General features: G+C 71.9%; 194 protein-coding genes and 6 pseudogenes (2 of these 200 only partly in view). 75 read left to right on the top strand and 125 right to left on the bottom strand.

Translation table 11 applies throughout. The features are described 5' to 3' along the window. Positions 1–508, top strand: partial view of an OFA family MFS transporter gene (locus M2163_RS38210; protein WP_280848346.1) — the end only. The gene continues 884 nt to the left of window position 1, outside the view; only the last 508 of its 1392 coding nucleotides appear in the window; its start codon lies off the left edge, out of view; its stop codon occupies positions 506–508. A 1-nt stretch (position 509) separates the two neighbouring features. Continuing rightward, positions 510–1925, top strand: a complete 1416-nt coding sequence (locus M2163_RS38205; RefSeq protein ID WP_280848347.1) for an OFA family MFS transporter — start codon at positions 510–512, stop codon at positions 1923–1925. A gap of 103 nt (positions 1926–2028) precedes the next feature. On the opposite strand, the gene M2163_RS38200 is transcribed toward M2163_RS38205, so the two are convergent. Further along, on the bottom strand, positions 2029–2706 hold the full coding sequence (locus tag M2163_RS38200) for a GntR family transcriptional regulator (RefSeq protein ID WP_280896281.1): 678 nt from the start codon (positions 2704–2706) through the stop codon (positions 2029–2031). Positions 2707–2943: 237 nt separating this feature from the next. Here M2163_RS38200 and M2163_RS38195 point away from each other — a divergent pair, with 237 nt between their 5' ends. Both M2163_RS38195 and M2163_RS38190 read left to right on the top strand, forming a co-directional pair. Continuing rightward, a complete protein-coding gene (locus tag M2163_RS38195; RefSeq protein ID WP_280896280.1) occupies positions 2944–3915 on the top strand; it encodes a 2-dehydropantoate 2-reductase in 972 nt (323 codons plus the stop codon). Between the two features lie 47 nt (positions 3916–3962). Continuing rightward, positions 3963–4694, top strand: a pseudogene (locus M2163_RS38190) (molybdopterin dinucleotide binding domain-containing protein); the annotation flags it as partial. A 218-nt stretch (positions 4695–4912) separates the two neighbouring features. Here the strand turns inward: M2163_RS38190 and M2163_RS38185 are convergent. From M2163_RS38185 to M2163_RS38130, 12 genes are all read right to left on the bottom strand, one after another. Further along, on the bottom strand, positions 4913–5959 hold the full coding sequence (locus M2163_RS38185; protein WP_280896279.1) for a sugar phosphate isomerase/epimerase: 1047 nt from the start codon (positions 5957–5959) through the stop codon (positions 4913–4915). 17 nt (positions 5960–5976) lie between these two features. Continuing rightward, positions 5977–7416, bottom strand: coding sequence for an alkaline phosphatase family protein (locus M2163_RS38180; RefSeq protein WP_280896278.1), 1440 nt, complete (start codon positions 7414–7416; stop codon positions 5977–5979). Continuing rightward, complete coding sequence (eboE, locus tag M2163_RS38175) at positions 7413–8582, bottom strand: metabolite traffic protein EboE (RefSeq protein WP_280848352.1); 1170 nt, start codon at positions 8580–8582, stop codon at positions 7413–7415. Before eboE ends, M2163_RS38180 begins: the two co-directional genes overlap by 4 nt. 3 nt (positions 8583–8585) lie before the next feature. Beyond that, on the bottom strand, positions 8586–9446 hold the full coding sequence (locus tag M2163_RS38170) for a TatD family hydrolase (protein ID WP_280896277.1): 861 nt from the start codon (positions 9444–9446) through the stop codon (positions 8586–8588). Next, positions 9446–10180: an EboA domain-containing protein gene (locus M2163_RS38165; protein WP_280896276.1), complete on the bottom strand. Its 735-nt coding sequence runs from the start codon at positions 10178–10180 to the stop codon at positions 9446–9448. Before M2163_RS38165 ends, M2163_RS38170 begins: the two co-directional genes overlap by 1 nt. A gap of 214 nt (positions 10181–10394) precedes the next feature. Beyond that, complete coding sequence (locus M2163_RS38160) at positions 10395–11744, bottom strand: ThuA domain-containing protein (RefSeq protein ID WP_280896275.1); 1350 nt, start codon at positions 11742–11744, stop codon at positions 10395–10397. 218 nt (positions 11745–11962) lie between these two features. After that, positions 11963–12967 carry a sugar phosphate isomerase/epimerase family protein gene (locus M2163_RS38155; protein WP_280896274.1) on the bottom strand — a complete coding sequence of 335 codons (1005 nt, stop codon included), beginning with the start codon at positions 12965–12967 and terminating at the stop codon, positions 11963–11965. Between the two features lie 14 nt (positions 12968–12981). Continuing rightward, a complete protein-coding gene (locus M2163_RS38150; RefSeq protein ID WP_280848357.1) occupies positions 12982–14184 on the bottom strand; it encodes a Gfo/Idh/MocA family oxidoreductase in 1203 nt (400 codons plus the stop codon). Positions 14185–14339: 155 nt separating this feature from the next. Beyond that, positions 14340–15380 carry a substrate-binding domain-containing protein gene (locus tag M2163_RS38145; RefSeq protein ID WP_280896273.1) on the bottom strand — a complete coding sequence of 347 codons (1041 nt, stop codon included), beginning with the start codon at positions 15378–15380 and terminating at the stop codon, positions 14340–14342. A gap of 17 nt (positions 15381–15397) precedes the next feature. Next, positions 15398–16417 carry an ABC transporter permease gene (locus tag M2163_RS38140; protein ID WP_280896272.1) on the bottom strand — a complete coding sequence of 340 codons (1020 nt, stop codon included), beginning with the start codon at positions 16415–16417 and terminating at the stop codon, positions 15398–15400. Next, positions 16414–17937 (bottom strand): sugar ABC transporter ATP-binding protein, encoded by a 1524-nt coding sequence (locus M2163_RS38135; RefSeq protein ID WP_280896271.1) that lies wholly within the window; start codon positions 17935–17937, stop codon positions 16414–16416. The genes M2163_RS38140 and M2163_RS38135 overlap by 4 nt, the downstream gene beginning before the upstream one ends. 85 nt (positions 17938–18022) lie before the next feature. Further along, on the bottom strand, positions 18023–19204 hold the full coding sequence (locus tag M2163_RS38130; RefSeq protein WP_280848361.1) for an ROK family transcriptional regulator: 1182 nt from the start codon (positions 19202–19204) through the stop codon (positions 18023–18025). Positions 19205–19404: 200 nt separating this feature from the next. Between M2163_RS38130 and M2163_RS38125 the strand changes: the two genes are divergently transcribed. Then, entirely contained in the window at positions 19405–20238 is an 834-nt protein-coding gene (locus tag M2163_RS38125) for an NAD(P)H-binding protein (protein WP_280896270.1), read from the top strand. Positions 20239–20684: 446 nt separating this feature from the next. Here the strand turns inward: M2163_RS38125 and M2163_RS38120 are convergent, their stop codons facing one another. From M2163_RS38120 to M2163_RS38105, 4 genes are all read right to left on the bottom strand, one after another. After that, entirely contained in the window at positions 20685–21362 is a 678-nt protein-coding gene (locus M2163_RS38120; RefSeq protein WP_280896269.1) for a GntR family transcriptional regulator, read from the bottom strand. Between the two features lie 107 nt (positions 21363–21469). Beyond that, the gene (locus M2163_RS38115) at positions 21470–22408 is read right to left on the bottom strand and encodes a beta-ketoacyl-ACP synthase III (RefSeq protein ID WP_280896268.1); all 939 of its coding nucleotides are present in this window, start codon (positions 22406–22408) and stop codon (positions 21470–21472) included. A gap of 147 nt (positions 22409–22555) precedes the next feature. Continuing rightward, positions 22556–22693, bottom strand: coding sequence for a hypothetical protein (locus M2163_RS38110; protein ID WP_167347977.1), 138 nt, complete (start codon positions 22691–22693; stop codon positions 22556–22558). Continuing rightward, the gene (locus M2163_RS38105; RefSeq protein WP_280896267.1) at positions 22659–23993 is read right to left on the bottom strand and encodes an OFA family MFS transporter; all 1335 of its coding nucleotides are present in this window, start codon (positions 23991–23993) and stop codon (positions 22659–22661) included. Before M2163_RS38105 ends, M2163_RS38110 begins: the two co-directional genes overlap by 35 nt. A gap of 239 nt (positions 23994–24232) precedes the next feature. Between M2163_RS38105 and M2163_RS38100 the strand changes: the two are divergent. Beyond that, positions 24233–24460, top strand: a pseudogene (locus tag M2163_RS38100) (Fe-S-binding domain-containing protein); the annotation flags it as partial. Between the two features lie 7 nt (positions 24461–24467). After that, positions 24468–25316 carry a formate dehydrogenase accessory sulfurtransferase FdhD gene (fdhD, locus tag M2163_RS38095; RefSeq protein ID WP_280848366.1) on the top strand — a complete coding sequence of 283 codons (849 nt, stop codon included), beginning with the start codon at positions 24468–24470 and terminating at the stop codon, positions 25314–25316. Positions 25317–25372: 56 nt separating this feature from the next. On the opposite strand, the gene M2163_RS38090 is transcribed toward fdhD, so the two are convergent. Together M2163_RS38090 and M2163_RS38085 are read right to left on the bottom strand one after the other, a co-directional pair. After that, a complete protein-coding gene (locus M2163_RS38090) occupies positions 25373–25900 on the bottom strand; it encodes an isochorismatase family protein (RefSeq protein ID WP_280896266.1) in 528 nt (175 codons plus the stop codon). Positions 25901–25919: 19 nt separating this feature from the next. Continuing rightward, positions 25920–26357, bottom strand: coding sequence for a MarR family transcriptional regulator (locus tag M2163_RS38085; protein ID WP_280848368.1), 438 nt, complete (start codon positions 26355–26357; stop codon positions 25920–25922). Between the two features lie 104 nt (positions 26358–26461). Between M2163_RS38085 and M2163_RS38080 the strand changes: the two genes are divergently transcribed. The 3 genes from M2163_RS38080 (at position 26462) to M2163_RS38070 (ending at position 30626) form a co-directional block, all read left to right on the top strand. Further along, positions 26462–27379: a zinc-binding dehydrogenase gene (locus tag M2163_RS38080; protein ID WP_280896265.1), complete on the top strand. Its 918-nt coding sequence runs from the start codon at positions 26462–26464 to the stop codon at positions 27377–27379. A 146-nt stretch (positions 27380–27525) separates the two neighbouring features. Continuing rightward, the gene (locus tag M2163_RS38075; protein WP_280896264.1) at positions 27526–29388 is read left to right on the top strand and encodes a sialidase family protein; all 1863 of its coding nucleotides are present in this window, start codon (positions 27526–27528) and stop codon (positions 29386–29388) included. Positions 29389–29399: 11 nt separating this feature from the next. Next, complete coding sequence (locus M2163_RS38070) at positions 29400–30626, top strand: DUF4185 domain-containing protein (protein WP_280896263.1); 1227 nt, start codon at positions 29400–29402, stop codon at positions 30624–30626. Here M2163_RS38070 and M2163_RS38065 read toward each other — a convergent pair. Continuing rightward, the gene (locus M2163_RS38065; RefSeq protein ID WP_280897378.1) at positions 30562–31587 is read right to left on the bottom strand and encodes a bile acid:sodium symporter family protein; all 1026 of its coding nucleotides are present in this window, start codon (positions 31585–31587) and stop codon (positions 30562–30564) included. The two genes, M2163_RS38070 and M2163_RS38065, sit on opposite strands and share 65 nt — an antisense overlap. A gap of 179 nt (positions 31588–31766) precedes the next feature. Here M2163_RS38065 and M2163_RS38060 point away from each other — a divergent pair, with 179 nt between their 5' ends. Together M2163_RS38060 and M2163_RS38055 are read left to right on the top strand one after the other, a co-directional pair. Then, complete coding sequence (locus tag M2163_RS38060) at positions 31767–32630, top strand: LysR substrate-binding domain-containing protein (RefSeq protein ID WP_280848372.1); 864 nt, start codon at positions 31767–31769, stop codon at positions 32628–32630. Between the two features lie 334 nt (positions 32631–32964). Then, positions 32965–34791: an AMP-dependent synthetase/ligase gene (locus M2163_RS38055; RefSeq protein WP_280848373.1), complete on the top strand. Its 1827-nt coding sequence runs from the start codon at positions 32965–32967 to the stop codon at positions 34789–34791. Between the two features lie 6 nt (positions 34792–34797). Here the strand turns inward: M2163_RS38055 and M2163_RS38050 are convergent, their stop codons facing one another. Next, a complete protein-coding gene (locus tag M2163_RS38050) occupies positions 34798–35583 on the bottom strand; it encodes a heparin lyase I family protein (protein ID WP_280896262.1) in 786 nt (261 codons plus the stop codon). Between the two features lie 201 nt (positions 35584–35784). On the opposite strand from M2163_RS38050, the gene M2163_RS38045 reads away from it, so the two are divergent. Next, positions 35785–36621, top strand: a complete 837-nt coding sequence (locus M2163_RS38045) for an aldo/keto reductase (protein WP_280848375.1) — start codon at positions 35785–35787, stop codon at positions 36619–36621. 76 nt (positions 36622–36697) lie between these two features. Here M2163_RS38045 and M2163_RS38040 read toward each other — a convergent pair whose 3' ends face one another. Together M2163_RS38040 and M2163_RS38035 are read right to left on the bottom strand one after the other, a co-directional pair. Further along, positions 36698–37399: an SDR family NAD(P)-dependent oxidoreductase gene (locus tag M2163_RS38040; RefSeq protein ID WP_280848376.1), complete on the bottom strand. Its 702-nt coding sequence runs from the start codon at positions 37397–37399 to the stop codon at positions 36698–36700. 69 nt (positions 37400–37468) lie between these two features. Then, entirely contained in the window at positions 37469–40861 is a 3393-nt protein-coding gene (locus M2163_RS38035) for a hypothetical protein (RefSeq protein WP_280896261.1), read from the bottom strand. Between the two features lie 324 nt (positions 40862–41185). Here M2163_RS38035 and M2163_RS38030 point away from each other — a divergent pair. Then, a pseudogene (locus tag M2163_RS38030) lies at positions 41186–41656 on the top strand (glycosyltransferase family 39 protein); the annotation flags it as partial. 827 nt (positions 41657–42483) lie between these two features. Here the strand turns inward: M2163_RS38030 and M2163_RS38025 are convergent. After that, positions 42484–43359 carry a class I SAM-dependent methyltransferase gene (locus tag M2163_RS38025; RefSeq protein WP_280896260.1) on the bottom strand — a complete coding sequence of 292 codons (876 nt, stop codon included), beginning with the start codon at positions 43357–43359 and terminating at the stop codon, positions 42484–42486. A gap of 148 nt (positions 43360–43507) precedes the next feature. Between M2163_RS38025 and M2163_RS38020 the strand changes: the two genes are divergently transcribed. Further along, entirely contained in the window at positions 43508–44284 is a 777-nt protein-coding gene (locus M2163_RS38020; protein WP_280896259.1) for a phytanoyl-CoA dioxygenase family protein, read from the top strand. 39 nt (positions 44285–44323) lie between these two features. On the opposite strand, the pseudogene M2163_RS38015 reads toward M2163_RS38020, so the two are convergent. Further along, positions 44324–46040 (bottom strand): annotated as a pseudogene (locus M2163_RS38015) (glycoside hydrolase family 6 protein). Between the two features lie 91 nt (positions 46041–46131). Beyond that, the gene (locus M2163_RS38010) at positions 46132–46290 is read right to left on the bottom strand and encodes a hypothetical protein (protein ID WP_280854323.1); all 159 of its coding nucleotides are present in this window, start codon (positions 46288–46290) and stop codon (positions 46132–46134) included. Positions 46291–46799: 509 nt separating this feature from the next. Between M2163_RS38010 and M2163_RS38005 the strand changes: the two genes are divergently transcribed. Together M2163_RS38005 and M2163_RS38000 are read left to right on the top strand one after the other, a co-directional pair. Continuing rightward, positions 46800–49715 carry a glycoside hydrolase family 48 protein gene (locus tag M2163_RS38005; RefSeq protein WP_280896258.1) on the top strand — a complete coding sequence of 972 codons (2916 nt, stop codon included), beginning with the start codon at positions 46800–46802 and terminating at the stop codon, positions 49713–49715. Between the two features lie 282 nt (positions 49716–49997). Further along, positions 49998–52667, top strand: a complete 2670-nt coding sequence (locus M2163_RS38000) for a cellulose binding domain-containing protein (RefSeq protein ID WP_280896257.1) — start codon at positions 49998–50000, stop codon at positions 52665–52667. Positions 52668–52730: 63 nt separating this feature from the next. On the opposite strand, the pseudogene M2163_RS37995 reads toward M2163_RS38000, so the two are convergent. Both M2163_RS37995 and M2163_RS37990 read right to left on the bottom strand, forming a co-directional pair. Continuing rightward, a pseudogene (locus M2163_RS37995) lies at positions 52731–54603 on the bottom strand (rhamnogalacturonan lyase). A 42-nt stretch (positions 54604–54645) separates the two neighbouring features. Further along, the gene (locus tag M2163_RS37990; RefSeq protein WP_280896256.1) at positions 54646–55596 is read right to left on the bottom strand and encodes a YafY family protein; all 951 of its coding nucleotides are present in this window, start codon (positions 55594–55596) and stop codon (positions 54646–54648) included. 40 nt (positions 55597–55636) lie between these two features. Here M2163_RS37990 and M2163_RS37985 point away from each other — a divergent pair, with 40 nt between their 5' ends. Both M2163_RS37985 and M2163_RS37980 read left to right on the top strand, forming a co-directional pair. Then, a complete protein-coding gene (locus M2163_RS37985; protein ID WP_280896255.1) occupies positions 55637–56116 on the top strand; it encodes a hypothetical protein in 480 nt (159 codons plus the stop codon). After that, positions 56113–56589, top strand: a complete 477-nt coding sequence (locus tag M2163_RS37980) for a hypothetical protein (RefSeq protein ID WP_280896254.1) — start codon at positions 56113–56115, stop codon at positions 56587–56589. Before M2163_RS37985 ends, M2163_RS37980 begins: the two co-directional genes overlap by 4 nt. Here M2163_RS37980 and M2163_RS37975 read toward each other — a convergent pair. Both M2163_RS37975 and M2163_RS37970 read right to left on the bottom strand, forming a co-directional pair. Next, positions 56558–57301: a class I SAM-dependent methyltransferase gene (locus tag M2163_RS37975; protein WP_280896253.1), complete on the bottom strand. Its 744-nt coding sequence runs from the start codon at positions 57299–57301 to the stop codon at positions 56558–56560. The two genes, M2163_RS37980 and M2163_RS37975, sit on opposite strands and share 32 nt — an antisense overlap. Before the next feature lie 4 nt (positions 57302–57305). Next, on the bottom strand, positions 57306–57611 hold the full coding sequence (locus M2163_RS37970; RefSeq protein ID WP_280896252.1) for a 4a-hydroxytetrahydrobiopterin dehydratase: 306 nt from the start codon (positions 57609–57611) through the stop codon (positions 57306–57308). Between the two features lie 174 nt (positions 57612–57785). On the opposite strand from M2163_RS37970, the gene M2163_RS37965 reads away from it, so the two are divergent. From M2163_RS37965 to narJ, 4 genes are all read left to right on the top strand, one after another. Next, positions 57786–58604, top strand: a complete 819-nt coding sequence (locus tag M2163_RS37965) for a helix-turn-helix transcriptional regulator (protein ID WP_280848387.1) — start codon at positions 57786–57788, stop codon at positions 58602–58604. 188 nt (positions 58605–58792) lie between these two features. After that, positions 58793–59656, top strand: coding sequence for a helix-turn-helix transcriptional regulator (locus M2163_RS37960; RefSeq protein ID WP_280848388.1), 864 nt, complete (start codon positions 58793–58795; stop codon positions 59654–59656). Between the two features lie 35 nt (positions 59657–59691). Then, positions 59692–60486: an SAM-dependent methyltransferase gene (locus M2163_RS37955; protein ID WP_280896251.1), complete on the top strand. Its 795-nt coding sequence runs from the start codon at positions 59692–59694 to the stop codon at positions 60484–60486. A 290-nt stretch (positions 60487–60776) separates the two neighbouring features. Continuing rightward, positions 60777–61271: a nitrate reductase molybdenum cofactor assembly chaperone gene (gene narJ, locus M2163_RS37950; RefSeq protein ID WP_280848390.1), complete on the top strand. Its 495-nt coding sequence runs from the start codon at positions 60777–60779 to the stop codon at positions 61269–61271. Positions 61272–61286: 15 nt separating this feature from the next. On the opposite strand, the gene dnaK is transcribed toward narJ, so the two are convergent. The 8 genes from dnaK to M2163_RS37910 form a co-directional block, all read right to left on the bottom strand. Further along, positions 61287–63146, bottom strand: coding sequence for a molecular chaperone DnaK (gene dnaK, locus M2163_RS37945; protein ID WP_280896250.1), 1860 nt, complete (start codon positions 63144–63146; stop codon positions 61287–61289). A gap of 98 nt (positions 63147–63244) precedes the next feature. Continuing rightward, complete coding sequence (locus M2163_RS37940) at positions 63245–64003, bottom strand: glycerophosphodiester phosphodiesterase family protein (protein WP_280896249.1); 759 nt, start codon at positions 64001–64003, stop codon at positions 63245–63247. Positions 64004–64010: 7 nt separating this feature from the next. Then, the gene (locus M2163_RS37935; protein ID WP_280896248.1) at positions 64011–65351 is read right to left on the bottom strand and encodes a hypothetical protein; all 1341 of its coding nucleotides are present in this window, start codon (positions 65349–65351) and stop codon (positions 64011–64013) included. A gap of 94 nt (positions 65352–65445) precedes the next feature. Beyond that, on the bottom strand, positions 65446–65874 hold the full coding sequence (locus M2163_RS37930; RefSeq protein WP_280896247.1) for an OsmC family protein: 429 nt from the start codon (positions 65872–65874) through the stop codon (positions 65446–65448). Between the two features lie 62 nt (positions 65875–65936). After that, positions 65937–67730, bottom strand: a complete 1794-nt coding sequence (locus M2163_RS37925) for a hypothetical protein (RefSeq protein WP_280896246.1) — start codon at positions 67728–67730, stop codon at positions 65937–65939. After that, positions 67727–68788: a MoxR family ATPase gene (locus M2163_RS37920; protein ID WP_280896245.1), complete on the bottom strand. Its 1062-nt coding sequence runs from the start codon at positions 68786–68788 to the stop codon at positions 67727–67729. The genes M2163_RS37925 and M2163_RS37920 overlap by 4 nt, the downstream gene beginning before the upstream one ends. A 180-nt stretch (positions 68789–68968) precedes the next feature. Continuing rightward, positions 68969–71053, bottom strand: coding sequence for a phage holin family protein (locus tag M2163_RS37915; RefSeq protein WP_280896244.1), 2085 nt, complete (start codon positions 71051–71053; stop codon positions 68969–68971). 64 nt (positions 71054–71117) lie between these two features. Continuing rightward, complete coding sequence (locus M2163_RS37910; protein WP_280848398.1) at positions 71118–71519, bottom strand: hypothetical protein; 402 nt, start codon at positions 71517–71519, stop codon at positions 71118–71120. An 83-nt stretch (positions 71520–71602) separates the two neighbouring features. Here M2163_RS37910 and M2163_RS37905 point away from each other — a divergent pair, with 83 nt between their 5' ends. Next, complete coding sequence (locus M2163_RS37905) at positions 71603–72376, top strand: MBL fold metallo-hydrolase (protein ID WP_280896243.1); 774 nt, start codon at positions 71603–71605, stop codon at positions 72374–72376. After that, complete coding sequence (locus tag M2163_RS37900; RefSeq protein ID WP_280848400.1) at positions 72373–72993, top strand: VTT domain-containing protein; 621 nt, start codon at positions 72373–72375, stop codon at positions 72991–72993. Before M2163_RS37905 ends, M2163_RS37900 begins: the two co-directional genes overlap by 4 nt. 81 nt (positions 72994–73074) lie before the next feature. Here M2163_RS37900 and M2163_RS37895 read toward each other — a convergent pair whose 3' ends face one another. From M2163_RS37895 to M2163_RS37880, 4 genes are all read right to left on the bottom strand, one after another. Further along, positions 73075–74130, bottom strand: a complete 1056-nt coding sequence (locus M2163_RS37895) for an MBL fold metallo-hydrolase (RefSeq protein WP_280896242.1) — start codon at positions 74128–74130, stop codon at positions 73075–73077. Beyond that, on the bottom strand, positions 74127–75371 hold the full coding sequence (locus M2163_RS37890) for an aminotransferase class I/II-fold pyridoxal phosphate-dependent enzyme (protein WP_280896241.1): 1245 nt from the start codon (positions 75369–75371) through the stop codon (positions 74127–74129). The genes M2163_RS37895 and M2163_RS37890 overlap by 4 nt, the downstream gene beginning before the upstream one ends. A 140-nt stretch (positions 75372–75511) precedes the next feature. Next, complete coding sequence (locus tag M2163_RS37885) at positions 75512–76153, bottom strand: hypothetical protein (RefSeq protein WP_280848403.1); 642 nt, start codon at positions 76151–76153, stop codon at positions 75512–75514. 753 nt (positions 76154–76906) lie between these two features. Next, positions 76907–77704 (bottom strand): RNA polymerase sigma factor SigF, encoded by a 798-nt coding sequence (locus M2163_RS37880; protein WP_280896240.1) that lies wholly within the window; start codon positions 77702–77704, stop codon positions 76907–76909. A gap of 238 nt (positions 77705–77942) precedes the next feature. Between M2163_RS37880 and M2163_RS37875 the strand changes: the two genes are divergently transcribed. Further along, positions 77943–79736 carry a thiamine pyrophosphate-requiring protein gene (locus tag M2163_RS37875; RefSeq protein WP_280896239.1) on the top strand — a complete coding sequence of 598 codons (1794 nt, stop codon included), beginning with the start codon at positions 77943–77945 and terminating at the stop codon, positions 79734–79736. Here M2163_RS37875 and M2163_RS37870 read toward each other — a convergent pair. After that, the gene (locus tag M2163_RS37870) at positions 79693–79869 is read right to left on the bottom strand and encodes a hypothetical protein (protein WP_280854324.1); all 177 of its coding nucleotides are present in this window, start codon (positions 79867–79869) and stop codon (positions 79693–79695) included. The genes M2163_RS37875 and M2163_RS37870 overlap by 44 nt on opposite strands. A gap of 123 nt (positions 79870–79992) precedes the next feature. Here M2163_RS37870 and M2163_RS37865 point away from each other — a divergent pair, with 123 nt between their 5' ends. From M2163_RS37865 to M2163_RS37850, 4 genes are read left to right on the top strand one after another with little or no spacing between them, the layout of a single operon-like run. After that, positions 79993–80379: a DUF2795 domain-containing protein gene (locus M2163_RS37865; RefSeq protein ID WP_280848406.1), complete on the top strand. Its 387-nt coding sequence runs from the start codon at positions 79993–79995 to the stop codon at positions 80377–80379. After that, positions 80376–80810 carry a CBS domain-containing protein gene (locus tag M2163_RS37860; protein ID WP_280896238.1) on the top strand — a complete coding sequence of 145 codons (435 nt, stop codon included), beginning with the start codon at positions 80376–80378 and terminating at the stop codon, positions 80808–80810. The genes M2163_RS37865 and M2163_RS37860 overlap by 4 nt, the downstream gene beginning before the upstream one ends. Positions 80811–80844: 34 nt before the next feature. After that, entirely contained in the window at positions 80845–81387 is a 543-nt protein-coding gene (locus tag M2163_RS37855) for a type 1 glutamine amidotransferase domain-containing protein (protein ID WP_280848408.1), read from the top strand. Then, positions 81387–83486 (top strand): catalase, encoded by a 2100-nt coding sequence (locus M2163_RS37850; RefSeq protein ID WP_280848409.1) that lies wholly within the window; start codon positions 81387–81389, stop codon positions 83484–83486. Before M2163_RS37855 ends, M2163_RS37850 begins: the two co-directional genes overlap by 1 nt. 126 nt (positions 83487–83612) lie before the next feature. On the opposite strand, the gene M2163_RS37845 is transcribed toward M2163_RS37850, so the two are convergent. Next, positions 83613–83894 carry a DUF6158 family protein gene (locus tag M2163_RS37845; RefSeq protein WP_280896237.1) on the bottom strand — a complete coding sequence of 94 codons (282 nt, stop codon included), beginning with the start codon at positions 83892–83894 and terminating at the stop codon, positions 83613–83615. Between the two features lie 65 nt (positions 83895–83959). Between M2163_RS37845 and M2163_RS37840 the strand changes: the two genes are divergently transcribed. Continuing rightward, the gene (locus tag M2163_RS37840; RefSeq protein ID WP_280896236.1) at positions 83960–85063 is read left to right on the top strand and encodes a Vms1/Ankzf1 family peptidyl-tRNA hydrolase; all 1104 of its coding nucleotides are present in this window, start codon (positions 83960–83962) and stop codon (positions 85061–85063) included. Positions 85064–85093: 30 nt separating this feature from the next. Here the strand turns inward: M2163_RS37840 and M2163_RS37835 are convergent, their stop codons facing one another. Next, positions 85094–86716 carry an ATP-binding cassette domain-containing protein gene (locus tag M2163_RS37835; RefSeq protein ID WP_280848411.1) on the bottom strand — a complete coding sequence of 541 codons (1623 nt, stop codon included), beginning with the start codon at positions 86714–86716 and terminating at the stop codon, positions 85094–85096. Positions 86717–86868: 152 nt separating this feature from the next. Between M2163_RS37835 and M2163_RS37830 the strand changes: the two genes are divergently transcribed. Further along, positions 86869–88362 (top strand): bifunctional phosphatase PAP2/diacylglycerol kinase family protein, encoded by a 1494-nt coding sequence (locus M2163_RS37830; protein WP_280896235.1) that lies wholly within the window; start codon positions 86869–86871, stop codon positions 88360–88362. A 111-nt stretch (positions 88363–88473) separates the two neighbouring features. Beyond that, complete coding sequence (locus M2163_RS37825; RefSeq protein WP_280896234.1) at positions 88474–89319, top strand: methyltransferase domain-containing protein; 846 nt, start codon at positions 88474–88476, stop codon at positions 89317–89319. A 30-nt stretch (positions 89320–89349) separates the two neighbouring features. On the opposite strand, the gene M2163_RS37820 is transcribed toward M2163_RS37825, so the two are convergent. Genes M2163_RS37820 through M2163_RS37760 form a run of 13 tightly spaced genes read right to left on the bottom strand, consistent with a single transcriptional unit; the run spans position 89350 to position 99366 of the window. Next, complete coding sequence (locus tag M2163_RS37820; RefSeq protein ID WP_053850365.1) at positions 89350–89634, bottom strand: gas vesicle protein K; 285 nt, start codon at positions 89632–89634, stop codon at positions 89350–89352. Further along, entirely contained in the window at positions 89631–89819 is a 189-nt protein-coding gene (locus tag M2163_RS37815; protein ID WP_037706474.1) for a gas vesicle protein, read from the bottom strand. The genes M2163_RS37820 and M2163_RS37815 overlap by 4 nt, the downstream gene beginning before the upstream one ends. Further along, positions 89816–90586: a GvpL/GvpF family gas vesicle protein gene (locus tag M2163_RS37810; protein ID WP_280848414.1), complete on the bottom strand. Its 771-nt coding sequence runs from the start codon at positions 90584–90586 to the stop codon at positions 89816–89818. Before M2163_RS37810 ends, M2163_RS37815 begins: the two co-directional genes overlap by 4 nt. Then, entirely contained in the window at positions 90583–90921 is a 339-nt protein-coding gene (locus M2163_RS37805) for a gas vesicle protein (RefSeq protein ID WP_280848415.1), read from the bottom strand. The genes M2163_RS37810 and M2163_RS37805 overlap by 4 nt, the downstream gene beginning before the upstream one ends. Continuing rightward, positions 90918–92066, bottom strand: coding sequence for an SRPBCC family protein (locus M2163_RS37800; RefSeq protein WP_280896233.1), 1149 nt, complete (start codon positions 92064–92066; stop codon positions 90918–90920). Before M2163_RS37800 ends, M2163_RS37805 begins: the two co-directional genes overlap by 4 nt. Continuing rightward, entirely contained in the window at positions 92066–92779 is a 714-nt protein-coding gene (locus tag M2163_RS37795) for a DNA primase (protein WP_280896232.1), read from the bottom strand. The genes M2163_RS37800 and M2163_RS37795 overlap by 1 nt, the downstream gene beginning before the upstream one ends. Beyond that, on the bottom strand, positions 92776–93039 hold the full coding sequence (locus tag M2163_RS37790; RefSeq protein ID WP_280848418.1) for a gas vesicle protein GvpG: 264 nt from the start codon (positions 93037–93039) through the stop codon (positions 92776–92778). Before M2163_RS37790 ends, M2163_RS37795 begins: the two co-directional genes overlap by 4 nt. Positions 93040–93045: 6 nt before the next feature. Further along, positions 93046–93816, bottom strand: a complete 771-nt coding sequence (locus tag M2163_RS37785) for a GvpL/GvpF family gas vesicle protein (protein ID WP_280848419.1) — start codon at positions 93814–93816, stop codon at positions 93046–93048. Next, positions 93813–94241, bottom strand: coding sequence for a gas vesicle structural protein GvpA (locus M2163_RS37780; protein ID WP_280848420.1), 429 nt, complete (start codon positions 94239–94241; stop codon positions 93813–93815). Before M2163_RS37780 ends, M2163_RS37785 begins: the two co-directional genes overlap by 4 nt. Before the next feature lie 58 nt (positions 94242–94299). Beyond that, positions 94300–94668 carry a gas vesicle protein gene (locus tag M2163_RS37775; protein ID WP_280848421.1) on the bottom strand — a complete coding sequence of 123 codons (369 nt, stop codon included), beginning with the start codon at positions 94666–94668 and terminating at the stop codon, positions 94300–94302. Between the two features lie 44 nt (positions 94669–94712). Next, positions 94713–95645, bottom strand: a complete 933-nt coding sequence (ligD, locus tag M2163_RS37770) for a non-homologous end-joining DNA ligase (RefSeq protein WP_280896231.1) — start codon at positions 95643–95645, stop codon at positions 94713–94715. Then, a complete protein-coding gene (locus M2163_RS37765) occupies positions 95642–97489 on the bottom strand; it encodes a transketolase (protein WP_280848423.1) in 1848 nt (615 codons plus the stop codon). Before M2163_RS37765 ends, ligD begins: the two co-directional genes overlap by 4 nt. Beyond that, positions 97486–99366, bottom strand: coding sequence for an FAD-dependent oxidoreductase (locus M2163_RS37760; protein ID WP_280897377.1), 1881 nt, complete (start codon positions 99364–99366; stop codon positions 97486–97488). The genes M2163_RS37765 and M2163_RS37760 overlap by 4 nt, the downstream gene beginning before the upstream one ends. A gap of 158 nt (positions 99367–99524) precedes the next feature. Between M2163_RS37760 and M2163_RS37755 the strand changes: the two genes are divergently transcribed. Both M2163_RS37755 and M2163_RS37750 read left to right on the top strand, forming a co-directional pair. Then, a complete protein-coding gene (locus tag M2163_RS37755) occupies positions 99525–100484 on the top strand; it encodes an LLM class F420-dependent oxidoreductase (RefSeq protein WP_280896230.1) in 960 nt (319 codons plus the stop codon). A 3-nt stretch (positions 100485–100487) separates the two neighbouring features. Then, entirely contained in the window at positions 100488–101579 is a 1092-nt protein-coding gene (locus M2163_RS37750; protein ID WP_280848425.1) for an enolase C-terminal domain-like protein, read from the top strand. Positions 101580–101607: 28 nt separating this feature from the next. Here M2163_RS37750 and M2163_RS37745 read toward each other — a convergent pair whose 3' ends face one another. Together M2163_RS37745 and M2163_RS37740 are read right to left on the bottom strand one after the other, a co-directional pair. Further along, positions 101608–102615 carry an SDR family oxidoreductase gene (locus M2163_RS37745; protein ID WP_280896229.1) on the bottom strand — a complete coding sequence of 336 codons (1008 nt, stop codon included), beginning with the start codon at positions 102613–102615 and terminating at the stop codon, positions 101608–101610. 33 nt (positions 102616–102648) lie between these two features. Continuing rightward, positions 102649–103143 (bottom strand): phage holin family protein, encoded by a 495-nt coding sequence (locus M2163_RS37740; RefSeq protein ID WP_280848427.1) that lies wholly within the window; start codon positions 103141–103143, stop codon positions 102649–102651. Between the two features lie 126 nt (positions 103144–103269). Between M2163_RS37740 and M2163_RS37735 the strand changes: the two genes are divergently transcribed. Then, positions 103270–103620 carry a VOC family protein gene (locus tag M2163_RS37735; protein WP_141207716.1) on the top strand — a complete coding sequence of 117 codons (351 nt, stop codon included), beginning with the start codon at positions 103270–103272 and terminating at the stop codon, positions 103618–103620. Between the two features lie 215 nt (positions 103621–103835). On the opposite strand, the gene M2163_RS37730 is transcribed toward M2163_RS37735, so the two are convergent. Further along, positions 103836–104735, bottom strand: coding sequence for an arginase family protein (locus M2163_RS37730; protein WP_280848428.1), 900 nt, complete (start codon positions 104733–104735; stop codon positions 103836–103838). A 59-nt stretch (positions 104736–104794) separates the two neighbouring features. Here M2163_RS37730 and M2163_RS37725 point away from each other — a divergent pair, with 59 nt between their 5' ends. Continuing rightward, on the top strand, positions 104795–105142 hold the full coding sequence (locus M2163_RS37725) for a DUF6204 family protein (RefSeq protein ID WP_280848429.1): 348 nt from the start codon (positions 104795–104797) through the stop codon (positions 105140–105142). Here M2163_RS37725 and M2163_RS37720 read toward each other — a convergent pair. The 6 genes from M2163_RS37720 to M2163_RS37695 all read right to left on the bottom strand — a co-directional run bounded on the left by M2163_RS37720 (position 105114) and on the right by M2163_RS37695 (position 111055). After that, positions 105114–105677 carry a GNAT family protein gene (locus M2163_RS37720; protein ID WP_280848430.1) on the bottom strand — a complete coding sequence of 188 codons (564 nt, stop codon included), beginning with the start codon at positions 105675–105677 and terminating at the stop codon, positions 105114–105116. The two genes, M2163_RS37725 and M2163_RS37720, sit on opposite strands and share 29 nt — an antisense overlap. 18 nt (positions 105678–105695) lie before the next feature. Then, a complete protein-coding gene (locus M2163_RS37715; protein ID WP_280896228.1) occupies positions 105696–105935 on the bottom strand; it encodes a hypothetical protein in 240 nt (79 codons plus the stop codon). A gap of 103 nt (positions 105936–106038) precedes the next feature. Further along, positions 106039–106962: an LD-carboxypeptidase gene (locus M2163_RS37710; RefSeq protein WP_280848432.1), complete on the bottom strand. Its 924-nt coding sequence runs from the start codon at positions 106960–106962 to the stop codon at positions 106039–106041. Then, a complete protein-coding gene (locus M2163_RS37705) occupies positions 106959–108908 on the bottom strand; it encodes an LpqB family beta-propeller domain-containing protein (RefSeq protein ID WP_280896227.1) in 1950 nt (649 codons plus the stop codon). The genes M2163_RS37710 and M2163_RS37705 overlap by 4 nt, the downstream gene beginning before the upstream one ends. 16 nt (positions 108909–108924) lie before the next feature. Continuing rightward, positions 108925–110229 (bottom strand): M20/M25/M40 family metallo-hydrolase, encoded by a 1305-nt coding sequence (locus M2163_RS37700; protein ID WP_280896226.1) that lies wholly within the window; start codon positions 110227–110229, stop codon positions 108925–108927. Beyond that, a complete protein-coding gene (locus M2163_RS37695) occupies positions 110222–111055 on the bottom strand; it encodes a M55 family metallopeptidase (protein ID WP_280848435.1) in 834 nt (277 codons plus the stop codon). Before M2163_RS37695 ends, M2163_RS37700 begins: the two co-directional genes overlap by 8 nt. A gap of 146 nt (positions 111056–111201) precedes the next feature. Here M2163_RS37695 and M2163_RS37690 point away from each other — a divergent pair, with 146 nt between their 5' ends. Continuing rightward, the gene (locus M2163_RS37690; RefSeq protein WP_280848436.1) at positions 111202–112317 is read left to right on the top strand and encodes an acyltransferase family protein; all 1116 of its coding nucleotides are present in this window, start codon (positions 111202–111204) and stop codon (positions 112315–112317) included. 21 nt (positions 112318–112338) lie between these two features. On the opposite strand, the gene M2163_RS37685 is transcribed toward M2163_RS37690, so the two are convergent. The 4 genes from M2163_RS37685 to M2163_RS37670 form a co-directional block, all read right to left on the bottom strand. Continuing rightward, entirely contained in the window at positions 112339–113064 is a 726-nt protein-coding gene (locus tag M2163_RS37685) for a class I SAM-dependent methyltransferase (RefSeq protein WP_280848437.1), read from the bottom strand. Positions 113065–113203: 139 nt separating this feature from the next. Then, positions 113204–115672: a SpoIIE family protein phosphatase gene (locus M2163_RS37680; RefSeq protein WP_280896225.1), complete on the bottom strand. Its 2469-nt coding sequence runs from the start codon at positions 115670–115672 to the stop codon at positions 113204–113206. A gap of 133 nt (positions 115673–115805) precedes the next feature. After that, on the bottom strand, positions 115806–118154 hold the full coding sequence (locus M2163_RS37675; protein WP_280896224.1) for an MFS transporter: 2349 nt from the start codon (positions 118152–118154) through the stop codon (positions 115806–115808). A gap of 148 nt (positions 118155–118302) precedes the next feature. Continuing rightward, positions 118303–118746 carry an SRPBCC family protein gene (locus M2163_RS37670; RefSeq protein WP_280848439.1) on the bottom strand — a complete coding sequence of 148 codons (444 nt, stop codon included), beginning with the start codon at positions 118744–118746 and terminating at the stop codon, positions 118303–118305. A 134-nt stretch (positions 118747–118880) separates the two neighbouring features. Here M2163_RS37670 and M2163_RS37665 point away from each other — a divergent pair, with 134 nt between their 5' ends. The 4 genes from M2163_RS37665 to M2163_RS37650 all read left to right on the top strand — a co-directional run bounded on the left by M2163_RS37665 (position 118881) and on the right by M2163_RS37650 (position 122674). Further along, positions 118881–119918, top strand: a complete 1038-nt coding sequence (locus M2163_RS37665) for an Rv2578c family radical SAM protein (protein WP_280848440.1) — start codon at positions 118881–118883, stop codon at positions 119916–119918. A gap of 135 nt (positions 119919–120053) precedes the next feature. Further along, on the top strand, positions 120054–121649 hold the full coding sequence (locus M2163_RS37660) for an alpha/beta hydrolase (protein WP_280896223.1): 1596 nt from the start codon (positions 120054–120056) through the stop codon (positions 121647–121649). 57 nt (positions 121650–121706) lie between these two features. Next, the gene (locus M2163_RS37655) at positions 121707–122105 is read left to right on the top strand and encodes a RidA family protein (protein ID WP_280848442.1); all 399 of its coding nucleotides are present in this window, start codon (positions 121707–121709) and stop codon (positions 122103–122105) included. A 41-nt stretch (positions 122106–122146) separates the two neighbouring features. After that, a complete protein-coding gene (locus tag M2163_RS37650) occupies positions 122147–122674 on the top strand; it encodes a GNAT family N-acetyltransferase (RefSeq protein ID WP_280848443.1) in 528 nt (175 codons plus the stop codon). Here the strand turns inward: M2163_RS37650 and M2163_RS37645 are convergent. Then, positions 122655–123254 (bottom strand): adenylosuccinate lyase, encoded by a 600-nt coding sequence (locus tag M2163_RS37645; protein ID WP_280848444.1) that lies wholly within the window; start codon positions 123252–123254, stop codon positions 122655–122657. The genes M2163_RS37650 and M2163_RS37645 overlap by 20 nt on opposite strands. 376 nt (positions 123255–123630) lie before the next feature. Between M2163_RS37645 and M2163_RS37640 the strand changes: the two genes are divergently transcribed. From M2163_RS37640 to pssA, 9 genes are all read left to right on the top strand, one after another. Beyond that, positions 123631–125436, top strand: coding sequence for a 3-hydroxyacyl-CoA dehydrogenase (locus M2163_RS37640; protein WP_280848445.1), 1806 nt, complete (start codon positions 123631–123633; stop codon positions 125434–125436). Between the two features lie 160 nt (positions 125437–125596). Next, a complete protein-coding gene (locus M2163_RS37635; protein ID WP_280848446.1) occupies positions 125597–126412 on the top strand; it encodes a TetR family transcriptional regulator in 816 nt (271 codons plus the stop codon). A gap of 395 nt (positions 126413–126807) precedes the next feature. Beyond that, on the top strand, positions 126808–128145 hold the full coding sequence (gene ccrA, locus M2163_RS37630; protein WP_280854045.1) for a crotonyl-CoA carboxylase/reductase: 1338 nt from the start codon (positions 126808–126810) through the stop codon (positions 128143–128145). An 18-nt stretch (positions 128146–128163) separates the two neighbouring features. Further along, positions 128164–130191, top strand: coding sequence for a protein meaA (locus M2163_RS37625; protein WP_280848447.1), 2028 nt, complete (start codon positions 128164–128166; stop codon positions 130189–130191). After that, complete coding sequence (locus M2163_RS37620) at positions 130188–131147, top strand: CoA ester lyase (protein WP_031475710.1); 960 nt, start codon at positions 130188–130190, stop codon at positions 131145–131147. The genes M2163_RS37625 and M2163_RS37620 overlap by 4 nt, the downstream gene beginning before the upstream one ends. Positions 131148–131152: 5 nt before the next feature. Continuing rightward, positions 131153–131659 carry a MaoC family dehydratase gene (locus tag M2163_RS37615; RefSeq protein ID WP_053848017.1) on the top strand — a complete coding sequence of 169 codons (507 nt, stop codon included), beginning with the start codon at positions 131153–131155 and terminating at the stop codon, positions 131657–131659. Between the two features lie 5 nt (positions 131660–131664). After that, on the top strand, positions 131665–132870 hold the full coding sequence (locus M2163_RS37610) for an acyl-CoA dehydrogenase family protein (RefSeq protein ID WP_280896222.1): 1206 nt from the start codon (positions 131665–131667) through the stop codon (positions 132868–132870). A 170-nt stretch (positions 132871–133040) separates the two neighbouring features. Beyond that, the gene (locus M2163_RS37605; RefSeq protein ID WP_062036837.1) at positions 133041–133697 is read left to right on the top strand and encodes a phosphatidylserine decarboxylase; all 657 of its coding nucleotides are present in this window, start codon (positions 133041–133043) and stop codon (positions 133695–133697) included. A gap of 22 nt (positions 133698–133719) precedes the next feature. Next, positions 133720–134538 carry a CDP-diacylglycerol--serine O-phosphatidyltransferase gene (pssA, locus tag M2163_RS37600; RefSeq protein WP_280854046.1) on the top strand — a complete coding sequence of 273 codons (819 nt, stop codon included), beginning with the start codon at positions 133720–133722 and terminating at the stop codon, positions 134536–134538. 528 nt (positions 134539–135066) lie between these two features. Here pssA and M2163_RS37595 read toward each other — a convergent pair. Genes M2163_RS37595 through M2163_RS37575 form a run of 5 tightly spaced genes read right to left on the bottom strand, consistent with a single transcriptional unit; the run spans position 135067 to position 139861 of the window. Beyond that, entirely contained in the window at positions 135067–136338 is a 1272-nt protein-coding gene (locus tag M2163_RS37595; protein WP_280896221.1) for an ABC transporter substrate-binding protein, read from the bottom strand. Then, positions 136335–137387, bottom strand: a complete 1053-nt coding sequence (locus M2163_RS37590) for a branched-chain amino acid ABC transporter permease (protein WP_280854047.1) — start codon at positions 137385–137387, stop codon at positions 136335–136337. Before M2163_RS37590 ends, M2163_RS37595 begins: the two co-directional genes overlap by 4 nt. 22 nt (positions 137388–137409) lie before the next feature. Next, positions 137410–138300: a branched-chain amino acid ABC transporter permease gene (locus M2163_RS37585; RefSeq protein WP_280848450.1), complete on the bottom strand. Its 891-nt coding sequence runs from the start codon at positions 138298–138300 to the stop codon at positions 137410–137412. Next, positions 138297–139061: an ABC transporter ATP-binding protein gene (locus M2163_RS37580; RefSeq protein WP_280854048.1), complete on the bottom strand. Its 765-nt coding sequence runs from the start codon at positions 139059–139061 to the stop codon at positions 138297–138299. Before M2163_RS37580 ends, M2163_RS37585 begins: the two co-directional genes overlap by 4 nt. A 5-nt stretch (positions 139062–139066) precedes the next feature. Continuing rightward, positions 139067–139861: an ABC transporter ATP-binding protein gene (locus M2163_RS37575; RefSeq protein ID WP_280848451.1), complete on the bottom strand. Its 795-nt coding sequence runs from the start codon at positions 139859–139861 to the stop codon at positions 139067–139069. A 202-nt stretch (positions 139862–140063) separates the two neighbouring features. Between M2163_RS37575 and M2163_RS37570 the strand changes: the two genes are divergently transcribed. Beyond that, complete coding sequence (locus M2163_RS37570) at positions 140064–141260, top strand: helix-turn-helix domain-containing protein (RefSeq protein ID WP_280848452.1); 1197 nt, start codon at positions 140064–140066, stop codon at positions 141258–141260. 30 nt (positions 141261–141290) lie between these two features. Here the strand turns inward: M2163_RS37570 and M2163_RS37565 are convergent, their stop codons facing one another. After that, positions 141291–142409 (bottom strand): glycerate kinase, encoded by a 1119-nt coding sequence (locus M2163_RS37565; protein ID WP_280897376.1) that lies wholly within the window; start codon positions 142407–142409, stop codon positions 141291–141293. 168 nt (positions 142410–142577) lie between these two features. Between M2163_RS37565 and M2163_RS37560 the strand changes: the two genes are divergently transcribed. From M2163_RS37560 to M2163_RS37550, 3 genes are all read left to right on the top strand, one after another. After that, positions 142578–143651, top strand: a complete 1074-nt coding sequence (locus M2163_RS37560; protein ID WP_280896220.1) for an ADP-ribosylglycohydrolase family protein — start codon at positions 142578–142580, stop codon at positions 143649–143651. A gap of 454 nt (positions 143652–144105) precedes the next feature. Further along, on the top strand, positions 144106–144600 hold the full coding sequence (locus tag M2163_RS37555) for an NUDIX hydrolase (protein ID WP_280848454.1): 495 nt from the start codon (positions 144106–144108) through the stop codon (positions 144598–144600). A gap of 86 nt (positions 144601–144686) precedes the next feature. Continuing rightward, a complete protein-coding gene (locus M2163_RS37550) occupies positions 144687–145424 on the top strand; it encodes a Sir2 family NAD-dependent protein deacetylase (RefSeq protein WP_280848455.1) in 738 nt (245 codons plus the stop codon). Here M2163_RS37550 and M2163_RS37545 read toward each other — a convergent pair whose 3' ends face one another. The 5 genes from M2163_RS37545 to M2163_RS37525 all read right to left on the bottom strand — a co-directional run bounded on the left by M2163_RS37545 (position 145425) and on the right by M2163_RS37525 (position 150833). Then, the gene (locus tag M2163_RS37545) at positions 145425–145808 is read right to left on the bottom strand and encodes a hypothetical protein (RefSeq protein WP_280896219.1); all 384 of its coding nucleotides are present in this window, start codon (positions 145806–145808) and stop codon (positions 145425–145427) included. A 20-nt stretch (positions 145809–145828) separates the two neighbouring features. Then, on the bottom strand, positions 145829–146617 hold the full coding sequence (locus M2163_RS37540) for an FHA domain-containing protein (protein ID WP_280896218.1): 789 nt from the start codon (positions 146615–146617) through the stop codon (positions 145829–145831). 122 nt (positions 146618–146739) lie between these two features. Further along, entirely contained in the window at positions 146740–147222 is a 483-nt protein-coding gene (locus M2163_RS37535) for a methylated-DNA--[protein]-cysteine S-methyltransferase (protein WP_280896217.1), read from the bottom strand. A gap of 19 nt (positions 147223–147241) precedes the next feature. Further along, a complete protein-coding gene (locus M2163_RS37530) occupies positions 147242–148711 on the bottom strand; it encodes an AlkA N-terminal domain-containing protein (RefSeq protein ID WP_280897375.1) in 1470 nt (489 codons plus the stop codon). Between the two features lie 61 nt (positions 148712–148772). Further along, positions 148773–150833: a heavy metal translocating P-type ATPase gene (locus M2163_RS37525; RefSeq protein WP_280896216.1), complete on the bottom strand. Its 2061-nt coding sequence runs from the start codon at positions 150831–150833 to the stop codon at positions 148773–148775. A gap of 35 nt (positions 150834–150868) precedes the next feature. Here M2163_RS37525 and M2163_RS37520 point away from each other — a divergent pair, with 35 nt between their 5' ends. Continuing rightward, positions 150869–151231, top strand: coding sequence for a metalloregulator ArsR/SmtB family transcription factor (locus tag M2163_RS37520; RefSeq protein WP_053852185.1), 363 nt, complete (start codon positions 150869–150871; stop codon positions 151229–151231). 16 nt (positions 151232–151247) lie between these two features. Continuing rightward, positions 151248–152381 (top strand): MFS transporter, encoded by a 1134-nt coding sequence (locus tag M2163_RS37515; protein ID WP_280896215.1) that lies wholly within the window; start codon positions 151248–151250, stop codon positions 152379–152381. A gap of 42 nt (positions 152382–152423) precedes the next feature. On the opposite strand, the pseudogene M2163_RS37510 reads toward M2163_RS37515, so the two are convergent. The 7 genes and pseudogenes from M2163_RS37510 to M2163_RS37480 form a co-directional block, all read right to left on the bottom strand. After that, a pseudogene (locus M2163_RS37510) lies at positions 152424–156282 on the bottom strand (glycoside hydrolase family 2 TIM barrel-domain containing protein). 272 nt (positions 156283–156554) lie between these two features. Continuing rightward, a complete protein-coding gene (locus tag M2163_RS37505; protein WP_280848462.1) occupies positions 156555–157142 on the bottom strand; it encodes a hypothetical protein in 588 nt (195 codons plus the stop codon). A gap of 189 nt (positions 157143–157331) precedes the next feature. After that, positions 157332–157841 carry an O-acetyl-ADP-ribose deacetylase gene (locus M2163_RS37500; protein WP_280896214.1) on the bottom strand — a complete coding sequence of 170 codons (510 nt, stop codon included), beginning with the start codon at positions 157839–157841 and terminating at the stop codon, positions 157332–157334. 52 nt (positions 157842–157893) lie between these two features. Next, complete coding sequence (locus M2163_RS37495) at positions 157894–159306, bottom strand: NAD(P)/FAD-dependent oxidoreductase (protein WP_280896213.1); 1413 nt, start codon at positions 159304–159306, stop codon at positions 157894–157896. 239 nt (positions 159307–159545) lie between these two features. Further along, entirely contained in the window at positions 159546–160403 is an 858-nt protein-coding gene (locus M2163_RS37490; RefSeq protein ID WP_280896212.1) for an inositol monophosphatase family protein, read from the bottom strand. A gap of 175 nt (positions 160404–160578) precedes the next feature. Next, the gene (locus M2163_RS37485) at positions 160579–162405 is read right to left on the bottom strand and encodes a gamma-glutamyltransferase (protein WP_280896211.1); all 1827 of its coding nucleotides are present in this window, start codon (positions 162403–162405) and stop codon (positions 160579–160581) included. Positions 162406–162576: 171 nt separating this feature from the next. Next, positions 162577–163311: a flavodoxin family protein gene (locus M2163_RS37480; protein ID WP_280896210.1), complete on the bottom strand. Its 735-nt coding sequence runs from the start codon at positions 163309–163311 to the stop codon at positions 162577–162579. A 281-nt stretch (positions 163312–163592) separates the two neighbouring features. Here M2163_RS37480 and M2163_RS37475 point away from each other — a divergent pair, with 281 nt between their 5' ends. The 3 genes from M2163_RS37475 (at position 163593) to M2163_RS37465 (ending at position 166919) form a co-directional block, all read left to right on the top strand. After that, entirely contained in the window at positions 163593–164828 is a 1236-nt protein-coding gene (locus M2163_RS37475; RefSeq protein ID WP_280896209.1) for a cation:proton antiporter, read from the top strand. A gap of 74 nt (positions 164829–164902) precedes the next feature. After that, complete coding sequence (locus M2163_RS37470; RefSeq protein WP_280896208.1) at positions 164903–166201, top strand: ArsB/NhaD family transporter; 1299 nt, start codon at positions 164903–164905, stop codon at positions 166199–166201. 217 nt (positions 166202–166418) lie between these two features. After that, positions 166419–166919 carry a CBS domain-containing protein gene (locus M2163_RS37465; protein WP_280848470.1) on the top strand — a complete coding sequence of 167 codons (501 nt, stop codon included), beginning with the start codon at positions 166419–166421 and terminating at the stop codon, positions 166917–166919. A gap of 100 nt (positions 166920–167019) precedes the next feature. Here M2163_RS37465 and M2163_RS37460 read toward each other — a convergent pair whose 3' ends face one another. The 3 genes from M2163_RS37460 to M2163_RS37450 all read right to left on the bottom strand — a co-directional run bounded on the left by M2163_RS37460 (position 167020) and on the right by M2163_RS37450 (position 174531). Beyond that, positions 167020–171864 carry a DNA repair ATPase gene (locus M2163_RS37460; protein ID WP_280896207.1) on the bottom strand — a complete coding sequence of 1615 codons (4845 nt, stop codon included), beginning with the start codon at positions 171862–171864 and terminating at the stop codon, positions 167020–167022. A gap of 79 nt (positions 171865–171943) precedes the next feature. Then, on the bottom strand, positions 171944–173977 hold the full coding sequence (locus M2163_RS37455) for a flotillin family protein (RefSeq protein WP_280848472.1): 2034 nt from the start codon (positions 173975–173977) through the stop codon (positions 171944–171946). A 71-nt stretch (positions 173978–174048) separates the two neighbouring features. Continuing rightward, entirely contained in the window at positions 174049–174531 is a 483-nt protein-coding gene (locus tag M2163_RS37450; RefSeq protein ID WP_280896206.1) for a hypothetical protein, read from the bottom strand. Positions 174532–174787: 256 nt separating this feature from the next. Between M2163_RS37450 and M2163_RS37445 the strand changes: the two genes are divergently transcribed. Next, positions 174788–175846 carry a helix-turn-helix domain-containing protein gene (locus M2163_RS37445; protein WP_280848474.1) on the top strand — a complete coding sequence of 353 codons (1059 nt, stop codon included), beginning with the start codon at positions 174788–174790 and terminating at the stop codon, positions 175844–175846. A gap of 119 nt (positions 175847–175965) precedes the next feature. Here the strand turns inward: M2163_RS37445 and M2163_RS37440 are convergent, their stop codons facing one another. Then, positions 175966–176628, bottom strand: coding sequence for a response regulator transcription factor (locus M2163_RS37440; RefSeq protein WP_280896205.1), 663 nt, complete (start codon positions 176626–176628; stop codon positions 175966–175968). 519 nt (positions 176629–177147) lie between these two features. Beyond that, complete coding sequence (locus tag M2163_RS37435) at positions 177148–178266, bottom strand: sensor histidine kinase (protein WP_280896204.1); 1119 nt, start codon at positions 178264–178266, stop codon at positions 177148–177150. A 167-nt stretch (positions 178267–178433) separates the two neighbouring features. On the opposite strand from M2163_RS37435, the gene M2163_RS37430 reads away from it, so the two are divergent. Beyond that, positions 178434–179438, top strand: coding sequence for a carboxymuconolactone decarboxylase family protein (locus tag M2163_RS37430; protein WP_280848477.1), 1005 nt, complete (start codon positions 178434–178436; stop codon positions 179436–179438). Between the two features lie 151 nt (positions 179439–179589). After that, on the top strand, positions 179590–180255 hold the full coding sequence (locus M2163_RS37425; protein WP_280896203.1) for a hypothetical protein: 666 nt from the start codon (positions 179590–179592) through the stop codon (positions 180253–180255). 56 nt (positions 180256–180311) lie between these two features. On the opposite strand, the gene M2163_RS37420 is transcribed toward M2163_RS37425, so the two are convergent. The 9 genes from M2163_RS37420 to M2163_RS37380 form a co-directional block, all read right to left on the bottom strand. Further along, entirely contained in the window at positions 180312–181862 is a 1551-nt protein-coding gene (locus M2163_RS37420) for an NCS1 family nucleobase:cation symporter-1 (protein WP_280896202.1), read from the bottom strand. Positions 181863–182025: 163 nt separating this feature from the next. Next, positions 182026–183045 (bottom strand): TIGR03842 family LLM class F420-dependent oxidoreductase, encoded by a 1020-nt coding sequence (locus tag M2163_RS37415; RefSeq protein WP_280848480.1) that lies wholly within the window; start codon positions 183043–183045, stop codon positions 182026–182028. Positions 183046–183056: 11 nt separating this feature from the next. Then, positions 183057–184451, bottom strand: a complete 1395-nt coding sequence (gene hydA, locus M2163_RS37410) for a dihydropyrimidinase (protein WP_280896201.1) — start codon at positions 184449–184451, stop codon at positions 183057–183059. A gap of 31 nt (positions 184452–184482) precedes the next feature. After that, on the bottom strand, positions 184483–185325 hold the full coding sequence (locus tag M2163_RS37405; protein ID WP_280896200.1) for a nitrilase-related carbon-nitrogen hydrolase: 843 nt from the start codon (positions 185323–185325) through the stop codon (positions 184483–184485). A gap of 155 nt (positions 185326–185480) precedes the next feature. Further along, positions 185481–187064, bottom strand: a complete 1584-nt coding sequence (locus tag M2163_RS37400) for a PucR family transcriptional regulator (RefSeq protein WP_280896199.1) — start codon at positions 187062–187064, stop codon at positions 185481–185483. Between the two features lie 23 nt (positions 187065–187087). Then, entirely contained in the window at positions 187088–188377 is a 1290-nt protein-coding gene (locus M2163_RS37395; RefSeq protein WP_280896198.1) for an aspartate aminotransferase family protein, read from the bottom strand. Then, on the bottom strand, positions 188374–189216 hold the full coding sequence (locus M2163_RS37390) for a nitrilase-related carbon-nitrogen hydrolase (RefSeq protein ID WP_280848485.1): 843 nt from the start codon (positions 189214–189216) through the stop codon (positions 188374–188376). Before M2163_RS37390 ends, M2163_RS37395 begins: the two co-directional genes overlap by 4 nt. Positions 189217–189396: 180 nt before the next feature. Then, positions 189397–191148, bottom strand: a complete 1752-nt coding sequence (locus tag M2163_RS37385) for a hypothetical protein (protein ID WP_280896197.1) — start codon at positions 191146–191148, stop codon at positions 189397–189399. 133 nt (positions 191149–191281) lie between these two features. Next, positions 191282–191533 carry a helix-turn-helix transcriptional regulator gene (locus tag M2163_RS37380; protein ID WP_280848487.1) on the bottom strand — a complete coding sequence of 84 codons (252 nt, stop codon included), beginning with the start codon at positions 191531–191533 and terminating at the stop codon, positions 191282–191284. A gap of 32 nt (positions 191534–191565) precedes the next feature. Between M2163_RS37380 and map the strand changes: the two genes are divergently transcribed. Then, on the top strand, positions 191566–192351 hold the full coding sequence (gene map, locus M2163_RS37375; protein ID WP_280896196.1) for a type I methionyl aminopeptidase: 786 nt from the start codon (positions 191566–191568) through the stop codon (positions 192349–192351). 256 nt (positions 192352–192607) lie between these two features. Continuing rightward, the gene (locus M2163_RS37370; protein WP_280848489.1) at positions 192608–195124 is read left to right on the top strand and encodes an ATP-dependent Clp protease ATP-binding subunit; all 2517 of its coding nucleotides are present in this window, start codon (positions 192608–192610) and stop codon (positions 195122–195124) included. Positions 195125–195193: 69 nt separating this feature from the next. Here the strand turns inward: M2163_RS37370 and ggt are convergent, their stop codons facing one another. Further along, a complete protein-coding gene (gene ggt, locus M2163_RS37365; RefSeq protein ID WP_280896195.1) occupies positions 195194–196990 on the bottom strand; it encodes a gamma-glutamyltransferase in 1797 nt (598 codons plus the stop codon). Positions 196991–197134: 144 nt separating this feature from the next. On the opposite strand from ggt, the gene M2163_RS37360 reads away from it, so the two are divergent. Together M2163_RS37360 and M2163_RS37355 are read left to right on the top strand one after the other, a co-directional pair. Beyond that, on the top strand, positions 197135–197896 hold the full coding sequence (locus M2163_RS37360; RefSeq protein WP_280896194.1) for a hypothetical protein: 762 nt from the start codon (positions 197135–197137) through the stop codon (positions 197894–197896). A 116-nt stretch (positions 197897–198012) separates the two neighbouring features. Next, on the top strand, positions 198013–199578 hold the full coding sequence (locus M2163_RS37355) for a CocE/NonD family hydrolase (protein ID WP_280896193.1): 1566 nt from the start codon (positions 198013–198015) through the stop codon (positions 199576–199578). 170 nt (positions 199579–199748) lie between these two features. Here the strand turns inward: M2163_RS37355 and M2163_RS37350 are convergent, their stop codons facing one another. The 10 genes from M2163_RS37350 to M2163_RS37305 form a co-directional block, all read right to left on the bottom strand. Then, entirely contained in the window at positions 199749–200495 is a 747-nt protein-coding gene (locus M2163_RS37350; RefSeq protein ID WP_280896192.1) for an amino acid ABC transporter ATP-binding protein, read from the bottom strand. Positions 200496–200621: 126 nt separating this feature from the next. After that, positions 200622–201029: a DUF6278 family protein gene (locus M2163_RS37345; protein WP_280848493.1), complete on the bottom strand. Its 408-nt coding sequence runs from the start codon at positions 201027–201029 to the stop codon at positions 200622–200624. A gap of 173 nt (positions 201030–201202) precedes the next feature. Next, positions 201203–201982, bottom strand: coding sequence for an exodeoxyribonuclease III (locus tag M2163_RS37340; protein WP_280848494.1), 780 nt, complete (start codon positions 201980–201982; stop codon positions 201203–201205). A 30-nt stretch (positions 201983–202012) separates the two neighbouring features. Continuing rightward, on the bottom strand, positions 202013–202648 hold the full coding sequence (locus M2163_RS37335; protein ID WP_280896191.1) for an MBL fold metallo-hydrolase: 636 nt from the start codon (positions 202646–202648) through the stop codon (positions 202013–202015). A gap of 73 nt (positions 202649–202721) precedes the next feature. Beyond that, positions 202722–204020 carry an alpha/beta fold hydrolase gene (locus M2163_RS37330; RefSeq protein ID WP_280896190.1) on the bottom strand — a complete coding sequence of 433 codons (1299 nt, stop codon included), beginning with the start codon at positions 204018–204020 and terminating at the stop codon, positions 202722–202724. Between the two features lie 135 nt (positions 204021–204155). Continuing rightward, entirely contained in the window at positions 204156–206090 is a 1935-nt protein-coding gene (locus tag M2163_RS37325; protein ID WP_280897374.1) for an SWIM zinc finger family protein, read from the bottom strand. Between the two features lie 563 nt (positions 206091–206653). Beyond that, a complete protein-coding gene (locus M2163_RS37320; RefSeq protein WP_280896189.1) occupies positions 206654–209518 on the bottom strand; it encodes a DEAD/DEAH box helicase in 2865 nt (954 codons plus the stop codon). An 88-nt stretch (positions 209519–209606) separates the two neighbouring features. Further along, complete coding sequence (locus M2163_RS37315; protein ID WP_280848498.1) at positions 209607–210191, bottom strand: sugar kinase; 585 nt, start codon at positions 210189–210191, stop codon at positions 209607–209609. Next, entirely contained in the window at positions 210188–211336 is a 1149-nt protein-coding gene (locus tag M2163_RS37310; RefSeq protein ID WP_037712265.1) for an ROK family glucokinase, read from the bottom strand. The genes M2163_RS37315 and M2163_RS37310 overlap by 4 nt, the downstream gene beginning before the upstream one ends. Before the next feature lie 120 nt (positions 211337–211456). Continuing rightward, positions 211457–212194, bottom strand: a complete 738-nt coding sequence (locus M2163_RS37305) for a GntR family transcriptional regulator (RefSeq protein WP_280854051.1) — start codon at positions 212192–212194, stop codon at positions 211457–211459. A 130-nt stretch (positions 212195–212324) separates the two neighbouring features. Between M2163_RS37305 and M2163_RS37300 the strand changes: the two genes are divergently transcribed. Continuing rightward, positions 212325–213347 (top strand): Gfo/Idh/MocA family oxidoreductase, encoded by a 1023-nt coding sequence (locus tag M2163_RS37300; protein WP_280848499.1) that lies wholly within the window; start codon positions 212325–212327, stop codon positions 213345–213347. Between the two features lie 678 nt (positions 213348–214025). Here the strand turns inward: M2163_RS37300 and M2163_RS37295 are convergent. From M2163_RS37295 to M2163_RS37285, 3 genes are all read right to left on the bottom strand, one after another. Further along, complete coding sequence (locus tag M2163_RS37295) at positions 214026–215213, bottom strand: cytochrome P450 (RefSeq protein ID WP_280896188.1); 1188 nt, start codon at positions 215211–215213, stop codon at positions 214026–214028. Between the two features lie 39 nt (positions 215214–215252). Next, positions 215253–215942, bottom strand: a complete 690-nt coding sequence (locus M2163_RS37290; protein ID WP_280848501.1) for a response regulator transcription factor — start codon at positions 215940–215942, stop codon at positions 215253–215255. Between the two features lie 82 nt (positions 215943–216024). Continuing rightward, a complete protein-coding gene (locus M2163_RS37285) occupies positions 216025–217284 on the bottom strand; it encodes a histidine kinase (RefSeq protein WP_280848502.1) in 1260 nt (419 codons plus the stop codon). Between the two features lie 169 nt (positions 217285–217453). Between M2163_RS37285 and M2163_RS37280 the strand changes: the two genes are divergently transcribed. Next, complete coding sequence (locus M2163_RS37280; RefSeq protein ID WP_280896187.1) at positions 217454–217657, top strand: hypothetical protein; 204 nt, start codon at positions 217454–217456, stop codon at positions 217655–217657. On the opposite strand, the gene M2163_RS37275 is transcribed toward M2163_RS37280, so the two are convergent. Further along, positions 217641–218030, bottom strand: coding sequence for a ribonuclease domain-containing protein (locus tag M2163_RS37275; RefSeq protein ID WP_280848504.1), 390 nt, complete (start codon positions 218028–218030; stop codon positions 217641–217643). The two genes, M2163_RS37280 and M2163_RS37275, sit on opposite strands and share 17 nt — an antisense overlap. A gap of 177 nt (positions 218031–218207) precedes the next feature. Between M2163_RS37275 and M2163_RS37270 the strand changes: the two genes are divergently transcribed. Further along, positions 218208–218963 carry an SDR family oxidoreductase gene (locus M2163_RS37270; RefSeq protein ID WP_280896186.1) on the top strand — a complete coding sequence of 252 codons (756 nt, stop codon included), beginning with the start codon at positions 218208–218210 and terminating at the stop codon, positions 218961–218963. 96 nt (positions 218964–219059) lie between these two features. Here the strand turns inward: M2163_RS37270 and alc are convergent, their stop codons facing one another. Then, a complete protein-coding gene (gene alc / locus M2163_RS37265) occupies positions 219060–220175 on the bottom strand; it encodes an allantoicase (protein ID WP_280896185.1) in 1116 nt (371 codons plus the stop codon). A gap of 37 nt (positions 220176–220212) precedes the next feature. Then, the gene (gene allB / locus M2163_RS37260) at positions 220213–221550 is read right to left on the bottom strand and encodes an allantoinase AllB (protein ID WP_280896184.1); all 1338 of its coding nucleotides are present in this window, start codon (positions 221548–221550) and stop codon (positions 220213–220215) included. Positions 221551–221813: 263 nt separating this feature from the next. Here allB and M2163_RS37255 point away from each other — a divergent pair, with 263 nt between their 5' ends. Continuing rightward, positions 221814–222608, top strand: a complete 795-nt coding sequence (locus M2163_RS37255; RefSeq protein ID WP_280848508.1) for an IclR family transcriptional regulator — start codon at positions 221814–221816, stop codon at positions 222606–222608. Between the two features lie 142 nt (positions 222609–222750). Here the strand turns inward: M2163_RS37255 and M2163_RS37250 are convergent, their stop codons facing one another. Next, the gene (locus tag M2163_RS37250) at positions 222751–223035 is read right to left on the bottom strand and encodes a DUF5955 family protein (protein ID WP_280848509.1); all 285 of its coding nucleotides are present in this window, start codon (positions 223033–223035) and stop codon (positions 222751–222753) included. Between the two features lie 204 nt (positions 223036–223239). Between M2163_RS37250 and M2163_RS37245 the strand changes: the two genes are divergently transcribed. Both M2163_RS37245 and aceB read left to right on the top strand, forming a co-directional pair. Next, a complete protein-coding gene (locus M2163_RS37245; protein ID WP_280896183.1) occupies positions 223240–223839 on the top strand; it encodes a nucleotidyltransferase family protein in 600 nt (199 codons plus the stop codon). Between the two features lie 184 nt (positions 223840–224023). Next, the gene (aceB, locus tag M2163_RS37240) at positions 224024–225658 is read left to right on the top strand and encodes a malate synthase A (protein WP_280896182.1); all 1635 of its coding nucleotides are present in this window, start codon (positions 224024–224026) and stop codon (positions 225656–225658) included. Between the two features lie 9 nt (positions 225659–225667). Here aceB and M2163_RS37235 read toward each other — a convergent pair whose 3' ends face one another. Genes M2163_RS37235 through M2163_RS37225 form a run of 3 tightly spaced genes read right to left on the bottom strand, consistent with a single transcriptional unit; the run spans position 225668 to position 228377 of the window. Then, positions 225668–225937 (bottom strand): SelT/SelW/SelH family protein, encoded by a 270-nt coding sequence (locus M2163_RS37235; RefSeq protein ID WP_280848512.1) that lies wholly within the window; start codon positions 225935–225937, stop codon positions 225668–225670. After that, positions 225934–226839, bottom strand: coding sequence for a HipA family kinase (locus M2163_RS37230; RefSeq protein WP_280848513.1), 906 nt, complete (start codon positions 226837–226839; stop codon positions 225934–225936). Before M2163_RS37230 ends, M2163_RS37235 begins: the two co-directional genes overlap by 4 nt. Positions 226840–226844: 5 nt before the next feature. Continuing rightward, positions 226845–228377 (bottom strand): IucA/IucC family protein, encoded by a 1533-nt coding sequence (locus tag M2163_RS37225; protein WP_280896181.1) that lies wholly within the window; start codon positions 228375–228377, stop codon positions 226845–226847. 74 nt (positions 228378–228451) lie between these two features. Here M2163_RS37225 and M2163_RS37220 point away from each other — a divergent pair, with 74 nt between their 5' ends. Both M2163_RS37220 and M2163_RS37215 read left to right on the top strand, forming a co-directional pair. After that, positions 228452–229939, top strand: coding sequence for an IucA/IucC family protein (locus M2163_RS37220; RefSeq protein WP_280896180.1), 1488 nt, complete (start codon positions 228452–228454; stop codon positions 229937–229939). A 45-nt stretch (positions 229940–229984) separates the two neighbouring features. After that, positions 229985–230686, top strand: partial view of a VWA domain-containing protein gene (locus M2163_RS37215; RefSeq protein ID WP_280848516.1) — the 5' portion only. The gene runs 564 nt beyond the window's last position; 702 of the gene's 1266 nt are visible here — the first part of the coding sequence; the start codon lies at positions 229985–229987; its stop codon lies beyond the right edge, outside the window.

The raw sequence follows: 230686 nt of genomic DNA, 5'->3' as shown, positions 1-230686 counted from the left end.
GGGCGGGATCGTGGCCACGGCGATGTCGCTGAAGGCGATCGTCAACGGCACCGGGCGCGGGGTCATCGGCTGGATCTCCGACAAGTTCGGCCGCCGCAACACGCTCATCATCGTGTGTCTGGTGCTGGGCACCGCGCAGTTCGGTGTGCTGGTCTCGGGCCAGATGGGCAGCATGCCGTTCTTCCTCTTCTGCTCCATGGTCTCCGGCTTCGGCGGCGGCGCGATCTTCCCGCTGTTCGCCGCGATGACCGCGGACTACTTCGGTGAGAACAACAACGCCTCCAACTACGGCATGGTCTACAGCTCGAAGCTCATCTCGGGGCTCGTGGGCTCCGGTGTGGGCTCGATCGTGGTCGGCGCCTGGGACTACCAGGGCGCGTTCGTCCTGGCCGGCTCGATCGGCCTGGCCTCCGCGGTCCTCGCACTGTTCCTCAAGGCGCCCGGCAGGCCCCGGACCAGCCGTCGGACCGTACCCAACCCGCAACCGCTCGGCGAGGAAATGGCCTGACATGACGGCAGATCCGTACGCAGCACGCAGCGAGACCGACAAGACCGCACACTCCACCGCCGCACCACGTCCCTACCGAGAAGTGACCGACGCAGGCGGCCGTGTCTACCGCATCGGCGAGACCGACCGGGACATCCTCGGTCACTCGCGCAAGCTCATGGTGTATCTGCCCTGGATCACCATGATGGCCATCAGCGTCTTCGAGTACGCGTACGGCTCGGCCGAGGACACCCTGTCCCACGCCCACGGCTGGACGCAGAGCAACACCTTCTGGATCCTCAGTGTCTGGGTCTTCTTCCAGGCCGGCATCGCCTTCCCGGCGGGCTGGCTGCGGGAGAAGGGCGTCCTGACCGCCCGGGGGGCCATGTACATCGGCTCGGGCATGTGTCTGGTCGGGTTCCTCGCCCTGTCGCACCTGGACAACGTCTGGCTGGCGATCCTCGGATTCGGCGTCGTCGGAGGCATCGGCGCCGGACTGGTCTACGCGACCTGCATCAACATGGTCGGCAAGTGGTTCCCCGAACGCCGGGGCGCCAGGACCGGGTTCGTCAACGGCGGCTTCGCGTACGGATCACTGCCCTTCATCTTCATCTTCAACTACGGCTTCGACACGGCGAACTACCACCGGGTCCTGGACCTCATCGGCTGCTACATCCTGATCGTGGTCGTGGGCTGCGCGTTCTTCTTCAAGGACCCGCCGAAGAACTGGTGGCCCGCGGACATCGATCCGCTGACCTACGGCGGCGACGGGAAGGGTGCCGTCGCGCTCGCCAAGAACCCGCCCGCGGTACGGCAGTTCACGCCGAAGGAGGCCGTCAGGACCGGCATGCTTCCCCTCATGTGGGTCGCCCTCGTGATGACCGCGGGGGTGTCGATCTTCGGGATCTCCTTCCAGGTGGACTACGCCAAGGAGGTGGGCTTCGGCCCGTTGGTGGCGGCCTCCTCGATGGGTGTCATGGCGGTCATCAACGGCATCGGGCGCGGGGTGGTGGGCTGGCTGTCCGACAAGTGGGGCCGCAAGTCCACGCTGGTGTTCGTGATCGTGGTCCTGGGGCTCGCGCAGTTCGGCGTGATCTGGGCGGGTGACGTCAGGAGCGAGTCGCTGTTCCTGTTCTTCGCGTTCCTGTCCGGGTTCGGTGGCGGCGCGTTCTACCCGTTGTTCGCGGCGCTGACCCCGGACTACTTCGGGGAGAACTACAACGCCTCCAACTACGGACTGGTGTACAGCGGCAAGCTGATCAGCGGCCTGTTCGGGGGCGGTCTGGGCTCCATGGTCGTGGCGGCCTGGGGCTACGACGGGGCGTACGCCCTGGCCGGAGTCACCTCGATGCTCGCGGCGGCGATCGCGCTGCTGCTGCGGCAGCCGGGGCGGCCCCGGGGCAAGGCCGCGGCACCGCAGCCACAGGCCGCGGCCTGAGCACAGCGGTTCGGACATCAGGCGGCCCTCCCCCACGGCGTTCGTCGGGGGAGGGCCGCCTGATCCGCCGGCACGGGACTGTGCAACGCCCCGTGCCCGTGGGCTACTTCTCGCGGTCGTGGTACATCTTCCGCGTGTGTTCCGTGTGTTGGCGCATGACGGCGGTGGCGCGCTGCTCGTCGCGGTCGGCGATCGCGGCGATCAGCTCACGGTGCTCGATCCAGGACTGGTGACCCCGCTGCCGGGCGATCGGCGTGTAGTACCAGCGCACCCGACGATCCACCTGCCCCGCCAGCTCCGCCAGCACCGCATTGCCCGCCAGCTCCATGACCTTCGCATGCAGTCGCGCGTTCAGGGCCACCGCGGCATCCACGTCGTCCGCGGCCACCGCCCTCTCCCCCTGCGCACACAGATCCTCCAGCGCGGCAACACCGGCACTGCCCGCGTTCACAGCCGCCAACCTTGCCGCCTCCGCCTCCAGCAACGTCCGCACAGTCAGCAGCTGATCGGCCTCCTCGTCGGTCGGCTCATGCACGAACGCACCCTGCGCCGGACGCAGATCCACCCACCCCTCGGTGTTCAACCGCTGCAAAGCCTCCCGCACCGGCTGCCTCGACACCCCCAGATGACCCGCCAGCTCACTCTCCACCAGATGCTGACCAGGCTGAAGAGCACGCGTCGTGATCAACTCAAGCAGCGCACCGTAGACACGGTCGCGCAGTGGACCGGGGCGCTCGAGCCGGGGCACCGTCCCGTACGGCAGTCCTGTCGTCGGCAACATCGCGGTCCCTCCCGTGCGGCGTTCTCGCCGCAGCTGAGAGTCAAGTATGAATTGGTTTTCGCCTACAGTCTACGGCGCACAACGGCCGTGATCGCAGGGCAGGCGGGTGCGTAGCGGCAGCTCACCGGCTTGGTGACGTCACGACTCTTGCTGAGCACTCTCTCCATCCTGTAGACAATATCCAGTCGACAAAGTCGGCAGTTCCTCGGTCACCCTCACCGAACGGAGCTTCCACCCATGAAAGTCGCAGTCCTCGGCGCCGGAGCCATCGGTGCCTACGTCGGCGCGGCACTCCACCGTGCCGGCGCCGACGTCCATCTCATCGCGCGCGGTCCGCATCTGGCGGCCATGCGGGAGCACGGTGTCCAGGTCCTCAGTCCGCGCGGTGACTTCACCGCCCCTGCCCACGCGACCGACGACCCGGCCGAGATCGGCCCGGTCGACTATGTCTTCCTCGGTCTGAAGGCCAACTCGTACGCGGCGTGCGGGCCGCTGATCGAGCCCCTTCTCACCGACACCACCGCGGTCGTCGCCGCGCAGAACGGCATCCCCTGGTGGTACTTCCACCGGCACGGCGGCCCGCACGACGGCCACCGCATCGAGAGCGTGGACCCGGGGGGCGCGGTCAGTGCGGTGCTCGCTCCCTCCCGGGCCATCGGCTGTGTCGTCTACGCGGCCACGGAGCTCGAAGGGCCGGGTGTCGTACGGCACTTGGAGGGGACGCGGTTCTCCATCGGGGAGCCCGACCGCAGTCTCTCGCCCCGCTGTCTGGCCTTCAGCGAGGCCATGCAGGCCGGAGGGCTCAAGTGTCCGGTCGAACCCGATCTGCGGGACGACATCTGGCTCAAGCTGCTGGGCAACATCTCCTTCAACCCCATCAGCGCGCTGGCCCGTGCGACCATGCGCCAGATGTGCCTGCACGGCGGCACCCGCAAGGTCATCGAGACGATGATGGCCGAGACCCTCGCGGTCGCGGAGGCCCTCGGCTGCACGGTCGGGGTCTCCATCGAGCGTCGTCTGGCCGGCGCCGAGCGCGTGGGCGATCACCGCACCTCCACGCTCCAGGACCTGGAGCGCGGCAAGCCCCTGGAGCTGGACGTCCTGCTCACCGCGGTCATCGAGCTGGCGGAGATCACCGGGGTGGACGTGCCGACGCTGCGTACCGTCCACGCCCTCTCCGACCTGCTCGCGCTCCGGTCCGCCGCATGACGGACCTGGGCGCCCACACCATCGGGTCGGGAGTCCGGTACCGGCCGAACGCCGGTACCGGGGTCCCGATGGCCCATGCGATCGGCCGGGAGATCGTGCGAGCGGGGCTGGCCGACCGGGAGTTCATCGAGCGCTCGACCTCCGGCTTCGAGGAGTACAGGCGGCTCGTCGAGCCGTGGACGGTGTCGCTCGCGGTGAAGGTGACGGGCGTACCGGCGGCCGCGGTGAGGGAGTTGGCGTACCGCTGGGGGCACGGGGAGCCGGTGGGGGTGTTCGACGGCGTCGGGCTGGCGGAGGCCCGCGCGCTGGCCGACCTGTCGCTGCTCACCGGGCGCGGTCACGGCGACCCGAGACGGCGTACGCCGTTCCACCTGGTCCGGCATACGCCTCCCGTCGATCTGACGGACGAGACGTATCCGGTCCGGCTGACCAGAGGACGCCGTCTCGGCACGGACAACTCCCGGCTGCTGAGGAGTGGTTCGGCGTCGTCGCTGCGGCGGGCCGAGTGTGTCGAGCTGAGTCCGGAGGACGCCGAGCGCTTCGGGGTGGTGGTCGGCGAGGAGGTGCGGGTCGCCACCCGGCGGGGTGCGACGACGGCGCCGGTGTGGGTGGATCCGGCGTTGCGGCCGGCTCTGGCGTTCATGACCGGCCGCCCGCCGGACGGGACGGGTGCCGAACGGGCGGCGGCGAAGGCCAGTTGTCCGATCGCGGGGGCCGTCGAGTTCGAGGCGGCCGCGGTCCGGATCGAGAGGATGCCCGTCGGGACGGTTCGGAGGTGAGACCCTCCCTCGCCGTCGGCCTCGCCACCGAAACCGGCTCACCCTCATCGGCTGCCTCCGCGGCCACTCCATGAACGTGCACGCGGGAGAGGAGCGCCTCACCCCGGCGGTCGTTCCGGCCGTCCGGGGCTGACGGTCCTCCCCGCTGCACGCGGCGGGACCCCGACCGGCGGGGAGCGCCCCCTGCGCCCTCGGGGTCCCGCCTCAGTCGTGTGCGGTCAGCACTTCTCCCGCAGCGAGTGCAGGTGGGCGCTGGAGCGGCGGGCGAAGGTGAACGACTCGGCGGGCTGGTCGTGTTCGGCCTGCCAGTGGTGGGCGAGGCGTTCGCCCCGCAGGCGGGTCACGGCGGAGATGAACTTCTGGTAGTTGATGTCGCCGTCGCCGACGTCGGTCATGCGGTAGCCGTAGGTGTCGGCAGGGTCGCGCACCCCGTCCTTGACGTGGAAGAGCGGGTAGCGGTGGGGCTGCCTGAGGACGTAGTCCAGGGGCTCGAAGGGTGCGGGTGTGCCGTCGGGCCGCCGGGAGAAGCGGAACTGGCCGGAGTACGCCCAGAAGATGTCCATCTCCAGGAACACCAGGTCGGGGTCGGTCTCCTTGAGCAGCACGTCGTAGAGCCGGACCTTGGGGTTGTCGGTGGCGAAGGAGAACTCCTCGGAGTGGTTGTGCTGGTAGAACTTCATGCCGCGGGCCTTCGCGGCCGCGCCGTAGGTGTTGAACTCCTCGGCGGCACGCTTCCACGCGTCGACGGTCGAGCCGTAGCGGAACGGTCCCGAGGCGGTGCCTATGTGCTTGAGGCCGAGGGCCTGGGCGTCGTCGAGGACCTGGGTGAGGTTCTGGGCGAAGGTGTAGGCGTTCGGGTCGTCGGAGTAGTAGCCGACGTGGCTGCCGATCGGGTTCAGTCCGTGGTCGCGGGCCAGGCGCCTGAGCTGGGCGAGGGTGATCGGTCCGGCCGAGCCCTGGCTGTAGCCGGCGAACTCGACCTCGTCGTAGCCGTACTTCTCCAGTTCGGCGAAGACCGGCGCGAAGCCGAGGGTGGAGACCTTGTCGCGGAGGCTGTAGAGCTGGATGCCGAGGCGGCCGGGGGGCAGGACCGGGCGTCCGCGGCCGTGGCCGGTGGTGCCGGTCGCGGCCTGGGTGGCGGCGCCGGCCGGGGAGGCCGCGGTGCCCAGCAGCACGGCGGCGGTGGCGCCCGCGGCCACGCCGAGCATGCCTCGTCTGGTGAGGCGGTGGGTGAGTTCGGGGTCGGACTGGAACCTGCGGCTCATGTCTGGACTCCTCGGGGTCACAGGGCGTTGTCAGTGGCGGGTGCTTCACTGGGGACCGGTCGGGAAAGACCGGCCAGCCGGAGCAGGAGTGACTTCACGTCGGTGGCCGCGATGCGGTCGCCGACAGCACGGGGGGTGGAGCAGATGAGCAGCGGACCTTCGTCGTCGCTCTCGGGCAGGCGGCCGTGGCTGCCGCGAATAGGCGACGGGTCGAGGGGCACGACCGCCATGCGGTAGCGCAGGCCGAGCTTCTTGCGGGCCAGTGCGGTGGCCGCCTTGACCTTGACGTACGGGTCGAGCGGGTCCATGAAGAGTTCGACCGGGTCGTAGCCGGGTTTGCGGTGGATCTCGACGAGCTGCGCGAAGTCGGGCGCGCGGTCGTCGTCGAGCCAGTAGTAGTACGTGAACCAGGCGTCCGGCTCCGCCACGGCGACGAGTTCGCCGGCACGCGGATGGTCGAGGTGGTGGGCCTTCTTGCCCTCGTCGTCGAGGAGTTGCCCGATGCCGGGCAGGCCGTCGAGGGCGGCGCGGGTGGCGTCCAGGTCCTCGGGGCGGCGGACGTAGACGTGGGCGATCTGGTGGTCGGCGACGGCGAAGGCGCGGGAGGCCATCGGGTCGAGGTACTCCATGCCGTCCTGGGTGTGCACCTCGAGGAGACCGGCGCGGCGCAGGGCGCGGTTGATGTCGACCGGTCGGCTGACGCGGGTGATGCCGTACTCGGACAGGGCGACGACGGTACGCCCCTCCGCGCGGGCGTCGTCCAGGAGCGGGGCCAGTGCCCGGTCGAGGTCGGCTGCTGCTTTGAGGGAGCGTGGGTCGTCGGGCCCGAAGCGTTGCAGGTCGTAGTCGAGGTGGGGGAGGTAGCAGAGCGTCAGGTCGGGGTGGCGGGTGGCCATGATGTGGCGGGTGGCGTCGATGATCCACTGGCTGGAGACGAGGTCGGCGCCGGGTCCCCAGAAGTGGAAGAGGGGGAAGGTGCCGAGTTTCTCGGTGAGTTCGTCGTGCAGGGCCGGGGGCCGGGTGTAGCAGTCGGGTTCCTTGCGGCCGTCGGCGTAGTAGACGGGACGGGGGGTGACGGTGACGTCGGTGTCGGCGCCCATGGCGTACCACCAGCAGATGTTGGCCACGGTGTAGCCGGGGTGGGCGCGGCGGGCGGCGTCCCACAGTTTGTCGCCGGCGACCAGGCCGTTGTGCTGACGCCACAGCAGGACCTCGCCCAGCTCGCGGAAGTACCAGCCGTTGCCGACGATGCCGTGCTCGGCGGGGTGGGTGCCGGTGAGGAAGGTGGACTGGGCGGCGCAGGTGACGGCGGGCAGGACGGTGCCGAGCGGGGCATGGGAGCCGGAGCGGGCGAGGGTCTTGAGGTGGGGCATGTGGTGGAGGAGGCGGGGGGTGAGGCCGACGACGTCGAGGACGAGGAGGGGGGTCGGGCCCGTTGTCGGGGTGTGGTGGGTCATGGCAGCTCCTTGAGGCCGAGGTCCGTCAGCAGGTCGCGCACGAGGGTGAGTTCGGCGGCGATGCCGTCGGCGAGCTGCGGGCGGCCGCGGGGGCGGAGTTCGGGAGGGAGGGCCTGCCAGGTGTAGGTCTCCACCTCCAGGTGGCGGGTGAGGGGGCGGGAGCCGCCGACGAGCCGGGTGAGGGTGGACTCGAGGACCGGGAGCGTGGAGGTGAGGGGGGCGGCGGGGGCCGCGTGCAGGGGGACGTGGAAGTGGGCGCGCCAGGGTGCTCCGTCGGGCAGGGCGTCGCCGGTGAGTGCTTCGCCGAGGTCGTCGGTGCCGCGCAGTCCGGCGGCGGTGGAGGTGCGGGTCTGGTGCAGGAAGCGGGGTTCGTCGAAGGCGGCGAGTGCCTCGCGGACCTCGGGCAGGTGGGGGTGTTCGGCGTGCAGGGCGGCGGAGAGCTGGGTCTTGACGACGGGGACGCGGGCTTCGGTGAGGGCGTCCAGGGCGGTGTGCGGGTCTTCGAAGGAGGTGGCGAGGTGGCAGGTGTCGACGCAGATGCCGATGCGGTCGTGGGCGATCGCGGTCAGGGGGGCGAGGGCGTCACGGGTGGTCTCGACGACGCAGCCGGGTTCGGGTTCGAGTCCGACGCGGATGGAGCGGCCGGTCAGTTCCTGGAGGGCGTCGAGGCGTTCGGCGAGGGTGCGCAGGGCGGTGCGGGCCTTGTCGGCGCTCGCGTCGTCGTAGGGGGTGCGCCAGGCCAGCGGGAGGGTGGAGATGCTGCCTTCGGTGACGTCGTCGGGGAGGAGGCCGGTCAGGACGCGGGCCAGGGCGGTGGTGTGGTCGAGGCGTTCGGGGTCGGTCCAGTCGGGCCGGTAGACGCGGTACTTGACCTCCTCGGCGCCGAAGCCCTCGTAGGGGAAGCCGTTGAGGGTGACGACTTCGAGGCCGCGGCGGTCGAGTTCCCCGCGCAGGCCGCGCAGCGCGGAGGGGTCGCTGACCAGGGCGTGGGCGGCGTCGTGGGCGAGCCAGAGGCCGATGCCGAGGCGGTCGCGGCCGAGGCGGCGGCGGACGGGCTCGCAGTGGTCGCGGAGCTGGGCGAGGACGCCGTCGAGGGTTTCGGCGGGGTGGACGTTGGTGCAGTAGGCGAGGTGGACGGTGGTGCCGTCGGGGTGGCGGAAGCGCATGGCTCACGCCTCCGTGGTGCGCGGGCCCCGGAGGATGGAGTTGCCCTCGTGGGTGGGGTCGGTGACCGGCACGTCGAGGTTCAGGCGGCCGCTGAATCCGTAGAAGGCGACGGGGTTGCGCCACAGGACGCGGTCGACGTCGTCCTCGGTGAAGCCTTCGGCGAGCATCAGGTCGGCGACCTTGCGGGTCTTGAGGGGGTCGCTGCGGCCCCAGTCGGCGGCGGAGTTCACCAGGACCTGTTCGGGGCCGTACTCCCGCAGGAGGGCGACCATGCGCTCCTCGTCCATCTTGGTGTCGGGATAGACGGAGAAGCCCAGCCAGCAGCCGCTGTCCTTGGCCTCCTTGACGGTGGTCTCGTTGAGGTGGTCGATCAGGACCCGGTCCGTCGGCAGGTCGGACTCACGGACGACGTCGAGGGTGCGGCGCAGGCCGGCGAGCTTGTCGCGGTGCGGGGTGTGGACGAGCGCGGGCAGCTCGTGGTCGGCGGCGAGCTGGAGCTGGGCGGCCAGCGCGGTGTCCTCGGCGGGGGTCATGGAGTCGTAGCCGATCTCGCCGACGGCGACGACCTGGTCCTTGACGAGGTAGCGGGGCAGTTCGTCGAGGACGGGCAGGCAGCGCGGGTCGTTGGCCTCCTTGGGGTTGAGGGCGAGGGTGCAGTGGTGGGCGATGCCGTACTGGGCGGCGCGGAAGGGTTCCCAGCCCAGCAGGGAGTCGAAGTAGTCGAGGAAGGTGGCGGGAGAGGTGCGGGGCTGGCCCAGCCAGAAGGACGGTTCGACCACGGCCCGCACGCCGGCGGTGTGCATGGCCTGGTAGTCGTCGGTGGTGCGGGACGTCATGTGGATGTGGGGGTCGAAGATGCGCATCAGGACTCCTTGCCGTGGGTGCCGTCCGCGTGGTCGGGGCCGTGGTCGGCGGCCGGCGCGGGTGGGGTGGCGGTGGGGTCGGTGAGGGTCAGGACGCGGTGCAGGTCCTCCGGTACGGGGCGGCCCGCGGCGGTGCGTTCGGCGGCGTAGTCGCCGAGCATGCGGGCGAGTTCGGTGTCGGCGCGGGCCCGGCGGTCGAGGTCGGCCACCTCGGTCACGGGCACGCCGGTGAACAGGCACTTGAGGACGGCGTGGCGCCAGTGGTGGGCGTCGAGGTGGCGGGCGGCGTAGGGGCCGACGGCAGCGGCCAGGAGCCGGGTGTCGTTGGTGCGCAGGGCGTCCTCGACGAGCGGGAGGGCCTGCGGTCCGGGTACGAGGTGGGGCAGGGCGTGCAGGACGGCGCGGCGTTCGGCGGCGGTGCCCTGGGCGTAGACCCGGGTCAGGGCGTCGGGGTCGGCGCGGGCCGCGTGCAGGATCAGGATGCGGGCGGCGTCGGCGTGTTCGGGGCCGCAGCGGCGTCCGGCCTCGGCGAGGCGCAGCTCCCACACGGAGATCGGGCCGTGGGTGCCGGGGTGGGCGGCGGCCTCGTCGAGGGCCTTCTCGAGCCAGTCGCGGGCGGCGTCGTCGAGGCGGTCGGCGAGGTGGCTGTGCAGGTCGTGCAGCGGGGTCCGGGCGAGGGTGGTGCCCTGGGTGTCTGCCGCGGGGGTCGCCTGGTGGGCCTGGGGGTGGGTCATGGAGTGCTTCCTTGTGAGAGCGCCACTGCCTGACGGAGGGAGGGGAGGGAGTGTTCGGCGAGGTGGGGGGCCGCGTGGGGATGCCGGTGCAGGTCGACGGTGGTTCGGGCATGGGTGGCCGCCGACCGTGGAACGCCGGGCGCGTCGTACGCGAACCCCGCTCAGGAGGGGAAAGACGGCGGGCGGGGGTCCGGCGTCCCCCGCCCGTCGCCGCTCAGCCGCCCTTGACGGGCAGTTCTCTGATCCGGATGTCGCGGAAGGACACCCGGTCGTCGGCTCCGTGGTTCTGGATGCCGACATGCCCGTCACGCAGGCTCCGGGCCGGGTCGGTGTTGGTGAAGTCGTTGATCTTCACGCCGTTGAGCCAGACGCGCAGGCGTTCGCCCTCCACGCGGATCTCGTACGTGTTCCACTCCCCCGGCGGGTTCAGCGCGCGGTCGCGTTTGTCCAGGTCGGCGGAGCGGAAGCCGTAGACGGACCCGGTCGTCTTCTCGGGTACGTCGGTGGCGTCGATCTGGATCTCGTAGCCGTTGTCCACGGCGGACCAGGGGTCGTCCGAGGGCGGGAAGCCCACGAAGACACCGGAGTTGTCGTCTCCGGAGGCGCCGGCCGTCTTCCAGTCGAGCTTCAGGGAGTACGAGCCGAAGCCCTGGCCGGAACCGGCGTACCAGAGCATCCCCATGCCGCCGGACGAGGTGAGTGTGCCGTCGTCGGACAGGGCGAAGGAGCCGGGTCCCGCCTGTTTCCAGTCGGTCAGTGAGGCGGCCGTGCCGTCGAAGAGCGGGCGGTAGCCGTTCTCCGGCCGGCAGTCGGCCTGTGCGTCGCCGGTCGCGTACCGGAGGCCGCCCAGCAGGTGGCCGCGGAAGGCTGGGTCGGCGTAGGACTCCTTGGTGTGGCCGAAGCCGGTGTAGAAGGCCCGGCCGCCCTGGTAGGCCTGGCACCAGGCGATGGGGTGGTCGCCGTTCATGGTGCCGCCGGTGTAGGACGACTCGTCGAGGGAGGCCAGGACGTGGACCCGCTCGCGGGGGTTGGAGCGGTAGTTGTACCACTCGTCGGTGCGGTTCCACGCCGGGGGCAGATCCGATGTGGAGGGGTGGGCCCGGTCCTCGACGGTCACCGTGGCCGGCTGGATCGCCGGGTGCGACTGGAAGTAGGCGCCGGCGAGGCCGCCGTAGAACGCCCAGTCGTACTCGGTGTCGGCGGCCGCGTGGATGCCGACGTATCCGCCGCCGCCGCGGATGTAGCCCTCGAACGCCCGCTGCTGTGCGGGGTCGAGGACGTCACCGGTGGTGGAGAGGAAGACGACGGCGTCGTAGCGGCGCAGGTTGCGTGGCGTGAAGGCGGCCGCGTCCTCCGTGGCGTCGACCGTGAAGCCGGCGCCCTGCCCCAGTTCGCGTACGGCCGTCACGCCGTCGGGGATCGAGTCGTGCCGGAAGCCGGCCGTCTTGGAGAAGACCAGCACCCGTGTGGTGTCGGCGCTGTGCGACGCGGCGGGCTGGGACACGCAGCCGACGAGCAGGGCCGCGCCGGCAACTGCCGTGGACCATCGTTTGGTTGTGTTCATGAGATCCCTCCTCTCAGCCGGGTGGTGGCGGCCGGCGTGGGGCCGGTGAGCAGGGCCACCGCTCTGTGCCGAGGGGTGCGGGGTCTGTGGGTCCCGATTCTGCCGGTCGGGGTGGTGCGGTCTTTCCCGTGCACGGTTGCCTCCGGAGTGGGGCCGGACGTACGGGTGGGTGTGGGTACGCCGGGATGCGCCGTCATCCCGGAACTGAGCGGTGCGGCTTACTCGTTGCCTCCGAACGCGGCGTCGAAGGAGGCCGACGGGGGTTCGAAGTCGTACTTCTTGAGGCTCTTGAGCGCCTCGGGCGCGCCCTGGAGACGGTCCATCCCGGCGTCCTCCCACTCGACCGAGATCGGGCCCTGGTAGTCGATGGAGCGCAGCATCCGGAACACGTCCTCCCACGGCACGTCCCCGTGACCGGCCGAGACGAAGTCCCAGCCGCGGCGCGGATCACCCCAGGGCAGATGGGAGCCCAGACGGCCGTTGCGGCCGTCGAGACGCCTGCGCGCCTCCTTGCAGTCCACGTGGTAGATCCGGTCCCGGAAGTCGTACAGGAAACCCACCGGGTCCAGGTCCTGCCACACGAAGTGCGAGGGATCGAAGTTCAGCCCGAACGCCGGACGGTGACCGACCGCCTCCAGAGCCCGCCGGGTCGTCCAGTAGTCGTAGGCGATCTCACTGGGATGGACCTCGTGCGCGAACCGCACACCCACCTCGTCGAAGACGTCCAGGATCGGGTTCCAGCGCCGGGCGAAGTCCTCGTAGCCCCGCTCGATCATCGACTCGGGCGCGGGCGGGAACATCGCCACCAGATGCCAGATCGCCGAGCCGGTGAAACCGATCACGGTCTCCACCCCGAAGGCGGCAGCCGCCCGCGCGGTGTCCTTCATCCGCTCCGCGGCCCGCCGCCGGACCCCTTCCGGATCACCGTCGCCCCAGATCACCTGCGGCAGGATCGCCTGGTGGCGCTCGTCGATGATGGCGTCGCAGACGGCCTGGCCGACCAGATGGTTGGAGATCGCCCAGCAGCTGAGGCCGTACTTGTCGAGCAGCGCGTGCCGGGAGTCCAGGTACGAGGGGTCGGCGAGCGCCTTGTCGACCTCGAAGTGATCGCCCCAGCAGGCGAGTTCGAGACCGTCGTAACCGAACTCGCGGGCCAGCCGGCAGACCTCTTCGAGAGGCAGGTCGGCCCACTGACCGGTGAACAGGGTGAACTGACGCGGCATGGTTCCGGGCCTCCTCAGACGGCGATCGGGGTGTAGACGGAGTTCTTCTCGGCGCTCTCCTCCACGGCCGCGAGCACCCGCTGCACCTGGAGCCCGTCGGCGAAGGAGGGTTCGGGGCGGCGGCCCTCGGCGATGGCGTGGACGAGGTCGCGGGCCTGGTGGACGAAGGTGTGCTCGTAGCCCAGGCCGTGGCCGGGCGGCCACCAGGCGTCCAGGTAGGGGTGGTCGGGCTCGGTGACCAGGATGCGGCGGAAGCCTGCGTGCGTGCCGGGTTCCGTGGCGTCGTGGTAGGCGAGTTCGTTGAGGCGTTCCAGGTCGAAGGCCAACGAGCCGCGGTCCCCGTTGAGTTCGATGCGCAGGGCGTTCTTGCGGCCGGTCGCGTACCGGGTGGCCTCGAAGGAGGCGAGGGCGCCGGAGGTGAAGCGTCCGGTGAACAGGGCCGCGTCGTCGACGGTGACCTGACCGGTGCCGCTGCCGGAGACGGCGGACAGGCCCTTGACCGCGCCCCCGGCCAGCGGCCGTTCCCGTACGAAGGTCTCCGTCAGGGCGGACACTCCGGACAGCGGTTCTCCCGCCAGGTACTGGGCGAGGTCGACGATGTGCGAGCCGAGGTCGCCGAGCGAGCCCGAGCCCGCCTTTTCCCTGCGCAGCCGCCAGGTCAGCGGGGCCTGCGGGTCCACGAGCCAGTCCTGCAGGTAGACCACCCGGACGTGCCGCAGCCTGCCGAGCCGGCCCTCGGCCACCATCCGGCGGGCCAGGGCGGTGGCGGGCACTCTGCGGTAGTTGAAGCCGACCATCGTCAACTGGCCGCGCTCGTACGCTTCTTCGGCGGCCCGGGTCATCGCCCGGGCCTCGTCGACGGTGTTGGCGAGGGGTTTCTCGCACAGCACGTGCTTGCCCGCGGCGAGGGCGGCGACGGCGATCTCGGCATGGCTGTCGCCGGGGGTGCAGATGTCGACGAGGTCGACGTCGTCCCGCTCGATCAGGGCCCGCCAGTCGGTCTCGGCGGCCGCCCAGCCGTGCCGGTCCGCGGCCCGGCGCACGGCGTCCGTGTCCCGTCCGCAGATCACCGAGAGCACGGGGCGGCGGGGCAGGTCGAAGACGCGTCCGGCGGTCCGCCAGCCCTGGGAGTGGGCGGCGCCCATGAAGGCGTAGCCGACCATGCCGACCCGGAGCGGCGGCACCTCGGCCCCTTCTGACTGCTGCGGCTGTGCCATGCGCGATGTCCTCCTCGTCGTCGTGGCGCGGTGGGGGGTGCAGCCCGGTCCGTCGACGAACCGGGCTGCTGGGACCTGCCCCGCGGATCGGTCCGGCCGGGGCGTGCTGCCACCGGCCTGCCCGGCCCGTGGAGCAGGTGCCGGATCGGTACGCCTCACTTGAAGCCGGTGGACATGTACTGGTCGACGTTGGTCTTGTCGACGACGGCCGAGTAGAGGGTGAGCGAGGCCGGGATCTCGAACTCGGAGAGGCCGCCGATCCCCTTGGACTGGCCGAGGGCGCGGGCGAGGTCGATCGCCGAGGCGGCCATCGTCGGCGGGTAGAGGACGGTCGCCTTCAGGACGCCGTTGTCCTGCTTGATGGCCTGGAAGGCGGACAGGGCGCCGGCGCCTCCGACCATCAGGAAGTCGTCGCGGCCGGCCTGGTCGATGGCGCGCAGCGCACCCACGCCCTGGTCGTCGTCGTGGTTCCACAGCGCGTCGAAGCTCGACTGGGCCTGGAGGAGCTGCGCCATCTTGGCCTGCCCGGACTCCACGGTGAACTCGGCGGCCTGGCGGGCCACTTTCCTGATGTTGGGGTAGTTCTTCAGGGCGTCGTCGAAGCCCTTGGTGCGCTGCTTGGTGAGTTCCAGGTTGTCGAGTCCGGCCAGTTCGATGACCTTGGCGTTCGACTTGCCCTTGAGCTTCTCGCCGATGTAGTGGCCGGCGTTGAGGCCCATGCCGTAGTTGTCGCCGCCGATCCAGCAGCGGTACGCCTGCGGGGTGTTGAAGATCCGGTCCAGGTTCACCACCGGGATCCCGGCACGCATCGCCTTCAGCCCGACCTGGGTGAGCGCCTTGCCGTCGGCCGGCAGGATCACCAGCACGTCGACCTTCTTGTTGATCAGGGTCTCGATCTGCCCGATCTGCTGGGCGGTGTCGTTGGAACCCTCGGTGATCTCCAGAGTGACGTCCGAGTACTTCTTCGCCCGGTTCTTGGCGTTGTCGTTGATCGCGTTGAGCCAGCCGTGGTCGGCCTGCGGCCCGGCGAAGCCGATCGTGACTTCCTTACCCGGCTTGTCGTCGGCGGCCGGCTGGTCGTTCGCGGCCGGCGACTCGTCCTTGGAGTCATTGCTGGTGCAACCTGCGAGGAGGGCACCTGCCCCGACGGCTGCGGTTCCGAAGAGCAGTCCTCTGCGGCTCGTAAGCTCAGGCATATCCGTGAACCCTTTCCTCAGGTCGTGCTTGCGGTACGGCGCTGGACCAGCACGGCGGCGACGATGATCGCGCCCTTGGCGATCTGCTGGACGTCGCTCTGCAGGTTGTTCAGGGCGAAGATGTTGGTGATCGTGGTGAAGATGAGGACTCCGAGCACGGAGCCGGTGATGGTGCCGCGCCCCCCGCTGAGCAGGGTTCCGCCGATGATGGCGGCGGCGATGGCGTCGAGCTCGTAGAGGTTGCCGTTGGTGTTCTGGCCGGAGCCGGACAGGATGATCAGCAGGAAGGCGGCGATGCCGCAGCACAGTCCGGACAGCAGGTAGAGGTAGAGGCGCTGGCGGCGGACGTCGATGCCGGCCAGGCGTGCCGCCTCCGCGTTGCCGCCGACCGCGACGGTGCGCCGGCCGAAGGTGGTGCGGTTCAGCACCAGCCAGCCGATGATCGTCACGACTGCGAAGACCATGACGAGCGGCGGTATCCCGAGGACGTAGGCGTCGCGCTCCCCCAGGTCCAGGACGGAGGACACGGTGACGATCTGCGTCCGGCCGTCGGTGATCTGGAGGGCGAGTCCGCGGGCCGAGGCGAGCATGGCGAGGGTGGCGATGAACGGGACCATGGCGCCGTACGCGATGAGCAGCCCGTTGACCAGGCCGCAGCCGACTCCGACGAGCACCGCGGTGAAGAGGATGCCCGCGAAGCCGTACTCCTGGGTGGCGACGGTGGTGGCCCACACTGAGGCGAGGGCGACGATCGCGCCGACGGAGAGGTCGATGCCTCCCGAGGTGATGACGAAGGTCATGCCGACGGTGACGACACCGATCACCGAGGCCTGGGTGAGGACGAGTTGGAGGTTGCGGGTGTCGAGGAACTCGTCGGGCTTGGTGATGCCGCCGATGAGGATCAGGACGGCGAGCACGCCGAGGAGGGAGAGGGTGCGGACGTCGGCGCGGGCGAACACCCCGCGCCAGGCAGGCGATTCGCTCACCGAAGGCACTTTGTCGGCGCTTCCCCGGGGCGGGGACACAGGCTGCGTCATGACACCGGGCTTCCTTCCATGACGAGGTCGAGTACACGGTGTTCGTCGAGCTCGCGGGCGGGCGCCCGGTGCACGACACGGCCCTCGCGGAGCACCAGGACACGGTCGGCGAGGCCAAGCACCTCGGGGACCTCGCTGGAGACCAGCAGTACGGCCAGTCCCTCGTCGGCGAGGCGCCGGACGACCGCGTACAGCTCGGCGCGGGCGCCGACGTCGACGCCCCGGGTGGGCTCGTCGAGCAGCAGGACGCGGCAGCCGCGCAGCAGCCAGCGGGCCAGGACGGCTTTTTGCTGGTTCCCGCCGGACAGGGTGCGGATCGGCACGGCGGGGTTGTCGGGCCGCAGCGACAGCTCACGGGTCGCCGCCCGGGCGGCACCGAGTTCGGCGCGCCGGTCCAGCCAGCCGGCCCGGGAGAAGCGGGACATGGAGGAGACGGACACATTGCGGGTGACCGACTCCAGCATCAGCAGGGCCTGTGCCTTGCGTTCCTCGGGGGCGAGCCCGATGCCGGCGCGGACGGCGGCGCGGACGCTGCCGGGCTTGAGAGCCCTTCCGTCGACGGTGACGTGACCGGCGGTGGGCTTGCGGGCTCCGTAGATCGTCTCCAGGATCTCGGAGCGTCCCGAACCGACGAGCCCGGCGAGGCCGACGATCTCCCCGGGGTGCACCACCAGGTCCAGGGGCTCGAACTCGCCCTGGCGGGTGAGTCCTTGGACCTCCAGCAGTGGCTTGCCCTCGCCCTTCGCGTCGGTGGGCGGCCGCTGCGGGAAGACGTACTCGACGTTGCGGCCCGTCATCAGCGCCACGATCTCGCGTGTCGGCGTCGACTTGGCGGGCAGCCCGACCGCGACGGCCCGGCCGTCCTTGAGGACGGTGACCCGGTCGCCGATCCTCCGGATCTCCTCCAGTCGGTGGGAGATGTAGACGACGGCGACGCCCTCGGCGGTGAGGCCGGCGACGATCCGGAAGAGGTTGTCGACCTCGTCCGGGTCGAGGGCGGCGGACGGCTCGTCCATCACGATGAGGCGCACGTCGTGGGAGAGGGCCCGCGCCATGGACACGATCTGCTGCTGCGCCGCCGACAACTCCCCCACCAGGCGCGCCGGATCGATCTCCGGGTGCCCGAGTCGTCGCAGCAGGGCGGCGGTCGACTGCCGGGCCGCCTTGCCGCGTACGACGAACCCGGCCGTGGTGGGTTCATGGCCGAGGTGGACGTTCTCGGCCACGGACAGGTGCTCCACCAGGTCGAGTTCCTGGTAGATGGTGGCGATGCCGAGGCGCATGGCGGCGATCGGCGAGCGCAGGGAGACCTCCTCGCCGCGCCAGCGCAGGCGGCCGGTGTCGGGCTGGTGGGCGCCGGCCAGCACCTTGATGAGGGTGGACTTCCCGGCGCCGTTCTGGCCGAGCAGGCAGTGCACCTCACCGGCCTGGACGTCGAGGTCGACGCCGTCGAGGGCCCGGACGCCGGGGAACGACTTGGTGATGCCGGACATGCTGAGCAGCGGTGGTTCTGGTGCCATGAGATCCCCTTGGCGGGCGTGCGGCCGGTTTCAGGGCAGGGCGAAGCAGGGCGCTGTGCGGGTGGGCCGTGACAGAGGCGGGTGCCTACGCGGGTGAGAACAGGTGGTCGCTGATGAGCCGGGCCGCGCCGATGACTCCGGCGGTGGGGCCCAACTCGCCCAGCACGATGGGCAGGTTGCCGGTCGCCAGCGGCAGTGACTGGCGGTAGACCTGGGTGCGGATCGCGGCGAGCAGGGTGTGGCCGAGGCCGGTCACACCGCCGCCGATCACCACCAGGCCCGGGTTGAAGAAGGAGACCAGTCCGGCGATGACCTGGCCGGTCCGGTTGCCGCCCTCACGGATCAGGTCGAGGGCGGTGGCGTCACCGGCGGCCGCGGCGGCGGCGACGTCGACGGCCGTCAGCCCGCCGTTCGCCTCGAAGCGCAGGGCGAGTTCCTCCGAGCGTCCCTGCTCGACGGCCTCCACGGCGTCCCGGGCGAGGGCCGCGCCGCTGAAGTGGGCTTCCAGGCAGCCACGGTTGCCGCAGGCGCACGGGCGGCCGTCGGGCACGGCCTGGATGTGCCCGATGTCGCCCGCGCTGCCCGTCACCCCGCGGTGGACCTCACCGCCGGCGACGATGCCGCAGCCGATGCCGGTGCCGATCTTGACGCAGAGGAAGTCGCCCACGGAGCGGGCCACGCCCGCGTGCATCTCCCCCATCGCCATCAGGTTCACGTCGTTGTCGACCATGACCGGGCAGCCGAGTTCCTGGCTGAGCGCCTCCCGCACGGGGAAGCCGTCCCAGCCCGGCATGATCGGTGGAGCCACCGGTACGCCCTCGGGGAAGCGGACCGGTCCCGGGACGCCGATGCCGGCGCCGTCGAAGCCCTCCGCGAGTCCCGAGGCCCTCAGCTTCGCGGCCATGGACAGGACCTGCTCGAAGACCGCGACCGGGCCCTCGCGGACGTCCATGGGCTGGTTGAGGTGTCCGAGGATCTCCAGTTCGGCGTTGGTGACGGCGACGTCGACCGAGGTCGCGCCGATGTCCACGCCGAGGAACCGCAGGTTGGGGGCGAGCCGGATGTTGTGGGAGCGGCGGCCGCCCCTGGAGGCGGCGAGTCCGTCGGCCACGATCAGGCCCGTCTCCAGCAGCCGGTCCACCTCCACGGCCAGCTTGGACCGTGACAGGTCGACCTGATCGCCCAGCTGCGCACGGGAGTTGGGCCCTCCGTCGCGCAGCAGTTTGAGCAGCTTGGCCTGATGCGCGTTCGCGGGTCGTGCCGTCATGCGTCTCACGAGCCCCTCCCCGCCTCTTTCGGCCACCGGTCTGCCGGGCTTTCGAGGGGAACGTAGCAGCGGTTGTCGCACCTGGGAAGAAGCTGTGCGCAGATTGATGCCCACTTTTCCCACTCGCAGGACAAAGACGTGCCTGCCTCTGGTGTCCCGACGTGTGCCCCCGCAGGATAGGGCCGACGGAGGGGGAGCACATGTTCGTGGTGACGGGTGCGACGGGCAATGTGGGCGCCGAACTCGTGCGGGCGCTGGCGGCGTCCGGTGAGCGGGTACGGGCGGTCAGCCGGGCCGGGCGGAGCGAGGGGTTGCCGGCGGGGGTGACGGCCGTGGCGGGAGATCTGAACCGGCCCGAGACCGTGCGGGACGCGCTGGACGGCGTACGCGGGCTGTTCCTGATGCCCGGATACGGCGGGCAGCGGCAGATCCTCGCGGACGCGCGAGCCGCCGGTGTGCGGCGCGTGGTGCTGCTCTCCGGACTGTCGGCGGGCACCGGCGACCGGGACAACGCGGTCGCCGGGTATCTGCTCGCCGCGGAGGACGCGGTGCGCGCGTCGGGGCTCGACTGGACGTTCGTCCGCCCGACGAGCTTCATGACCAACGCGCTGCGGCTCGCGGACCAGATCCGCGCGGGTGACACGGTCCGGGTGCCGTTCCCCGACGCGCGCACCACCGACATCGACCCCTACGACATCGCCCAGGTAGCCCAACGCGCGCTGCTGTCCGACGGGTTCGCGGGCCGTGTGCTCGAGGTCACCGGTCCCGAGGCGCTGTTGCCGGCCGATCGTGTCCGGATCCTCGGCGAGACACTCGGCCGGGGCCTGCGTGCCGTGGGACTGGGGCACGAGGAGGCACGGGCCGAGATGGAGGCGACCGGCATGCCGAAGCCCTACGTCGACGCCTTCTTCCGTTTCTTCGTGGACGGCACGCTGGACGAGTCGGTGGTGCTGCCCACGGTGGAGCAGATCACGGGCCGCTCACCGCGCACCTTCGCCCAGTGGGCAGAGGACCACGCGGAGGCGTTCCGGTGAGATGACCTACGCCCGCCACCGCGCGCGAGATGACGCCCACGCGCGCTCGCCGCGCTCCCCGGCCAGGACGGAACCACCGCGCCCGGCGAGGCCTCCGCACCAGCGCGCGGCGCCCGCCGCCGGCCGCGCCCGGCGATCACCGGTGCTCGGGGCCCGGTGCCCGATCCGGGGCCGGTGCCCCGGGCGCTGTGCCTCCGACGGCCGGGACGTCTCCAGCTCCCGCTATGCCGGGTCGCCTGGGGTGAGGGAGGGGGATCGGGGACGAGCGCTGTGTCCCGGCTCGGCGATGGTCGGCCCGGGCCCCGAGCGGCCTGAACTGCCTTCTGCTCGACGTCCCGCATGCTCGACGCCCCCGCCTCAGCGCGCGGCACCCCGACCGACAGCCACCAGCAAGCCTGGAGCCCGGCACCCGCCCCAGACCCCTCACCTGCGCTTCCGACGCCCCTCTACGACCGCTGACGCGCGTGATACGACGTCCGGGTGTGTTCCGTGTGCTCCCGCATCAACTTCGTGGCGCGCCCCTGGTCGCGGTCGGCGATCGCGGCGATCAGTTCACGGTGCTCGATCCAGGACTGGTGACCCCGCTGCCGGGCGATCGGCGTGTAGTACCAGCGCACCCGACGATCCACCTGCCCCGCCAGCTCCGCCAGCACCGCATTGCCCGCCAGCTCCATGACCTTCGCATGCAGTCGCGCGTTCAGGGCCACCGCGGCATCCACGTCGTCCGCGGCCACCGCCCTCTCCCCCTGCGCACACAGATCCTCCAGCGCGGCAACACCGGCACTGCCCGCGTTCACAGCCGCCAACCTTGCCGCCTCCGCCTCCAGCAACGTCCGCACAGTCAGCAGCTGATCGGCCTCCTCGTCGGTCGGCTCATGCACGAACGCACCCTGCGCCGGACGCAGATCCACCCACCCCTCGGTGTTCAACCGCTGCAAAGCCTCCCGCACCGGCTGCCTCGACACCCCCAGATGACCCGCCAGCTCACTCTCCACCAGATGCTGACCAGGCTGAAGAGCACGCGTCGTGATCAACTCAAGCAAGGCTTCGTAGACGCGATCCCGCAACGGACCGGGACGTTCGAGTTTCGGCACGGATCCCTGCGGCAGTCCTGTCGACAACATCGCGGTCCCCCTCCTCGACAGGCGGACATGTCCATTGCGTTTTGTCTACAGTCTACGGCGTCAACGGGACAGGTAAAGCGGGCGTCGGTCTCATCACATCCGTTCCGTCAGGGGCAGCGGACCACCTGACCGGCGTAGGACAGGTTGCCGCCGAACCCGAAGAGCAGCACCGGGTCCGCGGTGGCGATCGCACCCTGCTCGACCAGCTTGGAGAAGGCCAGCGGGATGCTCGCCGCCGAGGTGTTCCCGGACTCCGTCACATCGCGGGCGACCACCGCGTTGACCGCGCCGATCTTCTCCGCGAGCGGCTCGATGATCCGCAGGTTCGCCTGGTGCAGCACGACCGCGGCGAGGTCCGCCGGGGTGAGCCCGGCGCGTTCGCAGGCCTGCCGGGCAAGCGCCGGAAGCTTCGTGGTCGCCCAGCGGTAGACGCTCTGCCCCTCCTGGGCGAACCGGGCCGGCTCGCCCTCGATCCGCACGGCGTGCCCCATCTCCGGCACCGATCCCCACAGGACGGGCGAGATCCCGGGCACCTCGGCTCCTTCGACGACCGCCGCGCCCGCCCCGTCGCCGACGAGCACGCAGGTGGTGCGGTCGCTCCAGTCGGTCACCGCGGACATCTTGTCGGCGCCGATCACCAGCGCCCGGGTCGCCGCCCCGGCCCGGACGGTGTGGTCGGCGGTGGCCAGCGCGTGGGTGAAGCCGGCGCACACCACGTTGACGTCCATGGCGGCGGGCGAGGGGATGCCGAGCCGGGCGGCGACCCGCGCGGCCATGTTCGGGGACCGGTCGACGGCGGTCGAGGTGGCGACCAGGACCAGGTCGATGTCGGCGGGGGTGAGCCCGGCCGCGGCCAGCGCCTTGGCGGCGGCGTGCGAGGCGAGCTCGTCGACCGGCTCGTCGGGACCGGCGATGTGGCGGGTCCGGATGCCCACCCGGGACCTGATCCACTCGTCGCTGGTGTCGACGAGGCCCGCCAGGTCCTCGTTGGTGAGCACCTTGGCGGGCTGGTAGTGGCCGACTGCGGCGATCCGCGAGCCGTTCATGGGGGTCCCCCTCGTTGCCTTGGGTAGCGGGATCCACCAGTCTGATCAGTGACTCACGGGTACGAGGGCACGTAAGGCCACAGGAAACGGGCGCCCGAGTTGTCGGCTTCCCTCACCCCTTCGGACGCCCGAACACCTGCCGAACAGTTACTTGGTGAACAACTGCGTGGCCTTCTGCACGAGCTCGTAGAGCCCGTAGGCGAGCGGTGTGCCCACCCACACCCAGGCCAGGGCGATGAGCGGGCGCCGGTCAGGCGGACTCTGACTGCTGTCGGGCTGTGACATCGGCGGCCTCCCTCGGTGCGGGAATGTGGTGGCGGGCGCTGACGGGGCGGACCAGTTCGTTGGCGACGAAACCGACGACGAGCAGCCCGATCATGATCACGAACGACGTCCCGTAGAGGGCGGAGCCGCTCTTGCCCGCCTCCTCCTGCCGGTCGGCGATCCAGTTCACGATGAGCGGGCCGAGGACACCGGCCGTGGACCAGGCGGTGAGCAGCCGGCCGTGGATGGCGCCGACCTGGTAGGTCCCGAAGAGGTCCTTCAGGTAGGCGGGGATCGTCGCGAAACCGCCGCCGTAGAAGGACAGGATCACCAGCGCGCACAGGATGAACAGCGGCTTCGAGGAGTCGCCGAACAGCGCGATGAGCCCGTACATCGCCGCACCCACGCCCAGGTAGACGCGGTAGATGTTCTTGCGTCCGATCAGGTCGGACGTCGAGGACCAGCCGATGCGCCCGGCCATGTTGGCCGCCGACAGCAGCGCGACGAAACCGGCCGCTGCCGACACCGAGACCGGCGTCGAGGTGTCCTTGAAGAAGTCGGTGATCATCGGGGCGGCCTTCTCCAGGATGCCGATGCCCGCGGTGACGTTCATGCAGAGCACGATCCACAGGCACCAGAACTGGGGCGTGCGCACCGCGCCCCGCGCCGAGACCTGGGGGCCGTCGAAGGCGCTGGGCGCGTTCTCGACCGGCTTCTCGCCGCGCGGTACGCGCACCAGCAGGACCCCGAGCAGCATGAAGACGGCGTACGACAGCCCGTGCACGAGGAACGCGAGGGCGATCCCGGAGCTGTCGGAACCGAAGGACTCCAGCATCTGCGCCGACCAGGGCGAGGCGATGAGCGCGCCGCCGCCGAAGCCCATGATGGCGATGCCGGTGGCCATGCCGGGCCGGTCGGGGAACCACTTGATCAGGGTGGACACCGGTGAGATGTAGCCGATGCCGAGGCCGATGCCGCCGACGAAGCCGTAGCCGAGGACGATCAGCCAGTACTGCTCGGTGGCCGCCCCCAGCGCGGACAGCAGGAAGCCGGACGAGAAGCAGATGAGCGCCACCGTCATCGCCCAGCGCGGCCCGTTGCGCTCCACCAGCGTGCCGCCGAACGCGGCGGACAGGCCGAGCATCACGATGCCGAGCTGGAAGGGCAGTGCGCTCTGCGTGCCGCTGAGACCGAGCGCGGACTCGAGCGGCGGCTTGAACACGGACCAGGCGTACGCCTGCCCGATGGAGAGATGGACCGAGAGAGCGGCCGGGGGGACGAGCCAGCGGCTCCAGCCCGGCGGCGCGACAGGGGGACTCATGATCCCGAACGGTAGGAACAATCAGGTTAGTTGAGAAGGCGGCACGTCGACCGTATGCGATGAGCGGTATCCCGGACGCGACGAACGGTCGAGCCGGTGGATTTCCTGAGCGGGGTCGGGTTCGGCTCGGGCACCGCCCTCTTGCCCGGCCGCAACCCATACTGTAGACAATTTCTCGTCTACCATGAGCTCCGGGAGGTGGTCCGCCATGCCGAGCGCGACCCGTGACTCGGCAGCGAGCCCTCAGGTCGGAGTTCGACATGCGGGCGGCGGGTACCTGGGACGACGAGGGGCGCGGACCCGTACCCGCAGCGTGTGTGCGTCACGGAGTGAGCTGCGGGCCCACGCTCCATGTGCAGGACAATGAGATCGTGAAGGTCACCGCCCCGGCCGACGGGACGGTGCCCCACGGCAGCCTCTGCAGCAAGGGCCGTTTCGGCTACCAGCTCGTACAGAACCGGGACTGAGACACATATGGGACGAGTCACGGAACGACGCAAGGTGATCCGCATCCGCGACGGGGCCATCTCCTCCCGCCCCGACACCCTGGTCGCCGAAGAGCCACTCGAGATCCGCCTCAACGGCAAACCCCTCGCCATCACCATGCGCACCCCCGGCGACGACTTCGCCCTCGCCGCCGGTTTCCTCGTCAGCGAAGGCGTCCTCGCCCGGCAGAGCGACCTGCAGAACATCGTCTACTGCGCCGGCGCCACCAGCGACGGCACCAACACCTACAACGTCGTCGACGTCAAGACCGCCCCCGGCGTGACCGTCCCCGACATCACCCTCGAACGCAACGTCTACACCACCAGCTCCTGCGGCCTGTGCGGCAAAGCCAGCCTCGACGCCGTCCGCACCACCACCCACCATCCCCTCCACGACACACCCCCCCTGCACATCGACCCCGACCTCCTCGCCACCCTCCCCGACCAACTCCGCGCAGCCCAACGCGTCTTCGACCGGACCGGTGGCCTGCACGCCGCCGCCCTCTTCAGCCCCACCGGCGACCTCCTCGACATACGCGAAGACGTCGGCCGCCACAACGCCGTCGACAAACTCATCGGCCGCGCCCTCCAGAACGGCAACCTGCCCCTCTCCAGCACCATCCTGCTCGTCTCCGGCCGCGCCTCCTTCGAACTCGCCCAGAAGGCCGTCATGGCCGGCATCCCCCTCCTCGCCGCCGTCTCGGCCCCCTCCTCCCTCGCCGTCGACCTCGCCACCGAGACCGGCCTCACCCTCGTCGGCTTCCTCCGCGGCCACTCCATGAACGTGTACGCGGGAGAACACCGGCTGGCCCTGGAGGCATCGACCGCCCGGGGCTGACCGGCTGCCCGCCCCGGCCGTTCGGTCAGGTCTTCGCCCGCCCGGGGTCCGAGCGGTCACCCCGCCACGAAGCGCACCTGGTCCGCCGTCACCACCGTGCCCAGGCGCGGGAAGTCGAGCCGTACCGAGGCTTCGTGCTCGGCGGCGGTGAAGGCGGTCATGGCGTCCTCGACGAAGACGAGGTCGTGGCCGAGGTCCAGGGCGGCCCGGGCGGTGGACTCGACGCCGAGGTTGGTGGCGATCCCGCCGAACACGAGGGTGGTGACCCCGAGTTCGCGAAGGCGCGCCTCCAGACCGGTCCCCTGGAAGGCGCCGATGGTCCGCTTCACGATCTCGATGTCGCCGTGGCGGGCGAGGCCGGGCACCAGGCCGCTGCCGGGTGGCTGGTCGGCGACGCCGGGCCGTTCGACGCGCACGAGCACGACGGGTGCCCCGGCCGCACGGAAAGCGGACGCCAACTCCTCGGCCACGGCGAGGACTTCGGTGCCTTTGCGGGGTTCCAGAGGCAGCGCGACGATCCGGTCCATCAGATCGACGAGTACGAGGGCGCTGCGCGCGGGATCGAGCGCGAGGGGTCCGGTCATGACGGAACGTTATCCGTCATCAGCCCTCCGTGCCGGAGATCCGGATCAACAGGCCCATGAACTGGGCGCGTTCGTCCGTGGAGAGGGGGGCGAGCAGCTCGTCGTTGGCCTGGCGGGCGGCCCGCTCGCAGCGTTTCAGCAGCCGTGCCCCCTCGCCGGTGAGGGTGACCGCGTTCTTGCGGCGGTCCCCGGGGTCGGGCCTGCGCAGGACGAGAGCGGCCGACTGGAGGTCGTTCAGGATGCCGACGAGGTCCTTGGGGTCGAGGCCCACCGCGCGGCCGAGGTCGGCCTGGGCGACGGGGGCAAGGTCGCGGACGGCGGAGAGCACCACGTGGTGCCACATCTTCATGCCCTCGGCGGCGAGCGCCTCACCGACCAGGGCCCGCCCGCGGGCGGCGGCGCGTCCGAGGAGCCAGCTGGGGAGGGAGCGGATCGCGGGCAGGGGTGCTTCGGCCATGCGGCCAGCCTAGCCAGATTTCATTGGACTTCCCAACGACTTGCCTTCTATGGTCGTTCCTCGTCATCGTTGGGAAGTCCAATGAATTCTCGGGAGGTCGTGCGATGCGTCGCGTCCGGTACCGGTCCACGGGTGGCCCGCTGTTCCTGGAGGAGGTGCCAGCCCCCGAGCCGGGCCCGGGCGAGCTGCTCGTGCGCTGTGAGGCGATCGGTGTCACGCTCCCCGTCGTCCGCAAGGTGACGGAGGCCGCGCAGCCCGTGCCGCTCGGCGGCGAGCTCGCCGGCGAGGTGGTGACCGCCGGTGCCGGGGTCACCCGCTTCCGGTCGGGTGACCGCGTCACGGGGCTGTGCTTCGGTCATGGTTACGCCGACTTCGCGCTGCTGCACGAGTCCATGGCCTCGCCGGTCCCCGACGGCGCCTCGGCCGTCGACGCGGTCGCCCTGGTGCGCAGCGGGCTCGTCGCGCTCGGCGCACTGGCGGCGGCCCGGCCCGAACCGGGAGAGACGGCACTGGTCACGGCGGCGGCGAGCGGGGTCGGCCACCTCGCCGTGCAGCTCGCTCGGATCCGCGGCGCCTCCCGGGTGGTGGGCGCGGTGTCCGGCCCGGCCAAGGCGGAGTTCGTTCGCTCCCTCGGCGCCGACGCCACCGTCCTTTACCAGAACGGGAGTTGGGGGGAACCCGTCGACTACGTCCTGGACGCGGTCGGCGGTGAGCTGCTCGGCCCGGCGCTCGCCGCCGTGGCCCCGGGCGGGCGGCTGGTGGCGTACAGCTCGGGCGGCGGGACCATCCAGGCGTACGACCTGCTCGTCGGCGCCAAGTCCGTCACCGGCTTCCAGATGGCGCGGATCGCCCGCGAACGGCCGCAGTTGTACGAGCGGTGGCGACGGGAGCTGTGGGAGATGTTCCTGGACGGCACCCTGCGGCCCGTCGTGCACGGGCAGTTCCCGCTGGCGGACGCGGCGAAGGCGCACGGGGTGATCGAGGCGCGGCGCAACCTCGGGAAGGTCGTACTCCATCCGTGACGGGACACGCGTGGGGTTCTTGTGACGCACGGGGTGCGGAACTACCGTCCGTGACCCGAAGGTCACATCCTCGGACGTACGGACTGAAGTGATGTACGGACAGACGTGACGCACGGACACAAGTACGGACAACTGAAAGGGCGCCCGTGACGTCGAGTCGCGCACGTCTGAGATCCTCCCTGACCGCCGTGTCCGCCACCGCCGCCCTCCTCGCCCTGCCGGGCACCGCGCACGCCCGGCCCCCGTCCGGCGCACCGGGGTTCGAGCAGCAGATCCTTTTCAAGGCCGACCGGGATCCCGGTTACGCCTGCTTCCGCATCCCGGCGATCGTGAGGACGACCGGCGGCACCCTGCTCGCGTTCGCCGAGGGGCGGGTCCTCAACTGCGGGGACGCCACCGACATCGACATCGTCCTCAAACGGTCCACGGACGGCGGCCGCACCTGGGGCCCCCTCCAGGTGGTCGACGAGGGCGGGGGCGACACCCACGGGAACCCCGCTCCGGTCGTGGACCGAGGGACGGGCCGCGTCCTGCTGGCCGAGACGTACAACACGGGCCGTGCGGACAGCGGGAACTGCCGGGCACCCTGCGACCGCACCCCGCACCTCCGGTACAGCGACGACGACGGCCGCACCTGGTCCGCGCCCCGCGACCTGAGCGACGAGATCCTGCCCCCGTCCCCCACCTCCTGGTACGCCACCGGCCCCGTGCACGGCATCCAGCTCGGCCACGGCCCGCATGCCGGGCGGCTGGTGTTCGGTGTCAACGCCGAGACGTGGGACGGCAGCCGGGTGAGCGCGAACCACGCGGCGCTGGTGGTGAGCGACGACGGCGGCGAGCACTGGCGGGTCGGCGCCACCGACTCCTGGCCGGTCGCCGCCGACGGCACCTTCCGGCAGAAGCCCTCCGAGGTCACGCTCACCGAGCGCGCCGACGGCTCCGTCCTCGTCAGCGGACGCGAACAGGACGGCACCGACCTCGGCCACCGCACCCAGGCCCTCAGCACCGACGGCGGCGACAGCTTCACCGCCCCTTTCCGGGCCGTCCCGGACCTGTACGCGCCGCAGGTCCAGTGCGCCACCCTCGGTCTGGGCGCGCGCCTGCTGCTGTCCTGCCCGGCGGACCCGGACCGGCGCCGCACGATGACGATCCGCTCCTCCTACGACGGCGGCCGCACCTGGGACACCCCCGACCGTGCCACGGTCGTCACCACCGACTGGTCCGGCTACTCCGACATGGCCCCGGTCGACGAGGACACGGTGGGTCTGCTGTACGAGGGCGGGGTCGCGGACGCGCGCGACGAGATCCGCTTCGCCCGCTTCTCCGAGGACTCGCTGACACCGCGCCGCGGCCCCGACCCGACCACTCCGGACCGCGCTCCCCTCGCCCCTCCCGCGGCCGTGCTCGGCGGCGCCCGCGAGCGGACCGGGGTCGTCGGCGGGGCCCTGGGATTCGACGGTGCCGACGACGCCGTACGACTGCCGTATCGCGAGGAACTCCCGCTCGGCGCCCGGGACTTCACCGCGTCGCTGTGGTTCCGGTACACCGCCGCGGCCGGGGAGCAGCCCATGCTGTGGATGGGCGGCGTCGGCCCCACCCAGCCGCAGGTGTGGCTGCGCGGGGAACCGGCGAGCGGCCGGGTGCGCGGGCTGATCACCGTCCGGGAGGGCGCGACGACCGTGCGGACCGCGACGGTGAGCGTGAACGGCGCGTACAACGACGGCCGGTGGCACCACCTGGCCCTGCGCCGGGGCGGCGGCAGGCTCACGCTCTTCGTCGACGCCACGGCGGTCGGCGCACCGGACGTGCCGGGTTCGGTCAGCCGCAACGCGCCGTTCGGTGTGCACATCGGACAGCGCATGGACGGCCGGGCCCACTTCACCGGCGCGATCGACGAGGTCCGGGTGTGGGACCGGGCCCTGAGCGACGCGGAGATCACCGGCGCGGGCGCCGTCTCCGGGGACGCCGTCCTGTGGCTGCCCATGGACCGGGTGGACGTGAGCCGCTAACGTCGCGACCCGTGCCCGAGGACGCACGAGCACGACAGCGAACCGGCACCGGCGTCGGTCTGCTGCTGGCGCTGGTGCTCGGAGCCGTGCTGCTCACCGCCCTTCCGGACGACGGCGGGCGGGACGGCGGCGACTGCACCCCGCTCACCGTGGGCTCCTGGTCGGCGCACGACCGGCTCACCGGAGAGTTCGCCCGCTACGGCGACGACGGCGCCCGCGGCGACGACTGGACCGGCGGCGACGGCACCCATTCGGTGCGGCTGCCCGACGGGCGGCTGCTGTGGCTGTTCTCCGACACCTACCTCGGCCAGGTGCACGGCCCGCCCAACCCGTTCGGCGAGTCGTACGCCTGGCGGGACACCACCGCCCCGCTGGTGCGCAACTCGGCAGTGCTGATGCGCGGCGGCCGACTGGAGTCCACCCTGCCGGCGCCCCTGTTCCCCGACCCCGGTCCCGGCCAGTGGCGCTGGCCGGTCGCGGCCCGTGTCGAACCCCGCTCCCCCGGCTCCGACGAGCAGGTCGTCAGGGTGCTGCTGTGGGTGCGGACGGCGGGCAGCTCCCCGTGGATCTACGGCGTCCCGACCGCCACCGAGGTCGCCACGCTCTCGCTGCCCGGCCTGCGCGTCGAGTCGGTCACCGAGGTCCTCGACGAGCGGCGGGTCGGGGACCCGTCCCGGCGGGTGCTGTTCGGGACCACACTGGTCGAGGACGGCGACTGGACGTACGTCTTCGGCGGTGACGACGGCCGGGCCGCGTCCCGGTCCGTGTCCTCGGCCTACGTGGCCCGGGTGCCGAGGGGCGCTCTCGCCGAGCCGGGTGCCTGGGAGTACTGGGACGGCTCGGCCTGGACGACCGGCGCCCGCCCGCGCCCGGTGCTCGGGGACGGGCGGCGCACCGGGGTGGGCAGTGCCTTCTCGGTCGTACGGCAGGACGGCACGTACGTGCTGTTCACCATGGCGGCGGGGACGAAGGGGCTCGCCGCCGTGACCTCGTACTGGGCCTGCTCCCCCACCGGGCCGTGGCACGGGCCGGAGAAGGACTTCACCCCGTCCCTGCCCGCCGGTCAGGTCGCCGCGTACAACCCGCAGGCGCACCTCGAACTGAGCGGCGGGGGACGGCTGGTGCTCAGTTACGACGTCAACTGGCTGGAGACGACCCTGGCGTCGGCGCAGCTCAGCCGGAACGTGTCGCTGTACCGACCGCGGTTCGTGACGCTGCGGCTGACCCGGACGCGCTGACCTTCCCGGTCTCCTCCGGGACGGGGTCGTGCGAGCGGCGCTTGGCGATCACCGCGCAGACCATCAGCTGCATCTGGTGGAAGAGCATCAGCGGCAGCACGGCGAGCGAGGCGTGGGCGCCGAACAGGACGCTGGCCATGGGCAGTCCGGAGGCGAGGGACTTCTTCGAACCGGCGAACTGGATGGCGATGCGGTCCTCGCGGCCGAAGCGCAGCGCCTTGGCGCCGTACCAGGTCAGGGTGAGCATCAGGGCGAGCAGAACCGCCTCGACGATCATGAGGCCGCCGAGCCTGAGCGGGCTGACCTGGTGCCAGATGCCCTGGACCATGCCCTCGCTGAACGCGGTGTAGACGACCAGCAGGATCGACCCGCGGTCGACGAGGCCGAGGACCTTCTTGTGCCGGGTGATGAAGCCGCCGATCCAGCGGCGCGTCAACTGGCCCGCCAGGAACGGCACGAGCAGCTGGAGCACGATCTCCAGGAGCGAGTCCGCCGAGAACCCGCCACCGCTGCTGCCGAGCAGGGCGGCCGCGAGGAGCGGGGTGATGACGATGCCGACCAGGGAGGAGAAGGAACCGGCGCAGATCGCCGCGGGCACGTTGCCGCGGGCGATCGAGGTGAAGGCGATCGAGGACTGGATGGTGGAGGGGACCAGGGTGAGGAAGAGCAGGCCCTGGTAGAGGGGGTCGGTCAGGAAGACCGGGACGAGTCCGCGGGCGGCCAGGCCCAGCAGCGGGAAGATCACGAATGTGCAGGCGAGGACCGTGACATGGAGGCGCCAGTGCTTGAGGCCGTCCAGGGCCTCACGGGTGGACAGGCGGGCGCCGTACAGGAAGAAGAGGAAGGCGATCGCCGCCGTGGAGGCTCCGGAGGCCACGTCCGCGGTGGTCCCGCGCGCCGGTACGAGGGCGGCGAGGCCCACGGTGCCGAGCAGCAGCAGGATGTACGGGTCGACCGGCATCCAGGCCGGCCACTTCAGGCGCTTCACGGTGCTCCACTTGCTCGTGTTCGACGGTACGGGGTCATGGCGGGCACCTCCCTCTGGCCGGAGGGTCCCCCTCCATCGTCCTCCTTCACTCCTTGATCGGGAATCCCGCATACCGCTCTGACTGTCATCACGTTCCGCGATAACCTGGGGCGGTGTACGACCCCTCGCAGCTGCGGACCTTCCTGGCGGTCGCGCAGACCCTGAGCTTCACGCAGGCCGCCCGGCGGCTCGGGCTGCGCCAGTCGACGGTGAGCCAGCACGTGCGGCGCCTGGAGGAGGCCGCCGGTCGGCAGCTGTTCAGCCGCGACACCCACTCCGTGGAGCTGACGGAGGACGGTGAGGCGATGCTGGGGTTCGCCCGGCGGATCCTGGAGGTGCACGAGCAGGCGACGGCGTTCTTCACGGGCACACGCCTGCGGGGGCGGCTGCGGTTCGGGGCGTCGGAGGACTTCGTGCTCACCCGGCTGCCGGAGATCCTCGAGGGCTTCCGGTACGACCATCCCGAGGTGGACCTGGAGCTGACGGTCGAGCTGTCGGGCACCCTGCACGAGCAGCTGGCCGCCGGGAAGCTGGACCTCGTGCTCGCCAAGCGGCGGCCCGAGGATCCCCGGGGCGAGCTGGTGTGGCACGACCGGCTGGTGTGGATCGGCGCGGAGCGGCTGCGCCCGGACACGGACCGCCCGGTGCCGCTGATCGTGTACCCGCCGCCGGGGATCACGCGGACGCTGGCCCTGGAGGCGCTGGAGCGGCAGGGGCGGGAGTGGCGGATCGTGTGCACCAGCGGGAGCCTGAACGGGCTGATCGCGGCGGCGCGGGCCGGCCTGGGGGTGATGGCGCACTCCAGGGGGCTGGTGCCGCCGGGGCTGGTGCGGGTGCCCGACCGCTTCGGGCTGCCGGAGCTGGGGCGGGTGGACTTCGTCCTGGTCCACGGCCGTCGGCGTACGGCCGCCCAGGGGGCGGCGGACGCGCTCGCCTCGGCGATCCTCGCGGGCGGGGACCGGCTGCACCGGGGGTGAGTCGCTCGGCCCGAGTGACGCATCACGGGGCGGCGGCGCTGAGGGAAGAGGGGACGGCATCCCATGGACGACCACCCCGTGGGCAACCGTTTCACCAGGGTGGCGAGCCGTAGCCGGGACGTACAGATTCCGTGGAGATTGCGGCCCGGATACTTACTCAACCGTCAGTTTTGTGTCCGACCCTTCCCCATGTGAGCGCATTTTCCGGTACTGACCTGGCCATACGTGAGCACCCCTCGGCTTCGACCCCTCTCCCGCCGGATGTCCGGGTGGGGTAGCTTTCACGGCGCTGTGCGGAGCTTCACTGAGCGCCAGGGAGAGCGGGGAGCGGGGTTTGCGCGAGTTCACCAACCCTCCGTTGGCGTTGGCACCCCCCGTGGGCGGACTGGCCGACGTCGTCTTCGAGCATGCCCAGAACGACCCCGTGCACATCGCCCTCGGCCGCAAGGACGAGAACGGCCGGTGGCGGGACGTGACGTCCGCGGAGTTCCGCGACGAGGTCATGGCCCTCGCCAAGGGATTGCTTGCCCAGGGCATCCGCTTCGGTGACCGGGTCGCCATCGTCTCCCGCACCCGCTACGAGTGGACGCTGTTCGACTTCGCCCTGTGGACGATCGGCGCACAGGTGGTGCCGGTCTACCCGACCTCCTCCGCCGAGCAGTGCTTCTGGGCGCTGTACGACGCCGAGTGCACGGCCGCGATCGTGGAGCACGAGGACCACGCGATGACCATCGCCACGGTCATCGACCGGCTGCCGCGGCTGCACCGGCTGTGGCAGCTGGACTCCGGCGCGGTGCAGGAGCTCTACGACGCCGGCGCCGCCATCGAGGACGAGGTGGTGCACCGCCACCGGCAGGCCGTGACCCCGGACTCGGTCGCGACGATCATCTACACCTCGGGCACCACCGGCCGCCCCAAGGGCTGTGTGATCACCCACGGCAACTTCATGTACGAGGCGGACACCGTCATCGAGCGGTGGGAGCCCGTGTTCCACTCCAAGAAGGGCGACGAGGCGGCGACCCTGCTGTTCCTGCCGCTCGCGCATGTCTTCGGCCGGATGGTGCAGGTCGCGGCGATCCGCGGCGGGGTCCGCTTCGGCCACCAGCCGCAGATGAACGCGGCCGCCCTGCTGCCGGACCTCGCCGCCTTCAAGCCGACCTTCTTCCTCGGGGTGCCCTACATCTTCGAGAAGGTCTTCAACGCCTCCCGCCGCAAGGCCGAGAAGGAGGGCAAGGCCGGACCGTTCGAGAAGGCCGTCGACGTGGCGGTGAAGTACGCCGAAGCCATGGAGGCCAAGGCCTGGGGTCTCGGTCCGGGGCCGTCGGCGGGGCTGCGGATGCAGCACCAGCTCTTCGACAAGCTCGTCTACTCCAAGATGCGGGCGGCGATGGGCGGCCGCATCCGGCACGCCATGACCGGCGGTTCGGCCATGGACCGCAAACTGGGACTGTTCTTCGCCGGCGCGGGCGTGCACATCTACGAGGGGTACGGCCTCACCGAGTCGACGGCGGCCGCCACCGCCAACCCGCCCGAGCGCACCCGCTACGGCACGGTCGGCCAGCCCATCCCGGGCATGACCGTGCACATCGCGGACGACGGCGAGGTCTGGCTGTACGGCGCCAACGTCTTCCAGGGCTACCTGAACAACGAGAAGGCCACCGACGAGGCCCTGCACGACGGCTGGCTCGCCACCGGCGACCTCGGCTTCCTCGACGAGGACGGCTATCTCACCATCACCGGCCGCAAGAAGGAGATCCTGGTCACCTCCGGCGGTAAGAGCGTCTCCCCCGGCGTGCTGGAGGAGCGGGTGCGCGACCACCCGTTGGTCTCGCAGTGCATCGTGGTGGGCAACGACCGGCCCTACGTCGCCGCCCTGGTCACCCTCGACCAGGAGGCCGTGGAGCACTGGCTGGGGATGCGCGACAAGCCCCTGATGCCCCCGTCGCAGCTGGTGCGCGACGCCGACCTGGAGACCGAGGTGCGGCGCGCGGTGGTGGCCGCCAACACCCTGGTCTCGCAGGCCGAGTCGATCCGCACCTTCCGCATCCTGGCGCAGCCCTTCACCGAGGAGCACGGGCTGCTGACGCCGTCGCTGAAGCTGAAGCGCAAGGCGATCGAGACGGCGTACGCGAACGAGGTCGAGGCGCTGTACCGGGCCTGAGTCGCCTCACACGAGCTGGTAGCCGCGCAGGCCGGTCAGCAGCAGGTAGGTGTCCTGGAGGGACCCCGAGGTGTCGCCGAGGGAGCGGTAGATGCCCCATTTCGGGCGCACCCGGTCCGCCAGGAAGGTGTCGACCCCGGTCTTCGACGCGTCGACCACCGTGGAGCCGCCCGACTTGAGGATCCAGCGGACCGAGCCCGCCGAGCCGTTGCCGACCTTGATCTGGAAGTCGACGTCGGTCCACCTGTCGTGCAGCGGGTCGAGGCTGGTGCGGCCCACCAGGGTGTCGCTGTCGAACAGTTTCAGTTCGATGGTCTGGGCTCCGTTCACCCGCCGCAGGGACTGCACGACGATCGGCGAGGTGCCGGTGCCGGGCTGCTTCATCTGCATGATGTGGGTGAAGCTGGTGGTGGCCTTCAGCGAGCTCGGGATGTACATCGAGTAGGTGACCCGCCAGGTCTGGCCCTGCGTCCACTTCAGGTAGCTGCTGCCGCTCGTGCGCAGGCCGGTGACCTCCTGGCGCTGGCGATCGGTGGAGGTGTCGCGGTCGGCCATGTGCATGTTGAAGCGCCAGTAGTCGCCGGTGGCGTAGATGTGGGGCTGTCCGCCTGGGTGCGAGTCGGCGCGGTCGTCCTCGATCGTCTCGAAGGCGCCGAGGCCGTCGCCGCTCGCGGTCGGGGCCCACTTCTGCTGCCAGGAGGCGGCGTGCGCAGAGGTGGCGGGCAGGCCGCCCACGGCTCCCGCCGCACCGGCGAGAGCGGCGCCCAGCAGAGCCCTTCTGGATGTGCTCATGACATACATCACCTCACAGAGAGACCATTCACATTCATGTACGACGTTCAGTGACGCAATCCAGGGTGGCCGCAGGGCAGTTGGCGGTCAATGGTCCGGACCAAAGAGACCGGACAGATTCTCCGGTCAGGAATGCATCACGGCTCGTGATCGTTGACGATGGGAGTACCACCTGACGACAACCGTAAGGATCAAGAGCTCGTGAGCAGCAAGGTCCCCCCGATCATCCTCAACAACGGCGTCGAGATGCCCCAGCTGGGTTTCGGCGTCTGGCAGGTTCCGGACGACGAGGCCGAGCGCGCCGTCGCCACGGCGCTCGAGGCCGGGTACCGCAGCATCGACACAGCGGCGATCTACGGCAATGAAGTGGGCACCGGCAAGGCCATCGCCGCCTCCGGAGTGGCCCGTGAGGACATCTTCGTCACCACCAAGCTCTGGAACAGCGACCAGGGTTACGACTCCACCCTGCGCGCCTTCGACACCTCGCTGGACAAGCTCGGCCTGGACTACGTGGACCTGTACCTGATCCACTGGCCGACGCCCGCCCGCGACCTGTACGTCGACAGCTACAAGGCGTTCGAGAAGCTGCACGCGGACGGCCGGATCCGGGCCATCGGCGTCTCCAACTTCGAACCCGAGCACCTGGAGCGGCTGATCGCCGAGACGTCCGTCGTCCCGGCCGTCGACCAGATCGAGCTGCATCCGCACCTGCAGCAGCACGCGGCCCGCGAGTACCACGCGGAGCAGGGCATCGCGACCGAGGCCTGGTCGCCGCTCGGCTCCGGCAAGGGACTGCTGGAGGTCCCGGCGATCGTGGCCATCGCCCAGAAGCACGGCCGCACCCCGGCCCAGGTCGTGCTGCGCTGGCACCTCCAGCTCGGCAATGTCGTGATCCCCAAGTCCGTGACCCCGTCGCGGATCGCGGAGAACATCGAGGTCTTCGACTTCAGCCTGGACGACGAGGACCTGGCGGCGATCAGCGCGCTCAACGAGGACCGGCGCCTCGGCCCGGACCCCTCGACGTTCAACGCCGCCTGATCCCGGTGCGGTTCGGCCGGCGGTGCGCTCCCGTTCGCGGGACGCGCCGCCGGCCGTCGTGCGTGTGGGCCCCGCCCTAGACCGGCTGCCCGATCGGCCGTACGACCACGGTGTTGATGTCGACGCCCTCCGGCTGCCGTACGGCCCACACGACCGAGTCGGCGATCTGGTCGGCGGTCAGGAGGTGACCGGGAGGCAGGCTGCCGTAGCTGTCCCAGAACGGCGTCTCCGTCCGGCCGGGGGCGATCAGGGTGACGCCGACGCCGAACTCGGTGACCTCACGGCGGGCGTTCTCGGCGAGCCCGGTCACCGCCCACTTCGTCGCCCCGTAGATGTTGCCGGGCCCGTGGACGAACCCGGCGACGCTGCCGACCAGGACGATCCGGCCGCGGGTCTCCTTGAGCGCGTCGATGGAGGCGCGGATGAGGAGGGCGGGACCGAGCACGTTGGTCAGCACCATCTCGGACCAGCCGGCCGGGTCTCCCGCGGCCACCGTGTCATGGGTGGCGAAGCCCGCGTTGGCCACGACGGTGTCCAGCCGGCCGAACTCCTTGAGCGTGCCGTCCACGGCAGCCCTGACGTCGCCGTACTCGGCCGCGTTGCCGACGAACGTCAACAGCCCCTCCGGGTCGCCCAGTTCCTCGGCGAAGGCCCGCAGCCGCGGCTCACCCCGGCCGGTGACGGCCACCCGGTGCCCCGCGTCGAGCAGTTGCCGCGCGACCGCGGCGCCGATACCGCTGCCACCGCCGGTGATGAGTGCGACCGGTGCGTCGGACATGGCTTCCCCCTGTGTGTCTCGGTCAACTCCTGGACGCCGGGGAGTACATCAGTTGAAGCGTTCTCGAAGTCAAGTGCCGCAGGTTCGGCGGTGGTCGGCCGAGGGGAACCAGCGCCGCCACTGCGCCTCGGTGAGTCCCGTCGACACCCGCGCGCACACCGCGCGTGCGGCGCTCTCCGGGGCCAACGGAAGTGCCCGGTCGGCGAGATGGGGCGTGGCGATGTGCAAGGCGGCCCCGTCGCGGGTGAGCCCGAGGGCGAGCACCGGGGCGTCGCCCGCAGGGAGGACCGCGGGCGGCAGCGCGGGAGTGGCCGTCTCCCAGAGGTGCACCGAGCCGTCGGGGTCGCTCGAGGCCACCAGGGCGCCGTCGGCGGAGAAGGCGAGCGCCGGCTCGTGGCGGTTGGAGCCGCCGCCGCGCAGCACGGCCAGTCTGCGCCAGGTGCGCGCGTCCCACAGGGTGACGCGGCCGCGGAGGTCGGCGACGGCGAGGCGGCGGCCGTCCGGGCTGAAGGCGCCCGCCGTGAGGTAGTCCTCACCTGCGACACCTTCGGTTCCCGCGGGCCGCCTGCCCGTCGAGACACTGACGAGCGTGCCTTCCGAGGTCAGCGCGGTGCGGCCGGTCGGGTCGACGGTGACGGTGGACCGGTGGTCGACGACGGGTGCCTCCCTGGCGCGTACCGGCCGGCCCCGGTAGTCGAACGCCGCGGTCTCCGCGGCCCGGTCCCGCCAGGCGGTGCCGGTCAGTCCCTGGAGCGAGAGCGTGTGCACCGAACTGGTCCGCCCCTGCTCCCGGTAGCGCAGCACGCCCGCGTCGAGGTCCAGACGCAGGTCGCCCACCGCCGACGAGTCGACGGGGAAGGTGAGCAGCGGCTCGCGCGCGCTGTCGTCCGCGGGGTCGGGCAGGCCAGGGCGCCACAGCGCGATCGATCCCAGGGTCCAGGTCAGGGCGTAGTCGCCGACGAACTCCAGGTCCCCGCTGCCGGCCAGGGGGAGCCGGGGCCGTTCGCGTCGGGTCCGCAGGTCCCAGGTCACGATCCCTTGGGAGGTACTGGCCGCCACGCCCCGGCTGTCGGCGGTGAAGGTGAGTTCGTCGCCCCGGCACAGGGGACCGCCGGTGGCGTCGGGCACCGTGGTGGTGACGGGGCGCGGCACACCGGTGTCGAGGACGCGCAGGTGCCCGCCGTAGTCCGTGCACCAGGCGAGGCGGCGGCCGTCGGGGCTCTGGGCGGGCAACGCGCCGTCGTCGCTGCCGCGTTCGTACCGGAACCGCAGTCGCTGCCGCGTCACGTCCCACACCTCCAGCGTGGCCCGTTCGTCGTCGGCGCCGTGGACGAGCCGCCGTACGAGCAGGGTGCGGCCGCCCGGTGCGAACGCCACGTCGGCGTCCCGCCAGGAGCCGACCGGCAACCGGTACGTCCTGCCGTCGGTGAGCCCCGCGACCAGCAGGCCGGTGCCCCCGGGAGCGAAATGGGCGACGAAGCGCCCGTCGTCGCTGACGTCTCTCACGCCCTCGGACAGGCCCGGGAGGGTCACCGACCGGAGCCGCCGGTGGGCCGGCACGTCCCACTGGACGAGCGTGTCGCGCACCACCGTCGACAGGATCCGCCCGTCCCGGCTGAGCCAGGAGGGCGCGTTCCGGGCCCGCGCGTCCCCCTTCTCGGGCTCGGTGAACACGTCCCGCTCGCTCTGCGCGGCGGCGGTGCGCAGCGCCTGCCGGGTCTCCGGCAGGTCGGCGGTCCGCCAGGCGGCAAGGGCCAGCCGCATCGCGGTGCGCGGGTCGTCCTCGCGCAGCGTGTCCACGAGGGCGGCGGCCCGGCGGGCCTCGGCCTCGTCGCGCTGCCGTGCGCTGACCCCGCTCTGCCGCCAGGCGGCCGCGCCCGCGGCCACGGCCAGGACCAGCAGGACGGCGAGCGCGGCGGTCAGGGCGCGCAGTCGGCGGGCGGCTCGGGCCGCGGCACGGCGGCCGCGTTCGTGGGCCTCGACGCTCGCGGCCAGGAAGTCACGTTCGAGCCGGTTCAGTTCCGCCGCGTCGGTGAAGGCCTCGCGGGCCCGCGTGAGCCGGGTGCCCCGGTACAGGGCGCCCGCATCCCGGCCCAGCGCGTCCCAGGTGAGGGCGGCCTCGGTCAGCGCGCGGTGCAGGCGCAGCCGTTCGCGGTCCTCGTCCAGCCAGCCGCGCAGCCGGGGCCAGGCACCGAGGAGCGCCTCGTGGGCGAGGTCGACGGTGGTGCCGTCGACGGTCAGCAGCCGGTTGCGGACGAGCAGTTCGAGGACGCGGGCCGTCGTCCCGTCCGCGTCCAGTTCCGCGCGGTCCACGGGCCGGCGGGTGTCCTCGGTGCCGTCACCGGGGTTCACCGTCCGCAGCAGCAGGCGGCGCAGTGCGGCGGTCTCGGCGGGGGTGCACCGGGCGTGGACGGCCTCCGCGGTGTGCGCGACGGCACCGCGGACACCGCCGACGGCCTCGTAGGCGGCGAGGGTGAGGGTTCTGCCGGTGCGCCTGCGCCAGACCTCGCGCACCGCGTGCGCCATCAGTGGCAGTCCGCCCGGCTCACCGGCCACGTCCGCGACGATCCGAGCAGTCAACGCCCGTTCCACGACCAGTCGTTGAGCGGCTGCCGGGCGCACCACCGCCTCTCGCAGCCCTGCCGGCGGCATCGGGCCGACGAGCAGCGTGGAGTTGCTGAGCACTTCGGCGAGCGGCCCGTGTTCCGCGCACCGGCCGTAGAAGTCGGCCCGAACGGCGATCACCGCCCGCAGCCGTGACGCGGGGTCTGCGGCCGCGAGCAACTCCCCGAGGAAGGCGGCGCGTTCTGCGGGGTCCGCGCAGAGGGTGAAGACCTCCTCGAACTGGTCGACGACGAGCAGCGTGTCGCCGGGACCGTCGTGCGGGGTGAAGAGCGCCTGGTGGGTGCGGAGGGGGTGGGGGCCGGGGGTGAGCAGACGGATGGCGGCGAGTGCGGGGCGGGACGCGGCCGAGGGGGTCCGCAGGGCCGGTATCAACCCCGCCCGCAGCAAGGACGACTTGCCGCTTCCGCTCGCTCCGGCCACCGCCACGAACCGCTTCCCGGCGGTGAGTGCGAGGAGTTCGGCGATCAGGTCGTCGCGGCCGTGGAAGTGCTCCCCGTCGCCCGTCTCGAAGCGGGCGAGTCCGGGGTAGGGGCTGTCCTCCTGCTCGGCGTCCTCGGCGACCCGCGCGTCGGCCGACTCGGCGCAGGCCTCCCGCCACCGTCCCTCCCACTCCCGCGGGTCGCCGCCGCACGCGGTGACATAGGCGAGGAGCACCGGCAGGGTCGGCAGCCGTTCGCCGGCCGCGGCGGCGGAGAGGGTGGGCGCCGAATAGCCCGCCCCGGCGGCCATGGCGCGGTAGGTCGGGGTGCCCGCCTCGGCGCGCAGCTTGCGCATCTCGTACGCGAACCGCTGCACGGTCCCCGCCCTCGGATCAAGCGGCTTCTCCCGGCGCCCCATGGGCGTCTCCCCCCTCGCTCACGGCCGTCCCACCCGCCGACGGCCGGGCCCGCGCATTGATTGGTCCGCCGATCAGGGGGTGCCCAACAATCCGCCGGCCCCTGGACTCGTCGGTGCACGCCCGCCCGTCGGGCCCCGTGCTCCCGCCACGCACCGGAGTCAGCCATCGCCACCACACACTCACCAGGACCCCTGTCACGGGCGGTCCGGTTGCCCGCCGCCCCGTCCGGAACCGTGCCCGCAACCGGTCTGCCCCGGCACGCGCTCGTCCCGGCCGCGCTCTCCCTCGCCCTCGGCCTGTGGGGCGTCCGGCGCGGCGGCAGCATGTGGCGGGACGAGGTGGTGACGTACGACATGGCTCGGCGCTCGCTGCCCGACCTGTGGGCGGCGCTGGGGAACGCCGACGCCGTGCACGGTCTGTACTACCTCTTCCTGCACGCCCTGTTCCGGTTGTCCGAGGGGGCGGACCCGCTGCTGGTGCTGCGCCTTCCGTCGGTGCTGGCGACCGCGGCGGCGGCCGCTGGCCTGGCCCTGCTGGGCCACCGCCTCGCCGGACCGCGCGCGGGCCTGCTGTCCGGCCTCGCCTTCGCGGTGCTCCCACCGGTCCAGCGGTACGCGCAGGAGGGTCGCTCCTACGCCCTGGTCTGCGCGCTGGTCGTCTGGGCGACGTATCTGCTGGTGCGGGCGGCGAACCGGCGTACGGCCGGTGCCTGGACGGCGTACGGCACGGTCCTGCTCGCCGCGTGTCTGCTGCACGAGTTCGCGGTACTGGCCGTGCCCGCCCACCTGTCGGCCCTCCCGCGCCCGGCCCGTCGTCCCGCGCTCCTGGTGGCCCTCGGGGTCTGCGTCGCCCTGGCTCCCCCGGCCGTCCTCAGCACACGCCAGTCGGATCAAGTGGCGTGGATCGGCGGCCCGGGAGCGGGCACGCTGCTCGCCTTCACCGCGGTCTGCGCACTGGCCTTGGCCTGCGCCTTCCCGCTCCGACACGGTCCTCTTCCCCGGCTGGCCCTGCCGCTGACGGTCCTGCCCGCGCTGACGCTGCTCCTCCTGAGCCCGCTGAAGCCCCTCTACGTGGACCGCTACGTCCTCTACGGTCACGCGGGCACCGCCCTGCTGATCGGCGCGGCCCTCGACAGGCTGGGCCGGGCCCGGATCCTCGCCCTGGGCACGGCCGTCCTCGCGCTCCTTCCGGTGAGCCTCCAGTTGCGCACCCCGGAGAGCCGCACCGACGACGCCGTCGCGATCGCCCGGGCCATGACCGCCGCGCACGCCGACGGCGTCCTCTACCTGCCCGCCCGGCGCCGCGTGTGGTCACTCGTCGATCCCGCCTCCGTGGGGCGGCTGCGCGACCTGGCACTCGACCGCGGCCCGGCGGCCTCGGCGACGCTGTACGGCACGGAGGTCGCCGCGCCCGTCATCCGTGCCCGCGTGCTGGCGACGGAACGGATCGTCGCCGTCTCCGATCCCACCGGTCAGCCACTGGACCGGACACCGCAGGAAGAGGTCAAACGACGGGTTCTGGCCGACTGCTTCGTGCCCGGCCGTGTCCAGAACGTCCAGGGTGCCCTCGTCACGGAGTACGCCCGTGCCCCGAGGCGGGCGGGGAACCCGAAGGCGTGCCCTCAGCCGGTCCGCACCGCCGTGTGCACGGTGTGCACCGCCAGCAGGAACACATCCGCCCGCCGGTGCACGCTCGCCGTGTCCTCGGGGTCGAGCAGCCGGTCGAGGGCGGCGCGGTCGTCCGCGTCCAGGTGCTCCCCGAAGACGTCCCGCAACCGCCCGAGCGAGGCGGCGACGTACGCGCGGGCCCGGTCGGTCGTCGGTGCCGGCAGGTCCAGCATGAAGCTGCGCGTCCCGGTGTGCCGCAGCCCGGCGGAGGCCATCAGCGCGGGCCAGTCCTCGACCTCCGGGACGGAGTCGGGCAGGTCCGCGCGCATCTGCGCGAACCACTCCTCCTCCAGCACGTCCAGCCGTGCCTGGAGCCCGGGCCGCCCGATGCCGATGTCCCGGGGCAGGAAGCGCGCCGGCAGCCCGCCCTCCATCAACGCCAGGGTGCCGCCCCGCGCCAGCCGGGAGGCGAACGCGGCGATCCCGGCCCGCTGGTCGCCCAGGTGGTGCAGGCTCCGGCTGGCCCAGAGCAGGTCGACGGGGTAGTCCAAGTCGTCCAGGACGCCCGGCAGTTCACCGGCGAGGGTGCCGAAGCGATCGGCGACCCCGAGCCGTTCGGCCCGGTCCCGGGCCCGCTCCAGCAGCGGCTCGGCCCCGTCGACGGCGACCACCCGGGCCCCCGGGAACGCCTCGGCGAGCAGACAGGACAGCACTCCCGGCCCGCTCCCCGCGTCGACGACCAGCCCCGGCTCGGTCTGCTTGTGCCCGAGCCAGGCCAGGGCCCGTTCGTAGAGGGGGGTGAACAGTTCGGCCTGGGTCTCCAGGTGTTCGGCCATCGCGGACCAGTCGATGTCGGTGCGCTGGTGATCGTGGTGGTGGTTGTGCGCCATGGTGCCAGCCTCTCCTCGGGATGCGGCCAGCGTGCGCCGACGCACCGCGGGGAAGCCAGCGATGTTGCCGTGACAGCAAGAACCACGGCAAAGCGGGCGTAAAGAAAATGGGGTGCGTCCGCCCCGGCCCGTCCCCCACGATGACCCCATGGACGACGAACTGGTGGAGCGCTTCCTCGAAGACGGATTCGTGAGGATCGAGGGCGCCATCCCGCCCCGCGTCGCCCAGCACTGCGCGTCGCTGCTGTGGCAGGAGACGGGTTACGACCGTGAGGACCCGGCTTCCTGGAAGGACCCGGTGGTCTGGGTGGCCGACATGGCGCAGGGCCCGTTCGCGGCGGCCGCCAACACCCCGGTGCTGCACGAGGCGTTCGACCTCCTGGTGGGCGAGGACCGCTGGCAGTCCCGGTACTCACTGGGCAGTTTTCCGTTGCGGTTTCCGCACGCGGAGGAACCGGACGACGCGGGCTGGCACATCGAGGGAAGCTACCTCCCCGAGGGCGCGCAGCCCGGCATGTACCACACCAACCTGCGCTCCAGGGACCGCGCCCTGCTGATGCTGTTCCTGTTCAGCGAGGTCACCGAGGCCGACGCCCCGACCCGCATCAGGGTGGGCTCCCACCTCGACGTCCCCGCGGTCCTTGAGCCGTACGGGGAACAGGGCGCGTCCTTCCTGGAGTTGGGCCCCAAGGTCGCCGAGGCCTCGGCCCACCGCCCGCTCGCCCACGCCACCGGCAGCCCCGGCGACGTCTACCTCTGCCACCCCTTCCTGGTGCACGCGGCACAGCCCCACCACGGCACAACGCCCCGCTTCATGGCTCAACCGCCGCTGCTGCCGTCGGAGCAGTACGAGTTGCACCGCCCCGACGGCGACTTTTCAGCAGTGGAGTTCGCGATCCGCCGGGGCCTGGCCGAAGAGCACTGACCAGACCCCGGCGGGGTGTCGCGTGCTGTACCCGGTGGACTACAGGGCCGGGTACGCGTTCTTCATGAGCTCCTGGAACTGCGCCGAGAACCAGTGCCCCGACAGCGGGGCGTTCGGCAGCGCACCGGACATGTTGTTGTTGTTCCGCGGGTTGCCGGTGTACGTCGGGTCGCACATCCGGTCGAAGCCCTTGCCCTCGTCGTTGGGGATGGCGCTGCTGGCGCCGTCGGACTCACCCGGGGGCTTGATCCAGACGTAGGCGTCGATCCCGGCCGCCGGGCTGGCCTGCGGACGCTCGCCGAGGCCGGCGCCGGCCTGGTTGCACCAGTTGCCGGTGTTCAGGCGCCGGTCGATACGGCCGCCGTCGACGTAGGTGTTCACATCGGTCATGGCGCCGGGACCGGTCGGCCGGGCGCTGCCACCCCAGCCGTTGCGGGAGGTGTCGATGAGCATGCCGACGCCCGAGGGGAAGCCCTGGCTCACGGCTTCCTGACGGAAGGCCTGGGCGTAGGAGAGCTCGTCGACGTACCGGTTCCAGTCGACCCACTTCGACTCACGCACGGACTTGCCGTTCACGGAGTCGTTGATGGTGAAGTACGGCTCCTTCAACGCGCTGTAGTTGGCGGTGTTGGTGATGAAGCCGTGGACGTCGCTCACCGTGGCGCCCTCGGCGGTCGCCGCCTGCTTGATCGTCTGGACGGTCGCCGAGAAGTTGTCGTCCCAGCCGAGCCAGCCGTGGTGCCCGGCGTCCACGTAGTTGTAGACGTTGGGTACGTCACCGAGCTTGTTCAGCGCGTAGCCGACACCCTTGACGTAGTTGCCGTTGGCCTTCATCGTGTCGCAGTTGGGGGTGGCGGTGTTCCGGGGCGAGACGTTGGTGACGAGGTTCGGCAGGGAGTCGAGCTCGACCGTGGTGACGATCCGCAGCGAGGCGTACTTGGAGTCGGCGAGGATCGCGGCGATCGGGTCGATGTACTGCGTCTTGTACTTGTCGATGTCCGTCGGACCGAACTCACCGTTGGAGGCGAGCGCGGCACAGTCGCGGCCCGGCAGGTCGTAGATCACCAGCTGGACGGCGAGCTCGCCGCTGCCCTTCTGCTTCAGGGCCTCGTCGAGGTGCGCCCGCAGGCCCATCTTCCCGCCGGCACCGCTGATCGCGGCGACCCGGTCCAGCCACACGCCGGTGGGCTGGTTGGAGATGCGGCTGCCGCCCGGCTCCGCGGCGGCGTTGGCGGACCACTCCGGATTCACGTACACCTTGGCGCCCGCGTACGGGTTGTCGACCCGGGTGCCCGGGGTGCCGGGGTCGGTCGGGCCCGGGTCGGTGGGGCCGCCGCCGTCGACGTTGCAGGTCACCCCGTCGAGGGTGAAGGTGGCCGGGACGGCGTTGGTGCCGCTGTAGGTGCCCTGGAACCCGAAGCTGGCCGAACCGCCGGTGGCGAGCGTGCCGTTGTAGCTCTCGTTGGCGGCGGGTGACGGCCGTTCCGCTCTGGCTGATCCTGGCGTTCCAGCCGCTGGTGACCTTCTGGTTCCCTGCGTACGACCACTTCAGCGACCAACTCGTCTTGGCGGCGCTGTTGTTGGTGATCGTGACGGCTGCGGTGAAGCCGGTGTCCCACTGGTTCTGCACCTTGTAGTCCACGGTGCAGGGGACGGCGGCGACACCTGTGTCCCCGGAGGTCACGGCGAGCGCGGTCCCGGAGGCTCCGGCGACGAGCGCCAGGGCGGCGAGGAGCGCTGTTCTCGTACGACTCATGAGTGCGGGTTTCCTTCTCGTTCGCGGGTGTTGTCCGTCGAGCGGGTGCTGTGCGTCAAGCGGGTGCTGTCCGTTCAGGGCACGCAGATGGTCACGCAGCCCGGTGCCGAACGCCGTGGGTGTGCCGTGGTGGCTGCTGATCAGGGACAGCCCCGAGGAGCAGTCCCAGGCGTTCCGGGCAGGCGACACCGCCGGCCGGGGTCAGGTCGGCGGCGCCGGTGCCCCGGCCGCTGTCGACGAGGTCCTGCATACTCCACGTGGAGGGGAATGCGGACCGTGTCTGCCGTCCAGTCGGCGATCGCCTTCACGGAGGCGTCCCCTGGGCGGGGTCCGTCGGATCCGGCGTGGGCGTGGGTCCGACGCCCGTGCAACTGCGCACGCCGGCACTGTTGTCGTTGATGCGCACGGACGCCCGGAAGCCGCTGTCCCGCTGACCGGTGACGGAGTGCTGCACCGAGCAGGCGGGGGCGGCAACGGCTAAAAGTACTGAACGCGGGGGGTGTCGCATGAGCGACTCCTTGCAGATCAGCGCGCCGTTACGGACGCGTCGACTGATGGAATCGCTCCCACTGGTGTTGAGGAAGGTAGCGCCAAGTGACGGCAAAGAACAGGGGGTTACTTGACTTTTCCCAAGCCTCGTTCGTCGAATCTTTTCGACTCTTCACGCACCTTGACCCCTTGAACGCACGTCTCCACTATGGGAGCGCTCCCACTGGTTCAAGCCTTGACTTCTCCGAGCCGCACAAGGAGGAACCAGCAATGCCCCCCACCAGGAGACGCCGGACCGCCCGGCGATTGTGGACCGCTGTCGTGGCGGCCATGGCACTGCCGTTCGCGATGCTCAGTGCGGCTTCAACTCCCGCACAGGCAGCCGCAGTTCAGTGCAGCGTCGACTACAAGACCAATGACTGGGGCTCCGGTTTCACCGCGGACCTGACGATCACCAACCGCGGCACGGACGCCATCAACGGCTGGACCCTGACGTACAGCTACGCGGGCAACCAGAAGCTGAGCAACGGCTGGAACGGCACCTGGTCCCAGTCAGGGCAGGCGGTCACGGTCAAGAACGCCACGTACAACGCGAACATCGCCGCGGGTGCCGCCGTCACCACCGGGGCGCAGTTCACCTACAGCGGCACCAACGCGGCGCCCACCAACTTCTCTGTCAACGGCACCAGTTGCACCGGTGCCCACCAGCCGCCGATCACCGTGCTGACCAGCCCCGCCGCGGGCGCGGTCTACACCCAGGGTGCCGCGGTACCGCTCGCCGCCACGGCCGCCGCCGCGGACAACGCGACGATCAGCAAGGTGGAGTTCTACGACAACACCACGCTGCTCGGTACCGACACGACCTCGCCGTACTCGCTCTCGGTCTCAAGTTTGACCGTGGGCAGTCATTCGCTGCTGGCGAAGGCGTACGACAGCCTGGGCGCCTCCGCCGAGTCCACGCCGGTCGGCATCACGGTCGCCTCAGGCCCGTCCGTGGTCGCCTCGGCCACCCAACTGGCTGTCCAGCAGGGCAAGACGGGCACGTACACCGTGAAGCTGTCGACGCAGCCGTCGGCGAACGTCACGGTCACGACCGCCCGCACGAGCGGCAACTCCGGTCTCTCGGTGACCGGTGGGGCCTCGCTCACCTTCACGCCGTCGAACTGGAACACCGCGCAGACGGTCACCATCACCGGCAACGCCTCCGGCACCGGCGCGGCGACCTTCGAGTCGACGGCGACCGGCCACGCCAAGGCCTCGGTGACGGTCACCCAGATCACGGCGACGGGCACCTACAACGCCCGCTTCCTCGATCTGTACGGCAAGATCACCAATCCGGCGAACGGCTACTTCTCCCCCGAGGGCATCCCCTACCACTCGGTCGAGACGCTGATCGTCGAGGCGCCGGACCACGGTCATGAGACCACCTCGGAGGCGTACAGCTACCTGCTGTGGCTGCAGGCCATGTACGGCAAGGTGACGGGCGACTGGTCGAAGTTCAACGGCGCCTGGGAGATCATGGAGAAGTACATGATCCCCACGCACGCCGACCAGCCGACCAACTCCTTCTACAACGCCTCCAAGCCGGCCACCTACGCGCCCGAGCTGGACACCCCCAACGAGTACCCGGCCAAGCTGGACAGCTCGGTGTCGGTGGGTTCGGACCCGATCGCCGGCGAGCTGAAGAGCGCGTACGGCACGGACGACATCTACGGCATGCACTGGCTCCAGGACGTCGACAACGTCTACGGCTACGGCAACTCGCCCGGCAAGTGCGAGGCCGGCCCCACGGACACCGGCCCCTCCTACATCAACACCTTCCAGCGCGGTGTGCAGGAGTCGGTGTGGGAGACGGTGCCACAGCCGACGTGTGACGCCTTCAAGTACGGCGGCAAGAACGGCTATCTGGACCTGTTCACCGGTGACTCCTCCTACGCCAAGCAGTGGAAGTTCACCAACGCCCCGGACGCCGACGCGCGGGCCGTGCAGGCCGCGTACTGGGCCGCCACCTGGGCCAAGGAGCAGGGCAAGAGTTCCGACGTCTCCGCGACCGTGGGCAAGGCCGCCAAGATGGGCGACTACCTGCGCTACGCCATGTACGACAAGTACTTCAAGAAGATCGGCAACTGTGCCGGCCCGTCCACCTGCCCGGCCGGCACCGGCAAGGATGCCTCGATGTACCTGCTGTCCTGGTACTACGCCTGGGGCGGCGCCACCGACACCTCGGCCGGCTGGGCCTGGCGCATCGGATCCAGCCACGCACACGGCGGCTACCAGAACCCTCTCGCAGCCTACGCACTGAGCTCGTACGCCGACCTGAAGCCCAAGTCGGCGACGGGACAGGCCGACTGGGCCAAGTCTCTTGACCGGCAGCTGGAGTTCTACCGCTGGCTCCAGTCCGACGAGGGCGCCATCGCGGGCGGTGCGACCAACAGCTGGGCCGGCCGCTACGCGCCTCCCCCGGCCGGCAAGTCGACCTTCTACGGCATGTACTACGACCAGCAGCCCGTCTACCACGACCCGCCGTCCAACCAGTGGTTCGGCTTCCAGGCCTGGTCGATGGAACGGGTCGCCGAGTACTACCAGCAGACGGGCAACGCACAGGCCAAGACGGTCCTGGACAAGTGGGTCAAGTGGGCGCTGTCCAAGACCACGATCAACCCGGACGGCACCTACCAGATCCCCTCCACCCTGCAATGGTCGGGCCAGCCCGACACCTGGAACGCCACAAGCCCCGGCACCAACAGCGCACTGCACGTCACCGTCGCCGACTACACCAACGACGTCGGCGTGGCCGCCGCGTACGCCAAGACCCTGACGTACTACGCGGACCGCAGCGGTGACACGGCCGCCGCCACCACCGCCAAGGCCCTGCTGGACGGCATGTGGACCAACTACCAGGACAGCCTCGGCATCGCGGTGCCGGAGAACCGGGCGGACTACAACCGCTTCGACGACCCGGTGTACATCCCCAGCGGCTGGACCGGCACCATGCCCAACGGTGACGCCATCAACTCCTCCTCGACGTTCGAGTCGATCCGGTCCTTCTACAAGAACGACCCGGCCTGGTCGAAGATCCAGGCGTATCTCGCCGGCGGCGCGGTGCCGTCGTTCACCTACCACCGGTTCTGGGCCCAGGCGGACATCGCCCTGGCCATGGGTTCGTACGCGGAGCTTCTGGAATAGCCCCCGCCGGGCGCTCCGCGGGTCGGACCGTGGTCGGCTGCGGGTCCGTTGTGGCTGGTCGCGCAGTTCCCCGCGCCCCTGGAGGGGCGCACCGGGCACCGTTCCTCCTGCGGAGCCGCTCGAAGGCTCCGTGTAACAGGCCCCGTCACCGGACGACGGGGCCGAACCGGCCGGGCGGCCCCTTCCCGCACTGGGGGTCGCCCGGCACCTCTCGTACTGAGTGGAAAGCGCTTACCCCCCTCACTTCCCCCCACTTTCCCCCTTTCCGGAAAGGACTCCCCCGTGCGAAGAACCCGCATCCTCACGGCCGTGCTCGCGCTCGCGGCCGGGCTGCTCGCCGGCACCCCGCCCGCACTGGCGGCCGACAGCACCGCGAAGGTCTCGCTCGCCGCCGACACGTACACCTGGAGGAACGCCCGGATCGACGGCGGCGGTTTCGTGCCGGGCATCGTCTTCAACCGCAAGGAGAAGAACCTGGCCTACGCCCGCACGGACATCGGCGGGGCCTACCGCTGGCAGGAGTCCACGAAGACCTGGACGCCGCTGCTGGACTCGGTCGGCTGGGACGACTGGGGGCACACGGGCGTGGTCGGCCTGGCCTCCGACTCCGTGGACCCGGACAAGGTGTACGCGGCCGTGGGGACGTACACCAACGACTGGGACCCTGAGAACGGCGCGGTCATGCGGTCCTCGAACCGGGGCGCGAGCTGGCAGAAGACCGTGCTGCCGTTCAAGCTGGGCGGCAACATGCCGGGGCGGGGCATGGGCGAGCGGCTCGCGGTCGACCCGAACAGGAACAGCGTGCTGTACCTCGGGGCGCCGAGCGGCAAGGGGCTGTGGCGGTCCACGGACTCGGGCGTGAGCTGGTCGCAGGTGGTGAACTTCCCCAACGTCGGCAACTACCAGCAGGATCCGGGCGACACGAGCGGTTACGCCAGTGACAACCAGGGCGTCGTCTGGGTCACCTTCGACGAGCGGACGGGCACGTCCGGGAACGCGACGCAGACGATCTACGTCGGGGTCGCCGACCTCCAGAACTCGGTGTACCGGTCGACGGACGGCGGCGCGACCTGGAGCAGGCTCGCCGGGCAGCCGACGGGACACCTGGCCCACAAGGGCGTCCTGGACGCGGTGAACGGCTACCTGTACCTCACGTACAGCGACAAGGGCGGGCCGTACGACGGCGGCAAGGGCCAGCTGTGGCGGTACGCGACGGCGACCGGCACCTGGACGAACATCAGCCCGGTGGCGGAGGCGGACACCTACTACGGCTTCAGCGGTCTCACCGTGGACCGGCAGAAGCCCGGAACCGTCATGGCCACCGCCTACAGCTCCTGGTGGCCGGACACCCAGATCTTCCGCTCCACGGACAGCGGGGCGACCTGGACGAAGGCGTGGGACTACACGTCGTACCCCGACCGCGCGAACCGCTACACCATGGACGTGTCGTCTTCCCCGTGGCTGACGTGGGGCGCGAACCCGTCACCGCCCGAGCAGACGCCCAAACTCGGGTGGATGACCGAGTCGTTGGAGATCGACCCGTTCAACTCCAACCGCATGATGTACGGGACGGGGGCGACGGTCTACGGCACGGAGAACCTCACGAACTGGGACTCCGGCGGCCAGTTCACCATCAGGCCGATGGTGCAGGGCCTGGAGGAGACCGCGGTCAACGACCTGGCGTCACCGCCCTCGGGCGCCCCGCTGCTGAGCGCGCTGGGTGACGTGGGCGGTTTCCGGCACACGGACCTCACCAAGGTCCCGTCGATGATGTTCACCTCCCCGACCTTCACCACGACCACGAGTCTGGACTTCGCCGAGACGAACCCGAACACGGTGGTGCGGGTCGGCAATCTGGACTCGGGGCCGCACATCGCGTTCTCCACGGACAACGGGGCCAACTGGTTCGCGGGCAGCGACCCTTCGGGCGTGAGCGGGGGCGGAACGGTGGCCGCCGCCCCGGACGGCGGCCGGTTCGTGTGGAGCCCCGACGGGGCGGGCGTGCAGTACACGACGGGCTTCGGTTCGTCCTGGTCGGCGTCGAGCGGCATCCCGGCCGGCGCGATCGTGGAGTCGGACCGGGTGGACACGAAGACCTTCTACGGCTTCAAGTCCGGGAAGTTCTACGTGAGCACGGACGGCGGGGCGACGTTCACGGCGTCCGCGGCGACCGGCCTGCCCGCCGGGGACAGCGTGCGCTTCAAGGCGGTGCCCGGGGTGAAGGGCGATGTCTGGCTGGCCGGCGGGACGGCCGACGGGGCGTACGGGCTGTGGCACTCGACGGACGGGGGCACGAGCTGGACGAACCTCGCGAACGTCGACCAGGCCGACGCGATCGGCTTCGGCAAGGCGGCGCCGGGAGCCTCGTACCAGACCCTCTACACCAGCGCGAAGATCGGTGGCGTCCGGGGCGTCTTCCGCTCCACGGACAAGGGCGCCAGCTGGACCCGCGTCAACGACGACGCCCACCAGTGGGGCTGGACCGGGGCGGCGATCACGGGTGACCCGCGGGTGTACGGCCGGGTGTACGTCTCGACCAACGGCCGGGGCGTGATCTACGGCGACACGTCCGACACGGGCGGCGGAGGCGGCGGCACCGATCCGACGGACCCGCCGGATCCCACTCCGACGGGCGCCTGCGCGGTGACCTACAAGATCACCAACCAGTGGTCGGGCGGTTTCCAGGCGGACGTCCAGATCGCGAATACGGGTACGAGTGCCTGGAGCGGCTGGACCCTCGGCTGGACCTTCCCTGACGGCCAGACGGTCTCGCAGGCATGGAACGCCACCGTCACCCAGTCCGGCGCGACGGTCGCCGCCAAGAACGTCGGCTGGAACGCGGGCGTGGCGGCGGGCTCCTCCGTGAGCTTCGGGTTGACGGGGAGCTGGTCGGGAGCGAACGCGAAACCGACCGCGTTCAAGGTGGGCGACCAGAACTGCACCGTGCTCTGAACCGGCCCGCGCGCGAAAGAGACCCCGCCCGGCGGTGCCGGGCGGGGTCTCACAGCGTCCCGGTCAGGGGGTGTAGACCGTCGGCCGGGGGGGCGGTCGGCATTCCGTCGCCGAGGAAGAAGCTCGGGTGCGGGGGCTGGTTGTACGCGGTGTTCTGCCAGGCCAGGCCCGTGCGGTACATCGTGTCGTGGAGCAGGGTCGTGATCTTCACCGACGTCTCGACCGGGGTCGAGTAGATCCGCAGGGCCTTGTTGTCCGACGTCGGCCAGACGACCTCCTCGCGCCAGTCGCCGAGGATGTCGCCGGACAGGGACGGGGTCGCCTTGGTGCCGTTGTTGGAGTGGACCGACGCCCCGGTCAGCAGACGGGTGTCCGACGAGGTGCCGTACTTGTCGATGTGGGTGCCGTCGAGGAGTTCGCGGACCGTGTCGCCGTCCCACCAGGACAGGAAGTTCGCCGAGGACGGCTCGCGGCCCTTGGTGGCACCGGCCTCGTCACGGACCGAGGTGTCGGAGGCGGACCAGACCTCGGCGCCATCGTTGCCCGCCCAGATGTCCCCGGCCACGCCACGCCCGTTGTCGCAGCAGGCGGCCAGTTTCCAGTTCACCGTGCCGTTCGCCGGGTTGACGTACAGCTCGGCCGGCTGTGACGTGGACTCGGAGACCTTGAAGTACTCCAGGCCCGCGTGCGAGGGGTCGAGGTCGCCGAGATGCTGGGCGTCACCGTGGCCCGTCCTCGTGGTCCACAGCCCGTTGCCGTTGTCGTCGACCGCCATCGCCCCGTAGACGATCTCGTCCTTGCCGTCGTTGTCGACGTCCCCGACGGACAGACTGTGCGAGCCCTGACCGTCGTAGCCCTTGCCGCTGTTGGTGGAGGAGTTGGTGTCGAAGGTCCAGCGGCGGGTGAAGGCGCCGCCCCGCCAGTCCCAGGCCGCGATCACGGTGCGGGTGTAGTAGCCGCGGGCCATGATCAGGGAGGGACGCGCGCCGTCCAGGTAGGCCGTTCCGGCGAGGAAACGGTCCACCCGGTTGCCGTACGAGTCGCCCCAGGACGACACCGTCCCGCGCGCCGGGACGTAGTCGACGCTCTGCATCGCCTTGCCGGTACGGCCGTTGAACATCGTCAGGTACTCGGGGCCCGACAGGACGTAGCCGCTGGAGTTGCGGTGGTCGGCCGAGGAGCTGCCGATCACCGCGCCGGTGCCGTCGACCGTGCCGTCCGACGTCTTCATCGCGATCTCGGCCGTGCCGTCGCCGTCGTAGTCGTACGCCTGGAACTGCGTGTAGTGCGCGCCGGAGCGGATGTTGCGGCCCAGGTCGATCCGCCACAGCCGGGTGCCGTCGAGCCTGACGCCGTCCAGGATCGTGTTGCCGGTGTAGCCGGACTGGGAGTTGTCCTTGGCGTTGGTGGGCTGCCACTTGAGGACGAGGTCCAGGGCGCCGTCGCCGTCGAGGTCGGCCACGGACGCGTCGTTGGCCTCGTAGGTGTAGGCGACGCCGTCGGGGGTCGTGCCGCCGGCGGGCGGGCTGATCGGCACGTCCTTGTAGCCGGTGCGGAGCTGGACCGCGTGGACCGAGTCGGCCTGTTCTACTCCGCCGACGACCGCGCGGACCGTGTAGTCGGCCTCGGCGGGCGCGCCGGAGTGGAACCAGTTCGTGGAGCCGGTGACCGGCGTCGCGTTGACCTTGGTGCCGGCCCGGTAGACGTTGAAGGACACGTCGTTCGGGTCGGTGCCGAGCCAGCGCCAGCTGACCAGGTTGCCGCTGCCGGTGTGCACGCTGACCACGCCCCGGTCGAGCTTCTCGACCTGGCGGGCGGTGGCGGCCTCGGCGGTGCCGGGGCTCAGGACGGTGAGTCCCGCGGCCACGAGGGCCGTCGCGGCGGTCAGCGCCGGCAGGAGGACACGGCGTCTGCGGTACGGGTGGGGGTGCGGCACGGTGGACCTCCGGTGCTGTGGGGGCGGACGGGTTCCACCCCCTCAGTCGCCGCGGGCGGGAGCCGGGTTGCCGTACCTTCCGGCCAGTTCGGCGATCGTCCGCGCCATGCGTGCGCGCAGCTCGGGCGGCTCCAGCACCTCGATGCCGGTGCCCAGGGCCAGGAATTCGCCCTGCGCGTGCGCGAGGGACTCGACGGGGACCCGGGCGACGGTCCAGCCGTCGGGGTCGACGCGGTCGTGGACCGCCCGCGGCAGCGCGACGCCCGGCGCCAGCCGCACCACCGCCTGGTGCCGGTGGAGCCGGTCGTGGAAGTCCCGCTGGTAGGACGTCCAGTGGGCGGCCAGGTCGAACCCCTCGGGGCGGGTGAACTCCTCTCCGGGGACGGTGAGTTCGAGGATCTGGTCCACGCGGTAGGTGCGCGGACCCGGTCCTGCGACCACATACCAGCGCCCCGCCTTCAGCACCAGCCCGTACGGCTCCAACCGCCGCTGCACGTCGGTGGGTTCGGCCCAGCGGCGGTACACCACCCGCAGCACCCTGCTGTTCCACACCGCCTGAGCCACCTGCGGCAGGTACGGCGCCTCCTCGGCCCGCGCGTACCACCCGGGCGCATCCAGGTGGAAGCGTCCGCTGATCCGGTCCGCGTGGGCGCGCAGCTCCGCCGGCAGCGCGGCCCGTACCTTCAGCTGGGCGGCGGCGAGGACCGGGCCGAGGCCCAGTTCGGCGGCGGGTCCGGGGGCTCCGGCCAGGAAGAGGGCCTCCGCCTCGTCCGCGGTGAGCCCGGTCAGACGCGTGCGGTAGCCGTCGAGCAGGCGGTAGCCGCCGGCGTGGCCCGCGTCGCCGTACAGCGGGACGCCGGCCGCGCCCAGCGCCTCGACGTCCCGGTAGACCGTGCGCACGGACACCTCCAGCTCCTCGGCGAGCTGGGCGGCGGTCATCCGGCCCCGGGTCTGGAGCAGGAGCAGGATCGAGAGAAGTCGGCCGGCCTTCACTGCCACAGGATGTCAGTGAAGCGGGCTTAGCGTCCCGGACATGGCTTTCACCGAGAAGCTGCTGACCGTGCCGCCGCCGATCGAGGTCGCCGGCCGGCACGTCAAGCGCTACCACGTCACCGGCGATCCGGCCGGCATCGCGCCCGACGTCGAGAAGGCGGCGTACGAGATGCTCCCGGAGCTGCTGCCGGAGCCGGACGGCACCCCGCCCGCGAGCTTCGTCGTGCTGCACCGGGGCGCCGACACCGGCGCCTACCTCAACGCCTACAGCTGGGTGTGGGACAACGTGCTGCACTTCCGGGGCGCCGCCGCCGGGCAGCCGGCGCTGCGCTGCCCGGACGCCGACCCCACGCACTTCGTCGTGCCGGACCTGCCCTGGATCGGCTGCGTCTGGGAGCTGCCGCCCATCCTGCACGAACGGGACGCCTGGGTACGGCATCTGCTCGCCCCCGAAGTACCGGACCTCAGGGCCTACGTGGCCGATTCCCTGCCCGAAGGAACCACCGGAGACCGCATATGAGCAGCCCGCACGACTTCGACTTCTTCCACGGCGACTGGGAGGTGCGCAACCGCCGCCGCACCGACTTCCTCGACCCGGACAGCGCCTGGGAGGAGTTCCCCGCCACGAGCAGCTGCCGGCCGCTGTTCGACGGGGCGGCGAACGTCGACGAGATCGACATGCCGCACCTGGAGGCGAAAGGCGCGACCCTGCGGCTGTTCGACCGGGAGACCCGGCAGTGGTCGCTGCACTGGGCCGCGAGCCGCAGCGGGAAGCTGTTCCCGCCGGTCGTGGGACGGTTCGAGGGCGGTCGTGGCGAGTTCCACGGCGACGACATGCACGGCGGGAGAAAGGTGCGGGTGCGGTTCGTGTGGGCCGGCGTGTCGGCGTCGGCGGCCCACTGGGAGCAGGCCTTCTCCGTCGACGGCGGCACGACCTGGGTGACCAACTGGACCATGGACTTCAGTCGGCCTTCCGGAACGCCAGGACGCTGAACACCGGGTCCGGGCGCGGGAGCTCCTGATCCGGCAGCGCTTCGAGACGGGCGGCGAACTCCGCCGTCAGCGGATCGCCGGGCGGCAGCAGGGTGAACCAGCCGCGCCGCAGGTCGGCGGCGGTGCGCCGGGGGCTGCGGCCCTGACCGCGGCCGGGGAAGCGGGCCCGCCCGGCCGGGCGCAGGTGGTGCGCGGCGGCGCAGGACTCGACGAGCGGCGCCGCGTCCGGGGCCGGGCGGCGCGGGCGCGGGGCGAGGACCGCGTCGATGTCGCTGCCCACGTCGTGGGCGGCGGCCTTGTCGACGGTGGTGACCCACACCCCGCCCGGTCTCAGGACCCGGGCGCACTCGGCGATCACGGTCCGGACGTCCTCGGGGCGGTCGAGGAGGTGCAGCAGCCACACGCTGGTGACGGCGTCGAAGACCCCGCCCGGGAACGGCAGCGCACGGCTGTCGGCCAGCACGACCGCGCCGGGCAGCCGTACGGCGGCCGTACGGGCCATGCCGTACGACAGGTCGGCGCCGGTGACCCGGGTCGCGGGCCGGGCGGCGGCGAGCCTGCGGGTGACGATGCCGGTGCCGCAGGCCACGTCGAGGAGGCGCCGGGTGCCGGACGGGATCAGGCCGAGCACGGCGTCGGCGGCCGCGGCGGCCCTGGGCTCGCCGCCGCGGGTGGCGTCGTAGGCGTCGGCCTCCTTGTCGTAGTCGAGCACGGGGTCACTGGGCTCCGTGACCTGCGGCGAGCGCCTCCACCCGCTGGGCTAGCTCGAAGTCCTTCTCCGTGAGGGCGCCGCCCGCGCTGTGCGTGTGCACGGCCAGCGCGACCGTGTTGTAGCCGAGGGTGAGGTCGGAGTGGTGGTCGAGCTCCTCCTGGACCTGGGCGATGTGCACGACCATCGCGGTCGCGGCGAAGTGGGTGCCGAGGCGGTACGAGCGGCTGAGGCGGCCGTCGTCGACGGACCAGCCGGGCAGTTCCGCGAGCCGGTCCTCGATCTCCTTCTGCGACAGGGGTTCGACGAGCATGGCCTCGCTCCTTCCTGGGGGGGGGTCGGGTGCCCTCAGCGTCCCACATCTGTGCCGCTGCGGCCCTGGTCAGGAGGGTTCCCGGGGGCCGGCCGGGGACACCTGCGGCGGCAAGGTCATCGGCCCACCCGTCCCGGGCCCGCTCGTCCGCCCTCCTCGACTACCGTCTTCCGTATGACCATGCTCCCCTTCGCCGCGGACACCCCTTCCGACCGGGGCGTCGGTCCGCTCCTGCGAGCCTGGCGGGAACAACGCGGAATCAGCCAGCTGGAGTTGGCGCTGCGCGCCGACTCCTCGGCCCGGCACGTGAGTTTCGTCGAGACGGGCCGGTCCCGGCCCAGCGAGGAGATGGTGCTGCGCCTGGCCGAGCACCTGGAGGTGCCGGTGCGCGAGCGCAACGCACTGCTGCTGGCGGCCGGTTACGCCCCGCGCTTCGCGCAGACCCCGCTCGACGACCCGGCCCTCGACGTCGTGCGCGAGGGGATCGAGCGGCTGATCCAGGGCTACGAGCCCTGTCCGGCCCTGGTGTTCGACGCCTCGTACCACGTCGTGGCCGCGAACCGGGGCATCATGATGCTCCTCGACGGCGTGCCGGAGTCCCTGCTGCGGCCCCCGCTCAACACCATGCGGCTCACCCTGCACCCCGAGGGCCTCGCCCCGCGCATCCGCAATCTGCGTCAGTGGCGTGGCCATCTGCTGGAGCAGATGCGGCGGCAGATCGCCCTGCGCCGCTCCGAGACGCTGCGGGAGCTGTACGAGGAGGTGGCGGCGTACCCGGTTCCGGAGGCCGACGACGACCCGGCGGAGACGGACCCCGTCCCCTACTTCGCGCTGCCGATGCGGATCGAGCACGAGGGGCGGACGCTGTCCTTCGTCTCGTCCACGGCCACCTTCAACACCCCCATGGACGTGACCGTGGCCGAGCTGGCCATCGAGACGTTCCTCCCGGCCGACCCGGCGACGGTCAAGTACCTTCATTCCCTGCTGCCCTGAGGGGGCGGAGCGGGCGCGGGTCCCGGACCGGAGTGCGCCGGCCCGGAACCCTTGAGCACCACGATCCCGGCCGCCCGGCCCGCCGTCGATGACCCGGGAGGTAAGGAAGGAAGCGGTCGTGACCGGTGAGACCGGCACCGGAACATGGCACACTGCACGCAAGCTTCGACGCGTAGGGGAGGCGTGGCGTGAGTGAGCGGCGGCCTGCGCCGACCGTGGGCCAGGTGGTGCTCGGCAGACGGCTTCAGGAACTGCGGGAGGCGGCCGGCCTCAAGCGCGAGGAGGCCGCGCAGGTACTGCGAGTGGCCCCCGCCACCGTGCGGCGCATGGAAATGGCCGAAGTGGCACTGAAGATCCCGTATGTCCAGGTGCTCCTGGAGACGTACGGGGTGCCGGAGGAGCAGGTCGAGGCCTTCGTCCAGCTGGCCGAGGAGGCCAACAAGCCGGGCTGGTGGCAGCGGTTCCACGATGTGCTGCCCGAGTGGTTCAGCCTGTACGTGAGCCTGGAGGGCGCGGCCGGGATCATCCGCTCCTACGAGCCGCACTTCGTCCCCGGTCTGCTCCAGACCGAGGACTACGCGCGTGCCGTCATGACGGCCGGGACGATCGGGCAGGCGGGCCCGGACGCGCTGGAGCGGCACGTGTCGCTGCGCATGGCCAGGCAGCGGCTGCTGGAGCGCCCGAACCCGCCCCATCTGTGGGCGATCATGGACGAGACGGTGCTGCGCCGCCCGGTCAGCATCCGTTCCGAGGTGATGCGCGAACAGCTCGACAAACTCCTGGAGTTCGCCGAGCGCGACCGGGTCACGCTCCAGGTCTGCGAGTTCGAGGACGGCCCGCACCCGGGGACGTACGCACCCTTCTCGCTGTTCCGCTTCACCGAGCCGGAGCTGCCCGACCTGGTCTTCACCGAGTACCTGACCGGTGCGCTGTACCTCGACTCCCGCCAGGAGGTCGCCACGCACCTGGAGGTCCTGGACCACATGTCGGCGCGGGCCGCGTCGGCCGAGCGCACGAAGAAACTGCTGCGGGAGCGCCGCGAGGACTTCTGAGCACAGGCATCACGACACAGGGGAGAAGACCGCGCATGACCGGATCCGACGCGCCCAGAATCGACACGAGCCGCCCGCACCCGGCGCGGGTGTACGACTGGTGGCTGGGCGGCAAGGACAACTACCCGGTGGACGAGGCGCTCGCGCGCCGGATCCTGGAGGTGGACGGCACGGTGCTGCGCGGGGCGCGCGCCAACCGCCGCTTCATGACCAGGGCCGTGCGCACCGCCGCGGAGGCCGGGATACGGCAGTTCCTGGACATCGGCACGGGCATCCCCACCGAGCCCAACCTGCACCAGGTCGCACAGGGCGTCGCCCCCGAGGCGAAGGTGGTGTACGCGGACAACGACCCGATCGTGCTGCGGCACGCGCAGGCGCTGCTGCACGGGTCCGCGGAGGGCGCCACGGACTACGTCGAGGCCGACGTCCGTGACATCGACACCCTGCTGGGCCGGGCGCGCGAGTCCCTGGACTTCACGCAGCCCGTCGCGCTGTCCCTGGTCGCGCTCACCCACTACCTGGACGACGACGTGTACGGGCTCGTCGCACGCTACGTCGACACGCTCGCCCCGGGCAGTTACCTGATCCTCTCCCAGGTCACGCCCGACCTGAGCCCCACGGCCATCGAGAAGGCCGCCGAGCAGTTCCGCCGCAGCGGCACCCCCTTCTTCCCCCGCTCGCTCGCGGAGTTCTCCCGCTTCTTCGAGGGTCTGGAGCTGCTCGGGCCCGGGGTGATCCCGGTGTCGGGCTGGCGTCCGGCTCCCGAGGACGTGGCGGCCCAGGCGGAGGGCATCGTGCCGGTGTACGCGGGGGTCGCCCGCAAGGTCTGACCCGTACGGGTGCCGTGAACGGGTGCGCTCCCGCGCCCCGCCCTAGGTTCGAAGCGAGCCGCGGGCAGGCAAGGGAGCGCACGTGACCGACACCCGGATGCCGCCGAGGGAGCCCGGCGCGGCGTTGCTGCGGGCCGGGCGGTTCTTCCGGCCCGGCAGGGCGGCTCACCGACGCCCCGCCCGGCGACGGCTCCCCTGTCGCACGGGCCGTCTCCCAGCTCGACGCGGTCGGGCCCGGCACCGGGGGGGACGGGCCGCTCGGACAAGCCGGACGACGCGGAGGAGGCCTGATGCCCTCGGACGCAGTGCTCTACCAGGCGGCGGCGCTCTGCCTGACGTATCCCGACGACGACTTCCGTGCGCGGCTGCCGCTGCTGCGGGAAGCGGCCCCGCAGCTGAGGGAGTTCGTCGACCACGCGGCGGTGACGCCCGCGCGGGAGCTGGCCGCGCACTACGTGCAGGTCTTCGACTGCGAGAACCGGCACAGTCTGTACCTGAGCCGGTGGCAGGACGGCGGCACCCGGCGGCGCGGGATGTCGCTGGTGCGCTTCAAGGCGGTCTACCGGGCCGCCGGGCTGGAGCTCACCGGTGAGGAACTGCCGGACTTCCTCCCCGCGGTGCTGGAGTTCGCGGCCCGCACCGGGGACCTCGGCCTGCTCACCGAGCACCGCGACGGCCTGGAGCAACTCCGTTCCCGGCTCACCGACTTCGGCACTCCGTACGCGACCGTTCTCGACGCCGTGTGCGCCACCCTGCCGACCGCACCGGCCCGGGAGCGCTCATGACCACACACGTGTGACTCAGGCAGCCCCGCCCTTGTGGTCCTTCTCGTCGTCCACGATCTCCGCGTCGACCACGCCCTCCTCCTCGTGCGGCGGGGAGGCCGGTTCGTCCTGCGGGGAATGCTGCTGGGCCTGGGCGTACATCGCCTGGCCCATCTTCTGGCTGACGGAGGCGAGTTTCTCGACACCGCCCCGGAGCGTGTTCGTGTCGGCGTTCTCCTCCAGGAGCCGTTTCAGCTCGGCGACCGCCGACTCGACCTCCGCCTTGGTGTCGGCGGGCACCTTGTCGCCGTTCTCGCGGACGAACTTCTCGGTCTGGTAGACGAGTTGCTCGGCCTGGTTGCGGGTCTCGGCGGCCTCCCGGCGCCCCCGGTCCTCCTCGGCGTACTGCTCGGCCTCCCGCATCATGCGGTCGATGTCGTCCTTGGGGAGCGCCGATCCGCCGGTCACCGTCATCTTCTGCTCGCGCCCGGTCGCCAGGTCCTTCGCCGAGACATGCATGATCCCGTTGGCGTCGATGTCGAAGGCCACCTCGATCTGGGGGACGCCCCGGGGCGCCGGCGGCAGCCCCGTGAGGTCGAAGACGCCGAGCTTCTTGTTGTACGCGGCGATCTCGCGTTCGCCCTGGTAGACCTGGATGCCCACCGAGGGCTGGTTGTCGGTGGCCGTCGTGAAGATCTCCGAACGGCGGGTGGGGATCGTGGTGTTGCGCTCGATGAGCTTGGTCATGATGCCGCCCTTGGTCTCGATCCCCAGGGACAGCGGGGTCACGTCGAGCAGCAGCACGTCCTTCACGTCACCGCGGATGACACCCGCCTGGAGCGCCGCCCCGACCGCCACGACCTCGTCGGGGTTGACCCCCTTGTGCGGGTCCTTGCCGGTGAGCTCCTTGACCAGCTCGGTCACCGCGGGCATCCGTGTCGAACCGCCGACGAGGATCACGTGGTCGACCGCGGACAGCTTGATGCCCGCGTCCTTGACCGCCTGGTGGAACGGGGTCTTGCAGCGGTCCAGCAGATCCGCGGTGAGTTCCTGGAACTGCGCGCGGGTCAGCTTCTCGTCGAGGTGCAGGGGGCCCTCGGCGGAGGCGGTGATGTAGGGCAGGTTGATCGTGGTCTCGGAGGACGACGACAGCTCGATCTTCGCCTTCTCGGCCCCCTCGCGCAGCCGCTGCAGCGCCATCTTGTCGTTGCCGAGGTCGACGCCGTACTGCCCCTTGAAGCGTTTGACCAGGTGCTCCACGATCCGGTGGTCCCAGTCGTCGCCGCCCAGATGCGTGTCGCCGTTGGTCGCCTTGACCTCGATGACCCCGTCGCCGATCTCCAGCAGGGAGACGTCGAAGGTGCCGCCGCCGAGGTCGAAGACCAGGACCGTCTGCTCCTCGCCCCGGTCGAGGCCGTACGCCAGCGCCGCCGCCGTGGGCTCGTTGATGATCCTCAGGACGTTGAGGCCGGCGATCTCCCCGGCCTCCTTGGTGGCCTGGCGCTGGGTGTCGTCGAAGTAGGCGGGCACCGTGATGACGGCTTCGGTGACGTCCTCGCCGAGATAGGACTCGGCGTCCCGCTTCAGCTTCTGCAGGACCCGCGCGGACAGCTCCTGCGCCCGGTACCGGGTGCCGTCGACCGAACCCTGGTCCGGGAAGCGCCAGCTGCCGTCGCCCATGTGCCGTTTCACCGAGCGCGCGGTGCGCTCGACGTTGGTCACGGCCTGCCGCTTGGCGACCTCGCCCACCAGGACCTCGCCGTTCTTGGCGAAGGCCACGACCGACGGTGTGGTCCTGGCCCCCTCCGCGTTGGCCACCACCGTGGGTTCACCGCCCTCCAGCACGGCCACCACCGAGTTCGTGGTACCGAGATCGATCCCGACCGCACGTCCCATCGCCGTCCCCTTCCGCCAGGGATGTCCACCAGAGAGCCTTCCCCCACTCCAGCACAAAACTTGAGTGCGCTCTTGTCAATGGTGCGGGTGGGCCCTGCTCAGTGGGACGAGTACCCCGGCTCGGGCCTCTCGTGCGGTCCCCCGCGGAGCGCGACGGCCCGCCGCGGCCGGTCGGTGACCAGCACGTCGACGCGGGGATGGTCGAGGAACGCCCTCATGAGGGGGTCGTCGTTGACCGTCCAGACCATGGTGAACAGGTCGTGCCGGACCGCCTCGCGCAGCACGTTGGCCCGGGCGAGCCGCTGGTGCACGGCGACCCCGCTCGCGCCGCAGGCGCGCACCCGGCGCATCGGCAGGAGCTCGCTGAGCCGCACACCGGCCAGCCGGGACCGGGCGATCTCCCGACCGTCCCGCCCCAGGGACAACGCCGTACGCACCCGCGGGAAGGCCCGCGCGATCGCCGCGACGGAGCGGTCCTCCAGGGTCGTGGCGATGAAGCCGTCCACGCCCAGCAGGGCGATCGCACGGTCGATCAGCTCCCGCTCGTAGCCGGTCTCCTTCAGGTCCAGGTGCCCGACCAGCCTCCCCGCGATCAGGGACATGACCTCGTCGACGGCCGGCACCGCGTACCCGGCACGCTCGCTGAGCTCGGCGTGGGTGATCTCGGCGGTCAGGGGGCCGGCAGGCCCCACGCGGGGGTCGTGGTAGACGACGAAGACGCCGTCGGCCGTACGACGGATGTCGAACTCGGCGTAGTCCGCGCCGGACCGGACCGCGTCCTCGTACGCCTCCCGGGTCGCCGGACCGGCGCGCTCGGATCCGCCGCGGTGAGCGGAGACGGCGGGTCGTCGGGGCATACGGCGGTCAGCTTCCGGACGGCGGGCGCGGGGCGGGCACCGGGGCGGGCGGGGTCAGCAGCGAGCCGGAGCGCCGGCCGATGCGGGCCGTCCGCACGTAGCCGACCACGGCGAGCACGAGGAAGGGCACCCAGGCCAGGAGGTACGCCGGGAGGTAGCGCGCGTCGAAGATGGACCGGTGGGCGTTCACGGTCGTGGCGTTGGCGCCGAAGAACGCGAGCAGGAGCGTCGGCGGCAACGCGATCAGCGTGGCGATCGCCACCAGCGCGGAGACCGTACGGTCCCTGCGGTCGTCGCGCTCCGAGAGCTCGGCGTTCAGGGCCGCCGAGCGGGCGCTGATCACGGAGGTCAGCCGCTCCACCATGCGGGCCGAGTTGTCCAGGCTGTCCCGGATGCCGAAGGCGTCGCGCAGGGAGGACTGGAAGGCCTCCATGACCATCTCCGGGATCAGCAGGCTGTCGACGTACGCCTCCACACCGAAGGCCAGGTCGAGTTGGAGCTCGTTGACCCCCGCCGACAGCCGGGAGATCAGCGAACGGATCTCGTAGGGCGAGCTCGCCGAGGCCTGTTCGTTGGCGCGCATGGTCTCGAAGGCGGCCAGCCTGGTGCGCTGGAGGACGGCGAGGGCGGAGATCATGCCCACGGCGACCAGGATCAGGCCGTTCTCCACGTGCCCGGCCCAGCCGGCGTGGACGGAGACCCCGCGGCCGTGCGCGGAGAGCGTGCGGCCGTTCCTCCTGAGGTGGGGCGGCTCGGAGGCGGTGAGCCGGCCGCGGTACACCAGCTCGTTGAGCAGGGCGGGCAGGCGGCTCTCGTCGGGGTCCAGCAGGTCGCTCTCCAGGTCCCCGCCGGGAAAGACGAGTTGGTGGACGTTCTGGCCGAAGGCGAGCGGTTCGCGCGGGGCGAGCCGTCCGCTCAGGGCGTCGAGCAGGGCCGTGGGGCCGAGCGTGATCCGGTCCCGGTCGAAGCAGCTGTCGGCGAGCCAGGCGGCGAGGGCGGCGGGCGGCGTGTGTCCGGCGAAGCCGCAGTCCAGGGCCAGGGTGATGTCCCCGCGGGGGGTGGCGAGGACGGCGATCTGGGCGGTGGCGAGGTCGAGTCCGTGATCGCCGTGCGGCAGCCGCAGCTGCTCGGGCGGCACGTCCTCGACGAGCACCGGCACGGGAAGCACCCCCTCGCTGGACGTCAGGTGCAGGGCGAAGCGGCCGAAGTCGAAGGTGTCGACGAGGCTGCCCAGCCCGGGGCGCGCCGCCTCCAGCCGGCCGGTGAGGCTGAACAGCACGACGACACGGGTCAGTGCACGCGTGCCGGAGTCGAGTGCCGCCGTACCGCCTGCCGTTCCCGGAATCATCGCGTCTCCTCCCGCACCGGCCGAATCCGTCGCCGCACCGCGCCGCGCGCAGGCCGCCCCGGACAGGCGGCCTGCGCGGTCGGGCGCCTTCGGGTCAGGCCAGCTTCGCGTCCAGCGTGATCGGGACCGACTTCAGGGCCTGGCTGACCGGGCAGTTGGTCTTGGCGTCGGCGGCGGCCGCGGCGAAGCCCTCCTCGTCCAGGCCCGGCACGGTGCCCTCGACGGTGAGGTGGATGCCCGTGATGCCCTCGCCCGGCTGGAAGGTGACGTCGGCCGAGGTGACGAGCTTGGTGGGCGGGGTGCCCGCGCCGTTCAGGGCGTGCGACAGCGCCATGGAGAAGCAGCTGGAGTGCGCGGCGGCGATCAGCTCCTCGGGGCTGGTCTTGCCGTTCGCGTCCTGGGAGCGTGAGGCCCACGTGACCGGCTGGGCCTCGATGGCGCCGGAGGAGTCGAAGTTGACGACACCGCTCCCCTCGAGGAGGTTGCCTTCCCAGACGGTGTGTGCGGAGCGCGTGGTAGCCACGGTCAGTCCTTTCGTGTGGTCCCGCGGACGGGGGTGCGGGATCCATCCGATCACACTACGGCTCAGCTCACGCGGAAGACCGGTCCCCGTGCGGTGAACGGCAGCCGGGCGCCCTGCGGGATCAGATAGGCGTGCTCGCGCCGGACCCGCAGCACATCGCACCAGCCGTCGGTGATCACCAGCACGGGCGCACCCGCGGGGAAGTCGTCCGCGCGGTGCAGCAGGTCGATGCCGGGCTGCAGGACGGTGCCGCCGCGGCCGTGCACCCGGACCCGCTCGGCGATTTCGGTGACGGGCAGATAGCCGGCGTCGTGCGGGGCCGCGTCGCAGAACACGACCCGGGCGGCGGGGACGTCCCTGGCCTCGGCGTACGAGGCGATCGCGCCGAGGGCCTTGCCGAGCAGGGTGCGGTTCATCGAGCCGGAGGTGTCCAGGACCACGCCGAAGGTGCAGCGGGCGATCTCCTCGGGCGGGAAGTACCGGCCGGCGCGCGGGATGTCGGGGGTGGAGGACTGGCGGCGCGCGGGTCGGGCGTAGGACCGCACGGGCTGCGGGCTGGGCACGAACTCGTCGAACCAGCGGGCGAGTCGGGCGTCCCACGGCAGCGGCGGGTGGCTGAGGGCGCGGATCTCCTCGACCAGGCCGCCGGGCAGGAAGCCGCGCTCCTGCCGCTGGTGCAGGTCCAGGCCCTGGGCGAGACCGCGGCGGTAGAACTCGTCGAGGTCGACGTAGTCGCGGGGCGAGCCGAGCGGACCGCCCAGGATGTCGCCGGCGCCCTTGCCGCGGAGGGTGGCCGGCCTGCGCATGCGGCGCAGGTCGCCGGCGATGCGGTCGTAGACCTCCTCGGCGGACAGGCCGGTGAGCCCGGGGTCGTGGAGCAGGCCCTCGGGCATGGTGCCGATCTGCATCTCGTTCAGCCAGCCGTTGATGACGTAGTCGCAGGCGACGTTGAAGAGGTAGGGGTCGCGGGTGCCGCAGCGGTCGCCGTGGCGCAGGGCGGCGTGCAGCATCTCGTGGGCGAGGACGAACCGCCATTCCTCGTCGTCGAAGCGGCGCAGCGGGTTGATGTAGATCTCGGCGGCCTCGGTGTCGACGGCGGCGATCGATATGCCGTGGGCGCGGGCGAGTTCGGCGTCGGCGACCAGCGTGATGCCGGCCGCGATGCCGCCGAGCAGCGGGTAGGAGGAGACGAACCAGCTCAGTGCCCGCTGCCAGGGACGCCGCTCGGGCAGCTCGCCGTCGAGGGAGTCGCGGCGGCCGCCCGCCATGTCCATCGCCGCGGACACGGTCCGGGTCAGGGCGGTCGCGAACGCCAGCTGCCAGTCGGGGGGCTGGGACCAGCCGGACCACCGCAGCAGCAGCTGGTCGGGCTCGGGGCCCGCGGTGCCGCAGTGCTCGTAGACGGCGGGGATGCCGTCGCGCCGCCAGCGGGCGGCGAGCTGCTCCTCGTCGCCGTCGGGGTAGGAGGCGGGCAGGTGCTCGGGGGTCCGGCCGACGGTGAAGCCGAGCAGGAAGCGGTTGACGACGACACAGCGGGCGGCGAGGTCGAAGCGGTCGGGCTGGGTGCGTTCGCCCTTCACGGCGGGGACGTGTCCGAAGCCGAGGTGGAGGACGGCGTGGGCCAGCGCCCAGGCCCAGGCGGCCGGTTCGGCGAGGCGGTGGGGGTGGACGTGCAGGTCCCCGTCGGAGTCCACCACCACGAGGCCGTCGCGGGGTGCGAAGCGGCAGTCCTCCCTGCGGCACACGTCGAACTCGACGGCCGCGAGGGCCGGGTTGGCCTTGAGCAGCCGCATCCCCTCGGCGAACGCCTCACCGGCGAGGTCCCGCTTCTTCTTCTTTTCGGGGCCGCGGCTCACCGCCGCGCCTCCACCAGGCGGGGCATGTCCCGGGCGGCCTCGACGAGGAACCAGGACGGCAGGACGGGGTTGCCGTCGTCGCCCTCGGCGATGACGGTCTGGGCCACCTCGACGGAGATCTCGGCGAGCTGGACCAGCAGCGACTTGGCGCGGTAGGCGGTCTGCCGGCCGTTCGCCGACATGTGCTCCTTGCTGACGGGGAGTTCCTTGACCAGGCGGCCGCGGAAGGACTCGGCGAGGTAGTAGAGCAGGTCGCGGTCCTCCAGGCGGTTCGGCCAGCGGGCGTCGCCCTTGATGATCGCCTCGATGCCGAACCGGCTGCGCACGATCTTGACGTAGCCGCAGAACGCGGTGGCGTGCCGGGGTGTCAGCGTGCCGTGTGCGAGGACCTTCAGGGTCTCCTCGTCGAGGTCCGGGCCGAAGGAGTGCAGCGCGTCGGAGAGCATGTGCCAGGAGCGGGGCGTGGAGAAGGGCTCCTCGGTCTTCGGCGGCTTGGACCACAGGTGGTCGGGCCGGTCGGTGAGGTGGTCGAGGATCCAGGGGTGGATGTCGTGCTCGGCGGCCCAGACCAGCCAGTCCTTCGCGGACGCCTCCAGGTGGACGTGGGTGAGGCGGTTGACGAGGGCGGAGGCGATGGGGCGGGCCAGCGCGTTGTCGATGGCGCGGTTGCCGGCGCCGATGACGATGGACCCCTGAGGAAGTTCGTAGTCGCCGATGCGGCGGTCCAGGATGAGCGAGTAGAACGCCTTCTGCACATCGGGGGTGGCCGCGTTCAGCTCGTCCAGGAACAGGCAGTACGGCTCGTCGCGCGCGATGGACTCCGGCGGGCAGAACACCGAGCGGCCGTTGCGGATCTGCGGCACCCCGATCAGGTCCTCGGGAGCGAGCTGGGTACCGATGAGACTCACGCACTCCAGGCCAAGCGAGGCGGCGAACTCCCTGACGAGGGAGGACTTTCCGATGCCGGGGGCGCCCCAGACGAAGACGGGCCGCACGGTGGCGAGGCCGAGGAGGAGGTCGGGGATGCGGGAGGGCGAAACGGTGACGGCAGCCTGCAAAGCGGTGGCTCCAGGGGGTGTTCGAGAGCGGGATGACTCGATCAGTGTGAGCGGGGCTCGGGGCGACCGCAGCTGATTTTCCGACGCTCGGGTATGCGCTCTTCAGGGGCGCGGGGCTGTATCGATGTGCGGCTCCGCCGCGTGGGCGCGACCGGCCCCCACCGGCCCGCAGCCAGACAACTACGCGGCCTTCTCCTCGGCCTTCTCCAGCGGCACTTGAGGACCCCCCGCTTCGTCGAGCCACCGCCGCAGCACCCGATGAACGCCCTCCGCCCCGACCAGTTCCTCGGGCGGCGCGGACAAGGCAAGCGGCGACAGCAGGAACGGCTTGGCCTGCGCACCCCCCAGCCCGCCGTGGGACCCGATCTGCTCCTCGAAGGCCAGCACCTCCCCCTCCGCCGGGTCGTACCAGGAGTTGACCATGATGTCGGCGGTGTGCGGAAAGGTGTGCGTACGGCGTACCGCCTCCACCGCGCCGGGCCCGAAGTCGGCCAACGGCCCCGGGTTCTCGTCCAGTCGGTCCAGCGGGATCTCCGTGCCGAACGGTCCGAGGACCACGCCGCCGTGCTCCTCGCTGCGCACCAGGAGGAACCCGATGCCGGGATGGTTGGCGAGGGTGGTCAGCAGGGCCGGGTGGCGCGCGTCCAGCTCCTCCTTGGTCATGCGGTGGTGCACGTCGGGAAAGGAGACCAGCCCGAGGTTGCCGGAGGCCAGCACGATCGGCTCGGAGCCGCGGGCGGGCCGGTACTCCTCGCGTCCCTCCTTGCCGGGCCGGCGCAGCGCGGCACGCACGGCGGCGCGGGCCTCGGCCCCGCTGTGGGTGCGCTCGGCCCTGCGCGGCACGGGCAGCCCGCAGCCGGCCCGGACCAGGTCGCCGAGGGTGAGTCCGTAGCGGGTGCGGAAGGTCTCGCCGGGGCTCTGGCCGTGGTCGGACAGGACGACGATCCGGTACGGGCGCGGGGCGTGCTCGGCGACGTTCTCGATCAGGGCGAGCGAGCGGTCCAGGCGTTGCAGGACCTTCGCGGCGTCGCGGCCGGTCGGCCCGGAGTGGTGGGCGACCTCGTCGTAGGCGACGAGGTCGGCGTAGACGGCGGTCCGGCCCGCGAGCATGTCGCCCATGACGGCGGCGACCACGACGTCGCGCTCCACGACGGTCGCGAAGGCGCGGACGAGCGGGTACAGGCCGCCGCGGCTCACCCGCGGGCGCTCCTTGCGGAACCGGGAGCGGGTCGACTGGCCGATCTCGCGGCCGACCTCGGCGACGAACGACAGGGCGGTGCGCACGGCGTTGGCGGGGTCGGAGAAGTAGGCGAAGTAGCCGGCCCGGGAGCGGGTCTCGCGGCTGCGGCGGCGGGTGGCGATGGACAGCACCAGGGCCTGTTCCTCGGCGCCGCCGGAGAAGAGGTTGCCGCGGCTGGCGCCGTCGACGGTGAGCAGTCCGCCGTGGCCCGCCTGCTCCACGGCGCGGTGCTGGAGTTCGACGGCGCTGGTCGGGCGGTTGCAGACCATCACCTCGCCGCGGTCCTTCTCGTACCAGCGGAAGGCCGGGACGTCGTGGTTGCTGCCGTGCAGGATGCCGAGCTGGCTGGCGCCGGTCTGGCTGGACCAGTCGGTGCGCCAGGAGGTGAGCCGGTGGGTGGGGCGCACCGCGCGGCCCGGGGTGCCGCTGTGCCCGATCCAGCGGGCGATCGTGGGCATCAGGCCCGCGCCGACCGCGGCCAGCAGGACGTCGTGGCCGACGCCGTCGAGCTGGAGGAAGACCGTGCCGGGGCCGGCCGGGCCGACGGGGCCGCGTCTGCGGCGGCGGTCGGCGAGACGGTACAGGCGGCGCCGGTAGGCGTCGTCGTCGCGCACCGCGAGGGCACCGCCGGTGGCGGAGGCGACCGCGGACATCACGGCGGCGACCACGACCGCGGTCTCCGGGGCGGCGTCGCCGCGCTCGGCGGGGTTCAGTCGCAGCGCGAGCAGCAGCAGCGCTCCGTTGAGGAAGAAGACCAGGAGCCCGAGGACCAGGGTCGGCACCAGCAGGAAGAGCCGTACGAGCAGCGGCCACACCACGGCCGACAGCACACCGAAGGCGCCGGCGCCGAACGCGGCGGTGACCGCGATCCGGGTCGCGCTGTCACCGCTCGGGGACTGGAGCCGGAAGTCCGGCAGGATGCCGGCCAGCACCAGCATCGTCAGGGTGGAGACGACCCACACCGTGACGCTCCGCCCGACCTGACTGGCCACCCGCCGCCAACGCCCCGCACCCACGCCCCGCACACCTCACGTCCCGGCCCGTCGTCGGTGCGGGCGCTGGGACCAGCGTGTCATACGGGCCGGACAGTCAGCGTCCGTCGTATCCCGCCGTCGGCATGGACAGCCTGCGATGCACCCTGGCCTTCATCTGGGCGTCGTAGAGGGGTTCCGCGAAGCCGACGGTCTCGACCCGCACTCCGCGGCGGGCGCACTCGGCGGTGAACTCCTCCACGGAGGACAGGGCGCTCTCCAGGACCCGGCGGCTGGGCGCCACGAAGAGGTCGCGGCCCGCCCGTACCCCGTCCCACAGCACGCAGTGGTCGGCACGCAGGCCGCGCACCAGCAGCTCCCGCCGCACGGTGTACCCCCGCTCCGCGGCCCAGCGCGCACACATGGCGTGCTGGCTGCGCGAGTCCACCAGGAAGGGATCGGCGTCGAGTTCCTCCAGCGGCGTCAGACTCGCGATCGCCGTGACGCGGAACGCTCCCATGGTGTCCCCCTCACCTCCGGGTTTCGCCGCCGACCCTACTCCAGCCCGTAGGCTTCGGGGAGTCGCGCGAAGGAGGCAAAGAGGTGCCGGTGGAGATCACCTGGTGGGGCCACGCCACCTGCACGGTCACGGATTCGGCCGTACGTGTGCTCACCGACCCTCTGTTCGCCCGCCGGCTCGCGCATCTGCGCCGGCGCCGCGGTGCGGTGCCCCCGCCCGGCGCCCGGCGCGCGGACGTCGTCCTGGTCTCCCATCTGCACGCCGACCATCTGCACGTGCCCTCGCTGGCGCGGCTGGAGCCCGGCACGCGCCTGCTCGTGCCCCGGGGCGCACCACGCCAGGTGCCGGGGCTGCGCCGGCTCACCCACCTCACGGTGGACGAGGTGGTGCCCGGCGACCAGCGGCGCGTCGGCGACCTGCTGATACGCGTGGTGCCCGCGTGGCACGACGGGCGGCGGCTGCCGGTCGGTCCGCACCGCTCCCCCGCGCTCGGTTACGTCGTCGAGGGCTCGGCGCGGACGTACTTCGCCGGGGACACCGGGCTGTTCGACGACATGGCCGAGGAGGTCGGACCGGTCGACGTGGCGCTGCTGCCGGTCGGCGGATGGGGGCCGTATCTCGGGGAGGGGCATCTGGACGCGGGGCGCGCGGCCCAGGCGCTGGCCCGGCTGGGGCCGCGCAGTGCGGTGCCGGTGCACTACGGGACGTACTGGCCGATCGGGATGGACGCGGTACGGCCGCACGAATTCCACGCGCCGGGCGCGGAGTTCGAGCGGCTGGCGGCCCGGTTCGCGCCGGGCGTGGACGTGCACCGGCTGGAGCACGGGGAGAGCGTGCGGCTGGAGGTCGCCCGGTGACCTGGCTCGCAGCCGCCACCACGGGGGCGACATCCGGGGCCGCGGGGCAGGCGATCGGGTACCCGACCTTGTTCCTGCTGGTGTTTCTGGGGGCCCTGGTCCCGGTGGTGCCCACGGGAGCGCTGGTGAGTTCGGCCGCCGTGGTGGCCTTCCACCGGGCGGCTCCGCTGACCCTTCTGCTGCTGTTCGCCACGGCCTCGCTCGCGGCGTTCCTCGGGGACATCACCCTGTACTGGCTGGGGCGGCGCGGGATGAAGTCGAAGAACGGGTCGCGCTGGCTGGAGGCGATACGGTCCCGGGCGCCGGAGGACCGGCTCGAACAGGCGCAGGGGAAGCTGACGGACCACGGGGTGGCCGTGCTGGTGCTGTCCCGGCTGGTGCCGGCGGGGCGGATCCCGGTGATGCTGGCCTGTCTCATGGCCGAGTGGCCGCTGCGGCGGTTCGTGCGGGGGAACCTGCCGGCCTGTCTGGCGTGGGCCGTGACGTACCAGCTGATCGGGATCCTCGGCGGCTCGCTGTTCAAGGAGCCCTGGGAGGGCGTGCTGGCGGCGGTCGCGCTGACCTTGGCGATCAGCGCGGCGCCGAGTGTGTGGAAGCGGGTCCGGGCCGGGGAGTGAGGGTTCGTCGCGGGGGTGCCGGTCCGCGGGGGCCGGTCGCGCCGGCGCGGCACAGCCGCACCTGACTACAAGCCCCGCCCCCTAAGGGCGTTCCAGGACCCGTGAGCCGCCGATGGGCAGGTCCCACAGGTCCTCGCGGTCCAAGCCCGCCTTCTCCCAGGCCTCCCGCACCCGTGTGAGCGGTTCCAGGACCGGTTCCGCCGACAGCACGAACGTGGCCCAGTGCATCGGCGCCATCCTCCTCGCGCCGAGGTCCTGGGCCGCCCGCACCGCCTCCTCGGGGTCGCAGTGCACGTCGCTGAGCCACCAGCGGGGGTCGTAGGCCCCGATGGGCAACAGGGCGAGGTCGATGCCGGGGTAGCGCCGGCCGATGCGGGAGAACCAGTGGCCGTAGCCCGTGTCCCCGGCGAAGTAGACCCGCTGCCCGTCCCGGGCGGTGAGGACCCAGCCGCCCCACAGCGTGCGGCAGGTGTCGGTGAGGGAGCGCTTGGACCAGTGGTGGGCGGGGACGAAGTCGAAGCGGACGCCGTCCAGTTCGGCCGCCTCCCACCAGTCGAGCTCGGTCACCGCGGTGAAGCGGCGGCGGTGGAACCAGCGGGCCAGGCCGGCCGGGACGAAGACCGGGGTGTCGCGCGGCAGGCGGCGCAGGGTGGGGGCGTCCAGGTGGTCGTAGTGGTTGTGGCTGATGACGACCGCGTCGATCCGCGGCAGTGCCTCCCAGTCGACGCCGACGGGGGTGATGCGGGCCGGGGTGCCGAGGATGCGACGGGACCAGACCGGGTCGGTGAGGACGGTCAGGCCGCCGATCCGCACCACCCAACTGGCGTGTCCCGCCCAGGATACGGCGACCGTGCGGGAGTCGACGGCGGGCAGCGGGGCGGGGGCGTAGGGCAGCTTCGGGATGTCGGCGAGGCCCTCGGGTCCGGGCCGCACCGCGCCCTCGCGGGCGAAGCGGGCCATGGCCTTCAGTCCGGGCAGCGGGGCGGTCAGCCGGTCGTGGAAGGACTTCGGCCAGACTCTGCGCTCCCCCAGCGGGCGGGGTTCGGCGAGCGGCGGGGACGCGGGTGCGAAGGAGGAGAGGGCCGGGGTCTCGTCGGCCACTCGTGTGCTCGTGGTCGACTCGGACTGCTGCGTCATCGAGGAGGCTCCCATCGCTGAGCGTCGTCGCGGAGATCGTCGAAGACCGACTCCAGGGTGTTCAACGCGCGTTGCACATGTGGCAGTTCCAACGGCGCGGGTGACGTGAGGCATTCCGCGCGCTCCGCTTCGCTGCCGCCGAGCAGGGGCCCGGTGGACAGCCGTACGCGCAGCGCGCCGAGGTCGTCGCCGAAGCGGTGGCCGCCGGGTGCGGGCATGCCGAGCCGGGCGGTGAGGAAGTCCTCCAGGTCCTGGGCGTCGCCGACACCCTGGGCGGCCAGCGCGGGCCGCAGCGGGCCGAGGTCGGCGTAGAGGTGGCGGCCGGCCCGTGGGGGCCTGCAGAGCGCGCCCGCGCCGACGACCACGGAGTGCGCGGCGGCGGCCACGCGCGCGTGGAGGTGTCCTACGGCGGTGCGGCGGGCGGTGACCGGTTCGGGCTCGGTGAGGGCGTGGGCGGCGGCCGCGGCGACCGGGGCGGCGATGCGGGCGCCGAGGGCGGTCAGGATGTCCAGCACGCGGGCCCGCAGGCCGTCACCGCTGCCGTTGGCCGGGAAGCGGGCGAAGGCGGCGGGCCAGCCGGCCGGGAGCAGGCTTCCGGCCAGGTCGGTGACGACGGTGACCCGGTCGGGCAGCATCTCGGCGGGGCTGAGCAGGACCGTCTCGTGCGGGGCGTGCACGGTGTCGCGCCAGGTCTCGTCGCTGACCAGGTGCAGGCCCTCGCCCGCGGCGGCCTCGACGGTCTCGTGCAGCACCTCGGGCGGGGCGACGGTGGCGGTGGGGTCGTCGGCGACGGACAGCACCAGCAGCCGTGGGTCACCGCCCTCGGCGCGCACCCGGCGCACGGTCTCCAGCAGGGCGTACGGATCCGGGACACCGCCGCACTCGGCCGGTGTCGCCACGTGGAAGACGGGTCTGCCCAACAGGCGTGCGTAGGGCGCCCACCAGGCGGCACAGGGGCGGGGCACCAGGACGTCGCCGCCGAGCGCGGCGGTCAGGGCGAGCAGGAGGGCGGGGGCGCCGGGGGCGGCTGCCACGTGGTCATGTTCGGTGGGCAGGCCACGCCGGGCCGCGTAGCCGCGGGCGGCCTCCAGGAGCGCGGTGCCGCCGCCGACGGGTTCGGCGCGGGGGCGTGCGGCCGCGGCGGCGAGGACGGCGGTGAGCTCCGGCAGGACGGGCAGCCCGTCGTCCGGCAGTGGAGGGCCGTAGCGGACGGGGCCGTGGCCCTCCGGGTCGGTCCGCATGGTCACCTCCGCAAGGCGCTGTCCGCCGTCTCGTCTCCCCGCGCCTGGCGCGTCCCTCGCCGGTCCGAGTACCCACGGAGCCGCCTGCCCATGGGCGCCCGCGCGGGTCGCGCCTGTCACACGATCCTGAGGTTTGGTCCTCAGGCGTCCGCACCGGGGGCTCTGCGGCGCAGCCGGTGGACGGCACCGCCGACGGCACCCGCGATCAGCAGGCCGCCGGCGACCAGGGCGGGCACGGAGTCGGTGAAGGAACCGCCCTGACCGGCGCGGACGGGTTTCTGGACGGCCGCGGTCTCGCAGGTGGCGGTGCGCGGCTCGGGGCACGGGCGGTGGCTGGTGCCGGTGTCGGCGCCCCGGGTGACGGTGAAGGTGGCGCTCCATGCCTTGCCGGGGGCGCGGTCCGCGGTCGGGCAGGTGCCGTCGACGGTCCACGCGGAGTCGGGGGCGGTACCGCCGGTGCCCTCCTGGAGTTCCTGGTCGGCGGAGACGCGTGCGGTGCCGCTGTAGGCGGGGCCGGAGACCTGGTCGTCGTTGCCGGGCACCAGTTGCAGGCGTACGGTCTGCGACTCGAAGGCCTCCGAGGTGGCGTCGAGGGTGGCGGGCGGCGTGCCGGTGCCGGGGTCGCAGGAGACGGACACGGTGACGCTGCCGCCCGGCTGGACGCTGCTGGGGCTGACCTCCGCGGCCGGGTCCGCGAAGGCACTCGGCGCGGCGTAGCCCAGGGTGACGCCCAGCGCGAAGAGGACGACGGTCAGGGCCCGGAGACGGGCGGTGCGGCGCATGGGGTGGACTCCTTCGGCCGACGACTGCGGGGCCCGTCGTCGGGCGTCGGGGCCCCGACGACTGGACCGGGGGCACGACGGTCGCACCCACGGCCATCACAGCCCGGCCCTCCCCGTCCCGCGCGCGGCCGGAGGCCATTGGCGGGACGGGGAGGGCCGAGTGGGTGACACGCGGTGGCGCCGGCACCGCAATCTCCGCAGCCGTCCCCTCACCGGGCGGCGTCGGATCTCCTCGCGCGACCGCCGGCCGGAGGCGTCCGCCCTGCGACGCAACGTCGGTCTGGCCGCCCTGGGCGCCGTCGTCCGCCGGAGGCATCCGCCTTGGGGAGCGGCCGTCCGCCATGGGCATCTCCCCGGGGACCAGCCGTCCGCCGGGGCATCCGCCCCCAGTCGCTCCGGTCGACCGACCGCGTCCCGCCTGATCTGCTCACCCAGCCACCGCAGGCAGCCGCTGAGCGGACGAGACCGGAGCGGCGGCCCGGAACACCCCCGGCGCCACCTCACCGCAGCCGCCCCTCACCCGGCCGCCATCCCCACGATCCGCCCGCCCAGCCACCGCAGGCAGCTGCTGAGCCGACGGGAGACCGGGGCAGAGGCCCGGACCCCCCGGTGCCGCCTCACCGAAGCCACCCCTCGCCCGACCGCCTCCCCCGCGATCCGCTCGCCCAGCCACCGCAGGCAGCCACCAAGCGGACGCGAGAACCGGGACGGCAGCCCGGAACACCCCCGGGCACCGCCTCACCGCAGCGCCCCTCACCCGGACGCGTCGCGCATGATCTGCTCGCGCAGTCGGCCGCAGCAGCGGCTGATCAGCCGGGAGACGTGCATCTGGGAGATGCCGAGCTGCTCGGCGATCCGGCTCTGGGTCATGTCGCCGAAGAAGCGCATGTAGAGGATGGCGCGCTCCCGCTCGGACAGGGCGGCCAGCCGGGGCCTGACGGCCTCGCGGTCGACGACCGTGTCCAGGGCGGGGTCGGACGAGCCGAGGGCGTCGGCGAGCGAGTAGCCGTCCTCGCTGCCGGGCAGTTCGGCGTCCAGGGAGAGGGCGGTGAAGCTCTCCAGCGCTTCGAGGCCCACCAGGACGTCCTCCTCGCTCATGTCGGCGCGCTCGGCGATCTCGGCGACGGTGGGCCTGCGTCCGGGGATGGTCTGGGCGAGGTCCTGGGAGGCGAAGCGGACCCGGTTGCGCAGGTCCTGGACCCGGCGCGGCACGTGCAGGGTCCACATGTGGTCGCGGAAGTGCCGCTTGATCTCGCCGGTGATGGTGGGCACGGCGTAGCTCTCGAAGGCGTTGCCGCGTGCGGGGTCGTACCGGTCGACGGCCTTGACCAGGCCGAGGGCGGCGACCTGGCGGAGGTCGTCGTAGCTCTCGCCGCGGTTGCGGAAGCGGCCGGCGAGCCGGTCGGCCATGGGCAGCCAGGCCTCGACGACCTGTCCGCGCAGGGTCTCGCGCTCGGGTCCCGGGGGCAGTGCGGCGAGCCTGCGGAAGGCTTCGGCCGTGTCCGGGGCGTCGTCGTGCGGGTGGTGCTTCGCGCTCACTGGTGTGGGCATGTGCGTCGCAACTCCCTAGATCGTGCTCTGGTGGACGATCGGCGGGGGAGCGCGTCCGCGTGCGGACGGGCGAGTGCCGTGGCGGCCGATCGCCGCTCCCACGGACGTGCCTCCGGTCCGAAGCACTGTGAGTGCGCCTGCCCCCGGCCCCGTGGGCCAAACACCCACAGGTTTTCCCGGGGCCCGCACGGTGACTCGTAGGGCTGCTGCCTGTGCCATCTATGCGGGAGGTCAGCCCATGAGCACCAAGGTGTCCGATCACGTCCTCGAAAGGCTGCGCGAGTGGGGCGTGGACCATGTCTTCGGCTATCCGGGCGACGGCATCAACGGTCTGCTGGCGGCCTGGGGCCGGGCCGGGAACCGGCCGAGGTTCGTGCAGTCGCGGCACGAGGAGATGTCCGCGTTCGAGGCGGTCGGATACGCCAAGTTCAGCGGCCGCATCGGAGTGTGCGCGGCGACGTCCGGACCCGGTGCGATCCATCTGCTCAACGGCCTGTACGACGCCAAGCTCGACCATGTGCCGGTCCTGGCGATCGTCGGCCAGACGCACCGCACGGCGATGGGCGGCTCGTACCAGCAGGAGGTCGACCTGCACACCCTGTTCAAGGACGTCGCCTCGGAGTTCGTGGAGACGGTGACGGTCCCCGAGCAGCTGCCGAACGTCCTGGACCGGGCGATCCGCACCGCGTACGCCCGCCGCTGCCCCACGGCGATCATCATCCCGGGCGACGTGCAGGAGCTCGACTACTCGGCGCCCACGCACGAGTTCAAGATGGTGCCCTCCAGCCTGGACCGCAGCGCCTGGACGGCGGTGCCCTCGGCGGAGTCCCTGGAGCGGGCCGCGGAGATCCTCAATTCCGCCGCCAAGCCGGCGATCCTGATCGGCCAGGGCGCGGCCGGAGCGCGGGCCGAGGTGGAGCGGATCGCCGAACTGCTGGGCGCGGGCGTCGCCAAGGCGCTGCTCGGCAAGGACGCGCTGAGCGACGAACTGCCGTACGTCACCGGCTCGATCGGCCTGCTGGGCACGCGGCCCTCGTACGAGCTCATGCGGGACTGCGACACCCTGCTCACCATCGGCTCGTCGTTCCCGTACACGCAGTTCCTGCCGGAGTTCGGCAAGGCGCGGGGCGTGCAGATCGACATCGACCCGCACATGGTCGGGATGCGCTACCCGTACGAGGTGAACCTGGTCGGCGACGCGAAGGCGACGCTCCAGCGGCTGATCCCGATGCTCGACGTGGAGCGCGACGGGCGGGAGTGGTACGACACGGTGTGCGCCAACGTCACGCGCTGGCGCGAGGTGATGAAGCGGCGGGCGCAGCAGTCCGCCGACCCGATCAACCCGGAGTACGTGGCCCACGCCCTCGATCCGCTGCTGCCCGACAACGCGATCGTCACCTCGGACTCCGGCTCCACCGCCAACTGGTACGCCCGGCACCTGACCATGCGGCCCGGTATGCGCTCGTCGCTGTCCGGCACGCTGGCGACGATGGGCCCCGGGGTGCCGTACGCCATCGGCGCGAAGTTCGCCCACCCGGACCGGCCCGCGATCGCGCTGGTCGGGGACGGGGCGATGCAGATGAACGGCATGGCCGAACTGATCACCGCGGCCAAGTACCGCGAGCTGTGGGAGGACCCGCGGCTGATCGTCGCCATCTGGAACAACCACGACCTCAACCAGGTCACCTGGGAGATGCGCGCCATGGAGGGCGCCCCGTCGTTCCTTCCCTCGCAGCAGCTGCCCGACGTGCAGTACGCCGCGTTCGCCCGCTCCCTCGGTCTGACCGGAATCCGGGTGGAGAAGCCGGAGGACGTCGAGGCGGCCTGGCAGGCCGGGTTGCAGGCGGACGGGCCGGCGGTCCTGGAGTTCCTCACCGACCCTGCCGTACCGCCGATCCCGCCGCACGCCACCTGGGAGCAGATGGAGGCCACGGCCGCCGCGATCCTGAAGGGCGACGCCGACCGGGGGTCCATGGTGAAGCAGGGCTTCAAGGCGAAGGTGCAGGAGTTCCTGCCGGGGCGGGAGAAGTAGCCGTCGGCAGGGCGGCCGGTTCGGGCCGGTCGCCCTCCGGCTCCGGGAGCATCAGTTCCTCGTAGCGGCCCAGCGCGAGCAGCGCGGCGAGCATGAGGACCGGTATGAGCGCGGCGAGGACCACCATCGCCATGTCCTTCCCAAGGGAGGTGCGCGGGGGGTCGGGAACGGGTCTCCCGACTTCCGTACGGCAAACCCCGTGTCGGCCCGCGGTGCTCGGGTACGCGGTGCGGACCCCGAAGATCTGGAGGGAGACATGCAGCGAGGCAGCGACCGGCTGAGCCGCCACCGGGACGACGAGATGAAGCACGAACTCCAGGGTCTGCTCCGCTCCGGGCACCCCACCCGGACCGAGGAGTGGCACGACCCGGAGCCGACCGCCGACGACGATCCGCAGGTCTGGGGCGGACCCGTGACACCGGGCAGCGCCGGGGCGTCCCTGGAGACCGTCCGGCTGGAGCTGGCCCGGCTCCTGGGCCGCAGCTCGTTCCCCGCCACCGCGCAGGAGCTGGTGCGGGTACTGCGCCGCAAGAACGCCCCCGACGCCCTTGCCGAGGCGGTGGACGCTCTGCCGCGCAAGGAGAACTACGCCAATGTCCAGGAGCTCGCGCGGGCGCTGACCCGGACGGAGGGCACCCCGTGACGGCGGAGCTCGTCCGGGACGTGATGACGCCCGGTGTGGTGGCCGTGCGCCCGGACGCCTCGCTGGTCGAGGCGGCGCGCCTGATGCGCGCGCAGGACATCGGCGATGTCGTCGTGGCCGACGGTCAGCACGTGGTGGGGATGCTCACCGACCGGGACATCACGGTCCGGGCCGTCGCCGACGGCGCCGATCCGCTGACCGTGAGCGTCCGGTCGGTGTGCACGCCGGACCCGCTGACGGTCGCCCCCGGCGACCCGGTGACCCAGGCGGCCGCGCTGATGCGGGCCCACGCCGTACGGCGGCTGCCGGTCGTCGAGGACGGTCTGCCCGTCGGCATGGTGAGCCTCGGGGACATCGCCGAGGCCCGCGACCCGGGCTCGGCGCTCGCCGACATCAGCCGCGCGGACCCGGACGACAGGGACTCCCTGTGAGGAAAAGGCTTTTCAGGAAAGGACGTTGGACATCATGCGCATCGCGTTTCTGACCGCACCCGAGGGCGTCGAGCAGATCGAGCTCACCGATCCGTGGCAGGCGGCGGTGGACGCGGGACACGAACCCGTGCTCGTCTCGACCGAGCCCGGCAAGATCCAGGCGTTCAACCATCTCGACAAGGCGGACACCTTCCCCGTGCAGGAGGTCGTGGGCGAGACGTCCGCGGACTCCTTCGACGGGCTGGTGCTGCCCGGTGGGGTGGCGAACCCGGACTTCCTGCGGATGGACGAGAAGGCCGTGGCGTTCGTGCGGGACTTCTTCACGCAGGGACGCCCGGTGGCCGCGATCTGCCACGCGCCGTGGACGCTCGTGGAGGCCGACGTCGTACGGGGCCGGGTGCTCACCTCCTGGCCGAGTCTGCAGACGGACATCCGCAACGCGGGCGGCACCTGGGTGGACGAGCAGGTGAAGGTCTGCGACCACGGCGACAACAAGCTGGTCACCAGCCGTAAGCCGGACGACCTCAAGGCGTTCTGCCAGACGTTCCTCGACGTGTTCGCCCAGGAGGCCGCCTGATGGACCCTGCCGACCGCAAACAGCGTCAGCGTGAGCACTTCCACGCCGACGACCCCGCCGGCGGGCCGCTCACCACCGACCAGGGTGTCGAGGTCGACCACACGGACGACTCGCTCACCGCGGGTGAGCGCGGTCCGACGCTGATGGAGGACTTCCACTTCCGGGAGAAGCTCACCCGCTTCGACCACGAGCGGATCCCGGAGCGGGTGGTGCACGCGCGGGGCGCGGGAGCCTACGGGTACTTCGAACCGTACGAGTCCTGCGCCGAGTTCACCCGTGCCGCCTTCCTCCAGGACCCCTCGGTGCGCACCCCGGTGTTCGTTCGCTTCTCGACCGTGCAGGGCCCCAAGGGGTCCGCGGACACCGTGCGGGACGTGCGCGGCTTCGCCACCAAGTTCTACACGTCGGAGGGGAACTACGACCTGGTAGGGAACAACTTCCCGGTCTTCTTCATCCAGGACGGCATCAAGTTCCCCGACTTCGTGCACGCGGTGAAGCCGGAGCCGCACAACGACATCCCCACGGGCGCCTCGGCGCACGACACCCTGTGGGACTTCGTCTCGCTCCAGCCGGAGACGCTGCACGCCGTCATGTGGCTGATGTCGGACCGCGCGATCCCGCGCAGCTACCGCATGATGCAGGGCTTCGGCGTGCACACCTTCCGCTTCGTGAACGCCGAGGGGCGCGGCACCTTCGTGAAGTTCCACTGGAAGCCGAAGCCGGGCGTGCACTCGCTGGTGTGGGACGAGGCGCAGGAGTGCCAGGGCCGTGACCCGGACTTCAACCGGCGCGACCTGTGGGAGGCCATCGAGGCCGGCGAGTTCCCGGAGTGGGAGCTCGGCGTGCAACTCGTGCCGGAGGAGGACGAGTTCGCGTTCGACTTCGATCTGCTCGACGCCACGAAGCTGATCCCCGAGGAGCAGGTGCCGGTCCGGCCGATCGGCCGGATGGTGCTCGACCGCAACCCGGAGAACTTCTTCGCCGAGACCGAGCAGGTCGCCTTCCACACGGCCAACGTCGTGCCCGGCATCGACTTCACCAACGACCCGCTGCTCCAGGCCCGCAACTTCTCCTACCTGGACACCCAGTTGACCCGGCTCGGCGGTCCCAACTTCGCCCAGCTGCCGGTGAACCGGCCGGTGGCGCCGGTGCGGACCAACCAGCGCGACGGCGCCCACCAGAGCGCGATCCACCGGGGCACGAACTACTTCCCGAACTCCCTCGGCGGTGGCTGCCCGGCCCACGCGGGCGCCGACGGACACGCGTTCACCCACTACGCGGAACGGGTCGACGGGCACAAGATCCGACGGCGCAGCCCGAGTTTCCAGGACCACTGGAGCCAGCCCGCGCTGTTCTGGAACAGCATGGCCGACTGGGAGAAGCAGCACATCGTCGAGGCGTTCCGCTTCGAGCTGGGCAAGGTGGGCGCCCGGACGGTACGGGCCCGGACGGTCGAGCAGCTCGCCAAGGTGGACGGCGAGCTGGCGGCCCGGGTGGCGCGCGGCATCGGGGTTCCGGAGCCGTCCGGTGGTGAGACGGCGTACAAGCTCGCCTCCCCCGCGCTCAGCCTGGAGGCGCTGCGCGGCGACGGCTCCATCCGCACCCGGCGGATCGCGGTCCTCGTCACCGACGGGATCGACGCCGAGCAGGTGACCTCGGTGCGGGAGCGGCTGGCCGCCGAGGGCGCGATCGTGGAGGCGCTGGCACCGGCGGACGGGGAGGTGCGGGGTGCCGACGGCGAGCTGTACACGGTCGACCGGGCGCTGCCGACCGTCGCGTCCGTGCTGTACGACGCCGTCCTGCTGCCCGGCGGCCCCGTGGGCACCCCGCCGGCGGCCGCCGACCCGGACATGACGCGTTTCGTGCGGGACGCCTACCGGCACGGCAAGCCCATCGGCGCGCTCGGCTCGGGTGTGGGGATCCTGTCGTCGCTGGAGCCGGAGGGGCTGCGTCTGTCCGCGGAGTTCCACCATGTGGAGGCCGACCACGGCGTGGTGACGGAGACGTCCCCGGGTCCGGCGGGCGAGGAGTTCCTGGACGCCTTCGTGGCCGCGATCGCCGCGCACCGGCACTGGGACCGGCCGCCGACGCGCCACTGAGCGCTTCGGGCACCTCACCGGTGGCCTGCTGATCGAGTGATCGGCAGGCCACTGTCGGCTGTCGGCGGACTTGCGCGGTCGGCCCGGCCCCCGGTCGGCGCCGCCTACGGTCAGTCCCGCCTCCGGTCAGTCCAGCGCCGGGGTGGCCGACTCCCCCGACCCGCGCTCCCGCGCGCCCTCACGGGTGCGGCCCGCGGCCACCGTCCGGCGCGGGTTGCGGCGCAGGTACTCGCCCTCGAGCCGGGCCATGCGCTCGTTGTGGGCGCTGAGCGCGTCGTTCGAGCCGTGGAGCAGCGTTTCGTGCCGGGTGCGATGGATCGTCTCCAGCTCTTTCATGAGCTGGTGGTCGTCCAACCGGCTGGGGTCGACTCCGGTCATCGTGGTGTCCCGCTCGTCGTGTTCGTTCATGTGCTTCGGGTACCCGCCCCGCAAGCATTACCGCACTGCCCCCGAGCGGCATCCGGGAGGGAACCATGGATCTCGCTTTCCTTCACCCACTGTACGAACATCCGGGCCCCTGGGCCTCCGTGTACGTCGACACCTCGCGACATACCGAGGACACCCCCCACGAGCGGCACCTCGCGGCGGTCGCGGTCTCCCGCGAGCTGTCCACGCAGGGCGCCGACGAGAAGACCTGCGTGGCCGTGCGGGAGGCGCTGGAGGAACTGACGCACTCGTCCGAACCGCACGGCCGGGCCGTCTTCGCCCGGGCCGGCGAGGTCGTCCTGGAGCCGTCCCTGACCAGGTCGCCCGAGGGCAGCCTGGTGCGCTGGGCACCGCTGCCGCACACCGCGCCGCTGCTGGAGCTGGCCGGCGAGGATCCGGTGTGCGTGGTGGCGTACGTCGACCGCAAGGGCGCCGACTTCGAGCTGCGCGGGGCGCTCGGGCGCAAGGGCGCCGGGTCGGTCTCCGGCCGGCAGTGGCCCGTCCACCGGACGAGCAGTTCGGACTGGTCGGAGCGGCACTTCCAGCTGCGGGTGGAGAACACCTGGGAGCACAACGCGGCCGAGATCGCCGACGCGCTCGCGGTCTGCCAGGAGGAGACCGGCGCCGACCTGCTGATCCTGGTCGGTGACGAGCGGGAGAAGCGCTCGGTGCACGAGCGGCTGCCGAAGCGGCTGCACGACCGGGTGGTGGAGGCGGAGCACGGCGCCGGGAGCCGGCTGCTCGACGAGGACGTGGAGCGGGCCCGCGGCGAGCATGTGCGCGGGCGCGCGGAGCGGGAGCTGGAACGGTTCCTCGCGGCCCGCGCCCCGGGCGACGACGGCCGTCCGGGGGCCGTGGAAGGGGTTCCCGCGCTGGTCGAGGCCGCGCGTGAGCACCGTATCGACGAACTGCTGATCCGCCCGGACGGGCCCGACGCGCACCGTGAGGTGTGGGTCGGCGAGGACCCGGACCAGCTGGCGGTCCGCCGCACGGATCTGAAGATCCTCGGCGAGCAGAACTCCTGGTCGGCCCGCGCGGACGACGCGCTGATCAGGTCGGCGGTGGCGACCGGCGCTCCGGCGCTGTCGGTGACGCCGGTGGCCGACGAGGTCCCGGTGGGCGGCCTGGGCGCCCTGCTGCGCTGGGCCTGAGAGGCTTGGGAAGGGCCCGGTGACCGGCGGTCACCGGGCCCTTTCCACGCGCCGTTCGTCCCACACAGGTTCCGGCGTCTCGCGCACCCGTCCGTCCGAGCCGAAGACCAGGAAGCGGTCGAAGGAGCGCGCGAACCAGCGGTCGTGGGTGACCGCGAGGACCGTCCCCTCGAAGGCCTCCAGGCCCTCCTGGAGGGCCTCGGCGGACTCCAGGTCCAGGTTGTCCGTGGGCTCGTCCAGAAGCAGCGCGGTGACGCCCTGGAGCTCCAGCAGGAGGATCTGGAAGCGGGCCTGCTGGCCGCCGGAGAGCCGGTCGAAGCTCTGCTCGGCCTGTCCGGTCAGTTCGTAGCGGCGCAGCCGGGACATCGCGGGGCCGCGGTCCTGGGCGTGCTCCTTCCAGAGGATGTCCAGCAGGGTGCGGCCGAACAGCTCCGGGTGGGCGTGCGTCTGCGCGAAGTGGCCGGGCACGACCCGCGCCCCGAGCTTCCACTGCCCCGTGTGCGCCACGGTGTCGTCCCCCGCCAGCAGCCGCAGGAAGTGCGACTTGCCGGAGCCGTTGGAGCCGAGGACGGCGACCCGTTCGCCGTAGAAGACCTCCAGGTCGAAGGGCTTCATCAGGCCGGTCAGTTCGAGTCCGGTGCAGGTGACGGCCCGCACGCCGGTGCGGCCGCCCTTGAGCCGCATGGTGATGTCCTGGTCGCGCGGCGGCTCGGGCGGCGGGCCGGCCTCCTCGAACTTGCGCAGCCGGGTCTGGGCCGCCTGGTAGCGGGAGGACAGCTCGTGGCTGATGCTGGCCGCCTGGCGGAGGTTCAGCACCAGCTTCTTGAGCTGCGCGTGCTTCTCGTCCCAGCGCCGGCGCAACTCCTCGAAGCGCGCGAAGCGTTCGCGCCGCGCCTCGTGATAGGTGGCGAACCCGCCGCCGTGCACCCAGGCGTCGGCACCGGCGGGTGAGGGCTCCACGGAGACGATCTTCTCGGCGGCCCGCGAGAGCAGTTCCCGGTCGTGGGAGACGAACAGGACGGTCTTGCGGGTCTCTTTCAGCCGCTCCTCGAGCCAGCGCTTGCCGGGCACGTCGAGGTAGTTGTCCGGCTCGTCGAGCAGCAGCACCTCGTCCGTGCCGCGCAGCAGCGCCTCCAGCACGAGCCGCTTCTGCTCACCGCCGGACAGCGTCCGCACCTGCCGGAACTGCGCCTTGTCGTAGGGCACGCCGAGCGCGGCCGTCGTGCACATGTCCCAGAGCGTCTCGAACTCGTACCCGCGCACCTCGGCCCAGTCGGACAGCGCCTGCGCGTACTTCAGCTGGGCGGCCTCGTCGTCGACGGTCATGATCAGGTGCTCGGCCTCGTCGACGGCGCGCGCGGCCTCCCGGATGCCGGGCGGCGCGACCGACACGAGCAGGTCCCGTACGGTCGTCTCGTCCCGTACGGACCCCACGAACTGGCGCATCACGCCCAGGCCGCCGCTCACGGTGACCGTCCCGCCGTGCGGTTTGAGCTCGCCGGAGACGAGCCGCAGCAGGGTGGTCTTGCCCGCCCCGTTCGGCCCGACGAGGGCCACCACGGCCCCCTCGCCCACCCGGAACGACACATCGCCGAGCAGCGCCCTCCCGTCGGGAAGGTAGTACTCGAGATGCGCGGCTTCCAGATGTCCCATGGGGCGCATTGTCGGTGCAGAGGCAGGACCTGGGCAAACGCATAACCACGGCACCGCACCCGGCTCAGGGGCACGGGGAACTGCGCGACCAGCCGCATGCGGCCCGCAGAGGGCACCGACCGAGCAGCCCGCGGGCGGGTACCCGCAAGGGCATGAGCCCAGACGTTGATCCCACCGTCCTCCGCACCGGTGCGCGCCCGCTGCGCGACCGCCTGCTCGCCCTGGACTCCCGCCTCTTCGCGTTCGCGGCGGCCCGGCGCCGGCCCGCCTCCGAGCCGGTCCTCCCCCGGCTCGGCAGAAGCGCCGACCACGGCGTCCTCTGGTTCGCCACCGCCGCCGCCATGGCCGCGAGCCGTACCCCCAGGTCCCGTCGCGCCGCCGCCCGGGGGCTCGCCTCCCTGGCCCTCGCCTCCCTGACCGTCAACACCCTCGGCAAGCGCTCGGTGCGCCGCACCCGCCCCGTCCCGGACCCGGTCCGCGTGGTCCGGCAGCTGAGGCGCCGGCCGATCACGACCTCGTTCCCGTCCGGCCACGCGGCCTCGGCCGCCGCCTTCGCGACGGGCGTGGCGCTGGAGTCCCCGGGCTGGGGCGCGGCCGTCGCCCCGGTCGCCTGGTCGGTGGCGCTCTCCCGGGTCCGCACGGGCGTGCACGTCCCGAGCGACGTGCTGGCGGGAGCCGCTCTGGGCGCGGGCGCCGCCTTCGCCGTACGGGGCCTGGTGCCGACGCGCGCCCAGATCGTGCCGCCGGCCCGGCCCCGCGCGCAGGTGCCCGCGCTGCCGGACGGCGAGGGCCTGGTGATGGTGGCGAACACTGCCTCGGGCACCGCCGAACGGGTGCGCGCCCTGCACGACGGGCTGCCGCTGGCCGAGATCGTCGAGTGCGAACCGTCCGATGTGCGGGCCGAGTTGGAGAAGGCGGCGGCCCGCGCCACGGTGCTCGGGGTGTGCGGCGGCGACGGCACGGTCAACGCCGCCGCCGAGACCGCCCTGCGGCACGGCGTGCCCCTCGCGGTGCTGCCGGGCGGCACCCTCAACCACTTCGCCTACGACCTCGGCGTGGAGGGGGCGCGCGATCTGACCCGGGCCGTCCAGCAGGGTGAGGCCGTCCGTGTGGACACGGGCCGGTTCACCAGCGACGGCCACGAGGGTGTCTTCGTCAACGGGTGCAGCCTGGGCGTGTACCCGGAGCTGGTCCGGGAGCGGGAGCGCTGGTCGGGCCGGATCGGCGGCTGGCCGGCCGGAGTGCTCGGGGCGCTGCGGGTGCTGCGGGCCGACCGGCATCCGCTGGAGGCCGAGTTCGGGGGCCGGTCCCGGCCGCTGTGGCTGCTGTTCGTCGGCAACGGCACCTACCACCGGATGGGGCTCACCCCCGGCCGCCGCACCGACCTCGCCGACGGCCTGTTCGACGTACGGGTGGTGCACGGCGGGCGCCGGCCCGCGCTGCGCCTGCTCGCCGCCGCCGTCGCGGGCCCGCTGACCCGCTCCCCCGCCCATGCGGCGGTCCAGGTGGGACGGCTGCGTCTGACGGGCGTCGCCCCGGGCACGCCCTTCGCCTACGACGGTGAGGTGACCGAGGTGGGGGGCGACGTGACCGTGGAGAAGCTGCCCGAGGCGCTCACCGTGTATCGCCCCCTGCCCGGCGGCTGAGTGTCCGTCAGTCCATATGGCAATACGGAGGTCTCACCATTCGACATGCACGCGTACGGTTCTGCGTACCGACGGAGTACCGACGGACCTGTCGAGAAGGGGAGCCCGGCCATGCCGACAACACAGGACACGCCACCGGAGAAACCGCGGGAGACCGCCGTCTACACGCACGGCCACCACGAGTCGGTACTGCGCTCGCACACCTGGCGCACCGCCGCCAACTCGGCGGCCTACCTGCTCGGTTCGCTCAAGCCCCACATGAGGATCCTGGACATCGGCTGCGGGCCCGGCACGATCACCGCCGACCTCGCCGCCCTGGTCCCGGGCGGCCGGGTCACCGGCGTCGACCACGCCGCGGGCATCCTGGACCAGGCCCGCGCCACGGCCGCCGCCCGCGGGCTGACGAACGTCGACTTCGCGGTCGCCGACGTGCACGCGCTGGACTTCCCGGACGACGCCTTCTGCGTCGTCCACGCCCATCAGGTGCTCCAGCACGTCGGGGACCCGGTGCAGGCGCTGCGGGAGATGAAGCGGGTCACCAGGCCGGGCGGACTCATCGCGGTGCGCGACTCGGACTACGCGGCCATGACCTGGTACCCGGCCACTGCCGGCCTGGACGACTGGCTGGACCTCTACCGCCGGGTGGCCCGCGCCAACGGCGGTGAGCCCGACGCGGGCCGGCGACTGAAGTCCTGGGCGCTGCGGGCCGGGCTGACGGACATCACCGCGAGCTCCGGCACCTGGACCTACTCCACCGCCGAGGAGCGGGAATGGTGGAGCGGGCTGTGGGCGGACCGCACGCTGGCCTCCGCCTATGCGGAGCGGGCCACCGAGGGCGGCCACGCCACCCCGGAGCGGCTGCGGGCCGTCGCGGACGGCTGGCGGGAATGGGGCGCACAGGACGACGGCTGGTTCTGTGTGCTCCACGGAGAGATCCTGTGCCGGAAAGGCGCCTGAATCACTGGCCGTCCTGGTTCTCTCCGGGCGTCATTCCCGGGGCAGCAACGGTCCGAGCGGCCCGAGGTCCAGGTTCAGGTCCTCGGGCCGCAGTCCGTACCGCTCGCGCAGTTCGGTCATGCGCTCGTCGAGGAGCATGAGCGTCAGACCGATCCGCTCCTCCTGCTCCTCGCTCAGGTCGCCCTCGTCGAACCGGCGCAGCGCCTGGCGCTCCATGAGCTGCCGCAGCAGCTCCACGACGGTCAGGACGAGCTTGACCAGGTCCCGCTCGACCGTGTCGGGCTCCAGGTCCAGCCGGTTGCGTCGGGCCGTCACAGCAACTCCTCGAACGGTGAGGGAACTTGCGCGTTGACCGAACTGATCAGCGCGTTCAGATCGATGCGCACCAGGTCGACGTCCGCGATGCGCAGGGTGATGTCCCCCGTGATGACGACGCCGCCGGCCAGCAGCCGGTCGAGCAGGTCGACGAGGGCCACCTCACGGCGTTCGATGACGGTCACGGCTGCTGTTCCTCCCCCGCGAAGGAATAGGCCGCCCACGGCCCCGTGAGTTCCACCCGCATGCCCGGGACGTCGTCCTTCGTACGGTCCACCATTTCCACGAATTCCTCGGAATCGGCGCGCGGCACGAGATAGGCGGCATTCAGCACGTTCTGCCCCGAGGCCCCGGAAAGCGCGGGATTCTGCGGGGCGTGCAGCCGTGCGTCCTCGGCATATCCGGAAAGCGTTTCGTGCAGCCGGGTCGCGAAGGCTTCCGCCTGCTGCCACATCTCCTCGCGCGAACGCACCCGCCGGCGCCGCTGTAGCAGGTAGTCCCGGCCCGAGGCCGGCTTGGCGGCCGTCCCGGCGGACTCCGCGCGCTCCGGGGTGGGCGTCTCGGCGTACACCTTGACGCCCCACTCCACCCGGTCCTGGAGCCGGTCGAGGGTGCGCCGGAAGCTCTCCTCGCGTTCCTCGATCATCACCCGGACCCCGCTGTCGTCACGGAAGACGGTGCCGAGCCGCAGCGGCAGCGGGGTGGTGACGACGGTGAGCGCGTCGATCACGCTCTGGTGAGCGCGCACGGTCCCGGTCAGCCACTCCAGGTCCTCCAGATGCCTGCGGAGCGGTTCTTCGGCGAAGTCCCGCTCCGGTACGTGGCTGACCACGGCGACCAGGCCATGGTGGTGCAGCAGTCTGGGCGGGTCACCGGCCACCCCGGCCAGCTGGGCCTGCAACGGGGTGCCGAAGGGGCGGCAGACGGCGTACACGTACCGCAGTCCGGTCATGAAGTCTCCTCCTCGGCGCGGCGGCGGGGCTCCAGCTCCTCCAGGCGCGCGAGCCGTTCACGCAACTCGTTGTTCTCCCGGGCGAGTTCGTCGCGGCGGGCACGGGAGGACAACGCGGGGTCGTCCTCCCACCAGTCGATCCCCATCTCCTTGGCCTTGTCGACCGAGGCGACGATGAGCCGCAGTTTGATGGTGAGCAGCTCGATGTCGAGCAGGTTGATGCGGATGTCTCCCGCGATGACGATGCCCTTGTCCAGCACACGCTCCAGGATGTCGGCCAGGTTGGCTCCGCTCCCCTGACCGTAGGGATCCGGGAGCCGGCTGGGCATGCTCATCGTCGGCTCCCGCCCTCGGCGTACTCGTAGTCCTCTTCCTCTTCCTCGGGCACGTCCTCCTCGTCCTCAGGAGCCTGGTCCTCAGGAGCCTGGTCCTCGGGCTCCTCCTCCTCGTCGTACTCGTCGTACTCGTCCTCGGCGTCCTCGGGCTCACCCTCCTCGGGCTCCTCCTCGGCCTCGTCCTCGGTCTCGTCCTCGGTCTCGTCCTCGGCGTACGGGCCTTCCTCTTCGTCCTCTTCCTCGGCGTCCTCGGCCCCTTCGGCGCCCTCGGCCTCTTCCTCCTCCGCCACCGCGTCCTCGTGGCTCTTGACGACCTCACCGTCGCGGATCTCGCCGCGCCAGCCGTCCTCGGCCTCTCCCTTGAGGGTGATGAAGCGGGCGAAGTGCTTGAGGTCCAGCCGGGCCCGGCGGCCCTGGGCGCGCCAGATGTTGCCGGTCTTCTCGAACAGACCCTGGGGGTAGTACTCGATCACCAGCAGGACACGGGTGAGCTTGTCGGCGAGCTTGTGGAAGGAGACGACGCCCTTGGTCGTTCCCTTGGCGCCCTCCGACGTCCACTGGATCCGTTCGTCCGGGACCTGCTCGGTGGTGGTCGCCTTCCAGCCGCGGTTGGACCAGAAGATCTTCGCCTGCCAGTCGGTGTGGGTGTCGTCGGCGCGGTTCGCGCTCTTGACGCCCTTCGCGAAGGTGGAGAAGTCCTGGTACTGCGTCCACTGGTCGTAGGCCGTGCGCAGATCCACGCCGACGTCGATGTACTCGATGATGACCGTGGGCTTCTGGCCGGCCCCGCCCTTGCGCTTGCCCTTGCCGCCGCCGAGGTTCTTGAAGGCGCCGACCACGCTGTCCTTGGCCCGGCCCGCTCCGACCTCCAGCGCGCTGCGCAGCGGTCCCTTGCCCTCGGCGAGCTTGCGGCCGCCGTCGAGCGCGAGCTTGGCGAAGCCGGGGCTGTTGCCCTCGGCGATGTCGTTCAGCTTGCCGGTGGTCTCGCCCAGCTTGCGGCCGACGCCGACGAGCATGCGCTGGGCCTGTGCGGCGACGTACTCCTGCAGCTCGGCCTTGAGCCGGTCGGCGGCCTCGCTGTGGGCCACGTCGGTGAGCGGGTTGCTCTTCGCCTTGTCGGTGGCGGATCCGAGCGTCTCGGTCATCACTCACCGCCTCCCTTCGGCAGCCGGGAACGGGTGCTCCGGCCGGCTCCCCTGGCCGCGGTCGTCTTCTTGGCGGCCGCCTTCTTCGCCGTGGTCTTCTTGGCCGCGGTCTTCTTGCCGGCCGTGCGGCCCTGGCTCTGCGCCGTCTTCTTCGCGGGCGGCTTGCGGCCGGGCTGCTTCTTGGCGGCCGTCTTCTTGGCCGGGGCCTTCTCGGCGGTCTTCTTCGCCGCGGCCGGGGCCTCGTCCTGCTCGCCGTCGTCCTCGGCCTCATCGTCGTGCTCGTCCGAGGGCTCCTCGTCGGCCTCGGCCTCGGTCCCAGTCTCCTCCTCCTCGGACTCCTCGTCCCGTTCGGGCTCGTCGTCCTCGTCGTCGGAGAGGCCCGGCACCTCGGGCGCCACGCCCGAGAGCTGGTCGCGGACCTGGGCGGTACGGCCGTGCAGCCGGTCGGCGATCGCGTCGATCTGCCGCTCCACCATGGCCCCGGAGGCCGCCTTGCCGACCCCTCGCAGGTCCTCGCGGAGCGTGTCGCCTATCTCCTTGAACTGCGGGTTCTTCAGCAGCTGCTGGGAGACCAGGTCGGCCACGGCCCGCGGGCTCAGGTGCATCTTCTTGCCGGCCACCACCGAGCCCACGGCGAAAGCCAGTTTCAGTTTCTTCGTACGTCCAAGAACGTATCCGGCCCCTACGGCGAGGCCCAGTCCCACTCGGTTCATCGCGTCGTCCCGTCGCCAGTCCCCGCGCCACCGCGCAGGCCGATCTCCAGTCGTTCGAGGAGTTCGTCCTCCTGTCGGTCGAATTCCTCGTCGTCGATCTCGCCCGCCTCGAGTCGCTCCTCGAGCCGGGCGAGTTCGGCCCGGACCGCTGCCGGGTCGTAGTAGAGGCGCTCCGCCTCGTGCAGCACCTGCCTGATCACCCAGGCGCTGCCGCGCACCGGGGCGAACGGCAGCAGCAGCACCTCTCCGATGAGACCCACACCGCCTCACTCCTCCGCATGATCGATGCCGACCGCGGTGCCCGCGGGTTCGGCCGGGCCCGGGTCGACGAAGCTGTACGGCGGCAGCGGGCCGTTGACCCGCAGGTCGAGGTGCGGATGGGCCTTGCGGAGCTCGTCCACCGCCTCCAGGAAGGACGCGGCCGAGTCGCGCTCCACGAGGAACGACACGTTGGCGAGCCAGCCCGAGGACTCGGGGCCCACGCTGATCGCGTCGGCGACGGGTTCCAGGGCTCGCTGCACCTGTGCGGCGTCCTCGGCCTCACGTGCCTTGACCGCGGCCACGACCATCTCGCCGAGCCTGAGGCGGTCGTCGTAACTGCCGCCGCCCGCACGCCGGTTGGCCTCGGTCATGGCGCGGACGTCCGGGTTGTCGGACATCACGCGGTGCAGGACGGCCTCTTCGTCGTGCGTGGCCTTGACGTTGTACTCGACCTTGCCCTCGAGGGTGCTCAGGCGCTCCTTGTAGTGCTCCTGGCGTTCCGCGAGCACCCCGGTGACGGTGTCGTCGTCGGGGGCCACGCTGCCGAACCGCATGGGCAGGATGCAGCCGTCCGCACCCGCCTCGCTCAGCACGTTCTGGTGGGCGAGCAGGTCACGGCGCTTGGGCCGCAGCCCTTCGGGGGTGTCACTGACGATGGCCGCCAGGTCGCCCTCCGTCAGCACCCGCACCGGAAGCGCGGGGTCGCCGACGCCCACCAGGTCCTCGGGCAGCGTGGGGTGGGAAGCGGCGGTGATGCCGTAGACGTACGTGCTCACTCCTGTTCCTCCTTCCTGCGCGAGGCCGTGGACTTACGGGCGCGCGGCCGGGACTCGCTCTGGCCGTCTCCCTCACGCGCCTGCTTGAAGGCGTCGGAGATGGTCTCGGCGGCGCCGGAGAGCGCTCCCTTGGACTTGCCGCGGGCGCCGGACTCGGTCATCTCGCCGACCAGGTCGGGCAGACCGGGGTCCTTGCGCGGGCCGGCCTCCAGGTCCAGCCGGTTGCACGCTTCGGCGAAGCGCAGATACGTGTCGACGCTGGCCACCACGACCCGTACGTCGATCTTCAGAATTTCGATGCCGACCAGGGAGACCCGTACGAACGCGTCGATGACGAGACCCCTGTCGAGGACCAGTTCCAGAACGTCGTAGAGGCCGCTGGAGCCGCCTCCGCCACCGCCCTGTTGTGCCGGGACAACGGTCATGTCGACCGCGCCTCCTTTTCTGTGTGCTGGTGAACGGATGTCTGTGTGGTGGGGCGGCCTAACGGCCACCCTGCCTGTGTGCGTCCGCACGCCCGCGTTCGTAGCGGCGAACGCGCCGGTAGCCGGTGAGCTGTCCGTCGGGGTCCAGATCGACCTGGTAGCTCGCCATCAGGCTCATCGTGTCGGGCACGCGGGTCAGCTCGAGCACCTCGATCTCGAGGGACCAGCCGTCCTCGGTCTGTTCGAAGGACGACACGTTCTCGGCGGCCATTCCGGTCAGCTCGGCGAGCTGGGTGCGCGCGTTGCGCAGCACCTCCATGGGATTGGGCCGCCGGTTCTCCGTCACGTTCTCCGCCGTGTCCTCTTCTGTCCCGTTGTGGGAGTTCCGTGAATTCTGTGCTTCCGATGAGTTTTTTGTGTTCGACATGGCACCTCTCACCTCGGGTGGCCGCTCGTTCCTTCGCCAAACCTTCAGGAGGGCATCAAGGCGTTCAGCCTGCGCCGCGCGGGACCCAGGGAGCGCCCCTTGGCCATGACCCCGGCCCAGGGATCGGTGCGGGCCTGTTCGACCGCGTCGGCGATGGTCCAGCGGCGGGCGTCCAGGTCCGGGTCGTCGAGCTGGCCCCAGGCCATCGGGGTGGCCACGGGGGCCCCGGGTTTCGCGCGTACGGTGAAGGGCGCGACGGCCGTCTGCGCATAGCCGTTGCGCTGGATGTCGAGGTAGAGGCGGTCGCCGCGCTCCTTCTTGCGGGCGGCGGTGGTGAGCCGGTTGGGGTGGTCCGCGACCAGCGTGTCGGCGACGTCCTTGGCGAACCGGCGGACCTCGTCGAAGTCGTGCCGGCCGTTGAGGGGCACGACCACGTGCAGTCCGCGCGAGCCGGTCGTCATCAGCGCCGAGGGCAGTTTCAGCTCGTCGAGCAGTTCCCCGAGCAGCCGGGCCGCCTCGCGCACGAGGGCGAAGTCGTCGTCGCCCGCCGGGTCGAGGTCGAAGACCATCCGGTCGGGCCGCTCGACGCTCCCGACCCGGGACAGCCAGCGGTGCAGGGTGAGACAGGCCTGGTCGGCGAGGTACAGGAGGGTGGCGGTGTCGTCACAGACGGTGTGGCAGACGGTGCCGCCCTCCTTCGGCACCTCGGTCCGGTGGATCCACTCCGGGTAGGAGTCCGGGGTGTTCTTCTGCATGAACCGGGGCCCGGTGACACCGTCCGGATGCCGTTCCAGCATCAGGGGACGGCCCCGCAGGTGCGGCAGCATGAAGGGCGCGACGGACCGGTAGTAGGCGACGAGATCGGCCTTGGTGTACTCCTTGGCGCCGTCGCCGCCCGGGAAGAGCACCTTGTCCGGGCGGTGCACCTCGACGCTGTGCCTGCCCGCGCGTACAGTCCGTACGTCGTCCCCGGTCACGACACGATCGCCTGCTCCACCAGCAGCCGTCCGGCGGCCGCGATCGACTCGGCGTCGATGCCCGCGGCGTGCAGCGACTCCTCGGGCGAGGCCGAGCCCGGCATCGTACGGACGGCGAGGCGCACCAGACGCGGCACGGGCCGGCCGTCGGTGAAGGCGTCGAGGACGGCGTCGCCGAGGCCGCCCTCCTCGCGGTGGTCCTCCACGGTCAGCAGGCAGCCGGTGTCCTCGGCGGCCTGCCGCAGGGTGTCCCGGTCGACGGGCTTGACCGAGTACAGGTCGACGACCCTGATGCGGATGCCCTCCTGGTCCAGCGCCTCGGCGGCCTTGAGCGCCTCGTGCACGGTGACGCCCGCGGCGACGACCGTCAGCCGGTCGTCGTCCGAGGAGCGCAGCACCTTGCTGCCGCCGATCGGGAACTCCTCGTCGGGGCCGTAGATCACCGGGCTCTCGCCGCGGCCCGTGCGCAGATAGCGGATGCCCTCCAGGCCGGCCATGGCGGCGACCAGGCGGGCGGTCTGGTTGGCGTCGCACGGGTACAGCACGGTGGAGCCGTGGATCGCCCGCATCATCGCCAGGTCCTCCAGGCCCATCTGGCTGGGTCCGTCCTGCCCGATGGCGACGCCCGCGTGGGAGCCGACGAGATTGAGGCCGGCCCCGCTGATGGAGGCCATGCGCACGAAGTCGTAGGCGCGGGTGAGGAAGGCCGCGAAGGTCCCGGCGTACGGCACCCAGCCGCGTGCGGCCAGTCCCACGGCGGCCGCGACCATCTGCTGCTCGGCGATGTAGCACTCGAAGTAGCGGTCGGCGTGTTCCTTGGCGAAGTACTCGGTGCGGGTCGAGTCGCCGACCTCGCCGTCCAGGGCGACGACGTCTCCGCGTCCGGTGCCGAGGGCGGCGAGGGCCTGTCCGTAGGCGTCCCGGGTGGCCACCTCCTCGCCGGTGTCCCACCTGGGCAGTTCGACGTGCCCGGCGCGGACGGCGTGCAGCATGCGGGCGGCCGGCGGCTCGTGCACCTGGACGCGCAGGTCGCGCACGCCGCCGAGCTCCTCGATGGCGTCGTCGGCGTTCTTGAGCGGCTTGCCGTGCAGTCCCTCGCGGTCCTCGATGTCGGCGACGCCCCTGCCCTTGAGGGTGCGGGCGAGGATCGCGGTGGGCTGGCCCTTGGTGGACTCGGCCTCGCCGTACGCGCGGTCCACGGCGTCCACGTCGTGCCCGTCGACCTCGACGGTGTGCCAGCCGAAGGCCTGGAAGCGGCGGGCGTAGGCGTCGAGGTCGTGGCCGTGCCGGGTGGGGCCGCGCTGGCCGAGCCGGTTGACGTCCACGATCGCGGTGAGGTTGTCGAGGTGTTCGTGGCCGGCGTGCTCGGCGGCCTCCCAGATCGAGCCCTCGGCGAGCTCGCTGTCGCCGCACAGCACCCACACGCGGTAGTCGGTGCGGTCCAGCCGCTTCCCGGACAGCGCGATGCCGACGCCCACCGGCAGTCCCTGGCCCAGCGATCCGGTCGCCGTCTCGACCCAGGGCAGCTTGCGCGGGGTCGGGTGTCCTTCGAGGCGGCTGTCGAGCTTGCGGAAGGTCAGCAGTTCCTCGTCGTCGACGACACCGGCCGCCTTGTACGCGGCGTACAGCAGCGGTGAGGCATGGCCCTTGGACAGCACGAAGCGGTCGTTGCCGGGGTGCGCGGGGCGGTCGAAGTCGTAGCGGAAGTGGTTGGCGAGGAGGACGGCCATCAGGTCGGCGGCGGACATCGACGAGGTGGGGTGCCCGGAGCCCGCGGCGGCCGAGGCGCGCACACTGTCCACGCGCAACTGCTGGGCGAGTTCTACGAGTTCACCGGTGTTCATGAGTCTCCTTCCGCGGGGTCCGCGTCCGTGCGCTTGACGGGGCCGGGGGCTTGTCCCGGCTCACCGCCGGGTTGGTTGCTTGCCGGTTCGGCGGCCGGCTGGTTCTTCGCGGGTTCACCACCGGGCTGGTTCCTGGCGGGCTCCGGGCCCGGTTGGTTCCTGGCGGGCTCCGGTCCCGGTTGGTTCCTGGCCGGTTCCGGGCCGGGCGGGTTCCCGGCGGGTGCGGGCGACCGGTCCTGCGGGGCGAGGCCGGGCGGCTCCTCCTCCGGCGATTGCCACTCCGGTGACCCCCACCGCACCGACTCCCGCTCGGGCGACTCCCGTTCGGCCGTCTCGCGGGCCTTCGCCTCCGCGATCACCGCCTCGCCCGCGCTCCCCACGTCGGTCGACTCCGGCGCGTCGGCCCTCTCGGCCTCTGCGGCCTCTGCGGCCTCCGCGGCCTCCGCGGCCTCTTCCAGGGGGTCACCCGGCCCGTCCGGTTCGCGCCGCGCGGCCGCCCCGCGCTCCGTCGTCCCGTGCCCCGGAGCGGTCTCCCGCTCGGTCGCGGCGCCGGGTCCGGAGCGCGCGTCGGCCTTGTGCTGCTCCTGCGGCCGTCCGGGGACCCGTGCCACTTCCGGCGAGGCGGTGTCCAGGGGCACCGACCAGGACCGTACGAGCCCCAACTGGACCGCCTGGCGCGGGAGTACGGCGTCCAGCAGCCAGTCGGCGGCGACCCGGACCCGGTTGCCCGGCATCGCGGCGAGGTGGTAGCCGCGGGTGACGGCACCGGCTGCGAGGCCGGACAGCGGGATGCCCAGCGGGTTGGCCGCGGCCTTCGCGCCGCCGAGGTCCACGACGAAGCCCAGGTCCCGGTGCTCGTAGGGGCGGCGCACACCGGCTCCGAGCGATGCGGCGACGTTGAGGGCCGCCGTACGGCCCTGCCGCCAGGCGTGCTGTGCCGTCATCGGCGTGTACTGCCCCGGGTTCTCCAGGTCGGGCACCGCGGCCGCGTCACCGCACGCGAACACCTCGGGCCGGCCCGGCACTTGCAGGTTCGGGTCGACGAGCAGCCGGCCGCGCTCCATGGGCAGTCCGAGCGACTCGGCGAGCGGATCGGGCCGTACGCCCACGCACCACACCAGCGACCGGGTCGCGACGAACTCGCCGTCGGTCAGGAGCACCCCCTCCGGCGTGGCCTCCTTCACGGAGGTGCCCATCCGCACCTCCACGCCCCGCTCCCTGAGCGTGCGGTCGGCGGTGCGGGAGAGATGCGGGTCGAGCTCGGGCAGGACCCGCTCGGCGACGTCCAGGAGGATCCAGCGCGGCCGCATGCCCTGGCGCAGCGGGTGCCTGCGCACCTGCGCGTCGGTGAACAGCTGCCCCTGCGCGGCGACCTCGGTGCCCGTGTAGCCCGCGCCGACCACGACGAAGGTGCACCGGGCGGCGCAGGTCTCCGGATCGTCGGCGGCCGCGGCGAGCTCCACCTGCCGGGTCACGTGGTCGCGCAGGTACAGCGCCTCCGGCAGGCCCCGGAAGCCGTGCGCGTGCTCGGCGACGCCGGGGATGGGAAGCAGCTTGTTGACGCTGCCGGCGGCCAGTACCAGCCGGTCGTAGCCGAGGGTGCCGCGGCCGCCCTCGGGGTCGGTGTAGTGGACGGTGCGGCCGTCCAGGTCGATGCCGTCGGCCTCGCCGAGGACCAGCCGCACCCGCGGCAGGGTGTCGGAGAGGGAGACGGTCACCCGTCGGGGTTCCAGGATGCCGGCGGCGACCTGGGGCAGCAGGGGCAGGTACAGGAAGTAGTCGGTCGGGTTCAGCAGGGTGATGTCGGCCTTGCCGCGGGCTTTTCGGGACAGTTCCTTGGCCGTCCGGTACCCGGCGAAGCCGGCACCGACGATCACGATGCGGGGTCGACTCACGGTTCGCCTCCGGGGCTGTCGCGTACCTCGGGAGCCTTCCGCGTCCCCCTGCCCGGAGCGCCCAAACGCCGGTTTCCGCACGGGTCGCCGGGTACTCGGACGAGGCCCCTCCCATCACGGAACCGCCGGAGGTACCCCCCATGCCCGAATACGGCTATTTCCTGTCGTGCGAGGAGTTCGGTCCCGCGGACCTCGTGGAACAGGCGCGGATGGCCGAGCAGGCGGGCTTCAGCTCGCTGTGGATCTCCGACCACTACCACCCGTGGAACGACGCGCAGGGCCAGAGCCCCTTCGTGTGGTCGGTGATCGGCGCGCTCTCGGAAGCCGTGTCGCTGCCCGTCGAGACGGCCGTGACCTGCCCGACCGTGCGGATCCACCCGGCGGTGGTGGCGCAGGCCGCGGCGACCTCGGCCGTGATGACGAACGGCCGCTTCCGCCTCGGTGTCGGCTCGGGAGAGGCCCTGAACGAGCACGTGCTCGGTCATGTCTGGCCGCCCGCGCACATCCGCCTGGAGATGCTGGAGGAGGCGATCCAGGTGATGCGGCGCCTCTTCACGGGCGAGGAGGTCAACCACCACGGCACCCACTACACGGTGGAGAACGCCCGCCTGTACACGATCCCCGACGAGCCGGTCCCCATCGACATCTCCGGCTTCGGCCCGGCGGCCACGGCGCTGGCGTCCCGGGTCGGCGACGGCTTCATCACGATGACGCCGGACGAGTCGATGGTGGAGCAGTTCCGCAAGGGCGGCGGGGCCGGCAAGCCGGTCATCGGCGGCACGAAGGTCTGCTACGGCGTCGACCGCGACGACTGCGTCCGTACGGTCCGCGAGCTGTGGTTCAACCAGTTCCTGCCCGGCGAGATGGCCCAGATCCTGCCCTCGCCGCGCCACTTCGAGCAGCTGGGACCGCTGGTCACGGACGAGATGGTGAGCGAGAAGGCGGTGTGCGGGGACGACGTCGACCAGCACGTCTCGGCGCTGAGCGCCTTCGCCGACGCGGGCTTCGACCGGGTCTACGTCAACCAGATCGGCCCCGACCAGCGCGGCTTCTTCGACTTCTACCGCACGAAGGTGCTGCCCCAGCTCCAGCAGGGGTGAACGGTGAAACTGCACCGCCCGGTCGTCTCGGTGTACACGGTGCCGACCGACGCCCCCGAGGCGGACGGCACGCTCGCCTGGGACAGCACGACGATGGTGATCGCCGAGGTGTCGAACGGGGAGGAGACCGGCACGGGCTGGACCTACGGCCCGGCCGCGGTCGGTGACTTCCTCGCCGGGCAGCTCGGGCCGCTCGTGGAGGGCCGCAGTCCGCTGGACATCCCGGCGCTGCACGACGCGATGTGCCGCTCGGTCCGCAACGCGGGCCGCCCGGGCATCGCGGCGTGCGCGATCTCCGCGCTGGACATCGCCCTGTGGGACCTGAAGGCCCGCATCCTGGAACTCCCGCTGGCGCGTCTGCTCGGCGTCGCCCGCGAACGCGTCCCCGTCTACGGCAGCGGCGGCTTCACGACGTACCACGACACGCATCTGGCCGCACAGCTCAACGGCTGGGTGCACGGCCAGGGCATCCCCCGCGTCAAGCTGAAGATCGGCGAGAGCTGGGGCCGGGCGGTCCCCCGCGACCTGTCCCGGGTCCGTACGGCTCGTGAAGTCATCGGCCCCGAAGCGGAGTTGTACGTCGACGCGAACGGCGCGTACACCCGCAAGCAGGCGGTCCGGGTGGGCCGGGCGCTGGTGGAGGAGGGCGTCGGCTGGTTCGAGGAGCCGGTCTCCTCGGACGACCTGACGGGGCTGCGGCTGGTCCGCGACGCGCTCGCGTGCGAGGTGACGGCAGGCGAATACGGCTACGACCTGCCGTACTTCGCCCGTATGGTCGCGGCCGGCGCGGTGGACTGCCTCCAGGTGGACGCGACCCGCTGCGGCGGGGTGACGGAGTTCCTCCGCGCGGCGGCGCTGGCCCAGGCCCACGGTCTGGAGGTCTCGACGCACTGCGCCCCGCACGCGCACGCGGCGGCCGCCGCCTCGATCCCCAACATCCGCCACATGGAGTGGTTCCACGACCACGTCCGCATCGAGGACATGTTCTTCGACGGGGCGCTGGATCCCACCGGCGGCACGGTCCGTCCGGTGGCGGGCGTGGGCCACGGCCTGACGCTGCGGACGGACGAGGTGGAGGAGTACCGCCTGGCCTGAACGGCCGGCGCCGTCCCCCGCCCCCCTCTCAGCCCCGGCGGCGCAGCCCGGCCGTCACCGCGGCGCCCAGCCCTCCGGCCGCGGCGGCCATGAGCATGCGCCCGCGGTTGCGGGAGAGCCAGTCCTGCGGGCTGCGCTGCACGGCCTCGTCGTCGAAGCGGCCGTGCGCACCGTGGTCCCGTCCGTGCGGTCCGTCCGCGGGTGCCCACAGGTTCCCGGGACCGCCGTGCTCGCCCTCTTCCTGCTGCGCCTCGAAGTTGGTGCGGGCGAGGTAGCGGTCCAGCACGCCGGGCGCGACCGCGTTGGCGATCAGCGTGGCCGCCGTGGACCCGCCGACCCAGTACTCCCGCCGCCGCGCGTGGGAGGCCGCGTGGACGACCGCGCGCGCGGCGATCTCCGGCTGGTACACCGGCGCCACCGGCCGGGCCTTGCCGGGCATCCGGTTCAACACCCAGTCGAACTGGGGGGTGTTGACGCCCGGCAGCTGCACCATCGTGGTGCGGACCCCGCTGCCCGAGTGGAGCAGCTCGCACCGCAGCGACTCGTTGAAGCCCTGGATGGCGTGCTTGGCTCCGCAGTAGGCGGACTGCAGGGGAATGCCCCGGTAGGCCAGCGCGGACCCCACCTGCACGATGGTGCCCCGGTCGCGCGGCAGCATGTGGTGCAGGGCGGCCCGGGTGCCGAACACATAGCCCAGGTAGGTCACTTCGGTCACCCGCCGGAACTCGTCCGGGGTGATCTCCGTGAAGGGTGCGAAGACCCCGGTGAAGGCGTTGTTGACCCAGACGTCGATGTGCCCGTAGGCGTCGACGACCTGCTGGGCGGCGTCGTCGACCGCCTTGGGGTCGGCCATGTCGACGCTGACGACGAGCGCCTCACCGCCTGCCCGCTGCACGTCGTCGGCGGCGGCCGCGAGCCCCTCGCGGCCCCGGGCCAGCAGGGCGACACGAGCCCCGCGTTCGGCGAAGGCGCGGGCCGTGGCCCGTCCCACGCCGCCGCTGGCCCCGGTCACCACGACGACCTTGCCGTGCTTCACGCGCGCTTCCTCCCATGGGTCGTGCACCAGGCGTCACGCGCGGTGGTGCGGCTGCTCGGGGTCGGTACCGCCCTGCGTCGGCGCGGCGCCGGGCTCCGGCGTGCCCGTCGCTCCGGGCGCCACCGGCGGCATGGGCGGATACGGCGTCCCGGGGCCGGTCGCCGGGGCGGCCACCGGTGCCGTGCCTGCGGCGGCCTGATCGGGTCCGAGGCCCGCGCCGGCCGTCGGCCGGGCTCCCGCGGGCCTGGCCGCGCCGCGCAGCACATAGGCCACGGCGCCCAGGATGACGGCGGTGATCAGTGCGGCGGCCCAGTCGGGCAGCCCGAGGGCGAGGGCGAGACCCACGGCCAGGGCCAGGGCGGCGCCCGCGTACAGCGCGACGGCGCCGGACGCGGCGTACAGCATGGCCGTGCGGCGCTGCTTGCGCGTCTGTTCGCGCAGTTCGTCCCGTACGGTCTCGCGTGCCACCTGCGCCAGCTCGTCGACCAGATGCTTGTCCAGATGCTCCAGGTGATCCAAGCGCTCCATGGCCGCCGGGTACCCGTACAGGCGTACGCATAACGCTCCGGGCCGCCTGTGCGGCACCGGCGGCCGGGTCGGGAGGATCGCGTGAAACGATCTCCCCGGCCCGGCCGCCCGAACTAGGCTCGTCGCATGGAGATTCTGGGAACCACGCTGCGCGTCTGCGTCGACGACCTGGACAGCGCGGTCGTCTTCTACGAACGGCTCGCGGGCGCCACGGCCCTCCGTTTCGAGCGCGGCGGCGTCCAGGTGGCCGCGGTGGGCTGCTTCCTGCTGATGAGCGGCCCGGAGGCCGAGCTGGAGGTGCTGCGCAAGGTCGCGGCGACCATCGCCGTGAAGGACGTCGACGAGGCCCGCCGGCTCCTCGACGAGCTGGGCGCCCGGATCGTCGCGGGCCCGGTGCCGACTCCGGTGGGCCGCAACCTGATCGCGATGCACCCGGACGGTGTGGTGTACGAGTACGTGGACCGCAACGTCACCTAGGGGTACTCGGCCTCCGGACGCATACGGAAGTCGTAGGGGGCAGGTCGTCGTGGTCCCGTACGTCGATGCGGTGAACCTCGTACGGGAGTCGCAGCGGGGGCAGCGGGTTGTCCGGGCCCAGGGGTGCGGCGGGCAGGGTGATCACGTCTGGCCGGATCGTCGTCACGATCACCATGGAAGCCGCTCGGCTCCGGGTCGGCCAGGGGAGCTGCCGGTCAGGATTGCGCAAAGGCGTCCACGACGATGTCGGTGAGCAGCGCGCCCGCCGTGCCGTCGGGGTCCAGATCGGGGTCGTAGATGGTGATGTTGAGGCCGACGCAGGAGGGGGAGGCGAGCAACGGCCGCAGGAGGGACGTGAGTTCACCGGGCAGGAGGCCGTCCGGGTCGGGGCTGTCCACGGCGGGCATCACGGACGGGTCGAGGCAGTCGGCGTCCAGGTGCACCCAGAAGCCGTCGATCTCCGGGATCGCGAAGGCCTGCGCGGTGGCGCGGGCGAGGGCGTCCGCGCCCCACTCCCGCAGGTCGCCGACGGTCACGACCGGGATCTTCAGGGCGGCGAGTTCGGCGCGCTCCTCCTCGAACACGTCACGGATCCCGAAGAACCGCACGTCCTCGTCCCGCAGATAGGGCTTCAGCCCCTCCAGGTCCGTCAGGTCGTCCTGGCCGCGCCCGGTGGCCAGCGCGACCTCCTCGCCGCCCGCCGCGCCGATCCGGTCGGAGTTGCCGGGGTGCCGGAAGTCGGGTGAGGCGTCGATCGCGGCCAGGCCGTAGCGCCCGACGCGGCGCAGGGCCAGGGAGGCGCCGAGCTGGACGGAGCAGTCGCCGCCGAGGACGACGGGGAAGTCCCCGGCGCGCACGAGGCGTTCGACACGGTCGGCCAGTCTCACGGTGTACGAGGCGATCGCGGCGGCGTTGAAGACGCCGTCGCCCTCCTGCCAGTCCCCGCGGTCGTAGCGCGGGGGCACCACCACCCCGCCCTCCAGCGCCCCCAAGCGCTGCACGATCCGCTGCTCGCGCAGGGCGCCGGCGAGTTTGTAGCAGCCGGGCACGGTACCGGGGGCGGGCGGACGCAGGCCGAGGTTGGAGGGGGCGTCCAGCACGACGATATTCCGCATGCGGATCATCCTCGCCGACGTACCCTCGACCGTCCACGGAGATACACGAGGGAGCGACAGTGAGTGAGCAGCACACCTACCGGGTGATCGTGCGCGGGACCTGGGACGGGCTCACCGAGGAGGCCCGCGCCCGGCTGCTCGCCGAGGCGGCGGACCACGGCATGGCGAGCATGCGGTTCCGCGCGGAGGGCTCGCTGTCGTACGAGCCGGCGCCGCTGAAGCACTTCTCGATGCGGTACGTGGTGGTGTCGGACGCGGCGGACGGCGAGGAGATGGCGGGCGCGATCGCCGAGGACCGCGCGGAGACGGCGCTGCGGGGGCTCGGTTACGGCTTCCGCGATCTGCGGTCGACGGTCACGGACCTCGACACCATGAAGATCAACCGGAAGCCCGCATCTCGGCGGTGATCGCCCACCGCTCGTGGTCCCGCCACTCCCCGTCGATGTGGAGCATCTTCGGGGAGAACCCTTCGAGCCGGAAGCCGCAGCTGCGGGCGAGGGCGAGGGAGGCGGTGTTGCGGGGCTGTGCGTTGATCTCCAGGCGGTGCAGCCCCATCGGCCCGAAGGCGTGCCCGACCACGAGGTCCAGCCCTTCGCGCATCAGGCCGCGTCCGGCGGCGTGCGCGAAGGCTCCGTAGCCGAGGGCCCCGCACCGGAAGCCGCCCTGGACGATGTTGTTGATGTTGATGAACCCGGCGACGGCCCCGTCGCCCCGCTCCCCGTCCTTCTCGCAGACCAGGAACCCCGCCTTGGTCGGATCCTCGATGAGCCGGCCGGCGTACGCGAGGTACGCGCTCTCGCTGTCCGGCGGGAACAGCCACGGCTGGTGCAGTTCCTTGCTCTCCCGGACCCGCGCGGTGAACTCGGCGGCGTCCTCGTAGGTGAAGTGGCGTATGCCCACGCGGGGGCCCTCGGCGAGGTAGCGGGATGCGATGTGCGGCATGCCGCCACCCTACGGCGGCTAGCCTCGGCGCCTCATGGCATACGCCCCGCACAGGGCGCCGATCAGGCCGGTGGCGAGCAGGGCGGTCCACAGGGGCACCGTCACTTCGGGAGCCAGCAGCCGGATCCTCGTCGCCCGGGTGTTCTCGAAGACGAAGATCAGGGCGAGGACGGCGAGCAGCAGGACGGCCAGCCGGGCGGGGGTCGCCGCGCCCTTTGTGCCTGTGGCCGTGCCGCTCTCGGAGGTCTTCGGGCTCATGCGACCAGGGTGAGCCCGCAGCCCGCGACGCGCACGGCGGGCTCCGCCTTCCGGGTGACCGGGCGCGGATGCCGTGCCCGCCGCCCTCGCACCCCGGCGCGGACTAGCGCAGGGCGGGTTCGTCCAGCGTCAACGTGCCCGCCTCGGTGTCGAGTTCGGCCGTCACCCCGAAGGGCATCGTCGCCGCCCCCTCGCCGTGTCCGAACCCGAACTCCTCGGCCACGGGCACCCCGAGACCGCCGAGCCGGTCGGCGAGTACCGCCCGCAGCGCGTCGTACGGCCCGCAGCCCGCCCAGGAGCCGAGGACGATCCCCCGGACGCCGTCCAGCCAGCCGCTGCGCCGGAGATGGGTCAGCATGCGGTCGATCCGGTACGGCTGCTCCCCCACGTCCTCGATGAGCAGCAGCCCGTCCCGCGCGCCGGTGCGGGCGTGCCGGGTGCCGAGGTCGGTGGCGAGCAGGCTGAGGCAGCCGCCCAGGGTGACCCCGCGGGCCCGGCCGGGGACCAGGGTGGTGCCGCGGGAGGTGAGGGTGCGGACGGTCTCCGGGGCGAACAGGGTGGCCCTCAGCTGCTCCTGGGCGACGGCGTTCTTGACGAAGTCGGCTCCGGCGGCGGCCGGCCCGTACAGCGTGACCAGACCGAGGCGGGTGGCGAACGCCTGGTGCAGCGTGGTGACGTCGCTGAAGCCCACGAACACCTTCGGTCCGGCGGCGCGCATCGCGTCCCAGTCGAGCAGGTCGACCATCCGCTGGGCACCGTAACCGCCCCGGGCGCACAGCACCGCGTCGACGGCGGGGTCGCACCAGGCCCGCTGGAGGTCGGCGGCGCGATCGGCGTCGGAGCCGGCGAGGTAGCCCAGCTCGCCGTGCCGGTCGAGGACATGCGGGGCGACCACCGGGTCGAGGTCCCAGCCGCGCAGGAGGTCGAGCCCGGCCTGGAGCCGCTCCTCCACGACGGGTCCGCTCGGCGCGACCACGGCCACCCGGGCGCCGGGAGAGAGTCTGGACGGCCGTACGAGTGCTGTCACTTGGTGAGCTCCAGTGTCGGGACGCCGGGCGGGTTGAGCCCGAAGACCTGGGCGTACAGGGAGAGTTCGGCCTCCAGCGCGCGGATCATGGTGTCGGCGCGGCGGAAGCCGTGGCCCTCGCCCTCGAAGGCGAGGTAGGCGTGCGGCACCCGGCGTCCGGCGATCCTCTCCAGGAACCGCTCGCACTGCGCGGGCGGGCAGATCACGTCGTCGAGGCCCTGGAGCAGCAGGAAGGGCGCGGTGACCCGGTCGGCGTGCTCTGCGGGCGAGCGTTCCACGTACCGTCCGGGGACCTCGGCGAGCGGTCCGACCAGGCTCTCCAGGTACTGGGACTCGAAGTCGTGGGTCTCCCCGGTGCCCCAGCCGGTGAGGTCGAGGATCGGGTAGACGATCGTGGCGCAGGCGTAGACGTCGGTCATGGTGAGCGAGGCGGCCGCGGTCCAGCCGCCCGCGCTGCCGCCCCGGACGGCGAGCCGGTCGCGGTCGGCGGTGCCCTCGTCGGCGAGGGCGAGCGCGACGGCCGCGCAGTCCTCGACGTCGACCACGCCCCACTGCTCGCGCAGCCGGTTGCGGTACTCCCGGCCGTACCCGGTCGAGCCGCCGTAGTTGACCTCGGCGACGCCGATGCCGCGCGAGGTGAAGTAGGCGATCGAGAGGTCGAGCACGAGAGGCGCGTGGCCGGTGGGCCCGCCGTGCGCCCAGACGACGTACGGCGGCAGCTCGTCGCCCGGCGCCCGGTACCCGGGGTGGTGCGGCGGGTAGACGTGGGCGTGGATGTCCCGGCCGTCCGGCCCGGTGAAGACGCGGATCTGGGGCTCGGGATAGTGGACGGGGTCGACCGGGTCGTCGTGCTCGGCGCCGATCACCCGGGCGCGGCCCGTGCGGGTGTCCAGTTCCACGACCTCGTACGCGGTGCGCGGGCTGGCGCCGACGGCGACGACCCGTTCGCCGTGCACCGCGAGGGTGGGCGCGAACTCGGTCCAGGGGCCGGCCGCGTCGACGAGTTCCCCGGTCTCGGGGTCCAGGATGCCGAGCGCGGTCGAGCCGGTGCCGTGCACGACGGCGATGAGTCCGCTGTCCAGCGGGGCGAACCAGCGGTGCCCGAGCTTCCACAGGGCGCCCGCGAACTCCTCCTCGCGCGGACACAGTTGCTCGCCGTCGCGGTAGAGGTTCCACCAGCCGGTGCGGTCGCTCGCGTACAGGAGGCGGCCGTCGGGCGACCAGTCGGCCTGGGCGATGGACTCCTGCGGACCGCCGGCCACCGTGCGGGGTTCCCGCAGCGTGCCCTCGTGGACGTCGGCGACGATCAGTTCCGTGCCGTCCCAGGGCATCCGCGGGTGGTCCCAGGCGAGCCAGGCCGCGCGGGAGCCGTCGGGCGAGAGGCGGGGCCCGGTGACGAACCGGTGGCGGTCGTCGGTGAGTTCACGCACCGCGTCCCGGTCCTGCGCGGCCGAGCCGTCCAGCGGTACGGCGGCCAGGACCCGGCGGACGTCGGTGGGCCCGTCGCCGGTGAACTCCTCCAGGACGCACCACACTTCACCGAGGTCGAGCCTCAACTGCGGCTCCGCCCAGCGCAGTCCACCGCCCACCGGGGAGACCGGGGTGAGCGGACGCGGCTCGCTCCCGGGCTCGTACCGGTACAGCCGCTGGTCGGCGAAGTGCACGAACACCACGAGCGGTGCGCCGGCCGTCACCGCACCGGCCCAGGGCCGGCCGCCGTACTCGATGACCCGGCTGCGCACGTTCCACGGCGCGGGCAGCACCGGTTCCTCCCGGCCGTCGGCGTGTCTGCGCACCAGGGTGCGGCGGCCGCCCTCGGCGGGCCGGGGTTCGGTCCACCACACCTCGTCCCCGACGAAGCCCAGCCATTCGGGGTGCCCGTCGTGCGCGGCGGCGAGTGCCGCGTCGATGGGCGAGGGCCAGGAACCGTATGGCGACGTCTGCACGTTCTCCCCCACTCGCTCAGGCCGTTCGCAGGAAGCGGTCGAGTACCCGTACGCCGAAGTGCAGTGCCTCCACGGGGACGCGCTCGTCGACCCCGTGGAAGAGGGCCTGGTAGTCGAAGCCCTCCGGGAGCTTCAGCGGCGCGAACCCGTACCCGGTGATGCCGAGCCGGGAGAACTGCTTGGCGTCCGTGCCGCCGGACATGCAGTACGGCACCACGTACCCCTCGGGGGCGAACTCCTCGACCGCGGCCCGCATCCGGGCGTACGTCGGCGAGTCGACCGGCGCCTGGAGGGCGACCTCGCGGTGGCTGTACTCCCAGTCCACGTCGGGGCCGGTGAGCAGGTCCAGGGTCGTACGGAACTCGTCCTCGCCGCCGGGCAGATAGCGGCCGTCGACGTAGGCCACGGCCTCCCCCGGGATGACGTTGAGCTTGTAACCGGCCTCCAGCATGGTCGGGTTGGCGCTGTTGCGCACGGTCGCCTCGACCAGCTTGGCCGCCGGGCCCAGCTTCTCCAGCAGTCCGTCCACGTCGGTCAGGTCGGTCTCGATGCCGTAGAGCGCGGCGAGTTCGCCGAGGGCCGCGCGGACGGTCGGGGTGAGCCTGAGCGGCCACTCGTGCTCACCGATGCGGGTCACGGCGGCGGCGAGCCGGGTGACCGCGTTCTCCTTGTTGACCTTGGAACCGTGCCCGGCGCGGCCGCGCGCGGTGAGCTTGAGCCAGCCGGTGCCGCGCTCCCCCGCCGCGATCGGGTAGATCTGCCGCCCGGCGCCGTCGTGGAAGGTGAACGCCCCCGATTCGCTGACCCCCTCCGTGCAGCCCTCGAAGAGCTCGGGGTGCTCGTCGGCCAGGAATCCGGAGCCGTCCTCGGCGCTGGCCTCCTCGTCGGCGGTGAACGCGACCACGAGGTCCCGCCGGGGCCGTACGCCCAGCCGGGCCCAGGACCGGACGACGGCCAGGATCATCGCGTCCATGTTCTTCATGTCGACCGCGCCGCGGCCCCAGACGACCCCGTCGCGGATCTCCCCGGAGAAGGGGTGCACGCTCCAGTCGGCGGCCTCGGCGGGCACCACGTCCAGATGACCGTGCACGAGCAGCGCGTCCGCCGACGGGTCGGTGCCCTCGATGCGGGCGACGACGTTGGTACGGCCCTTGGTGCGCTCCAGCATCAGGGGCTCCAGGCCCGCCCCGGCCAGCTGTTCGGCCGCGTACTCGGCGGCGGGGCGCTCCTGGCAGTCGCCGCCGCCGCGGTTGGTGGTGTCGAGGCGGATGAGGTCGGAGGTGAACCGGACGACCTCGTCCAGTGCCTGCTGGTCAGCCATACTGCTCCTCCACGGCGGCCGAGACGATGGTGGTGACCGCCTTGAAGGTACGGATGCCCGCGTACATGGTCCCGCTCGTGTACGCCACCTTCCGCGCCCCGATCCGCTCGACGCCCGGCACCACGGTGGCGGCCATGGCGAGGTGCTCGGCGTCGAACTCGACGGCGATCGTGAACGGGCCCGCCTGCACCGGTTCCTGACGGGCCGCCAGCTGTGCGGCCTCCTTCGCGGCGGCCCGGATGTCGGCGGCGGTGCGGGCCGGGGTGCGGCAGACGGCCGCGTACCGCGAGACATGGTCCTTGACGGCGACCTTCAGCGCCCCGGGTGCGTACCCGAGGGCGTCCTCGCAGGCCACGTCGTCCCCGGTGACCAGCACGACGGGGACGCCGTACTCCGCGACCACGTGCGCGTTGAGGTGTCCCTCGCTGGCGGGGACGTCGTTCAGCCACACCCCGGTGATGGAGTTGGCGAGGTAGGTGTGGGCGAGGACGCCCTCCTGGCCCGCGCCCGCGTGGTAGCCGACGAACGCGATGCCGTCGACGTCGCCGTGCTGCACGCCCTCGACCATGGACAGCGACTTGTGCCGGCCGGTGAGCATCTGCGCGCGCTCGTCGAGCCGCTCCAGGAGCAGATTGCGCATGGTCCAGTGGGCCTCGTTGACGAGCACCTCGTCGGCGCCCCCGTCGAAGAAGCCCAGCACGGCGGCGTTCACGTCCGAGGTGAACATCGACCGGCACCGCTCCCACTGCGGGGTGCCCGGCAGCACGTCGGCCGGCCAGGTCACGCCGGTGGCGCCCTCCATGTCGGCGCTGATCAGGATCTTCATGGTGCGCCACGTTACGCGCCGCGGAGGTTTACGTCGCCCACGAGGGGTGAGGCGAGCCGAATGCCGCTCACCCCCGCCGCACGGGCAACTCCTGGAAGACGCGTATTCTCCCTCGCGGGTTCCACAGGAGACGGACAGGGAGAAGCGTGAGCGACACCGCACAGCCCGTACAGCCGGCACGACGGACGGCGGCGACCGCCGCTCCGGGGAACCCGCCCGGACGCCCCGAGCAGCGCGACGCGTTCTTCGACAACGCCAAGTACCTGGCGATCGTGCTGGTCGCGATGGGGCACGCCTGGGAGCCGCTGCGCTCCGACAGCCGTGCCGTCACCGCGCTGTACACGATCGTCTACGCCTTCCACATGCCCGCGTTCATCATCATCTCGGGCTATTTCTCCCGCTCGTTCGACGCGAGCCCGGCGAAGGTCAAACGGCTGGTCACCGGAGTCGTCGTCCCTTACGTCGTGTTCGAGACGGCATACACCCTTTTCACCCGGTGGTCGGACGGCGTCCCCGACCGCCCGGTCACTCTCCTGAACCCGCTGTACCTGACCTGGTTCCTGGCCGCCCTGTTCATCTGGCGGCTGACCACGCCGATCTGGCGCAGCCTGCGGTGGCCGCTGCCGATCGCCCTCGCGGTCGCCGCGCTCGCCACGCTCAGCCCGTCCATCGGCGACGACCTCGACCTCCAGCGCGTCCTGCAGTTCCTGCCGTACTTCGTGCTCGGCCTGTGTCTGCGCCCGGCGCACTTCTCGCTGGTGCGCCAGTGGCGGGTACGGCTGCTCGCGGTCCCGGTGTTCGCGGGTGCGGTGGTGTTCTCGTACTGGGCGGTCCCGCGCATGGACTACGCGTGGTTCTTCCACCGCGACGCCGCCGAGCACTTCGGGGTGCCCGCCTGGTACGGCCCGCTGATGACCCTGGCCCTCTTCGGCTGCTCGCTCGTCCTGGTCGCCTGCTTCCTGTCCTGGGTGCCGGGGCGCCGGACGTGGTTCACCACCCTGGGCGCCGGCACGCTCTACGGCTATCTGCTGCACGGTTTCGTCGTCCAGGCCGGGAAGCACGTCGACTGGGCCGGCCACCGCTGGCCGCACACCCCGCTCGGCGAGATCGCCGCCACGCTGGTCGCCGGGGCGGTGGTGACCGTGCTGTGCACCGCCCCCGTGCGGCGGGTCTTCCGGTGTGTGATGGAGCCGCGGATGGAATGGGCGTTCCGGAAGACCTCGCCCGCGACCGGCGCGCTGCCGGCTCAGGTACGCCGATAGGGCGCGTGCACCACCGGGCGGTCAGGCGGCGCGTCCCACCACCCACCACTTCGACGGCAGCTCGATCCGGGTGCCGTCGGGGCGGTACTCGGTGGTGATGAGCGGCAGTTCACCGCTCGCGACGATCGTCAGGCCGGCCGCCCCGAGGTACACGGGCACCGCCTCGTCGGCGACCTCGCCGGGCGCGATGCCGTGCCGGAAGACGGGGGCCAGCTTCGCGGGCGGCCCGTCGGGGCTCTGCGCCAGGCCCACCAGGACCGATTTGGCGGCCTCGGACAGCTCGACGAGGAAGGCCCGGCCGCGCTCCCCGACCAGCGTGGCGATCCCGTCGACCAGCTGCTGCCGGTCCTCGGGCGCGGCCTGGTGCAGTACGCCCCGCATGTAGACATTGGCGTCCCCGAGCTCGGCGTGCAGGTTCTCCGGCTCGCTCTTGTCGCAGGCGTCCAGCAGTCGGTACGTCGCCTGCCCGTCGGGGTCCGCGTCGCGCGCCCGGTCGAGGGCGGCGGCGGACAGGTCGACGCCGACGACCTGGGTGAAGTGGGCGGCGAGGAAACGGCTCTGGGTGCCGTTCCCGCAGCCCAGGTCCACCAGGGGCAGCCCGGGATCGACGAGGAGCGGTTCGAAGTGGGCGAGGTGGACTCCGGCGGTCAACACAGGTTCCGCGTCCCAGAACACGGCCCCCTGCCGCCCCGGGGCCTCCCGCCAGAAGCCCTCCCAGGACTCGCGGTACCGACCAGTCACGCCCATGCCCAACTCCCCAGGATGCGCCACAAACCCGCCACATTTGACGGGCCAGTACGGTGTATCGCGCCGGGGTCACGCGGACAAGCGCACGGCGCATTCCTTCACTGCCAGTTCGACAAACACACGCCCCCGCGGGGACCGGTCAGCGGCGCGGCAGGGTCAGTTCGAACCAGACGGTCTTCCCGGACTTGGTGCGGCTGGCGCCCCACTCCCTGGCCAGCGTGCTGACCACCCTGAGCCCCCGCCCCTGCTCGTCGGTGGGCCCGGCGCTCAGCAGGTTCGGCAGGTCATGGTCGTCGTCGTCCACCTCGCACAGCAGGGTGTCCTCCCGGACGAGCCGCAGTTCGACGGGCCGGCTGTGGGAGTGCCGCAGGGCGTTGGTGACGAGTTCGCTCACCATCAGCTCCGCGCCGTCGGCCAGCCTGGCCAGCCCCCAGTCGTGCAGCTGCTCCCGCACCACCGCCCGGGCCCGTCCCACCTCGGCCGGATCGAGGGAGATCCGCCACTCGGCGACGTCGTCCGGTGCGATGCCGTTGAGCCGGGCCATGAGCAGCGCCACGTCGTCCTTGCGTCCACCCCGCGGGTTGAGCGCCCGGATGATGGCGTCGCAGGCGTCGTCCATGGAGGCGGCCGGATGGGCGGCGGACTCGGTGAGCGTCGCCAGGCCCACCCCGATGTCCTCGCCGCGCACCTCCACAAGCCCGTCCGTGCACATCAGCAGCCGGTCCCCGGGCTCCACCCGCACCCGGACCGCCTCGAAGGGCACCCCGCCCACGCCGATGGGCGCTCCGGTGGGCAGGTCGAGCAGCTCGCTGCGCCCGTCCGCGGCCCGCACGATCACCGGCGGGATGTGTCCCGCGTTGGCGAGGTGCAGCTCGCTCGCGATCGGGTCGTAGACGGCGTAGAGGCAGGTCGCGAGGTAGGTGTCGCCGAGCCGCTGGGCGAGGTCGTCGAGGTTGCGCAGCAGCTGGGCCGGTGGCAGGTCGAGCGCCGCCATGGTCTGTACCGCCGTGCGCAACTGGCCCATCATGGCGGCCGAGTTGAGCCCGTGTCCCATGACGTCCCCGACGACCAGGGCGGTCCGTGCGCCGGGCAGTTTCACCGAGTCGAACCAGTCGCCGCCGACCCGGCCGAGGAGCGTGCCCGGCAGATAGCGGGTGGCGATGTCGCAGCCCGCCATGCGCGCCGGGATGTGCGGCAGCATGCTGTCCTGGAGCGTCTCGGCGACGGACTCCTGGAAGGTGTACATGCGCGCGTTGTCGAGCACGAGGCCCGCGCGGGCGGCGAGTTCGGCGCCGGTGACCCGGTCCATGTCGTTGAACTCGACGCGCTCGGGGTGCCGCAGCAGGATCATGAACCCGAGGACCACGTTGCGGGCCTTCAGGGGTACGACGAGCATGGAGCGGCCGGTGATCAGCGGCCTGATGTCCCGCTTCTCGAACTGCGAGGCGATCGCGTGCCCCATCTGTTCGCTGATGCGCGGCACGAGGACGGGCTCGCCGCTGGTCATGCACTGGAAGAACGGGGTGTGCGCGGGGAACGGCATGGCCTCGCCGACCGGCACCACGTCGTCCCAGCGGCCCGGTTCGTCGGTGTGCTCCAGGGCCACCCGGTGCCACATGGTGGTGGTGTCCGGCACGCCGTCGGGGAACCCCTCGCCGGCGACGACCTGTTCGCGCAGATAGGTGCCGGCCACGTCGGTGAAGCGGGGCACGACGGCTTTGCTGACCTCGACGATGGTGCGGGACAGGTCGAGGGAGGTGCCGATCTTCCCGCTGACCTCGTTGAGGAACTCCAGCCGCTCGCGCACGGCGACGTACTCGAGGTCCTCGCCCTCGTCCGGTTCGTCCTGCGGCAGCGGCAGGCCGGCCGCGACCGCCCGGGCCGCCCGCTCCCGGCGGGCCCTGCGCTCGGCGCGCCGGGGCACGCCCCAGTCGGGGGTGACGGGCACCCGGTCGTTCTGGCTGAACTCCAGGACCGGATAGCCCAGTTCGAGGACCTGCGCGACGATGCGGGCGCTTTCGCCGACGCTCATGCTGGGCAGGATCTCGGGGAGCCGGCGGGCGAGTTCCTCGGCGCCGGGGAAGTCGGTGTGCAGGGCGAAGGCGGGCGCGATCCGCTCGACGGCCGTACCGCCCTCGTCCAGGTCGAGGTCCCGCTGGAGTCCGCGGGCGTCGGCGGCCAGCACCAGCAGGCGCTCCCGGCCGGGACCCACCAGCGGGTAGGCCCACCACAGGACGTCGACGCGGTCCGCGCCGGGCACGGTGAGGCGGGCGCGGCCTGCGGCCGGGTAGGAGAGACCGCCGTCGAGGGAGGACTCGAGGTCGGGTCCGAGTCCGTCGTAGACCGCGTGGACGCCGTAGGCCGGGGTGTGCGCCTCGTCGGGGAGGGCTCCGGAGACGGGCAGCAGGTCGGCGGCGGAGCGGCCGATGGCCTCCTCCTTGCCGGCGCCGAACAGCCGGCTCGCGCCCCGGCTCCAGTGCGAGACCAGGCCGTCGCGGTCCACGACCACCACGGCCAGCGGGACCCGGCCGGCCGCGGCGTGTCCGTCCGCCGCGCCATCGCCGGCTCCGCGGCTGGGAGGTGTGCCCCTCTCGGTGCCACGGTCCATGGCCCAGGCCCTCTCTCCGCAAGATCTGTGCCGCCTGCTCCACCGTACGGCGCCGGGCCGTCACGGTGTGCGGCAATGCGGGAATTGGCCCGGCCCCGGTCGCCCCGGCGCGCGCCCCCGCGCTGATGCCCCGTCAGTCCTCGTGCCCGAGCCGCAGCTCGCGCTCCGTGCGGCCGCCCCCGGCCACCTGGAGCACGGTGGCCACCGGCGGGTAACCGGTGGCGATGACGGTGTACTCGCCACCGGTCAGGTCGGCGAAGCGGAAGGAGCCGTCGGGGCCGGTCGTGAGGGTGTCCACGACGTTTCCGGCGACGTCCAGGAGGGTCACGCGCGCGTCCTCGACGGATCGTCCGCGCCCGCCCCGCACGGTGCCGTGCAGCACCGCACCGCCCGCTAGTTCGACGTCCTGGCGGGTCTGCCGGCCGGCCCGGACGGTGACGGGAAGCGCGGCGGGGCGGAACGCGGGTGCGCCGGCGGCGAGGGTGTACTCCCCCGCGATCAGCTCGGTGACGGCGTAGGAACCGTCCTGTCCACTGCGGACGGTGGCCACGACCTCGCCGTGGGCGTCGGTGAGGGTGACGGTGGCGTCCGGTACGGGTGTGCCGTCGGTGAGCACCCGGCCGGTGAGCCGTCCGGCGCCGCCGAGGACGAGGTCGAGTTCGACGGGGTGCCCGTCGAGCGTCACGGAGACGGCCTGCGGCTGGTGGCCGCTCGCGGCGGCGATGAGGACGTACGACCCCGGTCCGGGCGCCGGCAGCGCGAACCTGCCGTCCGCGCCGCCGGCCTCGCGGCCGATCTGCGCTCCGGCCACGTCGATGAGGGTGAGGGCGGCCCCGGGCACGACGGTCCCGTCGGAGTGCCGCACCGTGCCGCGCACGGGGGCCGTGGAGGGATGCGGTGAGCGCGCCTGCGGGACGGCGGGGGTCTCCGTGTCGGTGTGGGGGGACACCAGCGGTTTCTCCTTGAGGAAGAAGGCGATGAGCAGGCCGAGGACGAGCACCGGCACGAGGTACAGGAAGATCCTCGGCATGGCGTCGGCATAGGCCCGGATGTAGCCGTCGCGCAGCGCCGGGGGCAGGGCGTGCACGAGCTGCGGGGTGAGGGACTCGGGGTCGGGCAGCCCCTGTGCGTCGGGGAGCCGCTGTTCGAGCGAGTCGGCGAGCCGGTCGGCGAAGAGGGTGCCGAAGACCGCCGCACCGACGCTGCCGCCGATCTGCCGGAAGTAGTTGTTGGCACTGGTGGCGGTGCCGAGGTCAGCGGGGCGGACGGAGTTCTGCACGGCGAGGATCAGCACCGGCATCACCATGCCGATCCCGGCGCCGAGGACGGCCATCCAGATGCTGTAGTGCAGCCTGGGGGTGTCGGCCTCCAGCCGGGACAGCAGCCACATGCCGATCACGGAGAGGGCGCTGCCGAGGACGGGCCAGATCCGGTAGCGGCCGGTGTGGCTGATGAGCTGTCCGCTGACGACGGACGCGCCGACGATCCCGGCCATCATGGGCAGCATCAGCAGGCCGGACTCGGTGGCGCTCGCGCCGTCGACCATCTGGAGGAAGGTGGGCAGATAGCTGGCGGCCCCGAAGAGCGCGACGCCGGTCACCAGGCCCACCAGACCGGTGACGTTGAAGACGGAGTCCCTGAACAGCCGCAGCGGGATGAGGGGTTCGGCGGCGAAGTGCTCGGCGACCAGGAAGAGGACTGTGGCGGCCACCGCTCCGGCCGCGAGGCCGAGGATCGTCCGTGAGTCCCAGGCGTACGTGGTGCCTCCCCAACTGGTCAGCAGCACCAGGCAGGTCGAGGCGGCGGCGAGCAGCAGTGCGCCGAGGAGGTCGAGCCGGGCCCTGACCGGCGGTTTCGGGAGCTTGAGCACGACGGAGACGACGGCCAGGGTCAGCAGGCCGAAGGGCACGTTGACGTAGAAGCACCACCGCCAGGAGAGGTGGTCGGTGAACCAGCCGCCGAGCAGGGGGCCCGCGACGGAGGCGAGTCCGAAGGCGGCGCCGATCAGGCCCATGAAGCGGCCGCGCCGCCGGGGCGGCACGATGTCGGCGATGATCGCCTGCACACCGATCATGAGGCCGCCGGCGCCGACGCCCTGCACCGCGCGGAAGGCGATCAACTGGTCCATGGTCGCGGCCCGTCCGGCGAGCGCGGAGCCGGCCACGAAGACGACGATCGCGAACTGGAAGACGCCCTTGCGGCCGAGCAGGTCGCCGAGCTTGCCGTAGACCGGCAGTCCGATCGTGGCGGTGAGCAGGTAGGCGGTGATCGCCCAGGACATCCGGTCCAGGCCGTGCAGCTCACCGACGATCCTGGGGAGCGCGGTGGCGACGATCATCTGCTCCAGCGCAGCGAGGAGCAGCGCGAGCATCAGCCCGAAGAAGATCAACCGCACCCGGCGCGGGCCGAGTTCGACGGCCGGTGCGGGGGGCTGCGGTGGCGTTTCGACCCGTTCCTCGTGCGTCGCAGTCGTCACGCCCATGTCCCGCTCCCCTCGTCGCGCCTGCCCCGCATTTCCCGCATAAGGCGACAACTACGAGCAAGCGCGACGAGTTACGGCAGGCCGGGGGGCCGGACGGAGATCCACTCGATCCGGTGACCGGGATCAACGTCCGCCGGGTGCCGGGGACTTACTTCTCGACCTCGGCGGCGAGCCGGTCCAGGAGGGAGTCGTAGATCCGGCCGAGGCCCTTGGGGGCGAAGGTCCTCTCGAAGAAGCCGCCGATGCCGCCCGCGCCCTGCCAGACGGTGGTCACGACGACGCGGGACTTGCCCTCGCCGGCCGGGGTGACCCGCCAGGTGGTGACCATGGAGGAGTTGCGGTCCTTCTCGACGAGCTCGCCGTCGGTGGGCTCGGTGACCTCCAGGAGGCAGTCGCGGATCCGCTTGCTGGTGGCCTGGAGCTTCCAGTGGACGAGGGTGCCCTCGCCGTCGCCGCCCTCGCGCACCTCGTACTCGCTGAACTGCTCGGGCAGCACCCGCGAGCGCGTGCCGCTGTAGTCGGCGACGGCGTCGAACACCTTCTCCGCGTCCGCCGCGACGATCCGCTCCGTAGTGGCCTCGACCTGCGCCATCGACTTCCTCCAGGACTTCAAGTTCTCGGGCTTGGAGCAAGCCAACCACCCCCGCCCACGGCCGCCCAAATCGGGGTTGCGCGGAAATTCGAACAAGTGTTTCACTCGGAGGGCAGTGCTACCGAGGAGGCCTCATGCGCTGGGAGAACCTCACCGAGTCCGCGGAACACGGACGGGCCGACGCCGCCCTCTTCGGCGCCGACGCGGTGGTCAGCCGTACGTTCGACACGCCCGAGTTCGCCGGGATCACCTTCCACGAGATCCGGGCCCGTTCGATCATCAACCGGGTGCCGGGCGCCTCCCGCATGCCCTTCGAGTGGACGGTGAACCCCTACCGCGGCTGCTCCCACGCGTGCGTGTACTGCTTCGCCCGCAAGACCCACAGCTATCTCGACCTGGACACCGGCCTCGGCTTCGACTCGCAGATCGTGGTCAAGGTGAACGCACCCGAGCTGCTGCGCCGCCAGCTGGCCTCGCGCCGCTGGACCGGCGACCACATAGCGATGGGCACCAACGTCGACTGCTACCAGCGCGCGGAGGGCCGCTACCGGCTGATGCCGGGCATCCTCGCCGCCCTGCGCGACCAGGCGAACCCCTTCTCGATCCTGACGAAGGGCACGCTGATCCTGCGCGACCTCGACCTGCTGCGGCAGGCCGCCGCGGTCACGGACATCGGCATCTCGGTCTCGGTCGGCTTCACCGACCCGGACCTGTGGCGCACCGTGGAGCCGGGCACGCCGGCTCCGGAGCGGCGCCTGGACGTCGTACGGACGCTGGGCGAGCACGGCATCGGGTGCGGGGTGCTGATGGCGCCGGTGATCCCGTTCCTGAGCGACGCTCCGGCGCAGCTGCGGGCGACCGTGCGCGCGATCGCGGCCGCCGGGGCCACCTCGGTCACCCCGCTGGTGCTGCACCTGCGGCCCGGCGCCCGCGAGTGGTTCATGGCCTGGCTGAACCGGGAGCACCCGTATCTGGTACGCCGTTACGAGCGGCTCTACGCGGACGGCGCCTACGCTCCCAAGTGGTACCAGCGCCGGATCACCCGTCAGGTCCATGAGCTGGCCCAGGAGTACGGCATCGGTCCCGCGGGCGCGGGGATGCCCCGGCGGATCCGCGAGCCGGAGCCCGAGGTCGAGCCGGTGTCCGAGCCGGTCCAACTCACGTTGATCTGAGAGCGTTCGAGCGCATCGGACTGACCAATCGGGTCAAGTTCTGTCAGAACACGTTCTTCCGGGCCTACTTTCCGGGACGATGCCGCGTGGACCGTGAGACTCGCGGTCCGCCACCCTCCGTCCTGGGAGGACCCCATGAGAAAGCGCGCAGCCGTGCTGTGCGGTGCCGCGGTCGTCGTGGCCGGGACCTTCACCGCGGTCCCCGCCGAGGCCGGCACCCCGCAGAACACCCAGAGCTCTTCCACCCCCCAAGCCGCTCACGCCGCGAAACCCACCTGGAAGAAATGCGGCACCGCCGACTATCCGACGCTCCAGTGCGCGTCCCTCAAGGTGCCGCTCGACCACGCGCACCCGCGCGGACAGCAGATCACCCTCGCGCTCTCCCGCGTCCCGCACACCGCGAAGAAGTACCAGGGTCCGCTGCTGGTCAACCCCGGCGGCCCCGGCGGCAGCGGCCTGACCTTCGCCGGATTCATCGCCTCCGGCCTGCCCAAGGCCGTCGCCGCCCAGTACGACGTCATCGGCTTCGACCCCCGCGGGGTGGGCGCGAGCAAACCCGCCCTCAACTGCAAGCCGGGCCACTTCGACCCGGTGCGCCCGGACTCCGTGCCGAGCACACCGGCGATCGAGCGGGCCAACCTCAAGCGCGCCAAGTCCTTCGCCGCCGCCTGCGGCCGCAAGTACGCGAGTGTCCTGCCGTACATCGACACCCTCAGCGCCGTGCGGGACATGGACTCGATCCGCCAGGCCCTCGGCGCCAGGAGGATCAACTACTTCGGCTACTCGTACGGCACCTATCTCGGCGCGGTCTACGCGAAGCTCTTCCCGCACCAGGTGCGCCGCCTGGTCCTGGACTCCATCGTGGACCCGACCGGCGTCTGGTACGACGACAACCTCGCGCAGGACTACGCCTTCAACGACCGGCACCGCGCCCTGATGGCCTGGATCGCCAAGTACGACGCCACGTACAAGCTCGGCACCGACCCGGAGCGCATCGAGGCCAAGTGGTACGCGATGCGGGCGGCCCTCGCGAAGAAGCCCGCGGGCGGCAAGGTCGGCGCCTCCGAACTGGAGGACACCTTCATCCCGGGCGGCTACTACAACGGCTACTGGCCCTATCTGGCCGAGGCGTTCGCAGCGTACGTGAACGGCAGGAACGCCGATCCGCTGGTCGAGGCGTACGAGAACTTCGGCGCCGTGGACGCGTCCGGGGACAACGGCTACAGCATCTACACCTCCGTGCAGTGCCGTGACGCCTCCTGGCCGCGCGACTGGCGCCAGTGGCAGAAGGACAACTGGGACGTGTACGAGAAGGCGCCGTTCATGACCTGGAACAACGCCTGGTACAACGCGCCGTGCGCGTTCTGGCCCACCAGGTCGCTGCACCCGGTGAACGTCGCCAACGGCAAGCTGCCGCCGGCCCTGCTCTTCCAGGCGACGAACGACGCGGCCACCCCGTACGAGGGCGGTGCCACGGTCCACCAGTTGCTGGCGGACTCCAGTCTCGTCGTCGAGGAGGGCGGCGGGAACCACGGCATCACGCTGAGCGGCAACAAGTGCCTCGACAAGCACCTGGCCGCCTATCTGACCGACGGCAGGGTGCCGCGCGGCGGCGGTGAGGCCGACGCGGTGTGCGCCGCGCTGCCCGATCCGAAGCCGCTGACCTCCAAGGCGGCGTCGACGTCCTCGCGCGGCGCGGCGCTGCACGGACTGCTCGGCCCCCGCGGCTGAGCGTCCGACGCTCCGTCGGGGACGGGCGTTGTCAGTGCCGTGGTCCACCATGGACGCATGAGTGAGCTGACCAGGATTCCCGCCCCCGCCGGGGTCGCCCCCGCGGCCCAGTACTCCCACGTGGTGCTGGGCCGCGGCCGTCTCGTGGCGGTCTCGGGCCAGGTCGCCGTCGACGAGGACGGCGGGCTGGTCGGGGACGGCGACCCCGCCGCACAGGCCCGGCAGGTCTTCGAGAACCTCCGCCGCTGCCTGGCCGCCGCCGGGGCGGACTTCGACGACGTCGTCAAACTCACCTGCTTCGTCACGGACATGGCCCACATGCCGGCGATCCGCGCCGCGCGCGCCGAGCACATACCCGACGACCGGCTGCCGGCGACGTCGGCCGTGCAGGTGGCGGCGCTGGTGCGGCCGGAGTTCCTGATGGAGGTCGAGGCGTTCGCGGTGCTGGACGGTTAAATGGCAGGCCGGTGAGGACAGCGGCTGCCTAGGGTGCCGTCATGGACGACCCCCTCCTCATCCGCGAGATGACCCTCGCCGACTGCGACCGCGTCTCCGAGATCCGGATCCGGGGCTGGCAGAGCGCGTACCGGGGGCTCATGCCCCAGCCGTTCCTCGACGCGCTCAGCGTGCCCGAGGACGCCGAGCGCCGCCGAGCCCGGTTCGGACGGGGCGGCGGCAGCGTGGTGGACCTGGTCGCCGAGCGGGACGGCGAGATCCTCGGCTGGGCCTGTCACGGCCCCTACCGCGACGGCGAAATCCGCACCCGGGACGCCGAGTTGTACGCGATCTACGTGGACGCGCGGCGGTACGGCAGCGGACTCGGACACGCACTGCTCCAGGAGTCCGTACGCCGCTGCACGGCCGCCGGCCACCCCCGCATGCTCCTGTGGGTCCTCAAGGACAACGCCCGCGCCCGGCGCTTCTACGAACGCCACGGCTTTCGGCCCGACGGCGCCGAGGATCCCTACGAGGTGGACGGGGTGGCTGTGCCCGAGGTGCGGTACGTCAGGGACCTGTCCCCCTGACACCTCTGCGCTGCCCGGGAATCCTCGCGAGCGCCCGCACCGCCGCCTCCGCGAGCGCGGGATGCGCCAGGGCCTCGTTGAGCACGGGCCGGGCGCGGGCGTCGGCCAGCGTGCCGAGGCCCTCCACACAGGCGAGCGCCACCCGGCGGTAGGGGTCGTGCGGGCGCAGCCGGCGCTCCAGTGTGGTGATCAGGGCGGGGACGGACTCGGGGGCGCGCAGCTCGGCGAGCAGCCGGACCGGGTGCAGGGCGTAGGCGACCCGCAGTTCGTTGGTGGCGAGCGCTGCCGCTGCGCGGGCCGTGCGCGGGTCGTCCAGCCGGGCGAGGGCGTACGCGGCGGCGGCGCAGCGCGGTGGGTCGCGGTGGTTGAGCAGCAGGACGAGCGACTCGAAGGCCCGGCGGTCCCCCGCGAGCCCGAGCCGGAACGCGGCCAGCTCCCGGGCCCACAGGGGCTGTCCGGGCTCGGTCAGCACGCCGGCCAGTTCGTCCGGGTCCTCGGTCGCCACCAGACGGTCGAAGTCCGCCGGCGCTCCCGACTCCTGCCGTAAGCGCTCCGTGACCGATCGCAACTCTTCGTCCATGAACCCGAGGTTAGGGGGCGGACCCGGGGCGCGGGACGTACATCACAAATCCGGGGGCTGGCGCGCTCGTTACCCACCGGTTAAGCTCAGACGAGCGAGTTACCCACTCGCGGAACTCCTTGCGGTGGCCTGGTGACGCAGCCGCCGCGAGAGAAGTCGGTTCGGTACCTCGGGTACCACCAGCACGACCCGGCCAGGGACAGGGCCGGTCGGTTCCACCGTTCTGCGGGCATGTGCGATGCCCGCGAGCACGGTCCGGGCGTGTGCGCTCGCAGCCCGGCAACACCCGCATCCAGCAGTTTCTCCCGCGCCCGGTGCGCCTTGCGGCGTACCGGTTCGCGCTCCCAGTCGTCACCCTCATTCCTGGAGTTCCGCGATGGCCACTCCCCTGTCCGACCCCTCTCTGTCCCCGCTCAGGACGATCGCCGTCGTCGGCCTCGGCACCATGGGCACCGGCATCGCCGAGGTCCTCGCCCGGGCCGGCCGCGAGGTCGTCGGCATCGACATCAGCGAGGCGCAGGCCGCCAAGGCCGTCGCCACCCTGGAGGCCGCGACCGCCCGTGCCGTGGAGCGCGGCCGGCTCAGCGAGCAGGAGCGCGCGGACGTCCTCGCCCGTGTCCGCACCTCCACCGACCTGCGCACGGCGGCCGACGCCGACCTCGTCATCGAGGTGGCCCCGGAGTCGTACGAGATCAAGCACCAGATCTTCCGCGAGCTCGACGCGATCGTGCGCCCGGAGACGATCCTCGCGACCGGCACCAACGCCCTGTCCGTGACCCGTCTGGCCGCCGACTCGGCCCGCCCGGAGCGGGTCCTGGGCCTGCACTTCTTCAACCCGGCGCCCGCAATGAAGCTGGTCGAGGTCGTCTCCTCGGTGCTCACCGCCCCGGCGGCCGTCACCGCGGTCACCAACCTCGCCCTCGACCTCGGCAAGGAGCCCGTCGCGGTCGGCGACCGGCCCGGCTTCGTCGCCGACGGGCTGCTGTTCGGCTACCTCAACCAGGCGGCCGCGATGTACGAGGCGAAGTACGCATCCCGCGAGGACATCGACGCGGCGATGCGGCTCGGCTGCGGTCTGCCCATGGGGCCCCTCGCCCTGCTCGACCTGATCGGCGTCGACACCGCGCGCACGGTCCTGGAAGCCATGTACGCCGAGTCCCACGACCGCCTGCACGCCCCCGCCCCGATCCTCAAGCAGCTCAGCGAGGCGGGTCTGACGGGCCGTAAGTCGGGACGCGGCTTCTACACCTACGAGGCCCCGGGCAGCGCGACGGTCGTGCGGGACGCGCTGACGCCCCTGGAAAGCACCGAGAAGGTCGCCGGCCGTGAAATCCGTTCGGTCGGGGTCGCCGGTTCCGGCACCATGGCGTCCGGCATCGCGGAGGTCTTCGCCAAGGCCGGCTACGAGGTCGTCCTCGCCGCCCGCAGCGAGGAGAAGGCGCAGACGGCGAAGGCCCGTATCGGCAAGTCGCTTTCCCGCTCTGTCGACAAGGGCCGGATGACCGCCGAGGCGGCCGCGCAGACCCTGGACCGGATCACCGCGGCGGGCTCCTACGAGGCGTTCGCGGACGTCGACCTGGCCGTCGAGGCCGTCGCCGAGGACCTGGAGATCAAGCGGCAGCTGTTCCAGGCGCTGGACAAGGTCTGCAAGCCGGGCGCGGTCCTGGCCACCACGACCTCCTCGCTGCCCGTCGTCGCCTGCGCCCGCGCCACCTCGCGCCCGCAGGACGTGATCGGCATGCACTTCTTCAACCCGGCGCCCGCGATGAAGCTGGTCGAGGTCGTCCGCACGGTCCTGACGGCCGAGGACGTCCACGCCACGGTCCGTGAGGTCTGCGGGCGGATCAAGAAGCACGCGGTCGACTGCGGCGACCGCGCGGGCTTCATCGTGAACGCCCTGCTCTTCCCGTACCTCAACAACGCGATCAAGATGGTGCAGGAGCACTACGCGTCCCTCGACGACATCGACGCGGCGATGAAGCTGGGCGGCGGCTACCCGATGGGCCCCTTCGAGCTGCTCGACGTGGTCGGCCTGGACGTCTCGCTCGCGATCGAGAAGGTCCTGCACCGCGAGTTCCGCGACCCGGGTCTGGCTCCGGCCCCGCTCCTGGAGCACCTGGTGGCCGCGGGCTGCCTCGGCCGCAAGACCGGCCGTGGCTTCCGCGAATATGCCCGCCGCTGAGCACGTCGGCGACTGGTTCACCGGCGGCGAGGACTGGGGCGGACTGCTCGATCCGGGCAGTCCCTCCCCGCCCGCGGGACCCGGCGGCTCCCTGCCGGGTCCGGGCGGGACAAACCCCGGACACGCGCGCCAACCTGCGCACATGCAGTACGTTCGGGTCATGTCCCAGCCCGCCAGGTCGTCCCGTACACCAGCCACGCCCGACGCGCCGGAGAGTGCCGCAGGCAGTCGCGCGGCCGCCCAGCGGCTCAAGATGCGCCGAGAACTGGCCGCCGCCGCGATGGAGTTGTTCTCCACCAAGGGGTACGAGGCGACGACCGTCGACGAGATCGCGGCCGCGGCCGGTGTCGCCCGCCGCACCTTCTTCCGCCACTTCCGCTCCAAGGAAGAGGCGATCTTCCCCGACCACGACGACACCCTGATCCGGGCGGAGGCCGTGCTGAACGCGGCCCCCGCGCACGAGCACCCGCTCGACACGGTGTGCCGCGGCATCAAGGAGGTCATGAAGATGTACGCGGGCCGGCCGGACATCTCGGTCGCCCGCTACAAGCTGACACGCGAGGTGCCGACGCTGCGGGAGGCGGAGATCGCGTCGGTGGCCCGCTACGAGCGGCTGTTCACGCGGTATCTGCTGGGGCACTTCGACGAGCACGCCCATGACGACGACGCCAACGACGACCCCCTGCTGGCGGAGGTCGCCGCCTCGGCCGTCGTCACCGCGCACAACCACGTGCTGCGGCGCTGGCTGCGGGCCGGCGGACAGGGGGACGTCGAGGCGCAGCTGGACCACGCCTTCGCGATCGTGCGCAAGACCTTCGGGACGGGTATCGGAGCGGGGCGGGACACCACCGCCCCGACGCGGCCGGCTCCCGCCTCGGTGACGTCCCAGGGCGAGGTACTGGTGACCGTCGCCCGCACCGACGCACCGCTCGACGAAGTGATGCGGGCCATCGAGCACGCGCTCAAGGAGCGCTGAGCAGCTCGTCGACGCTGTGATGACGGCCACCCTTCGGGGTGGCCGTTTTGGCATGTCAGTGACCCTTTTCAGCCATCTCTCCAGCCGCGTTCGATCGATCATCGCTCATTTGTTACGTAAAGATTTCATCTGAGGGCAATCTCTGGCACTCAGTGCCTTGCACGGTGGCACGCGGTGTCTTACGTTGAAGGAGTCCGGGCGGCCGGCGTGCAGAGACCTTTCGCACGCCGGCTGTCCCAGCAACTCATCGAGCTGCCCGCCCGGACGCCTGCGTCACAGGCAACCTCCCGCGCCACAAAGCGCTGCCGCACTGCATGACCGCCGAACCGACGGCACCGACGTAACCCTCAGCGTCTCCCCTCAAGACGCCATTCGCCGGAGGCAACACCGTGACCGTGAAGGACATCCTGGACGCGATCCAGTCGCCGGACTCGACGCCGGCCGACTTCGCCGCCCTGCCGCTCCCCGACTCGTACCGCGCGATCACCGTGCACAAGGACGAGACGGAGATGTTCGCGGGTCTGGAGACCCGCGACAAGGACCCGCGCAAGTCGATCCACCTCGACGAGGTGGCCCTGCCCGAGCTGGGCCCGGGCGAGGCGCTCGTCGCCGTCATGGCATCGAGTGTCAACTACAACTCGGTGTGGACCTCGATCTTCGAGCCGCTGTCGACCTTCGGCTTCCTGGAGCGCTACGGCCGCACCAACGAGCTGGCCAAGCGGCACGACCTGCCGTACCACATCATCGGCTCCGACCTCGCGGGCGTGGTCCTGCGCACCGGCCCGGGCGTCAACGCCTGGAAGCCCGGTGACGAGGTCGTCGCGCACTGCCTGAGCGTGGAGCTGGAGTCGTCCGACGGCCACAACGACACGATGCTCGACCCCGAGCAGCGCATCTGGGGCTTCGAGACCAACTTCGGCGGCCTGGCCGAGATCGCGCTGGTCAAGTCGAACCAGCTGATGCCCAAGCCCGACCACCTGTCGTGGGAGGAGGCGGCCGCCCCCGGGCTCGTCAACTCCACCGCCTACCGCCAGCTCGTCTCCCGCAACGGCGCCGGCATGAAGCAGGGCGACAACGTCCTGATCTGGGGCGCGAGCGGCGGACTCGGCTCGTACGCCACGCAGTTCGCGCTCGCCGGCGGCGCCAACCCGATCTGTGTCGTCTCCTCGCCGCAGAAGGCGGACATCTGCCGGGCGATGGGCGCCGAGGCGATCATCGACCGCAACGCCGAGGGCTACAAGTTCTGGAAGGACGAGAACACCCAGGACCCGAAGGAGTGGAAGCGCTTCGGCAAGCGCATCCGCGAACTCACCGGCGGCGAGGACATCGACATCGTCTTCGAGCACCCCGGCCGCGAGACCTTCGGCGCCTCCGTCTTCGTCACCCGCAAGGGCGGCACCATCACCACCTGCGCCTCGACCTCGGGCTACATGCACGAGTACGACAACCGCTACCTGTGGATGTCCCTGAAGCGGATCATCGGCTCGCACTTCGCCAACTACCGCGAGGCCTGGGAGGCCAACCGGCTCATCGCGAAGGGCAAGATCCACCCGACCCTGTCGAAGGTCTACTCCCTGGAGGAGACCGGCCAGGCCGCCTACGACGTGCACCGCAACCTCCACCAGGGCAAGGTCGGCGTGCTGTGCATGTCCCCCGAGGAGGGCCTGGGCGTGCGCGACCAGGAGAAGCGCGCCCAGCACATCGACGCCATCAACCGCTTCCGGAACATCTGAGGACCGCGGAGGCCATAGATGACAGAGCGTCAGAAGGACCGGCCGTGGCTCATGCGCACGTATGCCGGCCACTCCACGGCCGAGGCGTCCAACGAGCTGTACCGGCGCAACCTCGCCAAGGGCCAGACCGGTCTGTCGGTGGCGTTCGACCTGCCGACGCAGACCGGCTACGACTCCGACCACATCCTCGCCCGCGGCGAGGTGGGCCGGGTCGGCGTGCCGATCGCGCACCTCGGTGACATGCGCCGGCTGTTCCAGGACATCCCCCTGGAGCAGATGAACACCTCGATGACGATCAACGCCACCGCCATGTGGCTGCTGGCGCTCTACCAGGTCGTCGCCGAGGAGCAGGGCGCGGACGTCACCCAGCTCCAGGGCACGACCCAGAACGACATCGTCAAGGAGTACCTCTCCCGCGGGACGCACGTCTTCCCGCCGGGACCGAGCCTCCGTCTGACGACCGACATGATCGCGTACACGGTCTCCCACATCCCGAAGTGGAACCCGATCAACATCTGCAGCTACCACCTGCAGGAGGCGGGCGCCACGCCGGTCCAGGAGATCGCGTACGCGATGTCGACGGCCATCGCGGTCCTGGACGCCGTCCGGGACTCCGGCCAGGTGCCGCAGGAGCGCATGGGCGACGTCGTCGGCCGGATCTCCTTCTTCGTGAACGCGGGTGTCCGCTTCATCGAGGAGATGTGCAAGATGCGCGCCTTCGGCCGCATCTGGGACCAGGTCACGCGGGAGCGCTACGGCATCGAGAACCCCAAGCACCGCCGCTTCCGCTACGGCGTCCAGGTCAACTCCCTCGGGCTGACCGAGGCGCAGCCGGAGAACAACGTCCAGCGGATCGTGCTTGAGATGCTGGCCGTGACCCTCTCGAAGGACGCACGCGCGCGTGCCGTCCAGCTGCCGGCCTGGAACGAGGCCCTCGGTCTGCCCCGGCCCTGGGACCAGCAGTGGTCGCTGCGGATGCAGCAGGTGCTGGCGTACGAGAGCGACCTGCTGGAGTACGAGGACATCTTCGAGGGCTCGCACGTCGTCGAGGCGAAGGTCGCGAAGCTGGTCGAGGAGTCCTTCGCGGAGATCGAGCGGATCCAGGAGATGGGCGGCGCGATGGCCGCCGTCGAGTCGGGCTACCTCAAGTCGCAGCTCGTCTCCTCGCACGCCGAGCGCCGGGCCCGGATCGAGTCCGGGCAGGAGAAGATCATCGGCGTCAACATCTTCGAGACGACCGAGCCGAACCCGCTCACCGCCGACCTGGACACCGCCATCCAGACGGTGGACCCGGCCGTCGAGGCGCGGGTGATCGCGGGGCTCCAGCACTGGCGCGACACCCGCTACCAGCCGCCCTTCAACCACCCGCGCCCGTGCAAGGCGCTGGAGCGGCTGAAGGAGGCCGCCAAGGGCACGGACAACCTCATGGAGGCCACCCTGGAGTGCGCCCGGGCGGGCGTGACGACCGGCGAGTGGGCGGGGGCCCTGCGGGAGGTGTTCGGCGAGTTCCGGGCGCCCACGGGTGTCTCCTCGGCGCCGGTGGCGGTGCCCGCGGAGGAGGGCTCGGCGATGGCCGGGGTCCGCCGCAAGGTCGACCTCACGGCGAAGGACCTCGGCGTCGGCAAGCTCCGCTTCCTGGTCGGCAAGCCGGGCCTGGACGGGCACTCCAACGGGGCCGAGCAGATCGCCGTCCGCGCGCGTGACGCCGGCTTCGAGGTGGTCTACCAGGGCATCCGGCTGACCCCGGAGCAGATCGTGGACGCGGCTCTCGCCGAGGACGTGCACGCGGTGGGCCTGTCCATCCTGTCCGGCTCGCACGCCCAGCTGGTGCCGGACGTCCTGGAACGACTCCGTGTGGCCGGTGCCACAGATATACCTGTGATCGCCGGTGGCATCATCCCGAATGGTGACGCCGAGCAGCTGCGGGCAGCCGGAGTGGCCGCGGTCTTCACCCCGAAGGACTTCGACATCACCGGAATCATCGGCCGGATCGTCGACGAGATCCGCAACGCGAACAAGCTCGACCCCCTGGAGGTCCCCGCATGACCGTCAACCGTCTCCGCCCGCGGCGCTCCTGCCTGGCGGTACCGGGCTCGAACCCGCGCTTCCTGGAGAAGGCGCAGGGCCTCCCGGCGGACCAGGTCTTCCTCGACCTGGAGGACGCGTGCGCCCCGCTCGCCAAGCCCGAGGCGCGGCACACCATCGTCAAGTTCCTCAACGAGGGCGACTGGACCGGCAAGACGAGGGTCGTGCGGGTCAACGACTGGACGACCGAGTGGACGTACCGCGACGTCGTCACCGTCGTCGAGGGCGCCGGCCAGAACCTCGACTGCATCATGCTGCCGAAGGTGCAGACGGCCGAGCAGATCGTCGCGCTCGACCTGCTGCTGACCCAGATCGAGAAGACCATGGGCTTCGAGGTCGGCAAGATCGGCATCGAGGCGCAGATCGAGAACGCGCAGGGCCTCAACAACGTCAACGAGATCGCGACCGCCTCCCAGCGCGTCGAGACGATCATCTTCGGCCCGGCCGACTTCATGGCGTCCATCAACATGAAGTCGCTGGTCGTGGGCGAGCAGCCGCCCGGCTACCCGGCGGACGCCTACCACTACATCCTGATGAAGATCCTGATGGCGGCCCGCGCCAACAACCTCCAGGCCATCGACGGCCCCTACCTCCAGATCCGCAACATCGACGGCTACCGCGAGGTCGCCCAGCGCGCCGCCGCGCTCGGCTTCGACGGCAAGTGGGTGCTGCACCCGGGCCAGGTCGAGGCGTCCAACGAGATCTTCTCGCCCTCGCAGGAGGACTACGACCACGCCGAGCTGATCCTGGACGCGTACGACTACTACACGTCCGAGGCGGGCGGCAAGAAGGGCTCGGCGATGCTCGGCGACGAGATGATCGACGAGGCCAGCCGCAAGATGGCGCTGGTCATCTCCGGCAAGGGGCGTGCGGCGGGCATGCAGCGCACGTCGAAGTTCGAGATCCCGGAGGCCTGAGCGCGATGCAGTTCGGACGCACCTACGAGGAGTTCGAGGTCGGGGCGGTCTACAAGCACTGGCCCGGGAAGACGGTCACGGAGTACGACGACCACCTCTTCTGCCTTCTCACCATGAACCACCACCCGCTGCACATGGACGTCAACTACGCCGAGCAGACGACGGACTTCGGCAAGAACGTCGTGGTCGGGAACTACATCTACTCCCTGCTGCTCGGCATGTCCGTGCCGGACGTCTCCGGCAAGGCGATCGCCAACCTGGAGATCGAGTCGCTGAAGCACGTGGCGCCGACCTTCCACGGCGACACGATCTACGGCCAGACGACCGTGCTCGACAAGTGGCCCTCCAAGTCGAAGAACGACCGCGGGATCGTGTACGTCGAGACCAAGGGCTACAAGCAGGACGGCACGCTGGTCTGCGTGTTCCGCCGCAAGGTCATGGTGCCCACCGAGACCTACATCAAGGAGCGCGGCGGCGAGCAGCCCGGCCGCCCGGAACTTCAGGAGGGCTGAGCCCGATGGCACGCCTCGCCCAGACCGCCGGTCTGACCGACATCCAGCAGGAGATCCTGTCCACCGTCCGCGACTTCGTGGACAAGGAGATCATCCCGGTCGCGACCGAGCTGGAGCACCGCGACGAGTACCCGCAGCAGATCGTCGACGGGCTCAAGGAGTTGGGCCTGTTCGGCCTGATGATTCCCGAGGAGTACGGCGGTCTGGGCGAGTCCCTCCTGACGTACGCGCTGTGCGTGGAGGAGATCGCCCGCGGCTGGATGTCGGTGTCCGGCATCATCAACACCCACTTCATCGTGGCGTACATGCTCAAGCAGCACGGCACGCAGGAGCAGAAGGACCACTACCTGCCGCGGATGGCTGCCGGCGACATCCGGGGCGCCTTCTCGATGTCGGAGCCGGGCCTCGGCTCGGACGTGTCCGCCATCACGTCCAAGGCGGTCAGGGACGGTGACGAATACGTCCTCAACGGCCAGAAGATGTGGCTGACGAACGGCGGAACGTCAAGTCTGGTCGCCGTTCTCGTCCGAAGTGATGAAGGACACCCCGAGGGCACCGCGCCCCACAAGTCCATGACGACCTTCCTGATCGAGAAGGAGCCCGGCTTCGGAGAGGTCCGCCCCGGCCTCACCATCCCCGGGAAGATCGACAAGATGGGCTACAAGGGGGTCGACACCACTGAGCTGATCATGGATGGCCTGCGGCTTCCCGCCGATCGGGTGCTCGGCGGGGTCACCGGCCGAGGTTTTTACCAAATGATGGACGGAGTGGAAGTCGGCCGCGTGAATGTGGCGGCGCGTGGCTGCGGCGTCGCTCAGCGTGCCTTCGAACTGGGCGTCCAGTACGCCCAGCAGCGTCACACTTTCGGCAAGGCGATCGCCCAGCACCAGGCGATTCAGTTCAAGCTGGCCGAGATGGCTACCAAGGTCGAGGCCGCGCATGCGATGATGGTCAACGCGGCTCGCAAAAAGGACTCCGGGGAGCGAAACGACCTTGAGGCAGGGATGGCGAAGTACCTCGCCTCCGAATACTGCAAGGAGGTCGTGGAGGACGCCTTCCGGATCCACGGCGGCTACGGCTTCTCCAAGGAGTACGAGATCGAGCGCCTCTACCGTGAGGCTCCGATGCTGCTGATCGGTGAAGGTACCGCCGAGATCCAGAAAATGATCATCGGTCGCAGGCTGCTCGAAGAGTATCGGTTCCAGGGCTAGATGTCCGGATACGGGGTGTTTTCTTGGAGAAGAAGATCACACCCCGTTCCCACGGTTCAGCCGCCGACTCGGCTTCCTGGCTTGCCCAGTTGTGGCCCGCGACCGGTACGATCCCGGAAAGCCGCCGTCCCCCGTCTAGTGCGCGGCATCATCCGCTACGAAGGTCATCCATGCCCCACAGCCAAACCTCTGCACCTCGCGACAGCCTGGCAGGCGTACGCCTCGCGCGCGGAGCATCGCCGTGGCTCCTCCCGACCGTCGCCACCGCAGCACTGAGCCTGGTACGCGCGCGCAAGTCGGGCGCCGCCAAGGCCGTCGCCGTGCCCGCCACCGCGCTGGCGGCGGGCATGCTGTGGTTCTTCCGCGACCCCGAGCGCGAGATCGCCCCGGGCCGGGTCATCTCGCCCGCCGACGGTGTGGTGCAGAGCATCATGCCGTGGAAGGACGGGCGCACCCGCGTCGCGATCTTCATGAGCCCGCTCAACGTCCACGTCAACCGCGCGCCGCTCTCCGGCACGGTGACCTCGGTCGAGCACATCCCCGGCGGGTTCGTTCCGGCGTTCAACAAGGAGAGCGAGAACAACGAGCGCGTCGTCTGGCACTTCGACACCGAGCTCGGTGACATCGAGATGATCCAGATCGCCGGCGCGGTGGCCCGTCGCATCGTGCCGTACATCCCGCAGGGGACGAAGGTCGAGCAGGGTGACCGCATCGGTCTGATCCGGTTCGGCTCGCGCGTCGACATCTACCTGCCGGAAGGCGTGGAGGTCGCGGTCGAGGTCGGCGAGAAGACGGTGGCTGGGGTGACTCGCATTGACCGTGATTGATCCCGAGACACAGGCGGGCTGGGTGCCCGAGGCCGACGAGGTCGACGACGACGAGGAGATGCCTCTTTCTCTCCGCCTGTCGATAGCGGACACCCTCACCCTCGGCAACGCCACGTGCGGCTTCATGGCGGTGTACTTCACCACCACCGGCATCCTGATCCCGCACCTGACCGACAGCCAGGAGTCCGGCATGGCGCGCAACAGCGCGGCCACGGCGGTCATCCTGATGCTGTGCGCGGCGGTCTTCGACCTCTTCGACGGCCTGGTGGCGCGCAAGCTGCGCTCCTCGCCGATGGGCGCCGAGCTGGACAACCTCTCGGACCTGATCAGCTTCGGCCTCGCGCCGGCCTACTTCGTGCTCGTCTACGGCATGGTCGCCGACGACGCCTCGCAGCGGGTGGCGGCGGTGGGTGCCGTGGTGGTGCTGCTCGCGGTGGTCCTCCGGCTGGCCAGATTCTCCTGCGTGACGGTGGCGAACGGCATGTTCCAGGGCATGCCGTCCCCGTTCGGCGCGCTCACGGTGGTCGCGATCGTGCTCCTTGAGCTGCCCTTCGTGGCGACGCTGCTGGCGATCCTGGGCACCGCGTGGCTGATGGTGAGCCGGGTGGAGTACCCGAAGCCGCGGGGGCGGCTCGCGGTGGCGATGCTCTCCTGGATCGTGCTGGCGATGGGTCTGCTCGCGGCCTGGGCGTTCGGTGCCCCGAGCGGCCAGCTCCTGCTCCAGACCGGCTGCGCGCTCCAGCTCGTCATGGGCGCCGTGATCCCGCTGTTCGCCACGGCCCGCCGGGTGAACAACTTCCGCGGCAACCGGCGCGAGGCACGGGCGGCGCAGCTGCCGTAGCGCCCGACCGTCGTACCAGCGAGGGGCCCGGACCGACATCGGTCCGGGCCCCTCCGCCGTACGCGCCCGATGCCCAGGCCCCGGCGCGTATCCCTCCGCCACCTCCCCGGCAACCGGCGCGAGGCACAGGCGCCACAGCTGCCGTCACGCCCGACCGTTGCACGGCCGAGAGGCCGCCCGGACCACTGCCGGTCAGGGCCCCTCCGCCGTACGCGAACCCGATGCCCAGGCCCCGGCATGCACCCCACCGCCACCTCCCCGGCAACCGGCGCGAGGCACAGGCGCCACAGCTGCCGTCACGCCCGACCGTTGCACGGCCGAGAGGCCGCCCGGACCGCTGCCGGGCCGGGCCCCTCCGCCGTACGCGCACCCGATGCCCAGGCCCCGGCATGCACCCCTCCGCCACCTCCCCGGCAACCGGCGCGAGGCACGGGCGGTGCGGCTGCCGTCGCGCCCGACCGTTGTACGTACTGCCGAGGGGCCCGGACCGCTGCCGGGCCGGGCCCCTCGGGTGTGCGGGTGCGGTGCTCAGGATCCCGGTGTGTACCCTTCCGCCGCCTTCGACGCCCCCGCCTCGCGTACGACCTTCATGCCGCCCGTGACGCTCTTGTCGGGCTGGAGGATCACGCTCTCGCGGGAGGACGGGGCCTTGGGGTCGGTGAAGTTCTGGATGACGCCGAAGCCGATGTCGTAGGAGTCGATCGACAGCAGGGCCTTGCCCACGCCTGCCCGCGTCAGGTCCTTGTTCGCGCAGGCCTCCTTCAGGGCCTCGCCGAACGCCGCCGCGGCGGTCCAGCCGGCGACGATGCCGTTGTCCAGGGCGTCCTTCGGGTAGGCGGCCCGGTAGTCGGCGACCAGCTTCTTCGCCCGCGGGGTGTCCGCGCCGATGGGGAGCGAGGGCGAGGCCACGTAGTAGTTCTTCATCAGGGCCGGCCCCGCCTGGGTGGCGAGGAGCTGCGGTGCGAACGCCGAATTGTTGCCGATGACCGGTACGGCGAAGCCGCTCGCCGCCGCCACCCCGACCAGCGAGGCCGCCTGCCGCGGACCCGCACTGAGCACGATCGCCTTGACGCCCGCCTGCTTGAGAGCGGTGACCTGGGCGGTCATGTCGTTGTCGGTGGGCTTGATCTTCTGCTCGACGACGGTCAGCCCGGCCTCCTTCGCGATGTGCTTCGAGCCGACCAGCGCGCTCTCGCCGTAGTCGCCCTCGAAGTAGACGTGGCCGATCTTGTCGCCCTTCCCGACCCCCTTCTCCTTGATCAGGAAGTCGATCGCGTTCATCGTCTCGATGTCGTAGGTGGATCCGATGACGCGGATGTAGGGGCTGCCGAGCAGCGCGGACGACCAGGCCTGCGGGAGCACCAGGCCCTTGTCCTGGCCGTCGACGCGCTGCTTGACCGCGGCGACGAACGGGGAGCCGATGAACTGGGTGAAGCCCAGCACCTTCGGTTCCAGCTCGGTGTAGCCGGAGACGGCCTTCTGCGGGTCGTAGCCGTGGTCGCGGACCGCGAGGTCCAGCTTGTAGCCGCAGACGCCTCCGGCGGCGTTGAGCTGCTTCACATAGAGCTGCTGGGCCTGGGTGACGCTCTTGCCGAGGGTCGCGTAGACGCCGGTCATGTCGGTGAGCGCGCCGAGTGTGATCGTCTTCCCGGAGATGCCCTCCCCGGTCTTCACACCGCCCGCGGCCCCCTTGCCGCCGTCTCCTTCGTCGGAGTCCTTGGCCTTCGAGCTGCATCCGGCGAGCACCAGCAGCGCGGCGAGCGCGCCCGCGGCGGCCCTGGCGCCGTACGTCCTGATCATCGTTCCTCCGCTGGGTGGGTTGTGACTCGACGCCGTACGGCCGTCCCGACCAGGCCGCCGGGCAGGAACAGCACCACCAGCACGACGGCGGCGCCGTAGAGGTACCGGGATGCCTCGCCCGGTGCGATCCCGCCCGTGCCGGGGGCGGAGACCAGCGGCAGCGCGTCGCTGTAGCGGGTCAGCAGCTGCGGCAGCAGGGACACGAACACGGCCCCGGCCACCGCCCCCGAGACCGAGCCGAGCCCTCCGATGACGATCATCGCGAGGTACTCGAGCGAGAGCGTGATGCCGAAGTAGTCGGGGACCGTCCGCTGGAAGACCAGCGCGAGCAGGACGCCCGCGAGGCCCGCGTACATCGACGACAGCACGAAGACGGCGGCCCGGTGCCGGGCGACCGGCACGCCGAGCACGCCGGCGGCGATGCGGTGGTCGCGGATCGCGTTCATGGCCCGGCCCGGCCGGCCGCGCAGGACGCCCCGCGCGAAGAGGGCGCCGGCCGCCAGCAGGACGAGACCGGCGTACCAGAGCTTCTCGGCCGAACCGAACGGCACGGCGGCGACGAGGAGCTCCCGGTCGTCGAAGGTGAGGCCGAACAGGCTCAGCGGCGGGACGTCACGGCCGTTGGCGCCGCCGGTCAGGTCGTGGGCGTTGAACATCACGTGCTGGCCGATGAAGACCAGCGCGAGCGTGGCGATGCCCAGGTAGGCGCCGCTGAGCCGCCCGGAGATGGGGCTGAACAGGCCGCCCGCGGCGCCCGCGACGAGCACCGCGAGCACGGCCGCGAGCCAGGTGGGCAGCCCGAGGCCGGTCAGTCCGTCGCCGCCGTCCGCCGCGAACACGCAGTAGCCGTAGGCGCCGACGGCGAGGAAGAAGGCGTGCCCCATGGAGAGCTGACCGGTCGCGCCGGTGAGGAGGTTGATGCCGATCGCGCCGATGGCGGCGGCCATCGCGAACAGGCCGGCCTGGAGCCAGAAGCGGTCCAGGTAGAAGGGCAGGGCGAGCAGGACGACGGCCCCGGCACCCCACAGCCACGCGCGCGTGCGGACCATCCGCAACGGCTTCACGAGCGCCTCAGACACGGGCGAGCTCCTTCGTGCCGAACAGCCCGGCGGGCCGTATGAGCAGGATCGCGACCATCACGAGGTAGGGGGCGAGGTCGCCCAGGCCCCGGCCCAGGAAGGTGAGATCGCTCTGGTAGCCGGTCGCGAGGGACTCCGTGACGCCGACCAGCAGACCGCCCACCAGGGCGCCCGTCGTCGAGTCCAGCCCGCCGAGGATGGCGGCCGGGAACGCCTTGAGCGCGGCCAGCGAGGTGGCCCGCTCCAGACCCGGCGTCGGGAACACGGTGAGGAACAGGGCGGCCACGGCGGCGAGCGCGCCCGCCACCGCCCAGGCGCCCAGCGAGACCCGGCCCAGCCGCACGCCCATCAGCGCGGCGGTCTCCGAGCTCTCCGCGGCCGCCCGCATCGCCACGCCCCACGAGGTGTACCGGAACGCCAGCAGGAACGCGGTGATGAGCAGCGCGGCGGCGACGAACGCGGCGATCCTGGTGTGCGCGAGGGAGATCGGCCCGAGCTTGAGCACGGCGTCCCCCCACGGGTCGCCGAGCGCCAGGACGTCCGTGCCGATACGGCGGGTCAGTTCGGTGGTGAGCAGGATGTCCACGCCGATGGTGACGATGGCGAGGACACTGTGGTCGCTGCCCCGGTAGCGCCGCATCACCAGGAACTCCACCGCGGCCCCGACGAGCGCGGCGCCCGCGATCCCGACGAGCAGGGCGGGCCAGAACCCGAGGTCGTCGTGGAGGGTCGCGGTGACGTACCCGCCGGCGAGCAGCAGGGAGGCGTGGGCGAAGTTGACGACCTCGGTGGCCCGGAAGATCACCACGAAGCCGAGCGCGATGAGCGCGTACACCGACCCGAGCGAGAGGCCGTTCAGCAGGATCTCGGCGAAGGTGCTCATGACGCGGCTCCCAGGTACGCCTCCACGACGGCCGGATCGTTCTGTACGTCGGCGGGGGCGCCGTCGGCGATCCGGCGCCCGAAGTCCAGTACGGTCACCGCGTCCGCGAGCCGCATCACCACCCCCATGTCGTGTTCCACCAGCACGATCGAGATGCCGAGGGAGTCGCGGACACCCGCGATCACCGCGGCCGTCCGGCGTCGTTCGTCGGCGGTCATGCCCGCGACCGGCTCGTCGAGGAGCAGCAGCCGGGGTTCCATGCACAGCGCGCGGGCGAGTTCGGCGAGCTTCTGCTGCCCGTACGGCAGGGAGCCCGCCGGCCGTGCCAGGCAGTCCGCGATGCCGACGAACTCGGCGATCTCCCTGACGCGTTCGCGATGCACCCGTTCCTCGCGGGCCGCCGACGGCAGCCGCAGTCCCGCGGCGAGGAAGCCGGTGCGGGTGAGCCGGTGCCGGCCGAGGAGCAGACAGTCCTCGACGGAGGCGCGGGGCGGCAGCGCGAGGTTCTGGAAGATGCGGGCGACACCGAGGGCGGCGATGCGGTGCGCGGGCATGCCGGTGAGCTCGTGCGCGCCGAGGCGGACGCTGCCGGCGGTGGCCCGGTAGACACCGGACAGGACGTTGAAACAGGTGGACTTTCCGGCGCCGTTGGGCCCGATGAGGGCGTGGACGGTGCCGGGACGCACGGTGAAGCCGACGTCGTCGAGGGCGGTGAGCCCGGCGAAGCGGACGGTCAGCCCGCGCACCTCCAGGGGGTCCATCGGGGTCAGCCTCTCCATCTCGTGAGCGTGCGTTGTGCCGGCCGGTCCGCGTCGGCCGCCGCGTCCTCGTCGACCACGCCCAGGTAGCGGCGGCGGACCTCGTCGGAGGCGGCCAGTTCGGCGGCCGGGCCGGACAGGGTGACCTCGCCGACCTCCAGGACGTACGCGCGCGTGGCGAGCCGCAGGGCGAGGGCCGCGTTCTGCTCGACGAGGAGGACGGACGTGCCCTGGGCGTTGATCTCGCGGACAGTGTCGGCGATCCGCTGGGCCATGAGCGGGGCGAGGCCCAGGGAGGGTTCGTCGAGCAGCAGCACGCGCGGGGCGGCCATCAGGGCGCGGCCCACGGCGAGCATCTGCTGCTCTCCGCCGGAGAGGAGCCCGGCACGCTGGCCCGCGCGTTCGGCGAGGACGGGGAAGAGTTCGTGGACGCGGTCGAGAGCGGCGGAGCGCCCCGCGCGGGTGCCGCCGAGGGCACCCGCGCGGAGGTTGTCGGCGACCGTCATACGTGCGAACACCCTTCTGCCCTCGGGTACTTGGCAGACCCCGGCGGCCACCACCCGGTCGGGCGGGAGGCCGTCGAGGCGGCGGCCGTCCAGGGTGACCGTGCCCTCGGTGACCGCGCCGCCGTGGAAGGCGAGGGTCCGGCTGATCGCGCGCAGCAGCGTGGACTTGCCCGCGCCGTTGCCGCCCAGGACCGTCACCACGGTGCCCTCGGGCACCTCCAGGGACACCCGGCGCAGGGCGCGCACGGGGCCGTATCCGACCGACAGGTCGCGGACGACCAGTCCGGCTCCGGTCATGGACTCCCCCCTTGTCCGACTGGGTGTGAACTCGGTGTGGCTCGGTGTGGCGCTCACCCCAGCACCCGGCGCGGGCGTGCGTCCACGGCCCGCGGCGGAATCGCTGCGGGTGCCCAGCAGGCCGGTGCCACGGTTGTGCGTGCGCACAAGACCGCGTGTCAGGGGCCTGTGCGCGGGCTCGTCCCGATGGCATCCTCCGGTCATGGGTGGGCGAAGACTGCGGACCGGCCACGACTGGAAACTGCTCGCGGAGTCCTGCACGGCTCTGCTGGAGGGGGTGCCCGAGCTGGTCGACGAGCATCTGCGGCAACTCGCCGAGCACTCCCCCGTGTACGCGGGGGTGCTCCCCGCCGACCTCCAGTGGCGGGAGGCGGAGGAGGCGATCCGGATCGGCGTCGAGACCTTGTCGGCGCCGCGGGAATCGCCCCGCCGCGACCTGGAGCACGCCGAGGACCTGGGCCGGCGCCGGGCGCAGCAGGGGCTGCCGCTGGATCTGCTGGTGCACGCCTACCGCAACGCCGGCTATCTGGTGTGGGACGCGCTGGTGGAGGGCGTCGCCGGGCGGGAACCCGAGCGGCTCGCGGCGTTGATGCGGTCGGCGACGGTGGTGTGGTCGGCGGTGGACGCGCAGACCCAGGCGGCGTCGGAGGCGTACCGGGCGACCGAGGCGGAGCTGCGGCGGCGGACCGACGAACAGTTGCAGGCGCTGCTCGACGCGCTGCTGGAGGGGCAGGCGACGCCGGGGCTGGCGGCGCGGGCCGCCGCGGGACTCGACCTGCCGGAGCACGGCCCCTACGCGGTGGTGGTGCTGCGGGCGGTACGGCGGGACGCGCACGGGCAGCCGCTGCGGGGAGCCGGGTTCCGGTTCATCTGGCGGATGCGCGCCGACTGCGAGATCGGGGTCGTCGCCCTCTCGCCCGGTCAGGGCCTGGACGGCGTGGCGCGGGCGCTGGAGGGGCGCTGCTCGGGGCCGGGCGGCATCAGTCCGGTGGTGCCGGGGCTGGCCGAGCTGGGGCGGGCCCGGCGCCTGGCCGAGCTGGCCCTGCGCACCTGTCCCCCGGACGCCACCGCGGTCGTACGGCTCGACCAGCGGATGCCGACCGCGCTGGTGGTGAGCCAGCCCGAGCTCGCCGACCGGCTGGTGACGGACGTGCTCGGCGCGCTCCTGGAACTGGAGCCCGCCGACCGTGCCGTGCTCCTGGAGACCCTGGACGTGTGGCTGGTCTGCGAGGGCTCGGCGGGCCGCGCCGCCGGACGGCTGTACTGCCACCGCAACACGGTCTTCAACCGGCTGCGGCGGCTGGAACAGCTCACGTCCCGCTCACTGGCACGGCCCCGGGACCTGATCGAGATGACGCTGGCGCTGGACGCGTACCGGCTGTCGGGGGCGCGGGGGTGAGGGGCGGGCCGGCGCCCCTCGGCACCCGGTTCAGACCAGGAAGTCCCGGCCGATCCGTTCCGCCACGTCCTCCAGGATCGGGCCCGCCTCGGAGATGCACTTGCGGATGTCGGGCTCGGCGTCGGTGAGCGGGTAGACGCGGCGGATGCCGGCCCGGCCGAGGGCCTCCGGGGGCAGGGCGAGGCGGCCGCACACCGCGACCACCTCCTTGTCCTTGGCGCGGGCCGCCGCGGCGACGCCCGCCGGGGCCTTGCCGTGCAGGGTCTGCTCGTCGAGGGAGCCCTCACCGGTGATCACCAGGTCCGCCCACTCCAGCGCGGGCGCGAAGCCGAGGACGTCGAGCATGACCTCGATGCCGGGGCGGAAGGCGGCGCCGAGCAGGAGGGCGCCGTAGCCGATGCCGCCGGCCGCGCCCGCACCCGGCGAGGCGGCGTACTCGGCGGCCTTCGCGCCGACGGCGTCCTCCAGCACCTTCGCGTAGTGGGCGAGGGCGCTGTCCAGGGCCTCCACGTCGTCCGGGGAGGCGCCCTTCTGCGGACCGTAGACCGCGGGGGCGCCCTTGGGCCCGGTCAGCGGGTTGTCGACGTCGCTGGCCAGGATGAACTCGACGGACGCGAACCGCGGGTCCAGGCCCGACAGGTCGGCCGAGGCCAGTTCGGCGAGGCCGCCGCCACCGGGGGCCACCGGCTCGCCGTCGGCGTCCAGGAAGCGGGCGCCGAGCGCGGAGAGCATGCCCGCGCCGCCGTCGGTGGTGGCGCTGCCGCCCACGCCGAACACGATCGTGCGGGCGCCGGCGTCCAGCGCGGCGCGCAGCAGCTCGCCGGAGCCGTAGGTCGACGCCGTGAGCGGGGCGAAAACGCCCGCGGGCAGCCGCTGCAGACCGCTGGCCTCGGCCATCTCGACGACGGCGGTGTCCCCGCGGACCGCGAAGGCGGCGGTGGTCTCCTGCCCGAGGGGACCCGCGACCGCCACCTCCCGGCGCTCGAAACCGGCCGCGACCGCCGCGGCCACGGTGCCGTCGCCGCCGTCGGCGACGGGCAGCGACTCGACCTCCAGGTCGGGCACGACCCGGCGCAGCCCGGCCGTCACCCGCTCGGCGACCTGCACGGCCGTGAGCGAGCCCTTGAACTTGTCCGCGGCGATGAGCACGCGCTGTGTCACGTCTTCCCCTTGCTCTCCGGGCCTCACGCACGTCAAGGCCAGTCGCGCCGCTGCGACCTTAACCGGAGACGCACCCCGGCGTCATGCGCGGCCCAGACCCTGAGAAGGCCCTGCGAACCCTCTGTGCGGTGCTCCGGAATGGGGTAAACCGGAGCTATGACCCTTGTGGGCACTGAGCAAGAGCTCGCCGACCGCATCCACGGGGGCTGGCTCGGCCGGATCGCGGGCAACATGCTCGGCAAGCCGGTCGAGCAGGGCGACCTGTGGACACGGGACCGGATCGACCGCTATCTGCGGCAGGCGGCCGCGCTGCCCCTGACCGACTACCTTCCCGAGCCCGTCGGCGAGAGCGACGGCTTCGAGCTGCGGCCCGAGTGGCGCGAGTGCGTGCGCGGCCGCATCCACGGCAGCTGCCGTGACGACGACGTCGACTACGCCATCCTCGGCCTGGACCTGCTGGAGACCCACGGCTTCGGCTTCAGCACCGAGCAGGTGGGCGACCTGTGGCTGCTGAGGCTGCCGTACCTGCAGACGTTCACCGCGGAGCGGGCCGCCTACCGCAACCTCGCCAACGGGCTGAAACCGCCGCTGACGGCGACGTACGACAACCCCTGCCAGGAGTGGATCGGGGCGCTGATCCGCGCTGACATCTACGGCTGGACCTCCCCCGGTGTCCCGCGCCGGGCCGCCTCGCTGGCCCGCCGGGACGCGGTGCTCTCGCACACCGGGAACGGCGTGTACGGGGCGATGTGGGCGGCGGCGCTGATCTCGGCGGCGTTCACCGCCGGGACCGTGCGGCAGGCGGTGGACCAGGCGCTCGCGGTGATCCCCGCCGGCAGCCGCCTCGCCCGCACGGTCCGCAGGGTGTCGTCCCTGCACGACACCCGGATGACCTGGGAGGACACGCTGACCACGGTCGCGCAGGAGACCGCGGGGCTCGGCTGGATCCACACCGTCCCGAACGCCGCGGTCCTGACCGCCGGACTGCTGTACGGCGACGGCGACTTCACCCGCACCATCACCCTCACCGTCCGCGGCGGCCTGGACACCGACTCCAACGGCGCGACCGCCGGCTCGGTGGCCGGGGTCCTCACCGGGGCGGACGCCATCCCGGACCAGTGGAAGGACCCGCTGGAGGACAGGGTGCGCAGCGCGGTGTTCGGGTTCGACGGGGTGCACATCAGCGAACTGGCCGAGCGGACGCTGCGGTTGGCGGAGACGGAGACCTGAGCGCCCGTCGCGATCCAGGGTCGGGGCATGGATGACGGGAGTGTCGGCAGGACGCGCTCGCGTCGGTGCTGCGGCGGGCGCGTGTCGGCTTCACCTGGACCTGGGCGGCGGACGGGACCTGGACGGCGAAGGCGGGCACGCGCGACGACACGGTGTGCCGGCCGGACGAGCAGATCGGCTTCCGGGCCCGGCAGGCCCGCGAAGGACCTGACGAGCACGGGCCTGCGGCAGGCGTTCGCCCTCCCGAGACAGGCGTACGAGGTCGGCGCCGTGGAGCGCGAGGGGCGCACAGTCACCGTCGGTGTGCTCGTGCGTGACACCTCGCGAGCCGCCCAGTGCTACCGGTGCGTCCGTCCCCTCGACCCCGGTGCCGACCGGCCACGGGCGACCGCCGTGCCCGTACCTGCTGCTGAGCGGCGTCCGGGCGGCCCCGGGGGCTGGTTACCCTTCGAGGATGACCACCACCCAGGACTTCGCCACCTACATCGCCGGTCTCCCCCGCATCATCGCCGGAGCCGCCGCGCTCTTCCGGGACGCGGACGGCCGGGTCCTCCTGGTCGAGCCCAACTACCGTGAGGGCTGGGCGCTCCCGGGCGGCACCATCGAGTCCGACGACGGCGAGACCCCGCGTCAGGGCGCCCGCCGCGAGACCGCCGAGGAGATCGGGCTGGACCGCGCGCTCGGACGGCTGCTCGCGGTGGACTGGGTGCACGGGACGGCCCGCCCGCCGCTGGTCGCCTACCTCTACGACGGCGGTGTGCTCACCGAGGACGACTTCAAGGCGATCCGCCTCCAGGAGGAGGAACTGCTGTCCTGGCGCCTCGTCCCGCGCGCGGAGCTCCTCGATCATCTGCCCGGAGCCCTCGGCCGCCGCGTGCTGGCCGCGCTGGACGCGCTGACGGACGGGTCGGGCACGGTGGAGCTGGAGAACGGTCATCGGGTGGGCTGACGCGGACGGGCTCGGTGACCGGGCAGGAGGCGGGCGGTCGGATATCCGTTCGCCCGATCCGGATCACCCGTCCTACCCTCGACGCCATGGCCAAGCCCCTCGTCGCCCTGCTCAGCGGCGCCGGCATCTCCACCGACTCCGGGATCCCCGACTACCGCGGCCCCAACGGGCTGTGGAAGACGGATCCCGAGGCGGAGAAGCTCGTCACGTACGACTACTACATGGGCGATCCGGAGATCCGGCGCCGGTCGTGGCAGATGCGGCGGGCGAGCGGCGCGTCGGCGGCCGAGCCCAACGCGGCGCACCGGGCGGTGGCCGAGCTGGAGAGGTCCGGGGTGCCGGTGCGGGTGATCACGCAGAACGTGGACGGGCTGCACCAGCTCGCCGGGATGCCCGCCCGCAAGGTTCTCGAACTGCACGGCACCGCACGGCAGGTGGTCTGCACGAAGTGCCACGCCCGCGGCCCGATGGAGGACGCGCTCGCCCGGGTCGGGGCCGGGGAGGCGGATCCGCCGTGCCTGGAGTGCGGCGGCATCCTCAAGTCGGCGACCGTGATGTTCGGCGAGCGTCTGGACCCCGTCGTGCTCGGTGAGGCGGTCGCGATCAGCAAGGCATGTCAGGTCTTCGTCGCGGTCGGCAGCACGCTCCAGGTGCAGCCGGCGGCGGGCCTCGCGGGTGTCGCCGCCGACCACGGCGCCCGTCTCGTCGTCGTCAACGCCGAGCCGACCCCGTACGACGACCGCGCCGACGAGGTGATCCGGGAGCCGATCGGCACGGCGCTGCCCGAACTCCTGCACAGGATCGGGTCGCTCGGGGGGCAGTGACTACCCGATGGCCCGCAGGACGGATTCGCCGACCGGTCCCAGCCAGCCCGCCAGGGAGGACAGGGCTCCCGCGAGGGTTCCGCCGGCGGTGACGGCCGCGCCCGCGGCGGTCACCAGCCTGGTGATCCGCACCAGACGCTCGGCCATGGTGGTGCGATCCGGGGAGGGGGAGGCGAGTTCGGCATCGAGGGACGCGACCTCGGTGTGCACCTGGCTCGCGACTTGGGGCGGGAGGGCCAGCCGGTCGAGCTCCGCGCGCAGCAGACCGAGCATGGCACGCGGATCCGTGGTCATCGCGAACTGTCCGTGCTGGCCGCCGTGAATGGTCTGGTCACCGGCGACGTTGTTGATGTTGCCCTGTTGGCTGCCGATGTTGAAGCTCACGGGATGTCCCCTCGTCTGCGTCACTGGCGGCGCACGGCCGCGTCGAACGAGCGTTGCCGGGACGCGGCGATGACATGCATCACCAGCCCGGTCATCATCAGGACCGTGCCGACGCCTGCGACGGCCCAACCGAGAAGGAACACCGGAAACCCACCGATCTCCGTGCCGAACATGTCTCCCGGGTCGGGCCATTCATTGGGATTCTCGGACACGGGATCCCCGATACGGCCCATGAACCGCAGAATTCCGTAGGCGAACACGGCGAAGCCGCCCAGGAAGAGCAGGAAACCGAACAGAATGATTCTGCGGGCCCGCGTGCGAGCCGCCGCGACCTGCCGGAGAAAGCTCTCCTGCCTTTGATCGACGTACTGGTGCCCGCCCACGTTGTTGATGTGGGCGCCGTACTGTTGGCCCACATCGAATCGCGGGGCACGGCCCACCGCCGGCATCACGACGGTGCCCAGCGCGGCTTCCCGCTCCCGCTCGGCGCTGCCGGGCCATTCGTAGCGGATGCGCGCGCTTCCCAGGGTGAGCACGTCACCGTCGTGCAGCGTCTGTGGGGCGGCAAGACGACGGTCGTTCACCGATGTGCCGTTGGCGGAACCGAGGTCCTCCAGGACCACGGTCGCGCCCGAACGACTCAGGAGCGCGTGCCTGCCGCTCACGTACGGATCGTCTATCCGAATGTCACAGCCGGGATCCCGGCCGAGGACCGACCTGGCGGCCGAAAGGCGGAGTGGTGATCCGTACAGGTGCGATGGATGAATGAAAGTGAGCTGGGGACCGGAGCGATCTGCAGGACTCGCCATGATCCCACCCCCGTGAGAGTGGACGGAGGAATCATTTTATCCGTGGCGGTTTATTCGTAACCCGCGCAGAACCTGCCATTCATCACCACAATACACCGCACAACAGGAGAGCGCCCCGGCGTTCAGAACAGCGCCGCGCCCCGCTCGAAATCCAGCAGGCGCTGCTTGCGTTCCAGGCCGCCGCCGTATCCCGTGAGGCTGCCGTCGGCGCCGACCACGCGGTGGCAGGGGACGATGATGCCGATCGGGTTCCTGCCGTTGGCGAGGCCGACCGCGCGGGAGGCCCTGGGGTTGCCGAGGGCGTCGGCGAGTTCGCCGTAGGTGCGGGTCTCGCCGTGCGGGATCCTGCGGAGCTGTTCCCAGACCGTGCGCTGGAACGGGGTTCCGTGCAGGCGCAGTTCCAGGGTGAACTCCTTCAACTCGCCGTCGAAGTAGGCCCGCAGCTGGTCCGCGGCCTCCTCGGCCCACCCGTCGTCCGGCGCGCCGAAACTCTCCTGCGGCGGCCGGTGGCGCTGGTCGGTCATGTAGAGGCCGCACAGGACGCCGTCGTCGGCGACGAGGGTCAGCGGGCCGTAGGGGCTGTCGATCACGGTGTGCTGTTTCACGGAACGTCCTTGTACGGGCTCATACGGGAAGGAAGTTGATCGGGTGGCTGTCGGTCGCCCACAGGTACTGGACGGCGTACGCCCGCCAGGGCCGCCAGGCCGCCGCGCGGGCCGTCAGCGCGGCCGGGGTCGAGGGCAGGCCCAGCTCCTGGGCGGCGCGGCGGATGCCGAGGTCGGTCGGGAGGAAGGCGTCCGGGTCGCCGAGGGCGCGCATGGCGATGACGTCGGCCGTCCAGGGGCCGAAGCCGGGAAGAGCGAGGAGACGGGCCCGGGTCTCGGACCAGTCCTGCTCGACTCCCAACCGGAGTGATCCGTCCGCCAGTTGACTGACGAGAGTGGTGAAGGTGGAACGGCGGGTGCGGGGCATCGCGAGCGAGGCGGGGTCGATCGCGGCGAGCGCCCCGGGGGCCGGGAAGAGGTGGGTCAGGCCGCCCTCGGGATCGTCGACGGCCTCGCCGTGGGCCGTGACCAGTCGGGCCGCGTGGGTACGGGCCGCCGCCGTGGAGACCTGCTGCCCCAGCACGGCCCGTACGGCGAACTCCGCCTCGTCGACCGTGCGCGGGACCCGCCGGCCGGGCGCCTTGTCCACCAGCGGCGCGAGCAGCGGGTCCGTGCGCAGCTGGTCGTCGATCGCGACCGGATCGGCGTCCAGGTCGAGCATCCGGCGGCAACGGCTGATGGCGACGGTCAGGTCGCGCAGATCGCTCAGCGTCAGCCGGCAGGCGATGTAGTCGGGGCGGGGCGTGAGGGCCACGACGCCGTGTCCGTACGGCAGTCGCAGGGTGCGCCGGTACGCGCCGTCGCGCCACTCCTCCACGCCCGGGACGGCCGTGGCCGCGAGGTGGCCGAAGAGGTTGTCGGGGTTGAGGGGGGCGCGGAACGGCAGCCGCAGGGACAGGAAGCCGGGGGTGTCCGGCGCGGTCCTCCTCGCGGCGCGGGTGCGCAGCTCGCTCGGGGCGAGCGCGAAGACCTCGCGGACGGTGTCGTTGAAGGTGCGGATCGCGGAGAAGCCGGCCGCGAAGGCGATGTCGGCCATCGGGAGCGCGGTCGTCTCGATGAGGAGCCGCGCTGTCTGGGCACGCTGGGCGCGGGCGAGGGCGAGCGGGCCGGCGCCGAGTTCGGCGAGGAGCTGGCGTTCGATCTGCCGGGTGCTGTAACCGAGGCGGGCGGCGAGGCCGGGCACGCCCTCGCGGTCGACCACGCCGTCGGCGATCAGCCGCATCGCGCGGGCCACGAGGTCGGCGCGCTGGTTCCACTCGGGCGAGCCCGGGCTGGTGTCGGGCCGGCACCGCTTGCAGGCGCGGAAGCCCGCCTGCTGGCAGGCCGCCGCACTCGGGTAGAAGGTCATGTTCTCGGGTTTGGGCGGGACGACCGGGCAGCTCGGCCGGCAGTAGATGCGGGTCGTCAGGACCGCCGTGAAGAACCATCCGTCGAACCGTGCGTCCTTGGACTGCACGGCGCGCACACAGCGCTCGGTCTCGGTGTACATCCCCGTCTGCATGCGTCCAGCATCGAGCACGCGGCAGAGCGCGGCTGGCGGGAATCCGACATCAGCCTCGACCCGGCCGCCACGCGGACTCGCGCAGGAGCCGCAGCCCGTTGAGGCCGACGAGGACCGTCGAGCCCTCGTGTCCGGCGACCCCGAGCGGCAGCGGGAGGTGGCCGAGGAGGTCCCACAGGACGAGTCCGGTGATGAAGGTGCCCGCGATCACCAGGTTCTGCAGGACCAGCCGGCGGGCCGTCCGGGACAGCCGTACGACCGCCGGAACGGTCGCGAGCTCGTCCCGTACGACGACCGCGTCCGCGGTCTCCAGCGCGAGGTCGGACCCTGCCCTGCCCATCGCGACACCGGCGTGGGCGGCGGCGAGCGCGGGCGCGTCGTTGACGCCGTCCCCGACGAACAGCACCTTGCGTCCGGCGGCCTGGAGCTCCCGTACGGCGTCGACCTTGTCCTCGGGCAGCAGCTCGGCGCGGACGTCCACCAGGCCGGTGGTCTCGGCGACCCGGGCGGCGGCCCCCGCGTTGTCGCCGGTCAGCAGGACGGGCGCGGTGCCGGTCAGGGTGGTGAGCGCGGCGGTGGCGGCGGGGGCGTGCGGGCGCAGGCGGTCGGTGAGGGCGAGGGTCCCGAGGGGGACGCCGTCCCCGGTCACGAGCACGACGGTGACACCGGCCGCGGCGGCATGGGCGGGTCCGGCATCCCGAAGGCCATGGTCCCGGCCGGCATCCCGCAGACCATCGCCCGGACCGCCATCCCCCAGCCCATCCACCGGCCCGGCATCCCGAAGGCCGCCCCCCGACGGGTCACCAGGGCGCCCGACCCCGATCACCCGGCCTTCGACCACCGCGGTCACCCCGCTCCCGGGCACGGCCGCGAAGTCCCGGGCCGGCGCGATCCGCAGCCCGCGCTCCGCGGCCGCCCGCACCACGGCCCGCCCCAGCGGATGCTCGCTGGCGTGCTCGGCCGCGGCGGCCAGGGCGAGGAGGCCGTCCGGGGTGAGCCCCGAGTCCGGCAGCGGTCGTACGTCCGAGACCTCGGGGGTCCCCTCCGTCAGCGTCCCGGTCTTGTCGAGGGCCACGGCGTCCACCTCGCCGAGCCGCTCCATCGCGACGGCCGACTTCACCAGGACGCCGTGCCGCCCGGCGTTCGCGATGGCGGACAGCAGGGGTGGCATGGTCGCGAGGACCACCGCGCACGGCGAGGCGACGATCATGAAGGTCATCGCACGCAGCAACGCCTCCGTGAGGTCGGCACCGAACAGCAGCGGCACCCCGAACACGGCGAGGGTGGCGGCCACGATCCCCACCGCGTACCGCTGTTCGACCTTCTCGATGAAGAGCTGGGTCGGTGCCTTGGTCCGGGATGCCTCCTCGACCAGGGTCACGATACGGGCGATCACGGAGTCGGCGGGGTCGCGCTCGACGCGGACGCGCAGCGCGCCGGTGCCGTTGAGGGAGCCGGCGAAGACCTCGTCGCCGGGGCCCTTGGCGACCGGGAGGGGTTCGCCGGTGATGGTGGCCTGGTCGGCCTCGCTCGCGCCGTCCAGGACCCGGCCGTCGGCGCCGATGCGCTCGCCGGGGCGGACCAACAGGACGTCTCCGAGGGCGAGTTCGCTCGTCGGGACGGTCTCCTCACCGCTCTCCGTGACTCGGGTCGCCGTCGTGGGCGCGAGATCGAGCAGACCGCGCACCGAGTCGGCGGTGCGGGCGGTGGCGAGGGCCTCCAGGGCGCCGGACGTGGCGAAGATGACGATCAGCAGGGCGCCGTCCATGACCTGGCCGATCGCGGCCGCGCCGAGCGCCGCGACGATCATCAGCAGGTCGACGTCGAGGGTCCTGTCGCGCAGCGCCCTGAGCCCCTCCAGGGCCGGTTCCCAGCCGCCGGCGGCGTAGGCGAACGCGTACAGCGGGCCGCACGCCCACCACGGCAGGCCGCCGAGGTCCAGCGCGAGCGCGAGCAGGAACGCGACGGTCGAGGCCAGCGCCCAGCGGGCCTCGGACAGGGCGAGGACCCGCGTGCGGCGGCGGGGTGCCGGATGTGCGGGCGTGGGGACACGGACAGGGCTGAGAGTCGTGGACACCCGAGCACCATACAGGAACACATGAAGACTCATTCATCTGTTCATGTGCGATGGGTAAGATGCCGCCCATGGGTCATGGAGCCGTCACCACCGCGCAGGAAGCCGCCGAGCGCGTACGTCTGGACGCGGCGAACGTGGCCAAGGTGGCCACCACCCTCCAGGCCCTGTCCACCCCTTCCCGCCTGCTGATCCTCGCGCGGCTGCGCGAAGGGCCGCTGCCGGCCACGGAACTGGCCGCCGAGGTGGGCATGGAGCAGTCGGCGTGCTCGCACCAGCTGCGGCTGCTGCGCAACCTGGGTCTCGTCGTGGGCGAGCGCCGGGGCCGGTCGGTGGTGTACGCGCTGCACGACCACCATGTCGCCGAGCTGCTCGACCAGGCCGTCTACCACGTGGAACACCTGCGGCTGGGGCTCAGTGACGCCACCGAGTGAGCCGACCCGGCGCGTGATGGGCCCGCTGTACGCGGCCGGGTTCACCACCGCCTTCGGTGCGCACGGCATCGCCGCGAACCTGGGCGCGGACTCCGGCGACGCGGTCACCTCCCTGCTGGTGCTGGGCGGACTGCTCGCGTTGTACGACGGTGCCGAGGTCGTCCTCAAGCCGCTGTTCGGCACGATCGCCGACCGGATCGGGGCCCGCCCCGTGCTCGTCGGCGGGCTGGTGGCGTTCGCCGTCGCGTCCGCGCTCTACGCGCTCGCCGGAAGCCCGGGATGGCTGTGGGCCGCGCGGCTCGGTCAGGGTGCGGCGGCCTCCGCCTTCTCCCCCGCCGCGTCCGCGCTGGTGGCCCGGCTGAATCCGGCCGCCAAGCAGGGGCGGGCCTTCGGGAGTTACGGTTTCTCCAAGTCCGTCGGCTACACCCTGGGCCCGCTGCTCGGCGGTGTGCTGGTGTGGGCGGGCGGCCTGCGACTGCTGTTCACGGTGCTGGCGGCGCTGGCCGCGGCCGTGGCGGTGTGGGCGCTGATCGTCGTACCCGTCGTGCCGCCCCTGCCCCGGGCCCGGCAGACGCTCGTCGACCTGGCGCGGCGGCTGGCCGACCCGGTGTTCCTGGTCCCCACGGCCGCGCTCGCCGGGGCGACCGCCGCGCTCTCGGTCGGCGTGGGCTTCCTGCCCGTGTCGGGGGCCGTGGCGGGACTCGGCACGGTGGCGACGGGAGCCGCGGTGTCGGTGCTCGCGGCGTGTGCGGCGCTCGTCCAGCCGCGTGCCGGGCGGGCGTTGGACGCGGGCCGGCTCACGGTACGGGGCGGGCTCGGTGCCGGATTGCTGCTGGCGGCGGCCGGTCTGGGCTGCGCGATGCTGCCGGGGCTCGTGGGTGTGCTCCTCGGCGCCACGCTGATCGGCGTCGGCACGGGGCTGATCACGCCCCTGGGGTTCGCCGCGCTCGCCTCGGCGACTCCACGGGAACGACTGGGCCAGACGATGGGCGCGGCCGAGCTCGGCCGTGAACTCGGGGACGCCGGCGGGCCGTTGCTGGTCGCGGGAGTGGCCGCGGCGGCGACCCTGACGTACGGCTACGGGGTGCTGGCGGTGCTGCTGGCGTGCGGGCCGTTGGTCGCGGTGGGTCTCCTTCGCCGAGGCGGGTGAGGCGTTCCCGGAGGACCGGCGACGCCTCACCCGCTCCGCGCGCTAGGCGGAGGCTGTGGGCCGCCGCGAAGCCGCCGTCGCCCCGCGCACGTCCGTCAGCGGCCGCAGCCGGTAGGTGTACGCGTAGTCCCGGTCGGCGAACAGCTTGTACTCGTCGTGGGTGTGCGCGCCCCAGCTGTTGTCGCCGCCCACGCCCATCTGCCGGTGGTTCACCCTGAGGACGACCGCGTCACGCGGAGTGAGCTGGTAGTCGTGGCGCACCCCGTTGGACAGGTCCTCCGGGGTGAAGTGCGAGGCGTTGACCTCCAGGAGGGGTTCGCCGGAGACCAGCAGTCCCACCCCGTCCGGGCCGGTCAGGGCCGCCCAGCGGACGTCGGTCTTGTTGCCGTTCTCCTGCGGGCGGATGTAGGAGGTCCACTGCTCGGCGACGGTCCCGGACCAAAGGCCCACGTCCGTGCCGTCGTTGCGGTCCCAGTGGTTCTCCTCGGGTCCGCGCCCGTAGTAGTGCAGCCGGTCCAGTCGGCGCGGCAGGAACAGGATCGTGCCGACCTCCGGGATGTACGGCAGCGAACTCGCCCCGGGGTGCAGGGTGTTGTCCACCTTGATCTCGCCGTTGCCGAAGACGGTGTAGGTCGTGCCGTACGCCGACTCGGTCGTCGTCGGCAGGGTGCCGCTCACCTTGATCTCGACGGCCCGGTCCCCGAGCGCCCGCACGCTCACGCCGGTCACCTTGCGGTTCGCGCCCGCGTCGCGCCAGGTCTGGTTGCGGGTGTGCTGCCCGTTGCCGTGGTCGTTGTCGGTGGGTGCCCGCCAGAAGTTCGGGACGGGGCCCGAGGTGAGCAGACGGGTGCCGTGCGCGCGGTACGACGTGATGGTCCCGCTGGCCTTGTCGACGGTGACGGCGAAATCCTTGCCTGTGACGGTGACCTGGCCGGAGGCGTCCTGGTACGTCAGTGCCGGCACCTTCGCGAGGGGTACCGGTGTCACCGCCGGGCTGTCCGCGTCGACGGCGAGCTGCTGCTTGGCGACCTCGAAGCCGGCCTTCGCCCAGGGCGTGGACTCCCTGGTGGTGAAGGAGAGCTGGAGGAAGTACTCGGTGCCGGGCGCGGGGGTGCTCGGCAGCCGGTACGGGACGGTGACGGTCTTGCTCGACAGCGGTGCCAGGTTCATCTGGTCGCGGGTGAGCCTGCCGCGCTGCACCACCTTCCCGTCGGCGGAGAGCGTCCAACTGCCGTCGAACTCACGCAGGTCGGTGAAGAGGTTCTCGTTGGTCAGGGTCACCGAGCCGTCCGCCGCCCAGGACGCGTTGACCGTCTGGTAGATCTGCTTGACCTCGGCGGCCTTGCCGGTGTGGCCGCGGTCGGCGGTGACGATGCCGTCCGCGACGAAGGCGCCGTCGTTGGGGTTGTCGCCCCAGTCGCCGCCGAAGGCGAAGAAGGTCTTCTGGGCGGGCTTCTTCTCGGCGAGCCTCACGGTAGCCGCGTCGAACCAGAACCGCACGCCCTCGTCACCGGGCCCGCGGCCGTCGGAGGCCAGTTCGGCGGCGGTCAGGGCACGGGCGTACACGCGCGCCTTCCTGATCGTGCCGCTGAACTCCCTGGTGGGGTTGTCGACGTCGACGGCCAGCGCGAGGGGCGCGGTGGTGCTGCCGGGCCGCTGTGTGGTGGTCCTGGTCGCCCTGACCTGACCGTCGACATGCAGGCTCAGCGTGCCCGCGGCCGCGTCGAAGACACCGGCGACATGGTGTTCCCGGCCCGTCCAGTCGTCCGGGAGCGCCCAACTGACCGCGATCCACTGACCGCCGCCGTAGATGAAGAACTCCATTGTCCTGCCGGACTGCTTGAGGGCGTACTGGGTGTCGCCCTTGGCGACGACCGGCTGGTGACCACCCGTCACCTTCGGGGTGAACCAGGCCTCCAGGGTCAGTGAGCCGGTGAGGTCGAGGCGGGCGTCGCGGGCGAAGACCGTGCCGCCGGAGACGCCGTTGTCGCGGTCGAACCTGGCGCGCGCGGGCAGGACCTCACCGGTCAGCGCGCCGGGACCGCTCTCCGTCAGCAACTGGCGCACCGGGACCGGCTCGCTGAGGGACTGGTCGACGAAGTCCCAGATCCAGCCGCCCTGGAGGACGGGGTAGCGGCGGACGATGTCCCAGTACTTCTTGAAGTTGCCGTTGGAGTTCCCCATCGCGTGGCAGTACTCGATCATCACGTACGGCCGGGTGTCGGAGGTGTCCTTGGCGCGCTGCTCCACACGGGCGGGGCTCTCGTACATCTCCGAGCGGATGTCGCTGATGGTGGGCCGGTCGTCGCCCTCGTACTGGACGACCCGGGTGGTGTCGTACGACTTGATCCAGTCGCGCATGTTCACGAAGGTGCTGCCGCCGCCCGCCTCGTTGCCGAGGGACCAGATGACCACCGAGGCGTGGTTCTTGTCGCGGTGGACCATGTTCTGGGCGCGCGCCACGCAGGCCGCGCTCCAGTCGGGGTGGTTGCCGGGGTACTCGCCGCGGATGCCGTGGGTCTCCAGGTTGGTCTCGTCGACGAGGTACAGGCCGTACTCGTCGGCGAGTTCGAGCCAGAGCGGGTTGTTGGGGTAGTGCGAGGTGCGGACCGAGTTGATGTTCATCCGCTTGATGATCGTGATGTCCTTCACGAGGTCCGCGCGGGTGAGCGCGGTGCCGCGGTCGGGGTGCATCTCGTGGCGGTTGGTGCCGCGGAAGGAGACCGGCTTGCCGTTGATGCGCATCAGCCCGTCCTTCAGGGCGAACTCGCGCAGGCCGACGCGGTGCGAGAGGGTCTCGATCACCTTGCCGGCGGGGTCGCGCAGCCGCAGCACGGCGGTGTAGAGGTTCGGGTGCTCGGCCGACCACAGCTTCGGCGCGGGCACGGCTCTTGCCGCCTGTACGGTCGTCTCGTCGCCAGCGTCGAGGGCGACGGCCTGCTGGAGCGGGCGGGACCAGACCGCGTGGCCGCCCGCGTCGTAGAGCTGTGTCTCGACCGTGTAGCGGCCCTGGTTGTCGCCGCCGTAGTCGCGCACGCTCGCGGTGACCGAGAGTTCGGCGGAGGTGTGGTCGTCGCCGAGCGGGGTGTCCAGCTTGAAGTCGCGCAGGTGGACGGCCGGGGTGGAGAAGAGGTAGACCGAGCGGAAGATGCCGCTCAGCCGGATCATGTCCTGGTCCTCCAGCCAGTCGCCGTCGGAGTAGCGGTAGACCTCGACCGCGATCTGGTTGGTGCCCGGCTTCAGGTGCGCGGTGATGTCGTACTCGGCGGGCGTGTACGAGTCCTCGTGGTATCCGACGAGTTCGCCGTTGATCCACACGTAGTGGGCCGACTTGACGCCCTCGAAGTGCAGGAAGGTGCGCCGCCCCGACCAGGTCCTCCGGCACGGTGAAGGTGCGCCGGTACTGGCCGACGGGGTTGTAGCGGGTCGGGGCGGCGGGCGGCTGGGCCTCCTCGCCGAGGCCGTTGGGGCCCCACCACGGGTAGGTGATGTTGACGTAGATCGGGAAGTCGTAGCCATGCACCTGCCACACCGAGGGAACGGGGATGGAGTCCCAGTCCCTGTCGTCCACGTCGGTGCGGTAGAAGTCGGTGTCGCGGTCGCCGGGGCGGTCGGCGTAGGCGAACTTCCACCTGCCGTCGAGGCTCACGCGGTACGGCGAGCGGGTGCGGTCCGCGGCGAGCGCCTGGCCGACGGTGGCGTACGGCATGAGGGTGGTGTGCGGGGGCTCGGTGCCGACCCGGAAGAGATCGATGGCGCCGTTCCACTCCGGGGCGCCCTCCGCCGCACGGCTGCGGCCGGCCAGGGGGCCTGAGGAGAGGGCGAGGGCACCGAGGACGGCAGCCCCCGACTCCAGCAGACGCCTGCGGCTGATGGGGGCAGGCAGGTACGGGTGGGGCATCGGTGGAACCTTCCTCGGGACGACAGTGCGGTGTACGTACTGAGGGAGCGTCAATTCCTGTGCGCTATTGGTGACTTTGAGGCTCAGGATGCGACTCAACCTAGATCCCGAAGACGTGTGAGGCAATGACCCCTGTCGGACTTTGTGCGGTCCTGGGCGCATGACGACATACGGCACCCCCGCGTGCGCTCACGCGGGGGTGCCGTGGGGTTCTCCAGAGGCGCTCAGGTGGCCGGGTGCCGGGCTGCCCGGGTGCCGAGGTGCCGCCGGGGTCAGTCGGCGGCCGGCAGCGAGGGCAGTCCACCGCCGAGGAGACCGGTGACGGCCCCGACCACGGAGCCCAGGAGGCCGGTGACCGCGCCCAGCACACCGCCGACGTCCAGCGAGGTCAGCGACTCCAGCAGGTCGTCGATCGTGGACTGGAGCGAGTCCAGGAGGTCGGAGACCGGGTCGGCCGCCGGCACGGACCGGTCCGTGCCGTTGCGGTGCCCCAGCTTCTCCCGGAGCTCGGTGTTGGCCGCTGCCACCGCCTTCGCGTGGGCGGCCGCCTCGCTCGCGTCGAGGTGCCTGCCGTTCAGGGAGACGAGGTCGGTGACGGCGTCCAGGAGGGGGCGCAGGGGCTGGAGCAGGCCGCCGTGCCCGGGCCCCTCCAGCGCGTCGAGGTGGTCCAGTGCGTCGAGACGGTCCGTCAGGGTGTCCGCGTCGTCGGTGCCGTGCGCGGTGGCCTGCTGGGCCACAGCGTGGTCCGAGGCGCCGCGGCCTGCGTCGACGGCGGCGGCCGCGGTGCCGACCGGGCCGAGGATCAGCGCGGCGCAGACCAGGGACGGCAGAAGAAGGCCGCGGGGGACGAGGGGGCGCATGCGGGGGTCCTTTCGAAGTGCTTGGTAGGGCCACCGTGAGAAGCCGCGAGGTGCCCCGCAACCGCTTGCGGCGCTCGCTCCCCGCCCTCCACCGCCTCGGGGCAGCCCTGAACAGGCCCTTTCCCCTCGCACTCCCCCGTTTGCCGCGTTCGAGGGGCGTTCGGCCGTCAGGGTAGGGGCCCTCCGGCGTCAGGCGACCTGCCCCGCGAACGCGTGGTACGCCTTCTCGTCGAACAGGACGAACCGGACCTCCTCGACCGCGGTCTCCGCCTCCCGCACGGTCCGCACCGCGATCCGGGCGGCGTCGTCGATCGGCCAGCCGTAGATGCCGGCGGAGACGGCCGGGAAGGCGACGGTCCGGGCGCCCAGTTCGTCGGCCACGCGCAGGGACTCGCGGTAGCAGGAGGCCAGCAGCTCCGAGTGGTCCTCCTCGCGGCTCCAGCGCGGGCCGACGGTGTGGATCACCCAGTGCGCGTCCAGGTCGCCCGCCGTGGTGGCCACCGCCCTGCCGGTCGGCAGGCCCTTGCCGTAGTGCGAGGCGCGCAGCCGGCGGCAGTCCGCGAGGATCGCGGGGCCGCCGCGGCGGTGGATGGCGCCGTCGACTCCTCCGCCGCCGAGGAGGGAGGAGTTCGCGGCGTTGACGATCGCGTCGGCGCTCTCCCGGGTGATGTCGCCCTGGACGAGCCTGATGGTGGTCATGACCACCACTCTTGCAGCCCGCTCGGCCGGGGGCAGCCCGGTTCCGGCCCCCTCAGGTCTGCTGTCGCAGCCTGCGCCACACGGCTTTCGCGGCGTTGTGTCCCGACATGCCGTGCACACCGGGCCCCGGCGGGGTCGCCGACGAGCAGATGAAGACGGCCGGGTGCGGGGTGCCGTACGGCGACAGGGACAGCTTGGGCCGCAGCATGGCCTGGAGTCCGCTGAACGCGCCGGACGCGATGTCGCCGCCGACGTAGTTGGCGTTGCGGGCGGCCAGCTCGGGCGGGCCCGCGGTGGCACGGGCGAGGACGCGGTCGCGGAACCCCGGTGCGAAGCGCTCCAGTTGGCGCTCCATGGCGTCGGTGAGGTCGCCGGTCCAGCCGCTGGGGACATGGCCGTAGACCCAGAAGACGTGCTTTCCGGCGGGGGCCCGGCCGGGATCGACCACACTGGGCTGCACGGTGATCATGAAGGGCCGGTCGGGTGCGCGGTCCTCCCGGGACGCGGCGCGCAGCGCGGTGCCGATCTCCGCGGTGTCGGCGCCGATCTGCACGGTGCCGGCGGCGCGCGCCTCCTTCGCGGTCCACGGCACGGGGCCGTCGAGGGCGTAGTCGACCTTGAAGACGCCCGGGCCGTAGCGGTAGCCCTGGTAGTAGGTGCCGAAGCCGGCGATGCGGGCCAGGGCGGTGGGCGAGGTGTCGAAGACGTACGCGCGGGCGGGCGGCAGGTCGTCGAGCCGCTTGACCTCGTAGTCGGTGTGGATGCTGCCGCCGAGGTCCCCGAGATAGGCGGCGAGCGCGTCGGAGAGGGACTGGGAGCCGCCGCGGGCGACGGGCCAGCCGCGCGCGTGGGCCGCGAGGGCGAAGACCAGACCGATGGCTCCGGTGGCCACGCCGCTGAGGGGAGCCATGACATGCGCGACGAGTCCGGCGAACAGGGTCTTCGCGCGCTCGTCGCGGAAGCGGCGCATCAGCCAGGTCGACGGGGGCAGGCCGATCAGACCGAAGCGGGCCAGGGTGAGCGGGTCGCGGGGCAGCGCGGTCGCGGGCAGGGACATGAAGTCGCGGGCCAGGGTGTCCCAGTGCGGCAGGAACGGCTCGACGAGCCGTCGGTAGGTGCCCGCGTCGCGCGGCCCGAACGAGGCGGCCGTCTCGGCGACCGACCGCGACAGGACGGCGGCGGTGCCGTCGGTGAAGGGGTGCGCCATGGGCAGTTCGGCGTGCAGCCACTCCAGGCCGTAGCGCTCCAGGGGCAGGGCGCGGAACGCCGGGGAGTTGATGCCGAGGGGGTGGGCGGCGGAGCACGGGTCGTGCAGGAAGCCGGGGAGGGTGAGCTCCTCGGTGCGGGCGCCCCCGCCCACCGTGCCGCGCGCCTCGAAGACGGCCACGGAGAAGCCGCGGCGGGCCAGCTCCACGGCAGCCGTCAGTCCGTTCGGCCCCGCACCCACCACGACCGCATCGAGCATCGACGGCACCTTCGGACCCCTTCGTCAGCCGATGGCCAGAGGATCAGGATAGGCCGGGGGACCGACAGTCTCGGGGCGTGGGGGCGAGTCGGCCCGCGGACGGCTCCGGCGGCCGCCGTTCCCTGGGGCCTGGTTGCCCCCGTTCCCTCAGCCCCGGCTGCCCTGGCGGCCCCCGTCCGTCGGCCTCGGTTGCCCTGGAGGCCCCCGGCCCGGGGCCCCCGGCCCGCGGCCTCCGGTGCTCAGCCGTCGCGTCGGGCCTCGCCCGCCAGCAGCCCCCGCACCCTCCGGGCCGTCGCCGCGTCGCGGGCGGCGGTGAAGGGGAGGGTGTTGCCGCCCTGGATGCTGAACGGCTCGCCGGTGAGGGTCAGATGGGCCCCGCCCGCCTCCTCGACCAGCAGCAGCCCTGCCGCGTGGTCCCAGGCCGCCTCCCAGTTGAACGCCACCGCGTCCGACTCGCCCCGGGCGACGGCCAGATACTCCAGGCCCGCCGAGCCGCACGGGCGCGGTGCGACACCGTCCGTCCACAGCCCCAGCAGGCTGCGCTTCTGCTCCTCAGTCGTGTAGTCCGGGTGCGAGGTGGCCACTTGGAGGTCGCGTCCCGGGTCAGGGACGCCCGAGTGCAGCCGCTCGCCGTCGAGGAAGGCGCCCCGGCCGCGTATCGCCGTGGCCAGTTGCTCCCGGGCCGGCGCGTAGGTCCAGGAGGCGAGCAGGACACCTCGCCTGGCGAGCGCGACCAGCATGCAGAAGCCGGAGTCGCCGTGCACGAACTGCCGGGTACCGTCGACGGGGTCGACTATCCAGACGGGGTTGTCGCCCTTCAGCGCCTCGTACGACGCCGGATTGGCGTGGACGGCCTCCTCGCCGACCACGACGGAGCCGGGCAGGAGGGTGCCGAGCACCTCGGTGAGGTACTGCTCGGCCAGCCGGTCGGCGTCCGTGACCAGGTCGTGCGGGCCGGCCTTCTGGTCGACCTCGTGCGCGGCGAGCCGCCGGAAGCGCGGCATGACCTCGGCCGCGGCGGCCTTGCGCACCGCCTCTTCCACGTCGCCCGTGTGCCGGTCGAGAAACTCGTCGATGGTTTCCGTGTCTTCGATCATGACTCCATGAGAGCACGCGGCACTGACAATCCCCACCCGTCCGGTGGAGGGCGGGTGGAATCACCGTGAACACCGGGATCCGGGGTGATGGGCGCGCTCATCACCCTGAATGACACATACCGGCAACTTCGCCGCACAAGCCGCATGCAGGTCACCGCACCGGTCCCCGGACCTGTCATCGGCCCACCGCGTACCCCTGCATGCCCCGCGCGTTGGCCCCGGCCGACAGCACCCCCGTCTCCGGGTCCCGCGCCACCGCGCACAGCCGTCCCTCCGACCACGGCTCCCCCACCGTCACGTCGTGTCCCCGCCGCCGCAGCTCCTCGACCACGCCGGGATCCGTCCGGGCCTCCACCGTGAGGCTCCCCGGCCGCATCCCCCGCGGATAGAACGACCCCGGGAAGCTGTCGTTGTGCCAGTTCGGGGCGTCGATCGCGCCCTGGAGGTCGAGGCCGCCGCGGACCGGGGAGCGCAGGGCGACGGCGAGGAAGAAGTGGAGCTGCCACTGGTCCTGCTGGTCCCCGCCGGGCGTGCCGAAGGCCAGGACGGGTTCTCCGGCCCGCAGGGCGATCGAGGGCGTGAGGGTGGTGCGGGGGCGGCGGCCCGGCGTGAGGGAGTTCGGCAGGCCCTCCTCCAGCCAGGTCATCTGGAGCCGGGTACCGAGCGGGAAGCCCAGTTCGGGTACGACCGGATTGGACTGGAGCCAGCCGCCGCTGGGCGTGGCGGCGACCATGTTGCCCCACCGGTCGACGACGTCCAGGTGGCAGGTGTCGCCCCGGGTCGTGCCGTCGGGGCCGACCTCGGGCTCGCCCGGCACGGGGGACGTGGGGTTCTTCGCGACCGTCGGCTCGCCGACCCCTATCGGGCTGAAACCGGGCTCGTCGGTGACGACCACGCGCGCGTGCGCGCTCAGCCGCGGGGCGCGTCCGCCGGGGCTGCCCGGTCGCAGCTCGTACGAGGCCTTGTCGCCGACGAGTGCACGCCGCTCCGCGTTGTACCGGGCCGACAGCAGCTCGTCGAGCGGCACCTCGGCCGCGTCCCCGTACCAGGCCTCCCGGTCGGCCATGGCCAGCTTGCAGCCCTCGACCAGGAGATGGACGTACTCGGCGGACCCGTACCGCGGCAGTTCGGGCGGCAGCAGCGCGAGTTGCTGGAGCAGGACCGGGCCCTGGCTCCAGGGGCCGGCCTTGCACAGGGTCCAGCCGTTCCAGTCGTACGTCGCCGGCGTCTCGTAGGTCGCGGACCAGCGGGCGAGATCGGCGGCCGTGAGCGTGCCGGTGTGCCGCGAGCCGCTGGTGTCCATGGTGGGCCGCCCGGCCTGCCGTACGAGCGCCTCGGCGATGAATCCGGTACGCCACACCTCGCGCGCCGCGTCGATCTGCGCGACCCGGTCGCCGGCGCCCGCCACCTCCGCGACGAGCCGCTTCCAGGTGGCGGCGAGGGCGGGGTTGCGGAACAGCGCACCCGGCCGGGGGGCGCGTCCGCCCGGCAGATAGACCTCCGCCGACGAGGTCCACTCCGTCTCGAACAGCTCCCGTACGCTCTCGACGGTCGCGCCGACGTTCTCCACGGGCGCGTGCCCGTCCTCGGCGTACCCGACGGCGTACTTGAGGACGTCGGCGAGGGACTTGGTGCCGTGGTCGCGCAGCAGCAGCATCCAGGCGTCGAAGGCGCCGGGGACGGCGGCGGCGAGGGGGCCGGTGCCGGGGACGAGGTCCAGGCCGAGTCCCCTGTAGTGGGCGACGGTCGCCCCGGCCGGTGCGACGCCCTGTCCGCACAGCACCCGCACCTCACCTCCGGCGGGCGCGAGCAGGATCGGCACCTCGCCCGCGGGTCCGTTGAGGTGCGGCTCGACGACGTGCAGCACGAAGGCGCCGGCCACCGCCGCGTCATAGGCGTTGCCGCCGTCCTCCAGGACCGCCATCGCCGACTGCGAGGCCAGCCAGTGGGTGGAGGACACCATGCCGAAGGTGCCCTGAAGCGTGGGGCGGGTGGTGAACATGGGGCCTCTCACCTCGCTGTTTCCGCGCATCGGCCGAACCGGTCGGCGCTTGCGGTCGATTCCGGGAAAGGTCCGGACAGTCCGGACCCGAGCGCTCCTGCGTTCGCTCCCGCAGCAGGCTATCGATCGCCCCGCGCGGCTTGAGCCCCGCCTGTGTCAACGGTGCGTGGGTCAGCGGTGCTCGGGGTTGTCCGCCCCCGGTCGGCAGCCGGCGTCCCACTCCGTGCGCTGGTTGCCGTGGGCGGGAATGCCTCCGGCGCGTTTGAGCAGGGCCGCCAGGTGCATCAGGTTCCACGTCATGAAGCTGGTGTTGCGGTTGGTGAAGTCGTTCTCCGGGCCTCCCGAACCGGGGTCCAGGTACGACGGTCCGGGCCCGGCAGCGCCGATCCAGCCCGCGTCCGCCTGCGGCGGGATGGTGTAGCCGAGGTGTTGCAGGCTGTAGAGGACGTTCATGGCGCAGTGCTTGATGCCGTCCTCGTTGCCGGTGATCAGACACCCGCCGACGCGCCCGTAATAGGCGTACTGGCCGCGGTCGTTGAGGAGACTGGAGCAGCTGTAGAGACGCTCGATGACCTGCTTGGTGACCGAGCTGTTGTCACCCAGCCAGATCGGTCCGGCCAGTACCAGGATGTCCGCGGCCATCACCCGCTCGTACAGCGCGGGCCAGGCGTCCGTGGCGAACCCGTGTTCGGTCATGTCCGGATAGACGCCGGGAGCGATGTCGTGGTCGACGGCACGGATCTCGTCGGTGGTCGCTCCACACGCGTCCATGATCGCCCGGCTCTTGTCGATGAGCCCCTGCGTGTGGCTGAGCTGGGGGGACGGTTTGAGTGTGCAGTTGATGAAGAGCGCACGCAGGTCGTCGAAGCGGTAGTTGTCCTGGGTCGGGGAGGGTGATGCCGTCATGGCGGACTCCGGGAGGAGAGCGGACAGGGGCGGGGAGAGGGGCGCCTCGGCGCCGTCCCGGCGGCAGCGTCTCGCGGAACGCGCACGTTGTCCCGTTGCGACGCACCGGCGCACTGGCGCTCGAGGTCGTTTTTCCGGAACCCGGCAATGTCCGGCACGTCAGAGTGCGTGCCGGCGACCTGTCAATGCCGCGTAAGCAACGTGTAAGGTTCCCAGCGGTGAGCCGGGAAGCCTGGTCGGCGTGTGAGGACAACTCTCTTCGCTGATCGGGGGTTCGGGTCATGGTGCTCGTCGTGGTCTTCGGGGTGGCGCTGCTGATCGCCGTTCTGCTGTCGGGGCTGGCCGCCCGGACCGTGTTGTCGACGTCGTTCCTCTTCCTGGTCGGCGGTGCCCTGGTCAGCGACGGTTTCCTCGGGCTGATCCACATCACGCCGGACAGCGGGATCGTCTCCGTGACGGCCGACCTGGCGCTGTTCGCGGTGCTCTTCACCGACGGCATGCACGTCTCCTTCCCCAAGCTGCGCGCCAACTGGCGCAGCCCGGCCCGCGCCCTCGGACTCGGCATGCCGCTCGCCTTCGCCGGTACGGCGCTCATCACCCACTGCCTGGTGGGCCTGGACTGGACGACCTCGTTCCTGGTCGGCGCCGTGCTGGCGCCCACCGACCCGGTGTTCGCCTCGGCGATCGTCGGCCGCAAGGAGGTCCCGGCGAAGCTGCGGCAGCTGCTGAACGTGGAGAGCGGCATCAACGACGGACTGGCTCTGCCGGTCGTGCTCGTCCTGATCGCCGCGGCCGGCCCCACCTCCGGGCACGCCGAGGCGTCACTGGGGAGGATCGCGCTCGAACTGGTGCTGGGGCTGGTCTTCGGTGTCGTCCTGCCGTTCGTGGTGATCGAGCTCGTGCGGTTCCGGCTGCTGGGCGCCGAGCCCAAGCTGCAGCCGTTGCTGCCGCTGGCGATCGGCGTGATCCTCTACGCGACGTGCCACCTTACGCACGCCAACCCCTACCTGGCCGCGTTCTCCGCGGGCGCGGTGCTCACCGCGCGCTCACCAGAGGCGAGGAAGGCGTTCGAACCGCTCGGCGAGGCGCTGGCGGAGCTGGCGAAGTTCGCGGCGCTGCTGGTCTTCGGCGCGCTGCTGACGCCGCAACTGTTCGGGGACCTGGCCTTCGGCGGCTACGTCGTGGTCGTCCTGGCGATCGTGCTGATCCGCCCGGCTTCCCTGCTGCTCTCGCTGGTCGGCACTCGATTCGACCGGAGGGAGAAGCTGGTCGCGGCCTGGTTCGGGCCGAAGGGCTTCGCGTCGGTCGTGTACGGGCTGCTGGTGTTGCAGGCCGGCATCCCGCAGGGCGAGGAGGCGTTCACGCTCATCGCCGTGTGCATCGCCTTCTCGATCATCGCGCACAGCTCCACCGATGTTCCCATTGCCCGCCTCTTCGACGTCGAGGACCTCGCCGGTGTACCCGGCGGCGACGAAGGGTCCCGTGTCGCCGAGGAGGCCGGCCATGCGGGCGTGTGACAACACCGTGACCGGACCCGGCCGGCGGGCGCCGTGAGGAGTGCCCGTCTGACGGAACGACCCATCGGAGGACTGTGAACGACTGGCAGAGCTGGGCGGCGGTCGTCGTCTTCGTCGTGACCTACGGCCTGATCATCAGCGAGAAGATCCACCGCGTGGGCGCGGCCCTGGGCGGCGCCGCGCTGATGCTCGCGATCGGCGCGACCGACGACAAGTCCGCCTTCTTCTCCGAGCACAGCGGCGTCGACTGGAACGTCATCTTCCTGCTCATGGGCATGATGATGATCGTCGGGGTGCTCAAGAAGACCGGCATGTTCGAGTACCTGGCCATCTGGGCGGTGAAACGGGCACGGGCCAGACCGTTCCGTGTGATGGTCATGCTCATCGTGATCACGGCGGTGACATCGGCGCTGCTCGACAACGTCACCACGGTCCTGCTCATCGCCCCGGTCACCCTGCTGGTCTGCGAGCGTCTCGCGCTGCCCGCCGCTCCCTTCCTGATCGCCGAGGTGTTCGCGTCCAACATCGGCGGCATCGCGACCCTGGTCGGCGACCCGCCCAACATCATCATCGCCAGCCGCGCGGGGCTGACCTTCAACGACTTCCTGGTCCACCTCGCGCCGCTCTCCGCGATCCTGGTCGTGGTGCTCGTCGCTCTGTGCCGCTTCCTGTTCCGCGCGTCCTTCGTCTACGACGAGGCGCGCGCCGAGGAGGTCATGGCGCTGGAGGAACGCGAGGCCATCAAGAACCCCCGGCTGCTCGTCCAGGGGCTCGTGGTGCTCGCTCTGGTCGTCGTCGGCTTCGTGCTCCACCCGGTGCTGCACTACGAGCCCAGCGTCGTCGCGCTGCTGGGCGCGGGCCTGCTGATCGCGGTGTCGTCGGTGGAGACCGGCGAGGTCCTCGGCGAGGTCGAGTGGCCCACCCTCGCGTTCTTCGCCGGGCTGTTCGTCATGATCGGCGGTCTGATCGAGACCGGCGTCATCGGCGAGGTCTCCAAGTCCCTGGCCGAAGCGATCGGGGACGACGAACTCGGCGGCTCGATGCTGCTGCTGAGCGCGTCGGCCGTGCTGTCCGGCATCGTGGACAACATCCCCTACGTCGCGACGATGGCCCCGATCACCAGCGACCTCGTGCGGTCGATGGGGGGTGCCGGCGACCACGTCATGTGGTGGGCCTTGGCCATCGGCGCGGACCTCGGCGGCAACGCCACCGCGATCGGCGCGAGTGCCAACGTGGTCGTGCTGGGCATCGCCGAACGCAACCGGCAGCCCATCTCCTTCTGGCAGTTCACCAAGTACGGCCTGGTCGTCACCTTCGTCACCGTGGCACTGTCCGCGGGGTACGTCTGGCTGCGGTACTTCGCTTCCGCCTGATCCCCTTCGGGCTGATCCCCCTCGGGTTGGGCGCCCCGTCAACGAGCGGTACCACCGGCGGACGGTGCGGTCCCAGGGGGTGGGAGTGGCACCCGGCAACGGCGGGTGGCCGGGGTGAGGTGACTCGGGTGCGGGTTTCGCGTCGATGGCCTGGCCCGCGCCCCGAAACCGTACGACGCTGAACACAGCAACTTTTCCAGTGGGAAGGGAACCCGCCGTGCGCGCTCGTGACCTGGCGGTCGCATACGAAACGGTCAGCGTCGACAGCGACGCCGTCGACGCGGCCCGGCTGATGGCCGAGCACAAGCTGCCGGGGCTGCTGGTACTGGACGAACAGGGCGAACCGAAGGCGATCCTGCCCGCCTCCCAGATGATCAAGGTGCTGGTGCCCGCCTACGTCATCGAGGACCCCGCCCTCGCGGCCGTCGTCGACGAGAAGCACGCCGACCGGCTGTGCCAGGCGCTGGCCGGCCGCCGGGTCGGGGACTGTCTGTCGAGCAAGGCGGCCCCGCCGCCGATCGCCGACCCGGACGACACCGCGCTGGAGGTGGCCGCGCTGATGGCGCAGGTACGCAGCCCGCTGGTGGCGGTCGCCGAGAAGGTCAGGGCCGAGCCCGGCGGCCGGGAGCACGGCAGCATCCGCCTGCTGGGCGTGATCACGGCCTCCCACCTCCTGCACGAGCTGCTGGGGGCTGCCGGAACGCTGCGTTCCACGTGACCGTGACGGCACCGGGCGGGCGCGCACTGCCCCGCTCGCCCTGGGACGGTGCCGTGGGGAGCGTGCCGGTCGTGCGCCCCGCTGCCGTACCCGCGGCACTTCAGTGCTCTCCGTGGCCCGTGCCGGGGCGGGCCGCGTGCCGGGGGGCGGTTGCGCGGTCGATCGCCGTCTCGACGGCGGCGATCCGGTCGGCGAGCAGACCGAGCGTGGCCACCGCTCGGGTGAGGGGATCGTCGTCGGGACCGCCCACGGCTCGGGTGCGGACGTATGCCGCCTTCAACTCGGCCCAGCGTGCTGCCTGTTCACCCGTGAGCCGGCCGCGCAGCTCGGCCAGTTTCAGCAGGTTGGACTCGGCGCCGGTGGCGAGGGTCTGGGCCTCAGCGGTGTAGTGGTCGCCGACCAGAGCGGACAGCTCGGTGTCGTTCATGACCTGCCGGATGCGCTGGGCGATCTTGTTCATGTTGCGGTAGGAGCCCTGGAGCCGGAAGGGCGGCTCGGTGCGGGTCGCGTCGGTCCGGGCGGCGGAGGCGATGTAGGCGGCGTTGACCGCGAGCACTGTTTCGCGGGCTGTCAGCAGGTGCCGCAGTACGGCCAGGATCCGCTCCAGCTCGACGGATGTGTACGGGTGGGCCGGGCGCTCCGCACGGGCCGTCGGGTCGCCCTCGGCCAGGCGGATGAGCAGACCGAGGTCCGCCCGGTCGCGGCCGGCGAGCGGGGCGAGGGTCGGGTTGGCGGTGAGCGCGTTCTCGACGAAGCTGAGCGCGAAGGCGTCCTCCTTGCCGGTCAGGACATCGCCGAGGTTCCATACGTCGGCGCGGTTGGCGAGCATGTCGGGAATGCGGAAGCGGGTGCCGGACTCGGTGTAGGGGTTGCCCGCCATGCAGACGGCGAAGCGCTTGCCGCGCAGGTCGTGGGTGCGCGGCTCGCCGTCCCGTACGCCCTCGATGCGGCGGGTGGCGTCGCACAACGGGATGAACTTCTGCAGCAGCTCGGGCGAGGTGTGCTGGATGTCGTCCAGGTACAGCAGTGTGTTGTTGCCCGCCTCCAGGGCGAAGTTGATCTTCTCGACCTCTCGGCGGGCCGTCGCGTTCGGGGCCTCGGCAGGATCGAGGGAGGTGACGGCGTGGCCGAGGGCGGGACCGTCGATCTTCACGAGCAGCAGACCGAGCCGGTCGGCGACATACTCGATCAGCGTCGTCTTGCCGTACCCCGGCGGGGAGATGAGCAGAAGCAGGCCGCCGCCGTCGGTGCGCCTGGACGTGCCCGTGGTGCCGAGCTGCTTGGCGAGGCTGTCGCCGATCAGCGGCAGGTACACCTCGTCGATCAGCTTGCTGCGCACGAACCCGGACATCGCCGCCGGCCGGTACTCCTCCAGGCGGAGGCGGTCGCGTTCGGCGGTCGTCAACGCCGCACGGTGCCGTTGGTAGGCGCGGTGGGCCGGCACCTCCTGGGCGCGGAACTGCCGTGTCCGGGCCAGGAGTTCGTCGACACGGACGGTGAGGCCGCCTGCCTCGATGCGCGGGTGGGCACCCAGCAGGCCCTCGACGCGCCGGGTCAGTGGCGCGTCGCACTCGTAGCGGGGCAGGTCAGGGCAGAGCTCGGCGGCGACCGCCTCGGCCAGGTCGCCAGGGGTCGTCCCGGTGCCGGTCGCGGTGGTGTACGACGACAGCCATGTCTCCACCAGCTGTCTGCGTGCGGGCAGTTCGGGGAGGACGGCGAGGTCGTCGTCGTAGGGCGATGTGCCCACCGTGCGGCGGAACTTGTCGAGCAGTGTGCGGGTGCCGGCGCTGATGACGAAGCCGTCGGGGCCGCTCGTCAGCTCCTCGACGAGATAGGCGGCCGCCGCGGATGTGCCGATGACCGCCGCCAGTTCGGCCCGCAGGTCGTCGAGGGCGGGCGCGAACCCGAAGGTGTCCCGGGCGCGCGCCAGAGACACGGCCCGCCGGGTCCAGCCGTCGCGCTCCTCGGCCGTCGTGCCGTGCGCCCAGAAGAGTTGGGCGGCGGCTCGTGCGGCGGGCTCGTGACGGAGCAGACCGGCGTCCTCGTGCAGGTGCAGCAGCGCGGCGAGGATCGAGGCCGCGTCGTGGTCGTGGACACCGCGCTGGTAGCCCTCGTCGTACGCCGCCTGTGCCGCCTCCCGGACGACGGCGGGCAGATCGGCCTGCGCGAGCACGTCCGGCCCGTGTTCGTCCAGCAGCCGGGCGGCGAGGTGCTCGGCGCGGTAGACCTCGGGCGACTCGGACGGCAGGGGGCGGTCCCAGTAAGGCCGGGTGGCGGCGAACCGGGGGTCCGTGACGGGCGAGCGGTAGTCGGTGCCGGTGAGCGCGAAGGCGAGGGTGTCGCCGTCCGGGACGAGGGCGAGGTCGAGGGGCTGGGTGGTGACGGCGAAGCGGTGGCTGCCCAGGAGGAGGGTGCGGCCGTCGTCGGCGTAGAGGTCGGTGCGGTCGCGCAGGGCGCGCAACGCCTCCTGGCGGGCGGCCTGCAGCCGGCCGTCCAGTTCCTCGGCCCTGACCCCGTCACCGAGTTCGCGCAGTTCGTCGGTGAGGCGGCGGACCTTGGCGGCCATCGGGTCGGAGGTGAAGTACGTCGCGATCGCGTCCGCGTCGGCGAGCGTGCCGGCTCGGCGGACGACGGTGCGCAGGACACGCCCCGCCGAGTCGGCCAGGCGCTCGGCGCGGCGGGCGCGGGCGTCGGCGAGGGTCTGCTTGCGGGCGGAGAACGCCTCGTGGACCTCGTCGCGTCGGTCCGCCAGCCGGCCTAGGAAGTCGTCGAACTCGGCGAACCGGGACTCCAGGTTCTCCATCTGCACCAGCAGGAGGGCGAGTTGCTCGTCGCACGCCTCGGGTCTGTCGGCGGCGGCGAGCGCACCGGTCACGGCCTGGCCGAGCAGCGCGAACTCGGCGGCGAACTCGTCCCGCCCCTCTCGGTCGCGAAGCGTGCGGCGGCGTCCGTCGAGGGTGGCGCGGGCGCGGTTGACGCCGCCGAGGATCTCCGCGATCCGCTCCAGGACGGACGTACGGACGGTGGTGTCACCGATGTCGAGGCCGGCGACGACCTCGGTCACGGTGCGCAGACCGTCGGCGAGGTCGTCGAGCCGGGCTGCGACGGGCGCGGCCTCGGCGGCGGTGGTGATCGCTTCGGCGTCGGCGGCGAGTTGCCCGACCTTGCTCCGGTGGTCGGCGAAGGCGTCCTCGCGGGCGAGGTGGGCGACGGCCCGCTGCCCGAAGGCGGCCAGGTCCGCGCCGGCGTCGGCGGCGAGCTCGTCGATGCGGTCGGTGTCGGCGTACGGCTGGTCCTTGAGGGTGAGCACATGCCCTTGTGCGCGACGGAGTTCCGTCAGACCCCGCACCCAGGCGGCCGCGCCGCGCGGGGCCTCGCCGCGCAGGCGCCGGACCACCGCCGCCACCCGTGCGGCGGCTTCGGCCAGCGCGTCGGCGGCCTGACGGGTGAGGGTCTGGACGGTCTCGAACTCGGACAGCACCTGCTCGGCCGTGGCGCGCACCTGGGTGAGCGGCTCGTGCAGGTCACCGAGTGCGGGCTCGCTCAGCCAGTGGTGGGCGTCGGTGGCCCGGACGCAGGCGGCGGCCAGAGCCTCGTACACCTCGCTGGTGGGGGTGGTCACGGCGACCGCGCGCGTGATGGAGAGGCAGTCGGAGATGCCGCGGACGAGGTCGGCGTTGCCGACCCGGGCGAGCGGGCCGGCCGTCGGTCTGGTGGCGGCGTGGGTGTCCGAGACGTACGGGGAGTTCCACGACTGGACGGGGTGCAGCCGCTGCGGTTCGTCGTCGTCGGCGCGCAGGATCATCAGCGTGCCGTCGTCGAAGAGGGCCCAGCCCTGGCAGGACAGCGGGGTGGCGACCTCCTTGCGGATCGTGTTGTAGGGCAGCAGCAGGCTGCGGCCGTCCACGCGTGCGTGGAAGGCGTAGAGGACGTCCTCGCCGTTGGGTGAGCGGACCACCCGTTCGCATTCCAGTCCCTCGGTGTCGAGCCCGTCGAACGTCCGGTGCTCGCCCGTGGCCAGGCAGTATCCGCCGGGGAAGACGATGCCCTGGTCCTCGGGAAGCCGCCGGCACGCCTGCCCCGGACCGTCGAGGCGGACGACGCTCTTCGTGAGCGTGTTGAACACCAGGCAGCGGTGCACGTCCTCCTTGTAGGGCAGCACGTCCATCAGGACGAGGGCCCCCACGCGCGCGTACCTGATGTCCGCGTCGGCAAGGGACTGAAGCGGCTCGGCGACCGGCTCGGCATGGATGCCCTCGCCCGTCTCGGTGTTGTTGTCGATCTTGACGGTCAGGGTGCCGCCGACGGTGTCGACGAAGACCTCGCCCTCGATGGAGACATGGGGGTGGCGGCCGAGGACGTGGTGTTCCCGGGTGGTCCGCGTCCACGGGAAGTCGTGGGACGGCGGGAGGACGTGGTCGCGTTCGCCGCGGGCGTCGAGGAAGCCGGCCCGTCCGTCGTCGGTGAGCGCCCAGCGCAGCACGCGGATGTCGTCGGCCTTCTCGCCGGTCCGGAAGACGGCCAGCAGCTTGCCTTCGAGGCGGCGCAGTCGCAGCAGGCGGGCCTGGCGGTAGTAGCGGTGGAGGGCGGCGAACTCACGCTGGAAGGCCGGGTCGTCGAGCAGGCCGGGCACGGCGTCGTCGGGCAGCCGGTGCAGGTCACGGTCGTACAGCGCGAGGACGTCGCCGACGGCCGACCCGGGCTCGGTAGCCAGGGGGATGGTGTGGCCGAACAGCAGTGTGTCGCCGATGGCGACGATGTCGCGGGGCACGCAGGAGTGCTCGGTGCGCAGCCGCTCGGTGCCGGCCAGCTGGAGCCGTGTCGACCCGAACTCCTCCATGCGGCGCTCGTTGAGCGCCTCGACGCGGCGGGCGAGCTCGGCGGCCTGCGCGGAGAGCCGGTCGCGCAGCACGTCGTACGTGCCGGTGTCCAGACCGGTGGTCATGGGATCCCTTTCCGAACGTCGGATCGAACGCGGTCCGGAGCTGCCGTCCCCTGTGCGGCAGCTCCGGACCGCGGGCCGGTCAGCCCCTGGCGCTGCCGTTCAGGGCGGTCAGCGAGGTGTCGGCGAGGCCCAGCTCGCCTGCCCTGTCCAGGAGTTGCCGGAACTGCCCGGCGTTCGCGCCGCCGTTGTTCATGAGTTTCATCAACAGGGCGGAGACGGTCAGGTTCTGCACGTCGGCCGTGGAGACGGACCCGAGGACGCGGCTGAGGTCGTCGGTGAAGTCCGACGTACCGTCCAGCCAGGGCCTCGCGAGCGCCTGGGCGGTTTCGGAGTGCTGGACGAAACCGTCGACGCTCTTGCCCAGCGCGATCGAGGACATCAGCCGGTCGAAGAAGACCGAGTCCCCGCCGACGATGTCGATGTCGGCGTTCTCCAGCCCGGTGGCCAGCACCGTTGCCTGCGCCTCGGCCACCTGGCGCTGGACGTCCAGCCCCGCGAGGCGGATGTCCTTCTCGGCCTCCAGGCGCAGCCGGTACTCCTCGTGGCCACGGGACGCGTCGTCGAGGGCGGCCATCGCGGCGGCCTTCTCGGTAAGACCGGCTGCCTCGGCCTTGAGCTTCTCGCTGATGCCCTCCGCCTCCGCGAGCACCTTCGCCCGGGCGCCTTCGGCCTCGGCCCGCATCCGCGCCTGAGTGGCCTCGGCCTCCGCACGGCCGGTCTTCTCGATGACCTCGGCTTCCCTGTCCCGCACCTGCACGGACGCGAGGCCCTCGGCGGCGGTCTCGGCCTGGATGCCCTCGGCCAGACGCAGCTTGGCCCGTGCGTCGAGGTCGGCGCTCTTCAACCGGGCCTCGGCGAGGGTGAGTTCCTCGGCGGCGCGGTGGACGGCGGCCTGCTCGGCGGCCTCGGCGGCCTTGATGTCCTTGACCAGCTTTTCCTGCGCCGCGGCCTCGGCGGCGATGACCACCGTCCGCCGGCCGCGCTCGGCCTCCTCGACGGCGCGCAGTTTCTTGATGGACTCCTCCTGCTCGGCGACCGTACGGTCCACCGCGACCCGTTCCCTGATGACCTCGGCGATCTCCCGCTTCTCCGCCTCGACCTCCTTGGAGGCGGCGATCCGGGTCAGCTCGGTCTCCCGCTCCCGGGCGATGACTTCGAGCATCCGGTCCTTCTCGATGCGCTCGTTCTCGATGGCGATGACCCGTTCGCGGTTCTTCGCGGCCACGGCGACCTCGCGGGCCTGGTTCTCGCGCTGGATGCCGAGCTGTTCCTCGGTCCTCAGGAACGCGCCCTGGGACCGCAGCCGCTCTTCCTCCACCACCCGCGCGGTCTCCGCCTCCTCCCGTGCCCGTACGGTGCCGATCTCCCGCCGCTGCTTGATCTCGGCGTCGGCCTGGCGGCGCTCCAGCTCCAGGATGGCCTCACGGGCGTCGACGTTCTGCCGGGTGATCTCCTTCTCCTCGGTGCGCTGGGCCTCGTTGGTGCGCACGTGCTCGACGGCCGTCAGCTCCGTGATCTTCCGGATGCCCTGCGCGTCCAGGACGTTGGCCGGGTCGAGCTGGGTGAGCGGCGTCTGCTCCAGGTAGTCGATCGCCGCGTCCTCGAGGTGGTAGCCGTTGAGGTCGACGCCGATGACCTCGATGATCCGGTACCTGAGCTCCTCACGCTTGGTGTACAGGTCGGTGAAGTCCAGCTGCTTGCCGACGGTCTTCAGTGCCTCGGAGAACTTCGCGTGGAACAGTTCCTGCAGCGTGTCCCGGTCGCTGGCCCGAGCGGTGCCGACGGCCTGGGCGACCTTGACCACGTCCTCGGCCGTCTTGTTGACCTTCACGAAGAACGAGATCCGGATGTCCGCGCGGATGTTGTCCCGGCAGATCAGACCGTCCTTGCCGGCCCGGGTGATCTCGATGGTCTTCACCGAGATGTCCATCACCTCGGCCTTGTGCAGCACCGGCAGCACGACCTGTCCGGTGAAGGTCACGTCGACCTTCCGCAGCTTGGACACGATCAGCGCCTTGCCCTGCTCCACCTTGCGGAACAGCTGGGAGACGACGAGTACGGCAACGAGGCAGACGGCGACGAGCGCGCCGATGCCCACGAACATGGCAACCATGGCAACGTCCTTGGGGCGTAAGGGAAGTGAGCGTGAGGAAGGCCGGTGACGGGCCCCGGCGGCGCCGGGACTCAGGCGGCGCGGTCCCGCGGCCGGCGCACGGCGACAGGGGGCACGCCCCGGTGGAGATCGCGGCTCCCGGCGCCTCGTGGCTCCGGGCCACCGCTCCCGCGAGCCGCACTCGGTACGGGCGGCGCGGGTTCGTCCGGGAAGAGTCGGTGCAACAGCCGCACGAGCAGACGGGTCGTGGCCCAGGCGACCAGCAGTGCCCCCACGGGTACGACCATGCCGAGCAGCCCGGTGAACGGCTCGGGGGGCGCCGTCACGGCGATCACGACCGCCGCGCCGACACTCAAGGACCAGGCGAGCACCGTCAGCACGGAGAGGGCGACCGCCACGGGCACCCCGCCCATGCGCCACGCCCGCAGGTCCACGTCCGTGTCGAAACTGTCGGGGCCGGCGACGCCCACGGCGACCAGGAGCCAGAAGCAGACGACCACGACGAGGGCGGCGGTCAACAGGATCGTGGGCAGGCCCGTAGCCGCTGCCAACATGGTCCGCATCCCCCGGTCCCCCTCTTCGCACGCGGTGCACGGAACTCGCGTTCCGCCGGGCACGTTCCGTCCGGATTCCGGTGCCGGGCCCCTGCCGGGGCCCGGCACCGGAATCATCCGCCGTGCTCCCCGCGAACCATGCTGCACCGGCGGGTGCCGGGCGCGCATTGCCGGTTCCCGGCAGTGTTCATTAGGGTCTGCATGCCGGTGACCGCCAAGAAACCGTTACCGGCACGTCAAGAATCCGGGGGACGACGTGACGGACCGGGAGATTCCGGAGCAGTATCTCGACGGCTACGACCGCATCCTCGCCGAGGTGTCCGCCACCGGCCGGCGCCTGACCCGGGACGAGATCGTCTCCCGCCGCACGCTGGGGGAACAGGCCGCGGAAGCAGGCCACGGACTGCGCGCCCTGATCAGCGCACACCTGACCGCCGCCCGCACGGCCTGGCCCGGCACCCCCGGCTCCGCCGACGAGGCGCTCGCCGCCGTGCAGCAGGTCGTCGACGCCTTCGCCGAGGGGTACGAACGCGCCCAGCTGCTCGCCGTACGCCAGGAAGAGGCCGCCCGCCGGGAGTTCATCGACGACCTCCTCTACGGCCGCAGTGACCTCGGCCGCCTCGCCGAGCGTGCCGAACGCTTCGGCCTGCGCCTCTCCCACGCCCACGCCGTCGCCGTCGGGCAGGGCAGCGCCGCCTACGACGAGGGCGACCCGGTGGCCCGGCAGGTGGAGCGCGCGCTCATCTCCCGCTTCGGCGATCGCAATGTACTGCTCACCACCAAGGACGGCCGTCTGCTGTGCATCGCCCCCGGCCACCAGAACGAGGTCCTCACCTATTTCGCCAAGCAGGCGCACGCCGCCACCGACGGCGGCAGGGTCGCCATCGGCCGCCCCCAGCCCGGACCCGGGGGTGTCGTCCAGTCCTACGAGGAGGCGCTCAACGCGCTCGAACTGGCCGAACGCCTCGACCTCGACGAGCCCGTGCTGCGCGCCGCCGACCTGCTCGTCTACCCCGTCCTGACCCGCGACCGCCAAGCCATGGCGGACCTCGTCGTCGACACACTGGGACCGCTCACCACGGCCCGCGGTGGCGCACAGCCGCTCCTCGACACCCTCACCGCGTACTTCGACTCCGGCTGCGTCGCCGCCGAGGCCGCGCGGCGCCTCACCCTCAGCGTGCGGGCCCTGACCTACCGTCTGGAACGCATTCACAAACTCACCGGCGCCGACCCTGCCGACCCCGCCCACCGCTACATGCTCCAGACGGCGGTGATCGGCGCCCGGCTGCTCGGCTGGCCCCACGAAGCCATCTGACGCGGTTCCCGGCCGACGGGGCTTCGGCCCCTTCCGATCGGAGGCCCCCCCAGGCGGGCCGGGGATCTCCTCGCGCATCGGCAGCCGCAACGGGGGTCCTGCGCAGGGGCGTGCGGCCGTCAGGCGCTCCGTGCCGTCACCAGCCCCGACTCATAGGCGAACACGACCAGTTGGGCCCGGTCCCGCGCGCCCAGCTTCGTCATCGCGCGGCTGATGTGCGTCTTGGCGGTGAGCGGGCTGATCACCATGTGCTCGGCGATCTCCTCGTTGCTCAGACCCCGGGCGGCCAGGGCGGTGACCTCGCGTTCGCGGCGGGTGAGGCACTCCAGACCGGGGGCGGTGGAGCGGTCCGGGGGGCGTGCGACGAACTCGCCGATCAGGGTGCGGGTGACCGCGGGCGACAGCAGTGCCTCGCCCCGGGCCACCACCTCGATGGCCTGGAGGAGGTCGGCCGGCTCGGTGTCCTTCAGCAGGAAGCCGCTCGCGCCCGCCCGCAGCGCCTCGAAGACGTACTCGTCGAGGCCGTAGTTGGTGAGGATCACCACGCGGACCCCCGCGAGCTCCGGGTCCGCGGCGATCCGCCGGGTCGCCTCGATGCCCGTCATCACCGGCATCTGCACGTCGATCAGCGCGATGTCGGGCACCTGTTCCCGCACCAGCTCCACACCGCACTCCCCGTCCGCCGCCTCCCCGACCACCTCGACACCGTCCTCGGCCTCGAGCAGGGCCCGGAACCCGGCCCGCATCAACGCCTGGTCGTCGACGAGCGCCACCCTGATCACACCCACACCTCCACACACCCGACAGGACCGCTCTCCGCCCCACACACCGACTCCCCGAGACCGGCACGCGGCCTCTGGACAGCCGTCACGCTCGAACACCTGGCCCACCGCACCCCGGGACGCTGCCCCGTGGGCAGACGCACGCCAGGGCGACGCTCGCACCTCGGTCGCCGTCGCCGTCCCCGGACCCGCACCGTGCCCGGCCGACCGAAGCCGCCCCGGACCGACACCCCCAAAGCCGACGCGGGCCCTACCGGGAAAGCCCCCCGCCCGGCTGCCCACCCCGCCGGGACCTCGGTTGGCGCACGGGCCGCCACTCCCGCACACGCCGTGCGAACGCGCCGGTCCCTCACCTCCGAAATCCCCCGCACACCTGCGATCTCGTCCCCGCCTCAGTGGCCGGTCCCGCTCCCACCACAAGCACGTGGCCGCCCCGCGGACCTGCCGCCCCCACCGGGGACACCGTCCCGCCCTCGCGGCCGCTCTCCCGAACACCCACCCGTGATCCACGACCCCCACTCAGACCGACTCCCCCACCCCCAGGGGCAGTTCCGCCCGTACCGTAAAGCCGCCCTCCTCCCGGGGACCGGTGTGCAGGGTGCCGCCCAGGGCCGTGACGCGTTCGCGCATGCCGGTGAGGCCGTGGCCGGGGCGGGGCGGGCGGTCCGGGCGGGCGGCTCCGTCGTCGTCCACCCGTATCGCCAAGTCGTCCTTGCCGTAGGCCAGTTCGACCCGGACCTTGGCCGGACCCGCGTGGCGGGCCGCGTTCGTCAGGGACTCCTGGACGATCCGGTACACGGCCCGGTCGAGAGGAGCCGGCAGGGCGCACTCCTCGCCCGTCACCTTCAGCTCGACGGCGAGCCCGGCGGCCCGCGCCCGCTCCACGAGCAACGCCGGAGTGCCCGTCGGCTCGTCGGTGCGCAGGACCTCCAGCGTGGCGCGCAGCTCGCGCATGGCCTCGCCACCCGCCTCCTGGATGGCGAGCAGGGCGGGCGGCACCTCCTCGCCCCGCTTGCGCGCGAGGTGGACCGCCACCCCCGCCTGGAGCTTGACGATGGAGATGCTGTGGGTGAGGGAGTCGTGCAACTCCCTTGCTATGCGCAGGCGTTCCTCACCGGCCCGGCGCAGCGCGGCCTCCTCCCGGGTCCGCTCGGCCTCCAGGGCCCGCTGTTCGGTCTGGCGCAGATAGGCCTGCCAGTTGCGGCCCGCGAGCCCCGTCACCACCGCGCACACGAACCAGCCGGCGAGCAGCCCGGTCCTCTCCACCGCCTCCTGGGCCGTCGGACCCGTCGCCGCGTAGGCCGCCAGGAAGATCCCGCTCGCGCCCGCCGCCCAGCCCCGGTGCCCCAGTTGCGACGCCAGGTGCACGGCCGCGAACACGGTCAGCGCCCCGAGGGGGCCCGGCTGGGCGTGCAGGACGTACGCGGCCCCGCTCACCGTGGCCACGGCCAGCACCACCAGCGGGACCGCGCGAAAGAAGGCGAGAGCGGCCGCACCCACCACGAGGAGCCCCTGGTCCAGGGCGGTGGTGTCCGCGTCCTGAGCCGCCACGACCACGGCAAGGGCGCCGACCACGACCGCGAGGGCCAGGTCGGCGAGCCGCTGGGAGATGGCCGTACCGGCCGAGTGCCCGCTCATGACCACACGCTAGACCGCCGCACCGACACCGGCGTCAGCCCTGTGGACAACTCCCGCGCTACTCCCCCCGTAGTAGTCGCCGGCCCGGCCCGCGCTCCCGGACGCAGCGCCAACTCCCTTCGGCCGTACGACGACCGGGCCCGGGCCGGAGGCGCACGCTGCTGTGCATGTCCACAACCTTCCGTCACACCCGGCCCCCGTCGCCCAAGGCCGCCACCGGCCGCACCGCCGAGGTCTACGAGCAGTTGTCCCGGGACTTCGGCATCGACGAACCCGCCACCTTCGTGGTCCTCTCCTCCGCGCCGGAGCTCCTCGCCCCCGCGTGGGCGCTGATGCGCGAGTCGCTGATCGCCGGCCCCGGCAGCCGCACCGGCAAGGAGCTGGCCGCGCTCGGGGTGTCCCTGGCCAACCGGTGCCCGTTCTGCGTGGACGCGCACACCATGCTGCTGCACGCCACCGGCGACCACGCGCTGGCCGAACGCGTCGCCCGGGGAGAGCGGCCACGGAACGAGGAGCACGCGCGCGTACTGGACTGGGGCAGGCACACCCGTGTGCCGGGCGGCCTCGGCGCGTCCCCGTACCCGTTCCCGCGCGACCACGCCCCCGGCTACCTCGGCACGGCGTTCGCCTTCCACTTCATCAACCGGATCGTGTCCGCCCTGCTCACCGAGAACCTGTTGCCGGGCAACGCCCAGCGCTTCAGGGCCGTCCGCAGCCTGGCGGGCCGTACGCTCGCCCGGACCGTACGCCGACCGGCCCGGCCGGGCGCGTCCCTCGACCTGCTCGACCTGCCCGACCCCGGCGAGGCTCCCGCGTGGGCGGACGGTGAGCCCGTCGGACTCGCCTACGCGGCGCTGCTGCGGGCGGCCATGGCGGGCGCCGGCCTCCTCGGCACCGACGACCAGGACCTCGTGGAGGAGACACTGCTGGACTGGGACGGGTCGCACCCGCCGCTCGACCTGAGCGGTTTCCCGGACCGGCGGGAGCGCCCCGGTGCGCGTCTGGTGCTGCTGGCCGCGCTCGCGCCGTACCGGATCACCGACGCGGACGTGGCGGCCTGGCGGCGGCCGGAGCACAGCGACCACTGTCTGGTGCACCTCGTGGCCTACGGGGCGTTCCTGGCCGTGGACCGCGTCGAATCGGCCCTGCACCGCCCCATCGCGCGGACATAAACGGACACATGACGCATCGACGGCGGGGCACAGTGACGGCCCCGGTACGGAGCGAGTTCACACTTCCACCCCACAGGCAGACATGTGAAACTGGCGTCCCGTCCGCAGTGCGGACTCGTCCGCACCGTCCGTCCCCCACGAAAAGTGCGCCGTGCGAACTCTTTCCCTGCCGCTCGCGCTCACCGCGCGCATCTCGCCCGTCGTCGTCCTCGCCGCGGCGGGCTGGGCGCTGACGTCGGGCCCGGCCACGACGCCGGCCCCCCAGAAGGAGTCGGCGCCGCAGTCCGCCGACGAGACCCCCTCGGGCGCGTCCACGGCGGCCGCCACTAAGCGGTACGCCGCCGCGCCCGCACCCTGCGGCAGCATCGGCGCGGCGACGATCAAGTCGCTGGTGCCGGGCGCCAAGACGGCCGGCAAGGAGATCCCCTCGACGGACGCGGCCCTGCGCCGGACCTGCTCCTGGAACGCGCTCAAGGGGTTCGACTACCGCTGGCTCGACGTGTCCTTCGAGATCACGGCGTCCGACGCGGCGGCCGCCAAGTCGTTCAAGGAGAACGTCGCCGAGAAGAGCGGCGGCGGGACCGTGCCCGGGGTCGGCGACGCGGGGTACTCGGTGGTGAACCTCACCACCGAGGACAAGCAGCAGACCCGCGAGGGCGTGGTCATGATCCAGGCGTCCAACGCGCTGGTGACCGTGACGTACAACGGCAGCGACTTCGAGTCGAAGAAGGCGCCCAGCACGGACGAGATCAACAAGGGCGCCATCAAGGCCGCCAAGGAGGCGGTGACGGCGCTGGAGAGCGGCCAGAAGGCCTGAGCCGGCGGAACCGGCCCGGACCCCGACCGCCCTCCACGCGCGCGTGAAGCGGGCCGTCAGGCCGCGATGCCCTCCTGCTCCCTGCCCCTGGGCAGCATCAGCGCGATGTACAGCAGCAGGGAGGCGCCGAGTCCCACCGCCCAGCCGTAGTCGGCCAGTGGCTTGAGGAACGGGATCAGTCCGTCGGTCGGGAACGGCCCGGTCTTCTTGCCGTCCGCACCCACCCCCGAGTACGAGCCGCCGACCGCGAGCAGTCCGCCGACGACGAAGGCGACGATCGCCCGCCAGTTCCAGCCGTTCACGTACCAGTAGCGCCCGCCGGGCGTGTAGAGGTCCGCGAGGTGCAGGACCGTGCGCCGGACGATCCAGTAGTCGGCGATGAGGATGCCCGCGACCGTGCCGAGCAGACCGCCGACCACGCCGAGCCAGGTGAAGATGTAGAACTCCGGCGTGGAGATCAGCTTCCACGGGAAGATCAGGATGCCGACGACACCCGTGATCAGCGCGCCCGTACGGAAGTTGATGAGCTTGGGGGCCAGGTTCGCCAGGTCGTACGCCGGTGAGACCACGTTGGCCGCGATGTTCACGGAGATGGTGGCGACCAGCACCACGATCAGCGCGAAGAGCAGACCGAAGGCGTTGTCCGTCTTGGCGGCCAGTGCGACCGGGTCCCAGATGGCCTCGCCGTACACGACCTCGGAGCCGGAGGTGACCAGCACGGCGAGGACCGCGAAGAGGGTCATCGTCGTGGGCAGCCCCAGGGACTGGCCCCAGGTCTGCGCCTTCTGGCTGGCGCCGAACCGGGTGAAGTCCGGGATGTTCAGGGACAGAGTGGCCCAGAAGCCGATCATGCCCATGAGGGACGGGAAGAAGACCGGCCAGAAGTCGGCGCCCCAGCCGAGCTTGGACGGCTGGTCGAGCAGCGCGCCGAAGCCGTCCGCCTTGACCGCGATCCAGACCAGCAGGACGAGTGCGCCGACGATCACGAAGGGTGCGGCCCAGTTCTCGAAGTGCCGCAGGAAGTCCATACCACGGTAGATGATCGCGATCTGGAGCGCCCAGAACAGCAGGAAGCAGAGCCACAGCGGCCAGGGGTTGCCCGCGATCTTGCCCGCGTCCTCCCAGTGGCCGCCGGTGAGCTTGGAGCCCAGCGCGAAGATGCCGCTGCCGCCGATCCAGGTCTGGATGCCGAACCAGCCGCAGGCCACGGCCGCCCGGATCAGCGCCGGGATGTTGGCGCCGCGCAGCCCGAAGGAGGCCCGGGCGAGGACCGGGAAGGGGATGCCGTACTTGGGCCCGGCGTGCCCGGTGGCCAGCATCGGCAGCAGCACGATGACGTTGGCCAGGGCGATCGTGAAGACGGCCTGCTTCCAGTCCATGCCGAGCGCGACGAGGCCGGAGGCCAGCGTCCAGCTGGGGATGCAGTGCGCCATGGAGATCCACAGGGCCGCGAAGTTGTACGTCGTCCACTTGCGCTCGGAGACCGGTACGGGACGCAGGTCCTCGTTGGCGAAGGGGCTGTCGGCGGGGAACGCCTCGGGGGCGAGCTCGACGCGGCCGCCGGAGGACTGCGGTATCGGGGACCCCGGGGGGAGTGTTTCGGTCATGGGCAGGCCAATCGATCAGGACGGGACGGGATGGGCCGTGCGGGGGCCTCGGGCGGGGCCGGGACGGGCGGGGAGGCCTCTCCCGGCCCCGCCACCCCTCCCCGGGACGGCGGGAAGGGGGGACAAGGAGTGGGGGGTCGGTCGAGCGGTGGGGTGATCCGGATCAGGAGCTGACGGCGGGGATGACGTCGGAGCCGTACGCGTCGATGGTCGCTTCCTGGGCGTCGTGCATGTCGTAGACGGCGAACTGGTCGACGCCCAGCTCGCGCAGCGCGTTCAGCTTCTCGATGTGCTTGTCGACCGGTCCGATGACGCAGAACCGGTCGACGATCTCGTCGGGCACGAACGCGGTGTCGGGGTTGTCGGCCCGCCCGTGGTGCGAGTAGTCGTACCCCTCACGCGCCTTGATGTAGTCGGTGAGCTCCTGGGGGACGAGCCCGCCACCGGAGCCGTACTTGGAGACCAGGTCGGCCACGTGGTTGCCGACCATCCCGCCGAACCAGCGGCACTGCTCGCGCGCGTGGGCGAGCGCCTCGGGCGAGTCGTCCTCGGTGACGTAGGCGGGGGCGGCCACGCAGATCTTCACGTCCGCCGGATCCCGGCCGGCGGCCTCGGCCGCGTCCTTGACGGCCTTCACCATGTACTCGGTCAGGTACAGGTCGGCCAGCTGGAGGATGAACCCGTCGGCCTCCTCACCGGTCATCTTCAGCGCCTTGGGGCCGTACGCCGCCATCCATACGGGGAGTTCGGCGCCCTCCTTGATCCACGGGAACCTGACCACCGTGCCGCCGAGGTCGGCCTCCTGGCCCGAGCCGAGCGCCCTGATGACCTTCATGGCCTGGCTGATGCGGGCCAGGGTGTTGGGGGTGCGCCCCGCGACGCGCATCGCGGAGTCGCCGCGGCCGATGCCGCAGACCGTGCGGTTGCCGAACATGTCGTTGAGGGTGGCGAAGGTGGAGGCGGTGACCTCCCAGGTGCGGGTGCCCGGGTTGGTGACCATCGGGCCGACCTTCAGCTTCGAGGTGTTCGCGAGGATCTGGCTGTAGATCACGAACGGCTCCTGCCAGAGCACGGCGGAGTCGAAGGTCCATCCGTAGGTGAAGCCGTTGCGTTCGGCCCGCTTCATCAGGCTGATGACCTTGGAGGCGGGCGGATCCGTCTGCAGGACGAGTCCGAAGTCCATGGGCGCCACTCCTAGTTGAGGTACTGACAGGTGGAGCGCGGGGTGTACGTGCCGTGCCCGGCGCGTCCGGTGTACTCCCGCTCGGTGATGACGGGTTCGCCGCGCGAGAGGACCGTCTCGACCCGGCCGGTGAGGCGCTTGCCCTCGTACGCCGAGTAGTCGACGTTCATGTGGTGGGTCTCGGCGGAGACGATCTGCTCGGCGTGCGGGTCGTAGATGACGACGTCGGCGTCGGCGCCCGGGGCGATGGTGCCCTTCTTCGGGTACATGCCGAACATCCGGGCCGGGGTGGCGCAGGCGATCTCGATCCAGCGGCGGCGGGTGATGTGCCCCTCGACGACGGCCTGGTGGAGCAGGTCCATGCGGTTCTCGACGCCGGGGAGACCGTTGGGGATCTTGGAGAAGTCGCCGCGGCCGAGTTCCTTCTGGCCCACGAAGCAGAAGGGGCAGTGGTCGGTGGAGACGACCTGGAGGTCGTTGGTCCGCAGCCCCTGCCACAGCTTGGCCTGGTGTTCTCGCGGCCGCAAAGGCGTGCTGCACACGTACTTCGCACCCTCGAAGCCGGGCTCGGCGAGGTTGTCCGTCGACAGGAACAGGTACTGCGGGCAGGTCTCGCCGAAAACGTTGAGCCCCTCGTCCCGCGCGCGTGCCAGCTCGGCCACTGCCTCCATGGCCGAGACGTGCACGACGTAGAGCGGGGCGCCCGCGACCTGCGCGAGCTTGATGGCGCGGTGGGTGGCCTCGGCCTCCAGGAGCGCCTTGCGCACCTCGCCGTGGTAGCGGGGGTCGGTCTCGCCGCGGGCCAGCGCCTGCTCGACCAGGACGTCGATCGCGATGCCGTTCTCGGCGTGCATCATGATCAGGCCGCCGTTCTCGGCAGAGCGCTGCATGGCGCGCAGGATCTGGCCGTCGTCGGAGTAGAAGACGCCGGGGTAGGCCATGAACTGCTTGAAGGAGGTGACCCCTTCCTCCACCAGCAGGTCCATCTCCTTGAGCGTCTCCTGGTTCACATCGGAGACGATCATGTGGAAGCCGTAGTCGATGGCGCAGTTGCCCTCGGCCTTGGCGTGCCAGGCGTCCAGGCCCTCGCGAAGGGAGTGCCCGACGCTCTGCACCGCGAAGTCCACGATCGTGGTCGTACCGCCCCAGGCGGCGGCGCGGGTGCCGGTCTCGAAGGTGTCGGAGGCGAAGGTGCCGCCGAAGGGCAGCTCCATGTGGGTGTGGGCGTCGACGCCACCGGGGATGACGTACTTCCCGGTGGCGTCGATCGTGCGGTCCGCGGTCCAGTTCTGGGTGCCGGGCACGGCGAGGGCGGCGATGCGGCCGTCCTCGATCAGCACGTCGGCGTGGATCTCGTCGGACGCGGTGATGACGAGGCCACCGCGGATGACGGTTCGGCTGCTCATGTTCCCTCTCCTGCCAGGGTGGTGGGTGCGGTCAGGGTGCGGTCAGCGGCGGGTACGCGTCCGGACGGCGGTCGCGGTAGAACTGCCAGCGGTCCCGCACCTCCCGCAGCTTGGCCATGTCCAGGTCGCGGACGACCAGTTCGGTCTCCTTGTCCGAGGCCACCTCGCCGACGAACTGGGCCTCCGGGTCGACGAAGTACGTCGTGCCGTAGAAGTCGTTGTCGCCCAGCTCCTCGACACCCACCCGGTTGATCGCACCGACGAAGTACTCGTTGGCGACCGCCGCAGCCGGCTGCTCCAGCTGCCAGAGGTACGCGGACAGTCCGCGTGAGGTGGCCGACGGGTTGAAGACGAGCTCGGCACCCGCGAGGCCGAGCGCCCGCCAGCCCTCCGGGAAGTGGCGGTCGTAGCAGATGTACACACCGATCCTGCCGACCCTGGTGTCGAAGACCGGCCAGCCCAGATTGCCGGGGCGAAAGTAGAACTTCTCCCAGAATCCGGGCACTTGGGGGATGTGGTGCTTGCGGTACTTGCCGAGGTACGAGCCGTCCGCGTCGATCACCGCGGCGGTGTTGTAGAGGACGCCGGGCTGCTCCTCCTCGTACATCGGAAGGATGAGGACGATGCCCAACTCCTCCGCGAGCGCCTGGAATCGCTGGACGATCGGGCCGTCCGGGATCTGCTCGGCGTACTCGTAGAACGCCTTGTCCTGGACCTGGCAGAAGTACGGCCCGTAGAACAGCTCCTGGAAGCACAGGACCTGCGCACCCTGCGCGGCCGCGTCCCGGGCCGCCTGCTCGTGCACCTGGATCATCGACTCCTTGTCGCCCGTCCACGCGGTCTGGAAGAGGGCGGCGCGAATCACTCTGCTCATCGGGACCTCCGGTCGCTCGGTGTGCGAGAAGGCTAGGAAGTCCGAAAGCGGGCTTTGAGTTGCAGCGTGTCACGTCTGCGGGGCCCGGGCGTGCCACGGTGTCACCCTGTCGTGCGCCCATGTTTCACCGCCGTTTTCCCAGGTCGTAGCGTGTTTCAGCTTTGTTGCGCGTCGTGCGCGAGGAGTGCGATGTGCACGGAGGCGGCCTGCTCGAAGTCGTCGAGGTCGACGCCGAGCCGGCTCTGGATCGCTTCCAGCCGCCGGTAGAGCGCGGGGCGGGAGACGTGGTGGAGCTGGGCGGTGCGGGACTTGTTGCGGCCGGTGGCGAGGTAGGTGCGCAGCACCGCCAGCAGGTCGTCCCCCGCCCCGCACAGCAGTCCCTCCAGCTCGCGCTCGGCGAAGGACTGCACATGCGGGTCGTCGCGCAACAGCCGTATCAGACCGCGCAGATGGACGTCCTTGAGGCGGACGACGGCGGGCAGGTCGAGGGCTCCGGAGGCGACCGCGTCCGCGACGTGCCGGGCCTCACGCATACCGGCGGGGACGTCGTCCCAGGCGGTGCGCGGGTCCGCGGCCGCCACGACCGTCCGGTTCAGCCGCGTTGCGAAGTTGGCCGTGAGCACGGCGGCGTCCTGGTCCCGGGCCAGGCTCAACAGGACGGCGGTGGCCCCGTCGGCGAGTTCGGCGACGATGCCGGGCAGCCCCAACAGCCGGAGCACCCGGTCCAGTTCGGCAGGATCGCCGTCGCGCACGACGAGCGGGACGAAGGTGCGGCGGTTGACGGGCAGTCCGGCCGCCCGTGCGCGGGGCAGCAGCTGCCGTGCCGGTACGACCCCGCTGACCAGGTCGGTGAGCAGGCTCTGCGCGGACTGCTCCTCCCAGGTGTGGGCGGAGGTGCCGCCGAGCATGCGGTGCAGGACGAGGGACTCGGCGGCGCGGTCGGCGAGCAGTCGTCCCGTGGCGGTGTCCCCGCGGTAGCCGCACAGCATGATCTGGCCCCAGCGCTCCCCGCGCCCGCCGAGTTCGGCCCGGATCCAGCCGTCGCCCTCGCTGCCTCCCCCAGTGCCTGAACGGCCTGGGCGGTGCCCCCATGCCTGGCGGGCGATGCGCTCCCAGTCGCGCAGCACGTCGTCGACGGCGGACCGCTCCCCCGCCGTGGCGAGGACGCGGTGCGCGAGGTTGGTGACGACCACGGGACAGCCGCTGTGGTGAGCGATCTCGTCCAGCAGGCGCTGGAGCGGAGCGCCCGCGGTGATGAGTCCGGTGAGGGCGGTGCGCACGGCCTCGGACATGCTGACGGCGGCGAACTTCCGCCGCACCAGACGGGCCTGGACCTCCTCCGTCAACTCCACGAAGGGGAACGGCCGGTGCAGGACCACCATGGGCAGGCCGCACCGCTCCGCGGCCCGGCGCATCACGTCCGGCGGGGCCGGGAAGGCTCTGCCGAGGCCGAGGACCACGGCCGCGGCCTCCGCGCGGTGCAGGGACCGGATGTACTCGGCCTGCTTGTCGTCGTCACCAGCCAGCAGCACACCGGTGGTGAGGACCATCTCGCCGCCGCTGAGCATCACGCCGACGTCGGCGGCCTCGGCCACGTGCACCCAGCGCACGGCCCGGTCGAGCTGATCGGCACCGGCCACCACCTCGGGCTCCCCGGCCAGGACCCGCTCCAGCATGAGGACCTGACGGACCGACAGGGCCGGCGCCGCGGACTCCAGGGGCTCCAAGGTGGTGCTCATGACGGTGTTCCCTCGCTGTGGGCCTACTGGTTGGTGCTCCTCAGAGCGTGTTCGAGGATCGCGGCGCCCTCTTCGGCCTCCGCGACGGTCAGGGACAGGGGTGGGGCGATCCTGAGGGCGCTGGTGTTGTGCCCGCCGCCCTTGCCGAGCAGCAGCCCCTCGGCGCGGGCGGCTTCCAGCACGGCGGACGCGGCCTGCGGGTCGGCCTCGTCGGTGCCGGGCTTCACCAGCTCGACGCCGAGCATCAGCCCGCGCCCGCGCACCTCCCGTACGCCCGGGACCTGCGCGGCGACGGTCCGCAGCCGCTCGATCAGCAGTCCGCCGACGCGCCGGGCGTTGCCCTGGAGGTCGTGCTCCAGGAGGTACGACAGGTTCGCGAGGCCGGCCGCCATGGTGATCTGGGTGCCGCCGAAGGTCGAAATGCTGTTGGAGTCCAGGCAGTTCATGATCTCGGCGCGGGCCACGACCCCGCCGATGGACATGCCGTTGCCGATGCCCTTGGCGAAGGTGAGGATGTCCGGCGGCCCCGACTGCCCGTGCGCCTGCCAGCCCCAGAAGTGGTCGCCGGTGCGGCCCCAGCCGGTCTGCACCTCGTCCGCGATCCAGAGGATGCCCCGCTCCTGGAGCACCTCGCGGAAGGCCGCGTAGAGGCCGTCGGGCGGGGAGGTGAAGCCGCCGACGCCCTGGATCGGCTCGGCGATCAGGGCGGCGGGCGGGCGGGTGTGGCCGAGGATGTCCTTCAGGTCGTCGACGCAGGCCGCGATGAAGTCGTCGTCGCCGAGCGAGGCGTACGGGCCCCGGGTCCGGACGCCTCCGTGGACGTACAGCGTCTGGAGGGGGGACAGCGAGGTGGGCGACCAGCCGCGGTTGCCGGTGATGCCGACCGCGCTGAAGGAGCGGCCGTGGTAGCTGTTGCGCATCGCCAGGATCGTGTTGCTGCGGCGGTAGGCCGTGGCGAGCAGCAGGGCGGTGTCGTTGGCCTCGGTGCCGGAGGTGGTGAAGAAGACCCGGGCGTCCGGGATGCCGGACAACTGGGCGATGCGCTCGGCGAGTTCGACCATCGGCCGGTTCAGGTACAGGGTCGAGGAGTGAATGATCCGCCCGGCCTGTTCGCTGACCGCCTTGGTGATCTCGGGCAGGGCGTGCGCGGTCATCGTGGTGAGGATGCCGCCGAAGAAGTCGAGGTATTTGTTGCCCTCGGAGTCCCACACGTGCCGGCCCTCGCCGTGCGTGATCTCCAGCGGCTCCTCGTAGTAGAGGGCGAGCCAGTCGGGCAGCACCGCCCGGTGACGTCCCAGCAGGTCCTTGGTCACGGCTGCACCAGCCCTTCGTAGGCGTCGGGGCGGCGGTCGCGGTAGAAGGCCCACTGCTGCCGCACTTCCTCGATGAGGTCGAAGTCCAGGTCGCGGACGACCAGTTCCTCCTCCTTGTCGCTCGCCGTGTCCCCCACGAACTGGCCGCGCGGGTCGACGAAGTACGACGTGCCGTAGAAGTCGTTGTCGCCGTACTCCTCGACACCGACCCGGTTGATGGCCGCGACGAAGTACTCGTTGGCGACGGCGGCGGCGGGCTGCTCCAGGCGCCACAGGTAGGAGGACAGGCCCCGGTGGGTGGCCGACGGGTTGTAGACGAGCTGGGCGCCGTTGAGTCCCAACTGCCGCCAGCCCTCGGGGAAGTGGCGGTCGTAGCAGATGTAGACGCCGACCTTGCCGACGGCCGTGTCGAAGACGGGCCAGCCGAGGTTGCCGGGCTTGAAGTAGTACTTCTCCCAGAAGCCCTTGACCTGCGGGATGTGGTGTTTGCGGTACTTGCCGAGGACGCTGCCGTCGGCGTCGATCACGACCGCGGTGTTGTAGTAGAAGCCGGACTGCTCGACCTCGAACACCGGCACGACGACCACCATGCCGGTCTCCCGGGCGAGCTGCTGCATACGGGTGGTGGTGGGTCCGTCGGGCACCGGCTCGGCCCAGCGGTAGTGCTCCGGTTCCTGGACCTGGCAGAAGTAGGGGGCGTTGAACACTTCCTGGAACCCGATGATCTTCGCGCCCTGTCGGGCCGCCTCGCGGGCGTGCTCCTCGTGTTTCGCCACCATGGACTCGGTGTCGCCGGTCCAGGTGGCCTGGACCAGAGCGGCACGAACGACGTTGGCCATGAGCTGCTCCTTCGGCGGGGACGTCAGAGCCTCTACGCCCGTAGACACAGCCGTAGAGGGACGAACGTAAGCCTCCCGGGAAGGCTTGCCAAGACCATCGTCGTTAACCCGCGAAGTCGATCACGTTTCACACTCCAGTGGAGGAGTGACGTGCCCGGTCAACGGCTTGTGGAGGACCTGTCAGGCGGAGAATCCGGCCACCCGCAGGGCGTGCACCAGGTCCCAGTGCCGCTCGTCCGAGACACCTCGCGCCGCGGCAAGGAGCAGGGGCACGAGGGTTGCCGGGCCGGGCGCGGCGCTGCGGGCGGCCTCCTCGGGGGTGCGGACGCGGACGTAGGCGTCGAGGAGCGCGGTGACCTCACGCCGGCGGCCCTCGGCGACCAGTCCGAGCACGGCCGCGCCGATCTCACCGGCGGGGCGCGCGACCCCCTGCCGGAGCACCTGCTCCCCGTCCGCGCTCCGCCCGGCCGCGACCAGCGCGTCGGCCGCGGCCACCAGCCGGTCGGCGGGCAGCGATGCGGCCTCCCAGAGCAGGGTCGCCCAGTCGGCGCCGAGCCCGGCGTGCTGGAGCTCCGCCGCGAGCAGCGGGAAACGGTCGGCGGGCCAGTGGGCGACCTCGACGAGCAGGGCGTGCGCCTCGCCGGTACGCCCCTCCGAGCGCAGCCGCACCAGCGTCGCGACCGTCTCGGCGGTCTCCCGCCGCGCCGCCGCGTCCAGCGGCTCCGCCCGCTCCCGCGGGGCCGCCTCCGGTACTTCCGCGGCCCCGGCGAAACGGGCCCCGCGCGGCGCGCGCCCCTTGGCCACGGGCGCGCTCGGCAGATCGGGCACGGCAGAGGGGGGTACGACGACGGGGGCGCCGTCCTCCTCGGCCATACCGGCGAACCGGGCACCGCCTCGCCGACGCTTCCGCTTGGCCTCCGGCGGAGGCGGGGCGGTGGGGGCGGGCTGCTGCGGGGGCGTGCGATCGGGGTGTGTGTCCGGGGCGGGAGCGGTCCGCTGCTCCGGGGCCTGGTTCCGGTCCTGCGGGTACGGGGCCGGGGCTACGGGGTGCGGGCCCGGGGCTGCGGGGTGCGGGGCGGGAGAGGGCCACTGCTCCGAGGCCAGGTCCTGGTCCTGCGGATACGGGACCTGGGATGCGGGGTGCGCGGCGGGAGACCGCCACTGCGGTGCCGGACCGGTGGCCGGCGCTTCGGAGTGCGTGGCCGACCTGGCGTCGCGCTGTCGCGGCATCTCCGGGACCGGGGCGTGTCGGCCGTCGGCCTCGCGGACTCCGGCCTCGTGGGCGCCGGCCTCATGAGCGCCCGCCCCCCGCGCGCCCTCCTCGTGGCGGCCAACACCCCCCTCCCCGTGCGCCCCGGTGACCCCGAAACCGGCTCCGTCCGCGTCCCGCCCCCGTCGGACCGCCCATGCCTGGCCGTTCCTCGTGAGCCGGTCCAACTCGGCCATACGGGACCGGAGTTCGGCACAGCGTCGCACGGCGCGTTCGTGGTCGTCGCGGGCCCAGGCGAGGTCCAGGCGGATGGCGTCGGCCTCCTCCTGGGTGGTGGCGGCGGCGAGGCGGCGGCCCAGTTCGGCCTGGCGCTCCGCCGCGTAGCGCTGTTCGCGGAGCATGACGTCGAAGCGGTCACCGAGGGCGTCCCGGCCGCCGGGTCGGGCGTCGTGGGCGGTCTGGGCGGCGGCGTGCAGGGGGCGGGCCCGTTCCGCCTCGGCGTGGGCCGCCGCGGGGCCGTACACCGTGGCGTAGTCCTGGAGGAGCGCCTCGACCACGTCCCAGGGCGGCACCTCGCGGCCGTCGAGGCAGGCCTGCATACCGTCCGGGTCGCGCTGCCAGAACACCGCGCACCAACCCGCACCCTGGTCCAGACGCGCCAGCACACCGCTCAGGTAGGCCACGAACTCCCGCATCCGACCCGGGAGTTGATCCACTGCCATCGCTCAACTCCCGCTAGACCGGAGCACTCCGGTCCGTAAGGCAACACCAGCAGTGTTACGAACGGGCTACGGACAGTTTTCAAGAGCGCAGCAGGAGCCTCCCGGCGCACCTCCACCGTCGGGCGAACTCCCGTCACACACCCGCGAGCTCACACAGTCCGGCCAACTCGTCCATGGACAGTCCGAGCGCCCGGGCGAGCGCCGCCACCGTGAAGAACGCCGGGGTCGGGGCCCGTCCGGTCTCGATCTTGCGGAGGGTCTCCGGCGAGATCCCGGCACTCGCCGCGACCTCCGTCATGCTGCGGCCGCCGCGGGCCTCGCGCAGCAGCCGGCCGAGCCGCTCGCCGCGTTCGCGTTCTTCGGGAGTGAGAGGGGTGCGCACCATACCCCCATTCTAATACCGGTATAGTAATTGGCATGATGGAGCTGAAGACGAACACGTCGATCGAAGCCATGTACGAGGCGGGACAGGTGGTCGGGCGCGCCCTGACCGCCGTACGAGACGCCGCTGACGTGGGTGTTTCCCTGCTGGAGCTGGACGAGGTGGCGCGTGGGGTGCTGCGGGAGGCGGGGGCGTCCTCGCCGTTCCTCGGCTACCGGCCCACCTTCGCCACCACCCCGTTCCCCGCCGTCATCTGCGCCTCCGTGAACGACGCGGTCGTACACGGCATCCCGACCGGCTACCGGCTGCGTGACGGCGACCTCGTCTCGATCGACTGCGGTGCCCAACTCGGCGGCTGGGCCGGGGACTCGGCGATCAGTTTCACGGTGGGCACGCCTCACGCCGCCGACGTACGGCTGATCGAGACCGCGGAGCGGGCGCTGGCGGCCGGGATCGGGGCCGCGGTCGTGGGCAACCGCATCGGGGACATCGCCCACGCGATCGGCACGGTCTGCCGGGCGGGCGGCTACGGCATCATGGAGGACTTCGGCGGCCACGGCATCGGCCGCCGCATGCACGAGGACCCGCCGGTGCCCAACGAAGGGCGCCCGGGGCGCGGGCCGGCGCTGCGGCACGGCATGGTGCTCGCGATCGAGCCGATGCTCATCGCCGGCGGCACGGACGAGTACCACACGGCACCGGACGGCTGGACGCTGAAGACGAACGACGGCTCGCGCGCGGCACACGTCGAGCACACCGTGGCGATCACGGACGCCGGGCCGCGCGTGCTCACGGCGCGCTCAGTCAGCGCGCGTCCCTGATCATCGCGGGCGCGCGACACCCGACGGGCGCGACCGAGCAACCCCGCGCCCGCAAGGCCCTCGCGAGCCCGCGTTGCCCGGCGACCACTGAAAGTGCCCCGCTCCCCCATCCGTGCGAAGGTGTAACCGGCTGACACCCGGGTTACCCGGCCCCGGCACGTCGATCAGCGAGGGTGTCCCCGGCCCTCCCCCAGACCTCGAACGGGCTCAGCCCCCGGGGGGCGGGACCCCTGTGGGGATGCCGGATGGGAACGCCATGACCAGCGGATTCAGCGGACCGGAAAGCTACGACGCCTTCGGGGAGTTCCTCGCCCGATTCTTCGGCGGGCCGCGTCCCGGCCCCCGGCAGATCAACATCGGCCAGTTGCTGAGCCAGCCGGCCAGGGAGCTGGTGCGGGGCGCCGCGCAGTACGCCGCCGAGCACGGCAGCCGGGACCTGGACACCCAGCACCTGCTGCGGGCCGCCCTCACCGCCGAGCCGACCCGGACCCTGCTGAGCCGGGCCGGAGCCGACCCCGACTCCCTCGCCTCGGAGATCGACGAACGCTCCGGCCCCGTCCAGCACCAGCCCGAGGAGGCTCCGCCGCCCACCTCGCTGTCCCTCACCCCGGCCGCCAAGCGCGCCCTGCTCGACGCGCACGAGCTGGCCCGGGCCCGCGGCGCCGGCTACATCGGCCCCGAGCACGTGCTCAGCGCTCTGGCCGCGAACCCCGACTCGGCCGCCGGGCACATCCTCAACTCGGCCAGGTTCGCCCCCACCGGCCTGCCTCCCGAGGCGGCGCCGGACGCCGGGCAGCCGAGCGGTGAGGCACCGCGCGTCACCGGCACGCCCACCCTCGACAAGTACGGCCGCGATCTCACCGACCTGGCCCGCCAGGGCCGTATCGACCCGGTGATCGGGCGGGACGAGGAGATCGAGCAGACCATCGAGGTGCTGTCCCGGCGCGGCAAGAACAACCCGGTGCTCATCGGTGACGCCGGCGTCGGCAAGACCGCCATCGTGGAGGGTCTGGCCCAGCGGATCGTCGACGGTGACGTGCCCGACGTGCTGATCGGGCGCCGGGTGGTCGCCCTCGACCTGACCGGGGTGGTCGCGGGCACCCGCTACCGGGGCGACTTCGAGGAGCGCCTGACGAACATCGTGGGCGAGATCCGCGACAACTCCGACCGGCTGATCGTCTTCATCGACGAACTGCACACGGTCGTCGGCGCGGGCGGGGGCGGCGAGGGCGGCTCCATGGACGCCGGCAACATCCTCAAGCCCGCCCTGGCCCGCGGCGAGCTGCACATCGTGGGCGCGACCACGCTGGAGGAGTTCCGCAGGATCGAGAAGGACGCGGCCCTGGCCCGCCGCTTCCAGCCGATCCTGGTACCGGAGCCCACCCCGGCGGACGCGATCGAGATCCTGCGCGGGCTGCGCGACCGCTACGAGGCCCATCACCAGGTCCGCTACACCGACGAGGCGCTGGTGGCCGCCGTGGAGATGTCCGACCGCTACCTCACCGACCGCCGACTGCCCGACAAGGCGATCGACCTCATCGACCAGGCCGGGGCGCGCGTACGTCTGCGCGCACGGACCAAGGGGACCGACGTACGGGCCCTGGAGCGCGAGGTCGAGCAGCTGACCCGGGACAAGGACCAGGCGGTCGCCGACGAGCAGTACGAGCAGGCCACCCAACTCCGGGACCGCATCGCCGAGTTGAAGCAGCGCATCAGCGAGGCCGCCGGGGGCGACGAGGCCGACGAGGGTCAGCACCTGGAGGTCACCGCGGAGGCCGTCGCCCAGGTGGTGTCCCGGCTGACGGGCATTCCGGTCAGCAGCCTCACCCAGGAGGAGAAGGAACGTCTGCTCGGCCTGGAGGGACACCTGCACGAGCGGGTCGTGGGCCAGGACGAGGCCGTACGGGTCGTCTCGGACGCCGTCCTGCGCTCCCGGGCCGGCCTCGCGAGCCCGGACCGCCCGATCGGCAGCTTCCTCTTCCTCGGCCCGACCGGCGTCGGCAAGACCGAACTGGCCCGCGCCCTCGCCGAGTCCCTCTTCGGCAGCGAGGAGCGCATGGTCCGCCTGGACATGAGCGAGTACCAGGAGCGGCACACCGTCAGCCGACTGGTCGGCGCCCCGCCCGGATACGTCGGCCACGAGGAGGCGGGCCAGCTCACCGAGGTGGTCCGCAGGCACCCGTACTCGCTGCTCCTGCTGGACGAGGTGGAGAAGGCCCACCCGGACGTCTTCAACATCCTCCTCCAGGTCCTCGACGACGGACGGCTCACCGACTCCCAGGGCCGCACGGTCGACTTCACCAACACGGTGATCGTCATGACCAGCAACCTGGGCTCGGAGGCGATCACCCGCCGCGGCGCGGGCATCGGTTTCGGGCCGGGCGGCACGGACGAGGAGGCCCGCCGCGAGCAGATCCTGCGCCCCCTGCGGGACCACTTCCGCCCGGAGTTCCTGAACCGCATCGACGAGATCGTCGTCTTCCGCCAGCTGACGGGAGAGCAACTACGGGAGATCACCAAGCTGTTGCTGGAGAACACCCGCCGCCTGCTCCACGCCCAGGGCGTCACGGTCACCTTCACGGACAGCGCGGTGGACTGGCTCGCGGAACGCGGCTACCAACCGGAGTACGGCGCCCGCCCGCTGCGCCGCACGATCCATCGGGAGGTGGACAACCAGCTGTCCCGCCTGCTGCTGAACGGCACGATCACGGACGGCGGCCGGGTAACAGTGGACACAGGGCCGGACGGTCTGACGTTCACCGGGACTCCCTAGGGGCGCGGGGCTGTATCGATCTGCGGCTCCGCCGCGGGGCGCGACCAGCCCCCACGCACTCACAGACAACTACGGCGCGGGGTGGACCACTTGCGCAGACCCCCCACCCCGCCGAACGGTCTCGGCAGCCGCAAGCCACTTCCCGCCCGGCAACCGCTGCACGCCAGTAGCCGCACCGATCTCGGGATTGAGCTTGAACGAGTGCCCGATGGCCTCCAGCTGAGACCGCTCCCCGCTGCTGTACAACGCCGGTTCCAGCTCGGTCTGGGCGGCGTTGCGCTGACTGGCCCGTGGCGCGGCGATCGCGTCCACCAGCGGCAGCCCCCGGTCGACGAACTCGGTCAGCACCTGGAGCACGGTCGTGATGATGGTCGCTCCGCCGGGGGAACCCAGCGCCACCACCGGCTTGTTGTGCTGGTCGAGCACGATCGTGGGCGAGATGGAGGACCGCGGCCGCTTGCCGGGCCCCGGCAGGTTCGGGTCGTGCACGGCCGGGTTCGCCGGCGCGAAGGAGAAGTCCGTCAGCTCGTTGTTGAGGATGAACCCGCGCCCGGGAACGGTGATCCCACTGCCACCGGTCTGCTCGATGGTCAGGGTGTAGGCGACGACGTTGCCCCACTTGTCGGCCGCCGTCAGATGCGTGGTGTTCTCGCCCTCGTACGTCGTCGGAGCCGCGGTGCCCCGGTCCACACAGGCCCCGGGGTGACGCGGGTCTCCCGGCGCCACCGGGCTCGTGAGCACCGAGTCGTCCTTGATCAGGCAGGCCCGCGAGTCGGCGAACCTCTGCGACAGCAGGCCCTTCGTCGGTACGTCCTCGAAGGCGGGGTCGCCGACCCAGCGCCCTCGGTCCGCGAACGCGATCCGGCTCGCCTCGATGAAGTGGTGCAGGTACTGGACCTCACTGGCCTTGGAAAGGTCGGTGTGCTCAAGGATGTTGAGGGCCTCACCGACCGTCGTGCCGCCGGAGGAGGAAGGCGCGATGGAGTAGACACCGAGGCCGCGGTAGGAGGTCTTCGTGGGCTTCTGGAGCTTGGCGCGGTAGGCGGCGAGGTCCTTCTCGGACAGCTCGCCCGGCCGCGCGTTCCAGCCCGAGGCCGGGTCCACCGGTGGGTGGTTCACGGTGTCGACGATGTCGTCGCCGAGGTCGCCGTGGTAGATCGCGCCGACGCCCTTGCGGCCCAACTCCCGGTAGGTGCGGGCGAGATCGGGGTTCTTGAAGGTGGAACCGACGACCGGGAGCTGCCCGCCGGGCAGGAACAGCTTCGCGGTGTCGGGGAAGTAGCGGAACCGCGTCTCGTTGGACGCGGTCTGCGAGCGGAAGGTGTCGTCGACGGTGAACCCGTCGCGGGCGATCCTCTCGGCCGGCTTCAGGACGCTGCCGAGCGATCTGCTGCCCCACTGGTCCAGTGCCGTGGCCCAGGTGGCCGGTGTGCCCGGGGTGCCGACGCTCAGCCCGCTGCTGACGGCGTCGGCGAAGGCGAGCGGCTTGCCGTTCTCCAGGAACAGGTCGGAGCCGGCGCTCAGCGGTGCCGTCTCGCGGCCGTCGATCGTGTGGACCGTACGGGACTTGGCGTCGTAGTAGACGAAGTAGCCGCCCCCGCCGATGCCGGAGGAGTACGGCTCGGTGACGCCGAGCGCGGCGGCGGTGGCGACGGCCGCGTCGACGGCGTTGCCGCCCTTCCTCAGCACCTCGATGCCGGCGGCGGAGGCGTCCGCGTCGACGCTGGCTACGGCGCCGCCGTAGCCGACGGCCACGGGTGATTTCCCGGGTGCCGAGGCGGTCTGCGGCGGTGCTGCCGCTCCCACCGACACCACGGCGGCCGAGACCGCCAGGACCGACAGTTTCCGTACGACAGGGCGACGCATCCGTACCTCCAGTCGAGGACCGTCCGCGCAGCGTAACCACATCGCCGGGGCCCCGACAGCCCTCATCGGGTCAGGCGTCATACGAATGCCACACTTCGAACACCGGTGCGTAGCAACGGTGTCGGCCCGCTAGCATGCGCGCACATGAATGACGACGTGCGCAACATCGTCCTGGGTGTGGTGACGGCGGGCATCAGCGCCGCGCTCGGCTGGCTCGCCCGGACCTACCTGTGGAAGCGGAAGCTCCGCCGCAAGCAGGCGTTCTTCGGGCTGCCGGACAACTCGGAATCGCTGCTGGTCGTGAACCGGGACGCGGGCAGCACCGATCTCGCGGTGCACCGCTACGACGTGTTCGCGCTGCTCGAACTCTCCGCCCTCATCAAGGACTGCGGCGCACACGCCGAGGTGATCACCCAGGACGCGGCCCGGCAGGGTTTCGGGGAGCGCACGGAGTTCTGCGTCGGCGGTCCCACGTCGAACCGGCGCATGATGGCGCACATCGCCGCGATGCTGCCCGGGGTGCTGGTGAAGGTCGACTCGTCGGAGCCCGGCCCGGTCCGTATGACGTACCAGATAGGCAGCGAGCGCTACCTTCTGGAGAAGGGGGTGGCCGAGTACGTCCTGCTCGCCCGCCTCACCGCCGGACAGCCCGGTCAGAGCCGGCCCGTCTTCCTGTTCTGCGGCCAGACGGCCATCACCAACCAGGCCGCGACCCGCTATCTGGCGCGCAACCACGAGCGGTTGTCCCGCAAGTACCGCGACAACTCCTTCGTCCTGCTGCTGAAGGTGGTCAACTCGCAGGCGTACGGCCCCGATGTCGCCGAACTGGTCGCGGACGTGACGCGCGCGGCCCAGACGCCGCTGCCGACGCCCGCGGCTCCACGGAACTCCCACCGTGCGTCCTGAATTGATTCACAGCACAACAATCGTTACTCCCACGTAACTTACCGACGGGTTACCTCCGGTAAAGCGTCGCGGTTACCGTCGGGTCACTTTGCAGTGACACGAGTAGGGAGTGACCCGTGGGACACCCTCGCAAGGCCCTGCGTACGACCACCGTGGGCGCCGTCTCCGCGACTCTGATCGCCGGAAGCGCCCTCGGTCTCGCCCCCACCGCCCAGGCGGCGGACGCCGTCCGTTTCGTAGACATCGTGGGGGACGGCGGAACCGTCCTCAAGGCGAACGTCATCACGCCCGCCGGAGCCGACGGCTCGCGGCGCTACCCGCTGCTCGTCCTGCCCACGAGCTGGGGCCTGCCCCAGGTCGAGTACCTCGCCCAGGCCCAGAAGCTGGCGAACTCCGGTTACGTCGTGGTCAGTTACAACGTCCGTGGGTTCTGGCAGTCGGGCGGGGAGATAGAAGTCGCGGGGCCTCCCGACACCGCCGACGCCTCCAAGGTCATCGACTGGGCCCTCGCCCACACCCCCGCGGACGACCGGCACATCGGCATGGCGGGCGTCTCGTACGGCGCCGGCATCAGCCTGCTCACCGCCGCGAAGGACAAGCGTGTCAGGGCCGTTGCCGCCCTCAGCGGCTGGGCCGACCTGATCGACTCGATCTACTCCGGCCGCACCCAGCACGTCCAGGCCGGCGCCCTGCTGGACGGGGCGAGCCTGGTCACCGGCCGCCAGAGCGCCGAGATCCGCCAGATCTTCGACAACTTCTACGCGTCGAACCTGTCGAAGGAACAGGAGATGATCGACTGGGGGAAGAAACGTTCGGTCGCCACATACGTGGACCAACTGAACAAGAACGGCGCCGCGGTCATGATGGCCAACGCCTGGGGCGACACGGTCTTCGCGCCCAACCAGTACGCGGACTTCTACGAGAAGCTGACCGGCCCGAAGAGACTGGAGTTCCGCCCCGGCGACCACGCCACCGCCGAGCTGACCGGGCTGTTCGGCCTGCCCAACGACGTGTGGACCGACACCGGGCGCTGGTTCGACCACTACCTCAAGGGTGCCGACAACGGCATCGACCGTGAGCGGCCGGTCCAGCTCAAGTCCCGTTCCACGGGCGGCTACGAGGGCTACCCCGACTGGAAGTCCGTGGGCGCGGCACAGAAGAAGATCGCCCTCTCGGGCACCACCACGATCCACACCAACGTCGACTCAGAGGCTGACGGCGGGATCGTCTTCCTGTCCAGCATCCTCGACCAGCTGGCCCAGGCTCCCCCGGTGGCCTCGATCCCCCTGCTCCCCCGCCGCTGGGCCGCCGTGTGGCAGTCGGAGAAGTACCCGAGCGCCCAACAGGTGCGCGGTACCGCGAAGTTGCACACCACCCTCACCCCCACCAAGGAGAGCGGCACCCTCGTCGCCTATCTGTACGACGTGGGGCCGCTCGGCCTCGGCAAGCTGGTCTCCCACGCGCCGTACACCTTCCACGGGCGGACGCCCGGCAAGCCGTTCGACGTCGACCTGGAGCTGTTCTCCACGGCCTACGACGTCCCGGCAGGGCACCGGCTGGCCCTGGTGGTGGACACGGTCGACCCGCTCTACATCGAGCACAACCCGTCCGGCGCTCAGCTGACCTTCTCCTCGCCGGCGAACGACCCGTCGTACGTGTCGATTCCGCTGCGCGAGCAGTGATCTCCGGCCGGCGCCGGGCGGGTAGGGCTCTGTGACTGCTGCCCCCTACGGCTGACGGGCCGTGGGGGGACCCCCACCCGGCAGCAGGGTCCCTGGCGGCTCGGTCGCCGTCACCTCGGGGGTGAGCGGACCATCGTAGTCGAGGCTCGGGGACATGGCCGTCGCCCCTCTCAGTGCTTGAGGATCTTGGAGAGGAAATCCCTGGCACGCTCGCTGTCCGGGTTGGTGAAGAAGTCGTCGGGGGCACGGTCCTCGACGATGCGGCCGTCGGCCATGAGCACCACGCGGTTGGCGGCCGAGCGGGCGAAACCCATCTCGTGGGTGACGACGACCATGGTCATGCCCTCACGGGCCAGTTGCTGCATGACCTCCAGCACCTCGTTGATCATCTCCGGGTCGAGGGCCGAGGTGGGCTCGTCGAACAAAAGGGCCTTGGGCTCCATGGCGAGGGCGCGGGCGATGGCCACGCGCTGCTGCTGACCGCCGGAGAGCTGGGCCGGGTACTTGTCGGCCTGGTCGGCGAGGCCCACCCGGTCGAGGAGTTGACGGGAACGCTGGTCGGCCTGGTCCTTCTTGCGTCCGCGGGCCTTGATCTGGCCCAGCGAGACGTTCTGCAGGACCGTCTTGTGGGCGAACAGGTTGAAGGACTGGAAGACCATGCCGACCTCGGCACGGAGCTTCGCGAGGGCCTTGCCCTCCTCGGGCAGCGGCTGCCCGTCGAGCGTGATGGAACCGGACTTGATGGTCTCCAGGCGGTTGATCGTCCTGCAGAGCGTGGACTTTCCCGACCCCGAAGGGCCGATGACCACGACCACCTCCCCCTTGCCGACGGTGAGGTTGATGTCCTGCAGGACATGCAGCTCCCCGTAGTACTTGTTGACGTCACGCAGTTCGATCAACGGATCGACGACGGCCATGCCCAGCCCTACTCACTCTCAGCTGTGTCGTGGTTGCCGCAACCTATCGAGGCAAGATCGCACATACGGGACGACACGCACCTTCCGGTCATAAGCCGTATTTACGCCGAGCTTACGGCCAGGGTTTCACTCCTCGGCGACCTCGGCGTAGAGCTGGGACAGCTCCGGCACCCCGCTGGCGGCCCACTCGTGTCCCGAGGCCACGACGTCGAACTCCCGGCCGGATTCCAGCCGGATCACGGGCTGGCCGTCCGAGCGCAGATCCCAGGCCGCCCCGGGTACGGTCCGCACGATGACCGTGCCCAGGTAGAGCCCGGCGTCGTTGCCGAGCCAGAGCAGGATCTCCTCGTCGTCCCGCCAGCCCGGCACCAACTGGTCCAGCGCCTCCAACGAGGCCGCCGTGTCATCGAGTCGGACACCCGAACGGGAGGCATGGGAGCGCAGGAGCTCGCACTCGGAGAGGAGTTCGGCGATGCCCTCGGGGTCGCGGGTCCCTGGTTTTTCACTCCAGCCGCCCAGAAAAGGGATCTTCATACGCCCAGCGTGTCACTCACCCGGCCGCGTGCACCACAGGCGCGCGGGCTGCGGTTTCCGGCCGACTTCACGCACGGCGCCTTGACGTGCCGCCGATGTCTCCTTGACGGCGCGATGCGGCTTTCGTCCCCCGTGAGCGGGAGGCGGGCCGGCCGGCGGTCCGCACCGGGGATCTAGGCGTCCAGGTCGACGACCACCGGCGCGTGGTCGGACGCGCCCTTGCCCTTGCGCTCCTCACGGTCGACGTAGGCGTCGGTGACGGCCTTCGCGAAGGGTTCGTTGCCGTAGACCAGGTCGATGCGCATGCCGCGGTTCTTGGGGAAGCACAGCTGGCGGTAGTCCCAGTACGTGAACGGGTGGTCGTACTTCAGGGGCCGCGGGACCACGTCCGACAGGCCCGCCTCGCGCAGGGCGGCGAGGGCGGCGCGCTCGGCCGGGGTGACGTGGGTGAGGCCCTCGAAGGCGGCCACGTCGTAGACGTCGTCGTCCGTCGGCGCCACGTTGTAGTCACCCAGGACCGCGAAGGGGCGGCTGCCGGCCGCGTCACCGGCGACCGCTGCCTTGAGGGCCTCGAACCACTGGAGCTTGTAGGCGTAGTGCGGGTGGTCGACCTCGCGGCCGTTGGGCACGTAGACCGACCAGACGCGGACCGGGCCGCAGGTCGCGGAGATGGCGCGGGGCTCCGGGGCGCCGTCGTATCCGGGGTCTCCGGGCAGGCCCTTGACGACGTCCTCGATGCCCACGCGGGAGATCACCGCCACGCCGTTCCACCGCCCGGTCGCGTTCACCGCTGCTTCGTAGCCCGCCTCGCGGAGCTGGTCGAACGGGAACTGCTCCTCGGCGACCTTGGCCTCCTGGAGGCACAGCACGTCGGTGCCGGTGCTCTCCAGCCAGGCCAGCAGCCTCGGGAGACGGGCGGTGATCGAGTTGACGTTCCAGGTCGCGATGCGCATGCCTCACAACCTACCGGGCGGCACTGACACTCAGAGCGCGGTGCTCTCCCCCGGCTTCAGCCGCAGGTGCTCCGCGCCGCCGAGGGCGCCGATCTGGTTGTCGTAGACCGGGCGGGCGAGGTCCGTGAGAAGGGCGTCGTGGATGTCGTAGGCGCGCTGCGGCTTGACCTCACGGACGTAGTCGATGACCTCGGAGATCTTGCTCCAGGGGGCCATGACGGGCAGCATCAGCGTCTCGACGGCGTGGTCGGGGACGGTGAGGGCGTCGCCGGGGTGGAAGACCGTGCCGCCGTCGATCAGGTAGCCGACATTGGTGATGCGCGGGATGTCCGGGTGGATCACGGCGTGCAGTTCGCCGTGGACCTGGACGTCGAACCCGGCGGCGGTGAAGGTGTCGCCGTGGCCGACGGTGTGCACCCGGCCCGGGAAGGCCGCCCCGATCTTCTCGGCGACCGACTTCAGCGTCCAGATCTCGGCGGCCGGGTTGGCGTCCAGGGCCGCCCGCAGCCGTTCCTCGCTGAAGTGGTCGGGGTGTTCGTGGGTCACGAGGATCGCGTCGGCGCCGAGGGCGGCGTGCTCCTCGCTGAACGCCCCCGGGTCGAGGACGAGCGTCCGTCCGTCCTTCTCCAGGCGGACGCAGGCGTGCGACATCTTGGTGAGCTTCATGGGGTCCATCCTGCCCCGCGTCCCGCACGGACGGGCAGCCCAGGCTGGTGCTCTCGCCACCCGCCTCGGACGATCACTCGCTGGGCGTGGTCTCCTCGCGGATGACCTGCTGGGCCACCTTGAACGCGCTGCTGGCCGCCGGGACACCGCAGTACACCGCGGCCTGGAGCAGCACTTCCTTGATCTCGGAGGGGGTGAGGCCGTTGCGCAGGGCGGCCCGGGTGTGGGCGGCGAGCTCGTCCAGGTGCCCGCCCGCGACCAGCGCGGTGAGGGTGGCGATGCTGCGGGACCGGCGGTCGAGTCCGGGCCGGTCCCAGATCTCGCCCCAGGCGTAGCGGGTCAGGAGTTCCTGGAAGTCGCCCGAGAAGTCGTCGGCCTGCCCCAGTACCCGGTCGACGTGCGCGTCGCCGAGCACCTCGCGGCGCACCTTGATGCCGGTGTCGTAGGGGTCGGCACGGCCCGTCGCCTGGGGGTCCGGGGCGGCCGGGGCGATCTCGGCGATCGGCACCGGGTGCGGCGGCGCTGACGTGAGGACCGGCGTGACGGGGGCCGTGGGGATCGCCGTCTGGCCGGTGCTGGAGTCGAAGGCGGGCTGCCAGGCGGTGGAGAAGTGTCTGACCAGGAGGTCGGTGACGGCGGCGGGCTGCTCGACCGGCACCAGATGGGAGGCGCCGGGCACGACGGCGAGCCGGGCGTCCGGGATGCCCGCGACCAGGGTGCGGGCCTCCGCGGGGCCGGTGACCTGGTCGTCGGAGCCGACGAGCACCAGCGTCGGCACCCCGACGCTCGCGAGGTCGGCCCGCACGTCGAACGCGGCGAGCGCCTCGCAGGCCGCGATGTAGCAGCCGGGATCGGTCGTGCGCACCATCTGCACGGCCCACTCGGTGATCGCGGGCTGGGCGGCGGCGAACCCGGAGGTGAACCAGCGGTCGGGCGAGGTACGGGCGATGGGGTCGAGCCCGTTCGTCCGTACGATCACGCCGCGCTGCCGGAACTCGTCGGCCGTGCCGAAGCGGGGCGAGGCGGCGATCAGCGCGAGCGAGGCGAGCCGCTCCGGGTGGCGCAGCGCCAGCTCCATGCCGACCGCGCCGCCGAGCGCGCAGCCCGTGTAGCCGAAGCGCTGCACCCCGAACCGGTCGAGCGTGGCGAGCAGCCGGTCGGCGAGGTCGCCGACGGAGCCAGCGGGGTAGGCGGGCGCGCCGCCGTGCCCCGGCAGGTCGAACCGGAAGACACGCCACTGCTTGACCAGTTCGGGGACCTGGCGGTCCCACATGTGCCACGTGGTCCCGAGCGACGGCCCCAGGATGAGGACGGGGGCGTCTTCCGGGCCGTCGAAGCGGTACTGGAGGGCGGGGGTCTGCGTCTCACTCACGGCCCCCACGCTAACCGTCTTTTCCGACGCTTCGGACCCTTGGCCCCCACTCCTCACACTCGGCTACCGAACATCACCGGCGAACTCTCACACGGCCTTCACCGGGGCGGCTCCGGTCGGGCCGGGTCTGTCGGGTCAGAGGCCGGTCGGTGCGCCGAGGCCCGTGAGGGCGCCGACCGGGTCCAGGTCAGGGGTGCCGCGCGGCCACCAGTCGTCGTGGCCCGGTTCGGACTCGTAGGCGTACCACAGGCCGTCGCGCCCCAGCCGGAGCTGGATGTGGCCGCGGGGGTGGGTGAGGTGGTTGCGCCAGGGGCGGAAGGCGGGAAGGTCGGCGGCGAGGAGCAGGGGGCGGGCGCGGTCGAAACGGCCGGCCGGTGGGTCCCAGGGTTCTTCGAGGACGGCGAGTCCTTCGAGGCCGCCCTGTCTCCAGGCGGCGACCGCGCGGGCCAGGTCGGCCGGGGTGCGGTCGGTGGCCGCGGCGAGGGACGCGTAGAGGGAGCGGGTGCCGGCGGTGAGGCCGGAGCCGGGGCGGGCGGCGGCCAGGCGGACCGCGTCCTGCCAGAGGGTGAGTTCGCCGACCGGGTCGCGGCCGGTGCCGAGCAGGGCGTGGGCGCGGGCCGCGGCGTCGGTGGCCAGCTGGTCCAGGGCGAAGGGATCGGGACCGCCCGGGGACGCGGGGTAGGCCGGAGGCTGCTCGGGGTGCGCGGGGAGGGGCAACGGCGCGGGGAGCGGCGGGAGTCGGCGCGGCGCGAGGGCCTCGGCCGCCCGTACGCCGGGCAGCGGCGCCGGCTCCTGTCCCTGGGCGGCCCGGGCCGCGCGCGCCGCGCTGAGGCGGGAGAGGGCGTCGAGGAGTTCGCGTTCGCCCCGGCCGCGCAGCAGGAGCAGGACGAAGGGGTCGGCGTCGAGCAGACGTGCCGTCTGGTAGCAGAGGGCCGCGGCGTGTTTGCAGGGGTGCCCGCGGTCGGGGCAGCTGCACTGCGGTTCGAGGTCCCCGGGGCCGGGGAGCAACGGCACTCCGCACTCGGCCAGCGCCTGGGGCATCTCCTTGTCGAGCAGTGCGGCGATGTGTCCGGTCCGGTCGGCGGCGAGGTCCAGGAAGCGGTCCCAGTCGGCGTCCCCGAGCGTCCGCAACCGCACCTGCACGCGGTACGGCCGGGCCCGGCTGCCCTGCACATAGGCGAGCACGAGCCCGGGTGTCACGGTGATCGCGTCCACGTGCCCCTGCTCGGCGTAACCACGGCCCCGCGCAAGCCGCTTGGCGTCGAGCGCGCCCTCCTCCAGCGCGGTGACCCAGGCATTGCCCCACCACGTGGCCGCGAACCGGGCGTCCTCGGAGGCGTGGGGAGGGAAGGCGGGGAAGGTGCGGCGCAGGTCGTTGTCCCGGGTGGGGGCGGCCATGGAGTGGGGGTGGCGGGGGGCCGCGGGGGTGTGCGGGGCGATGTCCTCGGGAGGGTGGGTCTCCTGGAGGGAACTTCCTTGCCGCGTGAGGCTGTTGTCCTCGCGCTCGACGCCGTGCTCCTCCCCTTCCCGGGTCATGTCGTCGGGCATGCGGAAGGCGTCGGCCAGCAACTCCCGTACGTCACGCGCCCGGACGGCGGCAGCTGGACCCGGTGTCCTGCTCCGGTCCCGGCCCCGCTCTCGGGACGCGCTCGGGGTGGCCCTGCGCGACCGGCGTGCGCGTGCGGCTTCGGCTTCTGCGGCCTCGGTGTCCGCCCGCCTCTTGCGGGCCGCCCGCAGCGCTTCGCGTGCCGCGTCCGCGGGGCGGGCGCCGGGACGCTCGGTGGGTGCGGTGTCGGAGGCGTCCACGTCCCGTCGTGTCGTCTCGGCGCGGCGATCCGGGTCCGGGTCCGGGTTCGGGTCCGGCTCCGTGGTGTCGGCCGCGGCAGTGGGGAGCGCGATCGAGTCGGGGCGGGCAGCGGCAACGTCCGGCTGGGCTGCGTGAGAACCGGACTGCACGGGACCGCCGGAGCCGGAGCCGGAGCCGGAGGCAGCGTCACCGGCGTCCGTCCGGGGCCGGTCCGTGGCACCGTCCGCGAGCGCGGCACGTCGCGCCGCGACAGCTTCCCGCAGGGCGGCACGAGCAACGTCCCCCGGCCGGGGCTCGGCCGCGGCGGGGTCGGACGCGGCGCCCTCGGACGCCCTGCCCGGCGTACTCGCCGCGCTCCACTGATGTCGCGCGCCCTCAGCGGACGCGCGGTCCTCTTCCGAGCCCGCATCCGGCGCCGTGGAGTCGCCTTCTTCGGGGCCCGCGAGGCGCCCCTCTTCCTGCGCCGCAGGGCTCCAGGCCTCCTCGGCCCCGTGACGCGCCGCGTCCTGCGCCGCCGGGGGATGCTTGCTCTCCCCCGCGGGGCCCTCAGCCAGGGAACGCTGCGCCTCGGTCACCGAGGAGTCCCCGGGCTGCGGTGCCGCCACGTCGCCGTCCCCCTCGGCCGCGAGGCTCCCCGCACTTCCTGTCGCGCTCCCTGTCCCGGCAGCACCGGTCTGCCCCGCCGGACCACCACCCGCCTCGCCCACCGTCGGAGCGTCGCTGTCCTCCCGCGCTCCCCCACCGCTCGGACCGTCGGTCGTCTCCCGTGCCGCCCGCTCCCGTGCCTCCCGCAGGGCTCGGCGGACCTCGTCGGCGGGGCCAGGGGTCATGACGGCCTCCGGAGCGAGACCAGGTCGGTCAGTTCGCGGTCGGTGAGTTCGGTGAGGGCGGACTCACCGGAACCGAGGATCGCGTCGGCGAGGGCACGCTTGGCTTCGAGCATCTCGGCGATGCGGTCCTCCACGGTGCCCTCGGTGATGAGGCGGTGGACCTGCACGGGCTGGGTCTGGCCGATGCGGTAGGCGCGGTCGGTGGCCTGTTCCTCGACGGCGGGGTTCCACCAGCGGTCGAAGTGAATCACGTGTCCCGCGCGGGTGAGGTTGAGGCCCGTGCCCGCCGCCTTGAGCGACAGGACCAGGACCGGGATTGCCCCGCTCTGGAAGCGGTCCACCATGCGCTCGCGCTCCGGCACCGGTGTCCCGCCGTGCAGCAGGTCCACCGGGACCGCGCGAGCGGCGAGGTGGGCGGTGATCAGGCGGGCCATCCCCACGTACTGGGTGAAGACGAGGGCCGAGCCGTCCTCCGCCAGCAGGGTGTCCAACAGCTCGTCCAGCAGCGCCAGTTTGCCGGAACGGGCGACCAGGCGCTCGCCGGCCGTCGGCGGGACCTCCTCCTTCAGGTACAGCGCGGGGTGGTCGCAGATCTGCTTCAGCGCGCCCAGCAGCTTCAGCACCAGGCCCCTGCGCGCGATGCCCTGTGCGGTCTCGATGGCCAGCAGCGACTCGCGCACCACCGCCTCGTACAGCGAGGCCTGTTCACGGGTGAGCGGGACCGGATGGTCGGTCTCCGTCTTCGGCGGCAGCTCGGGGACGATGCCCGGGTCGGACTTCTTGCGGCGCAGGAGGAAGGGCCGCACCAGCCTCGCCAGCCGGGTCACCGCCTCCTCGTCCTCGCCGTTCTCCACGGCGCGCGCGTGCCGGGCGCGGAAGGACTTCAGGGGGCCGAGCAGCCCGGGGGTGGTCCAGTCGAGCAGGGCCCACAGCTCCGAGAGGTTGTTCTCGACCGGGGTTCCCGTGAGGGCCACGCGCGCGGGCGACGGGATGGTGCGCAGGGCCTTGGCGGTGGCCGAGTACGGGTTCTTCACGTGCTGGGCCTCGTCCGCGACGACCATGCCCCAGCGCTGCTCGGCCAGCCGGGCCGCCGCCGCCCGCATGGTGCCGTACGTGGTGAGGACGAAACCGCCGTCGAGGTCGTCCAGGCTGCGGTCCGTGCCGTGGAAGCGGCGGACGGGGACGCCGGGCGCGAACCGGGTGATCTCCCGCTGCCAGTTGCCCAGGAGCGAGGCGGGACAGACGACGAGGGTCGGCTCGCGGCGCGCCCGGCGCAGGTGCAGGGCGATGACGGTGATGGTCTTGCCGAGTCCCATGTCGTCGGCGAGGCAGCCGCCGAGGCCGAGGGAGGTCATGAGGTCCAGCCAGGCCAGGCCGCGGAGCTGGTAGTCGCGCAGGGTGGCGTGCAGGCCCGGCGGCGGTTCGGCGGGGCGCACTCCGGCGGTCAGGCGGTCGCGCAGGGCGGCGAGCGCGCCGACGGGCACCGCCTCGACCGTCTCGCCGTCGACCTCCGCACTGCCGGTGAGGGCCACGGAGAGCGCGTCGACGGGGTCGAGCAGGCCCAGTTCGCGTTTGCGGGCCTTGCGGACGAGGGCGGGGTCGACCAGCACCCACTGGTCCCTGAGGCGTACGACGGGACGGTGGGCCTCGGCCAGCGCGTCCATCTCGGCCTCGCTGAGCGGGTCGCCGCCGAGCGCCAACTGCCAGCGGAACTGGAGCAGTTCCTCGCTCTCGAAGAACCCGGTGCCGTCGGTCGCCGAGCCCGGGGCGGGGCGTACGACCGCCGCCGCGGTGAGGTCCTGCGCGAGGTCGCGCGGCCAGTGCACCGCGACTCCGGCGGCCGCGAGCCGGGTCGCTGCCACGCCGAGCAGGTCGCCCAACTCCTCGTCGGACAGGGCCAGTACGTCGGGCACGTCCTGCTCGGAGAGCCGGTCCAGGGGCGGCCACACCCGTGCGGCGCGCCGCACGGCGAGGGCCGCGTCCACGCGGGCGCGTGGCCCGAAGACGGCGTCGGCGTCGCCCGACCACAGCGCCGCCGCGTCGGTCACCAGGGTCGGGTCGGCGAGGCTGTGCACCTGGACGATCGCGGCGCCCGCGCTGCGCACGCCCTCGGCGTCGGCGTTGAACAAGTCGTACGCCGACAGGTCGAGGCGGAGCGAGATCCGCACGCCCGCGTCCATGCCGGCGGCGACTTCGGCGGCCCAGTCCTGGGCGTGCGGCAGCCGCTGCGGTGCGCGGGCCGCGAAGGGCTTGCCGGAGGCGTAGGGGGCGGCGGGGGTGCGGGGCAGGGTGTCGGCGACCGCGTCGAGGAAGGAGCGCATCAGGGCTTCCGGATCCGGCAGCCGGAGCGGGCCGGGGCCGGGGAGCGGGACCGCGTGGCCCTCATGGGGCAGGGCGGCCGCGACCGCGCGGAGGTGGGCGATGTCGTCGGGGTCCAGGGGCCCGGCCCGCCAGGCGTCGTGACCGGTGGCGGTGAGTCCGGGCAGCAGGCGGCCGCGGGCGGTGAGCCGCAGCGCGTGCAGGGCGGCCGCGCCCCAGCAGGCGGTGGCGGGATGGGCGCCGGGATCGCGCCGGGCCCGGACGAGGAGGGGCAGGGCCGCAGCGACCGGGAGCGTGAGGGCGGGGGCGGTCCGGCGCCGGATTGCCGCTCCGTGGGGGCGCACGACAGTGAGCTCGGTGCGCTCGGGGGAGGTGGTGCCGGGGTTCTCGGCGGCCGGGAGGGGTGCGCCCTCGGGGTCCCAGAACGCGATCCTGCCCTCACGGGGCAGGGGTGCGGGCAGGAAGACGGCGGCGAGCCGGACGGCGACGGCCGCGTCCCACTGCTCGCTCCCGCGCTCGGCCACCATGGTGCTGTCGCCCATACGTCCTGTCACCTCCCGCCCGCGTGTCGGATCACTCGTCTTCGACTCTACGGGCGGGGTCTGACAATCGGCTCCGGAGACGGTCGGGTCAGGGAACCGTGCGCGAGACGACGTACACCTTCGGGGCGTTCGGCACGGTCAGGTTGACCATGACGTCCTGGGTGGGCGCCGGGTCCTTCTGCGCGTGGGTCAGGCCCCACCACGAGCGCGGGCCGTCGAACCTCCAGCCGGTGATCTTCTGGTCGCGCTCGCTGATGGAGATCTCGTTCTTCTTCAGGTCGGCACGGCTGACGCCCATGCCGGTGAGGAAGGCGGCCAGGCCCGCGTCCGTCGTGCGGAACTTGACGTAGAGGCGGCTGGTCTTCCAGTTGTTGGTCTCGTAGGAGGCGACCATGTCCGCGGGGTGCGGGACCGGCACCTGGTAGAGGCGGCGCTGGACCTTGGAGGGCCAGCCGGGCGTGAGGCCCGTCGCCGAGTACTTGGCCTCTTTGTCCTTGCCGCTGTCGCGGCTCTGGTTGGCGGAGATCACCAGGTAGCCGGCCGGGACGCCGATGAGCAGGCCGATGATGAGCAGCGTGATCGCCCTGCGCCGGATCATGTGGCGGCGGTCCTCGGTCGGAGGCTCCGGCCCGTCGGGGGGCGCCGCGGCCTGACGCGGCAGGGATGCCGTCATGCGGTGTCCCGGGACGTGCGGCGGGCCTCCACGTACCGTTCGTAGCGCTCGTGCCGCTCCACCCGGCGGCGGTTGGCGCGCCGGAAGCGGCGGGCGACCAGGCGGGCGAGGTCGGCGGCGCCGACCATGCCGGCCTCGGGGCCGAGCTGGGCGCGGGCGATGCGGGCCTCGGGGCGGTAGCCGCGGCCGGTGAGCTGGCGCTTGAAGGCGTCCCGCGCGGGACCGATCAGCAGGTCGTCGGCCGCGCTGACGCCGCCGCCGATGACGAAGCAGGACGGGTCGAGGGCGGCGGCGAGGTTCGCGATGCCGACGCCGAGCCACTGACCGATGTCCTGGAGCAGCTCGATGCACATCGCGTCGCCGTCACGGGCCAGCTCGGTGATCATCGGGCCCGTGATGTCGCCGATGTTGCCCTTGACGTGCTCGATGATCCCGTACGCCACCGGGGAGTCGGCGGCGGCCAGCTCCCTGGCCTCCCTGACCAGCGCGTTCCCGGAGCTGTACTGCTCCCAGCAGCCCCGGTTGCCGCACGGGCAGCGGTGGCCGCCGGGGACGACCTGCATGTGCCCGAACTCGCCGGCGACGCCGTACTTGCCGCGTTTGACCTGGCCGTCCTCCAGGATCGCGCCGCCGATGCCGGTGCCGAGCGTGATCATGACCAGGTGGTCCTCGCCGCGGCCCGCGCCGAAGCGCCATTCGGCCCAGGCGGCGGTGTTGGCGTCGTTGTCCACGAGGACGGGGACCGCGAGGCGACCGGCGATGCGGTCGCGGAGGGGTTCGTTGCGCCAGGACAGGTGGGGGGCGAACAGCACGCGGTTGCGGTCGGCGTCGACCCAGCCCGCGGCGCCGATGCCGACCGCGTGGACGTCGTGGCGGTCGGACAGGTCGAGGACCAGCTCGACGATGGTGTCCTCGACGACCTTGGGGCTCTTGGACTTGTCCGGGGTCTCGGTGCGGACCTTCTCCAGGATGTTGCCGTCGGCGTCGACGACACCCGCCATGACCTTGGTGCCGCCGATGTCGATGCCCACCGTCGGCACGCGCGGTGCGGTCAGGTGTGAGCGGCGTTCCCGCGTGCCGACGGTCCGCAGGGCGGGGGCGCGGCGGGAGCCTATGGGGGCGCTGAAGTTGCCGTAGGTGCTCATCAAGGCCCGATTCTGCCGCACGGGCCCTGCGGGTGCCGAACACGGGGCAGCAAAGGGGGGTGCGCGCGTCATGCCGGGTGCGCGCAGTACGTGGCTGATCGCGCAGTTCCCCGCGCCCCTTTAAGGCCGGACCAGGAGCTGGAATTCGAATGAATAGCGAGTTGGGCGATATGTGTGCGTGCCGTACTCGACCGCTCGCCCGGTGTCGTCGAAGGTGACTCGTTGCATGGTGAGGAGGGGGGCACCCGTCTCCTCCGCCAGGCGGTCCGCCTCCTCCGTAGTGGCCGCTCTCGCGCCGATCGTCTGGCGGGCGCTGTGGAGGGTGATGCCGGCCGCTCGCATCATGCGGTAGAGGCCCGTGGTCTCCAGTTGCGCGGTGTCCAGGTCGAGGAGGGCCGGGGGGATGAAGTTGCACAGGTGGGCCATCGGCTCGCCGTGGGCGAGGCGCAGGCGTTCCACCCGGTGCACGTCGCTGCCCTCGGCGACGCCGAGCGCGGCGGCGATCTCGGCGGTGGCGGGGACCACGGCGTTGACGAGGACCTTCGTCGCGGGGCGCTGGCCGGCCGCCTCCAGGTCGTCGTAGAGGCTGCTGAGCTCCAGTGGGCGCTTGACCTGGCTGTGCACGACCTGGGTGCCGACTCCGCGGCGGCGCACGAGCAGGCCCTTGTCGACGAGCGACTGGATGGCCTGGCGGACGGTGGGCCGGGACAGGCCGAGCCGCGCGGCGAGCTCGATCTCGTTGCCCAGCAGGGAGCCGGGAGTGAGCGTTCCGTGCTCGATCGCGGCCTCCAGCTGCTGGGACAGCTGGAAGTACAACGGCACCGGGCTGCTGCGGTCCACACTGAGCTCGAGCGTCACGGTCGGGTCCACTTCTGGTTTCGGCACGGGCCCGAGCGTAGCTCCGGGCGCTGTTGACGGGAAGTCGTGTAGTCAGATTGTCCGGACATACGGATTGACAGCACGGGGTGCGCGACCACACTTTGTTCACATGCGCATCGGGGTCATAGGGACGGGCCGCATCGGCACCATTCATGCGAACACGCTCAGCCGCCATCGGGAGGTCGGTTCCTTAATCCTCACGGACGCGGACGGGGCACGGGCCCAGGAACTCGCGCACCGCCTCGGGGAGACCGCGGCCCCGGGCGTCGACGAGATCTTCAAATGGGGCGTGGACGCCGTGGTCATCACCACGGCCACGTCCGCCCACGCCGAGCTGATCGGCCGGGCGGCGCGCTCGGGCCTGCCGGTGTTCTGCGAGAAGCCCATCGCGCTCGACCTGCCCGGCACGATGCAGGCCATCGCCGAGGTGGAGACCGCCGGGACGGTTCTGCAGATGGGTTTCCAGCGGCGTTTCGACGCGGGCTACACCGGTGCGCGGGAGGCGGTGCGCTCGGGGCGGCTCGGACGGCTGCACACCGTGCGGGCGCTCACCTCCGACCAGGCGCCGCCGCCGGCGGAGTGGCTGCCGCTGTCCGGGGGGCTGTACCGGGACACGCTGATCCACGACTTCGACATCCTGCGCTGGGTGACCGGGCACGAGATCGTCGACGTGTACGCGGCCGGGTCCGACGCCGGTCCGCCGATGTTCCGGGCCGCGGGGGACGTCGACACCGCGGCGGCCGTGCTCACCCTCGACGACGGGACCCTCGCGACGGCCACGGCCACGCGGCTGAACGGGGCCGGGTACGACGTGCGCATGGAGCTCGCCGGGGAGCGGGACCAGGTCGTGGTGGGTCTGGACGACCGCACGCCGATCGCGTCCACGGAGCCCACCGGGCCGCCCGCGGCGGACAAGCCGTGGACGGGGTTCCTGGAGCGGTTCGGACCGGCCTACGAGGCCGAACTGGCCGCGTTCATCGAGGTGGTCCGGGGTGAACGGGCGAACCCCTGCGACGGGCGCGAGGCATTGCAGGCGCTGCGGGTCGCCGAGGCCTGTGAGATCTCCCGCCGTGAACGCAGGGCCGTACGTCTGGCGGAGCTCCCGGGCAGCACGAGCGCGTCCGCGTTCTGACCGCCGGGGCCGACTGACGGCACCCCTTGGCCCCGGCGCCGGTACGACTGCTCGACCGGTCCCGATCACCCCGCCGACCGGATCCGGCATGTCCGCTTGACCGGACCCGGGCACGCACACACAGGCATGCCCGCCCCCGGTCGTCCCTCACTGACCCGGCCCCGGCGCGGTGAGTCGACGGTCATCCCGGCACGACCTCCCCCACCGACGGGACCCGGCACATTCACTGCACCGGGCCCGGCACGGCGAACCGACCGCAGTTCCGCACGACCACCAGCCGACGACTCCGCGCGCCCACTCCACGACACCTGCCACGCCCGCCCCATCGGATCCCGGCGCGGTCAACCGACCGCAGCCCGACACGACCACCGGCGAGTGCTCCTGTGGACGTCCGCTCCACCGAGCCCCGGCGCGGTGAATCGACGGTCATCCCGGCACGACCTCCCCCACCGACGGGACCCGGCACATTCACTGCATCGGGCCCGGCACGGCGAACCGACCGCAGTTCCGCACGACCACCAGCCGACGACTCCGAACTCGCACCCTGCCCGAACGGAACCCGTCACTCCCGCCGACCGCACCGGCACGCGCCCCGCCCGACCAGCCCGACCAGCCCGACCAGCCCGACCTGCCCGACCTGCCCGACCTGCCCGACCTGCCCGACCTGCCCGCCAAGCCCTACCAGCGCACCGGCAGACTCCGCACGCCCCTGATCAGCATGCCCGGCAGCCACTCCCCCGGGGGGCCGTCGAGGGTGAGGGCGGGGGCTCGGTCCAGGAGGGTGTGGATCGCCGTGCGGGCCTCCAGGCGGGCCAGGGGGGCGCCGAGGCAGTAGTGGATGCCGTGGCCGAACGCCAGGTGGCCGCGGGGGTCGCGGCGGATGTCGAAGCGGTCCGGGGCCGGGTAACGGGAGCCGTCCCGGTCCGCCGCGCTCAGGCAGATCATCACGGGGTCGCCCTGGGCTATGGCCCGTCCCGCTATCTCCAGGGGCTCGGCCGCATAACGGAACGTCGCGTTCTCCACCGGCCCCTCATAGCGCAGTGTCTCCTCGACGGCCCCGTCGACGAGGCTCATGTCGGCGCGCAGGACGGCGAGTTGGTCCGGGTGGGTGAGCAGGGCGTGCACGCCGTTGGTGATGAGGTTGACCGTGGTCTCGTGGCCCGCGATCAGCAACAGGAAGGCCATGCCGCGCAGTTCCGACGGGGAGAGCCGGTCGCCGTCGGAGGCGGTGGTGCGGATGAGGTCGCCGAGCAGGTCGTCGCTCGGTCCGGCGCACCGCTTGTCCTCGATGAGTTCCTTCAGATACGCGCCGAGGCGCAGGACGGCGTCGTACGAACTCTCCGGGCTGGTGGGCGCCACGACCTCCGTGGACAGCTTCCGGAACTCGGTGCGGTCCATCTCGGGCACGCCGAGGAGCTCGCAGATCACGGTGATCGGCAGCGGGTAGGCGAGGGACCGCACCAGGTCGGCGCGGCCGTGCGGCAGCATCACGTCGAGGAGGTCGTCGGTGATCTCCTGGATCCTGGGCCGCAGTTGCTCGACGCGGCGCATGGTGAAGGCCCGGGCGACCAGGCCCCGCAGCCGGGTGTGCTCGGGCGGGTCGCTGCCCAGCAGGTGGCGGCCGATCAGCTCCTCGTCGTGGAACAGCGCCCCGATCTTGCGGCCGTCCTTGGACAGTCTCTGATCGGCGAGTGCCGCGCGCGCCTCCTCGTGCCCGACGACGAGCCAGGTCGAGTAGTCGGCGTCGGAGCCGGGCGGCCGCACCCGGTGCACGGGCCCCTGCTCGCGCAACTCGGCGTACACGGCGTGCGGGTCGGCAAGGAACGCCTCGCCGTACTCCCCGAGATCGATCACTGCGTCGGTCATGAACTCCCCCTTCACACCGTCAACGCCGGGCGGCCTCCTCTAGTGCCCGTCCGGCTCGGTTTGCTCGGACTGCTCCAGAAGTCCCGCGTCGTACGCCAGCAACGCGATCTGCACCCGGTTGTTGAGGTCGAGCTTGGCCAGGACACGGGAGACGTGCGTCTTGACGGTGGCGACGCTCATGTAGAGGGCGGCGGCGATCTCGGCGTTGGACAGGCCCTGCCCGACGGCGACGGCGACTTCCCGTTCGCGGTCGTTGAGGGCGGTCATGCGCTCACGCGCGCGTGCCCGCCGGGTGTCGGCGGCGGAGCCGGCCGCGTGGTCCATCAGCTGGCGGGTGACGGCGGGCGACAGGACGGGGTCGCCGGCCGCGACCCGGCGCACGGCGGCGAGGATCTCGGCGGGCGGGGTGTCCTTGAGGACGAACCCTGCGGCGCCCGCGCGCAGGGCGCGCAGGACCTGCTCGTCGGCGTGGAAGGTGGTCAGGACGACGACCTGCGGGGCGTCGGGGCGGCGGCGCAGCCGCTCCGTGGCCGTGAGGCCGTCCACGGCCGGCATCCTGATGTCCATGAGGACGACGTCCGGACGGGTCCGGTCGACGGCGGCCTCGACCTGGGTGCCGTCCGCCGCCTCCCCGACGATCTCGATGTCCTCGGCCCCGCCCAGCATCAGGGACAGACCGGCCCGCACCAGGGGGTCGTCGTCGACGAGGAGGAGTCTGATCGCAGTCATGGGCCCTACGTAACCACGCGGCGGCGCGTGGCAATCACCCTTGTGGACGGGCGGGTTGCCGCGCCGACGACAGCGAGGACGGTCACCCCCACGGCAGCCAGGCCCGCACCCCGAACGCCCCGTCCTCCTCCACCCCGTGCTCCAGCCGGCCCCCGGCGAGCGTGGCGCGCTCGGTGAGGCCGATCAGTCCCTGTCCCGAACCGGGGACGGGCGGCACCTCGCCGTCGGGCGGGGGGTTGCGGACGGACACGGTGAGGCCCTCGCCCGGACCGCCGGTGACGGTGACCGCGACCTCCGTGCCGGGGGCGTGCTTGCGGGCGTTGGTGAGGCCCTCCTGGGCGACGCGGTAGGCGGTGCGTCCCACGGAGGCGGGGACGGCGGCGGGGTCGGCGACCCGGCTGTCGAGGACGACCTTCATGCCGGCCTCCCGGGACTCGGCGACCAGAGTGTCGAGCGCGGCCAGGGTCGGCTGGGGGCGGCCCGTGTCGTCGTGGTCCGCGGCCCGCAGCACGCCGATGATCTCCCGCAGGTCCTGGAGCGCCTCGTGCGCGCTCTCCCGGATGACACCGGCCGCCCGCGCGACCTCCTCCCGGGGCGCGTCCGGACGGAACTCCAGGGCGCCCGCGTGGACGCTGAGCAGGGTCAGCCGGTGTGCGAGGACGTCGTGCATCTCGCGCGCGATGGCCTCCCGGGCGAGCCGCTGCGCCTGCTCGGCCCGCAGCCGTGCCTCGGTCTCGGCGCGCCGGGCCCGGTCGCGCAGGCTGAACATGAGCTGCCGTTTGGATCGCACGAGCAGGCCCCAGCCGACGACGGCGGCGACCAGCACCACGGCGAGGACGACAGACACGAGGTACGGCAGGTCCGCGTCGGGCCGCAGCCGGTAGATGAGGGGGACGAGGGCGATGTTGGCGCCGGCCACCCAGGCGACGTAACGGAAGGGGCGGTGCACGGCGAGGGAGAAGACGGCGATCATGCAGGCGCCGCCGGCGGTGTCCGAGAGCACGCTGAGCGGGATCGTGGCCACGGCGAGGCCGAGCGGCAGGCGGCGGCGCAGCCATACGGCCGCGCAGGCGAGCGCGCCGAGCAGTTGGTCCAGTTCGGCCGCGGTGCGCGACACGTGCGGGTTGTCGCCGACGGCGTCCGCGGCGAGCAGGCCGATGACGACGGCCACGAGGAAGCAGGAGAAGTCGACGAGCCAGTCGCGCGCGGTGCGCCGGGGGCGCCGTCCGGGCCGCGCGTCGGCGGGGTCGAACTCATGGATGACGGCGGACGGCAGCAGCCAGCGCCGGCCGGGGAAGACCGGGGGCTCGGGAACCGTCTCGTCAGCGCTCACGGTCGACAAATCTACGCAGTGCGGACCGGGTGCACCTCCCCGCGAGCGGGATCGGCGACCAAAGTCGCGGCACCGCAGACTTTCGGCGCGGACCGCTGCGCGCGACCGATGCTTCGGTGGAACGGGGCTCGCCCCGCGACCGATGTGCGTGGGGGGTTCGCGGGGCGAGGCTCTACCCATGAAGCACCTGCTGGAACTGCTCGGTTTCCTCGCCCTGGTGCAGGGCGGGGCGGGTCTGCTGCACGAGTTCACCGACTGGCACGTCGGCCTCGTCCAGCGGATCGGTTTCCTCGACGGCTACGGCGTCTACGCGAGCATCGCCCTGATCGTGCTGGCGTTCGCGCTGTTCGCCGCCGCGGAGGCCCTCAGCAGCCGTAGTTGACCAGGTTGAACGTGGCGTAGTGGTCCGCCGTGTAGTAGTCCTCCTGGCTCCTCTCCCCGGTGACGATCCGGCGCGCGCCGCGCGTGGAGGAGCCCGGCGTGATCACCGTGTACTCGTGGTAGTAGCCGGTCGATTGGCTCGGCAGGACGCCTTCGCGGTTCTGGAAGACGCTCCCGTCCTGCGAGTAGGGGTAGGGGCCGCCCTGTTCGATCAGGTCCAGGGTGTCGTGGGCCTGGGAGGGCAGCCTGGAGTAGCAGATGCTGCCGACGGCGGCGGCCGCCGGGGTGGCGGTGGTGACGGTGCCGCCGACGAGGAGGGCCGACAGGACGACGGCCGAGGCGGCGGTGCGAGTGATCCGTGGGGGGAATCTCATGCCCTCATGATGACGCGCGTAGACAGTGGCATGTCAATGACAACTTCGGAGTTTTTGCCGTCAAGTCCGATGAGTTTTCAGGGAGTTAACCTGCCGTCCGGCGTCTTCACGAACACCGGTCCGGCGCCGAGGTCCGTGTCCGCCGGCCGCCAGCGCTCCGGGTGCCGGGCCGGTGGGATGGGTGCCATGACAACGACTTACGGAACTCTGAACGGCAAGGTCGCACTCGTCACCGGGGGCAGCCGGGGCATCGGGGCGGCCACGGCGCTGCGGCTGGCGCGCGAGGGCGCGGACGTGGCCGTGACGTACGTGGACGGCAAGGAAGCGGCCTCGGACGTCGTACGGCGGATCGAGGCGCTGGGGCGGCGGGCGCTGGCCCTGCGGGCGGACTCCGCGGACGCGGAGGAGGCGGCGGGGGCGGTGCCGCGCACGGCGGAGGCGCTCGGCGGGCTGGACGTCCTGGTGAACAACGCGGGCGTGGGGGTGCTCGGCCCCTTGGGCGAGCTGTCGCTCGCGGAGGTCGACCGGGTGCTGGCCGTCAACGTGCGCGGGGTGTTCCTGGCCTCTCAGGCGGCGGCCGCGCGGATGCGGGAGGGCGGACGGATCATCACGATCGGGAGCTGCATGACCCAGCGGGTGCCCGGCCCCGGCGGGGCCCTCTACACGACGAGCAAGTCGGCGCTGACCGGGCTGACGAAGGCCCTCGCGCGTGAGCTGGGGCCGCGGGGGATCACGGCGAACATCGTGCATCCCGGGCCGATCGACACGGACATGAATCCGGGGAACGGGCCGTTCGCCGCGGGGCAGGCCGCCTTGACCGCGGTGGGGCGGTTCGGGACGGCGGAGGAAGTGGCGTCGATGGTGGCGTACCTGGCGGAGGCGGAGTACGTCACGGGTGCGGAGTTCTCGGTGGACGGAGGGCACGCGGCCTGAGGTCACGCGGGCTGAGGTGCACGCGGTCCGACCCGTCCCGACCACCCCGTCCCGTCCCAGAGGGCGCTGCTCCCTGGGACGGGGCGGAGCCCGGTCTCAGCCGCCCAGCTCCTGGTGCCTCGCCGACAGGGCGGCCGCGCCGGCCTCCGTCAGTGAACCGAACAGCCGCAGACGCGAGATGCCTCCGTCCGGGAAGATGTCCACGCGCGCGTGCGTGCCCACCGCCGGGGCCGGCAGCACGAAACGGTGGTTGGTGTCGGGCTGGAGACGGGTGCGCGGGAGGATCTCCCGCCAGTCGCCGTCCTCGCCGTCGCGGACCGACACCGAGGCCCAGCCCGCGCTGTTCCCCTTCAGGTACGCCGTGTCGATCTCGATCGCGCGGATCTGCGACTGGGCCACGAGGCGGTAGCGGATCCAGTCGTTGCCCCGGTCACGGCGGCGGCGGGTCTCCCAGCCGTCGTCCATCTTGCGGGAGCGGCCCGGCTGGATGGTGTTGGAGGCCGGTGAGTAGAAGAGGTTCGAGGCGTCCTCCGCCCGGCCGCCGTTCTCCAGGGCGACCACGTCGAAGGTGCCGAGGACCTCCAGCCATGCCGGGTCCGGGACGACCTCGCCGTACGCCCGCAGACGGGCGATGCCGCCGTCGGGGTGCTGGTTGACCCGCAGGTGGGTGAAGCGCTGTTCCAGGGACACCGGGAAGCCGTTCGCCGCGTGGCCGCCGACCGGAGTCCGCGGGACGAGGGTCGTCCACTTCACGTCGTCGCCCAGCAGTTCCTCCGGGGACGGGGAGCCCGCCACGGACGTGCCCTCGACCGACACGGCCTGCGGGTAGTTCCCGCGGAAGTGGGCCGTGTCGACCACGATCCCCCGGATCACCCCGGGCGCGCCGAGGCGCACCAGCGCCCAGTCGTGGTCCTCGGCCGTCGGCCAGGGGTGCTCGGCCGAGGCGCCCCGGCGGCGGCGCGTCTCCCAGCCGTCCATGACCTTGCCCTTGTGCCCGAAGTGCTCGGGGTCGAACTCGGCCCGTCCGGGCACCAGCAGGTTCTCGCGCTGGGCGAAGAACTCGTCGTTGGCGGCGATGACGGCGGCACCGAGGGTGCGTGCGGCGAGGTCGGCGTACTGGGTGAAGGGGAAGTCGGCGGTGCGGTAGTCGGCGTACGGGTCACCGCCTCCGTACGGGTTCGCGTCACCGGTGAAGCTGGGAATCGCCGTCACGTACATGTGCCTTTCTGGAGTTGCCGATGCGGGTGGATCAGGGGGTACGGGTGAGCAGCCGGCCCTTCGGGGCCGTGAACTCGCCGTCCGCCACGATGCGTTCGCCGCGCAGCCAGGTCGACCTCACCACGCCGTACAGGGTCTTGCCCGCGTAGGCCGTGACACGGTTGCGGTGCTGGAGGGCCGCTGGGTCCACGGTGAAGGTCCGGTCGGGTGCGAGGACGGCGAAGTCGGCGTCGCGGCCGGCCTCGATGGCGCCCTTCCGGTCGAGGCCCACCAGCTGGGAGGTCCGCGCGGACATCCAGCGGACCACGTCCTCCAGCGAGTGGCCGCGCCTGCGGGCCTCCGTCCAGACCGCCGAAAGGCTCAGCTGGAGGCCCGAGATGCCGCCCCAGGCGGTGGCGAAGTCGTCCGTCTTGAGGTCCGCCGTGGACGGCGAGTGGTCGGTGACCACGCAGTCGATGGTGCCGTCGGCCAGCGCCTGCCACAGCAGGTCCTGGTTGGCGGCCTCCCGGATGGGCGGACAGCACTTGAACTCGCTCGCGCCGTCCGGGACTTCCTCGGCGGTGAGGGTGAGGTAGTGCGGGCAGGTCTCGACGGTGATGCGGACACCGTCCGCCTTCGCGCGGGCGATCAGCGGGAGCGCGTCGCTCGACGACAGGTGCAGCACGTGCACGCGCGCGTCCAACCCCTGGGCTTGGGCGATGAGTTGGGCGATGGCCGTGTCCTCGGCGTCCCGTGGGCGGGAGGCCAGGAAGTCCGCGTACCGGGGACCTGCCTGCTGCGGGGCGGCCTCCAGGTGGTGCGGGTCCTCGGCGTGCACGATCAACAGGCCGCCGAAGGAGGCGATCTCGGCCAGGGAGCGGGCGAGAGCGTCCTGGTCGAGGTGCGGGAACTCCTCCACGCCGGACGGCGACAGGAAGGCCTTGAAGCCGAAGACGCCCGACTCGTGCAGCGGACGCAGGTCCTTGACGTTGTCGGGCAGGGCGCCGCCCCAGAATCCGACGTCGATGTGGGCCTTGTCGGCGGCGACCTGCTGCTTGGTGCGGAGGTGGTCGACCGTCGTCGTGGGCGGGAGGGAGTTGAGCGGCATGTCGACGAGGGTGGTGATGCCGCCGGCCGCCGCCGCGCGCGTGGCGGTCCAGAAGCCCTCCCACTCGGTGCGCCCGGGGTCGTTGACGTGCACGTGGGTGTCGACCAGGCCGGGCAACAGGACGTCGTCGCCGAGGTCTTCGAGGCGGGCACCCGCGGGCACTTCACCGTCGTACGGCAGGACGGCCGTGATCCGCCCGTCGGCCACCGCGACCGAGGCGGCCCGCGTCCCCTCGGGTGTGATGACGCGCCTCGAGCGCAGCACCAGTTCAGTGTCGGACACCCGGACCCCTCTCTGCCGCCGTTAACTTCCGCGTAACGGAATTCAACTTTCTGTTGAAGGAGTCTTCACTCCCGGTCGGGCGCCGTCAAGGGCACACTTCCCCACAGTGCACCCTGCGTCGACACTCTGGACGTTTCCACAAGGCGGAATTAGAATTCCGGCAAGCAGAACGTAGCTATGCACCAGCGGGGAGTCAACCGACTGCCGGGTAGGCTTCTGCCCTCCTGCCCAGACCCGAAAGGCAGCCCCGAAAGGAACGCGCCGTGCCGACGTCCAGCGCCAGCACCACCGACTCCGCCAAGTCCGCCGGTGGCGGGGTCCAGTCCCTCGAGCGCGCCTTCGATCTGCTGGAGCGGATGGCGGACGCGGGCGGAGAGGTCGGGCTGAGCGAACTGTCCGCGAGCAGCGGACTGCCGCTGCCCACCATCCACCGCCTGATGCGCACGCTCGTGTCCTGCGGATACGTCCGCCAGCAGCCCAACCGGCGCTACGCCCTCGGCCCGCGCCTGATCCGCCTCGGCGAGTCGGCCTCCCGGCTGCTCGGCACCTGGGCCCGCCCCTACCTCGCCCGGCTGGTCGAGGAGACCGGCGAGACCGCCAACATGGCGCTGCTCGACGGGGACGAGATCGTCTACGTCGCCCAGGTGCCCTCGAAGCACTCCATGCGGATGTTCACCGAGGTCGGCCGGCGCGTCCTGCCGCACTCCACCGGCGTCGGCAAGGCCCTGCTCGCCAACACCCCGGACGACGAGGTGCGCGCCCTGCTCGCCCGGACCGGGATGCCGGCCGCGACCGAGAAGACGATCACCACGCCCGACGGGTTCCTCGCGGCCCTGAAGGACGTGCGCGGCCAGGGCTACGCGGTCGACGACAACGAGCAGGAGATCGGCGTCCGCTGCCTCGCGGTCTCGGTGCCCGACTCCCCCACCGCGGCGGCGATCTCGATCTCCGGCCCGGCGGGACGGGTCACCGAGGCGGCCACGGAGAAGATCGTGCCGGTGCTCCAGCAGGTGGCGGCGGAACTGTCGCAGGCGCTGGCCACGCAGAGCCCGGCGTGACGCCGTTCGCCTGCCTTCCGGAGTGGGCGCAGCCCCTGCCGGTCGAGGTGGCGGGCCGGGGTGAGCGGATCGCGACACTGCACTGCGCGCCGCACCTCGGCCACGGCTCAAGTCCTGCATCTCGTGCGCGGGGTCCGTTCCCCTAGCGGTGCGGCTCCCCGAACAGCTCCACCGCGGTCCGCACCTCCGTGAGCCCCCTGGACAGCGCGCTCACCGATCCGATCGCCCCCGCGATCAGCAGCAACGACCGTCGCAGGCGCGGGACTTCGGGTGTGCCGTCGATCGTCATGGCGGCCAGCGCGGCGAGTTCGTCCTCGGCGATGCCCCGGTCGGGGAACTCGGCCGGGTGCGCGGCGAGTTCGCGGCGCAGCCGGGACACCGCGGTCCGCAGTTCCGCCACTCTCGGATCGTTGTCGCTGCCGGTCACTGGCCTCTGCCCCAAGCTCCGCAACACAGCTCTCCCCCTCGCACTCCCGCGTGCGCCCCAGCGTCGTGAACCCCGCCGGTGTTGGTCGGACCCCGGGGGACGCGGGTCAGTAAACGCCACGCGGGGCGGCGCGCGCCACCGTACGGACCGAAATTCAGCCCCCGGAAACCCGGCGCACGCCGGCGCGTCAGGTATGCAGGACGCATGACGGAGAACGAACAGCAGGTCGCCGGACTGCTCCTGGCCGCGGGCGGCGGGCGGCGGCTCGGCGGGCGGCCCAAGGCACTGCTCGAACACCGGGGCCGTCCGCTCGTCGAACACGCGGTGGGCGTCCTGCGCGCGGCCGGCTGCGCCCGCGTGCACGTGGTCCTGGGAGCGGCCGCGGCAGCCGTAAGGGAACGGGCCGAACTCGGGGACTGCGTGCTCGTGGAGAACCCGGGGTGGGCCGACGGCATGGGGTCGTCGCTGCGGGCCGGGCTCGGCTCGCTCGCCGGGACGGGGGCGCGGGCCGCGCTGGTCTCGCTCGTGGACCAGCCCGGCATCGGGCCGGCGGCCGTGCGCCGGGTGCTGGCCGCGTACGAGGACGAGAACTCGCTCGCCTCGGCCGCCTACGACGGCGTACGCGGGCATCCCGTCCTCCTCGGCGCCGCGCACTGGGCCGGGATCACGGCGACTGCGACCGGGGACCAGGGGGCACGCGCCTATCTGAAGCAGCACCACGACGCGATCACGCTCGTCGAGTGCGGGGACGTGGCCCAGCCCTACGACATCGACACGCCGGAGGATCTGGCGCACCTTGAGTGAACGCGGTGGCACGCGGAGCCACCCTTGCTCGACCCGGAGAATCTCGACATCAACAAACCATTGAACTTCCACAATGAGGAAACTAGTATCCACTGTTCAGAAGCGCCCTACCGCTCCCAGGGTGCTGCTCGCCGTACCCGGTTCGACTGGCACCCGGTGCCACCGCTGAAGGAAGTGACAGCTCATGTCCGCACCAGCGCCGTCCCCGCTGGCCATCGTCGACGCCGAGCCCCTGCCCCGGCAGGAGGAGGTCCTCACCGAGGCGGCCCTCGCCTTCGTGGCCGAGCTGCACCGCCGGTTCACGCCCCGTCGTGACGAGCTCCTCGCCCGCCGCGCCGAGCGCCGCGCCGAGATCGCCCGCACCTCCACCCTCGACTTCCTCCCGGAGACCGCCGCGATCCGCGCGGACGACTCCTGGAAGGTGGCCCCCTCCCCCGCGGCCCTGGACGACCGCCGGGTCGAGATCACCGGCCCCACCGACCGCAAGATGACCATCAACGCCCTGAACTCCGGTGCCAGGGTGTGGCTCGCGGACTTCGAGGACGCCTCCGCGCCCACGTGGGAGAACGTCGTCGGGGGTCAGATCAACCTGACGGACGCCTACACCCGCCGCATCGACTTCACCGACGAGAAGTCCGGCAAGTCGTACGCCCTGCGCCCGGACGAGGAGCTCGCCACCGTCGTCATGCGCCCGCGCGGCTGGCACCTGAACGAACGGCACCTGGTCGACGCGGACGGCATCCAGGTGCCGGGCGCCCTGGTCGACTTCGGCCTGTACTTCTTCCACAACGCCCAGCGGCTGCTCGACCTCGGCAAGGGACCGTACTTCTACCTCCCGAAGACCGAGTCGCACCTCGAGGCGCGGCTGTGGAACGACGTGTTCGTCTTCGCGCAGGAGTACACGGGCATCCCGCAGGGCACCGTCCGCGCGACCGTCCTGATCGAGACGATCACGGCGGCGTACGAGATGGAGGAGATCCTCTACGAACTCCGCGACCACGCCTCGGGGTTGAACGCGGGCCGCTGGGACTACCTGTTCTCCATCGTCAAGAACTTCCGTGACGGCGGCGCCAAGTTCGTCCTGCCGGACCGCAACGCGGTCACGATGACGGCCCCGTTCATGCGCGCGTACACCGAACTCCTCGTGCGCACCTGCCACAAGCGCGGTGCGCACGCCATCGGCGGCATGGCGGCCTTCATCCCCTCGCGCCGGGACGCCGAGGTCAACAAGGTGGCCTTCGAGAAGGTCCGCGCCGACAAGGACCGTGAGGCCGCCGACGGTTTCGACGGTTCCTGGGTCGCCCACCCGGACCTCGTCCCGATCGCCATGGAGTCCTTCGACAAGGTCCTCGGTGACCGGCCGAACCAGAAGGACCGGCTGCGCGAGGACGTCCACGTCGAGGCCGCCGACCTGATCGCGATCGACTCGCTGGAGGCCAGGCCCACGTACGACGGCCTGGTCAACGCCGTCCAGGTCGGCATCCGTTACATCGAGGCCTGGCTGCGCGGGCTCGGCGCGGTCGCCATCTTCAACCTCATGGAGGACGCGGCCACCGCCGAGATCTCCCGCTCCCAGATCTGGCAGTGGATCAACGCGGGCGTCGAGTTCGAGCGCGCGGGCGACACCGTGAAGGCCACCCCGGAGCTGGCCCGCGAGGTCGCCGCCGAGGAGCTCGCGAGCATCCGCCGGGAGATCGGCGAGGAGGCCTTCGCGGCGGGCCACTGGCAGCAGGCCCACGACCTGCTGCTCCAGGTCTCCCTCGACGACGACTACGTCGACTTCCTCACGCTGCCGGCCTACGAGCAGCTGCGCGGCTGATCACCTCGCTCACCTGTCCGAGTGGCCCAGGGACCTCCCCGGGGCCACTCGGTCGCGTACGGCCTGCTTCACCGCCGTCGGCTCCGGGAAGCCCTGCTCGCGCCGGTCCCAGACGACCTCGTCGTCGACGCGCACCACGAACACCCCGCCCGTGCCCGGCTTGAGGGACAGCTCCCCCAGCTCCGCCTCGAAGGTGGTGAGCAGTTCCTGCGCCAGCCAGGCCGCACGGGGCAGCCAGCGGCACTGGGTGCAGTACTCGATCTGTACGACGGGACTCATCCGAGGTGCACCGACCAATCCTGTTGCGCGGCCGGTTTGCCGTGCAGGTCGGGGACCCGCTTGAGCCAGCTCGGCCGTCCTTGTTCCGTCCGCGCCGCCCGCAGGGCCTCCTCGGCGGCGAGTTCCTCCCGGCTGGGGAAATCGGTGGGGAGCCAGTCGGCGGAGGCCCGCACACGCGCGTGCAGGTAGTCGACGTACGCCTCGCGCATCTCGGCGGGCGTGGCGAAGTCCGTCAGCCAGGCGTCCGGCACCTCCGCGACGATCTCCCGCAGCAGCTCGCGCGTCACCCTGGGCGCCAGTTCGGCGTCGGCGGCGCGTACGTCGGGGCCGAAGGGGCCGAGGGCGTGGTGGCGGAAGTCGTAGCGCCTGGCGGGCTCGGAGCCGTCCCAGCGATGGTGGAAGACGAGGGCCGCGCCGTGGTCGATCAGCCACAGCCGCGGGGGTGCGACGCCGAGCGTCGGCCAGACCATCAGGTTGGAGCTGTGCACTGTGCGGTCGACGTTCACGGTCAGTGCGTCGAGCCAGACCACCCGGCCCGCCTCCAGCGGATCGACCCGGCAGTGCCGGGCGACCTCGGGGGTGAAGTCCCTGGCGCCCGGCAGATGGTCCATGCCGAGGTTCACCCCGGCGCTGGCCGCGTGCAGGTCCCGCACCTCCTGGTGCGGCTCGCCGGCGGCGATCGCCGGGTCGAAGCGCACGAGGACCAGCTCGGGGAAGCGCAGTCCCAGCGCCCGCGCCAGCTCACCGACGATCACCTCGGCGACCAGCGCCTTGCGGCCCTGCGCGGAGCCGGTGAACTTCACGACGTACGTCCCCAGGTCGTCGGCCTCGACGACGGCGGGGACCGAGCCGCCGGACCGCAGCGGGGTCACGTATCGAACAGCAGTCACTTCGCGCAGCACACCGCTCAGGGTAGTTCAGCTCCTGGCACCGCCAGCGGGTTGGGCAGCGGCAGGTAGCGGGCGTCCGCCCCGTCCGCGCCCGTCCACCTGAGCAGCAGGTTGGTCTTGCCGGGGAGGGTCGGCGCGGTGCGCAGGGCGACGGCTTCGGGCAGGTCGTGGCGGGACAGTTCGCGGCGGGCGGCCGGCCAGGGGTCGAAGCCGGGCCGGCGTTCGGCGAGGGCCGCGGCGACCTCGCACAGGTGGTTCACGACCAGGCAGTACACCAGCCGCTCCCAGCCGGCCGCGCGCGGGACGTCCGAGAGCAGCTTCACGCCCTCCGCGTCCCGGAACAGCGCCTGCACGGGCATGCCGTCGGCGTCCACGGCGACCAGGGTGTTCTGCAGGTGCGCCTCCAGTACGACGCCGTGGTCGGCGAAGGCCGCCAGGGCGGGCGGGACGACCACGCCCAGGTACGCCTCCCACCAGGCCGCGGGGTCGTCGACGGTGTCGAGGGGGCTGCCCTCGAAGCCCTCCACGAGGGCGGCCGCGAGCAGCGGGGTCGCCCCGGGCCGCACATGGCCGCGCAGTCCGTCGCGCACCAGGACGGCGAGTTCCTCGAAGGCGAAGTCGGCGGTGCGGTAGCCACGGTCGCTCAGCCAGGCGGCGCTCGGGGGGCTCGCGGCGAAGGCGCTCACGACCGCTTCGTCCGTACGGCGGAGTTTGAGCAGGTCGTGGCGCCAGAGCCGACGGATGTCGTTGGTGATGCGGACGTCGAGACTGAACTTGAGGAAGAGATCGCGCGCGGGGGCGTACACCGTGCGGATCGCGGCCGTGGGCCAGGTCTCGAAGCCGGTCGCGCCGAGCCGGACCAGACGGCCGTCCGCGAAGGCCTCCGCGCAGCTCACCAGGCCGAGCTGCCAGGGATGGGCGGGCAGCAGCCGGTAACCGGGCGGGGCCTCACCGAGCGCGTCGAGGGCCGCGGTGTCGCCCTCCTCCACGACGGAGTCCTCGCGCACCCCGAGCAGGACCAGCGGGAAACGGGCATGGGCCTCGGGGGCGTACGGCAGCCAGGCGGCGACAGGACCGCCGCCGCGGGCCTTGGGGGCGGGGTGGTGAGGGTGGCCGGTGACGAGGGACTGCTCGGAGCGCAGATACGGGTCGCCGGGTGCCGTCGCCCGGTCGCGTGCCGTGAGCAGGGCGGCCACCGCGTCCCGGCTGTCGATCATCTCGGCGGGCAGCTCGTGGTTGGACACGCCCGTGTGCCGGGTCAGTTCCTCGGCGGTCAGTTTCACGAGCTCGGTGTGTCCGACCCGCCGCCAGCCGGTCGCCGTGCGCACCTCGGGCTCGGCGGGCCGCCGGTCGCCCCGCACCCTGAGCAGACGGCCGCTGGGCAGCCGGTGCACCGTGCGCTCGCCGGGTTCCGGGACCCGCTCGGCCACCTCGCGGAGCAGGCAGTTGAGCAGGGGCGCCGCCGCGTACGCGTCGGCGCGGTGGGCGGCGGCGGTGCCGGCCGGCGGGGGCAGGAGATCCACGCGGTTCACTCGTTCTCTACGGTTCATCCGGGGCGATGACGATCAGTATGTCTGCCGTGACCGGCCCGCTGTGCCACCAGTCGTACCCGAGGAGTCCGCCCGTGCACCGTCCCCCCGCCGCCGAGGTCCAGTTCGCCGAGGAGCTGGCCGTCCTGCGCCCCGACCTCGTGGCGCGGTACACGGCCGAGCTGCCGGGCGCCCGCGCGGCGGTGCTGTCCCGGCTGTGGCGGGGGCTCACGCACGAGCCGCTGCCCTGGGTCACGGCACGGGAGACAGGCCGAGAGGGGCTCACCCTGCGTCTCACGGACGGCCGCCGGCTGCACGGCCCGCTCCCGGACCCGTTCGCCACCGCCGCCCAGGTGCGCGCCGTGCATCTCGACGAGGCCGCCCACGACGATCCGGCGCGCCTGATGACCGGCCTCGGCGTACCGCACGGGACGGACTTCGCGGCCGAACTCGCCGACAGCGTGGCGTCGTTGGCGCTTTCGAGAGCCGCCCAGCCGCCCCTTTCCGAGGAGTGGCCCACGCACGACTGGGAGTGGGAGCAGCGGATCGTGGACGGGCACCCGTACCACCCCAACTGCCGTTCCCGGCCCGGCTTCTCGGTGGCCGAGCAACTGGCCTACGCGCCCGAGCACCGGCCGCTGGTCACCCTGGGGTCGGTCCCCGTGCCGGTCGAGGAGTGCCTGGTGACGGGCGCGTGGCCGGCGGGGCTGCGGGACGGGGGACGGCTGTTGCTGCCCGTGCATCCGTGGCAGGCGGAGCACGTGCTGAAGCGGGCCGTCCCGGAAGGCGCCCCGGCCCACCCGCTGATGTCCCTGCGCACCCTCGCCCTGACCGGCGGCGGGCCGCATGTGAAGACCGCGCTCAGCGCCCGGCTCACCTCGTCGGTGCGGGACATCTCCGTCTACTCGATCAGTGTGTCGGCGACCCTCTCGGAGTTCGCGGAGGCACTGGCGGGACGCATGGACGGGCTGCTGCACTTCACCCGCACCCTGGGGGCGGCGACGGCCGACTCACCGGATCTTGCGGCCGTGCTGCGCGAGTCCCCCCAGGTGTACGGCGACCGGGTCCTGCCCGTGGCCGCCCTCGCCGCCACCGGGCTCCCGGCATCCCCGGCGTGGCTGGCCGAGTTCGCCCGGCTCGCCCTCACGGCGGGGCTGCGGCTCCTGGAGCTCGGCGTCGCCCTGGAGGCTCACGGGCAGAACCTGCTCGTGGTCCTGTCCGAGTCGGGCGCGCCCCTCCGGCTGGTCTACCGGGATCTCGCCGACATCCGGATCAGCCCGGCCAGGCTGGCCCGGCACGGCATCCCCGTCCCGGCACTGTCCGGGCGGGTCGTCACCGACGACGAGACGACCCTGCGGCGCAAGCTGTTCGGCTCCCTGGTGGCCGGGGCCCTCGCGGCCACGGCGGGTTCGGCGCCCGCGTTGCGAGGGGCGCTGGAGTCGGCCGTACGAGACCTGCCGCGCACCCCCGATCTGGCGGCGCTGCTCGAAGGACCGCTGCCCGCGAAGGCGTTGACGCTGATGCGGCTGTCGCCGGGCACCCCGGGAGACCAGTGGACGGAACTGCCCAACCCCCTCCTGTGAGCGGCCGTTTTGGAGCCCGGCGCACCTGATCAATAGGATCCGGCGATGATCACAAGAAAACGGCTGGCGGCAGGAGTGGGCGCCCTGCTCGCCGCCCTGACGGCCGGGATCGCCTTCCCGGTCGCGGCGGCCGCCGGTGAACCCACGGGCGGCACCGCCCCGCAGGTCGATCTCGTCCTCGACGTGAGCGGCTCGATGCGGACCGCGGACATCGACGGCGGCACCCGGATGGCGGCGGCGAAGCGGGCCTTCAACGAGGTGCTGGACGCGACGCCCGAGGAGGTCCAGCTCGGCATCCGGACCCTCGGCGCCAACTACCCGGGCGACAACCAGAAGACGGGCTGCAAGGACACCGCGCAGCTCTACCCGGTCAGCACGCTGGACCGCACCGAGGCCAAGACACAGGTGGCGACCCTCTCGCCCACCGGCTGGACACCGATCGGTCCCGCGCTGCTGAAGTCCGCGGGCGACTTCACCGACAGCGCCTCCTCCAAGCGGATCGTGCTGATCAGTGACGGCGAGGACACCTGCGCCCCGCTGGACCCGTGCGAGGTGGCCCGCGAGATAGCCGCCAAGGGCATCGGGCTGACCATCGACACCCTCGGGCTGGTCCCGAACACCAAGATGCGGCAGCAGCTGAGCTGCATCGCGGAGGCGACCGGCGGTACCTACACCTCGGTCGAGCACGCCGACGAACTCAGCGACAAGGTCAACCAGTTGGTGGACCGCGCCGCCGACCCCGTGGTG

The organism is Streptomyces sp. SAI-135 (assembly GCF_029893805.1).
GTDB lineage: Bacteria > Actinomycetota > Actinomycetes > Streptomycetales > Streptomycetaceae > Streptomyces.
The sequence above is the reverse complement of the archived record's forward strand: the minus strand, read 5'-3'. Positions and strand labels throughout refer to the sequence as shown.

What these genes read in the sequence shown, in the direction of transcription:
- M2163_RS38205 (WP_280848347.1), top strand. Translation starts at nt 510, where the DNA reads ATGACGGCAGATCCGTACGCAGCACGCAGCGAGACCGACAAGACCGCA.
- M2163_RS38200 (WP_280896281.1), bottom strand. Translation starts at nt 2,706, where the DNA reads ATGTTGCCGACGACAGGACTGCCGTACGGGACGGTGCCCCGGCTCGAG.
- M2163_RS38195 (WP_280896280.1), top strand. Translation starts at nt 2,944, where the DNA reads ATGAAAGTCGCAGTCCTCGGCGCCGGAGCCATCGGTGCCTACGTCGGC.
- M2163_RS38185 (WP_280896279.1), bottom strand. Translation starts at nt 5,959, where the DNA reads ATGAGCCGCAGGTTCCAGTCCGACCCCGAACTCACCCACCGCCTCACC.
- M2163_RS38180 (WP_280896278.1), bottom strand. Translation starts at nt 7,416, where the DNA reads ATGACCCACCACACCCCGACAACGGGCCCGACCCCCCTCCTCGTCCTC.
- eboE (WP_280848352.1), bottom strand. Translation starts at nt 8,582, where the DNA reads ATGCGCTTCCGCCACCCCGACGGCACCACCGTCCACCTCGCCTACTGC.
- M2163_RS38170 (WP_280896277.1), bottom strand. Translation starts at nt 9,446, where the DNA reads ATGCGCATCTTCGACCCCCACATCCACATGACGTCCCGCACCACCGAC.
- M2163_RS38165 (WP_280896276.1), bottom strand. Translation starts at nt 10,180, where the DNA reads ATGACCCACCCCCAGGCCCACCAGGCGACCCCCGCGGCAGACACCCAG.
- M2163_RS38160 (WP_280896275.1), bottom strand. Translation starts at nt 11,744, where the DNA reads ATGAACACAACCAAACGATGGTCCACGGCAGTTGCCGGCGCGGCCCTG.
- M2163_RS38155 (WP_280896274.1), bottom strand. Translation starts at nt 12,967, where the DNA reads ATGCCGCGTCAGTTCACCCTGTTCACCGGTCAGTGGGCCGACCTGCCT.
- M2163_RS38150 (WP_280848357.1), bottom strand. Translation starts at nt 14,184, where the DNA reads ATGGCACAGCCGCAGCAGTCAGAAGGGGCCGAGGTGCCGCCGCTCCGG.
- M2163_RS38145 (WP_280896273.1), bottom strand. Translation starts at nt 15,380, where the DNA reads ATGCCTGAGCTTACGAGCCGCAGAGGACTGCTCTTCGGAACCGCAGCC.
- M2163_RS38140 (WP_280896272.1), bottom strand. Translation starts at nt 16,417, where the DNA reads ATGACGCAGCCTGTGTCCCCGCCCCGGGGAAGCGCCGACAAAGTGCCT.
- M2163_RS38135 (WP_280896271.1), bottom strand. Translation starts at nt 17,937, where the DNA reads ATGGCACCAGAACCACCGCTGCTCAGCATGTCCGGCATCACCAAGTCG.
- M2163_RS38130 (WP_280848361.1), bottom strand. Translation starts at nt 19,204, where the DNA reads ATGACGGCACGACCCGCGAACGCGCATCAGGCCAAGCTGCTCAAACTG.
- M2163_RS38125 (WP_280896270.1), top strand. Translation starts at nt 19,405, where the DNA reads ATGTTCGTGGTGACGGGTGCGACGGGCAATGTGGGCGCCGAACTCGTG.
- M2163_RS38120 (WP_280896269.1), bottom strand. Translation starts at nt 21,362, where the DNA reads ATGTTGTCGACAGGACTGCCGCAGGGATCCGTGCCGAAACTCGAACGT.
- M2163_RS38115 (WP_280896268.1), bottom strand. Translation starts at nt 22,408, where the DNA reads ATGAACGGCTCGCGGATCGCCGCAGTCGGCCACTACCAGCCCGCCAAG.
- M2163_RS38110 (WP_167347977.1), bottom strand. Translation starts at nt 22,693, where the DNA reads ATGTCACAGCCCGACAGCAGTCAGAGTCCGCCTGACCGGCGCCCGCTC.
- M2163_RS38105 (WP_280896267.1), bottom strand. Translation starts at nt 23,993, where the DNA reads ATGAGTCCCCCTGTCGCGCCGCCGGGCTGGAGCCGCTGGCTCGTCCCC.
- fdhD (WP_280848366.1), top strand. Translation starts at nt 24,468, where the DNA reads ATGGGACGAGTCACGGAACGACGCAAGGTGATCCGCATCCGCGACGGG.
- M2163_RS38090 (WP_280896266.1), bottom strand. Translation starts at nt 25,900, where the DNA reads ATGACCGGACCCCTCGCGCTCGATCCCGCGCGCAGCGCCCTCGTACTC.
- M2163_RS38085 (WP_280848368.1), bottom strand. Translation starts at nt 26,357, where the DNA reads ATGGCCGAAGCACCCCTGCCCGCGATCCGCTCCCTCCCCAGCTGGCTC.
- M2163_RS38080 (WP_280896265.1), top strand. Translation starts at nt 26,462, where the DNA reads ATGCGTCGCGTCCGGTACCGGTCCACGGGTGGCCCGCTGTTCCTGGAG.
- M2163_RS38065 (WP_280897378.1), bottom strand. Translation starts at nt 31,587, where the DNA reads ATGCCGGTCGACCCGTACATCCTGCTGCTGCTCGGCACCGTGGGCCTC.
- M2163_RS38050 (WP_280896262.1), bottom strand. Translation starts at nt 35,583, where the DNA reads ATGAGCACATCCAGAAGGGCTCTGCTGGGCGCCGCTCTCGCCGGTGCG.
- M2163_RS38040 (WP_280848376.1), bottom strand. Translation starts at nt 37,399, where the DNA reads ATGTCCGACGCACCGGTCGCACTCATCACCGGCGGTGGCAGCGGTATC.
- M2163_RS38035 (WP_280896261.1), bottom strand. Translation starts at nt 40,861, where the DNA reads ATGGGGCGCCGGGAGAAGCCGCTTGATCCGAGGGCGGGGACCGTGCAG.
- M2163_RS38025 (WP_280896260.1), bottom strand. Translation starts at nt 43,359, where the DNA reads ATGGCGCACAACCACCACCACGATCACCAGCGCACCGACATCGACTGG.
- M2163_RS38020 (WP_280896259.1), top strand. Translation starts at nt 43,508, where the DNA reads ATGGACGACGAACTGGTGGAGCGCTTCCTCGAAGACGGATTCGTGAGG.
- M2163_RS38010 (WP_280854323.1), bottom strand. Translation starts at nt 46,290, where the DNA reads ATGCAGGACCTCGTCGACAGCGGCCGGGGCACCGGCGCCGCCGACCTG.
- M2163_RS38005 (WP_280896258.1), top strand. Translation starts at nt 46,800, where the DNA reads ATGCCCCCCACCAGGAGACGCCGGACCGCCCGGCGATTGTGGACCGCT.
- M2163_RS37985 (WP_280896255.1), top strand. Translation starts at nt 55,637, where the DNA reads ATGGCTTTCACCGAGAAGCTGCTGACCGTGCCGCCGCCGATCGAGGTC.
- M2163_RS37980 (WP_280896254.1), top strand. Translation starts at nt 56,113, where the DNA reads ATGAGCAGCCCGCACGACTTCGACTTCTTCCACGGCGACTGGGAGGTG.
- M2163_RS37970 (WP_280896252.1), bottom strand. Translation starts at nt 57,611, where the DNA reads ATGCTCGTCGAACCCCTGTCGCAGAAGGAGATCGAGGACCGGCTCGCG.
- M2163_RS37965 (WP_280848387.1), top strand. Translation starts at nt 57,786, where the DNA reads ATGACCATGCTCCCCTTCGCCGCGGACACCCCTTCCGACCGGGGCGTC.
- M2163_RS37955 (WP_280896251.1), top strand. Translation starts at nt 59,692, where the DNA reads ATGACCGGATCCGACGCGCCCAGAATCGACACGAGCCGCCCGCACCCG.
- narJ (WP_280848390.1), top strand. Translation starts at nt 60,777, where the DNA reads ATGCCCTCGGACGCAGTGCTCTACCAGGCGGCGGCGCTCTGCCTGACG.
- dnaK (WP_280896250.1), bottom strand. Translation starts at nt 63,146, where the DNA reads ATGGGACGTGCGGTCGGGATCGATCTCGGTACCACGAACTCGGTGGTG.
- M2163_RS37940 (WP_280896249.1), bottom strand. Translation starts at nt 64,003, where the DNA reads ATGCCCCGACGACCCGCCGTCTCCGCTCACCGCGGCGGATCCGAGCGC.
- M2163_RS37935 (WP_280896248.1), bottom strand. Translation starts at nt 65,351, where the DNA reads ATGATTCCGGGAACGGCAGGCGGTACGGCGGCACTCGACTCCGGCACG.
- M2163_RS37910 (WP_280848398.1), bottom strand. Translation starts at nt 71,519, where the DNA reads ATGGGAGCGTTCCGCGTCACGGCGATCGCGAGTCTGACGCCGCTGGAG.
- M2163_RS37895 (WP_280896242.1), bottom strand. Translation starts at nt 74,130, where the DNA reads ATGACGCAGCAGTCCGAGTCGACCACGAGCACACGAGTGGCCGACGAG.
- M2163_RS37890 (WP_280896241.1), bottom strand. Translation starts at nt 75,371, where the DNA reads ATGCGGACCGACCCGGAGGGCCACGGCCCCGTCCGCTACGGCCCTCCA.
- M2163_RS37885 (WP_280848403.1), bottom strand. Translation starts at nt 76,153, where the DNA reads ATGCGCCGCACCGCCCGTCTCCGGGCCCTGACCGTCGTCCTCTTCGCG.
- M2163_RS37880 (WP_280896240.1), bottom strand. Translation starts at nt 77,704, where the DNA reads ATGCCCACACCAGTGAGCGCGAAGCACCACCCGCACGACGACGCCCCG.
- M2163_RS37875 (WP_280896239.1), top strand. Translation starts at nt 77,943, where the DNA reads ATGAGCACCAAGGTGTCCGATCACGTCCTCGAAAGGCTGCGCGAGTGG.
- M2163_RS37870 (WP_280854324.1), bottom strand. Translation starts at nt 79,869, where the DNA reads ATGGCGATGGTGGTCCTCGCCGCGCTCATACCGGTCCTCATGCTCGCC.
- M2163_RS37865 (WP_280848406.1), top strand. Translation starts at nt 79,993, where the DNA reads ATGCAGCGAGGCAGCGACCGGCTGAGCCGCCACCGGGACGACGAGATG.
- M2163_RS37855 (WP_280848408.1), top strand. Translation starts at nt 80,845, where the DNA reads ATGCGCATCGCGTTTCTGACCGCACCCGAGGGCGTCGAGCAGATCGAG.
- M2163_RS37850 (WP_280848409.1), top strand. Translation starts at nt 81,387, where the DNA reads ATGGACCCTGCCGACCGCAAACAGCGTCAGCGTGAGCACTTCCACGCC.
- M2163_RS37845 (WP_280896237.1), bottom strand. Translation starts at nt 83,894, where the DNA reads ATGAACGAACACGACGAGCGGGACACCACGATGACCGGAGTCGACCCC.
- M2163_RS37840 (WP_280896236.1), top strand. Translation starts at nt 83,960, where the DNA reads ATGGATCTCGCTTTCCTTCACCCACTGTACGAACATCCGGGCCCCTGG.
- M2163_RS37835 (WP_280848411.1), bottom strand. Translation starts at nt 86,716, where the DNA reads ATGGGACATCTGGAAGCCGCGCATCTCGAGTACTACCTTCCCGACGGG.
- M2163_RS37830 (WP_280896235.1), top strand. Translation starts at nt 86,869, where the DNA reads ATGAGCCCAGACGTTGATCCCACCGTCCTCCGCACCGGTGCGCGCCCG.
- M2163_RS37825 (WP_280896234.1), top strand. Translation starts at nt 88,474, where the DNA reads ATGCCGACAACACAGGACACGCCACCGGAGAAACCGCGGGAGACCGCC.
- M2163_RS37810 (WP_280848414.1), bottom strand. Translation starts at nt 90,586, where the DNA reads ATGACCGGACTGCGGTACGTGTACGCCGTCTGCCGCCCCTTCGGCACC.
- M2163_RS37805 (WP_280848415.1), bottom strand. Translation starts at nt 90,921, where the DNA reads ATGAGCATGCCCAGCCGGCTCCCGGATCCCTACGGTCAGGGGAGCGGA.
- M2163_RS37800 (WP_280896233.1), bottom strand. Translation starts at nt 92,066, where the DNA reads ATGACCGAGACGCTCGGATCCGCCACCGACAAGGCGAAGAGCAACCCG.
- M2163_RS37795 (WP_280896232.1), bottom strand. Translation starts at nt 92,779, where the DNA reads ATGAACCGAGTGGGACTGGGCCTCGCCGTAGGGGCCGGATACGTTCTT.
- M2163_RS37780 (WP_280848420.1), bottom strand. Translation starts at nt 94,241, where the DNA reads ATGACCGTTGTCCCGGCACAACAGGGCGGTGGCGGAGGCGGCTCCAGC.
- M2163_RS37775 (WP_280848421.1), bottom strand. Translation starts at nt 94,668, where the DNA reads ATGTCGAACACAAAAAACTCATCGGAAGCACAGAATTCACGGAACTCC.
- M2163_RS37765 (WP_280848423.1), bottom strand. Translation starts at nt 97,489, where the DNA reads ATGAACACCGGTGAACTCGTAGAACTCGCCCAGCAGTTGCGCGTGGAC.
- M2163_RS37755 (WP_280896230.1), top strand. Translation starts at nt 99,525, where the DNA reads ATGCCCGAATACGGCTATTTCCTGTCGTGCGAGGAGTTCGGTCCCGCG.
- M2163_RS37740 (WP_280848427.1), bottom strand. Translation starts at nt 103,143, where the DNA reads ATGGAGCGCTTGGATCACCTGGAGCATCTGGACAAGCATCTGGTCGAC.
- M2163_RS37735 (WP_141207716.1), top strand. Translation starts at nt 103,270, where the DNA reads ATGGAGATTCTGGGAACCACGCTGCGCGTCTGCGTCGACGACCTGGAC.
- M2163_RS37730 (WP_280848428.1), bottom strand. Translation starts at nt 104,735, where the DNA reads ATGCGGAATATCGTCGTGCTGGACGCCCCCTCCAACCTCGGCCTGCGT.
- M2163_RS37720 (WP_280848430.1), bottom strand. Translation starts at nt 105,677, where the DNA reads ATGCCGCACATCGCATCCCGCTACCTCGCCGAGGGCCCCCGCGTGGGC.
- M2163_RS37715 (WP_280896228.1), bottom strand. Translation starts at nt 105,935, where the DNA reads ATGAGCCCGAAGACCTCCGAGAGCGGCACGGCCACAGGCACAAAGGGC.
- M2163_RS37700 (WP_280896226.1), bottom strand. Translation starts at nt 110,229, where the DNA reads ATGGCTGACCAGCAGGCACTGGACGAGGTCGTCCGGTTCACCTCCGAC.
- M2163_RS37695 (WP_280848435.1), bottom strand. Translation starts at nt 111,055, where the DNA reads ATGAAGATCCTGATCAGCGCCGACATGGAGGGCGCCACCGGCGTGACC.
- M2163_RS37685 (WP_280848437.1), bottom strand. Translation starts at nt 113,064, where the DNA reads ATGGGCGTGACTGGTCGGTACCGCGAGTCCTGGGAGGGCTTCTGGCGG.
- M2163_RS37680 (WP_280896225.1), bottom strand. Translation starts at nt 115,672, where the DNA reads ATGGACCGTGGCACCGAGAGGGGCACACCTCCCAGCCGCGGAGCCGGC.
- M2163_RS37675 (WP_280896224.1), bottom strand. Translation starts at nt 118,154, where the DNA reads ATGGGCGTGACGACTGCGACGCACGAGGAACGGGTCGAAACGCCACCG.
- M2163_RS37670 (WP_280848439.1), bottom strand. Translation starts at nt 118,746, where the DNA reads ATGGCGCAGGTCGAGGCCACTACGGAGCGGATCGTCGCGGCGGACGCG.
- M2163_RS37665 (WP_280848440.1), top strand. Translation starts at nt 118,881, where the DNA reads ATGCGCTGGGAGAACCTCACCGAGTCCGCGGAACACGGACGGGCCGAC.
- M2163_RS37660 (WP_280896223.1), top strand. Translation starts at nt 120,054, where the DNA reads ATGAGAAAGCGCGCAGCCGTGCTGTGCGGTGCCGCGGTCGTCGTGGCC.
- M2163_RS37655 (WP_280848442.1), top strand. Translation starts at nt 121,707, where the DNA reads ATGAGTGAGCTGACCAGGATTCCCGCCCCCGCCGGGGTCGCCCCCGCG.
- M2163_RS37650 (WP_280848443.1), top strand. Translation starts at nt 122,147, where the DNA reads ATGGACGACCCCCTCCTCATCCGCGAGATGACCCTCGCCGACTGCGAC.
- M2163_RS37645 (WP_280848444.1), bottom strand. Translation starts at nt 123,254, where the DNA reads ATGGACGAAGAGTTGCGATCGGTCACGGAGCGCTTACGGCAGGAGTCG.
- M2163_RS37640 (WP_280848445.1), top strand. Translation starts at nt 123,631, where the DNA reads ATGGCCACTCCCCTGTCCGACCCCTCTCTGTCCCCGCTCAGGACGATC.
- M2163_RS37635 (WP_280848446.1), top strand. Translation starts at nt 125,597, where the DNA reads ATGTCCCAGCCCGCCAGGTCGTCCCGTACACCAGCCACGCCCGACGCG.
- M2163_RS37625 (WP_280848447.1), top strand. Translation starts at nt 128,164, where the DNA reads ATGACAGAGCGTCAGAAGGACCGGCCGTGGCTCATGCGCACGTATGCC.
- M2163_RS37620 (WP_031475710.1), top strand. Translation starts at nt 130,188, where the DNA reads ATGACCGTCAACCGTCTCCGCCCGCGGCGCTCCTGCCTGGCGGTACCG.
- M2163_RS37615 (WP_053848017.1), top strand. Translation starts at nt 131,153, where the DNA reads ATGCAGTTCGGACGCACCTACGAGGAGTTCGAGGTCGGGGCGGTCTAC.
- M2163_RS37610 (WP_280896222.1), top strand. Translation starts at nt 131,665, where the DNA reads ATGGCACGCCTCGCCCAGACCGCCGGTCTGACCGACATCCAGCAGGAG.
- M2163_RS37605 (WP_062036837.1), top strand. Translation starts at nt 133,041, where the DNA reads ATGCCCCACAGCCAAACCTCTGCACCTCGCGACAGCCTGGCAGGCGTA.
- M2163_RS37595 (WP_280896221.1), bottom strand. Translation starts at nt 136,338, where the DNA reads ATGATCAGGACGTACGGCGCCAGGGCCGCCGCGGGCGCGCTCGCCGCG.
- M2163_RS37590 (WP_280854047.1), bottom strand. Translation starts at nt 137,387, where the DNA reads ATGGTCCGCACGCGCGCGTGGCTGTGGGGTGCCGGGGCCGTCGTCCTG.
- M2163_RS37585 (WP_280848450.1), bottom strand. Translation starts at nt 138,300, where the DNA reads ATGAGCACCTTCGCCGAGATCCTGCTGAACGGCCTCTCGCTCGGGTCG.
- M2163_RS37580 (WP_280854048.1), bottom strand. Translation starts at nt 139,061, where the DNA reads ATGGACCCCCTGGAGGTGCGCGGGCTGACCGTCCGCTTCGCCGGGCTC.
- M2163_RS37575 (WP_280848451.1), bottom strand. Translation starts at nt 139,861, where the DNA reads ATGACCGGAGCCGGACTGGTCGTCCGCGACCTGTCGGTCGGATACGGC.
- M2163_RS37570 (WP_280848452.1), top strand. Translation starts at nt 140,064, where the DNA reads ATGGGTGGGCGAAGACTGCGGACCGGCCACGACTGGAAACTGCTCGCG.
- M2163_RS37560 (WP_280896220.1), top strand. Translation starts at nt 142,578, where the DNA reads ATGACCCTTGTGGGCACTGAGCAAGAGCTCGCCGACCGCATCCACGGG.
- M2163_RS37555 (WP_280848454.1), top strand. Translation starts at nt 144,106, where the DNA reads ATGACCACCACCCAGGACTTCGCCACCTACATCGCCGGTCTCCCCCGC.
- M2163_RS37550 (WP_280848455.1), top strand. Translation starts at nt 144,687, where the DNA reads ATGGCCAAGCCCCTCGTCGCCCTGCTCAGCGGCGCCGGCATCTCCACC.
- M2163_RS37540 (WP_280896218.1), bottom strand. Translation starts at nt 146,617, where the DNA reads ATGGCGAGTCCTGCAGATCGCTCCGGTCCCCAGCTCACTTTCATTCAT.
- M2163_RS37530 (WP_280897375.1), bottom strand. Translation starts at nt 148,711, where the DNA reads ATGTACACCGAGACCGAGCGCTGTGTGCGCGCCGTGCAGTCCAAGGAC.
- M2163_RS37525 (WP_280896216.1), bottom strand. Translation starts at nt 150,833, where the DNA reads ATGAGTCTTCATGTGTTCCTGTATGGTGCTCGGGTGTCCACGACTCTC.
- M2163_RS37520 (WP_053852185.1), top strand. Translation starts at nt 150,869, where the DNA reads ATGGGTCATGGAGCCGTCACCACCGCGCAGGAAGCCGCCGAGCGCGTA.
- M2163_RS37515 (WP_280896215.1), top strand. Translation starts at nt 151,248, where the DNA reads ATGGGCCCGCTGTACGCGGCCGGGTTCACCACCGCCTTCGGTGCGCAC.
- M2163_RS37505 (WP_280848462.1), bottom strand. Translation starts at nt 157,142, where the DNA reads ATGCGCCCCCTCGTCCCCCGCGGCCTTCTTCTGCCGTCCCTGGTCTGC.
- M2163_RS37500 (WP_280896214.1), bottom strand. Translation starts at nt 157,841, where the DNA reads ATGACCACCATCAGGCTCGTCCAGGGCGACATCACCCGGGAGAGCGCC.
- M2163_RS37495 (WP_280896213.1), bottom strand. Translation starts at nt 159,306, where the DNA reads ATGCTCGATGCGGTCGTGGTGGGTGCGGGGCCGAACGGACTGACGGCT.
- M2163_RS37490 (WP_280896212.1), bottom strand. Translation starts at nt 160,403, where the DNA reads ATGATCGAAGACACGGAAACCATCGACGAGTTTCTCGACCGGCACACG.
- M2163_RS37485 (WP_280896211.1), bottom strand. Translation starts at nt 162,405, where the DNA reads ATGTTCACCACCCGCCCCACGCTTCAGGGCACCTTCGGCATGGTGTCC.
- M2163_RS37480 (WP_280896210.1), bottom strand. Translation starts at nt 163,311, where the DNA reads ATGACGGCATCACCCTCCCCGACCCAGGACAACTACCGCTTCGACGAC.
- M2163_RS37475 (WP_280896209.1), top strand. Translation starts at nt 163,593, where the DNA reads ATGGTGCTCGTCGTGGTCTTCGGGGTGGCGCTGCTGATCGCCGTTCTG.
- M2163_RS37460 (WP_280896207.1), bottom strand. Translation starts at nt 171,864, where the DNA reads ATGACCACCGGTCTGGACACCGGCACGTACGACGTGCTGCGCGACCGG.
- M2163_RS37455 (WP_280848472.1), bottom strand. Translation starts at nt 173,977, where the DNA reads ATGGTTGCCATGTTCGTGGGCATCGGCGCGCTCGTCGCCGTCTGCCTC.
- M2163_RS37450 (WP_280896206.1), bottom strand. Translation starts at nt 174,531, where the DNA reads ATGTTGGCAGCGGCTACGGGCCTGCCCACGATCCTGTTGACCGCCGCC.
- M2163_RS37435 (WP_280896204.1), bottom strand. Translation starts at nt 178,266, where the DNA reads ATGAGCGGGCACTCGGCCGGTACGGCCATCTCCCAGCGGCTCGCCGAC.
- M2163_RS37430 (WP_280848477.1), top strand. Translation starts at nt 178,434, where the DNA reads ATGTCCACAACCTTCCGTCACACCCGGCCCCCGTCGCCCAAGGCCGCC.
- M2163_RS37420 (WP_280896202.1), bottom strand. Translation starts at nt 181,862, where the DNA reads ATGACCGAAACACTCCCCCCGGGGTCCCCGATACCGCAGTCCTCCGGC.
- M2163_RS37415 (WP_280848480.1), bottom strand. Translation starts at nt 183,045, where the DNA reads ATGGACTTCGGACTCGTCCTGCAGACGGATCCGCCCGCCTCCAAGGTC.
- hydA (WP_280896201.1), bottom strand. Translation starts at nt 184,451, where the DNA reads ATGAGCAGCCGAACCGTCATCCGCGGTGGCCTCGTCATCACCGCGTCC.
- M2163_RS37405 (WP_280896200.1), bottom strand. Translation starts at nt 185,325, where the DNA reads ATGAGCAGAGTGATTCGCGCCGCCCTCTTCCAGACCGCGTGGACGGGC.
- M2163_RS37400 (WP_280896199.1), bottom strand. Translation starts at nt 187,064, where the DNA reads ATGAGCACCACCTTGGAGCCCCTGGAGTCCGCGGCGCCGGCCCTGTCG.
- M2163_RS37390 (WP_280848485.1), bottom strand. Translation starts at nt 189,216, where the DNA reads ATGGCCAACGTCGTTCGTGCCGCTCTGGTCCAGGCCACCTGGACCGGC.
- M2163_RS37385 (WP_280896197.1), bottom strand. Translation starts at nt 191,148, where the DNA reads ATGGCAGTGGATCAACTCCCGGGTCGGATGCGGGAGTTCGTGGCCTAC.
- M2163_RS37380 (WP_280848487.1), bottom strand. Translation starts at nt 191,533, where the DNA reads ATGGTGCGCACCCCTCTCACTCCCGAAGAACGCGAACGCGGCGAGCGG.
- map (WP_280896196.1), top strand. Translation starts at nt 191,566, where the DNA reads ATGATGGAGCTGAAGACGAACACGTCGATCGAAGCCATGTACGAGGCG.
- M2163_RS37370 (WP_280848489.1), top strand. Translation starts at nt 192,608, where the DNA reads ATGACCAGCGGATTCAGCGGACCGGAAAGCTACGACGCCTTCGGGGAG.
- ggt (WP_280896195.1), bottom strand. Translation starts at nt 196,990, where the DNA reads ATGCGTCGCCCTGTCGTACGGAAACTGTCGGTCCTGGCGGTCTCGGCC.
- M2163_RS37360 (WP_280896194.1), top strand. Translation starts at nt 197,135, where the DNA reads ATGAATGACGACGTGCGCAACATCGTCCTGGGTGTGGTGACGGCGGGC.
- M2163_RS37350 (WP_280896192.1), bottom strand. Translation starts at nt 200,495, where the DNA reads ATGGCCGTCGTCGATCCGTTGATCGAACTGCGTGACGTCAACAAGTAC.
- M2163_RS37345 (WP_280848493.1), bottom strand. Translation starts at nt 201,029, where the DNA reads ATGAAGATCCCTTTTCTGGGCGGCTGGAGTGAAAAACCAGGGACCCGC.
- M2163_RS37340 (WP_280848494.1), bottom strand. Translation starts at nt 201,982, where the DNA reads ATGCGCATCGCGACCTGGAACGTCAACTCGATCACCGCCCGTCTCCCG.
- M2163_RS37335 (WP_280896191.1), bottom strand. Translation starts at nt 202,648, where the DNA reads ATGAAGCTCACCAAGATGTCGCACGCCTGCGTCCGCCTGGAGAAGGAC.
- M2163_RS37320 (WP_280896189.1), bottom strand. Translation starts at nt 209,518, where the DNA reads ATGGGCGACAGCACCATGGTGGCCGAGCGCGGGAGCGAGCAGTGGGAC.
- M2163_RS37315 (WP_280848498.1), bottom strand. Translation starts at nt 210,191, where the DNA reads ATGACGGCATCCCTGCCGCGTCAGGCCGCGGCGCCCCCCGACGGGCCG.
- M2163_RS37310 (WP_037712265.1), bottom strand. Translation starts at nt 211,336, where the DNA reads ATGAGCACCTACGGCAACTTCAGCGCCCCCATAGGCTCCCGCCGCGCC.
- M2163_RS37300 (WP_280848499.1), top strand. Translation starts at nt 212,325, where the DNA reads ATGCGCATCGGGGTCATAGGGACGGGCCGCATCGGCACCATTCATGCG.
- M2163_RS37295 (WP_280896188.1), bottom strand. Translation starts at nt 215,213, where the DNA reads ATGACCGACGCAGTGATCGATCTCGGGGAGTACGGCGAGGCGTTCCTT.
- M2163_RS37290 (WP_280848501.1), bottom strand. Translation starts at nt 215,942, where the DNA reads ATGACTGCGATCAGACTCCTCCTCGTCGACGACGACCCCCTGGTGCGG.
- M2163_RS37280 (WP_280896187.1), top strand. Translation starts at nt 217,454, where the DNA reads ATGAAGCACCTGCTGGAACTGCTCGGTTTCCTCGCCCTGGTGCAGGGC.
- M2163_RS37275 (WP_280848504.1), bottom strand. Translation starts at nt 218,030, where the DNA reads ATGAGATTCCCCCCACGGATCACTCGCACCGCCGCCTCGGCCGTCGTC.
- M2163_RS37270 (WP_280896186.1), top strand. Translation starts at nt 218,208, where the DNA reads ATGGGTGCCATGACAACGACTTACGGAACTCTGAACGGCAAGGTCGCA.
- M2163_RS37245 (WP_280896183.1), top strand. Translation starts at nt 223,240, where the DNA reads ATGACGGAGAACGAACAGCAGGTCGCCGGACTGCTCCTGGCCGCGGGC.
- aceB (WP_280896182.1), top strand. Translation starts at nt 224,024, where the DNA reads ATGTCCGCACCAGCGCCGTCCCCGCTGGCCATCGTCGACGCCGAGCCC.
- M2163_RS37235 (WP_280848512.1), bottom strand. Translation starts at nt 225,937, where the DNA reads ATGAGTCCCGTCGTACAGATCGAGTACTGCACCCAGTGCCGCTGGCTG.
- M2163_RS37225 (WP_280896181.1), bottom strand. Translation starts at nt 228,377, where the DNA reads ATGAACCGTAGAGAACGAGTGAACCGCGTGGATCTCCTGCCCCCGCCG.